This window comes from Geobacillus sp. CX412, assembly GCF_027942335.1.
GTDB lineage: Bacteria > Bacillota > Bacilli > Bacillales > Anoxybacillaceae > Parageobacillus_B > Parageobacillus_B toebii.
In genome coordinates this window covers 2,017,755-2,248,440 of record NZ_CP103461.1, presented here as the reverse complement: position 1 = coordinate 2,248,440, position 230,686 = coordinate 2,017,755, and the positions used below count along the sequence as shown (strand labels likewise).

Below are 230,686 nucleotides of genomic sequence, written 5' to 3'. Positions count from 1 at the left end.
CTCAGGCCAGGTGATGAGCTGCTTTATATTACCGGAAACCCATATGATACGTTAGAAGAAATTGTTGGCATTCGCGGCCGTGGTGTCGGCTCATTAAAGGAATTTCATATTCATTATCAAAGCGTGCCGCTGACAACAGAAGGCCGCGTTGACTTTGATGCCGTCAAAAACGCGATTAATGAGCGGACAAAAATGATCGGCATTCAGCGTTCGAGAGGATATGCTACGCGGCCATCATTTACGATTGAAGAAATAAGCGAAATGATCTCGTTTGTAAAAGCGATCAAGCCGGATGTCGTTGTCTTCGTCGACAATTGTTATGGCGAATTTGTCGAAGAAAAAGAACCATGCCACGTCGGTGCAGACTTAATGGCGGGATCGCTGATTAAAAATCCCGGCGGAGGAATTGCGAAAACGGGAGGCTATATCGTTGGAAAAAAAGAATATGTGCAGGCATGCTCGTATCGCATGACCTCTCCGGGCATCGGCGCCGAAGCAGGTCCGACTTTATATAGCTTACATGAAATGTATCAAGGGTTTTTCTTAGCTCCTCATATCGTTGGCCAAGCGTTAAAAGGAGCGGTTTTTACAGCGGCGATGCTTGAGCGAATTGGTTTAAACACGCAGCCGTCTTGGGATGCGAAGCGGACGGATTTAGTTCAGTCAGTACAATTTGAGGATCCGGAACAAATGATCGCGTTTTGCCAAGCGATACAATTTTCCTCTCCGGTAAACGCACATTTTACTCCGTACCCAAGCTATATGCCCGGCTATGAAGACGACGTCATTATGGCGGCAGGAACGTTTATTCAAGGAGCGAGCATTGAATTAACTGCGGACGGTCCGATTCGGCCTCCATATGTTGCTTATGTACAAGGAGGATTAACGTACTCTCATGTGAAAATCGCTATTTGTACGGCGATTGATCAGTTAATGGAAAAACAATTACTTTCTTTGTAAGGAAATCTAACATTTCATTGACATGTATTCTAACGTGATGTAAAATAAATTATCATAAGCGAGGAGGAATTGGCATGAATAGCAACATTCGTCGTTCCATGCCATTGTTTCCGATTGGGATAGTGATGCAATTAACAGAATTGTCTGCTCGTCAAATCCGTTATTACGAGGAGCATGGCCTTGTTTCTCCAGCGCGTACAGAAGGGAATCGCCGTTTATTTTCACTAAACGATATCGATCGCCTTCTTGAAATTAAAGACCTGATTGATCAAGGAGTAAACTTGGCTGGCATCAAGCAAATTTTTGCAGCGCGACAATCGGATAAGAATAAAGAACAAACAGAAAAAGTGGAAAAAATGGAAAAAATGGTGAACCAAAGATTATCCGATGAGGAATTGCGTGAAATTTTGCGAACGGAACTCATGCAAGCAGGCCGATTTCATCGTGCATCACTACGCCAAGGAGATCTCGCTCGCTTCTTTCATTAATAATCGTTCTTCATAAAATTGGGAGCCGGGGAGGAGTTTAGAAATGGCAAAGTACACAAGAGAAGATATTATGCGCATCGTCAAAGAAGAAAACGTCAAGTATATCCGTCTGCAATTTACCGATATTCTTGGCACCGTCAAAAACGTAGAAATTCCAATCAGCCAGCTAGAAAAAGCACTAGACAACAAAATGATGTTCGACGGTTCATCGATCGAAGGATTTGTCCGTATCGAAGAATCGGATATGTACTTATATCCTGATTTAGATACGTTCGTTATTTTCCCGTGGACGGCGGGAAAAGGAAAAGTAGCCCGCTTTATTTGTGACATCTATAAGGCAGATGGTACTCCGTTTGAAGGGTGTCCACGCTATAACTTAAAGCGGATGTTAAAAGAGATGGAAGCGCTCGGATTTACCGCTTTCAATCTAGGTGCAGAGCCAGAATTCTTCCTGTTTAAACTCGATGAAAATGGGCGTCCCACCCTTGAATTGAACGACCAAGGCGGTTATTTTGACTTGGCGCCAACCGATTTAGGAGAAAACTGTCGTCGTGATATCGTTCTTGAATTAGAAGAAATGGGATTTGAAATTGAAGCTTCGCACCATGAAGTGGCGCCTGGCCAGCACGAAATTGACTTTAAATACGCCGATGCGGTAAAAGCGTGCGACGACATTCAAACATTTAAGCTTGTTGTCAAAACCATTGCACGCAAACACGGTCTTCATGCAACATTTATGCCGAAACCGATCTTCGGCATTAACGGTTCTGGAATGCACTGCAATTTATCTTTATTTAGAAATAATGAAAACGCGTTTTTCGATCCAAATGGCGACTTGCAATTAAGCGATACGGCGCGTCAATTTATTGCTGGTGTGCTGAAACATGCGCCAAACTTTACGGCGGTGACAAACCCAACGGTGAACTCATACAAACGTCTTGTTCCTGGATATGAAGCGCCATGTTATGTTGCATGGTCCGCTCGCAACCGCAGCCCGCTGATCCGTATTCCATCTTCACGTGGAATGAGCACGCGCATTGAGGTGCGCAACGTGGATCCATCGGCCAACCCTTATTTAGCAATGGCAGTATTGTTAGCAGCTGGACTAGACGGAATTAAAAACAAATTAACTCCTCCGGCTCCAGTGGACCGCAACATTTACGTGATGACAAAAGAAGAACGCCTAGAAGAAGGAATTGTTGACTTGCCAGCGACATTGGCGGAAGCGCTCGAAAACTTAAAATCGGACGAAGTAATCGTTCAAGCGCTCGGAAAACATTTATTCGAACATTTCGTCGAAGCGAAAGAAATCGAATGGGATATGTTCCGAACTGCTGTTCATCAATGGGAACGCGATCAATATATGGAACTCTATTAAAAGGCAAAAGGCTATCTCGCTTCATGATGCGAGATAGCCTTTGTTTGTATAAATGCTTAGTGAATGACGCGATAGACGCCGATTACTTTGCCGAGAATCGTACAATCGCGGACGATAATTGGTTCTAAATTAGAGTTTTCCGGCTGCAGGCGAATATGATCTTTCTCTTTAAAAAACCGCTTTACCGTCGCCTCATTGTCTTCTGTCATTGCCACAACGATATCTCCGTTATCCGCGGATTGCTGTTGGCGCACAATCACATAATCTCCATCTAAAATACCTGCTTCAATCATGCTGTCTCCCATCACTTCAAGCATAAAAACGTGATCTTCCGATGAAACGAGCCGTTTTGGCAGCGGAAAATAATCTTCAATGTTTTCAATGGCTGTAATCGGCTGACCGGCCGTCACTTTGCCAATGATCGGCACGGAGATGACATCGTCTGTTTGATTGGAAGCAGAAAAATCTGCATCCAAAATTTCAATGGCTCGCGGCTTTGTTGGATCGCGGCGAATATATCCTTTGCTTTCGAGACGTGCTAAATGCCCGTGTACGGTGGAGCTGGAAGCAAGTCCGACTGCTTCGCCGATTTCGCGGACAGAAGGAGGGTAGCCCTTTGTTTTTACTTCTTTTTTAATAAAATCCAAAATTTGCTGTTGCCGCTTTGATAGTTTCGTCATCCTACACACCTCTTACCACATCATTTGTTTACATTATAGCATGCAGGCATTAAAAAAACAAACATAAGTTCGAAATTTATATTGACACAAACAAATGTTCTTCATTATAATGAGGATAAAACCGAACAAATATTCTTAAGGGGTGGGATAACATGAAACGCATGTTTGTGCATTATATTATTTTTTCGGCGCTCTTATTGATGGTAATTGGGGGATTTTTATATGCGAACAAACCGCTCGAAAAAGACAAATATATGGAAATTACGGTCGCATCGGGAGACACGCTATGGAAGCTGGCAAAGGAATATGAAGAACAACATCAACTTTCGACAACGGAATTTATTAACTGGGTGATCGATGTCAATCATTTGTCAAGCCAGCGAATTGTTGCCGGTGAAAAAATCGTTATTCCTGTGTTAAAATCAAAAGAAAACAAATCGTTAGTCGTCAGCAAATAAAATCATGGAGTGGTTAAAGTGAAAGCGGTTATTTACTGTCGTGTCAGCACAGATAAAGGAGAGCAGGAGACATCGCTGGAACGCCAAAGAGAAGAACTGGAGCTTCTTGCAGAAAAGCACGGCTTTGAAGTAGTGAAAGTCATTATGGAACAAGCAAGCGGCTATGAAGTAGACAGAGACGGTGTGTTTGACTTGCTTTCCACATTGAAAGAGCAGCGGATTGATGCGCTTCTTATTCAAGATGAAACAAGATTGGGACGCGGCCATGCAAGAATCGCACTTCTCCACTGCATTCAAAAAGAGGGAGTAAAAATATATACGATCACCCATAACGGTGAAATGCAGCTATCAGAGGCGGATTCGATGGTATTAAACATTCTTAGCATTGTCGAAGAGTATCAGCGGAAAATACATAATTTAAAAATTAAGCGCGGAATGAGGCGGGCGATTGAGCAGGGGTACCGGCCTGAGCAAAATTTAAAGCACATTGGCGAAAATGCTGGGAGGGAGCGAATCGATCTCCCTGTTGAAGAAATCGTCCGCCTGCGCCATAACGGTTTGACGTTTGCGGAAATTGCTGCGACATTGCGCGGGTTTGGTTACGATGTTTCGAAAGCGACCGTTCACCGCCGCTATCGAGAATATGTGGACTCTCATTCATCGTCCATGTGAAAGCATCGTTAATAAACAATCTTTTTCGTTGCTTTTTTATATAAAGATGCATCTGTTCTTCGTTTGCGGCGGATCTTTTTGCATTCATGGATTTTAAACGTCTTATCAAAATATGCCCAAGCGTGCGATGAAGCAAGATAGTTGCGATTTCTATTTATGTCCTATAAGATGAGAGCGTAACAATACAATAATAGGTGGAGGCAAACATGTTATCAAAGCAAAAAATGGCACGAATTAACGAGTTGGCCAAAAAGGCGAAATCATCTGGTTTAACAAAGGAAGAAGCGCTTGAACAGCAGCAGCTTCGCCGCGAATACATCCAAGTGTTTCGCAAAGCGATGGAGGATATGTTGCATTCCGTAACGGTTATCGATCCCAATGGCAATGATGTGACACCAAAAAAATTAAAAGAAAGTCAAAAAAGCCGGTTGCATTAAAAGGCAAAAGAAAGCATCCTAAACATAAAGATGCTTTCTTTTATAAACTAAAGAAATAAGTTGTACATTTCCTTTCATTTTCTATATGATAGAATTGACACTACGTTGATGAAAGGATGAAAAACATGACGCACACAATCGAAGAATTAGCGATTACGACGATTCGAACATTGTCGATTGATGCCATCGAGAAAGCGAAATCGGGTCATCCAGGAATGCCGATGGGAGCGGCACCGATGGCATATACACTTTGGACGAAATTTATGAATCACAATCCAAGCAATCCGAAATGGTTTAACCGCGACAGATTCGTGTTATCCGCAGGGCATGGATCGATGCTGTTATACAGCCTGCTTCATTTAAGCGGTTACGATGTTTCCATGGAAGATATTAAACAATTCCGTCAATGGGGCAGCAAAACGCCAGGACATCCAGAATATGGTCATACACCAGGGGTAGAAGCAACGACTGGTCCGCTCGGCCAGGGGATTGCGATGGCCGTTGGTATGGCAATGGCAGAGCGCCATTTAGCAGCTACATATAACCGGGAAAATTTTGAAATTATAAACCACTATACGTATGCGATTTGCGGCGATGGCGACTTAATGGAAGGGGTTGCCTCTGAAGCAGCGTCATTAGCTGGACATTTAAAACTCGGCCGCCTTATCGTTCTTTATGACTCGAACGATATTTCGCTTGACGGAGAATTAAACCTTTCCTTTTCTGAAAATGTAGAACAGCGCTTTAAAGCGTACGGCTGGCAATATTTGCGCGTAGAAGATGGAAATAATATTGAGGAAATCGCTAAAGCCATTGAAGAAGCGAAAGCGGACACGACTCGTCCGACATTGATTGAAGTGAAAACGACCATTGGCTACGGTTCGCCAAATAAAGCTGGAACATCTAACGTACACGGCGCTCCGCTTGGGGCGGAAGAGTTAAAACTTACGAAAGAAGCGTATAAATGGACATTTGAAGAAGATTTTTACGTTCCGCAAGAAGTATATGATCACTTCCGTCAAGTAGTAAAAGAAGCGGGAGAGAAAAAAGAAGCGGAATGGAATGAACTATTTGCCCAATACGAAAAAGCGTATCCGGATTTGGCGAAACAATTGAAATTAGCGATGAACGGAGAACTTCCAGAAGGATGGGAAAAAGCTCTTCCGGTATATGAAGAAGGAAAAAGCCTGGCAACGCGCGCATCTTCTGGAGAAGTGCTAAACGCAATTGCTAAAGCGGTTCCGCAATTGATCGGCGGTTCAGCTGACCTTGCAAGTTCCAATAAAACATTAATTAAAGGCGCCGGAAACTTTACGCCAGAAAGCTATGAAGGGCGAAACATTTGGTTTGGCGTGCGTGAATTTGCGATGGGCGCAGCAATGAACGGAATGGCATTACATGGCGGTTTAAAAGTATTCGGCGGTACGTTCTTTGTTTTCTCTGATTATTTGCGTCCTGCCATCCGCCTCGCTGCATTAATGGGCTTGCCAGTGACGTACGTTCTTACGCATGACAGCATCGCTGTTGGCGAAGACGGGCCGACGCATGAGCCGATCGAGCATTTGCCATCGCTGCGCGCGATGCCGAATTTATCAGTCATTCGCCCGGCTGATGCGAATGAAACGGCGGCTGCATGGCGTTTAGCCGTAGAGTCAACCGATCAACCGACCGCATTAGTGTTAACGCGGCAAAATGTCCCAACATTGCCGAATACGGCAGAACGGGCATACGAAGGCGTGAAAAAAGGTGCTTATGTCCTATCTGAGGCGAAAAACGGCAATCCAGAAGCATTATTGCTTGCGTCTGGATCTGAGGTAAGCCTTGCGGTGAAAGCACAACAAGCATTAGCGGAAGAAGGCATTCACGTTTCTGTCATCAGCATGCCATCATGGGATCGTTTTGAAAAACAACCAGATGAGTATAAACAACAAGTGCTTCCACGTACAGTGAAAAAACGTTTAGCGATTGAAATGGCAGCTTCGCTCGGCTGGGAGCGTTATGTCGGTGATGAAGGCGATATTTTAGCGATCGACCGCTTCGGAGCTTCCGCACCAGGAGAAAAAATCATGGAAGAGTACGGATTTACAGTAGAAAATGTGGTCAAACGAGTAAAAGCATTGCTTGACAAATAACAAGAAAAAGCTGTCTTCGCCTTTTTTGGTGAAGACAGCTTTTGTTATGTGAAAAATCGACAATGTTAGCAAAAAAATTTTCCGTTAATAGACATATTTTTCCCTTTTGTTTTCTTATAATAGAAATAAACGAATAGAAGGAACGGGGGATGGGAAATGGTACGCTATTGGATTTATTTGCTAAATGAAGAAGTGGCAAGCTATTATCGCGATCGTACGGAAAAGATTGTCGGGCTATTGCGTGAGCATCAATGCGCAAAAGCGCCGTTGAAAAGCATTTGCCGAAAACAAGTCGAATTTATTACCGAACGGTTATCGTTTTCCCGATTGGAATTAGGATTGAAACAATATTTTGCCGGCAGCGTCGGCAAAAATTTAGAGCGAAATATGTTTATATTGAAAAATGAAATCGGGGATGAAGCGTTGCTTATCGTGCAAAAGCGCCGCCTGCTTCTCGTCACCGACAGTTCATCGATCGCTGACGACATTTGCCGCGCGCTTGCGCAAATTTCCCCTTCTTTTTTAGCGGTCGGCGCCGATTTTGACGACTATGGTTGGCTGACTCCGTTGATGGACGGAAGAAAATTTGCGTAAATAAAAGATTTTTGTAAGGAAATATTGTATAATACCACATGGTTTAGTACACTGTTAGATAGACAACATGAAGGAGGAAGTAATAGTATGTGGACAACGATTCTCGTTGGTGTTCTAGCGCTTATTGCAGGAACAGCGCTAGGATTTTTCATTGCCCGTAAAACGATGATGAACTATTTAAAGAAAAACCCGCCAATTAATGAACAAATGATTCGGATGATGATGATGCAAATGGGGATGACACCATCCCAGAAAAAAATTAATCAAATGATGAAAATGATGAACAATCAGCTAAAATAAACACGGACAGGCACTCGGAACGGAGTGTCTTTTTATTTTAAATAAACTTCCAAAATTTTTTTATTTTTGCTACAATAATATAGCGCATTTTACGTGACGATGGGAGAGGTTCGATGACGGTATTTCGTGATTTATTTTGGTTTTTTCGTCAGGAGAAAAAAGCATATATAACAGGAATTATTGTACTTTTGATCGTTGCTTTTTTCGAAACGATTCCGCCGAGAGTCATCGGAATTATGATTGATCATATAAAAGAAGGAACGATTACAAAAGCAATTCTCATTCGCTGGATGGTTACTTTGCTTGTTGTTGCCATCGTCCTATATGTATTGCGTTATTGGTGGCGCATTTTAATTTTTGGTTCGGCTGTGAAGTTATCGCGGCAGCTTCGCAATGAGCTGTATGCCCATTTTACGAAAATGTCGCCGTCTTTTTACCAACGGAAACGTATCGGTGATTTAATGGCACATGCGACAAACGATTTACAAGCAATTCAACAAACAGCTGGAATCGGGATATTGACGCTTGTCGATTCATTGGCGTTAGGCAGTTTCGTGCTGGCGACGATGGCATTTACGATAAGTTGGAAATTAACGATCATTAGCTTATTGCCGATGCCGATTATGGCGATTGCGACAAGCCGCTATGGCACGCTTCTGCATCAGCGGTTTTTAAAGGCGCAGGAAGCATTTTCTTCCTTAAACGATAAAGTACAAGAAAGCATAAGTGGAATTCGTGTAATCAAAGCGTTTGGCTATGAGCAAGACGACATTGAATCATTTCGCAAGCAGTCGGAAGATGTCGTTTCGAAAAACATGGCGGTTGCGAGAATCGATGCTCTATTTGACCCGACAATTTCATTGATCGTTGGCATTTCGTTTTTCTTAGCCGTTACGTTCGGCGCAAAAATGGTCCTTGCCGGTGAATTAACCATCGGCAAACTCGTATCGTTTACGACGTATCTCGGTTTGTTAATTTGGCCGATGTTGGCGTTTGGTTGGCTGTTTAACATTGTCGAGCGCGGGCGGGCATCGTATGACCGTGTCCGTGCGCTGCTTGACGAGAAAGAGGAAATTCAAGAGGCGGAAAATGCGATTGCTACCCCTCCAACAGGGGATATTGTTTACGATATTCAACAATTTACGTATCCGAATGAAGAAAAACCTGTTTTACGGAATATTCGCTTTCACTTACGGCGTGGTCAGACGCTTGGCATCGTCGGAAAGACAGGAGCGGGAAAGACGACGCTGCTTAAGCTATTGATTCGCGAGTTTGATCAATACGATGGGGAAATTCGTTTCGGAGATCACGAAATTAGCGAATATACGTTACATGCGCTTCGTTCGTCGATTGGCTATGTACCGCAAGACCATTTTTTGTTTTCTGCTACGGTGCGGGAAAATATTGCGTTTGCCTGCCCGGAAGCGAGTGAAGAAGATGTGATAAAAGCGGCAAAATTAGCGAATATTCACGAGGATATCGAACAGTTTGCCGACGGCTATGAAACGATTGTTGGGGAAAGAGGAGTTTCGCTTTCCGGCGGACAAAAGCAGCGCATTTCGATCGCTCGTGCTTTACTTTTAAATCCGGAAGTGCTTATTTTAGATGATTCGTTATCAGCGGTGGATGCTAAAACGGAAGAGCGGATTTTGACAGCTTTAAAAGAAAATCGCGGTGGAAAAACGACGATTATTACCGCACATCGGCTTAGCGCGATTCAGCACGCTGATTTAATTCTTGTGTTAGAAGAAGGGTGCATCGCGCAAATGGGAACACACGAAGAACTAATGAGAGAAGGCGGCTGGTACCGCAATATGTATGAACGGCAGCAGCTTGAGTCATTAGTGGAACAGGGAGGGCAAGTATGGAAAATAAATCGTTAACACCAAAAGAACAACGGCAAGTTTTATGGAGATTGTTATCGTACATGAAATTATACAAACAAGATACCATGCTTGCCTTTATATTGCTTGTGCTGGCAACGGCCGGAGAACTCATCGGACCGTATTTAGTGAAAATATTTATCGACGATTATTTAACACCGCAGCGCCTTGATTTTGAGCCACTATTTTGGCTTTCGGCAGCATATATCGGTGTTTTGCTCCTTAAAACGATCATTTCCTACTTTCAACTCGTTAAATTTCAAGAACTGGCGTTAAAGGTTATCCAGGCGCTAAGGATGGACGTGTTTACGAAAGTGCACGAGCTTGGGATGCGCTATTTTGATCAGACGCCAGGCGGAAGCATTGTGTCACGCGTGACGAACGATACGGAAGCGATCAAAGACATGTTTGTTAGTGTACTTGCCGCTTTTATTCAAAATGGCGTATTTGTGATTGGCGTATTTATTGCGATGTTTGCGTTAAACGTACAACTAGCCGTATATTGTTTATTTATCTTGCCGGTTATTATTTGGATTATGAAATTGTATCGTCATTACAGCTCGATTTTTTATAAAGACATGCGTGAACGTCTCAGCGAATTAAATGCGAAACTAAACGAATCGTTGCAAGGGATGGCAGTTATTCAAGTGTTTCGCCAGCAAAAACGGCTTCGCGAAGAATTCTCGCAAATTAACGACAAACATTACGCCGCAGGCATGAAAAATATTAAAATCGACGGTTTGTTATTGCGTCCTGCGATCGATTTCGTTTACATCGTATCGATTATGGTTGTTCTTAGCTTTTTTGGAATTTCCGCGATGGAAAGCCCGGTGGAGATCGGGGTGTTGTATGCGTTTGTCAACTATTTGGAGCGTTTTTTTGAACCAGTGACGCAAATGATGATGCGTTTTCCCTATATCAGCAGGCAATCGTTTCCGCTTCACGCGTATTTGCACTTCTTGATCATGAAGAGTTGGCGCCGAAGAACGCGGAAAAATCGAAAGCATCGATTACAGAAGGTAAGATTGAGTTTCGCGATGTTAGTTTTTCGTATGACGGAAAACGGGATGTGCTCAAGCATATTTCGTTTGCCGCCAAACCAGGTGAGACCGTTGCGCTTGTTGGCCATACCGGCAGCGGAAAAAGCTCGATTATTAATTTGTTAATGGGGTTTTACGAATTTGACCGCGGTGATATTCTCATTGACGGTGTATCGATTCGCGATTACACGAAGGAAGAGCTCCGTAAAAATATCGGCCTCGTTTTACAAGATCCATTTTTGTTTTATGGAACCATTAAAGACAACATTCGCATGTACAACCAATCTTTAACGGATGAACAGGTGAAAAGCGCTGCTCGTTTCGTGCAGGCGGACTCATTTATTGAAAAACTTCCGGACAAATACGATCACCAAGTAGTAGAAAGAGGATCTACTTTTTCTAGTGGGCAGCGGCAGTTAATTTCGTTTGCCCGAACCATTGCGGCAAATCCAAAAATACTCGTATTGGATGAAGCGACTGCCAATATCGATACAGAAACAGAAGAAGCGATCCAAGAAGCGCTCGCAAAAATGCGGAAAGGTCGAACGACGATTGCGATTGCCCACCGTCTTTCCACGATTCAAGATGCTGACCAAATTCTCGTCCTTCATCGCGGGGAAATTGTGGAGAGGGGAACACATCAAGAGTTGCTAGCACAAAAAGGGTTATATTATAAAATGTATTTATTGCAAAACGGACTAATAGATGTCGAAGAATATGCGTAAAAAAGCGCTTCTCACGCTATGGACGAGGAGCGCTTTTTTGCTTATAGTTTTGTTTGTTATACGTGTTTAAAAGTGAATCAAGCTCCCGGCTCACTTGAATCGTCACGGTTGAGTTCAATCCATTTTTTGCGACTGCTTCAATCAATTCCATCCGCTTTTTTTCAATTAAAATTAAAATGTCTTTGTTCGGCACAGAGGAACAAGTCCTTTCTTTTAAAATTTTTACAGGTGTATTGTATACTATTTTACCAATAAATTCAAAAGAGCAAAATTGAAAAAGAAAAAAGCATGGTTGTTCATAGGTTACTAATAATGATATTTTTGCTACAATAAAAATAAAAAATCAAGTAGGAGTTGAAAAAAATGGCCGATGTCAATCTATTTTTAGCATTTGGTGCCGGCTTTTTATCGTTTATTTCTCCGTGTTGTCTGCCTTTATACCCGGCGTTTTTATCGTATATCACCGGCATATCGGTGAGTGAGCTGAAGACGGAGAACGCGTTGATGCAGCGGCGAAGTTTATTGCATACATTATTTTTCTTGCTCGGTTTTTCTCTTATATTCATTTCGATTGGATTCGGAACGTCGCTTATTGGGAAATGGTTTAGTGAATACCAAGATTTTATACGGCAAATCGGTGCGCTTCTCATTATTATTTTTGGCCTTGTGATTGTCGGAATATGGAACCCGGCTTTTTTAATGAAAGATCGTCGTTTTTCGTTTCAAGAGCGGCCTTCTGGCTACATCGGCTCGATCATCATTGGCATGGCTTTTGCGGCTGGTTGGACTCCGTGCACTGGCCCGATTTTGGTGTCGGTCATTGCACTGGCGGCGACAAACCCAAGTTCTGGAATGCTATATATGCTTGCTTATTCGTTGGGGTTTGCCGTTCCGTTTTTTATTCTTTCGTTTTTTATCGGAAAGCTGCAATGGATCCGTCGCCACAGTGAAAAAATGATGAAAATCGGCGGTTATGTGATGATTGCAATGGGTGTTGTTCTCTTTTTTGACTGGATGACAAAAATTATTACGTATACGACAAGTATTTTTGGAGGATTCACCGGCTTTTAAATTAGTTTGTTATTAAGGGGAGTAAAGGAGTCATGGCAAAAATTCTCATTGTTGATGATGCAAAATTTATGAGAATGACGTTATCCACCATTTTGAAAAAAGCGAACCATGAAATTATTGGAGAAGCGGAAAACGGGAAAGAGGCAGTGGAACTGTATCAGAGATTAAAACCGGATATCGTCATGATGGATATTACGATGCCTGTGATGAATGGGATCGAAGCTGTGCGTGCGATCAAACAAGAAGATGCAAATGCGAAAATTATTATGTGTTCAGCAATGGGGCAGCGGCGCATGGTTGTAGAGGCGATCGAAGCAGGAGCGGCTGATTTTATTGTGAAGCCGTTTGAAGAAAGCCGCGTGATCGAAGCGGTGGAGCGTTTATTATAAGCAATATGCATATGCAAGATTTGTTGCTTTTTGTTATAATATATTATCATACACTTGAATGAAGAGGATGATGTGTTTGGCTATCGTAAGTTCGATCGTTGCAGTATTCATGGCATTGCTCGTTTTGTTTGTGAGGATGAAAGCATCGAATAAACCGACAAACGCCAAAAAAATTATTTTACCTCCAATATTTATGAGCACAGGGGCTTTGATGTTTATCGACCCAGTATTTCGCGTAACGAAAGGAGAACTGATTGAGGCGGTTGTTTTAGGAGCATTTTTTTCCATCTTCTTAATTAAAACGTCGAAATTTGAAATCATAAATGGAAAAATTTACTTAAAGCGTTCGAAAGCGTTTATCTTCATTTTAGTCGGTTTGATTGTCATTCGTCTTGGCTTAAAAACATACTTAGGAAGAACCATTGACTATCGCCAATTAAGCGGGATGTTTTATTTGCTTGCTTTTTCAATGATTGTGCCGTGGCGTGTTGCAATGTATATTACGTATAAAAAATTAGAGCGGCGTTTAAAACACCAACCGCCCATTTTAATAACATAAAATAAGAGAAAAAAGCGGGAGATGCGTCCCGCTTTTTTCTTGCAATCAGCTTATTTGCTTTGCAGCAAATGTTCATAAGGAGCGATATTAATTTGTTTTTCTTTTAATGTTTTTATTAAAAATTTATGGTCGCGTTTTGGGGTTGCTATAATGTAACCGCGAATAATTAAATCTTTTGTAATTCGAGAAGCGTTTTCTTGAAGCGCGAGTTCCCCGATTTTTCCAGCAATTTTTTGCCGAGCGACATCGCGAAACAATTCAGGAACCGGTTTTACTAATTCCTCTAAAAGCGCCTTTTCTTCTTCTCCCCATAAATGCCGTGTCTGCTCAATATAATATTCCTGCCAATCTAGTTCCGATTTCCCATCTTCTTTTGGCAGCCGTTTTAAAAATTTGCGAAACATAAAAAAACCACCGATCGACATGGTGACAAGCAAAAAAACGCTCCAAAACAATATAAACCAAAGAAACCAACCTTTTAGCATCATTCCCACCTCAACGAATTCCAATCTATCAACCATTATTGCGAAAAAAGCGGTTTTTGGCAAGATAAGCATGTTTTTATCACATTGTTACGGAAATGTAATGCAAATGTAAAGAAATGCCGCAATCCTTTATGTGTCAATAGCTGGACTATTGTTATAGCAGTCAAATGGAAATAGAAACCAGTGATATGTATCTATAAACATGCTAATCTATTACAAGCAGACGACAAACCAAAAGGCAACTATGAGGAGGATAGAATAATGATGAAAAAAACTCTTGCAACACTCGCGGTAGTTTGCTGTATGGTCGTCGGCTTTACCTCTTATTCAACAGATGCGGCAACAACTTATACATACTATAAGGTGAAGAAAGGCGACTCGCTTTACAAGATTGCGAAAACATATAAAACAACCACTTCTGCATTAAAATCATTAAATCATCGAAAAAGCGATGTTCTTATTGTCGGCGAAACAATCAAAGTGCCGCAGCTTGTAAAAACTCAAGCGGCGAAGCAAGCAGAGAAACCTGCTTCCCAAAAGCCGAAATTTTCTATTTGTGCAAAAGAACGAAAACTAATGGCACAGCTTGTCCATGCGGAAACCGGTTTTAGCGAGCCATTTGCCGGGAAAGTGGAAGTTGCGCTCGTTATTTTAAATCGCGTGAAACATCCTGCTTTTCCAAAGAGCATTAAAGGTGTCATTTACCAAAAAACAAAATCGGGTTATGCGTTTGTTCCTGTAAAAACAGGAAAACTAACGCGCATTCAGCCGACGAAACAAGATTATGCTGCGGTCGATCAAGCACTATCGCTATTCCCGAACGACCGCCGCGGTTCGCTGTACTTCTATAACCCTAAAATTACGAAAGATAAATGGATGTTATCAAGACCGGTAACGATTCGTATCGGAAATCATGTATTTGCAAAATAAATGAGGATATTCCCTAGATTGGGAATATCCTCATTTTTTTGTAACAACGAGCTTATCTCTTTCATAGAGGAGAGTGTGGAACGGAACGGCTCGATTTTATCTATGAAAATTAAAAGAATGGACAATTCAATAAAAATATTATGTAAACAAAAAAAGCCCTTCTTATAAGAGCCTACTCATTTATATCTATTACTGTGATATGATTTTGAGGTGAGTGATTTTGTAGAGCAACTTTACTAATCCGAACTTCTAAAATTGGCGGTGAAAAATGGGCGGAAATATTTTTGTCCAGAAGCGAGAATGGCAGTAAAATATTCCGCTGTTTTTCCGTTACCCCATTTTTCTGTATTTGAATCGTCAGCGAATGGTCTTCGCATAGTATGACAATGTTTTCTTTTTGGCAATGCGAAAGCTCGGCCTCGATAATATAGTCTTCTGCCGTCTCCAACACATCGACGTGAAAAATTGTTTCATCTAATATGGATGCATAAGGGTCGTTGCATAACAATTCCAGCCATTGCCGCAGTTCGCTTTGCTCTTCCTTTTGATTTTTGTGCACTTGGATAGCTCCCCCGCATTCGTAGTATCACTGTTGTTTATCGTATGCATGATCGCGGGAAATGTTCGCGGTGGGAGCGGAAAATAGTTAATTACATATCATGGCTGGAATTATGTTTTTGCCGCGTATGGTTGCGGTTTTTAACCTTTTTGGATCCGCTTAGCGGCTCTGGCTGCCCCGGATTGTCTCCTTTTGGAGCGTTTTTTCGCATATCTGTGCTTGTATTTTTATTTGTCATGTTTGGTTATCCTCCTTTTGTTCATTAGCATGCATCATTGTCTATCATTTATTCGCGGTATAATTTATGGCATGTTTGAAAAGATAATAAATGCATGGCGGTATTTATAAAAGGAGGAAGTAACGATGGCTTATCATAAAAATAAGCAGGAAGCATTTCAAGCGGCACAAAAAGGAACGATGGAAGCGAAGGAATGGTATGATCATTTAGTGCGCGACCAAGCCGATTATGGCCATCAATTAAGTCATTTAAAGAAAGAAGTAAACGAAGCGTTTGAACAAATTAATAATGCGATGGAAGTGGCTTCAGAAAAACAGCGCGTTCAATTGGAAAAGTTTCGCAACGATTTGCAAGCGATTGTCGATGAAGTGAATGAAATTCAATAAAGGGAATGTCGCGACAGGACATTCCCATTTTATTTTTACGAACGTTTACGGTAGTCCGGGATGCCGAAACGGACGAACCGTTGTTATTGATTCTTTTTTCGTTTTTTATTGTTTTGCCGCTGTGCTTCTGTTAGCGGTTCATTCGAAAATTCTTCGTTGTAGCCGGCGCCTTTTCCTTGAGCGCTTGCCGCGTTCATTCCAGGGATAACATGGTTCGCTTTCCGCTTTGCCATTTTATTCACGAGAACATCCGCCGGAAGCCCACTGCTTTAGCTGTGGAGGAAGGCGGGGTTTATATTTTCAGTATATATTGAATTTTTCGTTCAATATAAGTATACTGGATTTAGAAAGGTAGGTGAATCAAGAATGCTCTGCACTCTCAAGATTAAATTAGTGCCAACTCTTGAACAGTTTCATGCGCTGCTGGAAACAATGAAACGGTTTAACCAAGCATGCAACTATATTAGCGAGATTGCTTTTCGCTCCAGAACCTTTTCCAAAACGAAAATCCAGCGGCTTTGCTACTATGACGTCAGGGAAAAATTTGGCCTCTCTGCCCAAATGACCGTTCGTGCCATCGGCAAAGTGTCGGAAAGCTATCGTTTGGATAAAAAAACCTTGCATAACTTTAAAGAAACCGGTGCCATCGTGTATGATGAAAGAATCCTGTCCTTTAAAGGGTTGGAGTATGCTTCCATCCTTACCTTGCAAGGAAGAATGGAAATCCCTATGGTCATTAGCCGCTACCATCAAGGTTTGCTGTGCGGCAACCGTGTTCGGGGTCAAGCCGATTTAGTCCTTCAAAACGGTATTTTTTATTTACTGCTCGTGGTGGACGTTCCCGAAGGCCAGCCCAATTCCGAAAACGGATTTATCGGTGTGGACCTTGGCATCATTAATATCGCCGTCGATAGCACCGGTGAGGTATTTTCCGGCTCGAAGGTCAACGGGCTGCGCCGCCGCCATGCGAAACTTCGCGCCAAACTCCAAAAGAAAGGCACCAAGTCAGCGAAACGCCTGCTTAAGAAGCGTTCCAAGAAGGAAAAACTATTTGCCCGTGATGTGAACCACTGCATTAGCAAGAAGATTGTTGAAAAGGCAAAGGCACTCGGATGCGGCATTGCCCTTGAAGATTTAAAGGGCATCCGCCAACGCACCGAGAAAACGGTTAAAAAGCAACAGCGTCGTCAACACTCTTCTTGGTCTTTTTATCAGTTGAGAAAGTTTATTGAGTATAAAGCGGCGATCGCTGGCGTGCCGGTGGTATTGGTTCATCCAAAAAATACTTCCCGCACCTGTCCGGTTTGCGGACATGTGGCCAAAGAAAACAGACCGTCAAGGGATCAGTTTTGTTGTCGAGCTTGTGGGTACGCTGCCCCTGCCGACAACGTGGCTGCGGAAAACATCCGCAGGGCTGCTGTCAACCAGCCGAACGCGGCAGCCAATTAGGCTAGCTGCAAGCCCACGGCTTTAGCTGTTGGGTAGTTGACCTCCGCTACTAGTTTGTAACGGATCAACAAGTTTATTCTTGTTTTTAAGAAGAGGCATCATAAAACAGCCATAAATTACGAAACCTTCGAAATTCTATTTACAACTTACCTTTCTTTATAATAAGATAAAAGCGTACCAATTTTACGGGAGTTGGGAGAATTCGTGCTATTTTTTCGACTTTGCTTCGAAAAAATAGTATAGTATTGAATTGAGGGGGTAATACATATGGCAAAACAAGACGTTTTCAACGCACGTTCTTCATTTGAAGTGAACGGTAAAAAATATAATTATTACCGTTTACAAGCACTTGAAGAAGCTGGGATCGGTAACATCTCCCGTTTACCGTATTCAATTAAAGTATTGCTAGAATCGGTACTTCGACAAGTAGACGGACGTGTGATCACAAAAGAGCACGTCGAAAACCTTGCAAAATGGGGAACACCGGAGATGAAAGACATCGATGTCCCATTTAAGCCGTCGCGCGTCATTTTGCAAGACTTTACGGGTGTACCAGCAGTTGTTGACTTAGCATCGATGCGTAAAGCGATGGCGGATATGGGCGGAGACCCATATGAAATCAATCCGGAAATTCCGGTTGATCTCGTTATCGACCACTCTGTGCAAGTGGATAAAGCTGGAACGGACGATGCGCTTGAATACAACATGAACTTAGAGTTCCAACGCAACGCAGAGCGTTATAAATTTTTAAAATGGGCGCAGAAAGCATTTAACAATTATCGGGCTGTTCCGCCAGCAACCGGAATTGTCCATCAAGTAAACTTAGAATACTTAGCTAATGTCGTTCATACTGTGGAAGAGGAAAATGGAGAATACGTAGCGTTTCCAGACACTCTAGTCGGTACGGACTCCCATACAACGATGATTAACGGTCTTGGTGTTCTCGGTTGGGGTGTCGGCGGAATTGAAGCAGAAGCTGGCATGCTTGGACAACCTTCTTACTTCCCGGTGCCGGAAGTGGTTGGCGTTCGTTTAACCGGAAAGTTGCCAAATGGCACAACAGCGACGGACCTCGCTTTAAAAGTAACGCAAGTGCTTCGTAAAAAAGGCGTTGTCGGCAAATTCGTTGAATTCTTTGGGCCAGGTGTGGCAACATTGCCGCTTGCAGATCGTGCGACCATTGCGAACATGGCGCCAGAATACGGTGCAACATGCGGCTTCTTCCCAGTCGATGCGGAAGCGCTTGACTATTTGCGCTTAACTGGCCGTGATGAGCACCATGTCCAAGTCGTTGAAGCATACTGCAAAGCGAACGGTTTATTCTACACACCGGATGCTCCAGAGCCAATATTTACGGATGTTGTAGAAATTAACCTATCCGAAATCGAAGCAAATCTTTCTGGACCGAAACGTCCGCAAGACTTGATTCCGCTTTCGAAAATGAAAGAAGCGTTCCGTGAAGCGGTAAAAGCTCCGCAAGGAAACCAAGGCTTCGGTTTAACAGAAGCGGATCTCAATAAAGAAATTACGGTAACGTTAAACGGCGAAGAAGTAAAAATGAAAACAGGCGCCGTTGTGATTGCAGCGATTACAAGCTGTACGAATACGTCGAACCCGTACGTATTAATCGCTGCTGGTTTAGTAGCGAAAAAAGCGGTGGAAAAAGGATTGCAAGTTCCGAAATATGTGAAAACATCGCTTGCGCCAGGTTCGAAAGTCGTAACTGGTTACTTGCGGGATTCCGGATTGCTTCCATACCTTGAAAAAATCGGCTTTAATATCGTCGGTTACGGATGCACGACATGTATTGGCAACTCCGGACCGCTTGCGCCAGAGCTTGAAAAAGCGATTGCGGAAAACGACTTGCTTGTGACAAGCGTACTTTCCGGTAACCGTAACTTTGAAGGCCGCATTCATCCGCTAGTCAAAGGCAACTACTTGGCATCGCCGCCGCTTGTTGTCGCATATGCGCTAGCAGGTACGGTAGACATTGACTTGTTAAAAGATCCTATCGGCAAAGATAAAGACGGCAATGACGTTTACTTTAACGACATTTGGCCTTCGACGGAAGAAGTTAAAGAAATCGTTAAGCAAACGGTCGTACCGGAATTGTTCCGCAAAGAATATGAGCGCGTGTTCGATGGAAATCCGCGTTGGAATGAAATCGAAACGACAGACGAACCGCTTTATCAATGGGATGAAAACTCGACTTACATTCAAAATCCGCCGTTCTTTGAAGGATTATCTCCGGATGTTCGCAAAGTCGAACCGCTTAAAGGCTTGCGCGTCATCGGAAAATTCGGCGATTCTGTCACAACCGACCATATTTCGCCGGCCGGAGCGATCGGTAAAAACACGCCAGCTGGCCAATATCTCATCTCTAAAGGTGTCGAACCAAAAGATTTCAACTCTTACGGATCTCGCCGTGGCAACCATGAAGTCATGATGCGCGGTACGTTTGCGAACATTCGCATTCGCAACCAAATTGCTCCTGGCACAGAAGGCGGTTATACGACTTACTGGCCGACAGGCGAAGTCATGACGATTTATGATGCTTGCATGAAATACAAACAAGACGGCACAGGGCTTGTCGTTATTGCCGGCAAAGATTACGGAATGGGAAGCTCCCGTGACTGGGCAGCAAAAGGAACATTCTTGCTTGGCATTAAGACAGTCATCGCGGAAAGCTTCGAGCGCATTCACCGTTCGAACCTTGTATTGATGGGCGTATTGCCGCTTCAATTCAAAGAAGGGGAAAACGCAGAAACGCTAGGTTTAACGGGCAAAGAAGTGTTCGAAGTGCATATTGACGAAAACGTCAAACCGCGTGATTTGATCAAAGTAACGGCAACAAATCCAGATACAGGAGAAACAAAAGAATTCGAAGTAATCGTTCGCTTTGATAGTGAAGTCGAAATCGACTACTATCGCCATGGCGGAATTTTACCGATGGTGTTGCGTGAAAAACTCGCAAAAACAAAAAAAGTAAAATAAAATAACGAAGCAGGCTCTTACTTGCCAAGAGCCTGCTTTTTTTATTTTGTATTCGATTTTTTTGCTGCATTTTCTAGTTGGCTTTTTGGATCCGGAGTAAATGCCGCATCTTGACCGAACCCTTGTGGATTCACGCCAGGAGCTTTTGTCCCGCGGTTTTTGCCGCCATTCTTTGTCATCGCGCTCACCTCCGTGGCATAGTATCACCTTTATTGCACAAAAATATGAAACAAAAAAAGAAAATCACTTCGTTTGTCTTAGTGAGTTAGCCTCCGTTTTGCACGCCGCCATTTTTCGAGCAGTAATGGGAAGCTCCGCGAAAATCATTCCGCACAAAATGCCGATGCAGCCGATGATTGCGGAAGCCGTTAGCTGTTCTTTCGCCCATATGTATGCGGTCAGCGCGGCAAATACAGGCTCCATCGCAAAAATAAGAGCGACGCGGGTAGCTGTCGTATATTTTTGAAAGTTGGTTTGAATTAAAAACGCTGCCGTTGTCGCAAGCAATGACGTAATGAGAAGGGCTGTCCATACTTCACGTTTTTGTAAAATCGCCACATTCCACATTTGCGTTTCGTCTTCAAAAAGAAAGGCAAAAATCGTACACATCACCGCAACGGTGAAAATTTGCGTCATTGTTAATAACATGGTGGAATAACGCGCCGAATATTTTCCTGTAGTAATGATGTGCATCGCAAACGAAATCGCGCAAAAAAAGACAAATACGTCTCCGCGGTTTAACATCCATTTGCCATCGCCGATGGTTAAAAAATAAAGGCCGACTGCCGCCAACACCGCACCAATGGACGCATTGACGGATGGTTTTTGTTTTAGAAAGAGAAAAGAAAATAACGGCACGAGTACGACGCTAAGTCCGGTAATAAATCCCGCTTTTGACGAGGTTGTGTATAGTAAGCCGACCGTTTGAAATGCATAGCCGCTAAACAGCCAAAACCCCATCCATATACCGGCGCGGGCAAGCGGCAAGGTATAATGACGAAAAAGCGAACGATGAAAAATGATGAGCCATAAAAATAAAAATAATCCCGCCAAAATAAAGCGAATCGCGTTAAAAGAAAGAGGCTCAAGAAAAGAAATCGCGTTTTGCACGATGACAAATGTTGCCCCCCAGACGAACGTGACGGCAAGAAGGCTAAAATCCGCTATCCACTGTTTTTTCAATCCAATCCCCCCGTTTTGTTCATTTTGTTGCATCATTTCCGCTTCACTTTTAATAAATTATAGTCGAACGGTAGTGTATCATAAATCAATGAAAAAATATACAACAGCATAAAAATAATGAAACATGTACAGAAAACGTTGATGTGATAACAAAAGCTGCATAATAATAGGTAATAAGAAAAGTTATCGCTTCACATGTTTTTTTCGCTATATTGTATAATAAAAATATGGACTGTACACGGAATCGATTACGGAAGGGTGACGAGGGCTTGGACGTTATGATCCAATGGACATATATTACGCCGAAAAAACAAGAATTGGTGCTTACTTCTGATTTTTTGCCTGCTGCGGAAGCACTTCGATTAGCCGAGGATTTTGAAAAAACAGGTCGTGTAAAGGAATTATGCTTTATTGACCAAAATCATGTTACATGGTCGAAAAAAGAACTGAACAAGCTATTAAAAGAAGTAGAAACGGAACCGCATGATGTCATCGCTTACTTTGACGGCGGCTTTGATAACGAAACATTGCAGGGCGGAGCCGGAGCGGTGATTTATTATAAGCAAAACAATGAACAATATCGTCTTCGTGCCAACCGCCAGCTTGATGAACTGAAGTCGAATAACGAAGCGGAATACGCCGCGTTTTGGTTTTTAATGCAAATGCTCGAGGAGCTCGGTGTTCATCATTTGCCGGTTATTTTCCGAGGCGATTCACACGTCGTCTTGAAGCAATTGTCCGGCGATTGGCCGTGTTTTGAAGATGACCATAACGCATGGCTGGACCGTATTGAAGAAAAGATCAACGAATTAGGAATTCAGCCAATTTACGAGCCGATTTCACGCAAGCAAAATAAAGAGGCCGACCAGCTTGCCCGTCAAGCGATGGAAGGCCAAATGATTACTAGCATGATGGAACTTACAGAGAAAGGGTAGGCAATGAAATGAGGGAGAAAAAAGTGAACAAACGAAAGGAAATATTAGATAAACTAAATGAATTACAGCAAATGTATTGTGACGGCTGTTTTTTAAAAAGCACATTTCGAAAAGAATACGGCAAAACATATGCACAATCATTTTGCATTAACCAATGCACGGTCGGCGAAAAAATGCGGCAGTACGGCGCCATGTTGATGGCAACTTCTCCTCGTTCATCAAAATAACAAAGGGCTTCACACAGCAGGAAGCCCTTTTTTCGCCTTATCGTAATGCCTCATTTAATTGATGTTCCGCCTTAGCAAGTTTTTGTTCATAATGTGATAAAAATTCTTCATCAACGCCAGTTGCTTGCCGGCGTGCGCGCGAAAGCTGATCGTGGGCGTTGGCAATCGCTTGTTTGGCGCCTTCGAGCATGTCTCTATCCAAGCTCATCGTTGCTTGACCTACCATTTTTTCCGCTGTTTCCACAAACATTTCTACTTTTTTTAAATCGTTATAGCCAGAATGAATGTCACGTTCCATTTGCAAACACCTCCTAGCGGATAGTGTTTGTCAAATAGGAAGGAATATGCGCATAAAAAACAAAAAAGACCAGCGTGTTGCCGGCCTTTTTTGTTTCACTTACGTTCTTTCGTTTATGTCAACGAACGCCTTATAATTTCACAACGTTAGCAGCTTGAGGTCCACGGTTTCCTTGAACGATTTCGAAAGAAACTTCTTGACCTTCTTCCAAAGTTTTGAACCCTTCACCTTGGATCGCTGTGAAGTGAACGAATACGTCAGAACCGCCTTCTACTTCGATAAAACCGTAACCTTTCTCATTGTTAAACCATTTAACTTTACCGCGTTGCATAATACTGAATTCCTCCTAATACCTTTAGCCCTCAGGCTAACTTAAAGATTTTTTATCAAATAACGGAATATACTTCACAGCAATCTAAGGTGAGCAAACATGATGAATGCTTGAAATATATTCTGTTATATGATGACTCTACTATACACTAATGTAAGGGCATCGTCAAGAAAAAGAAGGCGAAATTCAGAAAAAAATTATAAAATGTTAAAAAAACAGGGATTTTCCGTTCGCGTCTCGAAATAGTTTGGTTAGAAAGCAAAAAAGTAAGAATGAATGGAAGAAATATACCATACATTGGAATAGTAGGAGCGTAAAGGGGGATGAATGGGATGTACCGCGGAAAAATCGCTGGTAAAGAAGTGATCGTTCGTTTAGGAAATCGGGTCAGTCGGCGTTATTTTTCCGATAACAAAATTTACAACATGGTTCTTTCTTATGGTGAAACGGCGTTTAAAAAAGGGCAAGAAACGTTTTGCATTTATAATGACCGCATTGGCTTAATTGTCGCAGAAGTGGAAAGAAACGATATTCCAGTCATTCGTATCGACTATATCATTGAAAACGAAAATGTATATGAATAATAGTTGACAAACAGGACACGATGCTATAACTTAATTGTAAGCGGTATCAAAATAGGGTTTCTCTGCAAAAGCATATAGTCATGAAAGTCCAGATATGGTGTTGAACCGAGCCGACAGGGCGCATAACCCTAGTAAGGTGTTTGCCCAGGATGCTTATCGGACTGCACGCAGGTGTTGAAAAAACTCTTTAGTACGTCAGAATCTGCCGACTTTAGTCGCGCAGAGGTTCAGGGATAGACGTAACAGACCTTTGCTTCCATAAGGCATAGGTCTGTTTATCTTTATAATAGGCAAATGATGAAACAACATTCAAATCTGCATCGTACTATAGGATGAACAACAAGAACAAGAGATAAGAGGTGTAGCATATGTTATTGCGTAAAATGATGTCAAGAATCGGAGTCGGATCGGCGTATGTCGATTTGATTTTAAATAAAACCACATTTCAGCCAGGAGAGTGCATTGAGGGAATTCTTCATATTCTCGGCGGCACGGTGGAACAAAAAATTGAAAAACTGGATGTAGAATTTATCCAAAAAACGCTGCGCGATGGGAAAGAAATCGATAATGTCATCGCAACAATTCCGGTTGCAGGAGCGTTTCAGATCGAGGCAGGACAAAGGAAGCAGATACCGTTTACGTACCAGATACCAGATTCGCTTCCTCCTTCACAGCCTGGAATTTCGTATCGGTTTATCACCCGCTTGGATATTGAGGATGGAGTGGATACGCTAGATTTTGACTATATTCAAATTTTGCCGAGATAAATAAAAGTTGTAAAAAATCTATTGACAACGCTTACATTTTCTATTAACTTTATAAGTAAGTTAATAATGGTGGCGGAGATGTTGGAGACCCACACATATTCCCTTTTTTCAGAGGGAAAATGTGTGGGTTTTTGTGTTTTCCGCTGGAAAATGTAACTGCTTTCAAAAAAGATGGTGTTTTGCCTCCGGAGGGATAAAGCAGGGAAGCAGTTACAAAAGTTATGTGACAAGGGGGAAGAAGAATGACCGCGTTTGTTGCAGAACTTGTTGGAACTGCCTTACTTATTATTTTTGGCGGCGGGGTCTGCGCAGGAGTAAACTTAAAAAAATCATTTGCGCAAAATTCCGGATGGATCGTTATTACAATGGGATGGGGGCTGGCTGTAGCGGTAGCGGCATATGCGGTTGGACAATTTAGCGGCGCTCATTTAAATCCAGCGCTAACGCTTGCATTAGCGTTTAACGGGGATTTTCCATGGGCAGATGTGCCAAAATACATTGCCGCACAAATGCTTGGTGCAATGATTGGCGCTGTCATTGTATATCTTCATTATTTGCCTCATTGGAAAGAAACGGACGACCCTGGCGCAAAACTTGGCGTATTTGCAACAAGTCCTGCTGTTCCAAACTATTTCGCAAACTTAATCAGCGAAATAATTGGCACGTTTGTATTAGTGCTTGGCATTTTAGCCATTGGCGCCAATAAATTTGCCGATGGGCTAAATCCATTTATCGTCGGGTTTCTTATTGTCGCCATTGGTCTTTCCCTTGGCGGAACGACAGGATATGCCATTAACCCGGCGCGGGATTTGGGGCCGCGTATCGTTCACTTTTTGCTTCCGATACCAAAAAAAGGATCATCCAATTGGCCTTACGCATGGGTTCCGGTTGTCGGACCGATTCTTGGCGGTTCGTTTGGCGGTTTATTTTACAAAGCTGTCTTTCTAGGAAAAATGACAGCGGCATTTTGGTATGTGCTTATTGCTATAATAGTAGTACTCGCACTGACATTCATCAGCCAAGGAAAAACATCGAATAGCTATAATAAAGCAAAAAATGCATTCATGTAATTAGGGGAGGAATTGGTGATGGAACGATACATTTTGTCACTGGATCAAGGAACAACAAGCTCACGGGCGATTTTGTTTAACAAAAATGGCGAAATTGTTCATATCGCGCAACGGGAATTTAAACAATATTTTCCAAAGCCAGGATGGGTCGAACATAACGCTAATGAGATTTGGGGCTCGATTTTGGCGGTAATTGCTACCGTCTTGTCAGAAGCATCGGTGCAGCCGGAGCAAGTAGCAGCCATCGGCATTACGAACCAGCGGGAAACGACAGTCGTATGGGATAAACATACGGGGCTGCCAATTTATAATGCCATTGTTTGGCAATCTCGACAAACGGCCGATATTTGCGAACAACTCAAACAACAAGGATATGATGACTTATTCCGCAAGAAAACAGGGTTATTAATTGACCCTTATTTTTCCGGAACAAAAGTAAAATGGATTTTAGACAACGTCGATGGAGCGAGAGAGAAAGCGGAAAAAGGAGATTTATTGTTCGGTACGATCGACACATGGCTCATTTGGAAACTTTCCGGCGGACGCGCACATGTGACGGATTATTCAAACGCTTCACGGACGCTTTTATTTAATATTCATACATTACAATGGGATGATGAGATTCTAAATATTTTAGGCATTCCAAAATCAATGCTTCCAAAAGTGCGCCCATCCTCGGAAGTGTACGCTAAAACGATACCACATCATTTCTTTGGTGTCGAAGTGCCAATCGCTGGAGCGGCCGGCGACCAGCAAGCAGCGTTGTTTGGCCAAGCGTGCTTTGAGGAAGGAATGGCGAAAAACACATATGGCACTGGCTGCTTTATGTTGATGAATACAGGGGAAAAAGCAGTACAATCGAAACATGGTTTGTTAACAACGATCGCATGGGGAATCGACGGAAAAGTCGAATATGCGTTGGAAGGAAGCATTTTCGTTGCTGGCTCAGCGATTCAGTGGCTTCGTGATGGGCTTCGAATGATCAAGCAGGCGTCAGACAGTGAAGCATATGCGGAAAAAGTCGATTCAACGGATGGCGTTTATGTTGTACCGGCATTTGTCGGTCTCGGAACACCGTATTGGGATAGCGATGTACGCGGTGCGGTATTTGGTTTGACGCGCGGTACGACAAAAGAACATTTCATTCGCGCAACACTAGAGTCGCTTGCATATCAAACAAAAGATGTATTAACAGCAATGGAAGCGGATTCAGGCATTGGCTTGAAAACGCTGCGCGTCGACGGCGGAGCGGTGAAAAACAACTTTTTAATGCAGTTCCAAAGCGATATGCTCGGCGTGCCAGTAGAGCGTCCAGTCATCAATGAAACAACAGCCCTAGGCGCGGCATACTTAGCTGGGCTTGCCGTCGGCTATTGGAAAGACCGGAAAGAAATCGCCTCACAATGGCAATTAGAACGCCAATTCGAACCGCAAATGGCAAAAGAGAAACAAGAAGCGCTTTATGCAGGATGGAAAAAAGCAGTGAAAGCCGCGATGGCGTTTAAGTAAACAGAAGGGGCTCTCCGATGAAAAAGAGCCCCCTTTTTCTTTGTTTTTCTGCATGCAAAAGCAACTCCAATCTTAAGAAATAGTACCCTCTACTTATACGGATATACGCAAGGGAAGATGTTTTCGCTTCTTCTGACATTTGCGGAAGTGGAAGAATGGAAAGCTGCTGGCCCTTATGCGCTTGACCGCTGCATTTTCTGTGAATTAGAGGAAAAAGGAATTTCGATCGTACATATGACTCCATATTTGCGGTCGGTATTTTCACAATCTTGAAAATAATGAAAAAAGGGGAGAAACATAATGGCAGTAAAAAAATTTGAACACGTCGGCATTCAAGTAAAAGACATCGAAACATCGAAAAAGTTTTATCAAGAGGTAGTCGGATTGGAACTACTTAGCGAGATGACGCATACGAACGGTACAATGAAATTGGCGTTTTTAGGATTGGATGGCTCAGTCATTGTCGAATTGATCGAAGGGTATAATCCGAATTTGCCGACGGAAGGAAAAGTGCATCACGTCGCCTTTACCGTTGAAGGAATTGAACAAGAAAAAGAACGGATTCAATCGCTCGGCGTTCCGCTTGTATGGGAAGAGATTACGACGCTGCCAAACGGGGCGAAATATTTATTCTTCCTTGGACCGGATGGTGAATGGATCGAATTTTATGAACCGGCTAAGTAAAACGAAACCGCTCTGTTTTAGTTTCGAACAGAGCGGTTTTTCCATGGCGTTTCGGTGATATATGGAAATTTTCGAAACACCCATTTCAACACGTTCGGCACGACGATAATGACAAGAAGAAGACGTACAAATTGCAAGGAGCTGACAATCGCTGGATCTCCTCCGACCGTTTGCGCCGTTAATACCATTTCCACAAGTCCTCCTGGCGCAAGACTCAACAGCGCGGTCGACAGCGGAAGATCGGTTAATTCCGCAAATACGTAGCCGAATCCGAACGATAGAGCAATTAATACTAACGCAAGCAAGAAATATACCCAGCTAAATTTTCCGCCAAGCTTAATATCTTCTAAGGTAATGCGTTCTCCCATGTTTATTCCGACACTAATTTGCGCCAAAATAATCAACCATACAGGCAGTAACGGCAGGTTCACACCAGCCGCATGCATAACTGCCGTTACGGCAAGCGGCCCGACGACGTATGCTGCCGGAATGATGTTTCGTAAAAGAAGCGCACCGAAAATACTTAACAAAAACCAAGTGTAATGACCATCGGAAGAGACAGCTGCCGCCTGAGCGGTTGCGTTTCCTGGCGACGCGTGTCCGTTCAACCAATGGACAACGACTGTTGGCACAAGAAAAACGACCGTTAATAAACGAATCGTTTGGAAAATGGTTACTAAAGCAGTATTCGCGTTCAACGACTCACTTGCGGCAACCATTTCCGACAGCCCGCCAGGAACAGATGCAAACACACTTGTCACTTTATCAATATGTGTCCATTTCGTCACCATGATGCTGTTTATAATGTTAATAGCAATTAGCAATACGGTGGCAACGAGAAACGGAACAATATATGGCGCAATCGTTAATAGCGTTTCTTTTGTAAACGACAGTCCAAAATAAGTGCCTAACACAATCAATCCACTATTCGACAACGCTTTCGGCGCCGCTACTGGGCGCTTGATGACCGTTTTCCAAACAAGCATTCCAGTAATGGCTCCGAGCATCCATGGAATTGGGGAATGGAGATGATAAAACAGCAAACCGGTCAGTCCTGCGACGATATATGTTTCTAACACTTTCATTGCTGTAGTCCTTTCCATTCTCTGTAAACCTATCACTATTGTAAAGAAAAATAAAAGAAAAAGGAAGTAATGTGCTCATTGTGATATACTGAAAAGGAAAGGGGAGGGAGAAATGATGGAAGAACAAGTAAAACATGCCATTCAAGACGAATATCCAGAGGAATTTGCCTGGTGCTACGGATGCGGGCGGCTGAATGAGCACGGCCACCATTTCCGCACCGGATGGCAAGGGGAGAAAACGGTCACGATTTATACGCCACGTCCCGAGCATATCGCTATTCCTGGTTTTGTTTACGGCGGATTGATTGCGTCATTAATCGACTGCCACGGAACTGGTTCCGCCGCGCTGGCGCTGCATCGCAAAAACGGACACGAACCAGGAGATGGAGAAGTGCCACCGCGGTTTGTAACTGCTTCTTTGAACGTAGAGTTCTTGAAACCGACGCCGCATGGAGTTCCGTTAAAGGCAATCGGTACGGTCGAAGAAATTCATCCGAAAAAGTGGAAAGTAAAGACGGAAGTATTCGCCGATGGAGAACTTTGCGCGCGCGGAGAAGTCGTGGCCGTTGTGATGCCGAAGACGTTTGGGCAAAAATAGCGCGCCCATTGACAAACAAAAAGCAGGAGGCCATCCTGCTTTTTTATCGTTTTGGCATGATCATGACCGAAGAAACGGCGCTTGCCGCTTCTTTGCCGTTTTGCGTTAAGACAGCGGTCAGATAGGCAACAGTGCGCCTGAATTTTTCCACCTTTGCTTCGACTTCCACTTCTCCGGCAACGGTCGGGGCGGTGGAATGTTGTATGCAGATTGATCGAGACAAATGTTTGGTCTTTATGAAGCAACGTCGTAATCGCATACGCCATCATAATATAGGCCGCCGCACTGACAAATCCCCCATGATGCCGCCGTTTCCGTTTAGCCAATGTCACCCGATCGCCCATTTTCCTTTCGCATATCTTTTGCCTGTTTCCACTAATTGAACGCCAAGCGACGTATCACAGGCTGGCGGTGCGCTTTTACAGCTATGGCTCCATGCAAGTTGACGTTTTTTGCCATAGCTACAACCCTTTTTTTGAAAATGATAAGATTCTATATTACCCTATTCGCGAATGAAAAGATTTCTTTTTTTATCGTTAAGGGGCTGCGCAATATTCATGAATAAAAAATTATGCGTTTTGATCCCATTTTCGTTGACCCGACACAGTGAAGCTCGTGGATTGCTTTGTATTTGTGATGGGAAAAAGAATGGCGCGGTTTGATTTCGGCAATGGCAAAACGAATGGTAATAATGATAAGTTCACTAGTTATTAGAAACAATCCTATTATTTTCGTATAAAGAACACTAAAAATAGGCGGCAAAACAAGAAGGAAATAAGGGAAGTGGGAGAGAAAGAGGAAGAAGGGACATCATTTACGAGACGGGGATAAGGATCAGATCCCGATATAGATGAATCAACGCGATGACTAATTCAGGACGTTGGTGTCGTGCAAAAGCATAAAGAAAGTAGGGAGGTTCTCGTTTTATGTACAAACAGCCGGACAAGGAGAAATGGACGGGACGGATCGACAGCGAAAGCGATGAGAAAAGTTTTCGCGTCCATCAAAAAATTCGTCTGCTTGATATAGGACAAATACAGACGCAGGCAGAAAATGCATTTGCTTTATTAGGCTTTCAATGTGATGAAGGAGTCCGCCGCAATCAAGGACGGCAAGGAGCGTATCACGCGCCGGTGGAAGTGAAAAAAGCGCTGGCGAACCTGCCATGGCACCTGCCGTCTCACACAATACTTTACGATGTGGGCGAAATTACTTGTGAAGGGGGAGAGTTAGAAAACAGCCAGAAACATTTGGGCCAGGCGGTAGAGCGCCTTATCTGCCATAACATCACGCCGGTTGTCATCGGCGGCGGACATGAAACCGCGTACGGGCATTATCTCGGTGTTCGTCAGGCGGTCGGTTCGGAAACGAAGCTTGGCATTATCAATATTGACGCTCATTTTGACATGCGCCCATATGAACAAGGGCCATCGTCGGGGACAATGTTTCGGCAAATATTAGATGAAGATGGAAACGTGGGATACTGCTGCCTCGGCATTCAACCGCTAGGCAACACGGCGGCGTTATTTGAAACCGCTAATCGATATGGATGCACGTACGCGCTTGAGGAAGAATTGACGTTGGCAACGCTAGAGCGCGCGTATGAGATCATTGACGATTTTATCAAAAACTATGATGTACTGATGCTGACGCTTTGCATGGATGTGTTGAGTGCAAGCGCGGCACCGGGAGTGAGCGCGCCTTCGCCGTTCGGGCTTGATCCGAAAATCGTCCGCGCCCTGCTTCGTTATATTATTTCCAAGCCACAAACGATCAGTTTCGATATTTGTGAAGTGAATCCGCTTGTCGATGAAAATCGAAAAACGATTGCGTTAGCGGCCGCCTTCTGCATGGAAGCGCTCGTTCATTTCCACCGCCGCCAGCGAGCGGCGACAGGTCGGTGAAGCCGATGAAACTATTGATTGCGGAGCGGGATGAAAATGAGAGCGCGGCGATCCGCTGGCTTGTTTCCGCCTATTCGCTGCCCATTCATCACGTCTATACCGCCAATACCGTCGAGCGGACAATGAGAATATTAGAAAAGGAAACACCGGAGCTGCTATATATCGAATTGGACATGGTTTCCCATGACGATTGGAAGGAAATGACGAAATACGTGCGGCTGTTTTGCCAAAAAGTGATTGCCGTTACGGCCGAGGCAACGTTTGCCCGAGCGAAACAGGCGATTGAATGGCAGTGTGTCGATTTGCTCGTCAAACCGTTCGAGCCAGCCAAGCTGAAGCAGTGCCTTCAAAAAGCAGTGTCTTCCTTCGTCCGTCAAGAACGCCTTCATCCGCTCCATTCCAACGATGCGGAACGCTATTCGTACCGTTCGCTCTTTTCCGAAGAGGTAGAAGCGGCAGATGTGGCGCTATTGCTCCTGCAAACAGAAAATCCAAATAAATGGCGGGACATTGTTTCCTTTTTAACGCAATATCCGTTTCGTTATCCGACTCGCGTGCTGCCGCTGTCGAATATGGTCGTCTGTTTGCTTTCCGGTGTATCGGGCGATATGAAAGAAGAGGCATGGAAGCTGCTGCGCGACTGGGAGGCGGAGTGCACGGAGCCTTTGGCGGTCGTTGCGCTGCCGCCTGATGGCGGTCAAACGGTGCGTGCGCAATATCAAACGGCGCGCCGCTTATTGGAAACGACATTTTTTATCGGGTACCGCCAGGTGATTGCCCCCGCTCCTGAATATGAACGCTGGAAGGAACTCGACCCGTTTCTAACGCCGGAAGAGCAGCGGAAATGGATTGACATGCTGCATCGGTTTGACAAGCAGGCCATCAAAACGTGGATGCAGCGTGAATTTTTGCATATGCCGACGCCGTTTCCCAACCCGGAAATGGTGCGGACAAGGCTGACGAGCATATTGGCGCAAATCCGCCGCTTTATGAAAACGTATCACCTTGATCGTGGCGAGACGGAACGCGACTATATGCGCATTTTTCATGAGATTTTATACAATCGCGTCTTATACCGCATTGTGCAGGAAATGCTTCTTTTCCTCTATGGGCTTCTCGATCGCGCGAAAGAGGCGGAAGAGCAGGCGCGCGCCGATGTGATTGAAAAAGGGATTCGCTATATTGAAGAATATTTTCGCAATCCCGATTTAACGCTTGAAAAAGTGGCTGCGGCTGTCGGCAGAAGTCCAGCGTATTACAGCCATTTGTTAATGAAAAAATACGGTATCTCATTTCGTAAGCTGCTGACGCAAACGAGAATAAAGGAAGCAAAGCGCCTGCTTGCCCAAACGGAGCTGTCCATTAAAGAAATTGCCTATCAAACCGGCTTTCGCACCTCGCACTATTTTACACGCGTGTTTAAAGAAGAAACAAAGAGGACGCCAACCGAATACCGCGATGAACAGCGCAAAGAACCGCAATGATCGAGCGGTTCTTTTTTATAAATCTAAAAAAATAAAAAAAATCTAAAGAAAATGATGCAAGATGGCCATTTCATTTCACCATTGGGGAAGAAATTCAAAAGTTTGTATACGATTTCAAAAATGGGGTGCATATATCAGAAACCGCTTTCATTTTATAATTCTTGATAAATAAAAAGAATAATGATTAAGTCGGACCATCGAGACGGCGAAAAACGTCTCTTATTCGACATTCATTCATCCTAACGGCAAGCTGACAAGTTTTATTGGTTAAAAACAAAGGAAAATGGAGGGGATCACGATGGTAACGAAACACCGGCCAGTGCAAGCATACACCGGTTCTACTTTGCATGCGAAAGGCTGGATTCAAGAGGCCGCGTTACGAATGCTGAACAACAACTTACATCCAGAGGTGGCGGAGCGCCCGGAAGATTTGGTTGTCTACGGCGGCATCGGCAAAGCGGCGCGCAATTGGGAGTGCTACGGGGCGATTGTCGAAACGCTATTAAACTTAGAAAACGATGAAACGCTGCTCATTCAGTCAGGAAAGCCAGTCGCGGTATTTAAAACGCACACGGATGCGCCAAGGGTGTTAATCGCCAACTCGAATCTTGTGCCTGCTTGGGCGACGTGGGATCATTTCCACGAACTTGATAAAAAAGGATTAATCATGTATGGCCAAATGACGGCAGGAAGCTGGATTTACATTGGCAGCCAAGGCATCGTGCAAGGCACGTACGAAACGTTTGCCGAGGTGGCGCGTCAGCACTATGGCGGCACGCTAAAAGGAACAATTACGGTGACGGCAGGTCTTGGCGGCATGGGGGGAGCACAGCCGCTCGCCGTCACGTTAAACGGCGGTGTCTGCATTGCCGTCGAAGTGGACCCAGCCCGCATCCAGCGCCGCATTGACACGAAATATTTAGACACGATGACCGATCGTCTCGATGTGGCGATCCAGATGGCGAAAAGGGCGAAGGAAGAAGGAAAAGCGCTATCGATCGGCCTGCTTGGCAACGCGGCAGAAGTGCTGCCGAAAATGATCGAAATCGGCTTTATTCCGGACGTGTTGACAGACCAGACGTCCGCCCACGATCCGCTTAACGGCTACATTCCGGCGGGCATGACGCTCGAGGAAGCGGCTGAGCTGCGCCAGCGCGATCCGAAGCAGTATATCCGCCGCGCCAAACAATCGATCGCCGAACATGTCAAAGCGATGCTCGCCATGCAGAAACAAGGCTCAGTGACATTCGATTACGGCAACAATATCCGCCAAGTCGCGAAAGATGAAGGAGTGGAAGAGGCGTTTAATTTTCCAGGTTTTGTTCCCGCCTACATCCGTCCGCTCTTTTGCGAAGGGAAAGGGCCGTTCCGCTGGGTGGCCCTGTCAGGGGATCCGGAAGACATCTACAAAACCGATGAAGTCATTTTGCGCGAATTCAGCGACAACCAGCATTTGTGCAACTGGATCCGCATGGCGCGGGAAAAAATCCAGTTTCAAGGGCTGCCGGCGCGCATCTGCTGGCTCGGCTACGGCGAACGGGCGAAATTTGGCAAAATCATTAACGACATGGTGGCGAAAGGCGAGCTGAAAGCGCCGATCGTCATCGGCCGCGATCATTTGGATTCCGGTTCTGTCGCCTCGCCAAACCGCGAAACGGAAGGAATGAAAGACGGCAGTGACGCGATCGCCGACTGGCCGATTTTAAACGCGCTTCTTAACGCGGTTGGCGGTGCAAGCTGGGTATCGGTGCACCATGGCGGCGGCGTCGGCATGGGCTATTCGATTCATGCGGGAATGGTCATTGTCGCCGATGGCACGAAAGAAGCGGAAAAACGGCTCGAGCGCGTCTTGACGACCGACCCGGGCCTTGGCGTTGTCCGCCACGCTGATGCTGGCTATGAACTCGCTATCAAAACGGCGAAAGAAAAAGGCATCCATATGCCGATGCTGAAATAAACGAAAGGAGGAAGGCGCATGCGCCCACTGTTTATCCGCAACGCCAGCCAGCTCGTGACACTGGCCGGCAGCTCCACGGCCCCGCTTGTGAAGGAGAAAATGAACGAACTTCATATCATTGAAAATGGCAGCGTCTGGGTAGAAGATGGAAAAATTGCCGCTGTTGGAACGGACGAGGAGCTTTCGCAGCAATTTCAAGAGCGAATCGCGGAAGCGGAGATCGTCGATGCGACAGGGAAAACGGTGACACCGGGGCTTGTCGATCCGCACACGCATTTCGTATATGCGGGAAGCCGCGAAAGCGAATTCGCGATGCGTCTTAGCGGGGCGACGTACATGGAAATAATGAACGCCGGCGGCGGTATTCACGCGACGACAAAAGCAACTCGGGAAGCATCGAAAGAAACATTGTATGAAGAAAGCAAGCGGCGGCTCGATCAGTTTTTGCTTCACGGCGTCACGACCGTGGAGGCGAAAAGCGGCTATGGCTTGAGTATTGAGCACGAAGTCAAACAGCTGACGGTGGCGAAACAGCTCGATGAAACCCATCCCGTCGATGTCGTGTCCACGTTTATGGGAGCGCATGCCGTACCCGCCGAGTGGAAAGACAATCCTGACGGCTTTGTCCGCGTCATCGTTGAAGAGATGATTCCGAAAGTAAGCGAGCTCGGGCTTGCCGAATTCAATGATGTCTTTTGCGAACGCGGCGTGTTCACTCCAGAACAGGCAAGAATCATTTTAGAGGCAGGAAAAGCGTACGGGCTGATGCCGAAAATTCATGCCGATGAAATCGAGCCATACGGCGGCGCGGAGCTGGCCGCGGAAGTCGGGGCGGTTTCCGCCGACCATCTCCTACGCGCTTCGGACGAAGGCATTCGCCGCATGGCGGAAAAAGGAGTGATTGCGGTGCTGCTGCCGGGCACGGCGTTTTTCCTGATGACCAAGGCCGCCAATGCCCGCAAGATCATCGACGCCGGCGCAGCGGTCGCGCTTTCCACCGACTGCAATCCCGGCTCCTCGCCAACCGTATCGCTCCCGCTGATCATGAACCTCGGCTGCCTGCAGATGGGCATGACCCCTGCCGAAGCGCTGGCGGCCGTCACGATCAACGCCGCGCACGCGATCAACCGCGGCCACGAAATCGGAAGCATTGAAGTCGGGAAAAAAGCCGATTTGGTCCTTTTCGATGTCCCGAATTATATGCAGCTCATCTACCATTACGGCATGAACCATACCGATACGGTCGTGAAAAACGGCCGGGTGGTGGTGAAAAGCGGGAGGCTTTGCTACTAGGCGTTGGCAACCAAAAGCACGCGCTTCTAGCGCGTGCTTTTTAACCATAAAAGACTGAATTTTTAAACAAATGAAAACAAGGTGGTGGGGAAAATGAAAGTAAATACAAGCAAACAGCCTTCGCTGCCGGTACAAACTTCCACTGGTCAGGCTTGGAAGTTTTTCATTTACAGCGCGATTGGCATTTTCATGTTTTTCGTTCCCGTCCAAATTGGGGAGACGTCCTCGATTATGCTTGACCATATCGTCTCATGGATACGTATGCAGTTTCCGGCGCTTGTACCGTATTACGCGCTCATCGTGATTGCTTTAGGCGCTGTATATCCGTTTTACACTAAAACGTGGAACAAAGATGTGGTTGCGATCGTTTTTTCCTTGTTAAAAGTATTAGGACTGATGGTAGCGATAATGTTAATGTTTAAAATCGGTCCATCTTGGCTGTTCAAACCGGACATGGGACCGTTTTTGTACGATAAACTCGTCATCTCCGTTGGTCTGTTAGTGCCGATCGGTTCCATTTTCCTCGCCCTTTTAGTCGGATACGGGCTTTTGGAATTTGTCGGAGTTTTGATGCAACCAGTGATGCGGCCGATTTGGAAAACGCCAGGACGCTCGGCGATTGATGCCGTTGCGTCGTTTGTCGGAAGTTACTCACTTGGCCTGCTCATTACGAACAAAGTATTTAAAGAAGGAAAATACACGATTAAAGAAGCGGCCATAATTGCCACCGGCTTTTCGACCGTATCGGTGACGTTCATGGTCGTTGTGGCGAAAACGCTGGGGTTGATGAACATATGGAATACGTATTTTTGGGTGACGTTTTTTGTAACTTTTGTGGTTACGGCTATTACCGTCCGGTTATGGCCGCTAAGCAAAATGAGCGATGACTATTATGATGGCAAAGGTGACCCTGAGGAAAAAGTTACGGGAAATTACTTGAAAGAAGCATGGTCAGAAGCGATGAAAGCGGTGCAGCATTCGAAAGGGCTTTGGACGAATGTGTGGGAAAACTTCAGAGATGGTTTTATCATGACGATGAGCATTTTGCCGTCGATCATGTCGGTCGGACTGATTGGGCTGCTGCTTGCTGAATATACGCCTCTGTTTGATTGGCTCGGCTATCTTTTCTATCCATTTACCCTTCTATTGCAAATTCCGGAGCCATTGCTTGCTGCCAAAGCATCAGCGATCGAGATTGCGGAAATGTTTTTGCCAGCCTTGCTTGTAACGGAAGCACCTCTCGTCACTAAATTCATCATCGCGGTCGTTTCGATTTCCGCCATTTTGTTCTTTTCCGCTGTTATTCCTTGTATTTTGGCAACGGAAATCCCGATCAGTATTCCAAAGCTATTAGTCATTTGGGCCGAGCGGACGATTTTGACGCTTATAATCGCTACGCCGATCGCGTATTTGCTGCTGTGAAGATAAAAAAGAGCCTGTCCATTCATCTCGGGCAGGCTCTTTCCATTTTATTCCCTTATCGCGTTTCCCGCTGCTGTTTCAACAAATCGCGGATTTCCATCAACAGTTCCTCTTCCTTCGTTAAAGTCGGCGCCGTATCTTTGATTTCTTCTTCCTTTTTATTGTGCCAGTACAGCTTATTCAACACTTTGACAAAAACGAAAATCGAAAAGGAGATAATGAAAAAATCAACGACGGTTTGGATAAACATGCCATATTTCACCACGGCCTTGCCAAATTTCCACTACAGTCCGCTAAAATCAACACCGCCCAGCAACAAGCCAACAAGCGGCATCAGGATGTCATTGACAAGGGAGGAAACGATTTTGCCAAACGCGCCGCCGATAATGACCCCGACGGCTAAGTCCACGACATTTCCTCGCATGGCAAATTCTTTAAATTCTTTCCACATAAAATCACCCTGTATTTGAATTTCACGTACAAAGAAATATAACATATCAGTTTGATCAGATTCTAGTCATTTTGATTTATTGGAATAAAATAACAAATTAATTTGTATAGCATTATTGACCGTTGAAACTTACAAACAAAAGCCCTAGAAAATCCATCAAATTTATTGTATTATTAATTTATCAAAGTAAAGGGGGAAGATAAGTTGGATATTGTTGTGAAAAAACAAACGAATATACAAGTAAAACAAGAAACGAACGCCCCGAAAAATCCGACTTCGTTTATTATCGCCGTAGCGTTAGTCGCATTAATCGGTGGTGCTTTGTTTTTATATAGTCGCGTTTCTTGGCAACAAGCGCTTTTATATGTGTTAGGAGCTTTTGGTGGTTTCGTGTTATATCAAGCTCGTTTTGGCTTTACGACCGCTTGGCGCAAATTCATTTTGTATCGTGAAGGTGAAGGCATTCGCGCACAAATGATTATGATGTTAGTAGCAAGCATTTTCTTCATGCCGCTATTGTTGAAAGGGTCGATATTTGGTCATCCGGTTGCGGGAAACGTTCATGATGTCGGCATTTCTGTCATTGTCGGCGCGTTTATTTTCGGAATCGGCATGCAGCTTGGCGACGGATGTGCTTCAGGGACGCTTTACCATATCGGCGGCGGAGATACGAACGGAATTGTGACACTAATCGGTTTTATCGCCGGTTCTGTTATTGCGACGACTCATTTTGATTTTTGGATGAATACACCGCATTTTGCGCCAATTTCACTCATTCATCAACTTGGCGCTGTCGGAGGCTTTCTCCTTCAACTTGTGCTATTGGCGTTCGTTTATTACGTCGTGACCGTTATCGAAAAACGCCGTCACGGAAAGCTGATTTCAGCGAAAACCGAAAACAAAAACGGCTGGAAAGCAATTTATAAAGGACCATGGTCGCTTCTTGTCGGCGCGCTTTTACTCGCCGTTATGAATGCTCTTGTATTAATGATCAACGGCAAACCGTGGGGCATTACCTCCGCGTTCGCTCTTTGGGGAGCGAAATTCGTGCAATTGTTTGGCGTCGATCCAACCGAGTGGGCATATTGGCAGGATCCAGCGAAATTAAAGGCGCTAAAAAGCCCGTTATATCAAGACACAACAACAGTAATGGATATTAGCTTGATGTTCGGCGCGCTATTAGCCGCGGCCTTTGCGGGACGATACGCAAAACCGATTCAATGGAAGCGCCCATCGCGCATGACGATCGGCGCACTTATCGGCGGATTGATGATGGGTTACGGCACTCGTCTTGCGTTCGGCTGCAACATCGGCGCTTACTTCAGCGGCATCGCTTCCTTCAGCGTCCACGGCTGGATCTGGTTCGTGTTTGCCTTTCTCGGCAGCATCATCGGCGTCAAACTGCGTCCATATTGTGCGTATAAAAACTGAAAAAGGACGGAAAAGAGAAAGCGCGAGGGCGCTTTCTCTTTTTTAAATCAGCTTTTGCGGTTTTCGATCTGTTTTCTAGATGAACGAAGAAAAATTACGTATCGCATGATTTGCAGTTAGAAAACGTATAGGGAGAGCATTGACGATCTTCTTGTGCTGTTTATTATCGAAAAAACTGGCTTCCTCCTCGGTAGTGTGCAAGGAGGAAGCCGGTTTCTTTTTGCCGATATCCCGTGGATGAGATTTTTTGCAGATTTTCTCTACTATGCATTAACTAGCGGTACTAATATTAACTCCATTATTCCTAGCGAGTCAACATTTTGTACAGCTTGCTGTTGTTTATGCAACGCATCGCACCTTGTTTAAATATATATAGGAAATAGGAAAGGAGCAGGAGACAACCTATCTCTTTTAATAATACTCGAAATATGGTATAATTTTCAATAAAACCTTTCTTGTAATTAGGTTGTAAGTATGGATCGTTCCTAATTATAAGTGTTTTTTATTAGACAATGATTTTTCTGGATTACCTACTTGATAAATGGAAGTTTGATTAGGAAGTGATCGAATGTTGAAAGAAGTTCATTACAAAAATTGGAAAAGTTTTTCTAATGCAACATTATACATTGATCCGTTAACAGTTTTGATTGGAACGAATGCAAGCGGAAAATCGAATGCGTTGGACGGTATCGCTTTTTTGAGCCGAGTGGTACAAGGAAAAGAGCTACAGACGATTTTATCGGGAGATTCTGCTCTTCTTTTAGAAGCGAATATTCAAGCGATACGCGGTGGTGTTGAATGGGCTGCTAAGCATCCACATTCTTCTTTTACATTAGAAGCGGTCATCGAAGGCGATGAAGAAACAGACTATCATTATAGCATTGAAGTGAGTACAAAATCCGATGTGGAGCTTGTTTCAGAGTCATTAGTGAAAATAGATAGAAAAATGAACAAACGGACAAAATTATTCACTGCTACAGCAGAGGAAGACAGCCCGACGGTTGCTGCTTCAGTTTATAATGGAAGACGCCCAAAAAAGAAACCGTTCAAACGTTCTGTATCGGTTATTAGCCAATTAAAAAACCAAGAAACACATCCTGAAGTGGATGAAGCTATACAACTTGTTGTGCATACATTGGAAAATGTTTTTATATTAGATCCCGCTCCTGCTTTGATGCGTGATTATAAACCGTTTTCCAACCGCCTTGCGAGCAATGCCTCTAATGTAGCAGGAGTGCTGGCGGCATTGCCGAAAGAAGAAAAGAAACAAATGGAAAAATTGCTTTCAAAATACGTCTCCCGCCTTCCGGAAGGAGATGTCCAGCGAGTTTGGGCGGAGCCGGTCGGCCGTTTTAAAACAGATGCGATGCTGTACTGTGAAGAGCAATGGCCGGGAAGCGACAAAAAGTTGATTGTCGATGCGCGCGGCATGTCGGATGGCACGCTACGTTTTATCGGAATTTTGACGGCATTATTGACCCGTCCGAAAGGAAGTCTTATTGTGATCGAAGAAATTGATAATGGCCTACACCCTTCCCGTGCGGGAATTTTAATTGATATGTTAAATGAAATTGGCACCGATCGACAAATTGATATTTTAATGACAACACACAATCCAGCGTTACTCGATGAGTTAGGGCCAGAAATGATCCCGTTTATTATTGTTGCACATCGTTCGATGGAGGACGGGGCAAGTGAATTGACACCATTAGAAGATATTCAATCGTTGCCGAAGCTTCTTGCAGGTGGATCGATTGGCAAGCTAGTAGCAGAAGGAGAAATCGAAGAAACGCTGTCGTGGCAAGGAAGTGAGGAGCGGTGAAGCGAAAAATCCTTGTCATTGATACGTCGATTTTATGCTGCTGGTTGCAAGTTCCCGGCAAAGAAACATGCGGCGCGCAAGGGAACATTTGGGACTACAGGCGTGTGAACGAGCTTTTGACGGAAGAAGAGAAACGTGGGGCACCGTTTGTCCTTCCGCTGGCAACGATCATTGAAACAGGCAACCATATTGCCCAAGCAGCAAAAGAACGATATGAATGCGCGAAAAAGCTTGTTCACATTATACAAAAGGCGTTAGACAAAGAGTCTCCTTGGGCGCAATTTTCCGAGCAAGCAGAGTTATGGACAGCTGATGAATTGCATAAACTCATTTCCGAATGGCCAAAGCAAGCGTCTGAGCGTTTATCGATTGGGGATGCAACGATTAAAACAGTGGCTGAATACTACGCAAGAGTGAATGGATGGGAAGTCGAAATTCTTACCGGCGACGAAGGGCTAAAAGCATATGAACCAGCAAAACCAACAAGAGTGCCAAGGAGACGAAGATCATAAAAAGAAAAATCCTGTTTTCCTCTATCGATTCCTTCCGTTGTCATTTCGCCTAAATAAAATATGAACATTTTCACAAATCACCCTCAGTGCAAGCCTGCGTTCACAAATAGACTTTATTATTAAGGCAGATACATATTGATGGACAACGAGGGAGGGAAAAGCAAATTTTTTTGTTATTCGATTATTAAACAGAAAAGGGAAGCGATTACGTCCACCATCCCATGCATGTTGTTGTGCTGCAGAGGTGGTGTTTTTTATGGATGTATCCAATAGGCTTTTTGCATCACTCTTTTTTAAGAATTATTAGACGTTTCGTCGTTATTTTTGTAAAATATAAGGTAAAAATTACTAGTTTATCATAATAGCAGAAACAGCTTTTAAAGGAGCATTCCAAATGGCGATGCGCGATCTTTATAGTTTCAGATTAATTTTCCGACATAATTACCTGTCCGATGCGTGGGAGCACTTTTTCTGGAAATTGAGCGAGATGCTCCAAGAACGAAACAATCGATTCCCGCAACTCTTTTCGATTGGCATGAAACCGATTGGCAATCACGCTCTCTTTCAGCCATCCCCAAATCCGTTCGACCAAATTTAAATTCGGTGATACGGCGGCAAGAACACAAGAGTTAACTGTTCTTCATTCTCACATAAAAAAGGCTGCAGAATGTTCGCATGATGAATTTTTGCGTTATCCAAGACCATCACGGCATGTTTATCCGGATACTGGCCCAAGGTGTATTGGAGAAATTGCAGAAAAGCCTGTGCATTGCATGGATTGGTTTCCATACAGTGAAATTCCCCCGTTTCGATAGTCACACCGCCTAATAAGCTGACTGTTGCGTGATGTCCATACGCAGGGATTTGTTTTTGGCGCCCTTTAACACTCCATGTGGCCCGTAGAGTTTGGTAATCCCGAATATGGCTTTCATCTTCATAGATGATGACCATGTTGTCGGACAAGTTTTTTTTATGAGTTCCATCTCCTGTTGAAACTCTTTTTGTTTTTGTGGATTGGCCCGTTTGAGGGTATACGCAGGGCGTGTATAGCGAAATTCCCATCGATGAAGCATATCACCAATACCGCCACGGGACATGGTGACAGAAAATTTCTCTTCTAACACCTGTTGAATAATCCGGGTATTCCAGCCCGTTTCAATGCCGTATCCTTCATCGGCAGGAGTGCTTTCTTCCAGCATCTTTCTTCATTCGCGTTCTTCGTCCGGAGACAGATACGGCTTTCTGCCCGGGGCGTATCGATGTTCTAATAACGCCTCCATCCCACCTTGATTAAACTTTTGCACGTAAATCGAAACGGTTTCGCGATGGAGGTTCAACAGCTCAGCGGCTTGGATTCCTAAGTAGCCTTGCATCATGAGACGAATCGCTGCAATTCGTTTCGCTATGTTGGCATTTTTCATTCTGCGTTCCTGTTCTTGAAGACGTTCGATCGTCCAACCGTGATCGTTCGTAATTTGTAATCCTTTTTTCTTCATTGATTAATCCGCTCCTTTTTTTACTCGTTTAGGAGCAGTATAGACAAGAATACAGGTTGATTAAACGTGTCGGAATTTCAAACCGAATTTATATAGTCTTACAAGGGACAAATAATACTCTATGACCAATGCAAGTCTCTCCATTGTCCATTACAAGCGTTTTGCCACTCATGGGTGAAACATGCAGTTAGTGGACAAATGATTTTGCAAAAAGTCTTTATTTCGCTTCTTCCGACAATATTTATCTGATACCTGTTGATCTCCATCCATCTTGCAGAGACTCCACTAATGCTGAGAAGACTTCTGGGTTTAACTTCTCCTTGCTAACGCAAGTTCCGTTGTTCCAATGGAATCTTTTTCTAGTAGTGTTTGCAGAACATTCCATAAGTTTTGGTTCATAATATCTACCTCCAACCAATATTTTTATCAAAATTTTACACTATATTACAATTTATGTCATTATTTTCTGAAAAAATAGGTATTTTCCGCAATCAAATTTGCGGTAAATACGGATGTTTTTTCTTGTTCATTTTGATACAGTAAGGGTGAGTCGACCGGCCGTTCACTTTTAAAGTTTAGGGGGGAGTGATGAAATTGAATAAAAATCTAAAAACAATTGCTATGTCTTTAGGAATAGGCCTAACTTTGTTGGCAGGGGCTAACGTGTATGCGGCAACCCAAACAGGTACTTTAACGTATAAAGACCTAGAGGCTCGTTATAAACTGGATGTCGATTGGAACTGGTTTGATAATGATAATGCAGTAGCTGAAACAAAATTTGTAAATCCTAAGAGTGGCTATAAAGTAGCTGTAAGATTAGAAATGTGGAAAAATGGTAAGATGCAAGGTTATAAATATCAGGAAGATAAAAAATGGGCACAGGTAACATATTCTTGGACAGGAGTTGATGTGTATCAAAGCAGACACTCTATTAATGATGTAAGCACAAACAAAGAGCTTGTTGTTCGTTCGTTGAGAGACGATTAATAGGAATTTTAGGCAAACATAAACGAGTATATTTACTCGTTTATGTTTGCTCGCTCTTTTTTTGAATGACTATTAGTGCCTTAGCTTCTATGAGAGAAGGTGTATCTGTGATTTTCTATTCTATCAAAAATCAATTAAAAGCACATCCCATTACCACTTTTTTTATTGTGTTAGGTTTGTCGTTGTCGGTGTTGATGATTTCAGTAGGAATTTCCAGTATTAACTATTCTCAGCTTCTTGAGCAAGAACAGGCGCATTACCAACCGCGGCATGCCGTAAGCGTAGACATTACCTTTGCCAAAGAACCAAATTGGCAGCACATCTTGGAACTATTTGAAAGTATCGATCCACAGACAGGGGTTATTTTGGAAGATGTGACATTGCCCCATCGTGATGCTATGATGGCGGTTACGCCGGAATATTGGACAAAAGAAGTGGTAGAACGTTTTCCTTTAACGCAAGGGCGGTATTTTACGATCAAAGAGATAAAAAGAGGAGAAAAAGTAGCGCTTGTTGGGAAAGAAAGAATGGAAGACGTTATTATCGAAGGTAGCGAGCAATATCTCATGGCAGGTCGTGACAAATACAAAGTAATTGGAATCATTGGTGTTAAAGGAAAAAAGACAAGGGCGATTGATTATCAAGTGGTTATTCCAATGACGTCTCTTCCTGCTGATACAATTAATAAATTAACAAGTACGAAACAGCTACATTTGACCATTCATAATCCGGTTAAGGATACGTATCCGGATGAAAAAATTATTCGAAACAATATGGAACAGTTGTTTCCTGACACACAAATGGACGTTTCGCCTTACATGAGTAAGACAATGTTCCATGTTGAGCTAAGTGAACGACTCTCGTTGATGGTAATGATTTATTTGTTAGCCATTGTGAATGCCATTAATCTTACTTCTTATTGGATTCAAGAAAGAACGTATGAAATTGGTATCAAAAAGGCGTTTGGTTATAGTAATTATGATATTGTTTCCATGCTTTTCTGGGAGATGTGTTTGATTTCCAGTACATCCGTTATTATTGGATATACGATACAGCTGGTATTCAACCGTGTTATTGAACAATGGATTGATTATCCTATCGATATTTCCATTACCCATCTATCTACAGCGGTTCTATTTGTTGTGCTTTCAGCCGTGCTAACTATTATTATTCCGGCGATAAAAGCGATTAAAATACAACCTGTTGATGTGATGAATAGAAGATAAAGGCGGTAGAACGATGAAATATACGAGGATTGCTTTTTCATCCATTGTAAAAAGAAAACTATCAATCTTGTTGATGGCACTCCAGCTTGTCGTCTCATTTTGGATGATTAACTATGCGCTAATTACCATAGATACGCTCAACTATCAAGAAAAACAGCTTTTTTCCATCTCTAAGATGGATGAGTATAAGACAGTGAAGTTGACGATGCCAGATGGGGATGATACTCAGTGGTTTGCGGAGCGGTTTCGGCAATTAGAAACATACATAAAAAGTTTACCAGAAATCCAAGGATACGGATCATTTAACACAACTAGCATCGTACCTCAAGATTTTCCCAAATGGCAAAAATATCAGCAGCGGAATAAGCAATTGTATGCGGGGACAAGAAGAGAAGATGATATTGAGAGTTCAGGCATTATTTATTTCGATTATGATATATATCGCCTGTTCACAAAGTTTGTCGTTATAAAGGGAAGAATGTTAGAAGAAGCAGATTTCCAAAAAGAAAACAACGATGTGATCCCTGTTTTAGTGGGATACGATTATCGTGATGTTTTTCGCATCGGGGACCGTTTTAAAGCTGAAGCCGGTGCAGGAGAAAAAACCATTAAAGTGACGTATGAAGTAGTCGGGATACTTGAAAAGGGAAGTAGATGGCTGTCAGGAAATGACTATTTTGTCAGTCCCGCTGACAACTTGGATCATTTTTTTGTCGCTCCTTTTTTTCCAGAGCAAAGAGAGGGCCGACCGATCAGTGTTGCCGTGCGATTACATAATACGTTCATCCAGCTTCATTCTGAAAAACAATTTAAGGACGTTAAAGAAGCCATTATGAAAAAAGGAAAAGAATTAGGGATTTCTCCTGTTTTGCAAACTGTTAGAAAAGATGTTGATGCCTATCAAGAGAATACCCGTAAAAGCAATCATTATGCTTTAGCTATCGGAACATTTTTTCTCATAGTGACCTTGATCGGTGTGATTTCTGTAACAAATTCATCGATTCGTGCACGAAAATATGAATTCGGTGTGATGATGGTGACAGGGGCGAGCAAACGAGATATTTCGTTCATGATGATCATGGAACTGTTTTTCCTTACAGGAATTTCCGCCGTCATCGGTGTAATCGTCAGCTATTTTACCGAAGTCAATAATGATTTTTTAGGCTATAACATCCGGTTAGAGGCCTTTACATGGTGGTTGTATGGGAAAGTAGCGATCATCGCTATATTCATTATACTATTTTCAGCGATTATTCCATTATGGAACATTAAAAAGCTGGAATTACGGGAGTTGGTGGAAGGGAGAGAGTAACGATGGCTCTCATTGAGTTGGAGAAGATTTCGAAAAAGTACGGGAAAGATGAGTACACAACCGTTGCGTTAAAAGGCATTGATTTAACGGTGCATAATGGTGAATTCGTTTCTATTATGGGTCCTTCCGGATCAGGAAAATCTACGTTGTTAAATATTATTGGCTGTATGGATGTGCCAACGGAAGGCATTTATCGTCTCGATGGAATTAATGTAACAACATTGCGTGATAAAGAACTCAGCCAAATTCGAAACAGAACGATCAGTTTTGTCTTTCAGCATTTTGCTCTCATGCATAACTTCACCGTTTTTGAGAATGTCGCTCTTCCGCTGTTTAAGCGGGATATAAGTAAAAAGGAGATAAAAGAAAAAGTGGATTATTATTTAGAGAAACTTGGTATTGCCGATTTAAGAAAAAAGAATGTCTCGAAGTTGTCAGGAGGGCAAAAACAGCGAGTGGCCATTGCACGCGCAATGGCGGCAGAAACCGATATCATACTCGCAGATGAACCAACAGGTGCATTGGATCAAGAAAACGGAGCAAGGCTGATGGAACTTCTTTGCCAAATGAACGAAGAAGGGAAATGCATTATTGTCATCACACATGATGAAAAAGTTGCTTCGTATACGAAACGAATCGTTCGAATTGTCGATGGACAAATCCAATCAGACACGAAAGGGGAAAGACAATGAGTAAAAGAGGAATTTGGCCTGTCATTGCGGTCATTATGACAGCGATTATACTTGGCGGATGGTATTATGCTTTTTTCTATAATAACTGTAGATGAGCAAATTCACTAACATAAATTTACATCCATACAAAAAAGGAGACATGAACCCGATTCCTTGATTAGAATAGATGTGTCACCAAACCATTCTCAAGGAGGTTCATGTCTCATGAATAGACTACCACATCACCAAGGAATCGACAAGTTTTTCGCAATGTTGGGGCTGGCCCTTTATTTCTCTAAGCCGGTCATGAAGCATCTCATTCATATTATCGATGCGCTGACAACGAAAGGATTTGCGGGAACCTTGACCGATCTGCATCACGAGAGCTTTCATCCCAACCATCGAACGACACTGAGCCATTTTTTCACGAAAAGCCCTTGGGATGAAGAAATCTTGCTTCGCAAACTCCAGCAGTGGATGCTTCGTCATGTGGAACGAACGGCCAAGCGAGAGAATCACCCCATTTTTGTTTCGATCGATGATACGATCTGCCGAAAAACGAAGCCTTCGTCACAGGCGAAACACGCTATTGAAGGGTGTAATTGGCATTATTCTCACGCGGACAAAAAGTCGATTTGGGGACACTCTCTCGTCTGGCTCATGGTTCATACGATGACGCAAGCCTTTCCCTTTGCGTTTCGCCTCTACGACAAGGCGGATGGGAAAAGCAAGGGTCAATGGGCCATCGAGATGCTTTCTTCTTTGGATGTGCACGGTTCTGTTTATGTGCTGATGGATTCTTGGTACCCATCGAAAACACTCGTGGAAGCCTGCCTGAAAAAAGGATTCCACGTCATTGCGATGCTCAAGACGAATCGGGTTCTCTATCCAAAAGGCATTGCGATCCAAGCCAAGCAGTTTGCACGCTACATCGAACCGGAAGACACCCATCTCGTCACGGTGGGAGAAGAGCGTTATCGCGTGTATCGCTACGAGGGAGCGCTGAAAGGTCTCGATGATGCCGTTGTGTTGTTGGCTTGGAAAGCCGATCAGCCGATGACACCTGAACATCTTCACTGCGTCTTGAGCACCGACCGGGAGCTAAGCGATGAAGAGATCTTGCGCTACTATGCCCAGCGTTGGTCGATCGAATGCTTTTTTCGACAAGCGAAAGACCAGCTGAAGCTCGATGGGTACCGCGTTCGTCAACGTCGGGCGGTGAAACGGTATTGGATCTTGGTGCAACTCGCTTATGTGTACAGTATGGTCGAATCCAACAGCGATTTCTCTACCGGGCTTGACTTCCTTCGAAAGAAGAAAGGACATAGCCTCGTGGAGTTTATTTACGATGCAGCGAAACAAGATATTCCCATTGATGTCGTTAAAAAACAGCTTCATGTGGCATAAGGGGTACTCCGTTTGTCTCTTTTTACATGGTAATTATTGTAATGAAAATTGCTCAACTACAGATACTAATATTTAAAAATAGCTTATCCCTTAACTCTTCTGATGTTAACCCGATCGGTGCATTTAGATCGTCCGTAGTCAAACGATAGACGGCAAGTGCGTCGATAATGCGCAACGCAGCTGGTTTATATGCAGGTCGTGTCAAGCCGCTTTGCACCTTATCTTTCAACGTCTGAACTTTGCCCATGACCTCTCTAACATTCGTATTGCTTCTTAACGACGAGTCTTCTTCAATATATTGCCAGTAGCTATCAAACGAAATGATCCCTGTTTCATTTTCCGGCACTTCTTTTGTCATCAGCTTGCGGATTTCTCTGCTAATCGTTTGCAATACAACACGTTTTTCAGCAATATTTACTTTTTCAAACGTTTCTAAGTATGCTGGATGAATTGGGAATAAATTGACGTACGTCTCCATGTTTTCACTAAGACCATGGTAAAGCGGCGTAAATTTGCTTAAGTGCTCACGAATTAACGCTTTTTGTTTTTCATCTTTTTTCAATAAACGCTCTGACACCACGTAAGCGATGTCTTCGCGGACAATACGCACTTCTTGGAAACGTTCTTTAACGCGACGTAAGGAATCAGCAACAAATTGGAATTTTGGATTATCAAACAACATTTCTTGAATGCCGGCAATAAAGCGAAGACGGGTTTTGCTGCAAACTTCTCCAAATTCGCGTAAAAAGCCTAAGTCTAAAGTAAGTTCTTGCTCTTTCCGCCCCCGCAAATAGTCTAACAGCTCGTCTACGACAAGCATCAGGCCGTGTTCAGGATATTGTTCATGGAATAATTCCATCATTTCGTAAAGCATATCTTTGTTATTTGTCACTTCGTTAGCTTTTGGAAATGTATAATCAATTCCTAAATTAGCCAGCCCTTGCTGCAATGCCTGGCAAATAATGTCGCGCAACGACATCGAGACAGCACCAATTTCTGTTCGGATGACTTTAAATTTCCCTTCAATTTCCTTTGCTTTCTTTGCCACCTGCTCGTTTTTAATATGTTCGCTTGCACCCGGCTGCTCGGCAATGGTAGAGATGACACTCATTAAGTGCGATTTCCCTGTACCGTAGTTTCCAACAATCAACAGCCCTTTGTTATCGACCATACGATCAAACTGAATGTGCTCAAGGATGATTTCGTCCAACTGTTCTGCCATACGGTCTGAAATAACGTATGTATCAAGCAAATGGAACGCGCGCTCTTTATCATCCGCATCACGCAGCTGTACAACAGATTCAATAGGTTCGAATTGGATTAAATCACTATATCTCAGCATATAGAATGTTCCCCCTTTTATACAGTGATGACGATCCCTTCAAAATCGCTACAGGTAAAATATTCTGGATGTGCAGGTATGGCGTATGTTAATGATTTTCCATCATATTGCCCAGGCCAGCATACGATTAGTTTGAAACGTTTGCTTAAATTCTCTAACAATCTTATCGGATGTTGTTGCAATTGTTTATCGAATAAAATTTCCATATCCCCGAGACAAAATGCGGTTTCTTCATATTCTTCCATCCACTTGTTTAATATTTCTCCGACTTGCAAAGGGTAGCTCGCCTTAGGAATGTTTTGCAGTTTTTCGCTTAAGTGACGGTTCAAGTTCAAATAAGGGATGTTGAGCGCTTTTGACAACGATTGGCCTTCCCCTTTTTGTAAACCGACAAGAAAAAGCAACTTATACCATCGGGATTCTAACGCTGCCCATTCTGCTTTAATTTTATGCATGTCCATAATGATTACCTCTTCACACATATTCCCTAAAATATTTTCGTAAAAAACAAAACATCCGTATTCTATCAAACTTTATTATACTTTACATTTTTATGCGATAACAGGGTGATTCTATTTTAATATAAAAAGAGTCATTAAACAGCCCGCAAAACTTCATTAGCACAGAAAAAAATCTCCCTTCTGCAACATAACAAAATGCGCGGGATGGTGTTATCCTTCATTTATTGCTTGATTAGAAAGGAGAAACCAACTCACCTTCTAATTTTCTTCTTTTCGTTTCCTACGCAATCCAAAGCAAAATGAGCAAGCCTAAAAAGCCAGCGGCCGCGAAAAACCATTTAAAAAGAAACTGGCTCCTTTCTCGCGTTTCAGCGATAGCAATAAGGAAGCCAGTTTTTCTTATGATAAGATAAACAGTATGAAACAAGCTAAAGCTAAATCGACGCCTCATTCCTTACTCCTCTTTTCCACTCATCCAAAAACGCGGGCAGCCGGCTTTGGTACGGAACGATGACGCGCTGGTAGTAGGTTTCCCATTCTTTTGGCTGCTTAAGAATATTTACTGTAGATGAGCAAATTCACTAACATAAATTTACATCCATACAAAAAAGGAGACATGAACCCGATTCCTTGATTAGAATAGATGTGTCACCAAACCATTCTCAAGGAGGTTCATGTCTCATGAATAGACTACCACATCACCAAGGAATCGACAAGTTTTTCGCAATGTTGGGGCTGGCCCTTTATTTCTCTAAGCCGGTCATGAAGCATCTCATTCATATTATCGATGCGCTGACAACGAAAGGATTTGCGGGAACCTTGACCGATCTGCATCACGAGAGCTTTCATCCCAACCATCGAACGACACTGAGCCATTTTTTCACGAAAAGCCCTTGGGATGAAGAAATCTTGCTTCGCAAACTCCAGCAGTGGATGCTTCGTCATGTGGAACGAACGGCCAAGCGAGAGAATCACCCCATTTTTGTTTCGATCGATGATACGATCTGCCGAAAAACGAAGCCTTCGTCACAGGCGAAACACGCTATTGAAGGGTGTAATTGGCATTATTCTCACGCGGACAAAAAGTCGATTTGGGGACACTCTCTCGTCTGGCTCATGGTTCATACGATGACGCAAGCCTTTCCCTTTGCGTTTCGCCTCTACGACAAGGCGGATGGGAAAAGCAAGGGTCAATGGGCCATCGAGATGCTTTCTTCTTTGGATGTGCACGGTTCTGTTTATGTGCTGATGGATTCTTGGTACCCATCGAAAACACTCGTGGAAGCCTGCCTGAAAAAAGGATTCCACGTCATTGCGATGCTCAAGACGAATCGGGTTCTCTATCCAAAAGGCATTGCGATCCAAGCCAAGCAGTTTGCACGCTACATCGAACCGGAAGACACCCATCTCGTCACGGTGGGAGAAGAGCGTTATCGCGTGTATCGCTACGAGGGAGCGCTGAAAGGTCTCGATGATGCCGTTGTGTTGTTGGCTTGGAAAGCCGATCAGCCGATGACACCTGAACATCTTCACTGCGTCTTGAGCACCGACCGGGAGCTAAGCGATGAAGAGATCTTGCGCTACTATGCCCAGCGTTGGTCGATCGAATGCTTTTTTCGACAAGCGAAAGACCAGCTGAAGCTCGATGGGTACCGCGTTCGTCAACGTCGGGCGGTGAAACGGTATTGGATCTTGGTGCAACTCGCTTATGTGTACAGTATGGTCGAATCCAACAGCGATTTCTCTACCGGGCTTGACTTCCTTCGAAAGAAGAAAGGACATAGCCTCGTGGAGTTTATTTACGATGCAGCGAAACAAGATATTCCCATTGATGTCGTTAAAAAACAGCTTCATGTGGCATAAGGGGTACTCCGTTTGTCTCTTTTTACATGGTAATTATTGTAATGAAAATTGCTCAACTACAGTTAGTATGCTATTAGATATGGATGAGGAAAATCCAGCTGACTTTTTGCGAACAACGATTGAGTCTGTTTTAAAACAAATTATGACAGCTGTCAGCTTCCAATATATTTCCGCCAACCAGGAAAACGGACAATATTATCTAGATATCAAAAAAGATATTGCTGTAGATGAACTGATCGAAAAACGCGGCGAAGAGTTAACCGACAATCAATTGGACAGCTACTATTTTGACGTACTGAAACAAGCAATGGAAGTGCTTGACCATCCATATGTGACAGGTTATAAAATTTGGCTGCATGAAATTCCGTGGGATGCTCGCCGTGTCAAACGACAAGGATATATCTTTTTCGGAGCGCCAAATGAACGTTCTACTGCCCAGCCGGAACGTGATTTCTACATTTATATGCTGCAGCCGTTTGAACCGCCGAAATTCCGCGATGAAGAAAAGCCGGATGAAGTATTTTTCCGGATGACGAAAAAAGATGACGAGTTCGTCCGTTTATTGCGGCTATACGGCGGTGCAAAAGAAATGAGCAATGATGCGTCAACGACAAAACAGCTATATTTAAACAAAGTCTCATATTATTTAAAACGCCTTACTACTTGGTTAAAAGACCATTTTGTCGATGCATTTGAAATTCAATACCGCGGCAAAAAAGGGTCTGTTTTTGAATTTGGGATGTTTCTTCCTGGCAACGCGACATTAATTGAATTGGTAGATACGGTGGCAGAAGGGCTGTTAAGCCAATGGTTTGAAGAAAAGTACAGCGATTATCCATCATTCCGAAAACTGGAAAGAACGTATTTAACGAAAGATAATCTAGCAACATATGTGAACGACGCGCTTTCCTATTTAAATGGAAGAAAAACAAACCAAGGGGAAGCCATTTTAAATGGATTAGTGCTATTGGACCAAAAAGGCGAAATTAACGTCCGCAACTCTGGCTACGCCCGCTGGGTGATAGAAAAACTTGAAGAAAAAGGAAACGGACAAGTAGTAAATCAAAATGAACTCATTGAAACAGTCTATACAGCGCAAGGCACGGAAGATATCCGGCTGACAAAAGAATTCCGTATGGAGCCGGAACTGCTCGTTGTCGTACTAGGTGCCCTTATCCAGCAGGGGGAAATCGTTGTAACGGTAGACAATAAAACATACGAAGCAATGAACTTTGCGGAATTTATTAAACTTCCTTTAAGCAAATTGACGAATTTTAGCCATATTAAAAAGCCAAGCGGTCTTCCGGTCGCGGCGATTCATGCATTAGTGGACATGTTTGACGTTCCAAAAGGAAATGTGACCGATCAAAATTGGCTTGATTTTGCCATTAGGCAAATAATTAGCGGCGCTAAACAAGCGTTGGACAAAACCGTAAGAATGATAAACGATGTACGCCATCAATTTCAAATTTGGGACGGTCCGTTATTTTCCAATGACGAGCGTGCACAATATATCGCGAAGCTAGAGAGTCTAAAATCATTTTTAGAAGGCCTTCAAGTATACAACACGCGGGCGAAGCTTACTAACTTAAAATATGGCGTTCTAGAAATCGAGCAGCAAAAAGAAAACTTAGCGGTCGTTGAACAACTAGAAAAACTGGAACAAAAAATCCATGAATGTACAAAAATAGTGAATTACTTATCAACCGCTCTCCACATAATGAAAACAAATAAAAATTGGGCTGAAAACGTCGATATCGCGCTAACCAATCTCGCGGGAGCGCTAAAAGAAAACGGTGATTGCATAGAAGAAATTCGTGAGTTAGAAAAATTGAAAGAAGAATATATCCAACAATATTTGCAACTGCATCACCAAGCGCGGCTAAACGCGACAGAGGAAAATAAGAAAAAAGCGCTGTTAAATGATAAACGTTATTTGGCATTAAAAGAGTTAGCGTCAAGAATCGACTTATTGCCGCGTCAGGCATTAGATGAGTGGGTAAAAAACATTCAAGCGCTGAAGGCTTGCTATCAGTTAACTCGCGAACAGCTAGAGCATCAGCAAATTTGCCCGCATTGCAAGTTCAATCCGAACGACGAATTGATGGTACAGCGATATTCATTAGAACAATTAGAGGAGCGGCTGGATGATTTGTTAAATACATGGACCGAGACGCTGTTAACAAACTTTAACGATTCGATGGTGCAGGAAGGAATTTCATTGTTAAGCGAAGAGCAACGACAACTCGTCCAAGAATTCATCAACAAAAAGCAATTTGATTTACCGATTAACATTGGCTTGTTGGAAATCATTAATGATTTGCTGAAAGGAATTCATAAAGAAGAAATTGATGTAGAACAGCTTATCAAAATGATGGGCGACGGCAATCCGTTAACGATCAGTGAAGCACGAAAAAACTTTGAAATGTTAATGAAAGCGATTGTCGGCAACAACCAGCCGGAGCGCGTACGCATTGTTGTGAAGAAATAGAAGGAGGAGACAGCATTGGACGAAAAACAACTATCGCTTCTTGATGATCATGAACAAGCAGACAACGGTCCCGTTGTCTGCTTAGGCATGACATTTAAAAATGATGAAGAACGGCGGGAATACTTTCGGAATGAACTGCGCAAAAAACTGCCGGAACTAAAAAAAATCGAAGGCTTCCCAATCGGGGATGATGAAGATATTATCGCCCTATCCGATCCGCCGTACTACACCGCATGCCCGAATCCGTGGATTAACGATTTTATTGAAGAATGGGAACGGGAAAAGAAAGAAAAGTATGGTAGAGATGAGAATAAGGAGTATCATCGGGAGCCATTTGCGGCAGATGTGAGTGAGGGGAAGAATGATTCTGTATACAACGCTCATAGCTATCATACGAAGGTACCCTATAAAGCGATTATGAGATATATTTTACATTATACAAAACCTGGAGATATAGTTCTTGATGGTTTTTCTGGAACAGGGATGACCGGTGTAGCAGCAAGAAGATGTGGAAATAAAAAATTCATTGAAGATTTAGGATTCTCTGTACAAGATGACAATGTAATTGATAAAGATGGAAACATAATATCAAAAATAGGGGAAAGGAAATCTATTTTAAACGATTTATCGCCAGCAGCTTCTTTAATAGCCTATAATTACAATTCTATCCCCAATGTAGATAGGTTTATTAAAGAAGCAGAAAAAATTTTACAAAAGGTTAAAGAAGAATGTTCTTGGATGTATCAAACTAATCATCAAGATTCAACATTTAAAGGAATAATCAATAATATTGTTTGGAGTGATGTTTTCATTTGTCCAAACTGCACTAATGAAATAATCTATTGGGATATAGCTGTAGATAAAGTAAATAAGAAAGTCCTAAGTAAATACAGTTGTAACCATTGTGGTATAAACTTAGAAAGAAGAAGTCTTGAAAGAGCCTATGAAACAAACTATGACCCTTTTATACAAAAAACAGTTTATCAAAAAAAAGAAGTACCAGTATTAATAACTTATACAACGAATAATGGCAATTATGAGAAAACTCCTTCAGAAGGAGATTACGAATTATTAAAACAGATAGAAAATATGGAAATACCATATTGGATTCCTACAAATTTATATATGAACAAGGGCGAAAAATGGGGAGATACTTGGCGTGCTGGTATTCATTTTGGGATAACTAATGTTCACCACTTTTTTACAAAGAGGAATTTAATAACATTGGCGACCTTTCTACATTACGCTAGGGAATCGAAATTTTTTAATCATCTAATTTTCTTTTTCCAAGCATCTATAACCAGAGCGACAAAAACTAATCGTTTTAGATTTGGTGGTACTGGTGGATTAAGTGGAACTCTTTATATCCCTTCTTTAGTTTTTGAACGAAATGTATTAGCTTTATTAGAAAAAAAACTGAGTGATTATAAAAAGGTATTAGAAGAAGAAAAAACGGATAACAAAATGTATTCGATTATTTCAAATCAGTCTACATCTTGTATATCTAACATTAAAGAAAATTCTATTGATTATATCTTTACTGATCCTCCATTTGGGAAAAACTTGATGTATTCAGAACTTAATTTTATATGGGAATCGTGGCTAAAAATCATTACAAATAATAATAAAGAGGCTATAATGAACGATTCCCAGATGAAGGGTCTTCCGGAATACCAAAAAATTATGGAACAAAGTTTTAGTGAATACTATAGAGTTTTAAAACCTGGTAGATGGATGACAGTTGAGTTCAGTAACTCACAAGCCTCTGTATGGAACGCTATCCAAGAAGCTATCCAAAAAGCTGGATTCGTGATTGCGAATGTTTCTGCTTTAGACAAAAAACAAGGCAGTTTCAAAGCGGTAACTACTACAACAGCTGTAAAACAAGACCTAGTCATTTCTGCCTATAAGCCTAAAACCGAACATATTGAAAAGATGCGTCGGGAGCAAAACACCGAAGAATCTGCTTGGACATTTGTTCGTCAACATTTAGAGCAATTGCCGGTATTTATTGGGCATAAAGGAGAAGCGCAAATTATCGCAGAACGAACACCGCGCATTTTATTCGACCGTATGGTGGCGTATCACGTGCAAAACGGTTTGCCTGTTCCGATTTCATCGGCAGAGTTCCAGGCAAAAGTGGCACAGTGGTTCCCAATGCGTGACGGGATGGTATTTTTAGAAAGCCAAGTCGCAGAATATGACAAGAAACGGACGTTAGTAAAAGAATTTGTGCAAATGAGCTTGTTTGTAACGGATGAAACGAGCGCGATCGAATGGCTGCGCCAGCAGTTATTAAAGAAACCGCAAACGCGCCAAGATTTGCATCCAAACTTTATGAAAGAAATCCAGCATATTGCCAAACATGAGAAACTGCCAGAACTTGACGATTTGCTCGAGCAAAACTTCCTAAAATACGAAGGCGACGGACCAGTGCCAGATCAAATTGCCAGCTATCTCCGTCGAAATTATAAAGATTTGCGCGGATTGGAAAACGATGATCCGCAGCTGAAAGAAAAAGCGATGAACCGATGGTATGTGCCGGATCCAAACAAACAAGCAGATTTAGAGAAACTGCGCGAAAAGCGTTATTGCGGGAGTTTGAAGGATATGTAGAAGAATTGAGCAAGAGCAAGAAAAAGCTGAAACAATTCCGTACGGAGGCGATTCGTGCCGGATTTAAGAAGGCATGGAGCGAAAAAGATTACGAAACGATCGTGAAAGTCGGTGAACGTCTTCCGGAAAACGTTATTCAAGAGGATGATAAACTGCTGATGTATTACGATAATGCGCAAATCCGTTTAGGAATGTAATAGGAGAAAAAGCCTGGTTTTTACGGAAAAATCAGGCTTTTTCCCATTTCTGCTGGTATAATGGATTCAAAGAAATTAGTAATTTTAGGTGATAACATGAAAACGTGGCGTGAGGAAGTACTGGAAAAATTTATTCATATCCCGTATTCGCTGCTGTTGATAAATGATCCAGATTTCTTATTGAATGACGAACAAATTCTTCAACAATTAAGAAGTACTGGATACGAAGTAGTGCACTTTCACGACAGCATTTTCACCCGCTACTTGTATGAAACCCAATTTCGTGAAAGAGTGGAACAAGACGAGTTAAGGCTGCTTATTTATAGCAATGAAACGGAGGAAACATGTTTTCCATACGACTTTTTACAACAAGGTTATCATATACGACTGCATATTCGTGACTTGTTTCCAAAATTTTCAGCAACCGTGGTCCGACAGTTAGATAAAGACGACTTTGATGGATTATATGCTGCTCATAAATCGTATCAAGGGTCTAACAGTGACAAGGAAACATTAGAGTATATCGTGAAACATGTTTATAAAATCCCTTACGAATTGATTGACAGTGAAGTGGAGCTATATAAAATGCTTCTTTCCATCCATTATGAGAAAAAACAATTGCCGCAAAAAGTGCAAGAGTTTTTAATCGAAAAGCTAGCGGAACGAAATGAATTAAAAGAGATGCCAGTGAAACGTTTGCTGATGTCATCTAGTTATTTTTTTCAGTATATTGAAAAACAATGGGTGGAATTTGTTCAGCAGTTGTCGGCGATAGAAAAGGACCTCATATTAGAAGAAAGTGCTTTTTATTTAGCCCATCCTTTTTCCAACCCAGATGTAAGAAGACTAATGAATGATTTGTTTACAGAAGGATATATACGAAAAGCAAAAATAGACGTAACCCGTTCTTTTCCGTCATGGATGAAATCTGGTATAGAAGAAATAGAGAAAGAGGATTCAATGGAGGAAAAACTTCGTCACCTTTATGATAAAATAGTTGAGCAAATTCCAGCGGCAAGCCGTTATAAAGATTGGCTACATATGATGGAATGGATGGCGGAATATAAATGTACCATTCTAGAAGCAAATAAACGGGAATATGAAGAAGAAGCGTATGCTCTTTTTCAGCAAGTAAACGGGGCGTTCGAGCAATGGATGATGACGAATTACCGCTCCTTAACAAGCCTGCCGCCCATCCCGAAGCCGAAAATGGTGCACCATATTGTGCAGTTTCTCGCTGCAAAACGTGCGCAAAACGAAAAAATTGCGTTGCTTGTGATGGACGGCATGAGCTATGTTCAATGGAAGAGAATAAAACATTATTTAGAAAATAAAGGTTTTACTTTTGAAGAAGATGGTGTATTTGCGTGGGTACCGACATTGACATCGGTTTCTCGTCAGGCTATCTTCTCTGGTCATTTTCCATCGGTATTTTCGCAGTCGATTCATACAACGGCTAAGGAAGAGAATTATTGGAAAACATTTTGGGAAAATAACGGGGTGCTGAAGCAATATGTTTCCTATCAAAAAGGATTAGGAAAAGATCGTTACAAAAAGGAAGAGATCGCAGCATTTCGGCGTCCGAGTATCAAAATATATGGCGCGGTGATTGACAGTATTGACCGATTCATTCATGGAGCTGTACAAGGGGAAAAAAGTTTAATGTCCGAATTGCAATTATGGCTGCATACGGACTACTTAGCGCAGTTATTAGCCGATTTGCATGATGCGAAATTTACGATTTATATCACTTCTGACCATGGAAATACGGAAAGTGTCGGAATCGGAAGGATCTCTGAAGGGGGATTAGCGGAACAAAAAGGAGAGCGTGTCCGCATTTACGACGATGTTGTTTTATGGCAAGATGCAGCGAAAAAAATCAACGGAATTCCTTGGCAAGGAGCAGGGCTTCCAAAAGATTATTACGCTTTATTAGCCCCATATGGACAAGCTTTCGTTCATAAAAATGAACGAATTGTCAGTCACGGTAGCATTAGCATCGAGGAAGTGATCGTTCCATTCATCAGAGTGATTGCGCATTAGGAGGATCATACATGGTAAAACCAGTAGGATTTGATCAAAAAATCATGTTGCATCATTTAGATTTTACAGCGAATGAAGCAAGAAAATTGTCAAGAAAAGAGATGTATGAAGCTTTAGATTACTTTTTGCGAAGCGATATTCAAGGGGCAAAATCTAGGAAAAATGCGATTACGATGTTAATGAAAATATGGTATTTAGTGGACGAGAATGTGATTCGATTACGTGACAGCGTGTTGGAATTATTTCCGCATTTGACGAAAGAAGAGAGGCTGCTTTTGCATTGGGGAATGACCATCCTTGCGTATCCGTTTTTTAAAGATGTTGTCTATGAAATGGGAAAGCTGTTTCGTTTGCAGGATGAAATACCAAGCGCTGTCATCGGAAGAAAGATGAAGGAGTTGTATGGAGACCGAAGACGTGTCGAAGTGGCAACGAGCGCGGTATTAACGAGCATAAAAACATGGGAAGCGGTTGGGTGGTTAAAAAGCCGGGCGTATACGCCGTTGCCGAAGGTCATCATTACCTCAAAGGAACTTCATCCATTTATTGCGGAAGTCATTTTGCGGGCAATGAATGTGACTGCGATACCTGTAGATTTTCTTTATCATCATCCTCTATTTTTTCCGTTTTCGTTTACGATCAGTACAGAGTCATTGCGGAATGCCCACCAATTTAGCGTGCACCGCCAAGGTATAGATCAATTGATTGTCGAATTATGCGAATCGTGATGGCATGGGGGTAATGAAGATGTTTCATGCTGGTGAGGTCGTTTATGGTCCGTATTTTCCTGAAAATGTCGAAGTAAAACGTTGCGAACTATTGGAGGATTTCTATATTATTGAAGCAATTGGGCGGGAAACGCATCAGTTTTATGAATTAATGCTGGAAAAGGAAAAAATAGCGGAGTTGAAAAGATTAAAGGAAGATGCAAGCCATCAACCTGTACAAGGCGAGGACATTCAGCGGTATTTACAATATTTGATGCTCCGTCATGAGATGATGTATTCTCGCACACGGGCATTAGGGAACAAGAAGCTTCTCCCATTGCCGCACCAAATTGAGGCGGTGTATGGAAGAATGCTTCAAGTTCCGCAAATCCGCTTTTTACTTGCGGACGATCCTGGCGCGGGGAAGACGATTATGGCAGGAATGCTGATCAAGGAATTAAAAGCAAGATATAGCATCGAGCGCATTCTTATTTTAACTCCCCCGTTAGTCGTCAAGCAGTGGCAAGAAGAAATGATGGAGAAGTTTCACGAACATTTCTCGATTATGAACCGCCATGTAGTCAAAGAGTACAGCGGGAAAAATCCGTTTGTCGATCACCGTCAATGTTTAGCATCGATGTATTGGGCGGCGCGGGAGGATGTGAAGCCGCTTATTCAAGAGGCCGATTTCGATTTAATTATCGTCGATGAAGCCCATAAAATGGCAGCGTATACCCAAGGAACAGTAAAAAAACGGATAACAAGAACGAAGCTGTATCAATTGGGCGAATCGATTTTACGGAAAGCGCCGCATTGTTTATTGCTTACTGCTACTCCGCATAAAGGCGATATGGAGAATTTTCGCCATTTAATGAGGTTAATTGATGAGGATGTTTTCGCAAACATAAAAGGAAATGAAAGCTTGCGTGAAAAAACCAACCCGTTTATGATTCGCCGTTTAAAAGAAAGCATGAAAAATTTTGATGGAACACCGCTGTTTCCGAAGCGGACGACAAAAACGATTCAATATACATTGACCGAAGAGGAACTAGCTTTATACAACGCAGTTACAGATTATGTAAGGGAACATTTTAACCGTGCGATTCGAAACGGAAGCCATAGCACGGCGTTTGCCATGATGCTGCTGCAACGCCGGTTAAGCTCTTCCCTAGAAGCCATTTTATTATCTTTAAAAAGAAGATATAAACGATTAGTTCATTTATACAAACAGACAGAGCAAGAAAGACGGAAGTATGTAAACAAAATAAATCAAATAGAGTGGGATAATTATTTAGAAGAAGACAGCGAACAGCAGGAGCAATTGGAAAAACAGATAGTGCAGGCAGTGGACTCGGTTGATCCAGTGGAATTAAAAAAAGAAATCATCGTATTAAAGAAATTAATCGAACAAGCGGAAAATTTGCGTCTGTATGCGGTGGAGAAAAAGTATCAAGAATTAGAAAAAACATTGTTTGGTACAAACGGCCTGCTTCAGCAAAACGAAAAAATTCTCATTTTTACGGAGTATGCGGATACATTGAATTATTTACTGTAGTTGAGCAATTTTCATTACAATAATTACCATGTAAAAAGAGACAAACGGAGTACCCCTTATGCCACATGAAGCTGTTTTTTAACGACATCAATGGGAATATCTTGTTTCGCTGCATCGTAAATAAACTCCACGAGGCTATGTCCTTTCTTCTTTCGAAGGAAGTCAAGCCCGGTAGAGAAATCGCTGTTGGATTCGACCATACTGTACACATAAGCGAGTTGCACCAAGATCCAATACCGTTTCACCGCCCGACGTTGACGAACGCGGTACCCATCGAGCTTCAGCTGGTCTTTCGCTTGTCGAAAAAAGCATTCGATCGACCAACGCTGGGCATAGTAGCGCAAGATCTCTTCATCGCTTAGCTCCCGGTCGGTGCTCAAGACGCAGTGAAGATGTTCAGGTGTCATCGGCTGATCGGCTTTCCAAGCCAACAACACAACGGCATCATCGAGACCTTTCAGCGCTCCCTCGTAGCGATACACGCGATAACGCTCTTCTCCCACCGTGACGAGATGGGTGTCTTCCGGTTCGATGTAGCGTGCAAACTGCTTGGCTTGGATCGCAATGCCTTTTGGATAGAGAACCCGATTCGTCTTGAGCATCGCAATGACGTGGAATCCTTTTTTCAGGCAGGCTTCCACGAGTGTTTTCGATGGGTACCAAGAATCCATCAGCACATAAACAGAACCGTGCACATCCAAAGAAGAAAGCATCTCGATGGCCCATTGACCCTTGCTTTTCCCATCCGCCTTGTCGTAGAGGCGAAACGCAAAGGGAAAGGCTTGCGTCATCGTATGAACCATGAGCCAGACGAGAGAGTGTCCCCAAATCGACTTTTTGTCCGCGTGAGAATAATGCCAATTACACCCTTCAATAGCGTGTTTCGCCTGTGACGAAGGCTTCGTTTTTCGGCAGATCGTATCATCGATCGAAACAAAAATGGGGTGATTCTCTCGCTTGGCCGTTCGTTCCACATGACGAAGCATCCACTGCTGGAGTTTGCGAAGCAAGATTTCTTCATCCCAAGGGCTTTTCGTGAAAAAATGGCTCAGTGTCGTTCGATGGTTGGGATGAAAGCTCTCGTGATGCAGATCGGTCAAGGTTCCCGCAAATCCTTTCGTTGTCAGCGCATCGATAATATGAATGAGATGCTTCATGACCGGCTTAGAGAAATAAAGGGCCAGCCCCAACATTGCGAAAAACTTGTCGATTCCTTGGTGATGTGGTAGTCTATTCATGAGACATGAACCTCCTTGAGAATGGTTTGGTGACACATCTATTCTAATCAAGGAATCGGGTTCATGTCTCCTTTTTTGTATGGATGTAAATTTATGTTAGTGAATTTGCTCATCTACAGTTATTTAGAGAAGAAACTGCTTGAACGTGTGCCGAAAGTAGCGAAAATAGTCGGAAGCTTTTCGATCGAAGAACGCCGAAGACAAGTAGAGCTGTTTCGAAATGAATGTTCGATTATGCTAGCAACAGATGCGGGCGGCGAATCGATTAATTTACAATTTTGCAATCAAATGATCAACTATGATATACCATGGAACCCAAATAAATTGGAACAGCGGATGGGGCGTATTCATCGGGTTGGGCAGAAAAACGAAGTATTTGTATTCAACCTAGTCGCCCAAAATACTCGTGAAGGCACTGTCATGACCCGCTTGTTGGAAAAAATGGAGCGGATGAAAGAAGACTTAGGAGCGGACTTAGTTTACAACTTTATCGGCGAAGTGATTGAAGAAAAATTTGAAAGCTTGGCTAATTTAATGCAGGAAGCGATTTTAAATCGCGAACGTTTAGATGAAGTGATTGCGAATATGGAGAAAGTATTGTCGGAAGAACATCGAAAATTGCTGCAATTGATGCAAGAAGAGCGATTGGCTGAGGATCCAATTAATTTATCCGTGTTAAAACGGGAACAAAATGATTTAATGGTAAAACGCGTGCCTGTACGTGCATATGCCGATTTGGCAACATACATTTTAAAAAAGAAAAAAGTACGTGTTTACGAATCAAATGATGGAAAAGTAAAACGAGTGGAGCGTTTGCCGAAATTTATTCGTGATCATCTTCCTGAATTGTCCCAGTATCAAGGAGAAAGTTTTCGTTTTACTGGGTTTCGTGAATATGAAACAGAGGAAGTGGCGCTGTTAACGGGTGACCATCCAATTTTTCGATTAAGCATGGATTTAATGAAAAAGGAAATAGAAAAACATGATTGGGAAAGATATTTAGTTACCTATGATGTCCCTGAATCGTTGATGGTAGAAGTATATCAGGTTCGCATTGTAGATGGAACTGGAAAAGAGTTAGAAAATCATTTTATCCATCTAGCAAAGCGGGAAAATGGCGAAATTGTGGTTCTACATCCGTATTGGCTATTTGCAGGCAATTTTTCTGATCAAGTTCTAGTATTAAATGATTATACATCCAATGATCATACCATCCATGTCATTAAGCATTCTTCCTTCATTCGCGATCAAATACAAGCGAAGCGCCAGAAACAGCTGGATAAAATACTGTCATTTTTGGAAAAATCATTCCATCAGCAATACCAAGATCTGTTGGAAAAAATAGATCAATATCAAAAGGAAAATATCGATAACCGCAATAGTGCTCTGATTAACCAAATGAATGCTCGCATTATTGACTTGGAGATGAAAAAGGAAGAGCGTTTAACCCTCATCCGGCGCCAAAAAAACATTAGTATGAAACCGCCGAAAAAAATGCTTTCCTTACAGCTTGTCCCATCGGGGCGCAGTACGAGAGTCATGGCGGTAGATTATAAAGAAATGGTAGAAACGTATGAAAAGGCAAATGGTAGAATGAACGTTAAAATGTTTGATTGCCTTGGATTGGTAGATTTTTATAGCGAACGGTTTAATGGAGAAGAACGCTATATTATTTTAACGAATGACCGTAACTATATGCCGTCTGAACAGCATCTTGAAGATTTATCCGACATTTTGTCCAACGTATACATTTATGTTGTCCAAGATGGTCAAATTGTTGAAGAAAGGTCAATGAAGAAGGAAATGCTTATTTTGTAATTAATTTGTTGAAGAAAACTCATTACATTATTCATATAAAATGTCATTAGCAACAGAGGTGGCAAGAATGAAGCATTTGCAGCAAAAAATTATTGAATTTCGCGATGCGCGCAATTGGAAACAGTTTCACACCCCAAAAGACTTAGCGATTTCATTATGCCTAGAAGCAGGAGAGCTGCTGGAAAATTTTCAATGGAAAAGCAGTGAAGAGGCCGTGCAAACAAACTTGGAAAATATAAAAGACGAAATTGCCGATGTAGTCATTTATGCGCTCCTGCTATCGCATGAATTAGGGATTGACATGGAAAAAGCTGTTATGGATAAAATAAAGAAAAATGAGCAGAAGTATCCAGTTGAGAAGTCCTTTGGGTCAAAAAAGAAATATACTGAACTGTAAGGGTAGAGAGGGAGAAAAATGCGGTTATATTCTGGAACTTCAGAGCAATTTGTACAAGATACAATACAGAATCAAATTGCTGAAAAATTGCGTCAAAGTTTTTTTCACCATTTTCATTATTATCCTTCTCCATCGGAAATTAATTCTTGGAAAAATTCTTTACGTGCATTGTCGCTTGTCTTTATGAATGCTGGATTAAAAGACCACGGGGTTTTGTTAGAGTATCAACTGCCTTCTACTTCCAAACGGTTAGATTGTATGGTAACAGGAAGGGATGAGCGTGGAGAAGAACAGGCTGTGATTATCGAATTAAAGCAATGGGATCGTTGCGAGGAATCCAATGGCGAAAATGAGGTTGTAACATGGGTTGGAGGCACCAAGCGGGATGTGCTTCATCCATCGGCGCAAGTTGGTTTTTATCAGATGTATTTGCAAGATACCCATACAGCATTTTATGAAGATGATTGCGTCCACTTATCGTCATGCGCATATTTACATAACTATCATTACGATGAAAATGACGTGATTTTTGCACCGAAGTTTCAGCAATTATTAAGAGATTTTCCCATCTTTACAGCAGACGATGTAGATAAGCTAACTCATTTTTTAAAATCAAAATTATCCAAGGGAAATGGCATCGATATTTTAAGAAAAATAGAAAATAGCAAATATCGTCCAAGCAAAAAACTCATGGAACACGTCGGGAACACGATTAAAGGTAAGAAAGAATATGTGCTGCTCGACAATCAACGAGTTGTTTATGATAAAGTGTTTGCATTTGCGAGGGAAGGCTTCCACGATAAACGGAAGCATGTGGTCATTGTCAAAGGAGGCCCGGGCACAGGCAAATCCGTTATCGCATTGAATTTGCTTGCGGATTTATCCTTAGCTGGTTACAACACGCATTATGCAACTGGGTCGAGGGCGTTTACGGAAACGTTAAGGACCATTATTGGAAGACGAGGGTCCGTGCAATTTAAATATTTTAATAGTTATACAAAAGCACAGTACAATGAAGTAGATGTGCTTATTTGCGATGAAGCGCACCGCATTCGCAAGACGAGCAACAGCCGATTTACGAAAAAAGAAAATCGTTCAAATATCCCGCAAATCGCCGAGATTATTAATGCGGCTAAAGTATCTGTATTTTTCATTGATGACAACCAAGTGGTCCGCCCTGATGAAATTGGTTCGACCGCTTATATTGCCAAGTATGCACTAGATAATGGATGTCAAGTGTATATTGAAGAGCTAGATGCGCAATTCCGGTGTAACGGTTCAGAGGGGTTTATCAATTGGATCAATAATACACTAGGCATTCGTCAAACTGCGAATGTTCTATGGGATATAAATGATCCATTTGAATTTAAAATTTTTGATTCACCATTTGAATTAGAGAGAGCTATTCGTGAAAAGGCTAAGCAAGGATATTCCGCGCGCCTAACCGCAGGATTTTGTTGGCCGTGGTCTGATCCGAAGGCAGACGGAACCTTGCACAATGATGTAGTCATTGGAGAGTTTCGACGTCCATGGAATGCTAAGCCCGATGCAACACGGCTTGCGCCAGGTATACCAAAAGCGACGCTATGGGCGCATGATCCTAACGGGATGAATCAAATTGGATGTGTTTATACGGCGCAAGGATTTGAATTTGATTATGTCGGTGTGATTTTTGGAAAAGATTTAACCTATAACCTAGATGAGCAACGCTGGGAAGCGCATAAAGAACATTCCTATGACACTGTTGTTAAAAGATCAAAGGACAAGTTTATTGATTTAGTAAAAAATACGTATCGTGTTCTTCTAACACGAGGAATGAAAGGATGCTACGTGTATTTTATGGATAAAGACACGGAGAGGTTTTTCAAAAGCAGAATTCAGTATCAATCTACAATGGATGCAGACCGAGTGGCGGAAGAAAGAATGGAATATTGAGATTTTCCTAGCGCTCACTGGAAAAAAAGCAAAACCCTTATACTGCATAGACTTAACTTCCGATCTTTTCATTAATATAGAAGCCGCATTGGCTTCTTTTTTACTGCATTTTACAATATTTGATAACATGTTTTTACAAAAGTTGATAAAATCAGATTAACTAAGTCTTTCTATCTATGACAAAGGAAGGGGGAATGCTATGACAACGATTTGCAAAGCTGACTACTATTACGGAGCGTTGCTTTCCGCGCTGGTTAATGGAGGGCTAGCGCCTGCACTGTTTGAAAAAGAAAACGACAATCGGCAAATATACGAAGTCACGACGAATAAAGCGAGTTATATCATTTATACGAAGTACAATACCACTCCATCAGGCTCCAAAGATTTTACCTGGTCTTTTTCGTTTAGCGACAATGAGATCGAAGAAATTACTAAGATTCATCAGGAAAACAACAAAGAAAAAGAATTTATCTTTGCCTTCATTTGCGGGCAAAAGCAATTAAGCGACTACAACCAAGTCATTGCCATCGTCTACTGGACGAATTTCTCGAGTGCGTGGATATCGAAAAAGAACAGATTCGTGGAACGGCACGGCTGTCCGTGAAAGCGGTCAAAGGTTCCCCGTGGCTTCGCATTTACGGCAGCAAACGTGCCGATATGTTGGATGGGAAAGATAACACGATTAAGATTGAAATAAATCGGTTAGTGAATTTGTAACAGAATATGATGTGGGGGAAAGTTACGTGGGAGTAAAAATAAATATACCCGTCCAATCGTAACGTTTTGCCCCGAGGAATTAGATAAGTGGAGAAGCGGAGAAAGGGCAGATTGCCAGGACTCGTATTGCAGAAAACTGCCTGGTACGAAAGGATTTAGCGAGTTTGTAGTGGGGCGTTATTTCGAGTCATTGGGATATCGATGGATTCATCATGATTACAATTTATTTGGCGTCAATCGGCTCGGTAAATACCCTGCCGCTGAAGAAGTGTTGCGGAAGTATTTTGGAGATGAACGATATGAACAGGGGAGGCAGTTTTATCGTATTTTGTCGCCTTACATCCACGTTCAGGAACCCGATTTGTTAATTTATCGCCCCAATTTTTCCGAAGTGCGGTTTGCGGAAGTGAAGCGGATGGATACGAATGATCGTTTAAACGAAGCGCAAATAAGAGGATTGGCGTTGCTGAAATTACTATACGGTTGTGAGGTAGAAGTTTTTTACGTCGTTGAAGAAGGAAAGGATATACCAGAACGTTTGTTTGTATTGAGGGTTAAAAAAATCTCCTGTATACAACATGATACATTGCAACAATGATAGTGCGTTAGCAATATTTCCAATGGCTTTAACACCAGATGAACATCCTGTCTGTCACTAATCTGATAGTTAATAATCTCATTATTGTATAAATCAATAATTGCAGAAGTTGTTTTTATTTCATTATTCGACAGGATTTTTGGTATAATAAATTATGTCAAAATATAAAGATTTTTCTAAATATGCGATTAATGTATGAAGGGAGAGAAACTTAATTGCAAGAAGCTTTATACGAGGGAAAACTTTTCTATCTAAAAGCTTATCTTGATACAGTGGAGGATATAAAAGCCGAGTTAGAAAAACTAAAAAAGAGAGCCGATAAAGGCGCATTTCGTTGCCCTTATTGCAATGACACATTGATTTTGAAAGCTGGTGATATTCGAGAAGAGCATTTTTCACATCGCTATTCTCGATCTTGCGAAATTGCAGAGGCGAGTGAAACATATCATCAGCAAATCAAACGAGAGTCTAAAACACATTCTGTTATGAAGGAAATTATATACAATGAACTAAAAGGTCAAGAGAAAATCAATGAAAATATGCAAGTAGACTATGGATATATTGCTAAAGGAAAAGAAAAATGGCGTTATTACCCAGATATTATTGTAAAAAACGCAGATGAGGAAATAGCTATTACCATTTTAACGAATGTAACAGCTAATAAAGATGAGAAACTCGTTAGACAAATACGAAATCGTAATCGTTATTATCAAAATAAAGGGATGCAGACGATATGGTTTGTTGAAGATGCCGAAATGTCTGTAGATATGAATCATCACGTCATTCATTTATGGGAAGCGGAGTTGGATATTGCCATAAAAACTGAAGAGGATTTGAAATGGGAGAATATATTAAACCAATTGCCAATTGATGAACCGTTGTTTAAGTTGTTTGATTATCACCATCGTAAGGCCCCGCAATCATTTGATGTTCGCAGTTTATATTATGTACATTCAACAGAAACAGAAATCGTTTTTACCGTTCACCGTTTTATTGTCGATGAGATAGAATATCCGTTTCGAGCTTTTGCGCTAAATGAAGGTTATCGCATCAGCTTGTCAAAAGCACTTCTCACAAAACAAACGATTCAATTAAGTGATCCGGAGGTGGAAGAAAAAATCGGGAGCTTTTTAAAGAAGTCGTCAAACAAAAAGTATTGGAAAAGAAAGAACAGACTGGAAAAGAAAGTATAAATCGTGAACAGCAACACGTGGTTACATCCTCATACACTCCTATACAGAAATCAAGAAACTCCTCTTTTCAAAAATTAAACAACAGCGAACATATAATGTTTCCGTTACTTGATGAATCTTTACAAAATGCTATCTATGATTATGTCCAGTCGGTCTCTATTATCTCGGCTAGTAAACTTACTAGATACCTAGTAAATGAATGTGGTGCTCCTAGTGAAACTTTTTCAACAGGCAGATTTAAAATATACCCTCATGTTTGTAACTTTCTTGACTATTTAGCTGAGCAAGGGATTATACAGCTGTTACGAAAAGATGGGGTCAATGATCGGGTTTATGGTAGTTGTTGAAAAATCGATAGGTCTCATCTCCCATTCCTCAGGGTAGGTGAGTTCGCTTTTTGAAAAGGACATATTAATCATTTTGTGGCTTAGAAAATTATCATTTTGTTGCCCCTTTTTTCTAATTTGCTGTCATAGACACTCACCGAATGGCAGAAACCGAGGATAGATTTGTGGAATTCAGTCAAGGAGTTGCTAATGCCAGCATTTCCATCTTTCATGCGAACGATCTATGACATTTTATAGGGAATGTGAAAAAGAGAATAGGTTTCTTTTTTTATCTCTTGTTCTCTCTGTGATGATATGGTGAAACCAAACACATTGATTCTTATGTTTTTTTGGTTATAGCTCAAAAACATACGTAATAGAGTAAATAACTGATGACGTCTTCGATGATTCAGTTTTGGATAAAAATTAAGAGACAAACAATAGCTAAATAGCTTTTAACTGTAATTCGATGTTTCATCAAATATGCGTATAAGAGCCACTTTAGTTTAGCAGTTACAACTTGTAAATTTTAGTCATCTAACGTTTAGCGAGAATAGTGCTAATTATGAAAATAAAAGGTGAAAAGGAAAAATTTCAAATTTACCTTAGTGAAATTCCATTAAGTTATTTTTATTTTGGATATAAAAAAGCAAAACATTATGTATTAAAAGAAACTAGTTTTTGTGATTATTTAGATTTAGAAAATTTTGAGCGTGACCTTGATCAAAACATTAAATCTATACAGGAAGATTTTAAAAAATATAATGAGGAAGATTCAATAAATAAATTGGATCGTTATAAATTACAACCAGCCATTCTTTATTGGTATCCAAAATCATGGGATGAGGATCGAAATCCACGACTACGTCCAAAAGCTTTGTTTAAGTTTCGCGATCAAGTAGCATGGGCTACAGTTGTTTTAGCATTATCGGAGTGGTTTGACACTAATCCTTCCATGAAGGATATTATCTCTTTAGAAGATAAAGGAAAAAGACGATCATTAGAATGGATGGTACCATGGAGTTTTAATAATCGCTTGAAGAGAATCCATCAATATGATTATGAAAAAAAGGAATTTCAGCGGGGATATATTCATTATAATGGGTCCAGCCTGTATGAAAGTTATCAATGGGGGCTTAGACAATTAAACAGTCAAATGAAACAAGCTTTTTTAAGAATTATTGAAAAACATGGGACAGCGTATCAGGGAAAAGCCGATATTCAAGAATTCTATCCTACGTTAAATAAAGAGCATATAATAGAAATGTTTAAAAAAAGATTGACCACTCTTGTGGAAAATGGGGTTTTAAAAAGCAAGGAAGGTTGGATACAACTATTATCGGATTTATTAAACTATAAATTTGAATGTCCAGATATTGAAATATTAAAAGGATATAAGCAAGCAGAAAAATCCTATTTCCTGCAATATGCCGAAAAAATAATGAAAAACAAAAAAAGCGACTTGAATGAAGAAAATGCTCTTGAAAAATTAACAGAGTATTTAAATAATACTCTCCCTTTAGATTTAATTTCATCAGGATTTTTATCAAATTGTGTATTAACTGAATATTTGGATAAACCTATCAAAGAGTTTATCGAAACAGAACAAAAAATGAAAAAATAGAAACTTATATTTTTCGTTATACAGACGATATTTCGATAATTTCTTCATCTAAAGAGTTTATTCCAAAAGTCATTCAAAAAATAAGAAAATGCCTTAAAGATATTGGTTTAAATCTTTCTGAAGAAAAAACGATACCTGCTAATGAAGAAGAAATTCTAAAAATGATAAGAGAGAAAATACAAAAGAACTTATCCTCACAACAGCAAATAGACATTGAAAAAGATATATTAAATGCAATAAAAAATGGATATGAGAAATCCAAGCTGGAACCTATTGAAATTACAAAAAATCATACTATCCCTGGCTCAACAGTAATGATAGAAAAATTATCTCAAGTATCAGAAATGCAGCTGCAGTCTATGGACAATGAAGAGTTAGAAGAATTTATTTATGAAATGTTACACTTGTTGGATGTACAGTTTGATTCAAATGAGATAAAAGATGAAACAAAAGTTACTTTTGCATCTTGGCGAATAAAAAGTGGGATAAAAGAAGCGCTAAATAGGGCTTTGAACATTGAAAAATATTCAGCAAGTACTTCTCTTCAAAAAGCTTTTAAGAGGTATCCCTATAAGTTGTCCCTTTACGAAATTTATACCCTTTATTTAATTGATTGTATAATAATGAGAGATAACAGTGAGTCTTACTTCATTGCTTTAGAAGAGTTTTTGCAGTCTCTCAGCTTTAATATTCAAGAAAGTTGGGGCAAATTTTACGGTCCTTTCATAAGAACGAGAGTACTTCTTGCATTTTCAAATGAGTGGAGACGCATACCTATTTCTTATAGAGGAAGATTACGAAATATTATAAGCGATGCGGTTCAAATGTGGTATGATTCACACGAAATCTTTTGGTTTGAAAAGTATGCCATTTATTGGTGCTTTAGTATATGCCAAATCAGAACCAATCCTAAGTTAAATATCGATTGTTATAAAGTATTCAGTGCAATTTATTCATCATTAGAATATTTGCAAAAGATTTATTTATTAAGTAACGATTTTTACTATCATTTGATCGAGAAAGAAAAAGAAAACAGCTCAACTTATCAAATAGCCAATATATCGGACGACGTCCTTTATTATTTAAGCAAATTATTTTATAAAGGACTTTATTACAATCACAAAAAGCATAAATTGGAATTTTCTGTATTTGAAGAAATGTGGTATCAGTCAATTTGGGATTTAATCAGTGATATTAAGAAAGAACAAGACAGCGCTTTGCAGTTTGATAAATTAATTAATAAATATCAATTATGGATCAGTTGGGCAAAGATTGATTTGGCTAAAATACCTGAAAAAGGCCTCGATTTTATTGCGGAATATCCGATTGAACTAAATGGCTTATCCAAAAAAGTTATAATCGATGTTTTATCCATACTCAATAAATTAATTAAACTCTATTTCCAGAAACCAAAAGACGCAGCTGTTTTCTTTATTTGGATTAACAAAAGTTTAGAAAATAATTCTACATCTGATAACTTATTTTTACATTATTTACTAGATCGTTTTCGCAGTTTCAGCTTGATCCAAGCAAATATGGCTATCGATGGTTCATTAGCCATTAAAATGCCGGATTTTGTATCTGATTTCAATGATAAAGAGAAAAATTCCGAAGCTTTAATTCCATTGCATGACTGGATATTTTATATTAATAATACAAACTATAATGACTCTGCAAATTATTTGCGTTCATTATCTGAGTATGAAATTGTAACGATATTAAAAAACTTATTTTTTGAGAAGAAAACAGAAGAAGAGAAAAAAGAAGAGGAGAAAACAGCAAAAGGGAAAACAGAAAAAATAGAAAATTGTATTTATCTTTTAGCACAAGGGATTACAATTGAAAACTGGAAAAAGTTCAGACAATGGGAACGCTGTAGCCATAGTAAGAAGATTATAATTTCAGACGTAAACTTAAACGAAAAATTTAAAAATTTATATCAATATCCTGCTTACGAAATTATTACCAACGATTATTCAAAAGAAGAAACAAAAAATCAAGGGGAAAATTACATAATTTCTATGACGCTATTTTCAATGTTAAAAGGTAACGCAATTGATTCAAGTTATTTAAAGCCATTTTATATTTACAGTTGGAAAGATTTACAGACGTATTTTAACCAAGCAAATTTCCCTTCGACAATTATAGCATCTTTGCTGGTCAATACGCTTAATTATCATAGAAAATTTTATGAAAGTTACTATGATGTATACGATCAATCCAGTCTGCCTTATAGAAAATTAGGGGATAAACCGATTGATGGCCGCAAATCTTATCAGCGGATAATTGAAACTTACTTAAAGGAATCAGAAAAAAATTTATTATATTGGAAAAATGGGCTTATTGAAGTAATTGAAATCGATGTTGATGTAATCACGAGAGATGGTGAAGGAGTTTGAAAGATACAATTAAAGTTACGGTTGCTCAATACACAGATGGAAGTAAAACAAAAGAAGAGTTTTCAAAACTATTTGATCATGAGAATGGTATGAAATATTTGAGGCCAGAAAAACAACTAGATAAATTTTATAAGGGAGTCCGTATTGCAAAACAAGATGGGGCTGACTTCCTTGTGTTTCCCGAATTATTTATTCCAAATGAATATGTTTATAAACATATAATGAACGAATGTGAAAATTCTAAAATTGTTATCATTGGAGGTCTTGAATGGGTATATAAAGGCTCTATAAATGGAAAAAAAATGATTGAAAATCAGGCTTTTGTGGCAATTCCGAGTACACTTAATAAAAATGGCCAGACTCTCAATGAAAGAGCAACTATTATAAAAATGCCCAAACTTTTTCCAGCCCCTGCTGAAAAAGATTTTTTAAATAAATCGGGCTATAAGTTTGTACATGGTAATCGAATATATCTTTTTAAAAGTAAAAAGTTGGGGAATTGGGCGGTTTTAATTTGCGTAGATTACTTAAACTTACCTGTTCAAAGGCTGCTTCAAACAAAGATACAGACTTTATTTATTGTTGCCTATAATAAAGATATTGATTATTTTCATTCACTATCGGATTCATTGCACCGAATTTTGTACTGTAATGTAATTGTTTGCAATATGGGAAACTACGGAGGATCTCATGTTTTTGTGCCATACCGTGATCGGCATAAAAGAAATGTTTATAAGAATATAGGTAATCATGTAAATGCTGCAGTTACTATTGAGTTACCATTAAAACTGATAGCAGATGCTCAAAAGGCTCCATCTGATCAAGTTAGTAAAGAATTGGTTTCCCGACCGCCTGATTATGGTCTAGCTTACGAGTGGGGAAAGTAAGAATAATTCTATACTAAATATGTTTTGTGATACAAGGTGAAAAGGTATGTCGCCTCAAAAGGCTAAAGAGAAGTGGAAGAACTTTTTAAATCCAGCTATTTTAAAACCAAGTTTAATTATTTATTCTATTTTTATTACTGTGTTTGAAATATTGAAGCAACAGGTAGTTGAGAGAATTAAGTATTTTTATGTAGATGGTTTTATTGGAGATAAGCTGATAATTAACGAGAATTACAATAAGGAAGTTTTAAGTAGACATAAAAAAACTTTATACGCTTCATTAGACTGGCATTTAGAAAAGGGGATTATTAGTAAAGAAGATATAGAATTATTTCATGAGCTTAGGAAGCAACGAAACAAATTGGCACACGAAATGACAACGGTTATTTTTGAAGGAAATAATGATTCGATAATAGTAAATTTAGAAAGGATGATTAATCTTCTTAAAAAGATAGAGTTATGGTGGATTGTGAATGTAGAAATACCAACAGACCCAAATATCAATACCGATATTGATGACATGGATATTGAGCATATTATACCCGGTAGTATCATGATAATACAATTATTATTAGAAATTGCATTAAACGAAGGAGAAGAAGCAAAAAAGTATTATGATATTTATCAATTACTCACGGAAGAGGAAAGTTAGTTTAAGTGTGCTGTCACACACTGAAGTATGTCAAGAATTATTAAATCAAATGATCCGTAATGATTTGAATGGAAATTCCATCCAAATCGACGGTTCCGATTATCGAAAGACATTTTCCGTTCGTTTTTGTTTTTTCAATCACCACCATTGAATCGGATACAATCGAAGAATTTTATGCAAAATATTACACCAAGTGTTGATGGCACCCGGATTTATGATTTATTTTATTACTTTTGGTATCGCCAATTGATTTTATCGCCATAAAATCGATATCGATGCGTTTATGCTACGGGCCATCAGCCGTTAATATTTTAGGCGGAAGCCATAAAAGGCTTCTGCTTTTTTATGTGTTTGACAATATTCGACACCATATTTTTACAAAAGTTGATAAAATCAGATTAACTAAGTCTTTCTATCTATGACAAAGGAAGGGGGAATGCTATGACAACGATTTGCAAAGCGGATTACTATTACGGGGCGTTGCTTTCTGCGTTGGTCAACGGGGGACTTGCACCGGCTTTGTTTGAAAAAGAAAACGACAACCGGCAAATATACGAAGTCTCGATGAATAAAGCGAGTTATATCATTTATACGAAGTACCATACCACTCCATCAGGTTCCAAGGATTTTACTTGGTCTTTTTCGTTTAGCGACAATGAGATCGAGGAAATTGCCAAGATTCATCAAGGAAATAAAGAAAAAACATTAATCTTTGCCTTTATTTGCGGCCAGAAGCAATTAAGCGACTACAACCAAGTCATTGCCATCGTCTACTGGGACGAATTTCTCGAGTGCGTGGATATCGAAAAAGAACAGATTCGTGGAACGGCACGGCTGTCCTTGAAAGCGGTCAAAAGTTCCCCGTGGCTTCGCATTTACGGCAGCAAGCGTGCCGATATGCTAGACGGAAAAGACAATACGATAAGAATTGAAAGAAGTCGATTGAGCAGTTTGTAACAATAACATTTGGGGGCGGGGAGGGGAATTGTGAATATGGGGCTTTTCTATACATTGCTTCTTTTGGTCTTGCTTGTTTTGCTGGCAAGATGGATCAAGTCGAAAGAAGCAGAATGGATTGGATCGTATGGAGAATATAAAGTCCGTAAAGCAATTAAAAAGATAGAAGCAACATCATCCGGAAAATACAAAGCTTTTCATAACCTGTATATTCCAAAACAAGACGGTTCAACTTCGCAAATTGATCATATTATCCTTTCCGATCAAGGACTGTTTGTCATCGAAACGAAAAATTACAGCGGCTGGATTTTCGGAGATGAAACGTCAAAATATTGGACGCAAGTCATTTATAAACGAAAAGAAAAATTTCTTAATCCTATTTTGCAGAACAAAGGGCATATCAAGGCGTTAAGAGACTGGCTTGGGGAGGAGTTTGCGCATATTCCGATGCACTCGGTTGTCGTGTTTTTGCCGCGGGCAAAGTTTAAATCAAATGCTCATTTTGCCCATGCTTATGTGGTTTATCCGAAACAATTGAAACAAGTGCTCGAGCAACACCAAACAAAAGTGATCGATAGGGAAACAAAGCAACGTTTAGCTCAAAAATTAGAAACAGTGCTTGCCAAAGATAAGACACAAGAAAAAGAAATGAAAAAGTGGCACATGCAAGCGATTCGAACGAAGCAAAAGCAGACGGAACAACATATACAGCAAAACCGTTGTCCAAAATGTGGCGGTGTTCTAATCGTTCGGAAAGGGAAATACGGAACATTTAAAGGTTGCAATAATTATCCGAAATGCAAGTTTACGCAGTCGATTGGCTGAACTTGCAACATGGCGATCGGGTAGCAACTATAGATAAGGGAAGGAGGAAAATGATGTTTTCTATTCACGAGGAATTGGAACGCCTATCGCAAAAGTATCGATTTTTTGCTTCAAAAGAAGCGTTTAAACAGTCATTAAAATTTCAGCTTCAAGAAAAATTCCGCGTCGAGGAGAACAAACGCTTTCATGATTATCTGATCGATTTGTGGGTGGAAGAACCGGAAAGTGGGCGCCAATACGCGATTTGTTTAATGAACAAGCTCGCTCGGGTCACGATAAAGCAAAACGGGCAAACGATTGAATTGAAGCACCACGGTGCTCAGGATCAGGGTCGTTATGATTTTTTGGCGCAAGTGGAAAAGTTAGAACGAATAACAATGGGGAGAAGGAATGTATACGGGATCGTTGTGCTGCTAACGAATGACCATTTGTATTGGACCGAGCCGATGCGACCAAATACGGTGGACTGCGAGTTTCGCATTCATGAAAACCGGATCATCACCGGGGAGTTAAAATGGCAGGAACGTGCATCAGCAGGGACGAAAGAAAACCGTGATGCGCCGATCTTTATTAAAGGGAGATATCAATTGAAATGGCATCATTATTCTATCATCAACCAAGACAAACATGGCGAGTTCCGATATGTAGCTGTTCATGTTGGGGACGTATATAGTTGAGAGAAATAGTTTTAGTGTCTGTTGTCACCTATCGAAGAAAAGCTGTGTCAGGAACGAAAACGTCTCGGGCAAGACTTGATTAACCCGGATTTATCTGTTGTGATGAAGAAGTGTTATGAGAAGCAATTAAAAAATTAGAGTGCGACAGGAGAAGCTTCGTTGCACGCGGATCCTGTCACTTGTCGAATGTATGGGCACAGACAGGGGGGGAGAAAGTTTGTTAGCTGAAATACATGGAAAAATATCATCGGAAGGTTCGAATTTAAGCGAGCGGCTTGAAGATCAGCTGACAGCGAACGTATTTGGTACGTCGCGTTATCTCCCTTTTCACAAAGGGATTAAGCCGATTTTAAGCAAGGCTGTATTTTTTTCTCAAACCGCTCAAACGGTGTTCATAAATGGTTTGGAGATGCAAAAAGACGAGTTTATAGGGGATAAGGTTAAGTTTTGGGTCAAGGGAGAAAGAAGTGAAATCGATGTTTTACTTGAATTTGATCATTTGATCATAGGAATCGAAGTGAAATACCATAGTCCTTTATCATCAGACGATCAATTGGAGCGAGAAGCGAGTGATTTACTAAAGGGTAAAGGACAGACGCCAAAGTTTTTGCTCTTATTAGGAACGGAACCAGAAGTGAATATGATTGCTAAAAAGGTGATGGAAGACAGAAAACTGCCAAGCGGTGTTCATTTCGGATATTTATCGTGGCAAGAAGTGTTCCATCAATTGGTGTACGTGCAAAAAAATGAAACATTCAATGAGTTTCAAAGGTTAATATTGGAGGATTTGGTTGCTTTATTGAGAAAAAAGGGATTTGATCGCTTTCAAAACTTTCAAAGCCTTGCTTGTCCTTTAGTTGACCACTGCTCCTACTTTCATTTTTATACAGATGAACAGTTTTTTCATTTAAGTGCCAACCGTATTGAAAAGGAGGGGTATTATGAATTCTGTTAGCGTACAGGAAAACATAAAAAACGCTTTCGAGGTTGTGCGAAAAACGTACGAGAGTGTCGATAAACTGTTGGCGGAAATGGACCGTCAATCGGTCGAATGTGGATTTGTTCCGGTGATCCCGCAATTTTTGCGTTGGAAATCTGACCGAGAGTATCAAGGCTGGTTCATTCAATCTTTTATCAAGCTATATCAGAGAGATTTTGCCACTCCTTGCCGGTCAGGGAATGGGTTGAAAAATGACCCAATATATGCGGTTGAAATTTCATTTGAAGAAGAACCAAGGATGACGTTGTGTAAATACGTGTATTCAACCCTTGAACATTGGGATAAACCACCGAGCGTTTCTGAGCATTGGTTTTTCTACTGGCCTTTATATGATGGCGATAATTTTACTGACCATGAACTTGAAAATGGAGTGTTTAGAACCGTTCCGAATGACGAAAAAACTTCGGAAAAATTCGGTAAAATTCAAGAGGTTATTTGGAAGGAAATTGACTTATTATCCATTACATCAACGAACATTAGGGATATGGTATTTCGTGAGTTGAAGTGTTTGTGACGGATAAACTCGAATTGGGGAAACAAAAGCAATTTATGGACTCAGGGAGAGGCTGTGCATGGGGATCAAAATAGAAAAATTCCTGTTCGGGTGGCAAGATTCCAAGCGCAGGAGCTAGAGAAATGGAGAAACGGGGAAAGAGAAAACGGTAAAGATTTTTATTGCAGAAAACTGCCTGGTACGAAAGGATTTGGTTATTTGGGAGTTTTAAAACAAGCCGGTAGAGCATCATTACCATTTCACATTGCTTTCGGCGAAGATGTGGCAAGCCCTGTTTTTTACCGTGAATCGCAAAGAGCATCGTATTAAAGATATAGGGGGAGAGGAATGAACATGCTGAGCTTTGAGCATAAGAAAGCGATTTTTCGGTCATATAAGCAGCTACAAGAAAAGCCTATAAGTTATGATCGAGTAAATTATGTTTATCCAGAAAGCCGGCAAAGAGGGAAAGTATTAGCTAGGGAGTTATCTCTAGTGGAAATGGATATGTAAATGGCAAGTATATGGATAGTGAAATCATAAAGAAAAAAGGATATAACGTTGATCCACGAGGATGGATAAGAATTGCCCATTTCTCTGAAGAACAGTTAAGGGAAGTTATTGAGATTGCCATGATGTCTATGTCAGGGAAAAGTGCTGAAATGATACAAACTGGCGCAAATTTGAACCATGATAGTAACAAAATGAAGTAGCAAGAAATAGGGCTGGAAACTTCGACTTCTTTTGAAAGACTGGTTCGTTCATGTTTGTATAATTGGATTGGCTATGGAAATGTCAATGCCCCGATTTGGTTTCTTGGAGTTGAAGAAGGTGGGGCAGAAATATGGAGACACCGTACGAAAACGCTTGAACAAAGTTTAGAGATTCGTTCAAAGTTCCATCTTCAAATGGATTTTCAGCATGTTTGGGAAGATTTGTACAATATATCGTTATCATCATGGACAGGCCCTAATGTTTGGCGCTATATAGCGGCTTTTATTCTGGAATTCGAAGGAAGGGATGCAACGGTTGAAAATATTAACGATTATTTGGACATGATCAAGGAGTTTAGAGATGCAGAACCGAAAAATTTGGTTGGTGCATTAAGATGGTAATCAATTGCAGGGAGTGGATAAGCGTGAAATTTGATCCCAATCAGCATCTTCATTTAGGATATTATGAGAACAATGTTGACTTAGAAGCAGTCGCATATAAAATTCAGAATGAAAATAAGTGGGTGGTTTTTTTAGATAATGAACAAGATACTACATTAGTTCAAAAAATATTAGATCAATATGATTACCATGAAAAATATGGTTACAAGATTTTTACTATTGATGCAGATGATTTATCTTATGAAGTCGGAAGCAAGCTATTTGAAGAGTGGTTAAAAACAAATAACATAATATGAAGAAATAAGGAAATTCGCTAATGCAGCTGATATTTGGTGCCATGATATTGATGGCATAACAGAGTAAACAAGATGTGTTAGTTTCTTTTCTGCATCTAGATTTAAAGGTTTTTCAAAAGAAATGTTTCAACGGTTATAATAAACGCGTATATGCGCACATGTTTAGAACAGTTGTGAAAACAAACGCCCTCATCTGTTTGGCGATGGGGGCAAGTTTATCGTCGAGAGAATAAGGAAGTGTGCACTTGACAACATTCGACACCATGTTTTTACAAAAATTGATGGAATCAGATTAACTAAGTCTTTCTACCTATGACAAAGGGCGGATCGGATGAACGCGAATCTTTTTTATACACTGCTTCCTTTATGTTTGTTTGCCTTATTGGCAAGATGGATCAAGTCAAAAGAAGCGGAATGGATCGGATCGTATGGAGAATATAAAGTCCGTAAAGCAATTAAAAAGATAGAAGCAACATCATCCGGAAAATACAAAGCTTTTCATAACCTGTATATTCCTAAACAGGATGGCTCCATTTGGCCAATGGATCATATTATCCTTTCCGATCAAGGCCTGTTTGTCATTGAAACGAAAAATTACAGCGGTTGGATTTTTGGAGATGAAACGTCAAAATATTGGATGCAAGTGATTTATAAACGAAAAGAAAAATTTCTTAATCCTATTTTGCAGAACAAAGGGCATATCAAGGCGTTAAGAGACTGGCTTGGGGAAGCGCTCTCGCATATTCCGATTCACTCGGTTGTCGTGTTTCTGCCGCGAGCAAAGTTTAAATCAAATGCTCATTTTTCCCATGCATATGTGGTTTATCCGAAACAATTGAAACAGGTGCTCGAGCAGCACGGAACAAGCGTGATCGATAGAGAAACAAAACAACTGTTGATTCAAAAATTAGAAACTGCGCTTGTCAAAGACAAACAGCAAGAAAAAGAAATGAAAAAGCGGCACGTGCAAACGATTCGAACGAAGCAAAAACAGACGGAACAACATATCCAGCAAAACCGTTGCCCGAAATGCGGCGGCGCTCTTGTAGTCAAAAGAGGGAAATATGAGAAATTCAAAAGCTGCAGCAACTATCCGAAATGTAAATTTACGCAAGCGATTCGCTAATTTCCCTCTGTTATCGCAAAACGTCTGGAAGGCAGTCTATTTGCTCTGAGATTTAGAAAATGTGTAGGGAGAGGAATAACCATGTTTTCTATTCATGAGGAAATGAAAACGTTGTCACAAAAACATCCATTCTTTTCTTCAAAGGAAGCATTTAAAGATGCATTAAAATTTCAGCTTCAAGAAAAGTTTCGTGTGATGAATAATAAGCATTTTCATGGATATGTAGTCGACCTTTGGGGAGAAGATCCGAATGGTGAGCAACAATACGCGATATATTTAATGAATAAGCTCGCCAGACTGGCCATTAAGCAAAACAATCAATCTATAGAATTAAAACATCACGGTGCTCAAGATATTGGCCGTTATGATTTTCTTAAACAAGTCGAGAAACTTGAAAAGCTTTCCACAGGGAGAGAAAATGTCCAAAGAATCGCGATTCTATTAACCAATGACCATTTGTATTGGAGCAGACCAACCAGATCCAATACGGTGGACAGCTATTTTCGAATCTATGAAAACAGCATTTTAACGGGAGAGATGAAGTGGCTGGAACATGCGTCAGCGGGAACGACCAAAAACCGTGAAGAACCGATTGTCCTCAAAGGAATGTATAAAATGCAATGGCACCATTATTCCACCGTTTGCAACGATAAGCATGGAGAGTTTCGGTACTTAGCCGCTCACATAGGAGTTGATTAACAAGGGAAAAGATGTATGTGTAGCGGATAGTGTCACACCATCATCCCAGTAGGCGGGCAAGTCTTTCGTTTTATTTCTGCGCGGTCCAAAAACGGCCAAAAAAGAGCATAGGTGTGCAGCGCGATTTTGCTTTCACGAGCTAAAGTGCGATGTTGATATATCAAGGGTTTGAACATTTGACGTTTTTGTTCAAACTGTCTAGTTTACATAACAACAATTTATTTTTTGCGGGGGTGTGCAAAAACGCCCCTTGCCGCCCTAGAGAATCAATGGTAAAATTGAGGTGCTCTTTTTGAAAGAAGGCCTCGTTGAGAGGATTGAAACAGGTTTGGTGGATACAGGTTTTGCAGAACCTGTTTTCACCTTTTAAAAGACTGACCTCGTTTAGAGGATTAAAATCTGGCTTTTGGACCATCATGGAAATAAACGACAATGTAGCTTGAAAAACTTTGTACTCATGTTGGAGAAAAACAAGAGCTTATGAAGATGTGTCCTTGCCCTGTTTCCAGTGCGGGAACGATGGGGGAATAAAGAGGTTTGAAAAAAGAGAGCCATCCATGCGGGTTTGCAGAGTAGACGTATATGAAGCCGCGGCCTTTTCTCGATATTCAACCGGGAAAAGGCCGTTCCGTTTTTCTTGGAAACGGCTGCGATTGTAAAAAATATACTCTTCCATCGCCCGGTAAGCCTGTTTGATCGTTTTTGGGAGCACTAGTTTATCCTTTCTTCGCCATAAAAAATCCCCTTTCAAGTAGACTGTTGAGAATATCATATCAATGTCCTCTTTTTTCGCTGTCTACTTGCAGGGGATAATACCACCTTGGGAAAATGGCGAACAGGTGATTTTTTAAGGAAATAAACAGTCCTAGTCAATATAGATTGCGGACTCTTTTGGATATTACTATGCTCTTCCCATCCGGTGAATGGCTTGGTCAGCGCTATTTTAGTCTTTCGCTAGTGGTGATGCTTGTTGGTTATAGCCGATTTGTAAGCGCTTTTTGGCAAATGCGAAATAAGAAATCATCACTACGGCCGTGATTAAGAGCGTCAAAAGTAATTGGGAAACCATGGATTTGATAAATAACATGGAGATAAGTATTACTAATAAAACCAAGATAGTCAAATAGGTTAGATACGGGAATAACCACATTTTTATCTTTAATGCTTCAGGGTTGTTCTGTTCAAGTTTTTTCCGCATACGCAATTGTGAAACCGCAATAACTAAATATACAAGCAGGGCAATAGCTCCCGAGGAGTTAACGAGAAATAGAAACACTTTATCTGGGGAAATGTAATTCATGATCACTGCGATGTACCCAAAGAATGTGCTGGCAATAACAGCTTGAGCTGGCACACCGTTTTTGTTTAGCTTGAGGAATCGTTTTGGCGCTTCTCCTTTTTCCGCTAAGGAATAAAGCATTCTTGAAGTAGTATATAGCCCTGAATTTAGACAAGATAATACGGCTGTTAATACGATAAAATTCATGATTTGTGCGGCGGCTGGGATGCCAATGTGCTCTAACACCGCAACAAAGGGGCTTTTTAAAACGTTTGCCGAGTTCCAAGGCAACAAAGTGACTACTACAGCGATCGATCCAATATAAAAAACTAGGATTCTCCACAGGACAGACTTAATCGCTCTAGATACTGCTTTCTGCGGTTCAGCGGATTCTCCGGCGGCAATCGTAACGATTTCTGTTCCAACAAAGGAAAAAATAACAACGACAATTCCTAAAAGGATGGAACTGATGCCATTCGGCATAAATCCACCATTTCCAATTAGATTTTTCAACCCAATTGGGCTGCTGTTTGGATAAAGTCCAAATATGAAAGCGCCCCCGATCATTAAAAACAAAATGATGCTCGCTACTTTAATTAACGCAAACCAATATTCAAATTCCCCATATGATTTAACCGACCAAATATTTGTAAGCGTTAACAATATGGTAAGAATTAAACTTAACAGCCATATTGGAATACTATTAAACCAATATTGAATGATAGCAGCACCGGCATTTGCTTCGATAGCAATAACGATTACCCAGAAGAACCAATATAACCATCCGATGGTAAATCCGGCCCAAGGTCCAATGGCATCGTGTGCATATGCCGAAAAAGAGCCGCTAGTAGGATTAGCTGCAGCCATTTCTCCTAACATTCTCATCACAAGAACTACTAAGCATCCGGCTAATGCATAGGAAACAATGGCCCCAGGGCCTGTAGAATGGATGACGGCTCCGCTTCCCACAAAAAGACCTGCACCGATGACCCCAGCTATTGCGATCATTGTCATGTGGCGTTCCTTTAATCCCTTTTGTAGACCCGTGTTCTGTCTTGCCAAAAAAATCCCCTCCTTGTAAATAGTTTGTTACAAAATTATCTGAATAATTAGATAAATACTATTATACCTTAGTTTATTTAGAAAGCGGTTACATATCACTACACAAAATGTAAACAAAAATAGGCTATCTATTTGACGATTTGTAAAATACTAAATGATATTGGTTTGAGGATGTTAGAAAAATGGGGATATGCAAGTTAAATAACAAGTAGTAAATCATGGGTTTGGAAAAATTTCTCCAAGCCTATTTTTGATGTGAATGGTTAGTTTGTTCATTGTGAATATCTTGCGATTTAGTGTGTGTTTTTACCGTTTTTCACCTTATACGTGAACCTGTTCATGATGAACAACTCGTTTATTCGTTATATGAAGGGAAAAACAAGAATATATTGAATATTATCATTATATTTAAATTTTTTGTTGCACAAAGGAGTGATAGAAGAGTGTATGAAAACTCCTAAATTAACGGTTTCCGATATCTTGAAAAGGAAGCATTTTGAACATATCCAAATTGCAGCTGGGCATCAAGGTTTGAATCGCACGGTAAAATGGGTCATGTTTGGAAGTGACAAAAATTAATAAGCTATTGAGGGGAAAAGAACTGATCTTATCCACTGGAGTAGGATGGAGAGAAAATAAATCATTGTTTATATCTTTTGTGCAACAGCTAATTGAATGTGATGCATCCGGATTATGCATTGAAATGGGAACTTATGCTTCTTCCATTCCACAAGAGATTATTGATTTAGCCAACGAACACCGTTTTCCCATCATTCTCTTTCTTAAAGAAGTCCCATTCGTCGAAATCACCCAGGATATTCACACCTATTTAATTAACCAGCATTATCAAATCATCTCCAACCTAGAGTCCTATTCACAAGAATTGAACAAGAAATTGTTATCGATTGATCATTATGATGAGATTTTAAAATTTCTACATCATTATTTAGGTCATCAAGTCATTTTTAAGATAAATGGGAAAGAGGTAGAGTTAGTACCGAAATATGTGAAACCATCTAAAGAAGAACAGCAATTGTTTGATTCTGTGCTTCATCCACAGCAAAAGAAAGCCACTCAATCCATCCGAATCTTTGGTAATGAGTATGCGGAATTATCCATTGTTTCCATCGATAAAGAAATTAGTGAATTTGACCTTCTCATTTTAGATCGAACGGCTACTGCTCTTGCCCAGCATTTATTGCGGGATTTATATGTGGAGGAAAAAAAGCGGGCGCAAGAAAATGAATGGTTAAAGAGTTGGTTAGAAGGAGAGCATACGAGTGAAGCTATTTTTGACTATTTAACAGACCACGAAACAGAATTAAAACCAAAAGGTGGATTTGTAAGTATTTGTAGATTCAAATCATCCAAACAGTACTCAAACTTAGACATTACTTATTTCAAATTATTGTTTCGAACTATTTTTGAACAACAGGGATTCTCCACATTTCCTGTTGATTTTCGTAATAGCGTTGTGTTTATTATGGTGAATAAGCGTGACATAAAAACATGGAAAAATCGCATGAAGATAGGAATTAAATATTTGATGGAATCTGATTTTGCGAATAAGAAAAGAATACCGAACTTCCTTATAGGAGTTGGGAAGTTTGTGGAAAACATCTCTCAGATGGACAAAAGCTATCAAACTGCTTTAGAAACCATTAAAATTCAAAATCAACTGGGAGAAAAAGCAAATAGCTATTTTTACGAGGACTTACATATATATCGTATTATTTCGCTTATTCATAAATATAGCGACTTGCATGAGGTGGTAATGGAATATTTGGAACCTGTTATTCAATATGACAAAAAGTATAATGGAAAGTTGATGGAAACATTAAAGGTTTATTTGGCATGCAACGGCTCGAAAAAAGAAACGGCCAAAAGATTGTTTGTGGTTAGACAAACACTTTATCATCGCATCCAAAAATTGAAAAAATTATTGGGCGACGATTTTATGAATCCGGAAAAACGGTTAGCTATTGAATTTATGATCAAAGCATACGAGTATTTAATGTCAAATGACGAGTCCCAATATGTACAAAATCATAAGTAAAACTCTTCTACAAAGTAGAGGAGTTTTATTTTTTATGTATATAACATGGTTATCGTTTGGCAAAGGCACTCTGGTCATATTGTGGAATGAACATAGTTATAATTTTTACGTTTTGTCTAATGAAGGATATGAAAAATTAAGAGATAATTTTGTTAAAGTTAAATAATTTAAAATAGTCTAACAAAGAAAGGGGGCTTTATGATGGCGGTGACAAAGAAGGAAACAACTATTTTGAAAAACTTTATTAATGGACAGTGGGTGGAATCAAGCGGGACAGAGACGTTGGAAGTGCCAAATCCGGCGACAGGGGAAGTATTGGCGCGGGTTCCGATTTCGACGAAGGAAGATGTAGACAGAGCTGTCCAAGCGGCCAAAAAAGCATTTGAAACATGGAAAAATACGCCGGTGCCTAAGCGGGCGCGGATTATGTTTACCTTCCATCATTTATTGAATGAGCATCACGAAGAATTAGCAAAACTCGTCGTTCAAGAGAACGGAAAAGCCTATAAAGAAGCGTATGGTGAGATTCAAAGGGGAATTGAGTGCGTGGAATTTGCCGCGGGCGCTCCAACATTATTGATGGGGGAGTCGCTATCGGGAATTGCCGAAGGTATTGATTCGGAAATGTTCCGTTATCCTTTAGGAGTAGTCGCAGGAATTACGCCATTTAATTTTCCGATGATGGTTCCTCTCTGGATGTTTCCGTTGGCGATTGTTTGCGGGAATACGTTTGTATTAAAGCCATCTGAAAGAACACCAATTTTAGCCAATAAACTGGCTGAGTTGTTTACAAAAGCTGGGGCGCCAGAAGGAGTGCTCAATATCGTTCATGGGGCGCATGATGTCGTTAATGCCCTCATCGATCATGAGGATATTAAAGCAATTTCCTTTGTTGGTTCCCAGCCTGTCGCCAAGTATGTATATGAACGTGCAGCCGCACAAGGCAAACGCGTACAAGCGCTTTCCGGGGCGAAAAACCATCATATCGTTATGCCTGATGCGGATATAGAGACAGCGGTGCAGCACGTGATTAGTTCCGCTTTCGGAAGTGCGGGGCAGCGTTGCATGGCGTGCAGCGCGGTGGTTATTGTCGGCGACAATGAGCAGTTTGTAAAACTATTAAAGCAAAAGGCAGATGAGCTCGTTATTGGAAATGGCATGGATCCGGAAGTACTTTTAACCCCAGTTATTCGTCAATCCCATCGTGAAAAAGTATTAGGCTACATTCAAAAGGGCATTGAAGAAGGGGCAGTGCTCCTTCGGGACGGGCGCAAAGAAATGAATGAAATACCAGAAGGGAACTTCCTTGGTCCAACGATTTTTGATCACGTCACCCCAGATATGACGATTGCTAAAGAAGAGATCTTTGGTCCTGTTCTTAGCTTGCTGCGTGCCAAAGACTTGGACGAAGCGCTTGAATATATTCGTAAATCTCGATACGGAAATGGTGCGACCATTTATACGAAAGATGCGAAAGCTGTACGCAAATTCCGTGAAGAAGCGGATGCGGGAATGTTAGGAATCAATGTAGGTGTACCGGCAACGATGGCGTTCTTCCCGTTCTCCGGATGGAAAGATTCGTTTTATGGCGACCTCCATGTAAATGGAAAAGATGGCGTAAACTTCTATACACGCAAAAAAATGATTACTTCTCGATTCGATTTTTAACAATCTTCATTAAGCTGGGCAAAAAGAGATTTGCTCGTTCGGCAAGAATATGGCTCAATAATCCCTCCGCTTTTGAAACAAAGCCAAGCGGAAGGGAGTTCACTTTACAATAGAAAGAAGGGAAGAGAAATGGTTCAGGTTCATCAAAGCCAGCAATGGCTTGCGAAAGATAGTCAATATATATGGCATTCGATGAAGCCGTATAATCCTGATGCGACGCTAGTGGTGACAGAAGCGAAAGGTTGTTGGGTTACCGACCATACAGGAAAAAAATATTTGGATGCGATGGCAGGATTATGGTGCGTGAATGTGGGATATGGGCGTGAGGAATTAGCGAAAGCAGCTTACGAACAGCTAAAAAAGCTTGGGTATTTTCCGCTTACCCAAAGCCATGTACCGGCTATTCAGCTTGGGGAGAAATTAAATGAGCTGTTAGGAGACGAATATGTCATTTTCTTTTCCAACAGCGGCTCCGAAGCTAATGAGACTGCATTTAAAATCGCGAGGCAATATCATCAGCAAAGAGGAGAGTATAACCGATATAAAATTATTTCCCGGTATCGAGCGTACCATGGAAATTCGATGGGAGCTCTTGCCGCAACGGGTCAGGCACAGCGGAAATATAAATATGAACCGCTTGCGCCTGGGTTTATTCATGTTCCGCCTCCAGACAGCTATCGTGACAATGATCAAGCGGAAAATCCGCGAGATTTACGGTCCGTCAAAGTAATTGACGATGTGATGACATGGGAGTTGAGCGAAACGATTGCGGCGGTAATCATGGAACCGATTATCACTGGAGGAGGAGTACTAATACCGCCGGAAGGATATATGAAAGCCGTAAAAGAAGTGTGCGAAAAACACGGCGCCTTGTTGATTGTAGATGAAGTGATTTGTGGATTTGGACGTACAGGCAAACCGTTTGGATTCATGAACTATGGGGTAAAGCCAGATATTATTACGATGGCAAAAGGAATTACAAGCGCGTACTTGCCATTATCGGCGACCGCTGTGAGAAAAGAGATTTATGAGGCGTTTAAAGGAACAGAAGAATATGACTATTTCCGTCATGTCAACACGTTTGGCGGCCATCCTGCCGCATGCGCTTTAGCATTGAAAAATATTGAAATTATGGAAAGAGAAAATTTATTTGAGCGTTCGAAGGAAGTAGGCGACCGGCTGCTAAATGAATTAAAAAATAAACTGCAAGACCACCCTTACGTTGGCGATGTGCGCGGGAAAGGTTTGCTAATTGGAATTGAACTAGTAGCCGACAAAAACACGAAAGAGCCTCTTGATGTTTCGCTTGTTAATAAAGTGGTTGGTATTTGTAAAGAAAACGGTCTTATTATTGGCAAAAACGGTGCGACAGTTGCTGGATACAACAACGTGCTAACATTATCTCCACCGCTGAATATTGAGGACAAAGATCTCCTATTCTTAATAAATACGTTAACAGATGCATTATGGGAAATTAAATAAGGGGTCTTTATCATTTTCTGTGATTTCTACATGTACTTGGCATATTATTCACCAATAAACTTGTCTGTAGCGGTTAAGACGTCGACAGTGATGTGAAGTTGTTTCTGTTTCGGTTTTTTCAATTATCGTATGCTATAACCGTATGATGATGCGCATAATGTTTAGGCTGATTGTGGAATAACGAACGCCCCCATCTGTCGGTGATGGGGGCAATTTTATTGTGGAGAGAACATGAAAGCTGCGTTACAGCTGGGGAGGTTACTGTTGCTGGGAGAGCTTGCGGATTTTTCGGTCATGTTGGGCGATTTTGGCTGAGTAGAAATCGACGGTTTCTTGTGTTTCGATAAGTTCAATACGCAAGTTGTCGATTTTTGTTTCTAAGCGGTTAAATCGTTCGTTCATTTCATTTTCTAGCTTTTCGATTCTGCTTTCCAACCAGTCGTTCATCTCTTGTATCCGCTCGTCCATTTCCGCACACTTTTTTTAAATTCACCATTCATCACTTCGACTTTTTTGTCTATTGTTTCGATTTTTTCGTTTAATGCAGTGATTTGCGAGCAAAAGTCAGAAGCATGTAGATCGAGCGCCTTTAAAATTTCTTTTAACATCGTTTGTTGTTCCATCTCTTTCACCTCTTCCCTAAACAGTATAACCGGATCATATAAACAAGAAAAGACAAACGGAGAGAAAAAGTGTAGGGCAGAATCCTAAATGCTTCTGCCTTGTATTCATTTGACGACATTCGATACCATGTTTTTACAAAAATTGATAGAATCAGATTAACTAAGTCTTTCTACCTATGACAAAGGGCGGATCGGATGAGGGCGAATCTTTTTTATACACTGCTTCTTTTATGTTTGTTTGCCTTATTGGCAAGATGGATCAAGGAAAAAGAAGCGGAATGGATTGGATCGCATGGAGAATATATTCAGGGAGATTCAATGAGAAAGCAGGTGATTTTTTGCATGCGGAAGAAATAAAATTGCTTATTTCTAACATGTTGATCGAAGTGATCGAAACATACATTCCTCATAAATGGGTGGATACTGTTGAGCCATTCATGAATCGATATAATGGCAGAATCAGTTATGATTATTCTGGGGAAGTAAAAGAAATGACACAAGAGGAGTTTAAGGAAATACTTTTGACATTAGGGAAAAGTGAGATGCCACTTTTTTATTTACCTCTCCTCGATGAGTTGTTGAGCAACATTTATATTGATCAATGGGTTCCAACATATGTATCAAACTACGGGAAGCATTGGGTAAGCTATAAAGATTTGCTAGAAGAAAAGTTTAGAGAATAGAAACATGCGAATTTTGAATTGTATGATGAAGATGGGAACGAGTTGAATGAAGAGTTGGAAGAAAAACTGGACGAAATATTTTATGAGTTTTTAGAAAATACTTCGCATGAAATTTATGCACAAAAAATATTAAAATCGATTCGCTAAATGCTTGTCCTGTCACGCTTTGAAGAAAGAGGAAAGGGAAAAGAAACAGCGGGCAGGATGTAAAGGTATTACCTCCTACAAGTAGACGGTCAAAAAGACATTGTGATGTTTTTGAGCGTCTGCTTGGGAGGCGATTTTTTTCGATTGTCATCATATATGCACGCACCGATTGTAACGAAAAAAGAATAATATTTGGCACCATGATATAATGGAAACAAAAAGCAAATGGAGTGAAGGCGCGGTGAAAACTCCAGAGTTTCCAAATCACAACTACACGTATGAAGATTATCTGAAATGGGACGGACAATGGGAATTGATTGACGGTGTGCCATATAGTATGGCTCCTTCTCCTTCGTTTACCCATCAATATATCATCGGTGAGCTTTATGCGGCGTTGCGGGATTATTTTCAACAACAAGGATGCATAGTGGTCATGGCACCGTTTGATGTCATATTCGCTTCAAATCTTGATGACAAATCTGTGAAAAATGTGGTGCAGCCCGATATTTCCGTTATTTGTGATCGAGAGAAAATCACAGAAAAGGGATGCGTAGGCGCACCTGACTTAATCGTAGAGGTGTTGTCTCCGAGTACGGCGTTAAAAGACCGAAATGAAAAATACAAATTATATCAACGGTTTGAAGTAAAAGAATACTGGATGGTTGACCCGCTGCATCGAACTATCGAGGTGTACGGATGGCATAACGGAGTATATGAAAAAAGGGAAGTATTTGGAGAACAAGATGTGCTAGTTTCTTTTCTGCATCCAGACTTAAGGATTTGCCTAAAAGATGTGTTTCAACGGTTATAATAAACACATATATGCGCACATGTTTAGAACGGCTGTGAAAACAAACACCCCCATCTGTTTGGCGATGGGGGCAATTTCATCGTGGAGAGAACGTTACGGATGGAGAGGTTATTGTTGCTGGGAGAGCTTGCGGATTTTTCGGTCATGTTGGGCGATTTTGGCTGAGTGGAAATCGACGGTTTCTTGTGTTTCGATAAGTTCAATGCGCAAGTTGTCGATTTTTGTTTCTAATCGATTAAATCGTTCGTTCATTTCCGCAAACTTGCTTTTAAATTCATCATTCATTGCTTCGACTTTTTTATCTATTGCTTCGATTTTTTTGTCTAATGCAGCGATTTGTGAGCGAAAGTCAGATGCATACAGATCGAGTGCTTTTAAAATTTCTTTTAACATCGTTTGTTGTTCCACGTCATTCACCTCCTCACTAAACAGTATAACCCGATCATATAGACAAGAAAAGACAAAAAGGTGTAGGCAGAAGCCTAATGCATCTGTCTTTTTGTTACTATCCCCTATAAGTAGACAGCAAAAAAGACATTGGATATGATGTTCTTGAGCGTCTGCTTTTATGGAGAAGAAAAGATCAAATTTTTTTATTTGTCTAAAAGACACGTCTCAACAGTTATAATATGATTGTTGCGTATTTAATGGATGCTTCTTATTTTTTAAAAATGATGATAAGGAGAAAAGAAATGAAAGTTGGAAGAAACGATCCTTGCCCTTGTGGAAGCGGGAAAAAGTATAAAAAGTGTTGTATGAAAAAGGATGCTGTTGTAGAAATCCGAAAAGTGAGGGAGGAGCGCTTTTTTCAATTAAAAAATGAGTTATCGGAAGAAATTTACCAATTTTTAGAGCGGTCGTTGCCTTTTTCGGAAAAACTGCGCGCGGAAACAGTGTTCGATCAAAAAATAAACTCAACACAAAATGGTGATATGTTTGGACCTTTGTTTCGTCTTTGGTATTTATTTTTCCATCGATTTGACAACGGATTGCGCGGAGTCGAATGGTTTTATCAAGAGAAAAAAACTGGTTTAAAGGCGGAGAAAGCGCGATTGCTTGAAACATGGGTATCACTTGTCCCACGCCTTATTCAAATTGTAGATATGGATGACAATGGAATAACGGTGGAAGATGCGTTTACGCACGAACGATTTCATATGCCGTTTTGTGAAACGATGAGTAAGCCTATTCCGTGGGGAGGAACGTTTTGTCTGCTTGAGCCATTCGGCGAAGGTTATTATGTTCATGGTGTGGCAATTATTGAAGGACCACGTGGAGTCAAGCGCGCATATGCAAAGATCAACGAATTGATGTCAGAAACGAGACAATCATATGAACAAATCGCGATGACCTGCTTTTTAGAAATTGTGAATGAATTAATGGATCCGTATGATTTTCGGCATCGCGAAATGACAAAAATTGATGAAGTGACATTGCATTATGAAGTGGATGATGGAAAAAAGCTGGTTCATTCTTTAGAAAAACAAGACGTCGTTATCGTGGATGAACAGAAAGGAAAAATAACAAAGTTAAGTTTTGCCGGCAAACAGTATATATATGAGGACAATCTAGCTTCAAGTCCGGTGTATATGCGCGAAGTGTTAGGATTTATAGAAATCAATAAACACCACCTAAAGTTTGTGACTTTTTTGCCAGATGCGGTGGAATCATTTATAAAAGTGATGGAGAAAGCGGGATCTGTTGCCCGTTTTATCAAAAAAACGGTACGCAAATTGGACGCGCCGAAAAACGTCGAATTTCGCTCTTATGCGATGCAGTTAGGAGAAAATGTACCGCTTTATTTTGGCGCACTGGCGAATCAGACGCTAGATATTTATCAGTCATTGCACACTCCGCAAGAGGAATGGGACGGGAAAACCGTGATGCAAATGGTGGAACAAGGGAAAAAAGAAGAAGTCGAGCGATGGCTGCAAGAACGCGAGTATATTAGTTTTATGAACGCCGAGCGTCTAGAATGTCCGGTTACGGTTGATTTTAATACGATTCGCCGGAAGTTTGGTCTTCCTTTATCTCCATTTGTCACGTTAGGGGAAAAACGACAAACGCGATTGCTGGAGAAGCAGCGAACAGACGAAATGGAACAATACGAGCAATATGACATGCCGCTTGAATGGATGGATTCTTTCTTTGGTAAAGATATAGCGGAGTTTTTTATCGAAAAAACGAGAGGAAAATCAGAAGCGACGGTATCGAAATATCGGACAGGGCTATCCATTATCGCCCAATATTTGTTACAGTCTCGTCTTTCGTCATGGACAAGCATCACAAAAGACCATTGGCAGCAATGCATCGTTTATCATTATTTAGAAATGAACGGTGATGCGAGCATCAATCAAGCGAAGTCGTTTTTCAGCACGGTAAAAGCGTTGGCAAAGTGGATTGACGCGCGATATGGAACGAATCATGATAAAACGGTTCGATCCATCATCCAGACGGTGGAAGAAGAGATATATGACGCGATTCGTTTGCTTGATTTATACGTTCCGTATACAACGAGAAAATACCATTATTGGTTACAGAAAATAGAAAGAGATGTAGTTGAAAACACACTAGCGAACTATCAAGTAAGCGGCCTGTTTCAAATCATCGATATTTCCGCTGCGACGATGAAATGTAAACATACAGAAAGCGGAAAGCAATATACGATATCCGTCACTTCATTTGTTCGTTCTTATGCGAAAATAGGGATGATCATTCGCGGAAACATTGTCAAAACGGCAAACTCTGGCCGTTGGAAATTCATCTATGTGTCACGGGTGTTCCCAAAAGAGGCGGGGCAGTATTTGAGTTGAAAATGGAGTTTGCTTCAAGAATAGAAAAGATTGCTTAGTTGGTTGACGGACAGTGATAGGCACTGTCCGTCTTTTTCCAATCAATAGAGAGCCGTCGATGCAATTGGAATGGAGCGGCTCTCTTTTCATGTGAGATTGATAGGGGGTGCGTGTTTTAAATTGTTATTCCAAACTATCGCGATATTGATCTCGGATTAATGTCGTAAGGCCAATATTGTCTAAATAACGGACAGGACATAGGAATGTGACAGTGACGACTCCTGGGTGTCTGCCGATTTCGATCGCGCCGGTGATCGTTGCGCGGTTCATCACTTCAGGGACGGAAATGCCTAACACATTCGCCGCTCTTTGTAATCCGTTTTCCGTCGCTTCATTCAAGTTTGCGCCTGTTCCGATAAAGGAAATCGGAAGGGATTCTTCTAGCTTTTTCACGCCCCATGTTTGTGCGAGGTCAAGCGCAATTTCTTTTTCTTTTTTCGTTATTGGCTTTGCTAGATATGGAAGGTCTTCTTCGACAGGGAGAAGGATCGGACCTTCAATCGTTAAACCTTTAATCACTTTTACTTGAAGCGTGACGATACCAGCTACATCTGTTGTATGTCCCGCGATTTCCCCATCTCCTTGCATGGCGTGCATATCCCCGAGATAAACGCCGCCGCCCGGCACTTTCACAGGGCAGATTAAGACGGCACCTTCCCGCACGCGATTAATATCCATATGTCCGTCTGTGCGGTCTTCGAGCTGCTCTTTTGTGATCCCGTATTCATGCGGGGCATCAACGAGAAACTGCCCGAAGTCCCCCGCGTTGTGCGAGTCTGGAAATGGGCGTGCCGGCGTTGTGCCAAGTTGTCCAAGGAAAGGTCGAAGTCTAGCGACAGTTCCGACTAAATCGTGAGGTGCAAAAGTGACGATCGGGTTTTGCACCGAGTTGTCAGGGGTCGCCATGTAATAGCGCCCTTGTTGGGCGATATGTTCTGCCGCTTCTTTATGCAGTGTGATGCCGACTTTTTTATTGGAATCAAATGCCATCGTATAACCGTTTGTAAACACAAAAGGAGTGACGTCCGCGCCGCAATTGGCGCAACGAATTGCTTCTTGGCCTATTCCTTCTATTTTTGTCTCTGGATACATCGTTCCGCATTTAGGACATTTCACGGCGACAAATGGGTCTCCTACAAATCTTCCTTCCATCGGCTTATCATTTCCGGAGGACGTAGCAATGGAAGTGACGCGGATCGATTTAATTTTGATCGCGATCGCGTCTCCCACTTCTGCGCCTTCTACGAAAACAGGTTTCGTGACTTCGTGGCCGCCGCGAATACAAGGGGTGATCATCGGTCCCCAGCAGCCAGGGGCCGTATTAGCCACAATATATCCGCCATCTTGCACAGGACCTAGCATTTCACCGTTAGGATCTAAAATTCCGTTCGTGAACTCGTTGACAAATACGGTTTGTTTTGCTTCCATCGCTTTCCTTTCCTTTCATGATAAAATATTTTCTATGCAAATTATAAGAGATGATAGAAAACGGTTTCAAACAAACAGCTTGATAATTCTAACTTAATAGATTGTCTAATTGGAAATTATCAAAAAATATAATATTATGAATATTGTTAATTTTATGTATAATATTGTATAATTCAATTTTAGAAGGGAGGAAATGGAAAAGAAGTGAATTTTCTTGACCATATTATTCGTTTTACTGGTCCGTTCAATTTGACGGGCTTGCCAGCTGTAACGGTACCGTGCGGTTTTGCGCAAGGTCTTCCTATAGGCATGCAAATAGTCGGTCCGGCCTTCCAAGAAGGAAAAATATTAAACATTGCCGACGTGTTTGAAAAGTTGCATCCAGAGTTAAAACAAAACCCGATTGTTCTTAAACAGTAAGAAAACGGCCTTCCCTTTCCGATGGGAGAGGGGAGGTTTTTATGTATGGATGGATATCCCCGAATAACGTGAAGTAGGGGTAATGCAACACGACTTGGACAACAAAAATATTTTGACCAGCAGGAATAATTTTGTTATCGTTAAGACAAGAATATGGAAAAATTTTGAGGGGGATGTCTTGTGAGCGAATTCAAAGCGTTAGTAGTAAATAAAACCGAAACAGATTTTACCGTCAATGTACAAACTGTTTCCATGGATGACCTTCCAGAAGGGGATGTCTTGATCAAGGTCCAATATTCCAGCGTCAATTATAAAGACGGATTGGCGTCCATTCCTGATGGAAAAATTGTAAAAACATATCCGTTTATCCCGGGGATTGATTTAGCTGGTATTGTTGTTTCTTCGGATGATCCGCGTTTTAAAGAAGGAGACGAAGTCATCGCAACTGGCTATGAAATTGGTGTGACGCATTACGGAGGGTACAGTGAATACGCCCGTATTCCTGGAGATTGGATTGTTCCGCTTCCAAAAGGATTGACATTAAAAGAGGCAATGGCTTTAGGAACAGCTGGCTTTACGGCGGCACTATCGATTCACCGCTTGGAGGAAAACGGCCTGTCCCCGGAAAAAGGGAAAGTGCTTGTCACTGGGGCAACCGGCGGTGTCGGTAGTTTGGCGGTTTCGATGCTGGCAAAACGGGGCTATGAAGTGGTCGCAAGCACTGGCAAAGAAACAGAGCATGAATATTTGCGCGAGCTTGGCGCGAAAGAAATTCTTTCCCGAGAAGATGTATGTGCCGAGAAGATCCGCCCGTTAGATAAACAACAATGGGCAGCGGCGGTGGACCCTGTCGGCGGGAGAACACTTGCGACTGTTTTAAGCCGCATCCAATATAATGGCGCCGTGGCAGTCAGCGGGCTGACAGGCGGCACGGACGTTCCAACAACCGTTTTCCCATTTATTCTTCGCGGTGTAAGTTTATTAGGCATTGATTCGGTCTATTGCCCAATGGAGTTAAGAAAACAAATTTGGGAACGAATGGCCAGCGATTTAAAACCGGATAAACTATTAGAATCGATTGCGCAGGAAGTTACTCTCGAACAGCTTCCTGAGGCGTTATCGAATATTTTAAAAGGCAAACTACGCGGAAGAACGGTGGTAAAGCTTTCATAATACATCGGCATCAATCAGGAGGAGAATATGTTTCTGTTATCCCCATCCCGAGAATTCGGGTATGGGGTTTTTATTTTGGGTGAATGAATAAGTCAAACTACTAGAAAAAGTGATAGATGGCTTACCTAGAATTGCTGACGAAGAATATGATCCGTTCAGACCGCTTGACCTAACATAAGGGTTTAGTCTGATGTATCTTATTTTTCAATTCCTTTTATAATCTTACATTCTCGTTTTGCTTTTATGTATTCTTATTAAACTATGTAGTAAATACTTCGTTTTCTAAAAAAACACTATTAAAAATAAGCATTTTCATAACTCCTTTGTTCGCTGAGTTTTATGAACGTTCCAAACAGGATAAAACATCGATTTCATTGTGCGATTTTGACATACAAAATTTAGAAATAATAGTCAGTATTTATGGTAGAATGTAAGAAGATAGAAATGATCCAATCATACAACAGGGGGAGAGAATGATGAAAAAACTAATTAACGACCCAAATCAGGTTGTCAATGATATGTTGGAAGGAATGGTTGCCGCTTATCGTGATCGGTTGAGAAGGCTGCCGGGTACGAATGTGATTGTGAGAAACGATGCCCCAGTAAAAGGAAAGGTCGGAATCGTGAGCGGCGGCGGCAGCGGACATGAGCCGGCGCATGCCGGCTATGTCGGCAAAGGAATGTTAGATGCGGCGGTATGCGGGGAAGTGTTTACTTCTCCGACGCCTGACCAGGTGCTTGAGGCGATCAAAGCGGTCGATAGCGGAAAAGGCGTATTGCTTATTATCAAAAATTATACGGGAGACGTCATGAATTTTGAAATGGCCGCAGAGTTGGCGGAAGCAGAAGGAATTCGTGTCGCGAAAGTCATTGTAAATGACGACGTAGCGGTGGAAGATAGCACGTTTACAACAGGACGGCGCGGCATTGCGGGAACGGTGTTTGTTCATAAAATCGCAGGGGCGCTGGCGGAGCGCGGCGCATCGCTTGAAGAAGTCGAGGCGGCGGCGAAAAAGGTGGTGCAAAATGTTCGCTCCATGGGGATGGCACTTACTCCGTGCACCGTGCCGGCAGCGGGAAAACCTGGCTTTGAACTTGGCGAAAATGAAATCGAAGTCGGCATCGGCATTCACGGCGAACCGGGAATTGAAAAAACAACGATCAAAACAGCGGACGAAATTGCGGAAACGCTGCTAGACAAAATTTTCGATGACATGAAACTAGAAAAAGGCGATCGCGTCGCAGTGATGATTAACGGGCTTGGTGCGACACCGTTAATGGAGCTATATATTGTGAATAAAAAAGTATCAGAAATGTTGAAGGAAAAACAAATTCACGTCCATGAAACATTTGTCGGAGAATATATGACCTCGCTGGAAATGGCCGGCTGTTCCATATCGCTGTTAAAATTGGATGATTCCTTGATCGAATTGCTAGATGCGCCTGCGGATACGATTGCGTTGAAAAAATAAAAGGGAGAGGAGAAATCATTATGGCGTTTGATATGGAACAGGCAAAACGATGGATTAGCATCGCAAACGATAAAATTCAGCAACAAAAACAATATTTAACGGAGCTCGATCAAGCAATCGGCGATGGCGACCATGGGCTAAATATGGCGCGGGGATTTCAAGAAGTAGTTGAAAAAATCAGTTCTGCCAATTACGAAGATCTCGGTTCGCTTTTCAAAGATGTAAGCATGACGTTAATCGCGAAAGTAGGCGGAGCGTCGGGACCGTTATACGGCACTGCATTTTTGAAAATGTCATTGGCGCTAAACGGGAAAAAGGAAGCGGATGATAAAGAGCTGATCGCAGCGTTAGAGGCGGCGCTGGGCGGAATTAAAGCACGAGGAAAAGCTAGTGTTGGAGAGAAGACAATGATCGATGTGTGGGAGCCGGTCATAGAGTTGTTGCGGGAGAAAGGAAGCATGCGAGCGAAAGAAGCAGCACTGCTTGCGAAAGAAAAAATGGAACATACAAAAGAACTCGAGGCGAAAAAAGGTCGAGCCGCTTATTTAGGAAAGCGGTCGGTTGGCCACATCGATCCAGGTTCCGCTTCTTCGTATTTATTGTTTGCCGCTTTAGCGGAAGTGCTCGAGGGATAAAGGAGAGATCATTCATGAAGTATGTCAGCCTTGTATTAATTTCGCACAGCGAGGAAATTGTAAGCGGTTTAAAGAAATTATTAAATCAAGTCCAACCCGATGTCAACATCGCAGTTGCCGGTGGAAACGATGGGGAGATCGGGACGAACGCTTTCCGCATCAAAGAAGCGATTGAATCCGTCTATTCGGAAAAAGGGGTTGTCATTCTGTTTGACCTTGGCAGCGCTTTGATGAACGCGGAATTGGCGATCGAGATGCTCGAGAAAACAGATCATATCGCCATTGCCGATGCTCCGTTGGTGGAAGGAGCGTATATCGCCGCGGTGGAAGCGGGATTGGGAAAATCGCTCGATGAAATCGTCCGGGTGTGCGAACAGGCGAAACAGATGGTGAAAGTGGCGCGTTCATAGGCTGAATGAGCAAACTATGGCAATAATGGAAAGCAGAAACATGAAGAAATATTGATAGAAAATCCCCGGAATCACAATGATTTCCGGGGATTTTATTTGCTTGACCGCGAAAAAATTTTGCTGCTGCCGATGTTGGTACATTTTCTTTTTCAGATGGTTCTGTTAAATGTTAATGTTGATAAATTGGATAAAATTAAGGGAAACCCAATCTAGAAGGGTTTTCTCTCTCTTATTAAACTTGCCCACTTGTTACTCAAATAAGTTAATGTGTATTAAAATATCTATTCTTTAACTACTACTTTGTAATTTTGAAGTTGTTTTGCAATATTTACTATCGAGCCATATTCCTCTAATCTTCCTTACTATAATTATCTGGGTAAAAGTAAACATTCGTCATCAAGTTCACCTTCTTTTATTATAAAAAAGCTGGACAATGTTTTTTATTGATACCGCTCCAACTGGGCGAAAAAGTCTTTCACAAACCGATAAAACACTTTGACCGACGGCGCCAGTTCGTGATGGTCAGAGATGATAATGCCAACGTTTCGTTTGACTTGCGGCATTTCGATTGACACTTTTACCGCGAAGCGGGGCACCGTTTCATAAAAGGCGCTTTCCGGAAGAAGAGTGACGCCAATCCCCGCGGAGACGAGACCTTTAATTGCGTCTAAATCTTCGCCTTCCGATGAGATGATCGGGGAAAATCCTGCTTGCTGGCAGGCATCGAGAACAATTTGATGCAAAATGTACCCTTCAGGAAATGTCACAAACGGTTCGTTGCGCAGTTCATTTAGTACTAAGCTGTCTCGTTTGGCAAGCGGATGATTGCTTGGAAGAAGGGCGGCAAACATTTCCGAAAACAAAATCTCCCCTTTAATGCCTGGCTCACCAGTTGGAACAGGTCCGAGAAACGCCAAATCGATTTCTCTTTTTTTCACCGCTTCGATTAAATATTTGTAAGCTCCTTGCCGCAAATGAAACGACACATTTGGATGCTCTTCTTTAAAAGCGGAGATGACCATCGGCATCGTATGGCTTGCTAGACTCGTTGGGAAGCCGATTCTGATCGTTCCACGCTCCGGGTCTAAATATTCTTCGATTTGCTGCTTGGCGTATTCAATTGCTTTCAACGCTGTCTCCACATGAGGTAAAAAGTGGCGGCCGACTGGGGTGAGTTTCACGTTTCGTCCTTCCCGTTCAAATAACTGTACGCCAAGTTCGGCCTCTAAATTAGCAATTTGCCGGCTGATGGCGGATTGTGCGACATGAAGAGCTTCCGCCGCTTCGGAAACGTGCTCCCGTTTGGCCACTTCTAAAAAATATTGAAGTTGTCTTAGCTCCATTTTCCTCACCTCCCTTCTATTAATCTCAAAATGTGATTGATTTAATCTAAATTATATATTGTTTATATTATTTTTGAAAACTACAATTATATACACAGAGCAAATGGAACGGGAGGGAAGCAAGATGAAACATTACGGGCTACCGAAAGCGCAAGGGCTTTATCATCCTGAATTTGAGCATGATGCGTGCGGTATCGGCTTTTACGCCCATTTAAAAGGAAAGCCGTCCCACGATATTATAAAAAAAGGTCTTCATATGCTTCGTCAGCTTGAACATCGCGGCGGGCAAGGAAGCGATCCAGAAACAGGCGATGGCGCGGGTATTATGGTACAAATTCCGCACGAATATTTCCAAGTGGCGTGCGGAAAAATGAAGCTTCCGCCAAAAGGGCGTTATGGCGTCGGCATGGTCTTTTTGCCGGAAGATGAGGAAAAACGATTGTATTATGAAAGAGAAATCAATAAAATCATCAAAAAAGAAGGACAGACGCTGTTAGGCTGGCGCACTGTGCCTGTAAATATCGAAAAACTCGGAAAACTCGCAAAACAAAGCAAGCCGTTTATCCGCCAAGTGTTTATCGCAGCAAGCGATGATATTCAAGACGAGCTTGCATTTGAACGAAAATTGTATGTCATTCGCAAACAGGCGGAAAAGCTTGTTCAAAATAATGAATGTTATTTCGCCAGCCTCTCAAGCCGGACGATTGTATATAAAGGATTGCTTACACCGGAACAATTGGATGAATTTTACGTCGATTTGCAGGACGAACGGTTTCAATCGGCGTTTGCCCTCGTTCACTCCCGCTTTAGTACAAACACATTCCCTAGCTGGGAAAGAGCGCATCCAAACCGCTATTTAATTCATAACGGCGAAATCAATACGCTAAGAGGAAACGTCAATTGGATGATGGCGCGGGAAAAGCAATTTGTATCTGAACTTTTCGGTGAGGATTTGCAAAAAATTACGCCGATTTTAGATATGAACGGCAGTGACTCATCCATTTTAGATAATGCGTTTGAATTTTTCGTCTTAGCCGGGAAAAAATTGGCTCATGCGGCGATGATGCTCATTCCGGAACCATGGTTCTGGGACGGCGAAATGGATGATGACAAAAAGGCGTTTTACGAATACCATAGCTGCTTAATGGAACCGTGGGACGGCCCAACGGCGATTTCGTTTACGGACGGCAGACAAATCGGCGCGATTTTAGACCGTAACGGTTTAAGGCCAGCGCGTTATTATGTGACAAAAGATGACTATATTATTTTCTCATCGGAAGTCGGTGTCATTGATGTAGATCCAAATAACGTGCTATATAAAGATCGCTTAAGCCCAGGGAAAATGCTTTTAGTCGATTTAGAGCAAGGCCGGATTATTTCTGATGAGGAAATTAAAGAAGAAATCGCTAAAGAAAAGCCGTACCGCAAATGGTTGAACGAAAAAATGATGACGTTAAACGATCTCGATATTCCAGAATATACGGAGCCGGTCAAAAATCTTGTCACATTGCAAAAAGCGTTCGGCTATACGTATGAAGATGTAGAAAAAACGATCATCGCGATGGTGAAAGAAGGAAAAGACCCGACAGGCGCGATGGGAATGGATGCGCCGCTTGCGGTGTTGTCAGACCGTCCGCAAAGCTTGTTTAACTATTTTAAACAGCTGTTTGCGCAAGTCACCAACCCGCCGATTGATGCGATTCGCGAATATATTGTGACATCGACGATGACGCTTCTTGGAAAAGAAGGAAATATTCTTCATCCGGATGCATCGGCCGCCCGCCGTATTCGCTTGGATACACCGATTCTTTCGAACGAAGAACTTGCTGCGTTAAAGTCGAACCCGTATCCTGAGTTTAAATGTGTGACGATTCCGACATTATTTACCGACGACTTGCAAAAAGCGCTTGATGAAATGTTTGAAAAAGCGGAAAAGGCGATGGAAAACGGCGCGGTGCTTCTTGTATTGTCTGACCGAGGCGTTGACGAACGTCATGTCGCCATTCCGACGCTTCTTGCCGCAAGTGCGCTTCATCAATATCTTGTACGAAAAGGAACGCGCACGAATGTAAGCATTATTGTCGAATGCGGCGAAGCGCGGGAAGTGCATCATTTTGCCGCTTTAATCGGATACGGCGCGGATGCGGTAAATCCGTATTTGGCGCTGGAGACGATTCGCAGCGCTGTGGAAAACGGAGTCATTTCGCTTTCCTATCATGAAGCGGTGAACAAATATAAAAAGGCGGTTACCGATGGCGTTGTCAAAGTCATGTCGAAAATGGGAATTTCGACGGTACAAAGCTACCGCGGTGCGCAAATTTTTGAAGCGGTCGGCATCGGTGAAGAAGTGATCGAACAATATTTCACAGGCATGGCATCCCAAATCGGCGGCATCGGTTTAGCGGAAATTGCTAAAGAAGCGAAAATGCGCCATGAAGCCGCATTCCAAACGACATACAAAGACGATACATTAGACCCAGGCAGCGAGCTGCAATGGAGACGAAACGGAGAACATCACGCATTCAATCCAAAGACGATTCATCTGCTTCAATGGGCGTGCCGGAAAAACGATTATGAGCTGTACAAACAATATTCGAAATTGGCGAATGAAGAGCGCATGACCTTTTTGCGAAATTTGTTTGAATTTGATGAAACGAGAACGCCGGTTCCGATTGAGGAAGTCGAGCCGGTTGAATCGATCGTGCGCCGCTTTAAAACAGGTGCGATGTCTTATGGTTCATTAAGCAAAGAAGCGCATGAAGCGCTCGCTATCGCAATGAACCGCATCGGAGGAAAAAGCAATAGCGGCGAGGGTGGAGAAGATCCGAGCCGTTATGTGCCAGATGAAAATGGGGATTTGCGCAGAAGCGCGATTAAGCAAATCGCTTCCGGCCGCTTTGGCGTCAAAAGCCATTATTTAGTCAACGCCGATGAATTGCAAATCAAAATGGCGCAAGGGGCAAAACCTGGCGAAGGCGGACAGCTGCCTGCCAATAAAGTGTATCCGTGGATCGGAAAAGTGCGCGGCTCTACGCCTGGAGTAGAATTGATTTCTCCTCCTCCGCATCATGATATTTATTCGATTGAAGATTTGGCGCAGCTTATTTACGATTTGAAAAATGCCAATAGAGATGCACGGATCAGCGTGAAACTTGTTTCCAAAGCAGGTGTCGGAACGATTGCGGCCGGCGTTGCGAAAGGAAATGCGGATGTTATTGTCATCAGCGGTTACGACGGCGGTACAGGAGCGTCGCCAAAAACGAGCATTAAGCATGCTGGGCTTCCGTGGGAGCTCGGTCTTGCGGAAACGCACCAAACGTTAATGTTAAATGGCTTGCGTGACCGTGTTGTGCTTGAAACAGACGGAAAATTAATGACTGGACGCGATGTTGTGATGGCCGCATTGTTCGGCGCTGAAGAATTTGGTTTTGCGACAGCCCCGCTTGTTGTTTTAGGCTGTGTGATGATGCGGGCATGCCATCTTGATACATGTCCGGTTGGCGTGGCAACGCAAAATCCAGAGCTTCGCAAAAAGTTTATGGGAAAACCAGAACACGTGATCAACTTCATGTATTTCGTTGCCCAAGAAGTGCGTGAAATAATGGCACAGCTCGGTTTCCGCACCATCGATGAAATGGTCGGAAGAGTCGATGTCTTAAAAGTGAGCGAGCGTGCGAAAAAACATTGGAAAGCGAAGCATTTGGATTTGTCGCGCCTACTTTACCAAGTAGACGGTCCACGGACATTTGCTCGTCCGCAACAGCATAAAATCGAACAAACGATGGATTATAACGAAATTTTGCCGGCGGCAGTATCTGCGTTAGAGAAAAAAGAACAAGTCGAGCTTCATCTTCCTATTCGAAATGTTCATCGCACCGTCGGAGCGATTACGGGAAGCGAAATATCGAAACGATATGGAGAAGAAGGGCTTCCGGAAGATACGATTCGACTGCATTTCACAGGTTCTGCCGGACAAAGCTTTGCCGCTTTCGTTCCAAAAGGAATGACGATGACGCTTGTTGGCGATGCGAACGACTATGTCGGAAAAGGCCTTTCCGGCGGAAAAGTGATCGTCCGTCCGCCAGAAGAAGCGGAGTTTGCTTCTGCGGATAACGTCATTATCGGCAACGTCGCTTTCTATGGGGCGACGAGCGGAGAAGCATATATTCGCGGACGCGCCGGCGAACGGTTCTGCGTGCGGAACAGCGGCGTGAACGCTGTCGTTGAAGGCGTCGGCGATCACGGCTGTGAGTATATGACAGGAGGACGTGTCGTGATCCTTGGTTCCGTCGGGAAAAACTTTGCCGCAGGAATGTCCGGGGGAATCGCTTATGTGCTAACCGATGATGAAAACGAATGGCAAAGAACCGCGAATAAAGAATTAGTGTTGTTCGAACGTCTCGAAGAGGAAGAAGAGATCAATGAAGTGCGTCAAATGATTGAAAAACATTACCAATATACCGGAAGCATAAAAGCTTCTCACATTTTGGCGCATTGGGATGAATATGTCGGAAAGTTTGTGAAAGTCATTCCGAGAAACTACAAATTGATGATCGAAACAATTAAAGCGATGGAACAATCCGGGCTTTCTCAAGATGAGGCGATGATGGCTGCTTTTGAAGCGGTGGCCAAACAAAAAAAAGTTGCGGTAAACGAACCACTCGCATTACAAGCGGTCGCTAAATAAGCGATCGCTTCGCCATCGTTACTGATCACAACAGCATGTGATTTCAATTACGGGGAGAACCAATCCGACACGATGTGAAAACGTCCAGGAAGTCGAGCAGAACAAGCGTTGCGAAGGTGTAGAAAAAACTTTTTTAGAATCTGCCGATTTCTATCGTATAGAGGTTCAATGGAATGGTACGGAAATGGAGGGGAAAACGATCATGGGAAAAGCAACCGGCTTTATGGAATATGCACGCGAGGAAGAAACAAAACGTGACCCGCTTTCCCGTCTCGACGATTGGAAAGAATATGCGTTTCCGTTTTCCGATGAAACGCTCGCAAGACAAGGCGCCCGCTGTATGGATTGCGGGACTCCGTTTTGTCATATGGGACTGGAATTGAACGGGTTGACATCGGGCTGCCCGATTCATAATTTGATCCCGGAGTGGAACGATTTAGTCTACCGAGGCAGATGGAAAGAGGCGCTCGAGCGGTTGCTGAAAACGAACAACTTCCCAGAATTTACCGGAAGGGTTTGTCCGGCGCCTTGTGAAGGTTCCTGTACGGTAGCGATTTCCGACCCGGCTGTCGCCATCAAAGGAATCGAGAGGGCGATTATTGATAAAGGGTTTGCCGAAGGATGGATTCAGCCACGGATTCCGCAAAAACGAACAGGAAAAAAAGTGGCGATTGTCGGTTCTGGGCCTGCCGGTCTTGCTTGCGCCGACCAACTCAATCAAGCGGGCCATTCGGTAACGGTGTACGAGCGGGCTGACCGAGTCGGCGGGTTATTAATGTATGGCATTCCAAATATGAAACTAGAAAAAGAAATTGTCGAGCGGAGAGTTCGGCTTTTAGAACAAGAAGGGATTACGTTCATAACCAATACGGAAGTTGGAAAAGACATCACCGCCGAAGAGCTGCGTTCTCAATATGACGCCGTCGTATTATGCATCGGCGCGCAAAAACATCGTGACCTTGCGATTGAAGGAAGAGAGCTTGAGGGTGTTCATTTTGCCATGGATTATTTAACAGGTGTGACCAAAAGCTTGCTTGATTCCGATTTTGCCAACGGAAACTTTATCGACGCCAAAGACAAGCGCGTCATTGTCATCGGCGGAGGCGATACGGGCGCGGACTGTGTTGCCACTGCATTAAGGCAAGGGTGCAAAAGCGTTGTGCAGTTTGGGAAGCACCCGGCATTGCCGGAACAACGATCGGAAAATAATCCATGGCCGCAATATCCGCTTGTATTTACACTGGATTACGCCTATGAAGAAGCGAAAGCGAAATTCGGTGCTGACCCGCGGCAATATTGCATTCAGACGAAAAAAATTGTTGGCGATGAGCACGGGCGAGTCAAAGAGCTTCATACGATTCAAATGGAAAAAATCATCGATGAAAACGGCAAAGCGATATTTAAAGAGATTCCGGGCACCGAACAAGTTTGGCCATGTGATTTAGTATTTATCGCCATCGGCTTTGAAGGTCCGGAGCAGCCGATTTTGCAGCAATTCGGCGTCGAGACCATCAACAATAAAGTTAAAGCGCCGTACGGTAAATACACAACCAATGTCGAAGGAGTATTTGCGGCCGGAGACGCCCGTAGAGGCCAAAGCTTAATCGTTTGGGCGATTCACGAAGGCCGGGAAGCAGCAAGAGAAGTCGATCGTTTCTTAATGGGAACAACGAATTTGCCGTGATGTGGAAAATCCTCTTGAAAACAACTGGTTTTCGAGAGGATTTTTTCATGTAAAAAACGAATGTAAACATTATCTGATATTCAGAGTGTTGGAGGGGATGGATATGAATATCATAGATCCATCTAGACGCGAAATTTGGCAGCGCTTTGTTCGTGAAGGAATTTTGGACCATGCAAGGATGAATAAAAGAATTGCGGAATCATGGCATCTCTGCCGCCAGAAAAATGTGAACCCTTATGACGGAAAAGGAAAGATGATTTTAGAGCCGCATGTGCTGGCAGAAAGAAAAAAGAGGAATCAACGATTGCTTCATATTGCCGTACCTATTTTAGAAAAGCTGCAAAAATATTTTCAAGAAACCAAGTCTATTTTTCTTCTTGTCGATCGAGAAGGATATGTTTTATATGCAAAGGGACATAAACAAACAATGAAAATGGCTGAAGGAATAAAATTTGTGGAAGGTGTAAAGTGGACAGAAGATGAAGTCGGGACAAATGCCATTGGCACATCTTTGCGAATCCATGAGCCTATTGCGATTGTTGGCTTAGAACATTATTCCGTTGCTTCCCATCAATGGGTTTGTTCCGCAACACCTATTTATAACGAAAAGAGAGAACTTGTCGGAATTATCGATGTTTCTTACCCCATCAATCATTATCCGTTTCACGACCATGTTTTAGCCACTGTGGTTGCCGCGGCATATACCATCGAGCAACGATTCCACATTCAAGCAAAAGAAGATGAATTGGAGTTGTTTAAGTATAGTCGTAATATGGAAAATACAAATTCCCCTGTAGTGATATGCAATCATAAAGGGCGTATTGTCTGGGTGAATCATTGTTTGCGCTCTTCCTTTTCAAACATGCTTGATCGATCGCTGGAAGATGTTTGTGGCGATCATTGGATTATCAAATCCCAAACTCCCATTTATTCTTCTATTCATCATGATATTATTGGTTATCAAGTTACGCTTCAAAAGGCAAAAAATAATGATTTTAAATTTGTTTCTACGACATTTCATTTTGAAGGAGTAACCGGTAGGAGTAAATCATTTGCAAATGTAATAAAAAGTTGTGAAAAGGTAGCAAAAACAGATGCCACTGTTTATATCACCGGAGAAACGGGAACAGGGAAAGAATTGATTGCTCGCGCTATTCACCAAAACAGTGCCAGAAAAAACGGCCCGTTTGTTGCGATTAATTGCGGTGCGATACCAAAGGAACTAATTGGCAGTGAATTGTTTGGTTATGTAGAGGGGGCATTTACGGGAGCGAAACGTACGGGACATAAAGGAAAATTTGTCCAAGCAAACGGTGGAACCATTTTTCTCGATGAAATTGGCGAAATACCTTTGGAAATGCAAATTGCGCTTTTAAGGGTTTTGCAGGAAAGGGAAGTCATTCCTATTGGCGGAACGAAACCAATTCCTATTGACGTGAGAGTAATAACAGCGACACATTGCGATTTATATCAATTAGTAAGAGAAGGAAAGTTAAGGGAAGATTTATTTTATCGCATTTATGTATATCCGATTAAAGTTCCGGCGTTAAGAGAACGAAAAGAGGATATACCGTTTTTGATTCAGTACTATTGCCAAAAAAACAATTGGTCTGTTTCCTTTCCTGATGAAGTGATGCAACTATTTATGACCTATCATTGGCCAGGAAATATTCGAGAATTATTTAACGTGTTAGAGCGAGTTCGAATTGAATATGGAGATCATATTCCTTCTATTCCAGAATTCAAATCGATGTTCATTGGATGGGAAAGTCAGGGAGAAAATATGAAGTCAGATCAAGAAACTTTGTCCTATCGGGAACAGATTGAAAAAAATCATATTATGGATATGCTGCAGAAAACAAAAGGCGATATTGCTAGAGCGGCAGCTGAGTTGAATATTCCTCGCAGTACATTTTACCGAAAATTAAAGAAGTATCATTTGATATGAGACAAAATGAGAAAGAATGAGAAAAAATGAGATTAGTTAAAATTTAATTTTTTAAAAACGCTTACAACAATATTGTTGTAAGCGTTTTTTTTGTTGGCACATTACTTGCATGGTTAGAAAATGAGAAGAATTCACTTTAATTAAGGAGGATGGAAGCATGACAGTGACAAAGCCAGAATCCAAGAGTATTACGAAAGAAAGAGCAAAGTGGATGTATCAGAAAATGTGTGAAATTCGTCAGTTTGAGGACAAAGTTCACGAAATCTTCAGCAAAGGTATTTTGCCAGGATTTGTTCATTTATATGCCGGCGAGGAAGCAGTAGCTGTAGGAGTTTGTGCTCATTTGAATGAAAAAGACTATATTACGAGTACACACCGCGGGCACGGCCACTGTATTGCAAAAGGTTGCGACTTGAATGGAATGATGGCGGAGATTTACGGAAAAGCAACAGGATTATGCAAAGGAAAAGGGGGATCCATGCATATTGCCGATGTGGAAAAAGGAATGCTTGGTGCTAACGGAATAGTCGGTGGCGGGTTTCCTCTGGCGGTCGGAGCTGGTTTGACGGCGAAATTGAAGAAAACAGGTGCTGTGACCATTTGTTTCTTTGGCGATGGAGCGAATAACCATGGCACATTTCATGAAGGAATCAATCTTGCGGCTATTTGGAAACTGCCGGTTGTTTTTGTCGCGGAAAACAATGGTTATGCTGAAGCAACTCCTTTTGAATACGCATCGAGCTGCAAAAACATTGCAGACCGGGCGGCCGCTTATAACATTCCGGGAGAGATTGTTGACGGCAAAGATGTCATTGCCGTATATGAAGCGGCAGAAAGAGCAATAACACGAGCTCGCAATGGGGAAGGACCAACTTTAATTGAATGTAAAACATATCGAAATTATGGCCATTTTGAAGGGGATGCACAAACGTATAAACCATCGGAAGAAAAAGAAAAACATTTAAAAGAGTTAGATGCCATCGTAAGATTTCGCAACTATATTCTTTCCAATCAGCTGTTATCAGAACAAGAACTATTGGAAATAGAACAGAATGTAGCAGAAGCGATTGAGAGAGCGGTAGATTTTGCGGAAAAAAGCCCATTCCCATCGGAAGAAGATCTTTTAAAAGATGTCTATGTATCCTATTAATCATAAAAGTTAGGAGGTAAAAACCATTATGACAAGAACAATTTCTTTCTCACAAGCAATTAATGAAGCGATGAAGCTTGCGATGCGCAAAGATGAAAATGTTATTTTGATGGGAGAAGATGTTGCTGGCGGTGCGGCTGTAGATCACTTGCAAGATGATGAAGCTTGGGGAGGAGTAATGGGTGTAACAAAAGGTCTCGTTCAAGAGTTTGGAAGAGAAAGAGTATTAGATACGCCGATTGCGGAAGCTGGGTATATTGGTGCAGCTGTTACAGCGGCGGCAACGGGGTTAAGACCGATTGCAGAATTGATGTTTAATGATTTTATCGGAAGTTGTTTAGATGAAGTAATGAACCAAGCAGCGAAACTTCGTTATATGTTTGGCGGAAAAGCGAAAGTGCCTTTAACCATACGAACGATGCACGGTGCTGGATTTCGCGCGGCCGCACAACATTCACAAAGCTTATATGCGCTTTTTACCCATATACCAGGGTTAAAAGTCGTTGTTCCTTCTACCCCGTCTGATGCAAAAGGTCTTTTACTTGCCTCTATTTTTGATGATGATCCGGTCATCTTTTTTGAAGATAAAACACTTTATAACATGAAAGGAGAAGTGGAAGAAGGATTTTATACCATTCCTCTTGGAAAAGCAGATATTAAAAGAGAAGGCAGTGATTTGACCATTGTGGCGATCGGAAAACAAGTGCATACGGCCTTAAAGGCAGCGGATATGTTGAAAACAAGAGGACTGGAAACAGAAGTCATTGATCCAAGAACGTTGTCCCCGCTGGATGAGGAAACAATTTTATCTTCTGTAGCTAAGACAGGACGATTGATTATCATTGATGAAGCAAATCCGAGATGCAGTGCAGCGACAGATATTTCTGCTCTTGTAGCAGATAAAGGGTTTGATTATTTAGATGCTCCGATTAAGATGATTACTGCTCCGCATTGTCCTGTTCCGTTTTCACCAACATTAGAAGATCTTTACTTGCCAACTCCAGAAAAAGTGCTTCAGGCAGTAGCTGAAATGATAGGAGATGAAACGATTGTAGCAGTTTAATAAATTCAAGCGTGTTGCTAAAAGCAATTTTGAGCAACACGCATTCCTTGTATCAATCGAAAAAGGGGAGAGATAGGAATGGCGGTTGAAATCTTCATGCCAAAGCTAGGAATGAGCATGAAAGAAGGCACGGTGGTAGAGTGGTTAAAGAAAAAAGGAGATAAGGTGAAAAAAGGGGAATCGGTCGTTGTTATTAGCTCTGATAAGATTGAGACAGATATTGAAGCACCGCAAGATGGGGTGTTATTAGAGATCCTTGTCGAACAAGATGAAACGGTGGAAGTAGGGAAAGTAATTGGCTACATTGGCCAGGAAGGAGAAGAAGCGGGTGATCAGTCCAATGAAGCACCGCAAGAAACACCACAACAAGCAATGCAAGAAGTAGCCGTGTCTGTTGGAACCATCGAACCAAAAGCAATATTAAGACAAACATCTAGACATATGTTGCGCGTTTCTCCTGCCGCTAGAAAATTAGCTCGCGAAGCGGGAATCGATTTAAGCAATATTAAAGGTTCGGGTCCAAAGGGACGAATAACAAAAGCAGATGTAGAAAAAGCCATTCAACTAAAACAAGCATCCTTACAGCCAGTGAGCGAGAAGCAAATGATCGAAGAAACAGGCCAGATAACGATCGCAGAAACAAGCCAGATCACAACGGAACAAAAAGGCGTCACCGTAAAACCGGTAACCGGCATGCGAAAAGTAATTGCCACAAGAATGTTTGCAAGCCTGCAGCAAACGGCTCAGCTAACGATTCATATGAAAGTAGATGTGACAGAATTGCTTGAATTACAGAAAAAACTAAGGGAAGAGCTGCAAGACGAACCGGATATAAAACTTACAATCACCGATTTTATCGCACGGGCAACAGTTTTAGCATTATGTGCCCATAAACAAATGAACAGTCTTTATCAAAATGGGAATATTCATACGTATGATTCCGTGCATTTAGGAATTGCAGTCGCATTGGAGAACGGTCTAGTCGTTCCGGTCATCCCTTATGCAGAGAAACTTTCTTTAAAAGAAATTTCGAAAAAAATTAAGGAATTGAGCGTACGGGCAAGGGAAGGAAAATTAAGCAGTGAGGAAATGAAAGGTTCTACTTTTACGATTACAAGTCTCGGTGCATATGGTGTTGAATTTTTTACACCAGTATTAAATCCGCCGGAGGTAGGAATTCTTGGGGTAGGAACAGTCACAGATACTCCGGTTTTTGTAGGAGATGCTATTCAGAAGAGAAAGATTTTACCATTGAGTTTAACGTTTGATCATCAAGTGATAGACGGTGCACCGGCTAGTCAATTTCTTACTACCATTAAAAATTATCTGGAAAAGCCATATAAAATGTTATTATAGTATGTATTATTTAGAGGAAAATGTTTTTATCACGGCCGTTTGGGAAAGAAAGCAGCCTAATTTTGGGTTGCTTTCTTTTTGATAAAATATGTCTTCTTACTTTTTCCATCGTTCCGAAAGAAGGCGCGCTGGTGAGAGTCGAAGCTTCGATCTCGATCCGAACTATCGCTTGCTTAATAATTCCATACTGCTTCAAATTTAGAGCATAAATCCGATGAGGGAGTTTGTATCATTTTCACCTTCAAAAACGTGCTGAATGCGTCACCATTTACGATTTCATGATTCATTCTTTCCGTTTCATTGTGAATGCTGTCAAAACTTTATGGAGAAATTGTGAAATGGTGAACAAACTCGTTTTAATGTCTGTAGAAAAATAGTATGATTAAAGTGTAAGGAACATATAAAAATTGAGCGGGAGGAGAAAACATGGCACAAGCTTCTACATTAGTTAAAGTAGCCGCTAAAGGAAAGTGGGAATTGGTGTCAAAACGAATGTTTCTATACGAAACTTTCCTGCTTTTTCTATGGATGAACCAGCGGAATTAGGGGGAACAGATACAGCTCCAAATCCGATGGAATATGTGGTTGCGGCTCTGTGCGGCTGCAATGGAGTGATGATTCCATTAGTTGCCAAAGAATTAGACTTTGCTTTCTCGGGAATTGATTTTGAAGCGACAGGCATCATTGATATTCGGGGACTAATGGGGAAGAAGGCGTTCGTCCGCATTTCCAAAAAGTACGTTTCAACGTGAATATACAAACCGAAGAAAGCGAAGAGAGAATTGAGCAGCTGAAAAATGAAGTGGAGAGAAGATGTCCTGTATTCAGTCTTTTGCATGATGCCGGAGTTAAAGTGGATACAAAATGGAGCAAGAAATAAGAGTATTGAAGCAAATTAAATGAATAGAGTGGGAAAAAGAATGGGTGCATGCCATTCTTTTTTTTCGTGCGCCAGATTAAGGATGATAGTTTGTGTTTTTCTTCGTCTTGGATCGCATCTCCTTCATCCATGCGCCGCGGTCTTTTCCTGTTGTAACATTTTCGATCTTCGGTATGCGTGCCTCTATCTGCTTCTTCACCTACACTTGCAGGATTTGATGTGGGACCTATTCTAGAAGTTTTACCAATCATTCATCTCTTATTAATCTTAATCATCTGAGAAAAAGTTTGCTATTTAAGGAAATATGTATTGTGCCATGATGGCATTCCTCCTTATATTTGGCGTTTTTTGCGCACTATATTAAAGAGAGAGCAGCATGGCTCATTTTCTGTTTTTCATATATAGGCTTAACTGATTCATAAAACAAGGCAAAATATGACTTTGAAATTTTTCTTTACACCCGAACATTAATTTTTTATAATTTAATTAATTCCGATAAATTTACTTAACTAAAGGAGGAGAGGGCATGGCTAAAGCTTCTACATTGTTTAAAGTGTCCGCTAAAGGTAAATGGGAATCAGGCGTCAAAACCAATATTTCTATACGAAATTTTCCTACTTTTTCTATGGATGAACCAGCGGAATTAGGAGGAGTGGATGCAGCGCCAACTCCACTGGAATATGTAGTTGCAGCTTTGAACGGTTGTAATGGAGTGATGATTCCATTAGTTGCGAAAGAATTAGGATTTACTTTCTCGGGAATTGATTTTGAAGCGACAGGCATCATCGATACCCGGGGACTAATGGGGGAAGAAGGCGTTCGCACGCATTTCCAAAAAGTTCGTTTCCAAGTGAATATACAAACCGAAGAAAGTGAAGAAAGAATTGAGCAGCTGAAAAATGAAGTGGAGAGAAGATGTCCTGTATTGAATCTTTTGCTGGATGCCGGGATTCAAGTGGATACAAAATGGAGCAAGAAATAATAAGATCTAAAAAAGGGGTGGATGTGTGCCATCCCTTTATTTTTTCGTGCGCTCAGCTAAGGTAGGGGATTGATGTTAGTCGAGATATAGGCACAACGAATAGGGATGTAAATTATTTTCAAAATTTCGGCCACAGGGCAAAGAAAACGGAGCTCTTTGGGAAAAGAGCCCCGATTCATTGCCTTTCTTAAGTAGTTTTAACTTCATTTAAATAGCGCCGCTCGTTACAACAAATATCGGGCATCCAATGGCAACGAGCGCGATCATTATTATTCCATGATAACCGCTTATCCATTGTTTTTACATAAAAAGTGCTTCCAAGGATTTTGGAACAATCTCTCACCCTCCGCTTACCGGTGGGATAAAGGCAACGATATCGCCAGGCTGAAGTGTTTGATCATCGCGGGCATATTCCTCATTCACCGCGACCATCACTTGTTTCAGATCAATGTGATAACGCTTTTCTACTTCCTGCTTTAATGCATTTACCGTTTGAGGAACGTTAGGCAGCACAACGCGCTCCTCTCCAATTGCTTCCTGTAAATGCGCAAAAAAGAGCAGTGTGATCATTGTAAATCCTCTCCTTCCGGCTTTCCTGTTGGATACGCTTTCGTCCCTAATTGATTGCCAACCCATTCCGTTCCATCTTCCCAATGTTCTTTTTTCCAAATCGGAACGATTTGTTTAATGCGCTCAATCGCGTATCGGTTTGCCTCATACGCGTCGTTGCGATGCGGCGACGAAACGGCGATGGCGACAGCGATATCGCCGATATCCAGCCTGCCGATTCGGTGCGTAATCGCCACTTTCGTTTCCGGCCATTTTTCGCGAATTTCTGCCCCAATTTGCTCTAGCATTTTTTCCGCCATCGATACGTACGCTTCGTATTGTAAAAATAAGGTCCGCTTTCCGTTTGTCCATTCGCGCACCGTTCCCATGAACGTTGTCACCGCTCCGGCTTCGGGACGCATCACTTTTTTTACCACATTCTCAATGGAAATCGGCTTGTCCGTAATCATAAAAAGACGTTCATTCATTGTTTTTCTCACCTCATTAACCAATGTAAGTCATTTTCTTCATCATTAATGAAAATAAAAGGATATGGAATAAAAGATAGCTACGAAGAAGATTCCTACGTAATAATATTAGATAACTGTGCCAGCGAACCCCAATCTGTCTTAGTTTCGCAGCATGATTCATGTTTGCAGCCCTCGACAAACACGAAATCAAGCGGCAAAAGTTCATATTAATATTGGCTGCTGTTTTTTTGTTTATTGCATGCTTGTTCCAACTATATGATATTATCAAATTTTTCTGTCAATTTTTCAACTAATTCTCCTAATATATTTTATTTCGCGTGTTCTTTATGAAACAGAAGCATCCCAATAAACAACAACCGGACTGCTCCACTAACGAGAAAGTCTAGTTTGTTTATCCGCCAATATAAGACATTTCAATTTTTTTCCGCGTTTTTGCTGTTTGCTCCGTCCGTTCATCCGAGTAGCGGTCTGTCCGCATGTTCCATGTCGATGCAATCATTTTCTTTATTTCTTCTTTATCGGCCCCGGAACGCAGTTTTTCTTTTAACGAAACACCGCTTGCAGCAAACAAGCACGTATATAGCGTGCCATCGGCGGAAATGCGCGCCCGGGTGCAGCTTTGGCAAAACGATTCGGTCACCGAAGTGATAAAGCCGACTTCCACGTTCGTGCCAACATAGCGGTAGCGGCTTGCCACCTCGCCGAAGTAGGCTTTTTCCACCGGCTCAAGCGGATGCATTTGTTGCAGGCGTTCATACATTTCTTTTTTCGTTACCACATGGGAAAAATCCCAGCCGTTTGTCGTGCCGACGTCCATATATTCAATAAAGCGGAGGGTAATGCCTCGTTCTTTAAAATAGTTCGCCATCGGAATGATTTGCGAGTCGTTCATTCCCTTTTTGACGACCATGTTCACTTTGACGCCAAGCCCTGCTTCCCGCGCTGCTTCAATCCCTTTTAACACCGGCTTAACCCCGACGCCAACCCCGTTCATCTTTTTAAATACTTCGTCATCTAACGCGTCCAGGCTGACATTGACGCGCTTGAGCCCCGCTTCTTTCAAACGTTTTGCCCATTTCACTAAATGAATCCCATTCGTAGTAAGAGCGATATCGCGAATGCCGGAAATGTGCGCCAGCCGTTCTACTAATAAGTCTAAGTCGCGTCTTAACAGCGGTTCTCCCCCGGTGATGCGAATTTTTTCCACCCCAAGTTCCGCAAAACTTTCCGCAAGCAGCCCCATTTCCTCGATCGTTAATAATTCGTCTTCACGCAAAAAACGGAAATTCGGTCCGAATATTTCTGCCGGCATGCAATATACGCATCGGAAATTGCACTGGTCTATTACTGAAATGCGCAAATCGCGAAGCGGACGGTTCCACTGGTCGGCAATCACCGATTGACCTTTTCCCATACCGCCTCCTCCTTTCATTCAATTGGACTTAAAGATTCTCGCACATATAAGAAAAACAACGACATCATCATCATGGCCACCCATGCCCACACTAAATTCATTTCTCCCGTTTCATTGACACATAATGGCCGTCGGAATCGTTTGTGTCTTTCCTGGAATATTTCCCGCAAACATCAATGTAGCGCCGAATTCGCCAAGCTGAGGGAAAATGCAATATGATCAACGCATGAAACATCGATAACCAAAATTCAATCGGTTAAAAATCTCTTTCAACAAAACTATGACATTTTCCTGTTTGCTATAGAAAATAAGAGATAATGTTACGACGTTACTCACATTGTAACCCATGATGATGTTGCAAAACTAGTGTAAAAAATCGAAGTTATTTATATGGATGCAACATTATCACTGAAATCCGCACCATCTTGGCTGTTTCAGTTCGTCATTCTTTAATGACCCTGTTAAAAATAAATGTTGATTTTCGCGCCGTTCAGTTCCTTAAGGAGAAAAAGAAGTGAAACTGAGAAGAAGATCTTCGTATCATTGATCGCCAATTCGCAAAAGGGAAGGTGAGTCATGCGGTTTTTATAACCTTATAACAGCTGATGCAAGTAAGATGAAAGTGATGAAAACAACTTCTTTCATTTTATTAAAACTTATTAAAACTCCTTCCTTTGTTTGAAAAGGAAGGAATTTTTGTGCAAAGACGTGTAGAAGGGCGCGGCATGAAGTGGAGCATACGAAGTATCAAGTGATTCGCTGACAGATTATGGAATACTGATGACTTATAACTTTTCATATGTTCCTGTTTATTTTACTGGTATCCAGATTTCAGAATAAAAATCAGGGCTCAAGGGATTTTCGTCTGTATATACTTCTAATGCTGGTGTGCCTGCATGCTCATAACTACTGGATGGAAGCCATTCTGAAAAAATTTGGTTCCATGCCTTCTGCATAGCATCTGGCATTGGCCCATGAACTTCAAATACAACCCATTTAGATGCGGGCACTTCAAATTTCAATAATCCGTCGGGGGTGTCACCATCATATTCTGTGGCTACCCAATAATCCATTACTTGCTTCGACTGTGTACCGCTATTAGTGACACATACCCCCAGCACACCTTTAATTTGACCATTGTTCAACTTCAATAATAAATCGACTGTTCCATCCTCATTAACTTCATCCCACAGTTTTGGAATATCTACAAGATTCTCCCCATTAACTAATGAAAATTCTCGCTTGATTCCTACTACTTGAAAACTATCTCTTTCAATAACTTTGTATTTCATTGGTTCTGCTCCTTTAAAGATGTTTTTTTCATCAGGCTCTTTTTTCCTTTAAAAGTAAGTGGAAAAATCTTACCACGCTCCGAATTATCTTCTGTTTTTTTATGAAATTCCATAAAAAACAAAAGATAATTCTTATTATGTTGCATTCGTCTACGTTTAGCCAATTCTCCAGCAAGTAAGTTTTCTGATCCTCTGCCATCCCAATTCCTAAACATAACAAATCATTTATAGTCATTAGTCTCTACTATACATTTATCTATAGTCATTAATCTCTACCGTACATTTTTACTAGAGAGACAAGAGTACATATTAGCGAAATTAGGTCTATTATCCAAGCCCTTTCTGATAGGGATGAATATAAATGTGGTAAATCCGATTGATAGGGTTAAATGGCTCAGACCCTTAAAAAACAGGGAGGAAGAATTATGAGTTTTGAAATTAAAATGACAATTTTCGTGTTCATCATGACGATGCTCGTCATCTTTTGGAGGCCAAGAGGCTTAAACGAAGCATGGCCGGCGTCGATTGGCGCGGGGATTATTCTACTAACAGGCATTGTATCCCGCAGTGATATTTTGGATATTATCCATAAAATCGCCGGCGCCTCGATTACCATTATCGCAACGATTGTCATGGCCGTCATATTAGAAAGTTTCGGTTTTTTCCACTGGGCAGCCGCACGGCTTGCCAGTTTGGCCAAGGGTTCGGGCTATCGTCTATATTGGTACATTCAGCTGTTATGTTTTTTGATGACCCTTTTATTCAATAACGATGGCAGCATCCTGATTACGACCCCGATTTTAATTTTACTCCTAAAAAACCTCCGGCTAAAACCGCGTGAGCAGATCCCGTATCTCTTAAGCGGAGCGCTGATCGCAACAGCTTCCAGCGCGCCGATTGGAGTAAGCAATATCGTTAATCTAATCGCATTGAAAATTGTGGATATGACGCTTTATATGCACACGGCCATGATGTTTGTGCCGGCAACGTTAGGGTTGTTGTTTATGTCTTGTCTGATGTACGTAGTAGTAAAGAATAAATTGCCAAAAACATTGCCAAATTTCTCCGATGATATAGAGGGAATCTTTTTTACTAAACATTTTCATCCATTGAAGAACACCATTTCCGTGGAAACGAAACGCAAACGCACCCAATTTATGTTGAAGGTCTTGCTGTTTGTCTTTGTGGTTCGCTGCCTGCTCTTTGTCGCTTCTTATTTCTCTATTCCCATTGAAATCGTTGCGGTGCTTGGATCATTCATCCTGCTGGTGTGGAGATGGTATCATTTGCGCACCAATTCCGTTGACATCTTGAAAAAGACTCCTTGGCACATTCTTATTTTTGCCTTCTCTATGTATGTCATTATTTACGGGCTCCATAACGCGGGGCTGACAGCGATGCTGGTGAAAATATGTGAACCGATTGTAAACCAGGGATTGTTCTACGCGAGCTTTATCATGGGGGGATTAGTGTCCGTTCTATCCAACTTCTTTAATAATCACCCCGCTTTAATGATCGGAACCATCACCTTGACGGAAATGGGATTGGATCCTATTACATTAAAGACGATCTATCTCGCCAACATTATTGGCAGTGACATGGGATCGTTGTTATTGCCGATTGGAACGCTTGCCTCCCTGATTTGGATGCACATCCTAAAACAAAATAAGATAAAAGTAACATGGAAAGATTATTTAAGCGTCTCGTTGATTGTCATACCATTCACAACCGTTGTCACATTGTTTTTATTATTCTATTGGGTGCAAATGGTTTTCGCCTAATGAAAACTAAATACCATATTCACGTTTACTTAAAGAAACTTACCACAACAAAACCCCTTGATATATAAGGGGTTTTTCTCGTTTTGCAGAGTGTTAGTGAATGCAAAACACCTTTAATTAGGAAAAAACTGTATTGTTGGAGTATTTGCTGCCGTAAAAATGAAATATCATAAGGTTTACATTTAGATTAATCTGTAAAAAATGTTAAAGAAGATAATCACCTTTAAATACGAAAGCTCGGAGGGATTTTGTTGATTGAAAATTTAAAGGAGATTCTAGAAATTTACTTCGATCAAAGGATGCGCTCATTAAGTTTAAGAACATTTTAGAACCTACTATTGAACAAGCAAAAGATGCCCATGAACGTCTTTATTGGCACCATATTTACGAAGAGGAAGAGCATCGTTTGGACCGTTTGAAGGCGCTATTGCCGAAACTGCAAGCGCAAGTTCAAAACAAGTCTTCTCTTTATTTTGCACTGTTCGGAAAAGGGACAGGCTGGCTGTATTTCATGCAGGCGGTCATGCTCGGAATCATCTGGGCGGCTGTTTTTTCCACACAAGGGACATTATTCTCTGAGCTGTTTCCAACCAAAGTCCGTTATACTGGGTTATCGGTTGGTTATCAGTTTGCCGCGGCCATTGTTGGTTTTGGACCTACGATTTGGACTTCAATGGCGAAAAAATTCGGTCCATCGCCGTGGATATTTGGCGGGTTCATGATGGCGAGGCTTGCTCTCTCTTTGGTACTAAGCGTGTTTGTGCCTGATACAACAAAAACGGCTGCCTCGCACTACGATGAAAGTGTGAATATTGTTAAAAGCTGACGAGCCGGCTAGATCGAAAATCGAACGAATCACTTTGATCGTTATTCTGGCAATAAAATTAATGGCTTGGGAGATTACTCCCTTCACCAAAAACGCCGTGATCCCTTTTGTAACAAGGGAAGCGGCGTTTTTGCTTTTTTACATTGTGGATTCGGATGGACATTTGGTATGGATGCCTAAACCTAGACTGAAGGCACGTTATTACAAAGGTGGAGAAAAACAAGGCAGAAGTATTTTCTTTTCTACTGTTTTTCATACGCTATTTGGTAGTATTTTCTTTCAAAATTAGCTAAAATAATTATATAAATATTAAAAAAATAAAAATTATTTTTGTCAAAGCATAAATATGAATTGGCTAGTGTTCAGAAAAAAGTACGAGGAAGGAGTCCGGTTTCTATTTCTATTTGATATAGTTGGAAGCATAGCGCTTGCAAGCGCTTTGACCCATACATAAGTCAATAGTTAACAAGAAAATTTTATAATTAAAAACTAGGAAATAAAGGGGAGTTTCAAATGACCAACCAATCATCTAACGTGCGTGTAGCTGTTGTGCAAGCCGCTTCCGTGATTATGGATCGAGAAGCAAGTACAGAAAAAGCGATTTCGCTAACGCAACAAGCTGCAGAAAAAGGCGCAAATATCATCGTATTTCCGGAAGCTTTCATTCCAGCTTATCCAAGAGGGCTTACTTTTGGAACGACGGTCGGAAGCCGTTCACCAGAAGGACGAAAAGACTGGCTTCGTTACTGGGAAAACTCGGTAGCCGTACCAAGTGAAACAACAGAACTATTAGGAGAAGCAGCCCGTAAGGCGGGAGCCTATCTCGTTATCGGTGTAGTGGAAAGAGACAATGAGTTTAGTAGAGGCACTCTTTACTGCAGTGTTTTATTTTTTGGACCAGACGGCACTTTGCTTGGAAAACATCGAAAGCTAAAACCAACAGCCTCTGAACGAATCATTTGGGGAGAGGGGGATGGAAGCACGTTGCCTGTTTTCGATACCCCATACGGAAGGATAGGGGCGTTGATTTGTTGGGAGAACTATATGCCATTAGCGAGAGTAGCGATGTATGCCAAAGGGGTTCAAATTTATATTGCTCCAACGGCAGATGCTAGAGAGCTCTGGCAGTCTACGATTCGTCATATTGCAGCGGAAGGAAGATGTTTTGTACTGTCCTGCAATCAGTATGTCACGAAGGATATGTACCCGACTGATTTAGCCTGCTATGAAGAATTGGCCTCATCTCCTCACGAGATGTGCGTTGGAGGAAGCGCCATTGTAGGTCCATTAGGAAACTATATTAAGGAGCCTGTCTATGGCAAAGAAGACATTCTTATAGCCGATTTGGATTTGCGTGACATCGCCTATAGTCAATTTGATTTTGATGTAGTAGGGCATTACTCCAGGCCAGATGTATTTCAGCTTTTAGTGAATGAAGAGAAGAAAGATAGTGTAAAATGGGTATAATCTTACATTTCGCAACTGTAATTTTTGGTGAAGTGGTAGTCTATTCGTGAGGCATGAACCTCCTTGTGGAATGGTATGGTGACACATCTATTCTAACCAAGGAATTAGGTTCGTGTCTCTTTTTTATTTGTCTGTAGAGAATATGCTTTAGTACAGTTTCTTATTAATTGCTGGTTCTACTCACGCGCGTTCTTTAGCGTGGATTCAATGAAGCAATTAACAGTTCGGAAGAAATCTAAATATGGAATTTTTCATCTTTGTGACATGATTCGACAATATTTAAATAACCCGTGGTGCTAGTTGAGCGCTAAAGCTCAACTAGCACCACGGGTATCATTATATAATTGGTGAATGATGTATTCTTTCTCCGTCATATTCATCTTCCTTCAAAATAAATACTGTTTATAGAAAATATGGAATCCCATTATATATTTTACACAGCGTTTGTTTTCCAAGAAATAGAAACAGGAAATTAAGGATTTGGAATCATTTTCTTCATAAAAATATGATAAAAAATACCCATTTGATTTTTGAAAAAGTTATTCAATCATCCTGTGTTTGAAAAAGAAACGCTTCTAAATGAGTTCGTGTGCCCGGTATAAGTGCAGTCTGTAGGAGGATGGTCCTGAGTTGTAAAGGAGGAAGCAGCTGTTAATATGGTGCAAGAGTGTCCGTGGCAACGCGGAATCGGGAGGAAGCGGGCGCAAACTTCCGGTTTGAGAGACACCATAGAACGGTACGTACGGTGGTGTGAGACGGCCAGGAGCATCCTAAGGACAATTGCTAATGTTGTATCATAAAAGGTTTTTAAGCTGTCTTATATGATTACAAGATTTTATCTAACAAATGACTAAAGTTGGGTTATAATTTAGATAAAAAATAAAAGCAAGGAGCACGAATATGAACAAATGTCTTCTATCTGTATCTGCACTTAGTTTTCTTCTGTTTCTTGCCATATGGGCCGCGGTGGAATCGGGAGCAACCAATGCGATGGATGAGCGGCTGCTGCAAATGTTTGATTCATGGGACTGGTTGGATGGCTTTACGATATTAGGCTATGGCTATTTCATTGGCATTGCGAGCATCCTGCTAGTGTTGTTTTTATGGCTTCGCAAGCGCGATTATTACGGCATGGTGCTTGTGTTGGTCGCTGTCGGCGGCGGTTACGGGCTGAACACGTTCATTAAGGAACTTGTCGGGCGGGAGCGGCCGCCGTTTGCGCAAGGGGTGCACGGATTTAGCTTTCCGAGCGGCCACGCGATGGTCGGCAGCATTTATTTGTTGTTAATCGCGTATTTTCTAAGCAAAGAAGTAAAGAAAGCATCACAACGGTGGGCAATTTTTTTCATTTTCGGCCTTCTTGCGCTATTGACAGGGCTTAGCCGCTTAAGCCTTCAAGTTCACTACCCGTCTGACGTTTTGGCAGGGCTTTTGTTAGGGATTGCTTATCTCTTCGCTTGCATTTCCGCTTACCAATTTTTTGTAGTGGAATGGATCCGTGCGAAGCAAAGGGAGCATTCAAAGGATGGGCAACATTGATTCGACCACGAAAGCCATGGATTTCCGTTGTTCACGTTTGTGAATGGAAGGTTAATCAAGAAGCCCCCATCTCGAAGCCGAGGGCAGATGGAGGAGGAAAGCGATCAAGCCTCGTTTCGTCGGCATGAGTAGGCAAGCAGGGGGGCGTAGTGTTGTGAGAAACGTATATTTTTGTTTAGGAAGCTTGGTTTCTGTATGGTAAAATGGAAAGCAAAGAGTACTACATCAGAAACCATCTTTCACTATAAAATTTCCTTATGCTGTTTTTTCTTCGCGAAAGAATTTCCCCGATTGGTATGGAGGATAAAAAGTCTAATCGTTTTCCGTCTAGACTTTTTTCTCCCGCATAAAATGTGGTGAAAATGGAGGTATATGATTCGTCTTTTAAGGGGATGAAAGGATGGCAATACGTTTAGTAAGAACAGGCTATTTATTAGGTATAGCGTTGATATTGACTGGCGTTATTTATTTTTTTGCGTCTAATTGGCAAGGTATGGATCGTTTAGCAAAGGCAGTATTAAGCATCGGCTTAATGGGATTATTTTACGGGTCGAGCGCTGTTTTTGCTTATGTCATGAAACGTCATGATTTTTTAGGCAGATGGCTGTTCGTCTGCGGGACGTTGGCGTTTGGCATTACACTCGCCTTGATCGGGCAGATTTATAACTCCCATGCCGACAGCTATTGGCTGTTTATCATTTGGCTCGTTCCAACGGTTGTGTTTGCATGGATCACGAAGTATGAAGCATTTTCGGTCATCAGTGTCGTGCTGCTGGAGCTGGCATGTTGGTTTTATTATTTTCCGTCTTCATACAGGATTGAGTGGAGCGAATGGCAGTCGTTTTTTCTGCTTGTGATGTTTGCTGTCATCAATGGCATTGTATGGATTTTTAGCCGCTCTTCCATTGTTGCTTATCTTGCGTATGCGGCGATGCACGGCTGGCTGTTTGTGACGGATGTGACGGGATTTTTATATGGCCGTGACGCTTGGTGGCCGTATGTGTATGCTCTGTTGTTTATAGGGTTCTTTTATTACTTTTTCGCCGTGGCGAAAAGACGGTCGTATGTGTTGCTAACGAGTTTATTTGCGGGGGCGTTTCTGATTGCGCAATATTTCCGCGTGATTGGCGAGCATTTTGAAGAGGGGTTTTTGCTTGGCGGGCTTGTGCTTGCGGCAGTCATTGTATATGGAAGTGTGTTTTTATTAAAACGGGTAAAGCATATTTCGAGCGAGAGCACAAAAGGAAGGATTTTTCTTATCATTTTCCAGTCTATTGTCACGTTTGTCGCTTCGCTGATTGCGGCTGCGAGCGTCATGGGGCTGTTGATGATATGGATGGAGTCGCTTTCGATGTATGTATTGTTTGCAATATCGGTCATGGGATTTGTCGCACCCGCGTTTTTGGGGAGGCGCTGGAATCCGACTGTGCGCTATACATTGCTTGCCGTCGGATATGGTCTTGGTTTGATGACAACGTGGAAAATCTCGCTTGTGCTGCTTACAGTTTATACGGCTACACTTCTTATTTGCTATGTGCAGTCGGCTGATGGTGGCATCCGCGCATTGACAAACATGGCCGTGTCGCTATATTCGGCCGTGATTCTCGATCAAGTAACGAATGAGGAGCGTCTTGTGTTGCTTGGTGTTGCCGCATTGAACGGGTGTCTATATTGGCTGGGCAGGCGCAGGAAAGAACCCCTTTTCTTGCCGCTCGTTTTAGGAATGGGCGCACTTCTCCTCTTAACAAGCATGGATGTCTTCGCAGCGGGTGCTTGGTATGTGGCTGCCAACATTTTGTTTATCGCTGTCATTTTCACTTTTCTTTTTGCGCCGCTTTTCCAAAACGAACGATATGAGCAGCTTGTTGCCTGGGCATATTTTTGGCTGTATCTCGTGCTCAAGTATTATGAATTTGCCTGGAACTTGCTTGACAAGTCGATTAGTTTGATTATTGCAGGGCTTTTGTTTTTCATTGGAACCGCGGTATTGGAAAAACGAAAAGGGCTGCTGCCTGTTAGTCCTGCACAAGGACTGTATCGGAAATGGGCGCCGTTATTAGCGATTATGGTAGCGCAGGCCGTGTTTGCCGGGTACATGGTTTGGGATAAGGAGCAGCATTTGCGAAATGGAGAAGTAGTGAAGCTGGAATTGCAGCCGGTTGATCCCCGTTCGTTTTTACAGGGAGATTATATACGGTTATTTTATGATATTTCGACGATTCGGTCTTTAGACGGGAGCGGCAAAGTACAAGTAGTGCTGCGAAAGGATCAAGACGGCGTGCATCGCTTTGCGGATATTTATGCGATAAACGGGCAGCAACAAGAGGAGTATGTTCCGCAAGATGGCGATGTAATCCTCAATGGAACGTTTTACGGCAATACGGTCGTGTATGGAATTGAATCGTATTTTGTTCCGGAAGGAAAAGGGACAAAATGGCAGGAGAAGGCCCGCTTTGCCTATGTGCGCGTTAGTGAGGACGGAGATGCGCTGCTCGAAAAGATCAGCAGTGAATGAGGGAACCATTTCCTCATGAAAGGGAATATGTTTGGTAAAGCTAATTCGAAAAAGAAACTGTTCTTCGAATTAGCTTTTTCTTTTTCATAGAAAGGAAAACTTAGGGAAAATGTCCTAATCAAATCAGGAGTAAAGTGGTATATACAACTATACCATAAATTGCTATTCTATAAAAAATGAAAACACTTCCAATATCTCTGCTTCAACATTTTTTGCCCCAAGAAAATGCACCAGGAAAAATACGTTTTTTCTATTATTTTGATGAAAAGGAGGCTGCTGATGAGCAATCGGTCGATTTCCATCGTTTTGTCATCTGTAATGTTAGGATCAGTCATCATTTCTTCACCCCCACCTGTTTTCGCAATATCCCATGAACATCCATCTCCCACGATGGAGCAAACTGAAAAGAAAGTATACAAAACTCTTTTGGCGAATGATCCTCATTTATCGCTAAGCACCCCGTCCATTTGGTATCAAATGCATTTGCAGGCCCCCACCTTGAATGTCAGTGGAGTGATTTTCTCAGGAATCCCAGGCATCATTTTAGGACATAACGAGCATGTAGCGTGGGGCGTGACAAACACCGGACCGGATGTGCAAGATTTATATATCGAAAAAAGAAATCCAGCAAACAAGCGGCAATTTTTGTACAACGGAAAGTGGGAAGACGCGAGGGTCGTGAAAGAGCCGATCAAAGTCAAAGGCGGCAAAACGATTCCATATAAGGTGACGATTACAAGGCACGGTCCTGTCATTTCCGATTTTGCATATAAAGATGACAATATGGCGTTCTCACTATGCTGGACGGCGCTGGATCCATCTACAGAGCTGCAGGCCATCTTGGAAATGAATAAAGCAACGAACTGGCAGCAGTTTGAAAAAGCGCTCGAGCATTTCCATGTTCCTACGCAAAACTTTGTTTTTGCGGCAAAAGACGGAACGATCGCGTATAAAGCAAACGGGAAGATTCCGGTTCGCAAAAAAGGAGACGGTCTGCTTCCGGTCCCAGGCTGGACGGACGAATACGAATGGATTGGATTTATTCCGTTTGACAGGCTCCCGCGCGTGGTAAATCCAAAAGAAGGATTTATCGCCACGGCGAACAACAAGGTGATAGGAAATCACTATCCATACCATATCAGCCACCACTGGGCGCAGCCATACCGTTATATGCGGATTGCGCAAGTGCTTGAAAGCAAAAATAATCTCACGATCGAAGACATGAAAAAGCTGCAAATGGATCAAACCAACTTATGGGCGAAAGAATTTGTGCCGGTATTGGTGCAAGCGGTGGCTGGCAAACCGCTTTCCAAAATTGAGCGAAAGGCGCTTGATGAGCTGCGAAATTGGGATTATGTCGATCGCAAAGACGATGCCGCCCCACTGATTTTCCATCTGTGGATGAAAGAAATTCCGAAAGTTTTGTTCCGTAAAGATATTCCGCCGCAAGTGGATAAGCTGTTTGAAGAAAAACAGATCGTGGTTGACGAATTGTTGCGGCGGGCGGCGAAAGGAGATGTCTCGCCATGGTTTGCGGAAAACGGCGGATTTGCCCGTGTGCTTGCGACAGCGCTGCATCATGTCACCGACCAGTTGACGGAAAAATACGGGGCTGACCCGTCGAAGTGGAAGTGGGGAGACTATCATCAACTTTACTTTGCCCATCCGATGTCAAGTTCCTCCTCGTTGCTGCAATTTTTCTTCAATCGGGAAAAGGCGGTTTCTGTCGGCGGCAGCCAAGCAACGGTGCAGGCAGCGAGCTTCACGGACAAAGGCATTGTCAACCATGGCGCTTCCTGGCGGTTTGTCATCGATATAAACGATATCAAGCATGGCTACCATATCGTCGGGCCTGGTCAGGCGGGGCATTTCAGCAGCCGCTGGTATCATGATCAAATCGATGACCATCGAATATAATGCTTGGCGAACGAGGAAAATGGGCGTTGCTTGTCTACATTGGGGATACGTTTTGGGATTATGTGGTGGTGGAAGTGAAATAACAGATTGGAGATAAACACCCTTTCCCTTCTCCTTAAAAGCAGGGGAAGGGTGTTTATATTTTCTATTATTCTCCGACATACCCTCGCAGCACACGATCGACCGCACTCCCGTATGTTTCCCCGAATAAGTTCAAATGCACAAGCAAATAGAAAAGCTGATATAATTGTTTTCGTTCGTGATAATCGGAAGAAAGCGGCATGAGTTCGTTATATGCCTCATAAAAGCGGCTAGGGAATCCGCCGAATAGTTCGGTAAAGGCGATTTCAAATTCATAGTGTCCGTAAAATACAGCGGGATCAATCAAATACGGAACGCCGTTTGCGCCAACGATCCAGTTTCCGCCCCAAAGATCGCCGTGCAGTAAAGATGGGGAGCACGTTTCAGGAAGCCATCGTTCAAGAGAAGCAAGGAGCTTCTCCAGCTTGTTTCTTCTGCGCGCTGGCATTCGCCCCTTTTGTTCGGCAAGTTCGATTTGCGGAAGCAGGCGGCATTCCCGGTAATAGTCGACCCAGTTTTCATACCATCCGTTTTTTTGGGGCAATAGCCCAATATAGTTGTCTTCCACAAACCCAAACGAAGGACCGTAACATTGATGAAGACGTGCGACGGCATAGCCGAGTTGTTCCGCGGTCTTGCTTGTTTCTTCTCCTTCAACCCATTCAAGAATAAGAAAGCCATAGTCATTTGTTTCTTTGACGCCATAAACAGAAGGAACGTTGATGGCATTCGCCTTGCGAAGCGTCTCAAGCCCCGTCGCTTCGCATTGGAAAAAGCGAGGCGGAAGGGAATGGCGGATTTTCACAAAGTACGGCTGCCGCTCGCTTTGGACGAAAAACGCCTCGTTAATATCGCCGCCGTATACCCGTTTGTATTGCAAGATGGCCGATGAATCGCCGATGTGTTGAAGCGCTTCTGCGATGATCGTTTCCGTTTTCATGAATCATTCCCCACTTTCCACTCACGCTCAATGTCGCGAAGGACGTCGCCGATTTTCCGCTCATGAATGACGATATCCGCAATATCATCGAATTCCGTCGGCTCCCAGTTTACAATAACGACTTTCGCACCGTTTCGTTTGGCAACAAGCGGCAGCTGATTAGCGGGCGATACTTGAAGCGAAGAACCGAGGACGATCAATAAATCGGCTTTTTGCGCTGCCTGCCATGCTTGTTCAATGGCGTCTTCTGGAAGCATTTCTCCAAATAGGACAACAGAAGGACGCAAAAAACCGCCGCAGTCGCACTCGAATTGGTTATGCAAATATACTTCGCTGTCTAATGTGTTTCCACATCGCTGACAGTGGACCGTCCGAAGCGAGCCGTGCAGTTCAATGACGCGCTGGCTTCCTGCTTGCTGGTGAAAGCCATCTACATTTTGCGTAATGATTTGTTTAATCAGCCCACTCCGTTCCCAGTCGGCTAAAATGGCGTGCCCTTCGTGCGGTTTACACGATCGGAGGGTGCGGATGCGGTATTGGTAAAATTCGATAAATGCTTCGCGATGATGTTCAAGAGCGTAGGTGCTTGCTAATTGTTGCGGATTAAAGCGATTCCATAAACCCGTCTTAGCCGAACGGAAGTCAGGGAGTCCGCTTTCCGTAGACATGCCCGCTCCTGTCAAGACTACGGCGTAACGGGATGACGATAACCATGAAGCAATCATGTTATTCCTCTCCTTTGCAGAAAACTCGTTATTTCTATTTTACATGATGAGTCCGATTTTCCCTATTATCCTATTTGACAAGCATTTTTCTTTTAATTTTTTCCATCTTTCGGTATGATAAAAGTGTAAGTAAAAATAGATAAGGAGGCATGATCATGAGCAAAAAAGTATTGATTGTAACCGGAGATGCGGTAGAAGCGCTAGAAGTATATTACCCATATTATCGTTTACTAGAAGAAGGATATGATGTAACGATTGCCGCGCCGAAGAAAAAGAAATTACAGACGGTTGTGCATGACTTTACTGGCTGGGATACATATGAAGAAAAACAAGCATATCTTATTGAGGCGCACGCGGCATTTGCCGATATCGACCCAACGCAATATGACGGAATCGTTATTCCAGGTGGACGCGCGCCAGAATATATTCGTCTTGACGCCGATCTTCAACGCATTGTTAGACATTTCTTTGAAGCGAATAAACCGATCGCTGCGATTTGCCATGCGTCCCTTATTTTCGAAACGATGCCAGATTTGTTGAAAGGACGCAGCTTAACTGCATACATCGCTTGCAAACCAGGTGTGGAAGCACTTGGGGCAACGTATGTATCTGACAGCACAACACATGTCGACCAAAACCTCGTTTCTGCTCATGCTTGGCCGGACTTGCCTGTCTTCATGCGCGAATTTATTCGTTTGCTTCAAAAATAATGATCAAATCCCCTCAAGGCAGCTTGAGGGGATTAATGTTTATATGGCCGCGTCTTTCGCCTGGGCTGCTTCTGCTTTTCGGGCGTTTGTTGCCAAGTATACCCCAATCAACACAAATGCACCGCCAATCAGTTGTGACGCGGAAATTTTTCCCCCTAATAAAAATGTGAACAACGCTGTAAATACGGCGATTAAGTTCAAATAAATGCCTGCGTAGCTCGGTCCAACCTTTTTGACAGCCATGTTCCAAAATAAGAACGAAAAAACGGATGGAAACAAACAAATATAGCTGATGCCAATCCATCCTTTCCCGCTTAACTCGGCAAGCGGAATCGGCTGAAAGAAAAGAAACGGAAACAACAAAATAATGCTGAAAAATACGGAACAAGTAGTCGCAGTAATCGGGGGAACGGCTAATTTTTTTCCGATAATCGAATAAAGCGCCCACACTACACCAGCGATGAGCATCATCAAATCGCCTCGGTTATAGCTCGTTTGGAAAATCCACTGCAGATGTCCGTTTGTTAAAATAAACAATACGCCGACTAGCGAAATGACAAAACCGATCACATTGATAAATGTCATCCGTTCTTTTAAAAGAAAATATGACATAATCACGATAATCGCTGGGTTCAATGCGTTGACAATCGCCGCATTCATCGGTGAGGTATATTCCAATGCTCCGTAAAGAAGCAGGTTATAGCCAATAATGCCAAGAATACCGGCGATGCTTAATGGCAGCCAAAATTGCTTCATGATTTCTCCATAGCGCGGTCGTTCCAAAAAATAGGAGATGGGAAGAAGAAATAAAAACGCAACGCTCCAGCGGATGAATGTAAGCCATAGAGGGCTAATTTCTGCGATGACATATTTTCCAAATAGATAATTACCTGCCCAAAATAAGTTGGCTAACACTAAAAAGATTTTCTCTCTCATTCATTTCTCTCCTGTCTCGTCTTTTGATATTCCTTATTTTACTACATTTACTTCATGACATGTTTGATATCCTTCTTTTTTGAAGAAGAGGGTTTGGCTAACGTTGTTTCTTCTGCACGTACATCTAGTGAAATGAGAATTTTTTTGATTGTTAGATGGTGTTGCAAAACTAGAGTAAAAACTCGAAGTTATGCATAAGGATACAGCAGAACACATGTAGTACATATCGATGAAATCCATACCATCGCGGCTGTTCCACCCCATCACTTTTTAACTCATTAAATACCTGTTCAATCCCGCGGCGAAGCCCAAACAGCCATTGGCCAAACCTCGTTTTCAAAACGATTTTTTTTGACACTGTCGGCATTCCTGTCACATACGGTGTTTCTGGTAATGACAGAGAGTCAATATATCGAAATAAGGATGCTAAAAGTGGATCGATTTCATAAGACCATGCATGTTCGCTGTTCCAATTAGAAATCATGATCATATCCACCCCTTGGAGAGTTGTTTTTGGTCGCTGTATATAATTTCCAAGGTGGTGGATTTTTTATGTGCATTTATGCATTCGTTATGCGTTTGGCAACATGTTCCTACAAAGAAAAAGAGGGTGTCCCAAAAGTGTTCGCATAGCGTTCGTTTTTGGGACACTTTTTTGGATAAAAAAGAAGAAAACCGTTCCTCTTTTGGTATCATAGAGTCACCACAACCCTACCAAGAAAGGACGGTTTTCTTATGTATATTTATTATAACCAAGATCAACTCATTTTGCCAATGGATCTTGAAATTCTTATTCCCAAACATCATCTTTGCTGGGTCGTGGATCTAGCCGTGGAAAAAATGGATCCGGCTCTGTTCGTTTCCCTCTATCCTGGCGGAGGCCGCCCAGCCTATCATCCGAAAATGATGTGGAAAGCCATCCTGTATGCCTACGCCAATCGGATCTACTCCTCTCGCCAAATCGCCAAGCAGTTGAAAGAAAACATTTACTTTATGTGGCTATCCGGCCATCAAACACCGGATTTCCGCACAATCAACCGGATTTCGGTCGGAACGGATGAAGGACGACCATATGAAAAACGGCCAGCTCAAACCGGGGTACAATGTGTAGATTGGGACAGAGAACCAATTCATCACTGGATTTAGCGTGCATCAACGGACAGGGGATGCCGGATGTTTCATTCCGCATTTGGAGCAATTGGCCGCCTATGGACGTCCAATACCCAAACGAGCCATTGCGGATTCTGCCTATGGGAGTGAGGAGAACTACACGTACTGTGAGAAAAAGGAGATAGTCGCCCTGATCAAGTACAACACGTTGGATCGAGAACAAACGAAAGCGTGGGCGAAAGAGATCGGCCGAATCGAGAACATGACGTATGAGGAGGAGCTGGATGAGTGGATTTGCGCCAAAGGAGAACGGTTGGTGTTTGTGTATGAACGGAAGGAAACGACCGACAACGGATACGTTACCGTCAAACGGACGTATCGTTGTACGGCATGTGCCGGATGCCCGTTTCAGACGGCATGCGCCAAAGGCAAAGACACGAAAACCATCCGCGTTTCCTTGAAAAATCAACAACAACGGCAAGAGATCCGGGAACGGCTGTCCAAGGAAGAAGGGGCGGCGACGTACCGAAAACGACAAATCGAAAACGAGCCGGTGTTTGGGCAAATCAAGCACAACCAGCAATTTCAGCGCTTTTTGTTGAGAGGGCTCCCAAAAATTACCTTGGAATGGGGGCTTATTTGTGCTGCTCACAATTTGAAAAAGTGGGCGGCCACCATCGATCCAATGAAAAGAAAAAGGGAGAAACATACGGGGATGAGAAGAAGCAAATTCTTTGAGAGAGCAAAAAATATCCAAAATATCTGTTATATTGCATTCCAAACTTCTCAGTGAAACAGCCCCCTTCATGTAATATATTTAAAATCTGTTCCCCTGAAAAAGAAATCCCATAAACTCAATACCAATTAGATATCCAATAATAATAACAACAATTAGTGCAACATTTTTCAATTTTTACAAAAATATAAAGAAATTTATAAAAACATAAATAAATTTACAAAAATTATAAAAATGTACACAAACACATTAGAAAAATATTAGAATTTCTATCTACGTTAAGTATCGAAAAGAAGTTTTTAAGTTTTGACATTAACTGCTTGGTGAGAAAGGATTGAATAGTTTGATGATTTCGATTTGGACATTGTTGTCAAAAAACAAGACAACGTCGTACAACCGAATGTTACAAGTAAATCTCTTTGTACTCCGAGTTGTATCACAGGTGTGTTAATGTGCTTAACGCAAAATTCTTGTGTATCTTGCAACTCTTGCATTCGATGCTAATGGTTCTGATTCATCAACATCCATTCAACCATGTTAGCGTTAAACGACTTTAAGAAAATCGGTCACAAGCCAACTTTCGACAGAAAATTGAGGGAATTTGGCACTTAAATTCAACCTTGATCAACGCTCGTCAAGGGAGAGAAAGAAGTCAGTGAGGGCAAGAGCAGAAAGAGTATAAGAAGCCCTTGTCCATTCTTGATTTTTCCGTTGATGGGGTTGGAATGGTCAAGGATTCTCTCGGTTGGAGCAGACACGATAAGACAACACGATTTTCTTGATGGCATCCAACATAAAAGAACAAGTAATGCCAACCCTTTGACGCAAATTACGTCTCGTCCCCCGCAGAACGAACCAGACAGCTTGTAGGAGTATTTTATAGACTGTTGGCAGGGTGATAAAAGGAATCTTAGTGATACCGCTTGCTACAGTAGTTGGCCAATGATATAGTGTAATTTTACAATGATGAATTTCCTTTTGGTTTTAAAAATATTGAGGGAAGCGAAGAGAACAGGGAATATTATGATTATGTCGGATTAATAGACGGAACGGCGGGAATTTTATTGACGCTATTAGCTATACAAAACTCTAAAAAAACGCCTTGGGACTGTGCATTTTTATTGTCTGAAGTTTAAAATTATTATTGGTCAGACTAAGAAAAAGGCAGGGTATTCTCTTATGATGTTAAGAGGGTACCCTATCTGCATAGATACGGAATATGTTAAAATGGTGTTTAAATTCCATTAACTGTAAGGTGGGATATGGAAAAATGAATAAAAAGAAAATTTTAGTAGTTGATGATAATGAAGATATTTGTCTTACGATCAAACAATATTTGGAGCTTTATAATTATATGGTTGAAATTGCACACAACGGTACCGAGGTGTTGAAAATTATCAACAATGATTTTGATTTGATTATATTGGATATTATGATGGAAGGCATTGACGGAATGGAATTGTGTGGTATTATCCGTGATAGAGTGGATTGTCCGATTGTATTTGTTAGTGCTAAAACGCTGGAGGAAGATAAGGTTCAAGCTCTTTCCATCGGTGGAGATGACTACATAACCAAACCCTTCAGTTTAAAGGAGTTAAAGGCGAGAATCGATTCCCATTTAAGACGGGAAGAGCGGATCCGTTCGAATGACAGGTATCTTTTGAGTTCTAAAAATATTACAATTGATCTTTTGGCCAACGAGGTCTTTTGTAAAGGGATTAAATTGCATTTAACAAAAAAAGAATATGAGATTATTAAATTGTTAATGTTGAATAAAAATGTGGTTTTTTCCAAAGAAAGAATTTTTGAACGCGTATGGGGATTGGATTCAGAAAGTCAGTTAGAAACGGTAACAGAGAGCATTAAAAATATCAGGAAGAAAATAAGAGCTTTAGATAAAGAAACTTCCTATATTAAAACATTATATGGATTAGGTTATAAATGGGATGTTACATATGAAAAAAGATAAAACAATAAAAAGAGATTTTTATTTATTGGTTGTTAAGATCTTCTTGTCAACCATTGTATCCTCACTTATTACTTATTTATGTTTATTATTATTCATATTTATGTTTACAAATAATAATACTATCAAACCGACGAATTATTTTGTTAAATATCTCGATTTAATTGAAGAAAAGATTGAAGAAAACTCAGCATCAATTTTAATGGGGCGATTAATTGATACAAAGTCCTATAGCGAAAAGATTCAGGGGGAAGTTTTGGACATCAACGGTAATCATATGTATGGTGATAAGGGAGTTGCTGGGGCCAAAATAGATGTTGGTGAAGTTATAAATCATGAGATTGTAAAAGGAAGTTATGTTTACAGATTTATACCTATTAAACATGATAACTCTATTCAAGCGGTGTATGTGCTGAAAGCCCCTTTCGGATTCATCATTAATAATAATGATCGCCTCGGAATAGTGTTTATTTATGTTGTATTGTTGATTTCTCCGTTGATATTTTTTATTATATATTTAATTTTATTTACATCCAGGCTGTATAAATCATTGTTTAATAATATTAAAGTGTTGCTTCAGGCTGCCGATAAAATTTCGAACGGCGATTTTGATTTTAAGGTCTCGGGGCTGAAAAGAAAAGAGTTTATAAGGATACAGGATTCGTTTAATACAATGATCAGCGCCCTTAAAGAGATGATTGAAAGTTTATCAAAGATCGATGATGAACGGAAAATCATGGTGTCATCGATTGCCCACGATATAAGAACTCCATTAACCGTAATCCGAGGACAAATCGATTTAATTAATGATTTAAAGAGCCTAGATCATTTTGATATTACTCCCCATTTGGATATTATCCGCAAGAATTGCAGCAAAATGAGCATGCTTACAGACAATTTGTCGTTGCTATATAAAGTGGAAAAAGCACACTTCTTATTGAATATTAAAAGAATTGATTTAAACAAAATGCTTAATGAGAAAAAGCAAGAAATATCAACAATGGTCTATAATAAAAAATCCGTAAACATTTATTTTGATGTGAATTTAAGGAAACAATTTTATTTTCTTGATGAAACCATGTTAATGAGGGTTTTGGATAATATTTTATATAACAGCCTGAGATTTACAACGAGCGGGGAAATTAAACTTGAAGTACATGATGAAGTCGACGGACACGACAGCAAAATCTATTTTAAATGTTCGGACACAGGGACAGGGTTCAAGGAAAAAGATACGTCTCTGTTGTTCAAGGCTTTTTATCAGAATGAACAATATAAAAACCATTTTGGTTTAGGTCTTTATATTGCGAAAAAAATTGTAAACAATTATGATGGAGAGATTTGGGCTTACAACAATGAAAACGGCGGAGCAACCGTTGAGTTTTATATAAAGGAGATCTCAAATTATTCTCACATTTCGCACTCTCCCGACTAAAATCGGGAGTATTTTTTCATGGCCATACCGAACCAATCCCTTGAAATATCAACCCGAGTTCGACAGTGACTAGGCAAACAAATCGCCTCTCAGCCCTTGATATTGCTGGCTTTCTAGCTTTTCGATCACACCCGCAGAGGCTCCATGTCAAGTTGAGTTTGATTGCCGAGATCGACCAGCGCATCGACCACCTGCTTGAACCGTATCAACAGGAAGTGGAACTATTCATGACGATGCCGGGAGTGAAAAAAGAAACCGCCGCCGTGGTGATCGCCAAAATCGGAACGGATATGAGCACTCGCTTCATGGGCGGGATTGGCAAAGGCAATCCCCATCTCCAATCGGCGTTATGCGAGACGGCATGGGCGTTATCCCGATGCAGGAATCAACCATTGGCGTCGAAATTTTGGTCTCTGGCGGCTCGGCGGGGAAAGAAGAAAGCACTCATCGAGACTGCGCGACGGATGCTTTCGATCATGTTTTACATGATCACCCGAAAGGAACCGTTCCGCGAACCACAAATGAACTAGTATAGCCAAAAGGCGTACGGAATATACGAGGTGCCGAAACGAAAAAAATCAGGCACCTCTGCTTTCCTATTGCCTTCTTTAGCCATTTGCCAGTATACCCGGCCAGATCGGGGCGTATACAGGGATGGCTGGGGGTTATGGGTTTTCACAAAAAAGTACTTTTTTGCAAATATCCATTGCTATTTCTGCTTCAATCAAGATATGAACCTTATGATTATTTTATTTTTGCAAGATGAAATTTATTGTTAATAACTACCGCAACTTCTTCGTCCGGGCTTACACCTTTTATGCTGTATACCCAACCAAAGTTTAAATGAGTTCTTTTTTCGTCTTTTTTATTTGGAACAACTTCAATTTTTCTGAGCTCTTTTTTGCTTAATATCTCATTATTTTCATTAATCGTAATATTTTCCGAGACTTTCCCAATAGGTTCATCCAAATTGTCACGATCTACTTCTGATTCTTGAATAATATATGTTTTGCCCTCATAGCTTATTTCTTTAAAGTTTTCTTTGTTCAATTCATATTTCGGTAATTTTTTATCAATAGCCATATTTTCTGATGCGGTTTTTTTTAAGTCACTTAAAAGCGAACAGCCCCCCAGGAGAATTGCCCCAATCAGTATAAGAAATAAGATGGAATTCTTCATTTCTGCTCTATTCTCCTCCTTCCCCTGCTTTTTCCATTATTCTGTGAAAATCTTCAGTCCATGAGTGATGATTTTATACCTGGGTGGAGAGCGAAATTCACTCATGGACGTTTTATTCATATGACTTATTCCCTTCCCAATGATTAAACCAGATTAAACCGATTATAGTTACGAGTATAAAACATATAATCGCAGGCACAATCCCTTTCAACAACTCTTGAAAATAGAGATTTGACAACTGCATTCCAAAGGCATGTTTTACCTCGGGCATCAATAACATGGGAACTTGCGAAAGGCGAACGGCCCAAGTCCATGGAATATAATTCCATATATTATCTCCCAAGACAGTTGCCCCGATGATAGCCGAAATAAGGAATCCTCCGCCTCCGATCGCTATAGATGCACCCATCCCGAATGCAAAGCTGATAAGCATATGCATGGAAAAAAGAATTAGTGAGCCAACAACAGACAACATCGCTCCCTGCAAAAACAAATCATAATGAACATTGTCTACGTTCAATATATACCTCATCCCTAACAACATAAGGAAAGTTGACAAGAATATGTCCGCAATTGCTGCAGAAATCAGCAGAAAAAGTTTGCCGAAGTAAAATTTCGCTCTTGAAACAGGACCGGTCAACAAGTTCATAAAACTTCCCGATTTTTCTTCCTGGTATGAGATCAAACCGGTAAGCAGCGAGATAATAATAGGTAAAGAGACAGTCAATACCTCAAAAAAGCCTCCGTATATTTTAACTTGCCAAGAAGAAGGATCATTGTATCTGGAAAAATACCATAACATAAAGATTGGATAAATGACCGGTGTTACAAACACGATCAGTCTGATTGTTGTACGCCTTGTCTTTAACCATTCGGAAGACAGAACCTGCAGAAAAGACATTTCAGTTCACCTCTTTTCTCGAAAACCAAAATGCTGTAACAAAAGATAATAAAACAAAAATGACAATGGAGGCAGCAATTCCTATTGGAATAACGGAAGGATCCAATAAAGGACTTCCTTTCTCCAAAGGGACTCCGTTCGGATGAACACCCACAATCGGGGACATCAGTCTCATTCCCCAGCTCCACGGAATATACATCCAGTACGATTCTGGAGCCATTACTACTCCTAACACAATCCCTATCACACTGACAATAACGGAAATCACCGTTCCGAATCGTTCTGCAAAAAACAACCCTATAGGGATGTATGCTAAAGATGTGATCCAAATGGTAAGGCTGGCCAATATGACGACAGTTGCTGATGAAATGCTGTTGGGCAAAAATAATTTTAATATGATTAGCAATAGAATGAGTTCAATTGTTGAGAGCAATGTATAATAGGCAATTACAATGATTTTGCTGAACCACATACGTATAATGCTGATATCATGACAACGTAAGGCTCTATAGTTCCCTGACTTTTTTTCTCTCATTGCCGAAAGCGATGCGATCAATGACGTCCCTAACGGAGCAAATATTAACGGCCACCAATTAAATACGGTGTATTCGAAATAATTATATTCTGAATTAATCGTAGGCATGGTAATAATGGCGTACAGTACAAAGAAAAAAGGAGCAATATATACGAGTTTTTTGGCAAAAGTCCGCTTATATTTTAAACGTTCAGACTGTATCATATTCAGCATTATTCACATCCTCCTTCATAATCCGTTGACTACATCTATAAAGAGTTTTTCTAGATCTTGGTCTTCATCTATTTCGCCTTGATATTTGAGTTTCCCATTTTGAATAATGCCGATATAATCCGCCAATTGTTTTACTTCCGTCAAAATATGGCTTGATAAGATGACAGTTATTCCTTGTTCTGGGAAAGATCTGATAAGTTTCCGCAATTCTTGTATACCCAGCGGATCAAGTCCGTTTGTCGGTTCGTCGAGAATAAGAAGTTTGGGGTGATTTAAAAGTGCTTTGGCAATACCCAATCTCTGCTTCATACCAAAGGAAAACTGAGACACTTTCTTTTTTTCTGTATTTTCCAAACCAACAATTTTCAGCACTTCTTTTATTCTTGAGTCAGGCAAATTTAGTAATTTTGCATGAACAAGTAAATTCTCATAGGCCGTTAAATTGCCGTAAAGAGCCGGTGATTCGATAAGCGCACCGATATCTTTAAGGTCTTTTCTGCTCCATGGATGACCGTTAATGATAATTTCGCCGTTTGTAGGACGCAAAAGCCCTGTTAACATTTTCAAGATTGTTGATTTTCCGGCTCCATTCGGTCCAAGCAATCCATAAATAGTATTTTCCTTGACTCTTATAGATACATTGTCAACCGCAAGTTGTTTGCCGAAAGCTTTGCTTAAATGATTGGTTTCCAAAAAATACTCTTCCATTTTTATTCTCCTTTCAAAGTTAAAAAACTTTAAAGTTTTTATATACCATGTTCTGGGTATTGTATTGGATGGTGTTGCAAAACTAGAGTAAAAACTCGAAAATTATGCATAAAGATGCAACATAACACATGGAGTAAATACCGATGGAATCCGTACCATCTCGGTTGCTCCAACCTGTTCTTGTTTTCAAAAAGACGGGAAGAACTCGGCTATAAGCATCCTTCCGCATCTCGCTATTGTGGCCGTTGATGGAAGAAATGAATAGGGATCTAGGCTACTCAGCGGTTTGTCGAACCTTTTCGCTGTCATATGCGGCATCACCTAAGGCAAATTCGATTTCTTATTGTTTGAGAGAAGTAAGCAATTCCGGCGCTACGGTTGCATCATTCCGATTCACTGTAGTGAATACATGGGACAAAATCATTCCCTTGGAAGTAATCAAATCCATTAGAGAAATGAATGCATTTTTGAATCATCATTCACCTGCAATTTCACACTAACTTTTCAATATAAAGTTTTTATAATAATTCCGGTTTTTGATTAAATGAAATATATCCTATTTATACCATATTGTTCTTTATTATTTTCCTCTTGTTTGAGAACCCACTGTAATTAACTAGGTATTTTTATAAAATGAACGTGTTGCAAAACGCATAACGAATGCATAAATGCACATAAAAAATCCACCACCTTGGAAATCATATATAGTGATCAAAAAAACAACTCTCCAAGGGGTGGACACTATTATGATTTCCAATTGGAACAGCGAACATGCATGGACTTATGAAATTGACCCAATTTTAGAAGCATTATTTCGGTATATCGACTCGCTATCATTGCCGGAAACACCGTATGTGACAGGAAGACCGCCGGTGTCGAAAAAATCGTTGTTGAAATGTTTCTTTTTGAAAACCTATTTTTCCATTGATTCCTTGCGAAAATTAGTGCGCATCCTGCAGCGTTTTCGCTGTTTTCAACGGGCCTGTGGGCTTGGTGAAGTCCCTCACCTTTCTACGTTTTCCCGTGCGGCGAAGTGGTTCCGGGAACAAGGATTTCCTGTTTTTCATGCACAGCTGCTCAAAGATCTAGAAGTACGTTATCCGCAAATCGTGCTGATCGACAGCACGGCCCTTCGAAGCAGTCTTTACGATTCACAGGCGAAGTGGGGAGTGTCCACCCGATATCACTGGTTTAAAGGATATAAACTCCATCTCTGCACCACCGCCGAGGGAATCATTTTATCTCATGTGTTGACCACAGCGAATCGAAATGATGCGGCAGTAGCACCAGAATTGCTTGTTTCTTTAAAGCAGTGGGATATCGAATTGGTATTGGGCGATGCCGCGTATGACAGTGAAAAGGTTCGTCAAACAGCAGAGCAGTCAGGAATCCTATTCATTTCCCCTATCAACCGCCGCAATAGCAAGGAACGAAAAGATGCCTATGGCCGGGTTCTTCCTGTCTTTTTGAAAACGAGATTTGGCCAATGGCTGTTTGGACTTCGTCGTGAGATTGAACGAGTATTTAATGAGTTAAAGAGTGACGGGTTGGAACAGCCAAGATGGTATGGATTTCATCGATATGTACTGCATGTGTTATGTTGCATCCTTATGCATAACTTCGAGTTTTTACTCTAGTTTTGCAACACCATCAAAATAAAAATATATACGCTCTCTCACTTGTACTTATAACTTGTCATATAATATACATTATATGACTAACAATCTATTCTTTTTTATGATATACTCGTCATATAATGTTATTTTTTTGACCGATTTTTTGCTCTTCGAACCTTTTTAAACTCGTCGTATAAGTGAAAGGGTGGAAAAGATGTTAAATGAGTATGTTATCTACCTTCAGGAAAAAGGTGCTTCCCCAAACACGATCATCTCCTACACGAATGACTTAAATATCTTTTTCCAAGATTTACATATAGGTCCGGGTGATTACGTCACGCCGGCCGACATTCGCAAATGGATCCATCAAATGTTAAATCCGGCGGAAGGGAAACCGTCGGCCATCTCCACCATCAATCGCCGGCTTAATTCGCTGCGGAGCTTTTATGCGTGGGCGGTCGAACATTACAAGCTCGAACAGAACCCAATGAAAGATATCCAGGATTTAAAATCGGCCGATGAAGATAACGAAAAAATTATGTGGCTAAGGAAGAAGAATTCGAGGACTTGTTGCAACGGATGCGGAAAAAGCCGGTACAAAGCCGAGGAGTCGATCCCGAGGAGAAATATCGCCGGGACCGTGCGGTGGTGTATTTGCTTACCTATGCGGGATTGCGAGTGGAAGAGTTATCCAATTTAAAATTAACGGACTTAGATTTAGAGATGAAACGAATTCGGATCGTGGGAAAAGGGATGAAGGTAAGAACGGTGCCGATCTCGAATATCTTGCTGGCAGAACTCGAGGATTGGCTTAAGTTTCGCGCGGAAATGGCGAAAAAGAAACCGCATGTGGCCGAATCGCCATACGTCTTTTACAGCCAGCGTTCTCCGAAGTTTTCGGTAAGGGGCATCCAGCGAATGATCGAAAGCTACAGCCTGCCAAATAAAAAACTGACGCCCCATATGTTCCGGCATACGTTTTGTAAGTGGATGTTAAAGGCGACGAACAACGATATCGAGAAAGTACGGAGGCTTGCTGGTCACAGTAATATTGCCACGACATCCCGATACTTAAAAGACAGCTACAGCGATCTGGCGGATGCGGTAGAGACATTGCCGAAGTTTTAATCCAGATAAATTCATTCCATGAGAGAGGAAATCGATGATGGATCAATTACAGCTCATTGACGGATATTTTGGTGACAATGCGTTTTACATGCGCAGCATAGCTGGATTTTAATAGACTGCCACACCAACAAGGAATCAGCAAGGACCTTTGGATTCGATCAGCTGCATACTTTCTGTATGCTTAGATTCGGACCTAAAGGTTTTTTTTTGCGCTTTTTTAGAGAGGATTTATGGAAGGATACCTTAAATATCTAAGGACGGCACCACATTCCGTATCGAACCCTTTCAAAATAGTATATGAAAAGTAAAATAATCAAATGTTAGCATACATTTGCAAAAATACAAATACATATGCAAAAAAAGATACTTAAATGAGAACTTGCACGATGGGATTGGTTTTTTCCTTGATATGATTCTTTGGTCTACATAAATAAGGGGGGGATATTATTTGTGTTGTAACCGTTTACAAAAAGGATCACCAGGTAATTAAGTCTACAAGTTGGTTAGTAATGAAATACACTAAATTACCAAATGAAATGATGTAAGTTTATCGGATTAATAGGATATTATTTTTCTGAATATTAATTATATTTTTTAAATTCATTGGTTGTTGGAGTTGTTTTAATGAATTGCATTAATAAATTTAAGAATGGAGTGATCATATGCCACTTATTATATTGGCACTAGGGATAGTGTTATTATTTCTACTAATCATAGTTTTTCAGCTTAACGCTTTTCTATCTCTGATTTTATCGGCCATATTCGTTTGGGTTTTCCAAGGGATGGAACCATTAACTATTGTCAAATCAATTGAATCTGGCCTTGGAGGTACCCTAGGACATTTAGCCATCATTATTGGCTTGGGTGCTATTTTTGGGAAAATCATATCTGAAGGCGGTGGAGCCCACAGAATTGCAAGATCTCTAATTAATAATTTTGGTGAAAAAAGAGTGGGTTGGGCAGTTTGCCTGGCATCTTTTATATTGGGGATAATATTATTCTTCGAAGTCACTTTCATTTTGTTGATTCCAATAGTTTACACTGTTGCAGTTGAAGCAAGAGTGAAGTTGCTAAAAGTGGGTATACCGTTTTTAGCAGCAATATCAATAACACACTGTTTTTTACCTCCACATCCAGGACCAACTGCTATTTCGTCTGTTTTAGGAGCCAATTTAGGAGTTGTTCTGGCCTATGGGTTGATTCTAGCAATTCCAGCTTCAGTTATTTTCGGTCCTTTATTTTCCATATTATATAAAAATTGGGACGTAGAAGTTCCAGATCATTTAGTAACAAAGACAGAATTCAACATGGATGAAGTCCCATCATTTGCAACTTGCGTCTTAACGACTTTGTCGCCGGTTATTCTCATTTTGATCGGAGTAATTGCAGAATATACACTTCCTAAAACCTCTACAATCTACAAAATTTTAACCTTTATCGGTAATGCTGATGTATCTTTGCTTATATCGCTCTTCATCGCAGTATATGTATTTGGTTTGCGTAAAAAAAGAAGGACGATTACTCAACTAATGAAAATCGCAGAAGAAGCACTGATTTCTATGGGCGGAATTATATTCATTCTTGGAGGCGGTGGTGCATTCAAACAAGTTATTATTGATAGTGGAATGGCCGATTACATTGCTCAATTCACAAGTGGATGGAATATCTCACCATTTATATTAGCATGGATTATTGCCTGTATAATACGGTTAGCCGTAGGGTCTGCCACGGTAACAGTTTTAACCACTTCAGCAATGATGTCGCCAGTTGTACAAAAAACAGGTGTTAGCCCTGAATTGATGGTATTAGCAATTGGAACCGCTTCTATAGCTTTTGCTCCACCAAGCGATGTATCTTTCTGGATGACAAAAGAATATTTTAACTTGACGATAGGACAGACAGTGAAAACAGTTTGTTTAATGTTTACTCTTATTGCTATTTATGGATTGCTTGGAGTATTAACGTTAAGCACGGTGATTGGCTAATATCCACGTTTCATCGATTAAGGAAATAAAAATAGCCCCTTCCTCACCTTGAAAGGGGCTTATTGCTTTTCATCCTCAACCAGTTCATTCATTAAATCAAATCCTCCATTTCTTTTCTCCGTTTATCAGTTTCTTCTTTGTCAACGCGAAAATGGCCATTTTCTAATATGACCACATCGCCGACCGCAGCGTTCTTAGGAAGCATGCTTTTTCCGATATCTATCATTTGCTTCAAAAGCATCCAAATCGCTTTCAAAACGATCGATAATATGTTTCATTCTTATGTTCGCATCCTCTTTATTTTATCTAGGAGTGAATGAAGTTTGTGTCTTATATGTTTTCCCTTTAGAAACCGCATGCGGCCTTCTCGCCATACGTCTTTTACAGCCAACGCTCGCCGAAGTTTTCGGTCCGGTGATATTTTCATATAATAATACGAAACAGATGTGATAATATAATAAATGCGACCGACACCATAAAGTATATTCCGATTATGTATGTCCATTCTGCTTTTTAGCGGAGAAACCATCGCAAGAAGCAGTTGCAGACCTTTTCCGATAGGATAAGGGTTGTCTTTTTTTCTTTAATGAGATAACATGTGAATCGTGGGAGTTTTTTATATGGATAAAAATGTAAAAGAAAGGTAGAGTGTAATGGCATTACCAAGTGGCGCAGCGATGAACATCACGATTCGTCTTCAATATGAAAAAGATCATGTCTCATTCAGCGATATCGCCGCTGCGATCGGAAAAGCAGGGGGAGATATCGTCGGGATTGATGTTATTTCATCTAGCAAAGTACATACCGTGCGTGATATCACCGTCAGTGCGTTAGATACAAAACAATGCGATTTAATTATTGCAGCGCTGAAAAAATTCAGGGCGTTAAAATTATTCACGTATCAGATCGTACGTTTTGGATGCATATCGGTGGAAAAATCGAAACGAACTCGAAATTTCCGATAAAGACGCGTGATGACTTATCACGGGTTTATACGCCAGGGGTAGCGCGAGTATGTAAAGCCATTGCGGAAGACCCAAAAAAAGCATATTCCTTAACGATTAAGCGCAATACGGTGGCGGTCATTTCCGATGGTACAGCGGTGCTTGGGCTTGGCAATATCGGACCTTACGCGGCGATGCCAGTGATGGAAGGAAAAGCGATGTTGTTTAAGCAATTTGCGGGCGTCGATGCCTTCCCAATCTGCTTAGATACAAAAGATACAGAAGAAATTATTCAAATTGTGAAAGCGATTGCGCCAGCGTTTGGCGGCATTAACTTGGAAGATATTTCGGCGCCGCATTGCTTTGAAATAGAAAGACGGTTAAAAGAAGAGCTGGACATCCCTGTATTTCATGATGACCAACACGGAACAGCAGTGGTGCTGCTTGCGGGGCTATTAAATGCATTAAAAATTGTCGGCAAAAAACTAGAGGACATTAAAGTTGTCGTAACGGGAATCGGCGCCGCTGGAATTGCTTGTACGAAAATTTTGCTGGCAGCCGGTGTGCGCAATATTATCGGTGTAGACCGTCATGGTGCCATTCATCGCGACGAGAAGTACGATAACCCGTATTGGCAAGAATATGCGCAAATCACCAATCCAGATAACGAAAAAGGCAGTTTATCCGAGGTTATCGCGGGTGCGGACGTATTTATCGGCGTTTCCGCTCCAGGCATTTTAAAAGTCGATGATGTGAAAAAAATGGCGAAAGATCCAATCGTCTTCGCGATGGCCAATCCAGTGCCGGAAATCGATCCAGAACTGGCGGAGCCATACGTTCGCGTGATGGCGACAGGCCGTTCCGATTATCCGAACCAAATTAACAACGTTCTTTGCTTCCCAGGCATTTTCCGCGGTGCGCTCGATTGCCGCGCAAAAGAAATTAACGAAGAAATGAAACTCGCCGCAGCGAAAGCGATCGCTTCCGTTGTAACTGACGACGAGTTAAGCGAAACATATATTATTCCGAGCGTGTTTAATAACAAAGTGGTAGAACGAGTGAGACAAGCCGTTATTGAAGCGGCATATCGCACTGGCGTGGCGCGGAAAGATAACATTCCTTTAGGGGGATATTCCGGAGAACAAAGATGAGGCTGTCGCTTAGACAAGACTGTTTGTTAAAGATGATGATGCCCTTCTCCTTATTTTTTACTTGATCCCTTCGAAAGGAAGTTGGAACATGGGGATTCGTTATGAAGTGATTTCCGAAGACGAGATTATTTGTATTAAAGATTTATGCAATGAATTAATGGCCTATCAAAAATCTAAAGCAACGATCCATCCCGAGTGGTTTGACGGGATGTGTTTTGAAACGAGAATGATTCCATCGATCGAAAAGGCGAAAGTGAACTACATCATCGTAGCGAAAGATGACGATGAAATTGTTGGGTATGCATATAGCAATATTTCTCCAAAAACAATCTATTCCAATAATTTCGCGACTTTGCCGTGTGACGCATTTTTTGATTTTGATTCTGTTCCAACCGATGATGTTGGCTGCCTTTCGCAGTTTTATATAAAAGAAAAATATCGCAACCGTGGAATTGGCAGCGTTTTATTCGAAAAATCGATGGAATGGTTAAGTTCATTTCAATCAATCAAGGACATATTTATTTTTGTATCAAACGGAAATGATGATGCGTTAAAATTTTATCTCCGAAAAGGGTTTAAAATCAGTCATCAAATACTGGATGGGTTTATTACGGTATTAAGGAATACGCACTAAACATGCTTTCTTTTTCAAGATGTTCGTAGAGAGGGGGAATTTTCCCTCTCTACTATAACAGACATTCGTCTGAAACCCATTTTTTTCTATCAATCCAGTGTATTTTGAAATTTGAAATAAGACAAACGTACGCTCCCTTTCATCATTTATTGATCGAACATGGAGCTAGGATTGAAGGTGAGGAAACCGCATTATCTCTTGCAATCAAGCGTGGCAACAATAAGGCTTCGGAATTTCTTCGTCTTCAAAATGGAGCGCTTTTGTAAGAAAAGAACACTAAAAGCACACTATAAGTACGCCTAGTTCTTGAATTTGATATTATTCCCCCTTGCAGTAGACAGTACTGTCTACTGCAAGGGGGTTTTTATAGATTGTTGCTTTCTTGACTACATTAATAGTTGATATATGCGTTTTAGGAGGCGTTCAAGTATGTAGAAAGATGTGTATAAAGAAAAGTCATCTTTATTTTTTCCTACTTTTTTTGCCTAATAGGCCGTTGCGATTGCACTAAAGAAGCCACCCAAAGCTTCTATCATTTTAACAAACACCTCTTATCTTCTTGTAAGATATAAAACATCTATTATAAAAAATTATCATAAGTCAATTATTAAAAAAGAGCCTATGGAAAAAAGAGCTTTTACAAAAACATATCGTTACAGGTAAAGTCCCGTTGTGTAAACGGCTGTAATGGTTTGGGCAATGTCTTCTACGGATGCCTTATGTTCATTGCGGACAATTTCCCAAAGATACATTTCGTTGGTGAAAAACCAGCCGCGGGCAACAAGTTCGGGATTTAACTGCGTTTTGGCTAGTCCTTTTTTTTGTGAATAGGCGATATCTTGTGAAATTCGCTGGATGAATTTTTCCCTGATTTCTTTCCATTTAGCGGACACAACCGGTGAAACTCCGATAGCCTGTTCAAACACTTGCATCATGCTTCGCTCTGCTTCTGCCATCTTTAAAAATGAATATGCCTGTTTTTTGATGATTTGTTGGGCTTCTTCTTTTGACGTTGGAAAGAAGGGCATTTCTGCAATTTGATAAAATTGTTCCATCACATCTTCCATTAGCACAATCAAAATTTCGTCTTTTCCTCCAAAATGTACGTAGGCTGTACCGTATCCCACATTTGCCTTTTTGATAATTTGAGTAATCGTTGCTTTTTGAAACCCTTCCTCAATGAATACTTCTTTTGCCGCTTGCAATAGTTTTTGGCGTGTCATGATGGAACGCATATGACGTTTATCGGCCACTTTGCTACTATCCACGACATTCCCTCCATTCGTTTCCTTTTTAATAGCATAAATGGAATCTGATGAAAACAAAAGGATGATTTATGATAATTTTAATACTTAACTTAACATTTAGAAAATTTTTTATTTTTAATTGACATCATGTCAACTTCATTGATACAATTTTCCCAAAAAACAATGTGAAGGAGGAATAGGATAGGATGCTTTCTTATTCTTTTGAACCCACACTAGAATTTGCCAGGAAGCTCGATCGGGAAGATAAACTATGGCATTTCCGCCATGAGTTTTACTTAAAGCCTGGCTCTATTTATATGGACGGTAACTCATTAGGGCTTCTTTCTAAGAGAGCTGAAAAAACGCTATTAGAATCTTTGGATGATTGGAAAGAATTAGGGATTGACGGGTGGACGCAAGGGAGACATCCATGGTTTTACCTGTCTGAGAGGCTTGGGGAAATGATGGCGCCATTAGTGGGAGCTTCTCCTGAAGAAGTCATTGTAACTGGTTCCACGACAGTGAACTTGCATCAACTTGTTGCGACCTTTTACAAACCTGAGGGAACACGTACAAAAATCTTGGCTGATGAGTTGACATTCCCTTCTGATATTTACGCACTGCAAAGCCAGCTCCGTATCCGCGGCTATGATCCAGATACGCATCTTATCCGTGTAAAAAGCCGCGATGGCCGCTTTTTAGAAGAGGATGACATTATCGCTGCCATGGCCGACGATATTGCGTTAATTATTTTACCAACGGTTCTTTATCGAAGCGGTCAAATATTGGATATGAAGCGTTTAACAGAGGAAGCGCACGCTCGTGGCATTTTCATTGGATTTGATGCATGTCATTCTATCGGTGCCATCCCTCATTCGTTCAGTGAGTGGGAGGTTGATTTTGCGTTTTGGTGCAACTACAAGTATTTAAATGGGGGGCCTGGATGTGTCGCGGGACTATATGTGAATCGCAAACATTTCGGGAAGCTTCCTGGCCTGGCCGGATGGTTCGGTTCCAGAAAAGATAAACAGTTTGACATGGAGCATACATTCACACCGGCTGAAACGGCAGGGGCTTATCAAATCGGAACGCCTCACGTGTTGAGCCTTGCGCCTTTAATCGGATCCTTAGAAATTTTTGCCGAAGCCGGAATTGAAAACATTCGCCAAAAGTCGCTGCAAATCACTCAATATTTAATGTACTTAATTGAACATGAGCTGAAAGATTTTGGTTTTACCATTGGCAATCCTAGAGACGATGCATGCCGAGGGGGGCATGTAAGCCTCGAACATGATGAAGCTGCTCGGATTTGTAAATCATTGAAAGAAAACGGAGTGATCCCGGATTTTCGTGCACCCAACATCATTCGTTTAGCACCGATCGCATTGTACACTTCTTATGAAGAAGTGTGGAAAGTCGTCCAAATCCTGAAAAAAATTATGAAGGAAAAACAATATGAAAAGTTTACGAATGAGCGCGAGGTAGTGGCATAAAGATGTCGCGTTTTACGAGAAGAAAGGGGGAGGAAACAATGGAAAACCAAAATCATCATTTCCATGATCTTTATGAGCGGGAGAGAGGATTAAATCGCGATTTGAAAACCAATCAGCTTACCATGATTGCGATGGGGTGTGCCATCGGCACCGGATTGTTCCTTGGAAGCGGGCTTGCTGTTGGAACTGCCGGGCCAAGCGTGTTGATTAGTTATATGATAGGCGCATTGATCGTATTGCTTTTAATGGGATGTTTAGCGGAAATGACGGTTGCCCATCCTACTTCAGGGTCTTTTGGGACGATTGCGGAAAAATATATCCATCCTTATGCAGGTTTTATTGTTCGCTATTCGTACTGGATAGCGAATGTACTTGCTGTGGGAGTAGAAGTAAGTGCAATTGCTGTCTATATGAAATACTGGTTTCCAAACGTTCCGGGAATCGTATGGATCCTGTTGTTTGGCGGTGTGCTGATATATGTCAACGCTACGAGTGTCAATACGTTTGCTACTTTTGAGTATTGGTTCTCCATGATAAAGGTTAGTGCGATTGTGCTTTTCATTCTCCTTGGTGCATATGTTCTATTTGGAGCGTCTGATCAGCCGGGAATAGGAAGCGAAAATCTTGTAAACGATGGCGGTTTTCTGCCGTTTGGCTGGTGGGGAATGTGGGTAGCCATCTTTATCTCTCTATTCAGCTTTTTAGGGACAGAATTGATAGCGGTTACAGCAGGTGAAGCGAAAGATCCGGATGTAGCGGTACCGAAAGCATTAAAAGCAACCGTATTCCGTTTGTCGACTTTCTATGTTTTGACAATGGCCATCATGTTAATGATCGTTCCTTGGAAATCGGCTGGGGTCGATAAAAGTCCATTTGTCAAAGTAATGGAAATCTTGAATATCCCTGGTGCTTCGGGAATTGTAAACTTTATTGTCTTAACGGCTGCATTATCAGCTATGAATAGCCAGTTATATGCATCAACGCGGATGATATATTCATTATCACGAGGAAAATATGCGCCTGCTTTCTTTGGAAGGGTAAGTAAAAAAGGGGTTCCGACAAACGCTCTTACGGTTTCTACACTTGGGATTGTCGTCGCTGCCGTCGTTTCGGCGCTGGTTCCTGGGACATCTTATGCGGTCATGATGGGGATTTCCATGTTCGGTGCCATTTTCACATGGCTGATGGTTTTCGTTTCTCATTTATTTTTCCGCCGCAAGTGGAAGCAAATGGGGGGACGCAAATTACCAGTAAGAATGATCGGTTTTCCTTATTTGACGATTTTAGGGGGCGTTCTATTGCTCAGCTTGATGATTACGACATGGTTTACGCAATTTAAAATCATGCTTCAATTTGGAATTCCGTGGTTAATTTTTCTTTCGGCTGCTTATTTTATTTGGAAAAAAACAAATGCAATGCATCATGCAACAAACGACGCCCTCCAACTTTCTGGAAGTGACGTCAACCTAGATAAATAGCGTCATAGCAAATTTAATAGAAGGCAGCTATGGATGGGAATGAAAAAAGGGGGATGCCAGGTATGGTGAACATTAATAATAATGAAACAAATTCCAAGTATGGATTAGAGGAAGAGATTCATACAGATTTCCGAAAAGAAATGTCGTATGCAAGTTACCTTCAACTCGACAAAATTTTATCCAGCCAACAACGATTGTCCGATCATCATGATGAAATGCTGTTTATTATTATTCATCAGGCAAGCGAACTTTGGATGAAGCTCATTTTGCACGAAGTGAACGCAGCGATTCAATGTATTCTCCGCAACGATTTGGAACCGTCTTTTAAAATGCTTTCACGTGTATCCAGAATTCAGCAGCAATTGATCCAATCTTGGAGCGTCCTTTCCACATTGACTCCTGCTGAATACATGGAATTTCGGGATAAATTGGGTCATGCATCCGGATTTCAGTCCTACCAAAACCGTTTGATCGAATTTGCGTTTGGAAATAAAAATGCTCATACATTATTAGTCTTCCAACATGATCCTGAGATTTATGAAAAGCTGAAAAGAGCGCTTCATGAGCCAAGCATCTATGACGCGGCGATTAAAGCGCTCGCAGCCCGAGGATTGCCAATTGACCAAGAAGTTCTTGACAGAGACTGGTCCCAAACCTATCAGCCAAATGCCAGTGTAGAGGAAGCATGGCTGACTGTTTACCGGAACGTGGATCAATATTGGGATTTATATGAGCTGGCCGAGAAGTTGGTGGACATCGGCAGCCAGCAACAGTTATGGCGTTATAACCATATGAGTACGGTTGAACGAATTATTGGCCATAAAAAAGGAACAGGCGGTTCATCAGGCGTCACTTATTTAAAAAGAGCGCTTGATCAACATTTCTTCCCTGAATTATGGACTTTAAGAACGAAGCTTTAATATGTATGCATGGCAGGAGGCTGGGGAAAAGGCCTCCTTTCCTGTTGAGTAAATGAATAAGGGGGAAAAAATGATGAACGCGTGGATTGATATATCTCAACGGCTGGATGAAAAAGTTGCTGTATGGCCAGGGGATACTCCTTTTTCCTACCGTGTAAATTGGAGCAAAGAGGAAAGCGGGTCTGTCAATGTAGGCCAAATCACGATGAGCACCCACACAGGTACACACATTGATGCCCCGTTTCATTTTGATAATGAAGGAAAGCGGGTGCTTGATTTGGATTTGGATATATACATTGGCCCAGCCCGTGTCATCCATCTGCCAAACAAAACGAAGATTGGAGTAGACGAATTGCAAAGTGTAAATTTAGAAGGAGCAACACGCCTATTAATTTATACAGGCGCATGGAAAAACCGTACGGTCTTTCCAGAAGCCATTCCCCATATCGAACCTGAATTAGCGCCATATCTTTCCGAACGCGGCATTCGGCTCATTGGCGTGGATCTGCCGTCCGTCGATCCTTTAGATAGCAAAGAGTTACCTGCCCATCATGAATTGACTCGTTATGGCATCCATATTTTAGAAGGTATTGTCCTTGATCATGTGGCCCCAGGCGACTATGAACTGATAGCTTTTCCGCTTCCGCTTGCAGAAGCGGATGGAAGCCCGGTAAGAGCGGTATTAAAAAAGAGGGGGTAACATCAAATATTAATTAATAGCGAACAGTGCCAGGTACTGTTCGCTAATTATGGTACTATGAACACTGTTGTCTATAAAAAACAAGAACTTCAATGGTTCTGAAAGTTGGAATCATTGTTGTGTTTATCACTCTATCACAACCATTTTACGGTATGTCCAACATATGGAGCCGGATTTGATATAAATCTTTCGTTACATATTTATTGTAGCAAGAGATTTATAGATTTATTTTTTTGTTATTTAAAAAGAGAATAAAATGAACAATAAAAAATAAATACTCAAAAAATGTTTGACATTTTATGTATTTGTTAGTAAATTATAATTGAAGATGGAAAAATATAAAAAAGAGAACAAAATGAACAATAAAGGATGTGGTTGTATACATAAATTTATTTGTGAAAAAGATTTGCGAACCGAGCGTTTAGATCCGTATTTTTATCAAATTGAATTGGAGTTGAAAAAGAAATTAGAAAATAAACAGACTGTTCCTTTACGGATGTTATGTAAAGAAATTACAGATGGAACAAGAAACGCGACAGAGTTTGTTGGTTATAGAACGACTGTTCCTTATATTCGCTTATCAAATATTGTGGATAATAAGTTAGTGCAAAAGGGGATGAAATATTTATTTGATTTAGATGGAATTGAGGAGAAAGCGATTGTTAGGAAAGGGGATATTTTAATTTCGAAAATTGTCTCGCTTCCTAAAATTACTCTTGTTGATGAGGCATATGATGGAGCTGTTATTAGTCCTGATATTATAAAAATTCGCCCCGTGGATCAACAAGCTCAAGCAATATTAATGAAGTTTTTTGCTTCAAATATCGGAATGCTTTCATTAAAAAAAATGGCGGTTCCATCTGTATTGCCGAAAATTTCGCTTAAACAGTTAGAGGATTTAGCGATTGTAATAGATGTGGATTCTGAAGAAGAAGGTCATAACCAACAAGCTATTTTAAAACAACAACTGCATAACTTATATGGATTTGAGTTAAATGAACTAAACGCGTCGCTACCGACAGAGTTTTGGGTCCAAAAACAACTGTCAACAAAGCGGTTGGATGTCGATTATTATCGTTACCATACTTCAAAAACGTTCGAACAATTGAAAAATAAGATCAAAACCGAACGATGGGTGCAGTTAAAAGATGTTTGTGAAATCGTAAGACAAACAGTTAGCCCGGCGGATTTTAACAATAAAAAAATTCGTTACATTGGCTTTAAAAATATTGATACAAATTCGTATCGGATTATTTCGGCAGAGACCATATCATTCGAAAAAGTGAGAAGTCGTGCCCGATATGTATTGAAAGAAAACGACATTTTACTAGGAGTCGTCGGACCATATATTGGAGAAGAGAACCAACCGTTGGCTTTTGTAACTAGAGAATACGAAGGAGCTTTAGCATCTAGTGCGTTTGTGGTTCTACGTAATTGTAAGTATTCGTCTGCATATTTGTTATGGTGTTTGTCTCATCCTTTGGTACGATTCCAGTTAAGGGCTAAGCGAAGAGGACAATTGCAAATGATGATAAGTATAGATGATCTTGAAAGAATTTACCTCCCGGCTGAATCACCAGAAAAGATCAATTTGATTGAAAATATGGTGAAAAAATTAGTTAATTAATCGGAGGGATACAAGAATGAGGTTACCATCGTTATACGGATTTTATAAATACTATTTTAATTATCCTTTGAAAGGGAAAAGGAATTATGCACTTGCGATAAGAGAGGCGGAAAGGCAAATTTATAATGCTTTTGACCTAAGAGATGAATCATACATTACAGATTATGAACATCAATTATATCCTAGACAACTCACAATTTCTTTTTTGAAAAAACTGTATCAATTAATGAATGAACGTTACGATCAACCTATTTTTGACCTAGATTATCATAGAAATAGTATTCATATTCCAAAAGAGTTACTTACTGGGCGCATACGGCTAGATATTGATTTTGGGTACTTTTACGATCGTAATGCGAAACAAATTATTCTACTTGAGTATGGTAAATTAAATGATGTTTCTTATTGGATTCCAGTTTTTAAAACGTTGGTAACCTCATTTGAGTTAACTACTATGCTCCCAACAAATATTGAAACGATTGCATTTTGGGATTTATCGAAAGGACTCACTTATGAAGAAAGTTATCATAATGGAATTACCGCACCTGTCGAGCAGGTTCTAAAAATTGCTAGAAAAATAGTGAATGAAAGAAGGAGGGGTTAAATGATTTTATATGAATATTTAAAAACCCCAAAAACGATTGACCAGCTTGTAACGATTGCACATGAAAATGAGTTATATTGGAATCGGGAACAAATGGAGTTGTTTGTGTGCTTAGATCCAAGTATCATTCAAAATGCAGAAGGGCTTTGGACAGTGAAGCAAGATGAACGTCGGCAAATGATATTGGCAGCGATTGAGCGGGCGTTACAAGGTCGCCCGATGACAAAAATTGATCCAGATGTTTTCGCCCAGCTCCCTGCTGATGTCATTGTACCGCAAAGCGAAATTATTGATGTTGCCATTAGCAGCGGTAAATATGAATCACCGCGCGAAAATTTGCTTCGTGTAAAACGAAAATAGGAGGAAATAACGAATGGAAACGACAATTCAACAAGTACAAGAACAATTAAAAATGAAAGGATATGGTCAATTCTCTGAGCTTACTACAAATGAAGAAGATGGAACAATGATTTTCACAGCGACAGGAGATGACAAAGTCGTTTACGTGAAAATCTTTGAAAAAGACGCTGATTTATCATATGCGGTGCAACAATCTGCACTAATTGAAGCACAATATCATGAATCGGCTCCTGACTTTATTTGGGCCACGAATGGAGATGTAAACTATTACGCCGATTGTATTGAATCTGCGCCAATTGCAGAAATTCCATCTGTTGTGGATGTAACAAAAAAAGAAAAGAAAAAATTAACAAAACAAGAACTTTGGTCGCTTGATATTTATTCTAGTCTGCAAAAACGATTTGATGATTTACATGAGCGTCTTTACGGTCCCGCTGGTGCCGATAATATTAGTTCTACGAACGAGGCAATCGATGAACTGAGTAAATTACTGTTTATGGAAATTTTCCGCCTTTATCACCCTGATTATGTATTAAAAGAAGGAGAAAATGCTGGTTTAAAATTATATGACATTTTAAAGTATGAGTACATAAAGCAACATGGCAAAAAAGCGGTAAAACAAATCAAAGATGCATTTAAAGAAATAAAAAATCATGAAGATTATGTAGCGATCAACGACAAAGGTGAAAAGTGCTACATCTTTCACGAAGAAGAGTTTATTAAGTTAGAAAATCCGGCAAACTATGTTGCCGCATTTGAAGCTTTTCAAGAGCTCGGTGAGTTCGAAGATGATAATGGAGCAATTAAAAAGGCGACGTTAAAAGATGTAACCGCTGATATTTTAGGACGCCTATACGATGTGTTACTACGCGGAAAATATGACAGTAAAGTCGGTCAAGCAACGTATTTAACACCGCGTCAGGTAACCGAAGCAATGGTAGATATGGTAATGCATGATTTAACATCGAATCCAAAAGAAGCAGCCAAATTGCTAGAAACAGATGAAAATGGAAATCCAACCTTCCGTGTACTTGACCCAACTTGCGGATCTGGAGGATTTTTAATTAAAGCCTATGAAGCAATAAAAAGATACTTTACGAGAGAATTTGCTGGGATTCAAAAAGAAAAAATAACAGAGCATTTAGAAAAAATGAAAGAGCATAGCTTTGTTGGTGCCGATAAAACACGGAGCATGATTTTAAAAGCACGTTTGAATATGGCGATGCACGGATTGCCAAAAGCTCCGATTTTCTGGGTAAGCGACTCGTTAATGACCGATTCATTGCAACCTGAATCATTTGATGTGATTATCACAAACCCGCCGTTTGGCTCCGGTTCTGTATCCAATAAAACAGAAGAAGGCAGAGCCATTTTAGAACGTTATACATCCGGCATTGACGAAGACGGAAAACCGATGAAAAAAGGTTTATGTCTTGGAGCAAAGCCAAATAATAAAGGTGTTTGGAAACAAGTCAATTCGACAGACCAAGCGGTATTATTCATTGACCGAAATTTAGAGTTATTAAAACCAGGTGGTTATTTGATTATGGTCCTTCCAGATGGAATTTTAAGTAACTCAAGCTATAAACATGTACGTGAATATTTAATGGGTAAGAAAAACGAAGTAACAGGCGAATTTGAAGGTGGCCGCGCGATTGTGAAAGCGGTTGTTTCATTACCGACAGTTACATTCCAATTATCTGGTACAGGTGCGAAAACGTCATTCCTCTATATTAAAAAGAAAGAACACGAAAACGAAAAACAAGGACCAGTGTTTATGGCAGTTGCAGAGGAAATTGGGTTTGATGTTAAGAATAAAGTTGAGATTCAGTTAGGAAATGATAGAAACGATCTTTTGAAGATAGTTGATGCTTATAAAAAAGGTATGTAAATGAACCATAGGGTTTTTTTAAGAGTAAAATAGAGAAGGTGGAAAAAATGAATAGCTATACTGCAAAATCCGGATGGGTCCACCCTACTTTAATTTAGATAGAATTGATAGTAGTTTTTATAAAAAAGAGGATATAGAAAATTTACGAAGATTATTTAATTCCGAACTACCTCTTAAAACTTTATTGGATATCTCAAATAAAATTACTGATGGTCCTCATGATGGATATACTTTTGTAGATAATGGTGTCTTATTTTTAAGATCACAAAATATAAAAAATGCTGGTTTCGATTTGTCGGATAAAAAATTTATTGAACCCGAGTTTCATAACAAATATAGAAAAAGTTGGTTGGAGCAAGGCGATTTATTAATAACTAGAATTGGTCAATATTTTGGTAATGCTGCTGTAGTATCTAAGGATTATGTGGGGTGTAATATAAATCACGCAATTGCTAAAGTACAATTAAAAAAAGAAGTAGACCCATATTATGTGTGTGCATATATTAACAGTCCTACTGGAAATAAACTTTATAGGAGATTAGGAAAAAGTTTTACATCTCCTAGGGTTAATTTAGCTGATTTTAGTGAATTCCTGGTTCCGTTACCTGCACGGAAAATCCAAACATATATCGGTAATAAAATCCGAAAAGCGGAAGAGTTACGGGAAGAAGCAAAGCGGTTGAAGGAAGAGGCTGAAGAAATTCTATTTAATGAATTACGTATAAAAGAACTAGAACATCTTTTAATGGAGCAAAACAAAAAATATAACTGGGTAGAAGAAACAGCACTTACCGAAAGAATAGATGCTTATTATTATAAAGCTAAGTATACAATATTGGATAAATTTATTTCCCAATTTGAGTATGTAATAACCAAAAAAATAGCAGATGTTGAGTATGGATATATGCCTCAAGAAGATTATACAGAAGTTGATTCGGGAATTCCTATTATTCGAATAACAAATATGCCTGGAAATTTATTAATTGATTCAAGTGACATAAAGCATATTCCCGTAAATGAGAAAATTAAAGATAGGCATTTTGTTAGGGAAAATGATATTTTGATGGTTCAATTAGGGGACACAACTGGAAAAGTTGCTTATGTTTCAAAGGAATTTGATGGTTATTTTATTCCCGTCATTCTGCTTAAAAATTTCATTAAAAGATACAAATAAAGTTCTTCCTGGCTATTTAGCATTGTTATATGAGAGTAAAATTATGCAACTACAAATTGAACAAACAATTTCTTATGCTTCAGTAAGACCAAATACTACAAAACCAGCTATCGAAAGTTTAAAAATACCTATTATTGAGATGAGCAAGCAAAAAGAGATTGCTGATAGAATTTTAAATTATATTAAACATATTTACGAATCAAAACATCTTATCATCGAAGCCAAACAGGACGTCGAAGACCTGATCGAAGGCAAGTTCGATGAGTCGAAAATTTCCGAAGGAGTGTAAGGGCACTCCTTCTTTTCTAGGAGGTGAATGCGTTGGAGTTGAAAAGGTTACATAGTCATTTAGAGAAGCTGTATCACTACGGTGAAACGGCTTATGTCGCTGAGCTTGAGCCGTTTGTTAGAAAAGGTCTTTTATATGTGCATGAGAAAAAAGCAGTGATCACGAACAATTGGATTGCGTTTGTGAAGCGGTTTCCGAATCAAACTGATTTCCTTCATACATTGTTTTGCTTTGATGAGTTGTATCAACAATACTTGTTGAAAACATCCTTGTTAACGGTATTAAAAATGCGTGAGGCAGAAGATACTGACGGAATTGTTGATTTCGTTCATAAAATGCCAAAGTTTGCAGGGGAAATCGTAAAAATATTAGATGAATTGAAACATGGTGAGCGGTACGAAACGGAAGCTTTAGAACATCATGTAAAGGAAGTCGAGCCTCTTTTTCGTGAACGCAATCATTTTATTTTTAACGGAGCGCCGTATTATCAGCGCATTATTTATTATTTAGCCCATATTCAACAGTATCAACAAGAAGCGGTTGAACAAGATGAACCGCTCGGTAAAAAAATTGATGAACAATGGGCAAAAGGGAGAAAAATAGCTGCTAACTTGCAGTTATCGCCGTTAAAGGATCAGCCTCTTGCGGTATTAGCGCCGCATGAGCCAAATATTTCATTAAAGAATCCGTTATTCAAACATATTTTCGCACATCCTTGGAACCTATTTATTTTCCTTTGTTGCGTTGTCCGCGAACAGACGGAGGCGCAAGGGATGACAACCATTCGGTTTCATGCGGTGAACGACGAAGTTGACGTTATTTTAATGTCGTCAAAAAATCAAGAATATCGATACGGAACGATCAACGATTTCGTTTTGGAGTTTTGTAAAGTGAACAACTATCAACTATTTCCAAACGAGATCGCTCGTTTAGAAACGATATTCCACTATTTACATGATCGCGGTTTTTTAACGATTGTCGATGAAGAATATCGCATTCCGAGCCATATTGAAGATGAGTTATACAATACAAGTTTGTTTATTCCGCTGATGGCAGGCAGCAAACAGCTCCGCCAACGGATCGAACAGTGGATTGATGAATTGAGGGACAGAGGATGAAACAAATAAAACTATCGATTGAACGATTTTGGATTGAGCCAGGAAATTTTGAAAGATGGTGTGAGTTGTTATCGCGCATTCCGGAGAAAACCGAAGCGCGTTCAATCAAGGAAATCGCAAAATTATACTTAGGAAAAGATGTGGAAGAAAAAGATAAAAAACTAGACCGTTCCAAAGAATTATTTGGACTACATGGTTATGAGTACGTGAAAAATTCACGTAATTTTGAAATTAAAGGTGTCCATTTTCTAACACGAACAGATGATGGATATTTGATTCGTACAGAGGAAGCGAATGAACTCGTAGCTGCGTACGAACAACAACAAGGATGGGAATTGTTGCTTGCAAAACAACTATTACGATATTCGCCAAGAACAAGAGTCATCATGCATTTATTGTTGAATGATGGTTTTTTTGAAACAAACGGTCAATCGATCGAACAGCTAAGCAAGTGGACATTGCGATTTGCTGATGTTGCGTATCATCCGTTTTCAAGGAATCCAGAGCTTAATGATATGAATTTTCTTCTTCATGCTTTTAAAAATGAAGCGTTAGGGAACGATTGGCGTAATATTCTTGCTGAAGAAGAAATTAAATTGGATGAAGATTGGATGTTTGTTGGCTCAAGCGGCAAAGAGCCGGCAAAAACAAATATTTCTTCGTTTATGCGTGCGCCGATGCAATTATTTGCCTATTTAGACTGGTTTATTGAAGCAGATGTAGGAATCATCATTTTAAATAAAGAAAAGGTGTTGGAACATATCGGTTCACATTCTTTATTTTCATTGACGAACGTTCAGAGTATATCAGAAATCGAATGGTTAAAGAAAAAAGTGAACGAAGAGAAGGATGATCGCGGTTTTGTTGCAATTGAACCGTTGCTTCGTAAGCTGATGGAGCGTTTTTATCCAACGTGGGAACAAGGGCTTGCGCGCTTTGTCGATTATTATATGACAAAAGGTATTCGTGAAGGTTTGTTTTATATTGCTGATTATGAATCAGGCCAGCCAAGACATGGAAGAGGTTATTTAGGTAAACGAGAATACCAATTATTAAAACTTGAATTCCAGCGATAAAGGGGTTGAAAAGATGAGCAAATCTGTCTGGTTAAAAGATGGGGTTTCCACATTTCCGGTTCAGCAGCCAATGGTCGGTCAGTGTGAATTTTATGAGGCGTTTAAAGAGTATTTACAAGATTTAAAGTCAGCGCCAATGGCACGAGTTTTTACATTGATTGCCAAATGGGGGATTGGTAAATCGCGTATTGCTTATGAATTAGTGAGCGAAGCGCTTGGAATTGATAAAGGATGGACGATTCGTGACCAATCAGGTCAACTGCAAAAAGTCCGGTTATTAAAGCCAGATTTCGCTGACGGCATTTTACCTATTTATATTCGCTATGAACAAATGCATGAGGATCTTCTTTATGGGGAAAACTGGGTCGGTTATGGGGCGTATGTAGCGCTAGCAAAATTAGCGGAACAACAACCTGCCCGCACGATTCAAGGTTCGATTGTGAAACATATTCAAGATCATTTTCTCCCGCTTGGTTTTTCACCAGAGAAATTGGCTGAGGCGATTGAGTTAGGGCGGCATGAAACAAATGATTTACTACAACATATTGATCAGCTTGATCAACTTGTCCAAAACGGTTTAGCTTACTTAAAGCAGTTTGGCATTGAGCATTTAATGGTTATTGTCGATGAAGTAGAATCCGAGTACGAATTATTTATGGATGGGATTCAAGAGCAAAGCGAAGAGCGGAAAAAGAAATTAGACGGTGATGCGATTAAAGTGATCACATCAGCGATTAAACATGAAGATAGCCGCACTCGCCATCCAAATGTCTCTTTCTTGTTGCTTTGTTCACCGGCAATTGGCGATCAAATTAAAGCACTCGAGGCGTTGGCCCGTCGTTTAGATAAATTAGAAATCAATCAAAACTCCTATGCAGATATTAGCGATTATGTCGCATCGTTACAACAAAGTGGAAAATTACGTAAATATCCTGCAGGTCTTGTTGAAGCAGCTTACACGATTGCCGCCGGAAACTTCGGCTGGTTAAATGTGATTATGGCCCATTGTGATCAATATCTTGAGAAGCATCCAGATAAGGAAACTGGTGAGATTTTACAAGATTTGGCTTATTCAGTGCCGCGTTTTAAAGAAAGTTTAATCGATCATTCGCAACTAGATTACATTAATACAAAGCCAGCGCATATTCCGTTTGTAAAAAAAGCGTTATTACGGCAACTGCCGTATCCGAAAGATTATTATAGTGCGGAAGAACAACAAATTTTATTATCAGCGAAACATATTGAAGGCATACCATTATTTAAAGAGTTTGTCGCTTTGCCGCTTACGAAAAATGATTTAGGTTTTTATCTTGTGAAAAACAAATATAAAGCCGAATCAGATCATTTATTCGTAAATGAAACGACAGGTGAATCATTTAGTTTAGATGTACTGTTACGGAGTCTCGAAACATTCTCGATTAATGCTCCTAAAGGGACTTTTATTGTCGGAAAGGAACGGGAAACGTTTTTAGCGCAAGTACGCATGCTTTATCCGAAAGACGAAGTCGTTGAAGCAGCGGAGCTTTTATATACGTATCTCGAGCAACGAATGAAAACAGAACTACTCGAAACATATATTGGCCCAAACTTTGCGTTCCTTGAGCGGTTAAATCGTCGCTATGCTGTCAAAACAGGTATTGCGAACTATTTATTAAATGAAGAAAAAGATCAACAACTTCAACAACATTTAAATGAGTTGGCGAAACAATATGATAAAGACGGAGAAATTCAACGTCTTCTTCTTGGTTTTACAAGAGCGATTGAGCAAGACTATCCAGAAGTGCAAACGATTCAGATAAAAGGAAATAAATGCGGGCTCCGTATAAAGGTGACAAACCATTTATATTTAGGGGTTCATCCAAAAAAAATCGTCGACATTATTTGGGCTAGCAAACTAGCTTCCTTGCACGATCTTGTTGATAGCAAATTACTAGATAGCGGAAATCACCCGATTATCATTTTAGCACCGACCGCTGATGCGGAAACAGAAATCGATGATATAAAACGAAAGTATGAGCGTCTTGGCCGTTGCTTGCTCTTTTTCCAAGTGACGAATTCGCAGAAGAAAGTATTAGAAGCGTTATCGGTTGAACGTGAGATGATGGATATCCGCAAGTCAGCTCATCAATTAACGCAGCCATTCCGCGCAAAAATTCGTGCGATTACAGATGAAATTGCAAGGGTAGCACGAACCTGGTTTGAACAGGTCGATAAAGAAGGATATGTGTTACGCCCAATCGTTTTTACGAAATCAGAGGAAGACTCTATTCCATTATTAGCAGAAGGATATGCGAAAATGATTATTCACGATGCAACAATTGCTGAACTAGGGGCAAAACAAGACGTAAAATTTACAGACAGCGAAGATTTTACTCGCTTTCAACATGCTTTAAAAGCAACGAAAGTTCCGGCTAAATTAGATAAGGAAGGTTATCGCGATACAGGCTTGTTTATTCAAAATAACGAAAATGATCAATATGAAGTGCAAATTCCAGCTACATTTGCTTCTTTAATGTCGTTTATTGGAAATCGTCGTGTAACATATAAAGAGATTGAAGAAGCGTTTTTCTTTAGTTCTGTTGATGTGATTAAACCACCAAAAATCGTTGAACAATGGATGACATTCTTGCAAGCGCTAAAAATTGTACGGATCAATAACAATCACGTTGAAAATGTCACGTCCCATATGTTAGAAGCAAAACGAGATAAAATTAAACAATGGTATGAGAAAGAATATGATCAACTAGTGGACGAATTCAAAGAAACGTTTGATCAAGCTCGCATCGAACTATTGAAACGATACAAACGCCATGGAGACTTAGAGAAAATTGATGAAGCATTACGTAAGATCGACTTAAAACTATTGCATGTTCATACAAACAATCATCTCGCTATTTGGAAAGAGCAATTAAGTTATTTGCAACAATTTCATGACGAATGTAATTTCATCTTTGATGAGGAAAAATGGAATACGCTCCAACCAAACGAGCGTAACTTCGCGAATATCACATTTGACCGGAATGATATGCCAATTTGGCAAAAGCTTAAGCTTGTGCAACAGTTCCATGAGTATGTATCAACGATTCAAAAGGATATTCTCGCAAAAATTCACGAGAAAGTAGAGGAAATGAAAAACACAAACGAGTATAAAGGTTACTATATACCAATTTCACCGTTTACGTATGTGCTTGAATTATATAAAAACGAAATTGAAAATGCGATGAATCATGTCAAATCTTCACAATTGCGAACAATGGTATCCAATAAAGAAACACTTGCGCATCATTTATCGTTAGGGAATTATAAGGAAGCGATTGACCGTTTAAATATCATTATTTCTCAAATAGGCTTAAAGAAAGTCGATCAAACAAAGGTTGAGTGGAAAGAAAGAAGCGGTATCATTGGGCGTTATTACGATTTGAAAGATAAATTTGTACAAATGGTAGACCTTTTTGTAGAATCGAAGCCGAAAGTTGAGAAATGGATTGCTTATTATGAAAATAGTAATGCTGATGTGAAAAGTGAGGTAGGGATTGCTGAGCTTTCCACACTATTTGACAAGTTAACCGTATTTTTAGAATCTGGTTTCGAAGAAGCGGTTGATGATATTTGTATTGCAAAAAAAGGAAATCCAATGACACTGATAGATGAAACGGAAAAGCTGTTGAAAGAACACAAAAACGATATGACGGATTTAAGAGCTCAAATCACAAATGTTGATAATATAACTAGGAAAAAGCGGAATCAGCTCTATGATGACTTATTAATTGATGCTGTGAACCGTCTTTTCCGCCTGCAACATAAACCGCCATACCAACCGGACTTAAGTGCACCAATTCAAGAAGCAACATACGAAGAAACAATAGAAAAAGTAGAAGCGGAAATGAAAGAATTAGAAACATATGCACATCAATTTTTTGCTGATCATGCTCAATTTGTGCAATTTGAGTTTTATAAAGAAGTTGTTGCCCGCAAAGGAGAGTTAGACTGGGCCAATTATCAAAAAGAAAAGGAAGAGCTTGAGCAAATTGGGTTAATTCGGACAAAAGTGGAGGTTCTCTAATGTCGAGCCTACAGATTTTAAAACCATTCTCAAGACGGACAGAGTATAAAATGTTGCGCGAATGGTTTGATATCGAAGAGAAAGCTGTTGGAGAGTTACGGTCAGGGGTTTGCGTTATTCCCGCTATCATTCTTTTAAAAATGTCAGAAAGCGATCGTTTAAACCTAATTCAATGGGCAAAATTCTGGGGGAACCAGTTAATGGTTTTCCCCCCGTATTTTAATTTAGATATTTCTTCATTATTGCAGATGAATGACTCGATTTCCATTAAAGAAATGAATGAATGCACATATGAAGGAATTCCGGTGCGCGAAGAAATAGCGACTAATTTAACTCCCAAAATTCAATTACCGACTAAACAAACCGTTGCCGTTGACTTTTACTACGATACAAGTAGCGGATGCATTACTATCACAACATTGCCGCTTCTTGATTACCGGTTGCTTGAGCAACGCGAAATATGCCAACGTCTATTTCAATCGTTATTGCACAGTAATGAAAGAGATACAAAAAATGAAATTAGGGAAGAAAAACAAGTGATTTTTAAGCCCGTTCATCACTATTTACTTCTTCTCTCAGCAGCCGACGTTATAGAACAACAACAGCTCGTTCCGTTAATTCAAAAGTTTTTCTATTTGGAAGTACGTGAAAATGAGGTGAAAAGTGCTTTTGCTGAGCTCGCAAATTTACATTATATCCATTCAGACGGAACCATCACTGAGAAAGGGCAACAGTATATTAAGGAAAATGGTTATCGGGCATTTGTGAGAGAAATCATAAAGCGGAGGAACGATGATGGAGAATGGTAAAATGAAACAGGACACCGTGATTGCCAATAGTCTAGTAGCGAAAATCCAGTTAGGGTTACCAAGTACTGTTACGAAATTAAGCGCGAAAATGCGTTTTATTGATCACATTGCTCCGAAGCTTCGTAACAGCGGTGTCATTCGTCCCATTGAAAAAAAATCGCCACTGACGATTCGGGTATCGGGGATTGCAACAGCAAGCAAAACAATACCCGCATTTGGTGGTATTTTATATAGTGCTGGTGCCGTTCGTCAAGATTTATATATAGAGGAAGGCTCTGTGTACGAAACATTTCAAGACAGCCTCGTTGACATTGACGAAGCCGATGATATCGATGTTACTAAAAAACTAAAATTCATTCATATTACGCAAATGTATGATTTGTTAGAAGAAATGGTGCAAGAATCTATTCCGCCGCAAATGGTAATCGTTGATACACCATTATTGTTAGAACGTTCCGATGCACCGTTAGAATCACATGAACAGTTATTGAAAGATTATGAGCAATGTAAAGAACGAATAGAACGATTTTGGTCTATGTATCAAGATAAAATGTACCCGTTTAATCCTCATGGAATTCAATTAGTCTCTCTTAGTACGAAACGGTTTGGTTCCATCTTTTACGGGCTAACAGCTGTAGAACGAGAAAAATATATCATTGACACGATTCATTTTTCTAAATTACAAGATATTGAGGAGTCTTTTTATAAGATTAAAAAAGTAGGTGTAAAAAAATTACTCCACGGTATTTTAACGCGTCGAACGAGAACGGCAGCTTATCAATATGATATTTTAACTTCGGACAATCGGCTAGAGCCGGTAAAAGTAAGAGAGCTTGGACTAATCAACTTTCATTTACGAGCCGGGATGAGAACAATGCCTTTACTTGCAGAAATGATAGGGAGTAACAAAGATTGGGATTCAAAGGCCATTAATGAATTAGCATCCTATATTGTTTCCCTTTTTACAGTGGATCAGCCAAAAGCACTTCCACTGCCGCTTTGGTATGCCGAGTACGCTCTAAAACCAATTCGAAGTGGTGCCATTCTTCATTATTTTAAAACACAGGCACGCGAAATGATTAAAAAGGAAGAAGTAGAAAATGTTTGGACCGAAGAAGTAGACTTTTTCGGGGAGGATGAATGATGAGTCAAGAAAAATATATCGGTAAACTAATTGGGAATACCGGAAACCCGAATGATTTAAAAATGGTGCTTCAAGATAGCTTTTCCGCACGTCGTGGTGAATTTGTGAAAATTTTGCATCAAGAACGTCCAGATGAAGAACCGACATATGTTCTTGGGAGGATTACCTCTATTTCTCGCAGCAATATTTTATATAACAGCGATCTTGGAGAAGGATTGAATTCGATCGAATTATTACCCGGAACACAAATGACTGGGGAGACACTATTTGCTTCCATTGACCTTGTCGGTTACAAGGAACCAGCCACAGGACAAATTCGCATTCCACGTCGCCCGTTAGATCCGGGAAGTAAAGTATATGGTGTTGATTATGAATTTCTTTCTAAGTTTTATCAATTTGATGAAAATAAAAGCATTGCGATTGGCAACTTAATCGGCTATGAACGTGGAGAAAATATTGTTCCTGTTTACTTGGACGTCAATAAATTAGTGACAGAGCATTTAGCGGTTTTGGCGATGACGGGTTCAGGAAAGTCTTATACGGTCGGTCGTATCATCGAACGACTAGTGGCGCAAATGAATGGAACCGTTGTTGTGTTTGATACGCATGGTGAGTATGGAAAGGCATTTGAAAAAGGGGATATTCATTTCAATACCAACCTTGATCATATTGAAGATGAAAAAGAGCGGGAAAGCATTTTATTTATTCAAGAACGTTTCCGTGCTTTACAAGCGGCAGGAGGCGGCATTCATGTGTATACGCCACAAATGGAAGAGTTTGATTATAAATATGCTGGTAAGAATAAACATCTCGCGTTGCAATTTGACCGTTTTGAAATGGATGATTTTGAAGAAATCTTGCCTGGTTTAACAGAACCTCAACAACGAGTACTCGATGTAGCGATTCGTTATTGGAAATACAAATACCCACATCCGCCCCGTGATATTAAAGATTTGCGTGAGTTGCTTTCAGGCGATTTAGAAGAGTTACGGAATTGGGATGAAATAACGGAAGCAGAAGCAAGAGCTTTAAGCGGCAGAAGTGCAGCGGTGGCTTCGATGAAATTGAATCGCGTCATTAACGAAGCGCGAAGCTTTTATACGAAAGCGATCGGTGAGCCAACGGATATTTATAAATTAATTGGAGAAATGAACGAAAAATATGGACGATTAATCATTATTGATTTGCAAGGATTGTCAGACGATGCAAAGCAAATTGTCACGGCTCTTGTATCCAGTGAAATTATGCGTGCAGCGGCAGATAAACAACGCCCGATTCGTCCTTGTTTCCTTGTATATGAAGAAGGTCATAACTACGCTCCAGCAGGTACACCAACGATTTCGAAAAAAATTATTAAAAAAATTGCCGCAGAAGGCCGTAAATTCGGGGTAGGTTTTGCCATCGTTTCACAACGTCCTTCGAAATTGGATGCAGATGTCACATCGCAATGCAACACGATTATTACTATGCGTCTAAAAAATCCAGATGATCAACGTTTCATTACGAAAACGTCCGATATGTTAACGAAAGCCGATATTGATGAACTCCCGTCTTTATCTACAGGAGAAGCGTTAATTACGGGGCGTTCGATTCCAGCTCCACTATTAGTGAAAGTTGGAACAAAAGCGTTAGTTCATGGTGGTCAATCTCCGGAAGTTGTCAAAGAATGGGGCGTATTCGGTGGATAAAGAGCAATTAAAGGCAATAATTATTGAAGAATTTAAGACTGGAAAAATTCGTAATTCACTTTTTCCGATGCTTTCCGTTCATGGTATTCGAGATTATTCCGAAACTGTTCATTCTGCAGGACTGAATTATATTACGGAAATCGGCAGACATATTCAAGGAATAACAGCTTTATCTGAATGCCCTGTTTATCCAATTAACCAACAATATGGTCATAGCATTACTCGAGAAGTTCGGCCGGATTCTGTATGGTATCGTCAACAAGACGTAAAGCCCATTCTTGTTTCAGAGTTTGAACGATTTGAAAATTCAAAGGGCAAGCATGATAAACTAAGAGAGAAGATTGAAAATTTATTATTAGCATATCATCAACTTGGTGGCGATTTACCATTGATTCTTTTTGTCTACTGGTCTTACAGCGGGACTATTCCGAAAAATATCGATAAATACATTAGTATTTTTGATGAAGGGTTTACGTTACCTAACGGTCGCTTTATTCCAGGGATTAATTCGTTTGTTACCGATTATCTCGTTTTTCAAGCAGTAGCAAGCGGAACGAAGGAAAATCTCACCATAAATGAATGGATTCAAGTGAGGTAACAATTATGGTGCGTAAGCGTTATTCCATTCAACCAAAAAAGGATATGAATATCGGGGATAAATATATTTTGCAAGAAATGATAGGAGAAGGGTCATACGGATATGTATGGAAAGCCATTCGCTGTGAAGACGAAGAAATCGTCGCGTTAAAAATCCCAAAAAGTCAAGAACGTGGTGACGCAGCATTAGAGGAAGGAAAACGTTTTATTGGCGTTTTCCATGAAAATATTATCAATATTTATTGGATGGGAAGAGTAGACGGTTATTTTATCATTGAAATGGAACTGTTTGATGGGAAGCCCCTCTCACAAGAGTTAAGTGAAGAGGGAATCAGTCATCCACGGACATTTCAAAAAATGTTTGATATTTTTGATCAAGTACTAAATGGTGTTGAATTTATGCACTCCCTACGCATAGCGCATGGAGATATCAAACCTGACAATATTTTAATAAATGAAACTACTGTAAAATTAACGGACTTTGGAACGAGTCGATTGATTGAAGATGTTTTCGTAAAAACAATTGATGGTGCAGGAACATTTGCTTATATTGCTCCTGAAGTTCTCCATTCGCAAACGCGATATTTAAATTCTGACATTTATTCTTTAGGGGTTTTGCTATATCAATTGTTAACAGGAAGAACCCCACATGACACATATTTTAACGTGATTCATAACGTTCCTTTTCCAAAACCAAGAGAATTGAACGATAGTATTACACCTTCGATGGAAAAGGTAATCATGAAGGCGTTAGAGAGAAATCCGGAAATACGATATCAGTCGGTTACCGATTTCCGCGCCGAATTTAAAAAAGCGGTAGAGGAACATTTCAAACAGCAACAAGTTGAAAAGTTTATTCCTCGTGCAACATTAGCAAACAAACAAGATCCGTTAGAATTAGCAATGTTGAATTGTAAACTCAAAAAATTTACATTAGCGGAAAAAATTTTGACGACAGAAATTACAAATGGAAATACAATGCCAGAAATCTTATTGCAACTGGCATACGTATATTACAAAACAGACCGATTATTTGAGGCATTGCGGCAAATTGAAAATATTGAAGAAATTACAATTGAGGATATACGCAAAGCAAGTTTTGCTACAGCTGTAAAAAATCTAAAAGCAAGAATTTTCTTAGCAATGAAAAAGTACGAGGAAGCGCTACGCTTATATGAAGAATTGTATCAAAAAGAACCAGGAAATTTAGATTATCGTTATAAATTAGCACTATGTTATGGGGTGTGCGGACAGGAAGAAAAAAGTATTCAAATTCTAGAACAAATTAATCGAGAGACTCCAGGAATTTGGGCTGTTGTGAAAAAACTTGGTCAAGCGTACGACCAAAAAAAGGATTACGAACGGGCAAGAGCCTATTTCAAATATGCTTTAAAACTAAGGCCAGATGATGAGTACGTAAAGCAGAAGTTGGCTCTTTATGAGTATTATTTGTAATTCAATGATAATTAGAGAATAAAGTAAGCCAATTAATCCCGTAGCACTATAGTGTGATACGGGATAATTTTGTGGATTTTACTTAATTTTTATGATGTTGTTTGCGAACAGTACCTGTCACTGTTCGCAATACGAACCACATTTGGTGCCTACGTTTTATTTCCTTGGCAAGATGAAGACAGCTATCAAGAACACAAGTTTTATAAAAGTATCAATGAAGTTAATATCGATGGATTGCCGCTTTTACCCAATGCCAGAAGCTTAGTAGAACAATTGATCGAACGACTGATTGAAAAAATCCCGAAGAATTACAAAAAAGAAGGAATCCTACCAAGAGGAACTATGGAAGAGTGTCGATCTTCTCTTGAGGAAAAAGTTCTTGTCGGTATGGTCCCGAGAAAAGAAAACTATTGGCGCATCTTCAACATCGTTTTACTATAATCCCTGTAAAACGTCTTAACAAAGGTTGGCAAGAAGCAATATACATTGCCCTTTATCCGAAGAAAGGAGCTGTACCAACAAACAGCGTGACATGCTACGGAAAAATCACCGATATCAAATTTGTCAAAAGATATGAAATCACTGAATTACCAAAAAACAGCGCAGAAGAATATGTCAAATTTGAAGTAGAAAGCTGGAGGTTTTTAAAAGAAATTGTAAAATCCGTTGGCTATGGTATCTCCGTCTATACTATGACAACCTTAAACGCCTTAAAAGAAGCGAAAGATTGCCGGAACTATTTATGAAATCGAAAGAAGAAGTCACCTTGTGGAGAACGCTGCGAAGACTCTCTGATCGAATCCGTTTTGATTTAGGTGACAGATACTAGAACAAAGCATCGAAAATAAAAGCGTATCGAATCAAAGATATCTTCCTTCATCTTGACCATGATCAAAATATCTTGAATATTACGAAAGGTAATGTAAAGCAAAACTCTGAAACTTGAGGATCTACATAAACAGCTGTCGATGGTATTTAAGGAAAATTTGAAGATGTTGGAGGGGGCTAGGTTATTGGAAGAAACCTGGTCCTTTTTCATGGATCCTTTGCCGCATTTGAAAAAGCTACCTTTCTAAGAACTATTCTCTTTCATTACTTTTTCAAGTCCTATTTTTACTATTCTTGAATGCTATTTTCTTTCAACAGGGGGAACTTTTATAGGAATATGTATTAAACATTCGTTGCAATCTTCGTTTTCGTACGATGAAAAGTAAGACAAGATAAATGGTTAGAAATTTTGGCTAAACAAATATTTTCGACATAATTCGACTGAAAGAAATATAAATTTTGATATATTTATTGTCAGATATAACATTATTCTTCATTTTTAGCAGAATGAAATAGAAGGGGATTTGTATGCAGGAACAACACCTTTTTTATTTTTTAGAAAAGGATTTAAAAGTCTTAGCTGATTTAGGTGAAGAAATTGAACAAAGTCTTTTTGCTGATCCTCATTCTGTCTTAATAAAGGCACGTCTGTTTTGTGAACAAATTATAAAAGTAGTGTATCAAAATGAAAAATTAAACGAAGTGTATGAGTTAAAACATGTTGAGCGCTTGCATAAATTATTACGTGAAGGGATTATAACTGAGGAAATTCATGAGAAATTTGAATGGATCCGTAAAGAAGGGAATAAGGCAGCGCATGAACCTCAATATGGATCTGTAGAAGATTCATTAAGAGCACATAGGTATATATATGATATTGCTGTTTGGTATATGGAACTTTACGGTGATGTTACATTTACACCTCCATCATATCGAATTCCAAAATTAAAACAGTCACATTCTATTGACAAAACAGAATTGGGTAATTTGATTAATCAAACGATTCAAAAAACATTAGGATATACTTTTGAAGAGAAATTTAAATCACTTCAAGATGAATTGAAGCGTTTAAAGGAACAAGAAATAAATAAGATAGAATCAAATGATTCATTATACAAAAATGATAAGGCTAATCATTCTTCTTTCCGTCTGATTGAATACTTACGCAGCAAGGGATTAGAGGTAATTGATAAACGTGCTTCAGGTGGAACAATTTGGGTTGTTGGTGGTTGGGAATTAAATGAAGTTTTGTTTCCTTTAAAAGAACAAAAGATATATTTTCGCTTTACCCAAAATGGAAGCCGATCCACGAAAAGAAGACCAGCTTGGTATTTGTTGGGTAAATACGAAGGGGAGAGAGAGGATCTATCGAATGAGAAAAAAGATACGATTCCAAATGTCGAAAATGTAATTTCAAAAGAACAAGATAATACAGTAATAATCGATAATAAGGTGTTTCTTTCCATCACAAAAGAAAAGCCTGTTTATCATAAGGTAAATGAAAGTCAACTTTATATCCCAAACCATTTATTACATGTTGAATTGAACTTATATTCGAATACTCAACTTTCTCATTTTGCTGATGTATTTGGTATTAAATATTTTTGTGAAATAACGGATGATCATTTAAGACAGTATTATCAACAACATCAAGAAAATTTTTATAGGTTGTTAATTCAATTTTCATTTGTTGGAGTAAAATTTTCTGGTAATTTACAAAAATTAGCAAACATTGAGGTTAACGAAGATTTAGGGTTCGTTGAAGTAAAGGATTTAACCAATACAGTCGAATTAAAAGAAATTTTCCCGCCACACATCCGAAATATTCTTTATAGGTTCGGAATACAGAATGTTCAACAATTACATGGAGTACCTGTTTCTATGCTGAAATGGATATTTGACAATTTATTTGAGGAAGTATTGTCAATTTTAAAAAAATATGCTGAAAAAAAGTTAGAGAACAAACAAGTATCAACGGTAAGTTCTGTCAAAGGGACAATTGAACCAAAAAGGATTTCTCTTAAAAATGAATCTATTATTATTCCTATCGAACGATTAATGGATCCTATAAAACCGGGAGATTTTCCAGGTTGTAATACCCTTGTAAGAGGATTACTAAACAATAATGTCAAGCAATTGAAGGATTTACCAAATAGGCTGGATGAACTCCATCTAAATCTTAAACATGTTGGTCCAGGAGCTGTTAAGAAGTTTTGGAATCATTTAGTGAACCGTCTTAATATTAGCCCGATTGCTGTGACACAACGTGAACATGTCAAACAAGGTGAACAAATATTATTTGATGGGGAAATTTTGGATATTCCGGCTTTTGTTCGTTCAAAACCAATTGATAAAGATTGGTTTGTTTCCATTGATTCATTGTTAAATAGCTTGGAGGAACAGAAAATTCAAACGTATGAACAAATACCAGCACGATTAGAAGAATTACTGTCGATTCAAGGTGTCGGCCGTTCAAAAGTTGAAAAATTTTTTCACCAATTAAAATTATTATTTGACCATTTGATAGAGGAAGAAAAAAGGCAAAGTGTCATTCAAAAGATGACGAAAGAAGAACAAATTACTTATTTCTTTTCTGAGTTTCAAGGTCGTTTAGAGAAAGTTTTACAAAATCCAGAAATGAGAAAGGAATATAAACTAAATGAACGCGCAATTGAACTCTTCCAACTCAAACATCAAGAACTATTGAACGGTAAGTATTTAACTCTCGAAGAGTTGGGGAATCGATACGATGTGACGAGGGAACGAATTAGACAAATTCTTAAAACATTCCTCACTAGAATATTTCCAATAGGAAAGGAATGGATAGAGCTTTTAAATGAACTAGTAAAAGAGCATAAGGTCATCTACAATACGATTATCGATCAGCAACAATTTACGCACTTTTTAGCAGTAGAATTAGTTGAGCAATACGATATTAAACTTATCTATGAGGGTCGTATTTTTACAAACTTACAAAGACATGAAGTGGCAGAACTTGAGCAGCAAATAAAACAAGAGTTAGTAAAGAAATATAAAGGGAAATTAATAACGAAAGATGACTTAACAGAATTTATAACAAAACAGCAGATGCCTAAATTTTTTGTTGAGTTTGTCATTTTTGAAAACGTGATCGAAACACCTAACGGTCACTACATCTTAAACAGCTACACGAAGGCGGATATTGTGGAAATGGTTTTAAAACAGTATCCACTAGGAGTCGAAGTCTATAAAAACGCTGACGAACTTTGCAAACAAGGAAATGCTATAGTACCTGGAACTTTTGATAATGAACGAGAGTTTACTTCTGTCCTTGGAAGGGAAGAATTTACTGATATTGCTTACCTGTGGGGAAGAGGTGTGTATATTCACCACTCATTTGTTCAAGTAAATCAAGATTTATTAAATAAAATTGCTAAGCACATTACACAATTACTTGAAACACGTGATATAATTTCCATCGGAAAAATCTATCAGTCATTTGAGGAAGAATTAAAAGAAAACCATGTACCAAATGAGTATGCATTATACTTCTTGTTACGGAAATTCACAAAAGAATCGATCAGTTTTCCGAAATTCCCTCGTGTAACAAGAGAGGGAGAGGATTTTAAAAACAATTCGGATATGATTAAAGATTTCATCCGTAAAACGGGGCAAAAGGTATCTTTTGAGCAATTGAAGGAAGAATTTATCATCCAACGAGGATGGAAACGTTTTACATTAGAGTGGAATTTATCGAATGACCCCGAGATATTGAAAGCCGACTGGGGTGTATATACACTTTCAGAGTTTTATCAATCCCTTTCACACGAGGACTTACAGCCTATTATAGAAAAGGTAAAATCAAAGCTTAAACATTCTCCTTTTATTCAAGTTCATGGTGTGTTCCATGAATTAGAATCGTATTGTAAAGGGTTGGGAATTGATTCTTACAGGTTATTATATGATTTGTTGAGAGAACGATATAATGATTTATTCCGTTTCCCGCGTTTCCCACATATTCTAAGATTGGATGCGGAATTCGATTCGATTTCGATGGACTCCATTATAGAGGATTATATTCTCGAACAAGGTCGTGAAGTTTCTCGTGAGGAAGTTTTACAGTGGATAACGGAAGAGATTGGTGGACGAAGTAATATTCTAGATAACATCTTGTCTCATTCAGATAATATTTTTTACTATACACGAGGACAGTATGGAGAATATATTCACAAGAATGTTTTAGGCTGGAATGAAGAAAAACAAAAAGAGCTTCGTCATTTGGTCTTAAAGAAATTTGAAACTATTCAAGATCGACCATTTATGCTTGTGAAAGAGTGTTTTGACGAAAAATCATTACCGAAGTTAGAGATTGATTTGCCATGGACAATCGATTTATTGATCGACTGCTTGAAACGTGATCCAGAATTTCTTTTGCTAGGTTCGATGAATACAATTATTCTTCTTAGCTCAAATGCACAAGGTATTAGAACCAACACGGATTTTGTCGCATACGTAATAGCACAAAAATATGAAGGTGCTGTAAAACTAAATGAATTAAGAAAACGATTAAAAGAGTATCAGTATTCAAGTGATGGGGAATTATTATTTGAAACTCTTCAAGATATGGAAGAGGGCAAAGCACCTTTCGTACGTGTTGGAGATGAATTAATTTTAAAAGCAATACTTTCTGAAATAGGTGATCATGTTGAATAAAAATAATAACTATTTAGTAGAAAAGATAAAGGAATTTGTTCAGGATAAGGATGAGTTTACAAAATCACTAATTTTGAAGACATTTGAACTTGTTCAAGAACGTAATCTCTCCGTTGAAGCTCTTGCAAAAAAAGTAGATCGAGAGATTGATCGTATGCTTCGATCTAGTCAAAAAGGAGAAGATGAGCGTTGATTATCAATAGACTAATATTGCACAACTTTCGTCAATTTTATGGGACACAAATATTAGAATTTGGAAATCAATTGAATAATCAGCTTGTTACCATTATATTAGGAGAAAACGGAAGAGGGAAAACGGGCGTTTATAGAGCGATTTTATTCGCGCTGTATGGAGACTTACTATTAGAACAAGACTCAAGTGATTCAGAGGTCATATTAACAAATATAAAAGCGCTCCAAGAAGACTATAATAATGAACATAAAGGAGTTGTTTGTAAAGTCTCGCTAGATTTTCATCATGAACGTGAACATTTTTTAATTGAACGTTCTATTTATTCGATTATGGAAAATAACGGAAAAGTAATTGAACGCCTACAAGATGTAAAACTCTATCATTATGAACAAGAAAAAACGATTCATGATGAAGAACAAATTAACCAAATGATTAACAAAATGTTAGATGCTCGTGTGAAAAACTATTTTTTCTTTGATGGTGAAAGAATTGAGCGACTCACAAGAGCATCATTGCAACAGCGAAATGAGATAGCAACAGGTATTAAGAATTTGTTAAAAATCGATCATTTGCTAAAAACGAAAGATGTTTTGGTTCATGTTCAAAAACAAATAACGAAAGAGTTACAAAAGCATTCGACAGGAGAGTATCAAAAAAAGTTAAAAGAAAAATTGCGACTCGATGAGGAACTAGAAAAAAACCGTAAAGAAAAATCACAGCTGTTTCAGCAGCTCTCATCGGTGGAAGCGTCAATTTTAAACATTGACGAAAAGCTAAACATGTTTCAAGAAAAAATTGATGAAATTGGAAAAAGAAAAGAACTGGAAAATCGTTATGAAAAAGTTCAGCAAGAATATGGATATGCCTTTCAAAGATTGCAGGAATTTAACTCAACGCTGCAACTAATGCTGTCAAAAGATTCTCTGTATGCTGTAAAATCACAGATTGATATTTTATTAGGTGAAGAGTCAGAAAAATCTTTCGTAAGTCTCGAACTCATTGAACAAATTTTACGAGATTTTACTTGTATCTGTGGGACGACTTTTACAGAAGGATCTAAAGAATATGACGCATTAAAAGGATTACAGCGAGCGGTTGAGTATAAATTAGAGAAGGCTGATTACCTTGATCTCAAAGCAAATATTATGAAACTTATTGGTTTCTTAGAAGATAAAGATAAGCATCTCCAATATTTATTGGAAAGTGTTAACCAAAAAGAGCAGGAATTAGAAGAAATAAGAAGCCAAATTGAATATATCAATCAACGATTAAAAGATACGAAAATTGAAGATTTAGACCAAATCAATGCACAGCGTGAACAACTTGTTCAACAAAAAATAGAAATAGGTGTTCAAATCCGTCAGTTAGATGAAGACTATGAAACTCTTCAAGCGAAGCGAGAACAAAATAACCTTGCGCTTCGCGACTTGAAAGTAAAAAGCGGGGTTCACCAACAATTAATACGAAAACAGGAAGAAGTAACGAAAGCGATTGAAGCAATAGATGAATTAATCCAACAATTCGAAAAAGATGTCATTTCTGACCTTGAGATTGCATCAACACAAAATTTACATTATCTACTAGATGATAGCGGCCGAATGAATATTAAGCAAGTGAAAGTGTTACAAGATTATTCATTAGAGGTGGTCAATCATTTTGGTCAACCATTCTTAGCGAACATATCACAAGGACAACGTCAAGTACTTTCATTAAGTTTTATAACAGCGTTAGCACAAGTTGCAGGTGGAACAGAAACTTTAGAAATGCCTTTATTCATGGATACACCATTCGGACGATTATCCGGAAAACATCAAATGAATCTTTTAGACTTTATTCCAAAGGTTTGCTCTCAATGGATCTTATTAGTAACGGACAAAGAATTTGGTGAAAATGAAAAACGTTGTTTCCTAGAGCAAGGACAAGTTGGAAAGTTTTATATTTTAGAGAGTGTTGAACCAGGGGTTACTCAAATAGTTGAACGTTCTTTGGAATGATGAGTGTAACAGTGTAGGAGGAAAGAAGCATGAGTGGACAAATCTCTTCTTTACGTGTGAGGGTAAGAAAAGAGTACTTACCATTTTACAAAGATTTATTAAAACGAAAAATTTTTAAGGAACATAATGAATTTTTTACTTTTTGTTGCACAGTAGGGAGAGATTTGTTTGAAAAAGAAAACAAGCTATCTCTAGTAGAGCTGTGCCAAGCTTATACGTTTAGTGAATATCAAAAAACAGTATTAAAATGTTTAGCTTACGAAAAAACAAAACAAATTCTTGATGGAAAAGAGCTGTTCTTAAAGGCAGAACAATTGGCTGACCTCGGATTTACGTATTTAATTGAAAATGTGCTAAAAGACTTTGTACTAATTAACGAACAAGGAGAAGTCAGTTTAAATCCAGGAAAAGAGATGGATGTTCAACTCGCCTTATCAAGATTTGTAAGCCAAAAATTTGTGACAGTTCCATTTTAAAATGAAAGCTAGTATAGATTTGTTGGCCTTTCTATGTAGTTATATTTTAGAAAATAAGGGGGCTAAGTCAATTGATGCGGTACCGTCAAGAATTTTGTGTAATGTAAATGGGGTAGGGTTTCTCTGAAATGGATTTGAATTGATAGGGGACTGATTTTCTCCACACAGGAGACTGAATATTCAGTCTCTTGTGTGGAAAGGGAGAATCCCCTTATCGTATTGGTTTGATATTTACATTATTTGGTTAATTGTAACGTTCTTCAAATATTCGCTCGAGGGCTTCCTGTGCTTCGGCAAATCCTCTTAACTTTCGCCCTGCCCATTTCTCATTAAAATCTTGAATGGTCAAATACACGATTTTTTCAGCGGCTTCTAAACTATTCAAACTGTTCATCGGTTTTAGGCGTTTCCGAATCTCCTTGATCGTTCGTTCGATGGCATTCGTCGTGTAAATCACACTTCGAATACTGCTTGGATAATCCATAAATGTAAGGAGGACATCCAACTCATTGGCCCAAGATTGAACTTCTCTCGGATACTTGCTGGACCATTTCGACTCAAACTGTTGAAACATTTGTAACGCCATCTCCTTATTCGGCGCGCGATAAATCAGCTTGAGATCCTCGGCCACTTCGAATTGGTCTTTTTTCCGAACACGGCTGAGGGTGTTGCGGACTTTGTGAACGACACAGCGCTGCACATCGGCTTTCGGATACACCGCCTTAAAGGCTTCCTCCAGCCCCGGTAGTCCATCGAATACGCCCAGAAGCACTTCCTTGACGCCTCTTTTGTAGAGCTGTTGGAGAATCTCCCGCCATCCATAGGCGCTTTCTTGTCCTCCCACGAAGAAATCCAGAATTTCGCGATACCCTTCTTCATTCACTCCTAACACCACATAAATGACTTCTTTCTCTACCGTATCGCGGCGAAGTTTCACGTACAAGCCGTCCAAATATAAGACAGAATAACGTTTGGATAGTGGACGATGGTGCCATTTCTCGATGTCTTCTTTCACGACATCGGTAATCCGGCTGATCGTCGCTGGAGAATAAGCATTTCCTAGAATTCGTTCAATAAACTTGCCAATTTCCCGTGTACTCATGCCACTTTGATACATCCTAATGATGGCTTCCTCCAGCCAGCCGTGTGGCGTTGGTAAGGAGCGAACAATTGGGTTTGAAATTCTCCGTTTCGGTCTCTAGGGACCAAAAGACCTTCAATCCGGCCATATTGCGTATCTAGATTTCGTTGATAGTAGCCGTTTCTCCTATTTGATGTTCCGGCCTGTTCTATTTCGAGGAAATTCTTGATTTCTTCCCGCATGATCAGTTCTAATTTTTCCTTTACAAACTGACGAATGACATTTTCCAGTTGATTTGCCCAGTCGACATTCGGTATACTTCTTTTAGACATAGGTAGGGTACTCCTTTCTCTAAGATTTTTGGTCCAATCAGAGAATACCCTACCTTTTTTCTTTTGGTCTAGCAAAATGCTTTACACAAAATTTTATACATCATCATTGATGCCCCCTATAAATATTACGGATAAATTATGAATGCTTGATGATTAATAGTTCTTCCAAAGAAGTTCTTTTAATTTATTGAAAAATTCTTTAGCTAACGAAGTCTATTGAGCGAAAAGAGAATCTTGTTTTGTATGGAGGAATAAGTACGGGTAAGACGCATTAGTGACAGCAATTGGTGTAGATCCCTATAACCAAGGGAAAAGTGAAATTTTATCCGAAGCGATTGAAATCATCTCTATTTGGATTTGAATTCTGCAACCCAAGCGCCAATGAAATTAGTATATTACACCAAAGTGTTTCGAAGCACAACTATGGCAAGTGCTTTTATCAAACCGATGTTCTGCTGCTACTCTTTTTCCGCAAAACTGGCATTTTCGATATTGCCTTTTTCTTGAGTTTATGGTCTTCATCAGTAACTCAAATATTTTCTCTTTCATTTCTTCTTCCCCAAGACTTCTTAAACTATCGAGCGGAGTTGAGTATTTTGGATAAATAGAGGGATAAGGAGCGGGCATGTATCCATCCCATTGAGTCGCTTCAAACCCGAATTCCATTTCCTCTGTTGTTTTACGTACATAAACTTCAATTTCCGGGTCATATTCAGGATTGTCGAGTTTGAAATAAAGGGTTGTTTTATAAACTGGATCTGAGTCGTACTGGAAAAAGCTGAATTGTTCATTAATCCATTTCAAAACCTTATCTTTTGTGTTATGCTTCATGTTCCACTCCCCAAGTCAATTTATTTTTGTATATATAACTTTACTTAAGCAAATTCGTTAAAATTTACAAATAAACAAAAAACGAGTATTTATTCAGCAAATCAAGAATGTTATTATGTTCACGAAAGAAAAAGATACTCTGTCGAGAAACAAAGATAATTACTAATCGGAGTAGCATCTGAAGAAGCGTTACAATATGAAATTGAAAGCATTAGTAGCATCTATAGCTCATTATATGGTGGGTTTATTGATTTGGTCCAAAAATTTGAATTAGAAGCATTGGAGCAATTTTTTAAATCGAAAAGATGTAATCTTGTAATATGTTTTGAAGACTCTTGGAATTTTGTGTTTTTGTCAATAATAAATTGAGCCAGAGCGATCACTTCAAAAGTGAGCCACTTTTAGAATCAGAGTTTCCATAAATGGGAGGGGATGGGGGTTTGGATTACTTGCCCCTAGGGGCAAGTAATCCAAACACTTCGCGCGCGTCTGGCTACCACTCCCCATTTTCCCTCTGTTTCATACTTTGACGGAAACGATAAGATTCTCCGTTAAGCAGAAGAATGTGCGAACGGTGAGTGAGCCGATCAAGCAACGCTGCTGTCATCTTTTCATCCCCAAAAATGTTCGTCCATTCTACAGATTCAAGATTGGTTGTAATGATGACACTCGCACGTTCATAGCGATTGGAAAAGAACTGAAATAATAGTTCTGCTCCTGTTTTAGAAAAAGGGATATATCCTAGTTCGTCCACGATGATCACATCATATTTGAGCCACTTCTTCTCAAACGCGCCAAGTTTGTGCTCTTCTTTAGCGATTAGCAGCTCTTCCACTAGCCCGGAAGCCGTAATGAATTTGGTTTTGTAGCCATTTTGGATCATGTCGATTCCAAGCCCAATAGCTAAATGGGTTTTCCCTGTACCACTATCCCCTAGAAAAATAATATTCTCTTTTCTCTCTACAAACTCCCCTTTTGCGAGTGTGAGAAATCGGTTTCGATTTAAACTTGGCATGAAGGTAAAATCGTACGTGTCTAACGCTTTATGAACGGGAAAGGCTGCTTGTTTGAGCCTTCGTTGCCGTTGATTTTCCTCTCTTGCCTGGACTTCTGCTTCTAAGAGTGCCAATAAATATTCTTCGTACCGCAGATTTCTTTCCTCTGCCTCTCTTGCGAGAGAGCGATATTGTTTCGCAATCGCAGGCATTCTCAATTGCTTCGTGATATGGTCTAAAAGAATTTCTGTTGTCATTTCATCTGACCTCCCGCGTTAATTGTCCGTATTGAGCTACATTTGCCTTTTGAACTTTGTAATCCAGTAGGCTTACAGGCGTTTTCTCCTCGGATAGAGCTTGAACTTGCAAGCGGTTATTCGTCAGCTTTTGAATGATGTCATGGACGACTTCATACCGATAGACTTGCGTTTGTTCAGCTTCCCGTAATGCTTGTCTCAATGTTTCCATACCGATTTCCCGATGAAGAGGAGGAGTCGGATAAATTTACGGTCTCCCGCGGCTCCTTCCTGTTCCCTCATTTTTCGGTGAAAACGCCGAAACACATCCGGAATGTCAGATGATTGAAAGGCATGGGCATCCCGAATCGCTCGCGGTTTTTTTATGAATGCCTCCAGATAATGATCCAAATGGGTGATCATCTGGTTTCGTTCGTAAGAACGAGGATGTTCAGCGATCACTTGATTTTGAGCCACAACGATCACACGATCGACAAAAATTTTTGCCCATACCGCTTGGCCTACATAGCTGCAAGGGACAGAATACTGATTGGTCTCCACTGTAATTAAAGATGTCTTGTTCACCTGGCAAGAGACCAACCGGCAAGCTTCAAATTTCTTCTCAGGAAGTGGATGTAGATACTCCTTTTCTTTCGCCCACATTTGCGCAACCATCTTTTTGGTGTACGGAACGGTTTTTTCTTCCGCCTCTCGCAAACACCAGCCCAATAGATATAAGCATTTAATTCCTCCAGCGATTGTACGTCCGGAAGCGGAACAAGGGCGTTTCTTCTCACATATCCAACCGTCACTTCCACTCGTCCTTTTTCATTCCCGGAACGCACATTGCAAAACTCTGCTTTAAACAAATAGTGGGTTTGTAAAGCGAGAAACGCATCCTGTTCTAGCCGATCTCTCCCTTGGAGTATTTTTACGACAGCCGTTTTTAAGTTATCAAATCTCCCCTCTATCGGTACTCCTCCAAAGAATTCAAACGCATGGACAAAGCCATCTAGGAAAGCCACTTGTTTCTCGTGCAGGTAGGCTCGTACAAATCGCATCCGACTTGCCGAAAGTTGCATACAAAAGAGGTAAATCCGTTGTGTTCGCCCCTGTAGAATAATATCCGCCTCTCCCCAGTCGAATTGGAATTGGTGGCCGAGTTGAAAATCAAGGGGGATAAAGACTTCCTGCAGCTTTTTCTTGCGTTTGGCCACAACCTTACGGATGTTGGATTCAGATCCTTTGAAATCGTACTCATCGACCAATCTTCGATAAATCCTAGCAGCTGTATGACGTTGTTTGCCCCATCGTTTTAGATCGTCTTCGAGCCATTGATCAATAATGGGCAAGACTCGCTTTGTTTCATCGGAGTATTCCTTCCCACTATAGCTGTTCTGCCGACGAATGGTGGTCGGAGCCTCATTCTGTTTGAGATATTTGCTTACGGTATTTCTTGAAATCCCTAATTTTTGGGCAATTTGTCGTTGGGATAGCCCTTCTACCTCATGTAAGAATTTGATATAATGAAATTGAGCCATCTTGATCATCCTTTTTTCTCTCCCTCTGATGAAAAGTTTCGGCACTTTACCATCATAAGGGGAGATAATGAAAATTGGAAATCAGGTGGCTCATTTTTTATGTGATCGAACCCTTCAAAAGTGGCTCAATTTTAAATTATCAAATACAAATTGTATTTTTGGTCATTGTATATATGAAGTACAGTTTTTCAAAACGGCAAATCCCAAAAAGAGAGGAGAAAGGAAATGACTAACATTTTGTCACAGTTAGATTATTACATAGAAAGATACGAATCAGAAGTCAATGTTGATGAGCGAGTAAAGCGAGCGGATGAGCTTCTTGAGGAATTTCAACAAAAATATTCATTGGATCGGTTTAAGACGATGACGTTGAGCGAATATGCTCTTGGGAAAGGGGGAGAAACATATAGCTGGTGGATTGAATATTACTCAGATGCTTTAGGAAGTATTAAGGGTGGAAATGCGAAGAAACATATTATTTATTACAGTAAGGATAAAGAAGAATGGATTTTTCCAGATCAATTTACCAATGAATTGGAAGCATGGGAAAAACTTCGGAGTGATTTTATCCAATTAATCGAACAATTTGGCGAAGGAATTGATAGCAGCAATCTATTATATCGTTCTAACATGGTAAAAACAAAAACACTTTATCTATTTTATCCAGATAAACTATTACCAATTTATAGTATTCCGGATATTCAGTTATTTTTATCAGCATTAGGTGTTCCAAAAGAGCAATGGAAACCTTATAAAGATGATAGTGTGGCATTAAACCGATTATTAAAAGAAACGATTGAAAAGATTGATCCATTATCGATGTGGCATCCTGTGAAAGTGATGAACTTCCTTTATTATACGTTAAAGAAAGGGAAAACACGTTATGTAAAGGTTGCACCAGGAAGAAATGCGGAATTTTGGGGAGAATGCAAGGAAGGAAACTATATCTCCATTGGTTGGGATGAAGTTGGGGATTTATCAAAATACCCTGATTATCATGAATTTAAAGCCGCATTTCAAAAGTTGTATTATCGCGATAACGCAAAAAAAGCTACAGAAAAAGCAAATGAAGTGTGGTTATTTTACTCTTTAGAGCCGGGAGATCGTATCGTGGTTAACAAGGGAACATCGCAAATCATTGCGATAGGGACTGTCACAAACGAAGGTTATGAATTCCGTGAAGACCTTCCAAAACATAAACATACGGTTCATGTCAAATGGGATGAAAACTTTTCACCGGTAACAATTCCGGAACAAAAATATTGGGCATTTAAAACTGTGTATGAGCTGCAAGAAAAAGAGGTTGAAAAATGGCTTAAAGGAACTCATCAACCTCCTTCTGTTAAGAATGATGAAAATCCACCAAGCTTTACTGAAGCGGAGGAACTATTTTTTAAGCGGATGCAAAAAGTGTTAGAACGCAAGGGACAATGCATTCTTTACGGACCTCCGGGAACAGGTAAAACGTATTCTGCGCGGCGCTACGTTGAATGGAGTCTTTATCAGCTAGACATTAGACAAACGAAAGGCTACGCCGAAATTTGTACGTTCCATCCATCTTATACATATGAAGATTTTATAGAAGGATTTAAACCAATTTCAACGAAACATGGGCAAGTATCATTCCAATTGGAAGATGGCGTGTTTAAGCGTTTTTGTGAAAAAGCAAGACAAAATCCAGGGGTTCCCTTTTACTTTATTATTGATGAATTAAACCGTGGCAATATCCCAAAGATTTTTGGTGAACTCATTACGTTGCTCGAAAAAGACAAACGTAATGTAGAAATTGTTCTTCCCCAAAGCAAGGAATTGTTTTCTATACCAGAAAACGTGTATATTATTGCGACAATGAATACATCCGATCGTAGTATTAAAATGATGGATGCAGCGTTGAAAAGACGATTTGCGTTTATCGAGTGTTTGCCTAATTACGATGTCATTGATGGAGTCATTGATGAATTAACGTATAGTCCTGCTATGATTTTAAAAGCGATTAATCAAAAATTGATTGAAAAAGGCGGACGTGATAAGCAAATTGGTCACTCGTATTTCATGAAACATGGTGAGCAAATCACAACAATTGAAGAGTTAAAAGAGGTATTTGAGTTTGAAATTATTCCGTTATTGCAAGAATATTGCTTTGATAATTATGAAGAATTAGCTTACTTAATTGGAGAAGAATTTGTCAATGTGGAAGAAATGAGAATTAACACCGATTTGTTTACTGGACAAGATGATGTGTTTATTAATGCTATCAATAACATTGTAAAAGGGTAATGCTATGGAGACATATGTAGTGGCAGAATATGGTTCACTTAACATAAAGGATTATGTTTTAACAGAAAAAGAAAAAGAATATTTGAATAACATGATGAGGTTATCTGCTACTCCTCCATTCAAATGGTACGAAATGAAAAATGGACTTTATTTTGAGTTTTCAAGTTGGATAGGAGTTCTTGAGCTTGAAAGGGTGCGAATAGTTATTAAACCTAAATTTAATCGCGGATTTCATGATGTTGTCGATATGCTGTTGTTTTGTGAGGATTTGCCTCTATCTTATGAGCACGCAACGATGGCAGCGTATGACTCTCATTCACTTATGGAGATGATTGCACGGTTATTTGTAAAAGAAGTAGAAATGATTCTGAATAAAGGAATTGTGAAGGAATATATAGTCGAAGAAGACAATCTTACTTGCCTTCGTGGGCGGGTAGATATTCGGCAGCATTTAAGAACCAACTTTATGACACCAACCAAAGTATATTGCCGATATGATGAGCTGGATACGAATATATTAGAGAATCAAGTTATTCGAATGGCCCTTGAGGTTGTGAAACATTTTTCCTTAACAAAACAAACAATGAGGCAGATTAACCGTCTTGCCGATGAATTTATGATGATAGCCGATCCATATTTTAGTTATGAGTGGCCGAACTTCTCTTATCACCGATTAAATCAGCACTATGAAAAGGCTCATAAGTTAGCTTATTATATTTGGAAACAAATATACGTAAACCAACTTTATCAATTTCAATATCGAAGTCATTATTCTTATTTGATAGATATGAATGAGTTGTTTGAAAAATTTGTAGCTAAATTATTAAAAAAATATTTACCTGGCGCAGCAAAAGTACATGCGCAGCGGAGATTTAAGAAAGCCATTACGAAAAATGGAGATGGTTATCACGATATCATTCTTGATTTGTTAGTAGAGTTTCCTGACAAAGATCCTATTGTCCTTGATACAAAATACAAACAGTATAGCAAATATAAAGTGGAGAACGCAGATATTTATCAACTTGCCTTTTATGCACAGTTTGTCACAAAGTCAAGTAATCATTATAAGGCGATCATCGTTCATCCAGAATATGCTGGGGAAGACGCTTGCGAGGAAGTCATCGATCTATTGCCTGGAACCTTCCATCAAGGAAAATTATTTGTAAAACCTGTATCTATTGAAAAAGTGTTGGCTGCGGTTAAAAGAAAAGATATTGAGTTTTTACAAAAACAAGCTGAAAAGTTAATACTGTAAAAAATGAACGAGTTGTTTTTGGCACAAACCCCAGCGGCCTAAGCGGCTTCTGGGGTTGTTTTTCCAAAAATTAACTTTTATCTACACTGTTTAGAAGAAAATAGGGGAATATGAAATTAAGATGAAAATTGGATGATAAGAAAGCCGTAAACTTTTTTTGCATTTATATTATAACCCGTGGTGCTAGATAAAATCAGACAAGCATAAAAAATAGCCCTTGCATGAGGATCTCCTTAAAATGAAAGTGCGACCAAACATTTAAAAGGAGAATTCACATGCAAGAGCAAACAGATCGTGTCAAACTTCAAAAACAATATGCATCGATTTTGCTTTTTATATCGGCTCAACTATCGAGTATCCAGATTCCTCTTCAACGTCGAAATCGTCATTTGTTGAAACAGGAAGACGAAGTCATCATCACCGTCCATGTCCTTGGAAAGTTGTTGGGCTTCACTTCCGAACGGGCTTGGCACCAGTTTGTGATCGGGAATTTGTTTCCCAAGGTCTTGTTCCCTGAACGTTCTCGATACAACCGTCGCTGCCGGGCGCTTAGCTTTGCGATCAAGTGGATTCGGCACCAGCTGGCCAAGCGCGGGCAACACCATGCGTATGCGGTCGTGGACAGCTTGCCGATCGAGCTGTGTCATTCAGCTCGAATGCATCGCGTCAAACGGTTTCGTGGAATTGCCGATATTGGCTATTGTGCTTCCAAAAAGACCGCTTTCTATGGGTTGAAACTTCATCTGCAGGTCACCGACCAAGGGCTTCCGATGGGATATGTCGTCACCGAAGCGTCTTGTCACGACCGGGTGGCCGCTGAAACCGTCATGACGCAAATTCCACATCTGTATAACCTAGGTAACAAAGGGTATATCAGCCAAAAGCTGCAAAAGAAGCTGTACGAAGAGTACCGAGTCGCTTTTTGGACGCCCGTTCGAAAAAATCAGCGAATTCGCCAATCGGACGCATGGAAACAGTGGATGAAGCGAAAACGTAAAGTGGTGGAAACCGTGTTTTCGATTTTAGTCGATTCGTATCGGATCACCGAGATTCGAGCGAACTCGGTTTTTGGATTTGAAACGGCACTGGATGGTATTTTACTGGCTTACTCGCTTGTTGTTCTTGGGCTAGTTGAGCGTTAAGACTCAACTAGCACCACGGGTATATTATATTCTTATTGGGCCAAAAATCGTTAAAAAACCGGCCCATCTTTTTCATCCAGAGATGGCCATTAAATATTATTTTGTTGGGATCGTTAATCTTTGTCCGATATACAGATATACAAATGTTTGTTTTGATCTAATTTGTTTGCGTCAACAATCGCTTGAATGGTCGTTCCATATTTTTGCGCGATTTTCCATAACATATCTCCGGCCTGAACAGTATGAATGATCGTTTGACTTTCTGTTCCTGGATTAGGATTCGATCGAGTCGCAATGGCTGATTTTTTTGCATATCCATTGTATCCTCGATCATTCTGCCAGAAGTTTACCTGATACCATTGATCTGTTTCGTCAACGATGGTTACCTTGGTTCCTGATGGAATGATCGTCATTGTTTCATATTCATCGCCAGGTCCTTTTTTCACATTTGCCTCAGCAACCGTCGTTCCGAATATATCAGCCAAAGTGGAGCGTTTTGCTGGATCTTCCAACCACATTTCATTCCCCGCAAGATCTGTTAAATGAAAGACAAACGTGTAAGCCCCGTAAGGAGCAGCTGCCCCATTATTGTCCTTTCCATCCCAGCTTTTATGGTTCCAGTCCTTTTTTAAAAGACCAAAATCCAGTACACGCACGACTTTTCCGGATTCATGTTTAACGTACACTTGTACATAGGAATCTTCACTTAAGTTAAATGATAAAGTTGTAGATTGACTTCCTTCATATGGTGAAAAATGTTATGAAACTGGCTTATTACCGCTTAAAATATGGCCTACATTTGCAAAATGAATTAACCTAAATCTGTCAAAGCAAATTATCATGACATTTTTACTATAACGAAAAAAGTTGTTCATCATGTAGAGAACGTTGTTGACCTTATATTAAATTTTCTTAATATTATAAAAATATTGTTTAAATTTAAAAATATTGAATAGTAATTTCATAACAACATAATTTAATAATTTAAAAAAAAAAAACGTTTTATTTTGTTTTGGGGGATCTTTTGATGGAGCATAAACCAACAATAGAGGATGTCGCGAAACTAGCTAATGTATCAATCGCAACTGTTTCAAGAGTCATAAATAATCAAGGGGGTGTAAGAAAAGCAACAGAAGAAAGAATTCTGAAGGCTATTGAGGAGCTTGGTTATATCCGTAGCGCAGTGGCAAGAAGTATGAAAAGAAAAGAAACATATACAATTGGAGTTATTGTACCGGATATTAAAAACCCATTTTTTCCTTTAGTGATTTCTGGGATTGAGCAAAAAGCTAGAGAAAAAGGATATTACACCATCCTTAGTAGCACGAATGAATCTCCAATTGTAGAAGAAGAGATTGTAAAAATTTTTATTGAACGAGGGGTCGATGGGGTAATTATCACTACTGCTAATGAAGATGGAGACCATATTAAATTATTACAGGAACAAGGCATACCGGTTGTTGCTGTAGACAGAGCGATTAAACGCTTTGATGTGGATACAGTTCTTGTTGACAATGTGAACGGGGCATATCTTGCTGTCCGTCACTTAATTTTACAGGGACATAAAAAGATTGCTATTATTTGTGGACCACAGGAAACTACACCTGGTTATGAAAGATTTTTAGGTTATAAAAAAGCTTTAGAAGAATATAACATACCTTTAGATGAAAGCATGGTTAAACAAGGTGACTTTATGGAAGCAAGTGGATATAAAGCAACACAGGAACTATTCACTTTAAAAGAAAAGCCTACTGCCATTTTTTCTTCTAACAATTTAATGACAATTGGTTGTTTGAAAGCATTAATGGATTTAGATTGGAAATTAGGTGAAGAAGTTTCTTTTATTGGATTTGATGATGTGGATATCGCTACATTTATAAAACCTAAATTGTCAGTCGTGTCTAGACCAATGACGAATCTTGGTGAAATTGCATTTCAATTATTGTACGAACGAATACATTTTAAAGAAAATTTGCCAAAACGAAAATATTTATTATCCCCGGAGCTAAAAATTAGGGAATCTTGTCGTTTAGGTAATTTAATTTTTAAAGTTTACATTTCAATAAGGAGCATTCCTTAGAAGTTTTTTCGGGGACTTGAATAAAAAAAGCCCTCTTGGTATGATTCGGGGGTGTCAATCGCACGAATGCCCCCTAATTTGGATACCAAGGAGGACTATACATGAATTCTATCTCAAACAAGAAGATTAATCAAGTCACCGATCAAACGCTGGTTGTTGGGATGGATATTGCAAAGAAAAAACATTATGCCTGCTTTGTGGATGAGCGAGGGAGGGTGTTAAAAAAGCCGTTTCCCGTTCTGCAATCGAGAGAAGGATTGGAATGGTTGTACCAGTGCATCGTGGAAGCCATGAAGGAATTTGGAAAAACCGAGGTGATCGTTGGCATCGAGCCAACGGGACATTATTGGCTCAATCTCGCTTACTTTCTTGATGAGAAAGGCATCCCTCTCGTCATGACAAACCCGATGCACGTGAAGCGATCCAAAGAGCTGGACGATAACCTTCCAACCAAGCATGATGCGAAAGACGCGCTCGTCATTGCCCGGTTAGTGAAAGACGGCCGATTCAGCTATCCGCGTATTCTGAAAGGGATGGAGGCGGATCTGCGCGTGGGAGCGACATTTCGCTCCAAATTGGTGGAAGAACAGGGAGCGATTCGAAATCAAATGATTCGCTGGCTTGATCGATATTTTCCGGAGTTTTCCCAAGTCTTCCCGTCATTTGGGAAAATGGCGCTCGCGGTGCTGGAATATACGCCATTTCCGAGTGATCTGGCAGGAAAAGAACTAGAAGAGGTGCTGGCCCTTTACCGGCAAAGTGAGGGATTACAATCGCCACAAAAACCGAAAGCGAAGAAGTTGATGGAATTGGCCCAACACTCCATTGGCGTAACGGAAGGACAACAGATGGCCCGTATCGAAATCGCCACGCTTATCCGCCGGTACCGCCAACTGGAAGAAGAAATCGAGGCACTGACAGAGCAGCTGATCGAACTCGTACAGACATCGGTCGAGTACGAATGGTTGAAGACCGTTCCGGGCTTAGGCGATGCGACCATCGTGGAACTGTTATCAGAGATCGGGAGTTTCTCCCATTATCAGGATCCGCGGCAGCTTATCAAATTAGCGGGCCTGACGCTGCGGGAACATTCCTCCGGCCAACACAAAGGGCAAAAACGGATCTCGAAGCGTGGAAGAAGGCGGTTGCGCGCCCTTCTGTTCCGGGTGATGATGCCGATGATCCGTCACAACGAAGCGTTTCGGCAGCTGCACGACTATTATACGACACGTCCTGATAATCCGTTGCGGAAGAAGCAATCCATTGTAGTGTTATGCGGAAAATTACTGAAGGTACTGCATGCAGTGTGTACGAAACGACAGGCATTTGACGTGAAGCGAATGATGCAGGACATCTTTGGCCTCGAAACGGCTGCTTGATGCCTATAGTCTCGATTCTCTAGACAACAAGGATGACACGGAGAAGCTGGCGCGATATCATCCATTCGACCTTGAGTCCCTAAAGGAGCTTAGCCGGCCTCTGCCTGATGACTAGACCGAACGAAGGAATGTAGGCACAAGGATGCCGAGAGACATGGGAGGGTTCGTCATCATCAGCGATGCAGAGATCCACGGTGCATCCCATACGCTTCCCCTACTACAACCAAATTTAACCAGTAGTGGCCGCGAAGCGTACCCAGTCAATGTAAGATATACACATATTTAAGAAATAATGTTAGAAACTTTGTCGAAAAATATTTTTTTGACACCCCTGAGACGGCTACAACCGTTGATATATCAACATTTATAGAGGGAGGAAAATCAATTTATGAAAAAGGGTGGTATTTTAAATCCAAAAATTAACCAATTAATTTCTGAAACAGGTCACACAGATATGATTGTGATAACGGATGCTGGTTTGCCGATCCCCGAAAATGTAACACATCGCATTGATTTAGCTCTAAAGGAAGGAGTGCCAGGGTTTTTAGAAACACTTGATACGGTTCTAGCAGAATTACAAGTCGAGAAGGTGATTTTAGCTGAAGAGGTAAAAACCATTAGCCCAGAAATGAACGAAGAAATTTTAAAGAGATTTCCGAACATCCCTGTGGAATATGTACCGCATGTTGAATTTAAGCAAAAAACAAAGAGTGCAAGGGGCTGCATTCGAAGCGGTGAATTCACTCCTTATGCGAATGTCATTTTAGTGGCTGGGGTTGTTTATTGAATTTGACATCAGATTACTCAGAAAGAGGGGGAAACAGTGGGTAAAACTTTATTAGAAATGAAAGAGATTACAATGGAATTTCCAGGAGTGAAAGCTCTTGATAAAGTTTCTATTAAAGTACACGAATCTGAGATACTTGCTTTATTGGGGGAAAATGGGGCTGGAAAATCCACGTTGATGAAAGTATTGGCTGGAGTGTATCAACCAAGCAACGGACAAATTTTTATCAATGGCGTACCAGTGAAGATTGAAAGTCCTAAGCATTCGCAAAATTTGGGAATTAGTATTATCTATCAAGAATTCAACTTAATTCCATATATGAGTATTGCCGAGAATATATTTATAGGACGAGAGCCACGTAAAATAAAAGGAGTCTTAAATCGAAAAAAGATTAACGAAGAAACAAGGCGGTTGCTAGATAAAGTGGGACTAAAGCATTTGTCGCCGGATTCATTGATTTCTGAATTATCCGTAGCTGAACAACAACTAGTTGAAATTGCAAAAGCGCTTTCTTTCGACTCTAAAATTATCATTATGGATGAGCCCACAGCGGCCCTAAATGACGAAGATACTAATAAACTATTAAACATTATGAGAGACTTAAAGCAACAGGGAATGGGAATTATTTTTATTACACATCGATTAGAAGAAGTAGAAGCAGTAGCCGATCGTATCTCGGTTCTAAGAGATGGACAGTACATAGGAAGTGAACTAATAAAAAACGTGACTAGAGATGATATGATCAAAATGATGGTAGGGCGTGAGCTCACAGATTTATTTCCAGAAAAAGTGGATGCTACCGATGAAGTCGCACTTGAAGTAAAAAATTTAAATGTACCAAGGACTCTCTACGATATTAATTTTACTGTACATAAAGGTGAAATAGTAGGTATTGCAGGATTGATGGGATCCGGAAAAACAGAATTATCCAGAGCTTTATTTGGATTATACAAAAACATGAAAGGGACTGTAAAAGTTTATGAGAAAATAGTTAGAACTCCAAGGGAAGCCATTGACGCAGGAATAGCATTAGTGACAGATGATAGAAAACAAGAAGGTCTTGTTCTTGGATTATCTGTTTACGAAAACTTGCTTTTACCTGCTTATCGCAAAATATCCAAATTCGGCATTTTGCAAAAAAGAAAGAAGGACGAAATTGTGAATCGTTGGATTAAAGACTTAAAAATAAAAGTTCACGATCCGAAAGTTGAAGTGAAAACATTGAGTGGAGGAAATCAACAAAAAGTTGTATTAGGAAAGTGGCTTCAAATGAACCCGAAAGTGTTGATTCTGAATGAACCGACTAGGGGGATTGATGTTGGAGCCAAAGCTGAAATTTATCAAATAATGAAAAGGTTTACAGAGTATGGTATAGCGATTATTTTGATTTCTTCTGAAATGCCAGAGTTACTTGGCATGAGTCATCGGATTTTAGTAATGAATGAAGGTAGAATTACAGCAGAGCTAAAAGACGTAGAAGCTACTCAAGAAAAAATTTTTTATTATGCCTCTGGGGGTGGGGTGAATGTATAGTGTACCTACTGTAAAAAAAGAAGATAAAAAAATAAGTAGCAACTGGATGAACCTTATCGAAAAATATCGCGTTTTACTAATTTTTATCGTTTTATGTTTAATTGCGGGAACACTGTCTGATGTTTTTTTCACAATGAATAATGTTATGAACGTGTTAAGACAGGTTTCCATTGTTGCCATCATTGCAAGTGGTATGACCCTTGTCATTCTTATTGCGGGAATTGATTTGTCTGTTGGTGCAGTGATGGCTTTTTCGGGAGCTATTTTAGCCGGTATATTAACAGCTGGTTTACCACTTCCAGTTGCTGTATTAGCAGCTTTAGGAATTGGACTCCTATTTGGGGTTTTTAATGGATTCGTTGTTGCTAATTTTGGAGTACCGTCTTTTATCGCTACTCTTGCGACCATGGTTATTGCGCGTGGTATGACCCTTGTTTATACAAATGGCTATCCATTGGTTATTAGTCACGAAACATATCGCTTTATAGGAAATGGAAACTTTTTAGGAATTCCAATTCCTATCATTATCATGTTTTTTATATTCGGGTTTATGTATTGGATGCTTAAATGTACAAGTTTTGGTCGTTATATCTATGCGATCGGCGGTAATGAAGAAACTGCTATATTAGCAGGAATTAATGTTAAAAGAATTAAAATTGCTGTTTTTGGTATTGCTGGTTTATTATCGGCCTTATCTGCTATCATTTATACCTCAAGATTGATGTCTGCACAGCCAAATGCGGGAACTGGCATTGAGTTAGATGCTATAGCAGCTGTTATTATAGGGGGAACTAGTTTAGCAGGTGGAAGGGGAGGAGTGGCAGGGACGTTAATTGGAGCTCTTATTATGAGCGTATTAGATAACGTTTTAAATTTAATGAACGTGTCTCCTTTTTATCAAAGTATTGCTAAAGGTCTTGTTATTTTAATAGCTGTTTTGGTGGATAGTAAGTTTTCAAAAATAAAAAAATAAAGCTATGGGGGTAGAGGAGATGAAAAAAATCTTTTCAATGTTGACCATTCTTGTGGTTATTGTAGCTCTTGTTGGATGTAGTATGGATAAGGAAACTAGTAGCACAACCAATGCAAAAAAATCTTCTCATGACGGTTCTTTAAAAGTAGGTTTATCTATGAATACATTAAATAACCCTTTCTTCGTTGCTGTTAAAGAAGGCGCAGAAGCTCAAGCGAAAGAAAAAGGAGTAGAATTAGTTGTGACAGATGCACAAAACGACCCAGGTAAACAGTTAGCAGATGTAGAAAACCTTTTACAACAAAATATTGATATTTTAATTATTGACCCTGCAGATAGTGATGCGATTGCTGAAGCAGTTCGAAAAGCAAATGATGCAAAAATTCCCGTATTCACAATTGATCGCCAATCAAATGGAGGAAAAGTCGTTACTCATATCGGATTTGATGCGATTAAATCAGGAAAGATCGCAGGTAACTTTTTAAAAAAGGCTTTAAATGGAAAAGGAAAAATTGTTGAGATCCAAGGAATTCTAGGAACGAATGTAGCGCAATTAAGAAGTAAAGGATTTAATGAAATTATGGAGCAAACTCCTGGATTTGAGGTAGTAGCAAGACAATCAGCAAACTTCGATCGTGGTCAGGCGTTAAAAGTGATGGAGGACATTCTTCAAGCACATCCAGAAATTGATGGGGTTTATGCTGCAAATGATGAAATGGCACTAGGTGCTTTAGCCGCTATTGAGGCTGCAGGACGTCTTGACGAGATTGTAGTAATTGGTTGTGACGCTGTAGATCCTGCTTTAGAAGCAATTAGACAAGGAAAATTAGAAGCAACGATTGCAGAACCGCCTTTCTTCCTTGGTAAAGAAGCTATTAACACAGCATTAAAAATTTCGAAAGGTGAGAAAGTAGAAAAAGAAGTGATTTTAGAGTCCACTTTAGTGACTAGAGAAAATGTTGATCAAGTAAAGACTAAATAATTTTATCCAGGGGGATAATTATGACAAAGATCGTTGTAGTTGGAAGTTATGTAGTCGATTTAATGTGCAGAACACCACATTTTCCAAAACCAGGGGAAACGGTACTCGGTGGTCCATTTAAAATGGGTCCCGGTGGGAAAGGTGGGAACCAAGCAACGGCTGCAGCTCGTTGTGGGGCTCAGGTGACCTTTATTACAAAAGTAGGTCAAGATATATTTGGAAAGGAAGCGTTAGAACATTTTCAGAAAGAAGAGATGAATACAAAGTTTATTAAGGTGGATTCCGAAGAACCGACAGGTACGGCACTTATTACTGTTGATAAAAATGGTGAAAATAGCATAGTTGTTGCTTTAGGAGCATGTGGGAAAATTACTGAAGCAGATGTAATGGAAGCAGAAGAAGTCATAAAAGATGCAAATATTGTTTTACTGCAGTTAGAAACAAGTATTGAAGCTGTTGTGACATCCGTGAAGTTAGCACAGAAATACAATGTACCTGTCATTTTAAATCCTGCACCTTACCAGGAGTTCCCAAAAGAAATTCTTAAGTACATTAGCTATATCACTCCGAATGAGACGGAAGCTTTCGAGTTGAGTGGTATAGAAGTGAAAGATCCTCAGACAGCGTTAGAGGCGGCCAAAAAGATTTATCATATGGGAGTTCAATCTGTCATTATAACAATGGGGGGACAAGGAGCATTTCTCTATACTGGAGAGAAAGAAGGGAAATTTATTCCGAGTTATAAAGTGGAGGCAATTGATACGACGGGAGCTGGAGACGCCTTTAATGGTGGGTTAGCCTATGCATTAAGCAAAGGAAATTCAATTATAGAGGCTGTGCAGTTTGCTAATAGTGTAGCTGCTTTGTCTGTAACAAAAATTGGGACTGCGCCAGCTATGCCATATAAAGAAGATATTGAAAACTTTTTAAGAGGAAAAGGATTGTTGGTTCCATGACAGAAATAAATTGTATGATTGATCATGCATAGGGAGCTAGAAAAATTGTATTAAAAAACGGACATTGTATGTGTCCGTTTTTTTAATGTTATGTGTTGAGAAAATAACTTATAAGTGTAATCAACAGTGATAAAATGGCTCTTACATATATTTGGTGAATGGCTTCCTATCATCCTTATTGTACAGTATACTTATATGGAAATTATATGTACCCGTGGTGCTAGTTGAGTCTTAACGCTCAACTAGCCCAAGAACAACAAGCGAGTAAGCCAGTAAAATACCATCCAGTGCCGTTTCAAATCCAGAAACCGAGTTCGCTCGAATCTCGGTGATCCGATACGAATCGACTAAAATCGAAAACACGGTTTCCACCACTTTACGTTTTCGCTTCATCCACTGTTTCCATGCGTCCGATTGGCGAATTCGCTGATTTTTTCGAACGGGCGTCCAAAAAGCGACTCGGTGCTCTTCGTACAGCTTCTTTTGCAGCTTTTGGCTGATATACCCTTTGTCACCGAGGTTATACGGATGTGGAATTTGCGTCATGACGGTTTCAGCGGCCACCCGGTCGTGACAAGACGCTTCGGTGACGACATATCCCATCGGAAGCCCTTGGTCGGTGACCTGCAGGTGAAGTTTCCACCCATAGAAAGTGATCCTTTTGGAAGCACAATAGCCAATATCGGCAATTCCACGGAATCGTTTGACGCGATGCATTCGAGCTGAATGACACAGCTCGATCGGCAAGCTGTCCACGACCGCATACGCATGGTGTTGCCCACGCTTGGCTAGCTGGTGCCGAATCCACTTGATCGCAAAGCTAAGCGCTCGGCAGCGACGGTTGTACCGAGAACGCTCAGGGAACAAGTCCTTGGGAAACAAATTCCCAATCACAAACCGATGCCAAGCCCGTTCGGAAGTGAAGCCCAACAACTTTCCAAGGACATGGATGGTGATGATGACTTCGTCTTTCTGTTTCAACAAATGACGATTTCGACGTTGAAGAGGAATCTGGATACTCGATAGTTGAGCCGATACAAAAAGCAAAATCGATGCATATTGTTTTTGAAGTTTGACACGATCTGTAGTAAAATGAAAGTGCTCTTGCATGGGGATTCTCCTTTCGAATGGTAGGTCGCACTTTCATTCTACAGGAGATTCGCCAGGCAAGAGCTATTTTTTATGCTTGTTTGATTTTATCTAGCACCACGGGTTATATGTATTTTTTTACTTAAATAGCTAATAAAGTTGACCAGTTAAATTTTAATGAAAATGGTAAAAAATTCTCTGTTACCACTGTTGCGATGAACCGCATCAAAATAGTCACAAATCCGGTCACATATTTTAAAAATAATTTTCGATTACAGAAAGAGATAAACAAACCAAGAAAATGCTCACAACCCTTGTTATGAGTAGGAGTGCGGACATTTTAGGGAATTATGGGAAATTCCTAAACGAGTCTTGACAGGGTAGAGGCCGCTCACTTCAATCCCTCTCGCAATCATCACACAAAGCCCGGACTTGAAATAAAGAGTTCGGGCTTTATTTTTTGTACTTGTCTAGTTCATAAAAACTTGCACAAAAATTTGGCTCAGTTTATAAAAATATCCGAATTTTACAAAAAAATAACCCTCTTTTAACATGCCATTTATAAAAATGGCCTATGATGGAATTAAAAGTGAATGGGTAGGTGGAGAGAAGGAGAAACCGTGAATGCAAAAAGGGAGCAATCTTACTTGCTAAACGCTCCTATATGTTTTCATGGTTTCTTTTTCTTTTACTTTGTGAAAGGGGGATTGTTGTGAGCGAACGGTTGTTGGAGTGTATGCGAAGCGATCGGCTCATTGCCGCAATTAAAAGCCCAAAGCATCTGGAAATGTTCCTAAACACCGAATTGCAAGTCGCCTTTTTGCAAACGGGAAACATTAGCGTGATTAAACGATATGTCGATTTATTAAAAGAGCATCAACGATTTGTTTTTCTTCATGTCGAAAAGATTCCAGGAATTAGTTATGATCGGGAGGGGTTGCAGTTTTTGGCAAAATTTATAAGGCCGCATGGGATTGTAACGACAAAAAGCTCTCTCGTTCAATTAGCGAAAAAAGAAGGGTTGATGACCGTTCAGCGCTTGTTTTTAGTGGATACAGATGCGTTGGAAAATGGCATCAAAAGCATTCATGATGTTCAGCCGGATGCATTAGAGATTATGCCCGGGCTGATTCCGGAAATGATTGAAATGATCCGGAAACAGACGCACGTTCCTATTATTACAGGCGGATTGATTCAACATGAGAAACATATTGAAGCTGCGTTGCAAAGCGGGGCGGTTTCTGTTTCGACGAGCCGTCCATGGTTGTGGAGAAAATGGGAAAGTATAAACAGGGAAGAGGTGCATGCGCATGGCGCAAATTGAATTAGTTCATGTTTATAAGTCTTACAACGGAAAAGAGAATGTCATTCACGATTTAAGTGTTTCCATTAAACCGGGAGAGTTTTTCGTTCTTGTCGGTCCTTCTGGTTGTGGCAAAAGTACGATTTTACGGATGATTGCCGGGTTAGAAACGATTACATCTGGGAAGTTGCTCATCGGCGGGATAGAGGCCAATGATCTGCCGCCGAGCAAACGCAATTTATCGATGGTATTTCAAAACTATGCGCTGTACCCACATTTAACCGTCGAACAAAACATTACATTTGGCCTACATACAAAGAAGATTTCGAAACAAGAACAAAAGCAACGCTGTTTAGAAGCAGCAGAAATGCTTGATTTGACCGATTATCTTAAACATAAACCGCGCCAATTATCCGGTGGGCAGCGCCAGCGTGTAGCGCTGGCAAGAGCGATTGTCACTCATGCACCGATTTGCTTAATGGACGAGCCTTTATCGAATTTAGATGCAAAATTACGGGCGAAAATGCGTTCAGAAATTCGCCAGCTGCAAAGACGGCTAGGAATCACCATGGTTTATGTTACGCATGATCAAGTAGAAGCGATGACGATGGCGGATCGAATGATGATTTTACACGAAGGGCGGCCGCAGCAAATCGGGGCTCCGCTTGATATTTATAACCATCCTTCCAATACATTTGTTGCTTCTTTCATCGGCACGCCGCCAATGAATTTGGCGGAAGCAAAAGTGTTGGAAAGTTTGCTGCTTTTTGAAAGCGGACGGGCGATGCGTCTGCATCATCGCTTGCCTTCTTCCATACAACAAGTCATTGTTGGCGTTCGGCCGGAACATATCCGCCTTGCCCAGCCAGGCGATGACCATTTTGTGGCGAAAGTCGTCAATGTGGAAGTGTTAGGTACGGAAACGCTCGTCACATTTGAACTAACGAAAAGCGAGCATTGGATTGCACGATGGAATGGGCAATGGAACGTTCATATCGGTGAACGAGTGCCTTTAACTATTGATGAAACAGCTTTCCTTTTCTTTCATGAAAACGGCCAGCGGCTGAATTACTCGATACCTTCTTATGCGGCTGGCAAGGAGGAACACAAATGAATACATCGCTTTCCATGAAATCATCTTCATCGGTTCCTATTCGCCGCAAACGAGCTATATGGACAACGTTGGAAGGAATAGCGTACTTGCTTCCGTCTCTTATTTTGTTTTCTATTTTTCTTTTTTACCCGATGCTGCGAACCATGTATTTAAGTCTCTATGTAACAGATCATCAAGGAAATCCTGTTCAATTTGTCGGGATCGAGAATTTTGTGTATTTGTTAAAAGATGCAAGCTTTCTGCAAAGCGCAAAAGCGACATTGTTGTTCGTTTGCTACACCGTTCCGGCCAGTGTTTTTCTAGCGTTATGTTTAGCGCTCATGGCCAATGAAAAGTTGAAAGGAATCGGTTTGTTTCGCACGTTTTTTTCTTCAACGATGGGCATGAGTGTAGCGGCCTCTTCTGTGATTTGGATGTTTATGTACAACCCTTCGATCGGGGTTATCAATAAAGTGCTATCTTTATTTGGAATTTCAGACGTTCAGTGGCTGCTTGACCCCAAAATAGCGCTCATTTCTGTCGCCATCTCAACGATTTGGATGAATACAGGATTTACCTTTCTTATTTTGCTCGGAGGATTGCAAAATATCGACTCCTCTTTATACGAAAGTGCGCGCATTGCGGGGGTGAGCTACTGGTATCAGCTTCGCAAAGTGACATTGCCATTATTGTCGCCAACGCTCTTTTTTGTAACGACGGTTTCGCTCATTCATTCGTTCCAAACGTTTGGCCAAATCGATATTTTAACGAAGGGCGGGCCGATGGACGCAACGAATGTCATTGTTTACTCCATTTATAAAGATGCTTTCATTAATTACAACTTCGGTTCGGCTAGTGCCCAAGCGGTCATTCTCTTTTTCGCTGTTTTAGTGGTTACCTTTTTGCAATTTAAATTCGGAGAGAGGAAGGTTCACTATCAATGAACGTGTTACGAACGTTTCTGTTGTATGCCCTTCTCATCATTTGTTCTGTTGTGGTGCTGTTTCCGGTTGTTTACGCTTTTCTCATCAGTTTTATGGACGGAGCGGAGGTGCTTCAGGGACATATATGGCCGCAGAAGTTTACGATGGCTAACTATGCTGCCGCGTTTCAGAAAGTTCCGTTGCTAGAGTTTTTGTTAAACAGCTTTATTGTTTCGTTGATTGTCATGGCTGGACAGTTAATCGTTTCGAGCTTAGCGGCATTTGCTTTCGTGTTTCTAAACTTCAAAGGGAGAGATGTTCTCTTTTTTCTATGTATCGCAACGATGCTGATCCCTTGGGAGGCAGCGATGATTCCGAATTTTTTGACCGTTCAAAAACTTGGTTGGCTGAATAGCTATTTAGGATTGACGGTTCCATTTTTTGCTTTAGCTTTTGGCATATTTCTGTTGCGCCAGCACTTTAAGACGATTCCATTGGAATTATATGAGGCGGCGCAAGTATCAGGGGTTGGCCGCTTTCGCTTCTTTTGGAATATTGTTCTTCCGTTATCGAAAACGAGCTTAATTACATTAGGAGTTTACAGCTTTTTAACGACTTGGAATATGTATTTATGGCCTTTGCTCGTTACCAATAATGACCATGTTCGCACTGTCCAAATTGGATTAAAGCAAATGCAATCGCAAGAAATTTCGACAGAATGGGGGGTGGTGATGGCGGCAGTTATCGTGGTCATTTTACCAACATTATTGCTGTTGTTTGTCGGGCAAAAGCATCTTCAAAAAGGACTTATGCAGGGAGCGATTAAATAAGGGGGGAGAAAAATCATTATGAAAAAAAGCATTTTTATTTTGTTCACGTTCATTTTTATGATACTGGCTGCTTGTTCAAATCAAAGTGATGAAGCAACGGCCACTCCATCTGAAAACAAAGACGGGAAAACAGAGGTCATTTTTTGGCATGCGATGAGTGGCGATTTAGAAACAGTGTTAAAAGAGATTGTGGAGGAATTTAACCAGTCCCATCCTTCTATTGAGGTGAAGCCGATTTTTCAAGGTACATACGAAGAGGCGTTGACGAAATTTAATACGGTTGCTGGAACGAAAGACACGCCAACGATTATGCAAACATTTGAAGTTGGAACAAAGTATATGATTGATAGCGGCAAAATTCAACCTGTCCAAAAATTTATTGATGAAGAGAATTATGACATATCGCAATGGGAAAAAAATATCGTGAATTATTATACGGTGGATGGAAAAATCTACTCCATGCCGTTCAACTCCTCCACGCCTGTGTTGATTTACAACAAAGATGCGTTCAAAGAAGCAGGATTGGACCCTGAAAAGCCGCCGATGACGTATAGCGAGTTAAAAGAAGCGGCAAGAAAATTGACAAAAAAACAAGGGGGACAAACGACTCAATATGGCTTTTCCATTTTAAATTACGGCTGGTTTTTTGAAGAAATGCTCGCGGTGCAAGGCGGGCTGTACGTCAATAATGAAAATGGCCGCAAGGGAAACGCTACGAAAGCGATTTTTAATAGTGAAGAAGGATTGCGTGTATTCGATTTGATTCGTGACATGTATAAAGAAGGAACGTTCTACAACGTAGGACAAAACTGGGATGATATGCATGCGGCGTTTCAATCAAAGAAAGTCGCGATGTATTTAGACTCTTCTGCAGGAGTGAAAACGATTATCGACAATGCGCCGTTTGAGGTAGGAGTTTCTTACTTGCCAGTTCCAGACGGTGTCGAGCGTCAAGAGTGATCATTGGTGGAGCGTCGCTATGGATGGCCAAAAATATTAGTGAAAAGCAACAAAAAGCGGCATGGGAGTTCATGAAATATTTAGCAACACCTGAAGTTCAAGCGAAATGGCATGTGAAAACAGGATATTTTGCGATTAATCCAGCTGCTTATGACGAAGAGATCGTGAAAGCGGAGTGGGAAAAGTACCCTCAATTAAAAGTAACCGTCGATCAATTAAAACAAACAAAACCAATACCTGCGACACAAGGAGCGCTTATATCTGTTTTTCCGGAATCTCGTCAAAAAGTAGTGAAAGCAATGGAAAGCTTATACCAAGGTGTTGATCCGAAAGAAGCGTTGGATCGTGCAGCAGCGGAAACGAACCGAGCTCTTGAAGTAGCGAATAAAAAATAAGTTGGAAATCAACAGGGCTGACCTGAAGGCAAATCATCAGACCACACGACCATAATATATAGGACATGGTGGATTGTGCATGAGGTCAGACGCTCATCGGTCGGCTCCTTTGATTTACGTATTCCATGGAGGGGTGGAGAGGAATGGAAATTTATGCTCATCGAGGATTTAGCGGGAAATATCCAGAAAACACAATGCTGGCGTTTCAAAAAGCGTACGAAGTGGGTGCTGACGGGATTGAATTAGATGTGCAAATGACAAAAGATGGGGAAATTGTCGTCATTCATGATGAACGAGTCGACCGAACAACCAATGGGATTGGTTATGTAAAAGACTTTCTTTATAAACAACTTCGTTTGCTTGATGCAGGAAGCTGGTTTCATGACCGTTTTGCCCGTCAACGCATTCCCGCCTTGATGGAGGTGTTGGAGTGGGTTCAAGATTTAGATAAGGAAATAATGATTAATATTGAGCTGAAAAATAATGCCATTGATTATCCGCATTTAGAAGAAAAAGTGCTCAAAATGATTGGACAATTTCAGTTGGAAAAACAGGTGATATTATCTTCTTTCAACATATGTAGCATGCTAAAGGCACGGCGGCTTCATCCGGTGATTGAAATCGGCACATTGTTTGAAGGAGTTAATGAAAGCGCAGTTCCAAGTGCAAAGTTGGTGAATGCGCAAGCCATACATGGAGATTTGCCGTTTGTTTTATCTTCAGAAGGAAAAAAAGCGGCGGCCCAAGGGATGAAATTGCGCGTTTATACGGTGAATGATGCAAAGGTAGCATCGATGTTGCGGAATAAAGAAATTTCAGCGCTAATGACAGACTTTCCGAATGAATTTCTGGCGGAGAAGTGTGAGTCTTGAAAGGTGTGGGATGTTTTTTTTGCGCTGGCGATTTTGTTCGAAGCGGCAGGAGCGGCGATGGTGAAACGGTCAAATGGAGATGAACCAAGAAACCCCACTATACAATCGGACCAATGACAGAACCGAGCGATATCATCTGTTGAAATGTCTCTATGGCGAACAGTGCTAGGCACTGTTCGCCAAATGCATTTTTAGGGTGTGGGTGTTCGTTCAACCTGCTTTTTTCGCCATTTTATCTTTTTGTTTGGTTGTAAGATTCCAATAAATAGGAATTCCGGATAATGTGATTAACACAGAAAGAAAAGTATCGAGTGGCTGAGCGATGACGGTGCTTCCAATAATGTAAATCGCTCCTACAATCGCAACAATAGGCGTTACAGGATATAAAGGCACTTTATATAACGAATGATCGGACTTTTGATTTTTCCGCAACAAAAATACGGCGTAAAACGCTAAGCTGTAAAATGTGAAAACACTAAAAATGGCGATATCGGTCAAGCGATCAGGGCTGGTCATTAACATCATCGCCACAGCGATCGCTACTTGCAAAACGGTTGCTTGAACAGGAGTGTGAAACGTTGGGTGAACGCGTGATAAGAAACGAGCGCCAGGAAACAGTCCGTTTTCTGCCATCGCAAACGGCATGCGTGGGAATGTTAAAATTTTTCCATTTAAACAACCGAAAATGGAAATTAAAATGCCGATCGCAATTATTTTTCCGCCTACATCGCCAAATAGTAACGTTGCGGCTTCTTTTGCGGCGTTCGGGCCAAGCTCGACAATTTTACTAGCAGGAAGTACGTGAAGGATCGCGATATTAACGCCTAAGTAGCAGAGCATGACAATGACAATTCCAGTAATAATGGCTTTTGGCAATGTTTTCGCTGGATTTTTCATTTCGCCCGCCACAAATCCGACGTTCATCCAGCCGTCGTACGCCCAAAGCGTCGCTAACACGGCAGCGCCCATGCTGATTGCTTGGCTGCTTTCGCTTTCCATTCCGAACACAGGCACATCTCCTTGAACCATTCCAAACACGATAATAAGGAAGATCGGAAGCAGTTTTGCTAATGTTAACAAGCTTTGAACAGCTCCGCCATATTGTGTTCCTAGTATGTTAATAAGCGCAAGAAAAAGAACCGCTAAAATTCCGATCCATGTTTCCGTCTGTTTTGAAAAACCGAACACCCCTGCAAATAATGAACCGAAGTATAATCCGAGCGCTCCGATCACCGCTGGGCCATAGATGATCGTTTGCATCCATCCGCATAAAAAGCCCCAAAACTTTCCGTACACCTCTTCTACATAAGCATATAGCCCTCCGGTTTTCGGAATTTTTACGCTCACTTCTGCGATCGTTAACCCGCTCGCTAATGTAATGATGCCACCGATGACCCATGCCCATAGGGCCATTGTCGAATCACCAGCGGCGGCGATGACAACTCCTGGTTTCATGAAAATGCCGGAACCGATGACCGTGCCGATGACTAAAGATGTTGCAACGATAAAGCCAATGCTTTTTCTTAATTCAGCCTGCTCCATTTTGTTCACCTCAAAAAGACAAATGTTTTTTCTATGAGTACAGGAACATTATAGCATAAGAGTAAGTAAATTATTATTTTTTAAAAATTTAAATATTATAGAGAATTAATTTCATTTCTTGACATCTTGACATGAACGAGTTTTTTGTACACGATGAAACATGTCATAATTTTCATGGTATAAATGGTATAGGAAAAATCTACAACGAATGATGTAGGGAGTCGCAGGGAAATGAATTGGATACGGTCACGTATTTTTTGGAAAATTTATATCATTAATTTAGTCGTTATTTTTGCTTTGCTAGCTTTAATGTTTATGATTGCTCGGATGTCTTTGCCTCAAATCACAAAAGAGCAATATCGCTACATGACGGATAAAACCGTTTTGCGAATGAAAGAACAAATTGTTCAAATTGCTGAGGATTTAAATAAGTTTGAGCAATACGTGCAAGACGATCCGCATTTTCGGGTGAATGATGCCAAGCAATGGTCAAAAGGGCTTGAACATATTATTAAAATTTCTCCTTACATTGATAGTGCTACAATATTAGATTCGAACGGATATGTGAAAGGGTTTTATCCTAAGGACTTGAGGCATCTATTAAACTATAACTTAAGTAAGCGTGAATACTTCCAACAAGCGCTGCGAACGAAAAAAGCTTACTTCAGCGATGTCGTCTCCGCTGATACAGGACGTTATTTACTCGTCATTTCTGTTCCTGTTTTAAATGAACAGAATGAAGTGGAGAGAGTCGTCAACTTATCGATGCGAATTGAACAAAATAATCTATTTCGATCCATTGTTCGAAGTTTTCAAATTGGTGAACATGGCTATACGTTCATCGTCGATCGCAATGGGAACATTATTTCTCATCCATCGAAAAAGAGAATCGGCGATAATGTTGCTGAAAATGCCGTTGTACAAAAATTGCTTCGAGGACAATCAGGCTATGAAGAAGTCGTCAATACAGAGGGAGTGGCGATGCTTGCTTCCTATGCGTATATTCCGATTTTACAATGGGGTGTTGTTGCGCAAGTGCCTGTTTCGGAGATTTATAAACCTTATGTGTTGTTTGAAAAGGCACTTTGGTTTGCTTCTATTGCTGCATTTTTCATTTTATCGCTTTTAACAGCGCTCTATGCCCATCAAATTGTTCATCCGATTCGCCGGTTGTGCGATGTGGCAGAAGCGGTCGCAAAAGGAAAAAACATGTTCGCGCAGACGAAACTGATCGAACGGAAATTGGTATACTCGCAAAGCGCTTCAATTACATGATTGATTCTATTCAACAGTCGGAAGAACTGTTGCGAAAATCGGAAAAACTGGCGGTTGTCGGTGAATTGGCGGCGGGGGTTGCCCATGAAATCCGTAATCCATTAACATCACTGAAAGGGTTTATTCAGCTTTTAAAAGAGGGAGAACGCAATCAGACGTATTTCGATATAATTGAAGCGGAATTAGAGCGATTAAACGAAATTGTCGATGAGTTTTTATTGCTTGGCAAGCCGCATCCAACAAAAAAAGCATACAGCCGCGTATCGGAAATGTTACAACATGTGATGAAGCTTCTCGAAGGACAAGCGCTATTGCATCATGTGACGGTTCAATATTTCGTTGATGAACAACTTCCGCTGCTTTATTGTGACGAAAATCAATTGAAACAAGTGTTCATCAACATCATCAAAAACGCCATTGAAGCGATGCCAAATGGCGGAATATTACGGATCGAAGCGAAACAACGACTAGATTCGATTCTCATTTGCATCACAGACGAAGGCTGCGGCATACCGAAAGAGCGAATGGCCAAGCTTGGTGAACCGTTCTACAGTACCAAAGAAAAAGGGACAGGACTAGGGCTAATGGTGAGTTTTAAAATCGTGGAAGCGCATGGTGGCAAAATGAAGATCCATAGCGAAGAAGGAAAAGGAACGACCGTGTGTTTGATTTTTCCGATTTCCTCAAAGCAGGAGGACTGAGTGAAAGGATCAGTCCTTTTTCTCTTTTTAAATTATCATTTTAAATTATCATTCACGCAACAAAAATTTGATGTGGGCATAAGGCGAACAGTACCTGGCACGGTACCGTCAAGAATTTTGTGTAATGTAAATGGGGTAGGGTTTCTCTGAAATGGATTTGAATTGATAGGGGACTGATTTTCTCCACACAGGAGACTGAATATTCAGTCTCCTGTGTGGAAAGGGAGAATCCCCCTATTTTGTTTATTTACAACATTTGGTTAACAATAACGTTCCTCAAACATTCGCGCGAGGGCTTCATGCTATTCGGCAAATCCTCTTAACTTTCGCCCTGCCCATTTCTCATTAAAATCTTGAATGGTCAAATACACGACTTTTTCCGCAACTTCTAAACTGCTCAAACTGTTCATCGGCTTTAGACGTTTCCGAATCTCTTTGATCGTTCGTTCGATGGCATTCGTCGTGTAAATCACACTTCGAATACTGCTTGGATCATCCATAAATGTAAGGAGGACATCCAACTCATTGGCCCAAGATTGGACTTCCCTTGGGTACTTGTGAGACCATTTGGATTCAAACTGTTGAAACATCTCCAATGCGATTTCTTTATTCGGAGAACGATAAATGAGTTTCAGATCCTCCGCCATTTCGAATTGGTCTTTTTTCCGAACACGATTTAGGGTGCTGCGGACTTTGTGAACGACACAACGCTGCACATCCGCTTTCGGATAAACGGCCCGAAAAGCTTCCTCCAGCCCCGGAAGACCATCAAATACGCCCAGAAGCACTTCCTTGACGCCTCTTTGGTAGAGGTGTTGAAGAATTTCCTGCCATACATAGGCGCTTTCTTGTCCTCCCACAAAGAAATCAAGAATTTCGCGATATCCTTCTTCGTTCACCCCTAACACCACATAAATGACTTCTTTCTCCACGGTTTCGCGACGAAGTTTTACGTATAAACCATCCAAATATAAGACGGAATAACGCTTGTGCAGTGGACGAGTGTGCCATTTCTCGATGTCTTCCTTCACGACATCGGTAATACGGCTGATCGTTGCAGGAGAATAGGCATTGCCTAAAATTCGTTCAATAAACTTGCCAATTTCACGCGTACTCATGCCACTTTGATACATCCTAATGATGGCTTCCTCCAGCCAGCCGGTGTGGCGTTGGTAAGGAGCGAACAATTGGGTTTGAAATTCTCCGTTTCGGTCTCTAGGGACCAAAAGACCTTCCATCCGACCATATTGCGTATCTAGATTTCGTTGATAGTAGCCGTTTCTCATATTTGATGTTCCGGCTTGTTCTATTTCGAGGAAATTCTTGATTTCTTCCCGCATGATCAGTTCTAATTTTTCCTTTACAAACTGACGAATGACACTTTCCAGTTGATTTGCCCAGTCGACATTCGGTATACTTTTAGACATAGGTAGGGTTCTCCTTTCTCTGGAATGTTTGGGTTCAATCAGAGAATACCCTACCTTTTTTCTTTTGTTCTAGCAAAATGCTTTACACAAAATTTTATACATCATCGCTAGTGATGCATATTGAATCATAGGTACCTATTCTTTTTTCGGTTTTTTGGTAGTGATATAATCAAATTGAAAGAACAAGTTGAGGTGATGGAGATGGAATGGCAGGAAGTGCGTTCACTGTATCCGAACCAATTTGTGAAATTACAAGTATTGAAGTCTCGTTTACAGGGGGATCAGGAGATCATTGAAGAGGTGGCTGTCATTGGAACGGTTTCGGATGAGGACGCAACTCGTGAGTTACTGCAATCAAAAGGGGATCAGCTTGTTTATCACACTAGTCACAAGGAGATTGTCTTAAAAGTTCGTGGAACGATTGGCCTGAGAGGGAAATTTTGTTATGCAGATTGAATAGCGCGATGGGTTATTGTTTACAGAAGAGAAGGCGTGAAAGCCTACTTCTTTAGAGGTGGGATGAAACGCCTTTATTTTTTCAATCATTCATTTTTGTTGGATTTTGTTGGGGAAACTGATACAATCAACGTATGAAACAAGAATACCGACGTACAAAAACCACCGTTTCTCTCATCCACTACCACTTTGTTTTCTACCCGCGCTATCGATGAAAGATATGAACAGGTTCAGTGGAAATTCAGTTTAAAGAACTTGTTCAAGAGATTTGTTCCGAACATCATTGGAACATCCTTGCCATGGCAGTAATGCCAGACCATTGCCATTTGTTCTTAAACTGCCTTCCTACAGATTCTCCATCCGGCATCATGGCCAAAGTGAAGGCTTCTCGGATTTTAGGGCAAGAATTTCCCATCTTGCTCATTTGCCTAGTCTATGGACATGTTCCTTCTTTGTGAGCACCGCAGGAAATGTATCAAGTAAAACCATCCAACGATAGGTGGAAGAACAAAAAACAAGAGGGTGAAACGGTGCAAACATTGACGATTAAAATCCAATTCTTTCCAGATCACCCTGAACTGCTTCGTCAGTTGAGTAGAGAATATATCCATACCGTAAATGTTTTAACCGAACAAGCCGAGAAAGAAGGTTCTTTCCCGAAAGTAACGACAAAAGATGTGGACGCCCATCTTCCTTCGGCGGTTCTGAATCAAGCGATTCGTGATGCAAAAAGTGTATCAAAGAAGATGAAAAAAGAAGGGAAGCGCCCCATCCTCAAAAAACCTGTATATTTCGTCAATAATCAAAACTATACCATTGGCGAGCAAATGATCGCATTTCCGATTATGTTGGATGGAAAAACGAGAAAAACAAGATTTCGAGCGATGGTGACAGAGCGTGATAAAAACCTGATCCAACATGCTAAACTTGGACTGATGCGCATTGTGGAAAAGACAGGAAAGTGGTATGCACAAGTTTCGTTAAGCATCCCTGTGACCAAAAAGAAAAATGAAAAGGTCATGGGTGTTGATCTCGGACTAAAAGTTCCTGCAGTAGCTGTGACTTCGAATGGAAAAACTCGTTTCTTCGGAAATGGAAGGCAAAACAAATACATTCGCCGTAAATATCAACAAAGAAGGAGAAAGTTAGGGAAACTCAAGAAGTTGTCCGCTATTCGCAAAATGAACAATAAAGAGCAACGCATAATGAAAGACATCAACCACAAAATCAGCCGCCAGATTGTCAACATGGCCATCAAGGAAGATGTTTCCGTTATTAAACTTGAAAAGCTGACGAACATTCGTCAGACGGCAAGAACAAGCCGTAAAAACGAAAAGCACTTGCATACATGGAGTTTTTATCAGCTTTCCAAGTTTATTGAATACAAAGCTAAGTTAGCTGGAATTTCGGTTGTGTATGTGGACCCGAAATACACCTCTCAACATTGTCCGCAATGCGGAACAAAAAATAAAGCCAGAGACCGCAAGTATGTATGTAGGTGTGGGTACGTCGCGCATCGGGATCGAGTGGGTGCGTGGAATATAATGAAGGCACCTGTGGCAGATGGAGTAGCGTAAGCGAAAGTCTGCCAGCCTACGGAGCTATAGGCTCTGCCGTAGGACGGGGTGATGGCACACCCCTGAACTTGGGGGAACTACGGATACCAGAAATGGACTTCCGACTACCACCCAAGAATCCCACGACTTTAGTCGTGCGGAGTGTCAAGTCGATAGAAATTGTTTATCGAGGAAGGTCCAAGTTGATTGATAATATGGTCATTGATACTGGTGCTGCCAAAAATATAAAAACCCGTCCCTACATATAGGGACGGGTTTGTGCCCGCGCTACCACCCTTATTCCGCATATGTAAAAATCATGCGGCTCTCCATCACGTACAATCATACGCATTCCATTATAACGGTGGACAACCCGTCAAAGCTTACTATGTTTCAGCTTTGCATCTCAGAGATGATCTTCGGATAAGGCCTGAACATCGGCTTTCACCAAACGCCGACTCTCTGTAGAACAGGGATCCTATCTTACTCTTCTCGTCATTGATTTTTATTATTTGAAAATAATTTAGCAGAGTAAAACTGAAATGTCAATATTTTTAGAGTTTATGCTCTTTTTGCAAAAAAAGATCTCTGATCTTCGTGTGAGCACAGGAATATTCCTGCTTATTAACTATGATGAACGTGTTGCAAAACGCATAACGAATGCATAAATGCACATAAAAAATCCACCACCTTGGAAATCATATACAGTGACCAAAAAACAACTCTCCAAGGGGTGGACACTATCATGATTTCCAATTTGAACAGCAAACATGCATGGTCTTATGAAATCGATCCAATTTTAGAAGCATTATTTCGGTATATCGACTCGCTATCATTGCCGGAAACACCGTATGTGACAGGAAGACCGCCGGTGTCGAAAAAATCGTTGTTGAAATGTTTCTTTTTGAAAACCTATTTTTCCATTGATTCCTTGCGAAAATTAGTGCGCATCCTGCAGCGTTTTCGCTGTTTTCAACGGGCTTGTGGGCTTGGTGAAGTCCCTCACCTTTCTACGTTTTCCCGTGCGGCGAAGTGGTTCCGGGAACAAGGATTTCCTGTTTTTCATGCACAGCTGCTCAAAGATCTAGAAGTACGTTATCCGCAAATCGTGCTGATCGACAGCACGGCCCTTCGAAGCAGTCTTTACGATTCACAGGCGAAGTGGGGAGTGTCCACCCGATATCACTGGTTTAAAGGATATAAACTCCATCTCTGCACCACCGCCGAGGGAATCATTTTATCTCATGTGTTGACCACAGCGAATCGAAATGATGCGGCAGTAGCACCAGAATTGCTTGTTTCTTTAAAGCAGTGGGATATCGAATTGGTATTGGGCGATGCCGCGTATGACAGTGAAAAGGTTCGTCAAACAGCAGAGCAGTCAGGAATCCTATTCATTTCCCCTATCAACCGCCGCAATAGCGAGGAACGAAAAGATGCCTATGGCCGGGTTCTTCCTGTCTTTTTGAAAACGAGATTTGGCCAATGGCTGTTTGGACTTCGTCGTGAGATTGAACGAGTATTTAATGAGTTAAAGAGTGACGGGTTGGAACAGCCGCGATGGTATGGATTTCATCGATATGTACTGCATGTGTTATGTTGCATCCTTATGCATAACTTCGAGTTTTTACTCTAGTTTTGCAACACCATCTATGATGTGTCCGTGAAAAACTATATTAAAGCTCCAAGAGAATCAAGGAGATTTTCCAAGAGTGCTTGAAACGAGAATTCCTTTAGTTTCAAAAGCGGCGGATGTTACATATTTTGATGCGAACGTAGCCAACACGCTCGGGCAAAAATAGGGTTGGTTAGTCTCGAGTTTGCTTGAATCATTTAAGAATGTAACGGAGGAGTTTCTATCTGTCATCGCTTAACTTACGACAGAAGTGTTTGAGATTCTATTTTTTTGGTGTTTTTATGACATAATTCGACAGAATTTTTGGTACCGTCAAGAATTTTGTGTAATGTAATGGGGTAGGGTTTCTCTGAATTCAATTTTAGACATAGGTAGGGTTATTAAAAATCATTTCAATATCATAGATAAATCCAATTTATCTCTATTTGGATTTGAATTCTACAACCCAAGTGTCAAATGAAATTTAGTATACTATACCAAAGTGTTCCGAAGCACAACGATGACAAGTGCTTTTATCAAATCGATGTTCTGCTGCTACCCTTTTTCCGCAAAACTGGCATTTTCGATATTGCCTTTTTCTAGAGTTGATGGTCTTCATCAATAACTCAAGTATTTTCTCTTTCATTTCTTCTTCCTCAAGACTTCTTAAACTATCGAGCGGAGTGGAGTATTTTGGATAAATAGAAGGATAAGGAGCGGGCATGTACCCATCCCATTGAGTCGCTTCAAACCCGAATTCCATTTCCTCTGTTGTTTTACGCACATAAACTTCGATTTCTGGGTCATATTCAGGATTGTCGAGTTTGAAATAAAGGGTTGTCTTATAAACTGGATCTGAGTCAAACTGGAAAAAGCTGAATTGTTCATTAATCCATTTCAATACCTTATCTTTATCTTTTGTGTTATGTTTCATGTTTTACTCCCCTAGTCAATTTTCTATTGGATTTTATGCCTGAGTAGCCGTTCGGTCGCCCAAACAGAAAGCGAATTACGATGGTGTTCTTCTTATTGACTCCGGATGTTTTATTCTATTTTCTTAATGGCGCCAGCGACATCATAGTCCAAAGGGTCTAATTCTGTTGGTTTTCCGAGTACGAGCTTTGCCAGTTCAGAACCTAAGTAAGGACCAGCTGTCAGTCCGGATGCGCCTAATCCGTTGGCCACATAGATGCCTTCGAAACCTGGAAGCGCTCCAAAGACCGGAAGAAACCCAGGAGTGTATGGACGAAAACCAACTCTTGTTTCAAGATGAGTACAATTCGCCAGCCCTGGAGCTACGGTTAAAGCTTTGTCTAAAACTTCATGCAATCCACCAGCCGTTACTCTACAATCGAAGCCAACCTCATCTTCATGAGTGGCTCCGATGACAATACGGCCATCTTTAAAGGCAAGGAGATATTGATTATTTGGCGGCATGACAACGGGCCAATTGTCTGTATCCTGTTCTGGTCTTTCAAGGTGAACGATTTGCGCTTTTTGCGGCACCACTAAAAATTCAATGCCTAACGGTAGAAGCAGCTCTTTTGACCACGCACCAGACGTTGCGATGACGGCATCTCCTACATATTGTCTTCCTTCTACTTCGACACCGATTACTTGTGCACCTTTATGGATAAGTTTTGCGTTTCCTTTGATATAAGCAGCTCCAAGCTTTTGCGCTGCCCGAACTAAGGAGTTGCGAAGTGCTCTTCCATTGACGCGAGCGGCGCCACTGACATGAATGGAGCTATACTCCTCTGCCAATGGCGGAAATAGTGCTTTTGTTTCCTCGGGAGACAATCGCGTAATTTCGCCGATTTCTGGTGCGTCCTCACGACGTTGTAATACTCTTTCCTTGATCTTTTGAAGCTTCTCTTCATCTGTATGAAGACAGATTGCTCCTACACGCTCATATCCCGTTTCCGTTTCACCATAGAATTTCAGTTCTTCGATTAAAGCGGGATAAAATCTCGCTCCGCCTTTCGCTAAACGATACCAACGCTTATTTCGACGCTGGGAAACCCATGGACAAACAATTCCAGCCGCAGCATCTGTTGCTTGGCCTTTGTCACCTCTGTCTATTAGCGTTACAGCAGCTCCTTCTTTTGCCAAGTGATAAGCGGTAGACGCTCCTAAAATCCCGCCTCCAACGACGATGTATGATTTCATAAAAAACACCTTTTCTATTTTTTCTTTTCCATCATTAGAATAGCACATGATGAAGCGTTTGCGAAAAGAAGTAAGAGTTCATTTCTAAGGGGATCGTTCCCGGGTTAATTCTGCACTTTTTCACCGAAGCAGCAGGAGTATTCAGCAACGCCACAGGCGGCAGACGAGGCGCCCATTTTTTGGCATTTGCCAACGGAATTTTAATCTCTTTCTTACCAGCGATCTTGCTCCCAGTCCTTGGCTCGTTTGGGTTTGAAGGGACAACGTTCGGAGATTCGGATTTTGAGATTTTGTTGGGATATTTAATTAAACTATTTTTGTAAACAGCTTCGTGTGCTTGATGCAAGAAGCTGGTTTCATGAACGCTTTGCCCGCGAACGCATTCCCGCTTTGATGGAGGTATTGGAGTGGGTTCAAGATTTAGATAAAGAAATTATGGAAGAACAGTGTCTAGCACTGTTTGCAAGTAATTCATATGCTATAATACAAAGAAATACAAACGTGCCAAAAGGGTGGCGTTTCGATTTGTTAATAAATGGAAATCTTTTTTTTCACGTTCGAGGGAAGCATGTTTTATTTTATATAGAGGGACTCTTCTACAAGGGCCGAATAAATAAATAGGAGAGAAACATGAGTAGAAGTCGAGCCCTTTGATGATTTACCACTAAACGGTTATTCTCGGTTAACGAACATGAAAATAGTGATGAACAAAAGGAGAAAGGAGAATGAAAACATGGCATTTTTGCAAAAGATAGAACCGTATGTCGTCAGTGGCGATCCGATCGTTCAGCAATTCGTTTTGCAAGCGCTCGAGGAATATCCACACGTTCCGAACGAGTGGACGGAGCGGCTAATCGAAAAGGCGGTGCGTTCGCATGGGAAACATAGAGCAATATTATGGGATTTGCGGAATCATTCGTTAAGCGAAAGGGCTTTGCTGCTGCTGATCGAAGGATTGAAGAGGGAAAAGGCCGGAGAAGCCCGTCCGTATTTCAACTTGTTGGACAATGTCGAGCCCGCATTGGCCATCAAATATAAAGCAGAATTAAAGCCATATATTTCTAATGGGACATGGGAACTGTATGAGCTTCTGTTGCACGGAACAAAGGAAGAGGTATGGCGCGAATATGAGAGCATGCTGGCTTTGTTGGAGGAGAATGTTTCCTATAACGATTTGCAGTTTCGAAGAACGAAAAAAATTGCTGCCGCGCTTGTCCGGAATGGCTGGATGACCGAGGCGGAGATTGATGATATTTTGCAAGCAGAAAAAGAAGAATGGTTTTCGTTTGCTGGCGTTTTTGCCGTGTACGCCGCCGGACGATTGAAGCTAGAAAAGCATATTCCGCTGCTGGCTAGTTTGTTAGTCAAGGATGATGATATTCTTTTGGAAGAAGTTGTTTCGGCGTTACTTGGGTTTCAGTCGGATGCCGTTGTCAAGGCGGTTGCGCCGTATGTAGAGAAACAAGAATCCGTTATTTTTGCGATTTCTGTGCTTGCCAATACCAAATCCACGCTTGCCGTTGACGTGCTGAAAAACGCCTACAGACGGGAAATGGATGACGATATAAAGTCATTGCTGTTTGAAGCGCTTTGCCAACAGCTTTCCGAAGAAGCGCTGCCGGAAATTAACGAATATATGGAAAAAAGACGGAATGCTGCTATGATTGATACAGAGCTTATCGCATACGGTTTTTATCGGGTGATGGGGATCGAGCACCCGAATCTCGAGAAATGGGGACAAATAGCTCTCGAAAAAGAAAAGAGATATGAACAACTGCAACATCAACTCCCCCTGAAAGTCCCTTATCGCAACGTAAATAAAATCGGACGCAATGATCCGTGCCCGTGCGGGAGCGGGAAGAAATATAAGAAATGCTGCGGGGCATAGGGGAGAGAGGACGTTAACTTAAAAGGTTTGTTTTATCTCAAGTGGATCGCCCACAAATACGTTCAACCATCGAATTCATCGGAGAAGCATGTCAATGAATTTCGTGTGATACGAGACGCCAAACCGACGCTCGATTGTCCGGCTGTTATTTCCATACGCTCCGAACGTTGTCATCGTCGGCTTTTTATCGAGCTTTGCTGCGGGGATTATTTCGATGTTTATCTTGCCGCTCGTCGGCTTAAAAGAGATTGTTCCTAGGCTGATTCCGCACTTTTTCACGGGAGCCGCTGCCGGTGTATTCGGCAACGCTACAGGCGGCAGATGAGGCGCCATTTTCGGGGCATTTGCCAACGGAATTTTAATCTCTTTCTTACCGGCGCTCTTGCTCCCAGTCCTTGGCTCGCTCGGGTTTGAAGGGACAACGTTCGGAGATTCGGATTTTGGGATTGTTGGGATTTTGTTGGGGTATTTTTTCTTACACTCGAAAAGAACTGACTTCGACGTCGGATAGCGGTCTGAAGTCAGTTTCTTTTTGCGTTTTTTAAAATTAGAAAAAAAAAGAAATGCGACCTAAAATCAGATATTTTTTGTCATTCCATTTAAAATAAAACATAATACTTAATGTAACAATAAAAAAATCAAACCACCAACCCAAATCGTTTTTCTTTCCCCTACCCCGTTATTCTAGCAATAAATCCTCCTACTAAATATCCTGCTAATAAAATAATAAAAGATGCCCCTACATAAAATCCTATTCTAATAAATGTGTCCTGACGGTTAACAAAATCGATAATTAAATCCAATGCTTTCATATTGAATTCCTCCATAAATCTTTATTATTTATTAAATATTAACATAAGATATCGACATATTTAAATACATTATTGATTTTATTTTAAAAATATTTTACATTTTCACCAATTTTATGATATAATGATTCATCACCAAAAGATGTACTTGATTTTTACGTTAAAATGTGGTAAAGGTCTCTACCTTTTCGGAAAGCGAATTCATCCACACATACTACAGTAGGATTCGATGCTGGTAAAAGAGTCGGGGCATGTTGGTAAAACCAGCGTTCTACCGTTGTATTTCGTACCATTTAGAAGAGAAAGGTTGGGGGACAAGGTATCCTTTATTAATGAATGATTTTTACAATGATAATTAAAGTGGCATGATGTACCAAAGGCAAGGAATCAATTAAAAGAAATTGAAGAACAACTTTCAAAATATTCACCTGAACAAGTTATATGGGATATTAACGATTTATCAAAAGTTCCTCCATGGGGAGATAAGATAAGTTCAAAAGTAACTAATTTAGCAAATTATTTTGCAACTAGTGATGGGAAAACTTTTTTTGAAGTATTATATAATGCAATGGATGTAAATATAATGGAATCTAAATGAAAAAAATCAGTTTAGATTTTTAGGAACCGTACAATATAAGTAATTTATAAACACCTTGAATGAGTATGAGATACTCTTTCAAGGTTTCTTTTTTATTTTATGAGATGGGGAAGTGACGAATGATACAACCTGTCCTTCAGGAGGCGTACCACCAAGTCGTAAAGGCGCCGATTACTGAAACGATCTGTTCGATCAAGAAGCAATGGGACGACCTTCTTGACAGCGTTCCATTTGTCCAATGGCAGCCCGCCCTCGACGGAGTTGGAGCGGTGTCAAGTGGACAGATGATAGGAATCTCTGAAGAATCGACTATGTATAATTTCATAAAAAGCACCTTTTCTGTTTTTTTCTTTATCATTAGAATAGCACATGATGAAGCATTTGCGAAAAGAAACAAAAGGGGATCATCTTGGCGAACAGTGACAGAAACTGTTCGCCGAAGAACAGTTATACTTTGGGATTAGTGTGCTACTAACATTCTAAATTACTGTTTCCTGAATTTTCATGCTTTGAAAACACTTGAATCGTTAAATGCATAAATGTAAAACATTCGGCGAAATGAATTTTTATCTCTCCGCTAATGACGCATATTGAATCATAGGTATCTATTCTTTTTTCCTATTTCCCTTCGTTGGAAGGGATGACCCGAGAAGCCCCCACCGCTAAGCGTTAGCATAGGTGGTGGGAGCACGTCACCTTGTCAACAACTATAACCAATATTACGGGAAAATGATAAAAATATTGTTACTTATCAGAATATTTATAATTAATTTGATATTTCGTTTTTAGGAGGAATATAAATGTAACGTGGCCAATTAGTATGTTAGTTGTACAAAAAAAGTTGATTATAGTATATATAAATCTATAAATAATAATGATATACTATTAATTAAATAATGATATACTTATAATCAAATAGTGATATACTATAGATATGATTGTGCAGAAAAGGTGTGTGGCGAGGACCTGGATAGCTTTGACTTAAGCAGGTGCGCCTGCATCTTTTCTGCAAAATATTGGGGGTAAGGATGAGAAAAATGAGTAACAGACAAACTAGTACAGACGTTATCTTAATTGGTGCAGGAATCATGAGTGCGACTTTAGGGACATTGTTGAAAGAATTAGCACCGGAATGGGAAATTAAAGTGTTTGAAAAGCTCGACAAACCAGGAGAAGAAAGCTCTAATGAATGGAATAATGCGGGAACGGGGCATGCTGCACTATGCGAGCTTAACTACACACCTGAGAAACCGGATGGATCTATTGATATTAGCAAAGCTATAAGAATTAATGAACAGTTCCAAGTTTCCAAACAGTTTTGGGCTTACCTTGTAAAAAACAATCTGTTACAAAATCCGCAAGAGTTCATCAGACCGTTGCCCCACATAAGTTTAGTCCAAGGGGAAAATAATGTGAGATTTTTAAAGAAACGTTTTGAAGCGCTATCAAATAATCCATTATTCCAGGGAATGGAATTTTCTGATGATCCGGAAAAACTGAAAGAATGGATGCCGCTTATAATGGAAGGCCGTACATCGAATGAACCGATCGCGGCAACCAAAATCGACTCAGGTACGGATGTTAACTTTGGCGCTTTAACGCGCATGTTGTTTGACCACTTAAAGAGAAAAGGTGTCGAAATAAACTACAAGCATAGTGTTAAGGATATTAAACGTACCAGCGATGGCCTGTGGGAATTGGAAGTAAAGGATCTCAATAGCGGTTCTGTTGAAATCCATAAGGCTAAATTCGTATTTATTGGAGCCGGTGGGGGAAGTCTGCATTTGCTTCAAAAATCTGGTATTCCAGAAGGCAAACATATTGGTGGATTCCCTGTAAGCGGATTATTTATGGTATGTAATAATCCAAAAGTTGTGGAGAAACATCATGCAAAAGTTTACGGTAAAGCTAAAATCGGTGCTCCTCCAATGTCTGTTCCGCACCTTGATACACGGTATATCGACAACAAAAAAATGTTGCTCTTTGGACCGTTTGCAGGTTTCTCGCCTAAATTCTTAAAAAATGGTTCAAATATGGATTTGTTTGCTTCCGTAAAACTGCACAATCTCGGAACTTTGTTGGCGTCAGCTTTTAAAAACTTTTCTTTGGAAAAATACTTGATCCAGCAGCTTATGTTAACGAAAGAAAAGCGCATGGAAGAGTTGCGCGAGTTTGTCCCGACGGCTAAATCAGAGGATTGGGATATAGTCGTCGCGGGCCAACGTGTGCAAATTATCAAAGATACTGAAGCTGGCGGTAAAGGAACGATTCAATTTGGCACGGAAGTTGTTAGTGCCGCAGACGGCTCGATCGCTGCATTGCTCGGCGCTTCTCCTGGTGCTTCTACTGCCGTACACGTAATGCTTGAGGTGCTTAAAAAATGCTTCCCACAACATATGAAAGAGTGGGAACCGAAAATAAAAGAAATGATTCCTTCTTATGGCGTGTCACTAGCGAAAAACCCAGATCTTTTCCAAAAACTTCATGATTCAACAGCAGAGACGCTCGGTCTAAACGAAAAAGAACCGGTCTCTGGTGTAAGCGAAAAAGAACTGGTTTATAGTTAATTCTTTGGATGCAGAAACAAAGGTATTGAATGAAAAAGTTTAAGCAACACTTTTCATCAATGGACAATTATTTCTATGATAAAGAGATGGAAAAGTCAATGATTATAAAACAGAGGTAATATATAAAAAATACAGAATAATAGAATATGATTGAAAATAAAACATAGAACCTTTGATCCATCTTTGGATCAAAGGTTCTTTTTTTCGAATTCGCAGTTAGAGAAGCTGCGGTGAACCGTGTTACAAAAAATAGGAGCAAAAAATGCTTCATGTTCTACTCCCTAGGTCAATTTATGTACTTGATACAAATAAACAAAAAAGCGAGACATAAACCAGACACCTTGGCTGGATATTTGCCGCCAAACCATTCCCACAAGGAGGCCCATGCCTCATGAATAGGCTGCCACATGGGGACAACAATCGCTTGTGGATGATGAACAGTTGCTTTTTCGGCATTCCAATATGTGTTTCGGCGGTATCAGAAGTCGTCAGGTATCAGTAAAATTACGCTCGTCATCGAAATGATGCAAAGGTTCCTTTTCTTTTTTATGTTATAAGATGGCTCCTTGCGGAAATCAGGATAAGGAGCGCTTCAGAAGCGCCTCCTCGCATAAAGAAAGGATTTCCCTCAGAGTCCATCATATGTATGTTGGGGCAAACAAGGCGCTTAAGCTTTTCTTATAAACTACGAAACTTTTACATCAACCTGTTCTGGTGCCTCCTGTTTCTTGCTGAATTTGCTTAAAACGATTCCTAAACCTGTACCGACAAGTGGATCCATTCTAACCCAACGGATGAAAGAGGAAGAATATCTCTTATGGTTTGAAGTGGCCCCAAGTCCAAACCAAATGCGTTTAATCCGCCAATCACGGCAAATACGCCAGTAAATAACATGGCGCTTTTGTATACTTTTTTCGAACTCTTAAAGAAGCGGTTAAAGAAGGTAAGTGTGATTAATACAATGGTTAATGGATACGCCGTGACAAGGAACGGCACTGATACTTTAAGTATTTGGTTTAATCCTAAGTTGGAAAGAGTGAAGCCTACTAGAGTAACAGCGAATACTACTGATTTATAACTTGCTTTTGGAATGAGATTTGAAAAATATTGGCCGTAGGCTGCTGTTAATCCCACCACTGTTATGAAACAAGCTAACGTAAAAATGAACCCAAGCAAAGCTGTGCCGCTTTGTCCCAATAAAAGCGTTGAAGCAGAGGACAGGATATCCGCGCCGTTTTCAAACGGCCCGTTTGCAGCCATTTTTCCTCCAATCAATCCAAGACTGACGTATACTAGTGCAAGCAATACCCCTGCAATCATACCGGCTTTCAAAGTATATTCTGTTAATTTCTTACTGTCTTGCACTCCTCTTTGTGGAATGGAGGTGAGAATGACAATGCCAAAGGCCAATGTGGCCAAGGCATCCATTGTGTTATATCCTTCAATGAACCCTTTAAAAAATGCTCCGGTTTGATAGGCTTCTGATGGCGATTGAAGCGGTGCATCCAGCTTAACAAACCCAACTGCACACAAGATAACCATCGATAAAAGCAAGATCGGAGTGATCCAACGTCCCATGTATTTTTCCATTTTGGAAGGGTTTAAGCTTATCACATAGACAAGGGAAAAGAAAATAACCGTATATAAAAATAAGGACAAAGATGAGTTCTTCCACGATTCGCTAAGGAAAGGTGTAACGCTCATTTCATACGCAACAGTTGCATTTCTTGGAATGGCCAGAAATGGTCCGATACATAGATAAATAATAACCATAAAGGCTATGCTGAATACCGGATGAACACGATCCCCGATGGTTTGAACACCGCCCTTTACGAGAGAAACAGCAAACAGCACTATAAATGGCAAGCTAACGCCGGTAATAATAAATCCTGGCATGGCCAGCCAGTAGGAAGTACCGGATTCAGCACCTAAGAATGACGGGAAGATCAGGTTTCCTGCGCCGAAAAACATCGAAAACAACATCAATCCAATCGATAAGGTGTCTGATTTTTTCAAAGTAATCTCCTTTATTGTTTAGGAATATATAAAAACCCGTCCCTACATATAGGGACGGGTCAGCTTATCGACTTTGTCGACAAGCTGAAGGCTGTCCGGACAGCTTTATTTTTATGCCTCTTTTCTCCATTCTTCGTACGGCTCGTCCCAGCAATCCGTATTGTGAATTCCGATGTTACGAGCGTAAAAGACAGGGTTTTTCCCGCTCTTTCTTTGCTCCATGTAATCGGCTAATGCCGCAAATGCTACTTTTCCAAGCATGAAGATGGCGATTAAGTTGATGATGGCCATTAACGCCATGAATAAATCAGCCAAACTCCAAACGAGTTCAAGGCTGGCAAGCGATCCCCAGATAACCATGCCGACAACAGCGAGGCGATAAACGAATAGCGCCGTTTTGCTAGATTGAATAAACTCAATGTTTGTTTCGCCATAATAGTAGTTTCCAATAACGGAACTAAACGCGAATAAAAAGACACAGATAGCGACGAATTCTTCGGCCCAGCCGCCGATATGCGCGCTTAACGCCGCTTGCGTTAAGGCGATTCCATCAAGTCCTTCTTTCGTATACTCACCAGATAATAAAATCATAAATGCCGTCGCGCTGCAGACGAGCAATGTATCCGTAAACACACCTAACGTTTGAATGAGGCCTTGTTTGACGGGATGCGACACCTCAGCGGTTGCCGCCGCGTTCGGTGCACTACCCATACCTGCTTCATTGGAGAATAAACCGCGTTTAATTCCCATCATCACCGCTGCACCTAACGTGCCGCCGACAGCTGGTCCAATGCCAAACGCGTCTTTTATGATTAACGAAAACATGGATGGGACGTCTGTAATATTTGTAAGCAATACGTAAATCGCTACTAATAAATATAGTCCAGCCATCACAGGAACGATAATCGACGTAGCGACAGCGACCCGCTTCACTCCACCGAAAATAATGATTGCTGTTAATACTGTAATCATAATTCCAACAATAGTACGGTCTACATCGAATGCGTTTTCAAACGCAAACGTAATCGTATTTGCTTGAACGGAGTTAAAAACAAGACCAAAACTGAACGTAATGAGTACCGCAAAAATAATTCCCATCCAACGTTTGTTCAACCCTCGTTCCATGTAATATGCTGGGCCGCCGCGATAGTTGCTTCCGTCTTTTACTTTATAAATTTGCGCAAGCGTGCTTTCGACAAAACTGGATGCTCCGCCAATCAAAGCGATTAACCACATCCAAAAAACCGCGCCGGGACCACCGAGAGAAATAGCGAGAGCTACTCCTGCTAAGTTACCCGTTCCTACGCGTGAAGCTGTACTGATGAAAAACGCTTGTAAAGAGGAGATGCTTTCTTTTTGGTTAGGGGATTCCGCGATTACGCGAAACATTTCACGAAAATAGCGAAATTGGACAAATTTTGTGCGAAACGTAAAATAAAGACCCATGAAGATCAGTAATGCGATTAAGACGTAAGACCACAACCAGTCGTTCAGCAGTGAAATGATCTTCTGTAGTAGCTCCATTCTGTCACCTCACATGATAGTTTACTTTTACTTTAACATATTAACATAAATTTTAATATTTTGTATCATCAATGTTGCATAAACCAGCTTCCAAAAAGCCCCTTACCAACGCCACACCGGCTGGCTTGAGGAAGCCATCATCAGGATGTATCAAAGTGGCATGAGTACGCGTGAAATTGGCAAGTTTATCGAACGAATTTTAGGCAATGCCTATTCTCCTGCAACGATCAGCCGTATTACCGATGTAGTGAAGGAAGACATCGAGAAATGGCACACTCGTCCACTGCACAAGCGTTATTCTGTCTTATATTTGGATGGTTTATACGTAAAACTTCGTCGCGAAACCGTGGAGAAAGAAGTCATTTATGTGGTGTTAGGGGTGAATGAAGAGGGGTATCGCGAAATTCTTGAATTTTATGAAGCTCGATTCGCCTACCAGTGCGATTTTGTCGGCATTAATCTTTAATGTCATTATTATTCCTTTATTGATTCCTTTAGCGATGAAAGGAATTACGTATAAGCCGATGCCAGCTGTGAAGCTATTGCGCCGAAACTTATTGATATATGGTTTAGGCGGAGTGATCGCTCCATTTATCGGCATTAAGCTTATTGATCTTTTTACCGGGGTATTGTTTAAGAGGAGAGAAGGAAAGAGGTTATGAAATCCATTCGTTTAGCTATCGTCATGATCCTGTTATTCGGTTTAGGTTATCCTGCCTTGATGACCGGAATTGCACAAGCGCTCTTCCCTCATCAAGCGAATGGAAGCATTGTTTATAGCGATGAAAACAAAGCTGTAGGCTCGAAGTTAATCGGTCAATCATTTCAAAATCCAAGGTATTTTCATGGGCGCATCTCTTCCATTAATTATGATTCGGCTGCTTTAGGTTTACCTAACTATGCCCCTTCTAACGAAGAAATGATTCAGCGAACAGTGCAGGCAGCTGAAGAATGGTTAAAGAAAAATCCAGGAAAAACAAAGGAAGAGATTCCGTTAGATTTAATCACGAATTCCGGCTCAAGATTAGATCCTCATATCAGCCCGGATGCGGCCTTTTTTCAAGTTCCAGCTGTAGCGAAAGCAACCGGTTTATCTGAAGAACAACTAAAGAAACTAGTAAACAAGCATACCGAAGGAAGAATGCTCGGTATTTTTGGAGAGCTGCGGGTGAATGTATTGAAATTAAACATGGAACTGCAAAAGTTGATGGAATAAAAATCTTGATATATGCGCAAAGAAATGAGTCCAGAAGAAATTTTGAAGAAAAAGGCCGCCCCAAAATCTCTGATTGGGACGGCCTTTTTGGTTTTGGATAAAAATTCCATACATTATAGGACACACATGTCCTTAAAGCCTAGTTATTTAATAATTTCTCCAAATGTTTAATCGTAGGTGTTAAATTGGCAAGGAAGTAAGATTCTCTTAATCTGCGGGATGGGTCGCTTTGTTGCAAGTAGCCGGCTCCTCCATGATGTAACATTGAACCATGGACCGCTTTTAAAGTGAGATAAGTAACGTTTAAACGGATTCTTAATAAATCTTCGCAATGTTGCGTCAAATCAGAAGACTGAACAAGACGGTATATTTCTTCACGGATGGATGTTAGTTCACTTTCTAATTCCTCTGGTTGAATGCTTAAATATCGATTGCATCCGTTTTGTTTATTTTGTATTTTTTTCATCGACTGGATAGAAGCGTCTGTAACTCCCAATCCTAGCGGGATTTGATAAATAAGAAATGAAGGACGTATTTTTGGCACAAAGTCATCTGCTTGCTCAGAAATAATCCATTGATCCGGAATGAACACTTCATTGAATGTGCATGCATACGTTGCGCTTCCATTTAGTCCTAAATAGTCTAGCTTTTCCTTTAACACCAATCCTTGCACATGGCATGGGACAAACGCCATGATCCGCTGTTTTTCATTAACGGATGCGATAATACCAAACCAATGATTTTGCCCTAAGTTGGAGACAGACGGCAAATGGCCGTTAATGATATATCCTTTCGGAGTTCGTTCTGCTTTCAAATGGAGAGATTCAAGCCCATCGTAATATTTCATTGGATTAGACAGTCCGGTTCCCCCAAGCACCTTTCCGCTTTCAAGCAGCGGTAAAACTTCATTTTTGAGGTAAGAATTTTCACATGTTCGCAAGTATGTCAGCGCTGCTAAGTGGCACCAAAGGGTAAAAGCTGTTGTCATGCATATTTTTGCCGTTTCCTCGACTAATTGCATTTCACGGGAAAGAACCTCTTTTTTTGAAAGCCCCGCTGACAATAGGAAACCGTATTTCCCGATATTTTCTAAAAATTCACGGGGATAATAGGCTTTTGTATCAATTTTTCTTACTAAAGGCTTTAATT

196 protein-coding genes, 27 pseudogenes and 1 other annotated feature (2 of these 224 only partly in view) are annotated in these 230,686 nt (G+C 40.7%); of the genes and pseudogenes, 165 read left to right on the top strand and 58 right to left on the bottom strand.

All coding sequences use genetic code 11. From position 1 onward, the window contains the following. From NXM86_RS11715 to glnA, 3 genes are all read left to right on the top strand, one after another. Positions 1-960, top strand: partial view of a methionine gamma-lyase family protein gene (locus NXM86_RS11715; protein ID WP_498958069.1) — the 3' portion only. The gene continues 309 nt to the left of window position 1, outside the view; the window shows 960 of its 1,269 coding nt (coding positions 310-1,269); its start codon lies beyond the left edge, outside the window; the stop codon is at positions 958-960. A gap of 74 nt (positions 961-1,034) precedes the next feature. Continuing rightward, entirely contained in the window at positions 1,035-1,448 is a 414-nt protein-coding gene (locus tag NXM86_RS11710; protein ID WP_062753276.1) for a MerR family transcriptional regulator, read from the top strand. A gap of 43 nt (positions 1,449-1,491) precedes the next feature. Beyond that, complete coding sequence (glnA, locus tag NXM86_RS11705) at positions 1,492-2,826, top strand: type I glutamate--ammonia ligase (protein WP_498958068.1); 1,335 nt, start codon at positions 1,492-1,494, stop codon at positions 2,824-2,826. 56 nt (positions 2,827-2,882) lie between these two features. Here the strand turns inward: glnA and lexA are convergent, their stop codons facing one another. Continuing rightward, positions 2,883-3,506 carry a transcriptional repressor LexA gene (lexA, locus tag NXM86_RS11700; protein WP_015863561.1) on the bottom strand — a complete coding sequence of 208 codons (624 nt, stop codon included), beginning with the start codon at positions 3,504-3,506 and terminating at the stop codon, positions 2,883-2,885. Between the two features lie 152 nt (positions 3,507-3,658). On the opposite strand from lexA, the gene yneA reads away from it, so the two are divergent. From yneA to NXM86_RS11660, 8 genes and pseudogenes are all read left to right on the top strand, one after another. Continuing rightward, complete coding sequence (gene yneA / locus NXM86_RS11695) at positions 3,659-3,964, top strand: cell division suppressor protein YneA (protein ID WP_062677509.1); 306 nt, start codon at positions 3,659-3,661, stop codon at positions 3,962-3,964. 18 nt (positions 3,965-3,982) lie between these two features. Next, positions 3,983-4,636: a YneB family resolvase-like protein gene (locus NXM86_RS11690; RefSeq protein ID WP_062677510.1), complete on the top strand. Its 654-nt coding sequence runs from the start codon at positions 3,983-3,985 to the stop codon at positions 4,634-4,636. Between the two features lie 206 nt (positions 4,637-4,842). Continuing rightward, positions 4,843-5,073, top strand: coding sequence for a DUF896 domain-containing protein (locus NXM86_RS11685; protein ID WP_015863564.1), 231 nt, complete (start codon positions 4,843-4,845; stop codon positions 5,071-5,073). Between the two features lie 125 nt (positions 5,074-5,198). Beyond that, positions 5,199-7,205 (top strand): transketolase, encoded by a 2,007-nt coding sequence (tkt, locus tag NXM86_RS11680; RefSeq protein WP_328267060.1) that lies wholly within the window; start codon positions 5,199-5,201, stop codon positions 7,203-7,205. A gap of 156 nt (positions 7,206-7,361) precedes the next feature. After that, the gene (gene sirA, locus NXM86_RS11675) at positions 7,362-7,799 is read left to right on the top strand and encodes a sporulation inhibitor of replication protein SirA (RefSeq protein WP_015863567.1); all 438 of its coding nucleotides are present in this window, start codon (positions 7,362-7,364) and stop codon (positions 7,797-7,799) included. A gap of 87 nt (positions 7,800-7,886) precedes the next feature. Then, the gene (locus NXM86_RS11670) at positions 7,887-8,099 is read left to right on the top strand and encodes a YneF family protein (RefSeq protein WP_015863568.1); all 213 of its coding nucleotides are present in this window, start codon (positions 7,887-7,889) and stop codon (positions 8,097-8,099) included. A 113-nt stretch (positions 8,100-8,212) separates the two neighbouring features. Then, complete coding sequence (locus NXM86_RS11665) at positions 8,213-9,982, top strand: ABC transporter transmembrane domain-containing protein (protein WP_498958066.1); 1,770 nt, start codon at positions 8,213-8,215, stop codon at positions 9,980-9,982. Continuing rightward, positions 9,964-11,747: pseudogene (locus tag NXM86_RS11660) on the top strand (ABC transporter ATP-binding protein). The gene NXM86_RS11665 and the pseudogene NXM86_RS11660 overlap by 19 nt, the downstream one beginning before the upstream one ends. 16 nt (positions 11,748-11,763) lie before the next feature. Here the strand turns inward: NXM86_RS11660 and NXM86_RS11655 are convergent. Continuing rightward, positions 11,764-11,940, bottom strand: a complete 177-nt coding sequence (locus NXM86_RS11655) for an aspartyl-phosphate phosphatase Spo0E family protein (RefSeq protein WP_015863571.1) — start codon at positions 11,938-11,940, stop codon at positions 11,764-11,766. A 170-nt stretch (positions 11,941-12,110) separates the two neighbouring features. Between NXM86_RS11655 and NXM86_RS11650 the strand changes: the two genes are divergently transcribed. From NXM86_RS11650 to NXM86_RS11640, 3 genes are all read left to right on the top strand, one after another. Then, positions 12,111-12,818 (top strand): cytochrome c biogenesis CcdA family protein, encoded by a 708-nt coding sequence (locus NXM86_RS11650; protein ID WP_015863572.1) that lies wholly within the window; start codon positions 12,111-12,113, stop codon positions 12,816-12,818. 32 nt (positions 12,819-12,850) lie between these two features. Then, complete coding sequence (locus NXM86_RS11645; protein ID WP_015863573.1) at positions 12,851-13,207, top strand: response regulator; 357 nt, start codon at positions 12,851-12,853, stop codon at positions 13,205-13,207. A gap of 70 nt (positions 13,208-13,277) precedes the next feature. Then, positions 13,278-13,766, top strand: a complete 489-nt coding sequence (locus tag NXM86_RS11640) for a CcdC family protein (RefSeq protein WP_373467268.1) — start codon at positions 13,278-13,280, stop codon at positions 13,764-13,766. A 50-nt stretch (positions 13,767-13,816) separates the two neighbouring features. On the opposite strand, the gene NXM86_RS11635 is transcribed toward NXM86_RS11640, so the two are convergent. After that, positions 13,817-14,251: a DUF2621 domain-containing protein gene (locus NXM86_RS11635; RefSeq protein WP_015863575.1), complete on the bottom strand. Its 435-nt coding sequence runs from the start codon at positions 14,249-14,251 to the stop codon at positions 13,817-13,819. A gap of 261 nt (positions 14,252-14,512) precedes the next feature. Here NXM86_RS11635 and NXM86_RS11630 point away from each other — a divergent pair, with 261 nt between their 5' ends. Then, positions 14,513-15,181, top strand: a complete 669-nt coding sequence (locus tag NXM86_RS11630; protein ID WP_498958065.1) for a cell wall hydrolase — start codon at positions 14,513-14,515, stop codon at positions 15,179-15,181. A 172-nt stretch (positions 15,182-15,353) separates the two neighbouring features. On the opposite strand, the gene NXM86_RS11625 is transcribed toward NXM86_RS11630, so the two are convergent. Then, a complete protein-coding gene (locus NXM86_RS11625; RefSeq protein ID WP_498958063.1) occupies positions 15,354-15,740 on the bottom strand; it encodes an Hsp20/alpha crystallin family protein in 387 nt (128 codons plus the stop codon). Between the two features lie 91 nt (positions 15,741-15,831). After that, positions 15,832-15,978 carry a small acid-soluble spore protein P gene (locus NXM86_RS11620; protein ID WP_015863578.1) on the bottom strand — a complete coding sequence of 49 codons (147 nt, stop codon included), beginning with the start codon at positions 15,976-15,978 and terminating at the stop codon, positions 15,832-15,834. A gap of 125 nt (positions 15,979-16,103) precedes the next feature. Between NXM86_RS11620 and NXM86_RS11615 the strand changes: the two genes are divergently transcribed. Further along, positions 16,104-16,364: a hypothetical protein gene (locus NXM86_RS11615; RefSeq protein WP_015863579.1), complete on the top strand. Its 261-nt coding sequence runs from the start codon at positions 16,104-16,106 to the stop codon at positions 16,362-16,364. 83 nt (positions 16,365-16,447) lie between these two features. Here the strand turns inward: NXM86_RS11615 and sspO are convergent, their stop codons facing one another. Beyond that, positions 16,448-16,597: a small acid-soluble spore protein SspO gene (sspO, locus tag NXM86_RS11610; protein WP_062677517.1), complete on the bottom strand. Its 150-nt coding sequence runs from the start codon at positions 16,595-16,597 to the stop codon at positions 16,448-16,450. Between the two features lie 133 nt (positions 16,598-16,730). Between sspO and NXM86_RS11605 the strand changes: the two genes are divergently transcribed. Together NXM86_RS11605 and acnA are read left to right on the top strand one after the other, a co-directional pair. Beyond that, on the top strand, positions 16,731-17,813 hold the full coding sequence (locus tag NXM86_RS11605) for an RNA-guided endonuclease InsQ/TnpB family protein (protein WP_015863499.1): 1,083 nt from the start codon (positions 16,731-16,733) through the stop codon (positions 17,811-17,813). 267 nt (positions 17,814-18,080) lie between these two features. Beyond that, on the top strand, positions 18,081-20,807 hold the full coding sequence (acnA, locus tag NXM86_RS11600) for an aconitate hydratase AcnA (RefSeq protein ID WP_498958061.1): 2,727 nt from the start codon (positions 18,081-18,083) through the stop codon (positions 20,805-20,807). A gap of 41 nt (positions 20,808-20,848) precedes the next feature. On the opposite strand, the gene sspL is transcribed toward acnA, so the two are convergent. Together sspL and NXM86_RS11590 are read right to left on the bottom strand one after the other, a co-directional pair. Then, positions 20,849-20,986: a small, acid-soluble spore protein L gene (gene sspL, locus NXM86_RS11595; protein WP_015863582.1), complete on the bottom strand. Its 138-nt coding sequence runs from the start codon at positions 20,984-20,986 to the stop codon at positions 20,849-20,851. Positions 20,987-21,050: 64 nt separating this feature from the next. Beyond that, complete coding sequence (locus NXM86_RS11590; RefSeq protein WP_081189030.1) at positions 21,051-21,989, bottom strand: DMT family transporter; 939 nt, start codon at positions 21,987-21,989, stop codon at positions 21,051-21,053. Between the two features lie 269 nt (positions 21,990-22,258). On the opposite strand from NXM86_RS11590, the gene NXM86_RS11585 reads away from it, so the two are divergent. Together NXM86_RS11585 and NXM86_RS11580 are read left to right on the top strand one after the other, a co-directional pair. Further along, complete coding sequence (locus tag NXM86_RS11585) at positions 22,259-22,924, top strand: ribonuclease H family protein (RefSeq protein ID WP_328267057.1); 666 nt, start codon at positions 22,259-22,261, stop codon at positions 22,922-22,924. Between the two features lie 8 nt (positions 22,925-22,932). Next, entirely contained in the window at positions 22,933-23,151 is a 219-nt protein-coding gene (locus NXM86_RS11580) for a zinc-finger domain-containing protein (RefSeq protein ID WP_285754164.1), read from the top strand. Between the two features lie 37 nt (positions 23,152-23,188). On the opposite strand, the gene NXM86_RS11575 is transcribed toward NXM86_RS11580, so the two are convergent. Both NXM86_RS11575 and cspD read right to left on the bottom strand, forming a co-directional pair. Beyond that, positions 23,189-23,449 (bottom strand): DUF2564 family protein, encoded by a 261-nt coding sequence (locus NXM86_RS11575; RefSeq protein ID WP_498958060.1) that lies wholly within the window; start codon positions 23,447-23,449, stop codon positions 23,189-23,191. A 130-nt stretch (positions 23,450-23,579) separates the two neighbouring features. Continuing rightward, the gene (cspD, locus tag NXM86_RS11570; protein ID WP_003251474.1) at positions 23,580-23,780 is read right to left on the bottom strand and encodes a cold-shock protein CspD; all 201 of its coding nucleotides are present in this window, start codon (positions 23,778-23,780) and stop codon (positions 23,580-23,582) included. Positions 23,781-24,112: 332 nt separating this feature from the next. Here cspD and NXM86_RS11565 point away from each other — a divergent pair, with 332 nt between their 5' ends. The 6 genes from NXM86_RS11565 (at position 24,113) to NXM86_RS11540 (ending at position 28,394) form a co-directional block, all read left to right on the top strand. Further along, complete coding sequence (locus tag NXM86_RS11565) at positions 24,113-24,364, top strand: hypothetical protein (RefSeq protein ID WP_015863588.1); 252 nt, start codon at positions 24,113-24,115, stop codon at positions 24,362-24,364. A 368-nt stretch (positions 24,365-24,732) separates the two neighbouring features. After that, positions 24,733-25,131: a sporulation protein gene (locus NXM86_RS11560; protein WP_062753258.1), complete on the top strand. Its 399-nt coding sequence runs from the start codon at positions 24,733-24,735 to the stop codon at positions 25,129-25,131. A gap of 242 nt (positions 25,132-25,373) precedes the next feature. Further along, positions 25,374-26,201: an MIP/aquaporin family protein gene (locus NXM86_RS11555; protein ID WP_089097124.1), complete on the top strand. Its 828-nt coding sequence runs from the start codon at positions 25,374-25,376 to the stop codon at positions 26,199-26,201. Positions 26,202-26,219: 18 nt separating this feature from the next. Beyond that, complete coding sequence (glpK, locus tag NXM86_RS11550; RefSeq protein ID WP_081189014.1) at positions 26,220-27,710, top strand: glycerol kinase GlpK; 1,491 nt, start codon at positions 26,220-26,222, stop codon at positions 27,708-27,710. A gap of 117 nt (positions 27,711-27,827) precedes the next feature. Further along, a complete protein-coding gene (locus NXM86_RS11545; RefSeq protein ID WP_223812129.1) occupies positions 27,828-27,983 on the top strand; it encodes a hypothetical protein in 156 nt (51 codons plus the stop codon). Positions 27,984-28,010: 27 nt separating this feature from the next. Beyond that, positions 28,011-28,394, top strand: a complete 384-nt coding sequence (locus tag NXM86_RS11540; protein ID WP_015863598.1) for a VOC family protein — start codon at positions 28,011-28,013, stop codon at positions 28,392-28,394. A gap of 17 nt (positions 28,395-28,411) precedes the next feature. On the opposite strand, the gene NXM86_RS11535 is transcribed toward NXM86_RS11540, so the two are convergent. Further along, complete coding sequence (locus tag NXM86_RS11535; protein WP_245842303.1) at positions 28,412-29,497, bottom strand: AbrB family transcriptional regulator; 1,086 nt, start codon at positions 29,495-29,497, stop codon at positions 28,412-28,414. A 97-nt stretch (positions 29,498-29,594) separates the two neighbouring features. Between NXM86_RS11535 and NXM86_RS11530 the strand changes: the two genes are divergently transcribed. After that, a complete protein-coding gene (locus NXM86_RS11530) occupies positions 29,595-30,077 on the top strand; it encodes a PaaI family thioesterase (protein ID WP_041269624.1) in 483 nt (160 codons plus the stop codon). 43 nt (positions 30,078-30,120) lie between these two features. On the opposite strand, the pseudogene NXM86_RS11525 reads toward NXM86_RS11530, so the two are convergent. After that, positions 30,121-30,536, bottom strand: a pseudogene (locus NXM86_RS11525) (hotdog domain-containing protein). A 467-nt stretch (positions 30,537-31,003) separates the two neighbouring features. Between NXM86_RS11525 and hutG the strand changes: the two are divergent. The 5 genes from hutG (at position 31,004) to NXM86_RS11500 (ending at position 38,137) form a co-directional block, all read left to right on the top strand. Further along, positions 31,004-31,981, top strand: coding sequence for a formimidoylglutamase (gene hutG, locus NXM86_RS11520; protein ID WP_081189016.1), 978 nt, complete (start codon positions 31,004-31,006; stop codon positions 31,979-31,981). Positions 31,982-31,986: 5 nt separating this feature from the next. After that, positions 31,987-33,465 carry a helix-turn-helix domain-containing protein gene (locus NXM86_RS11515; protein WP_171699316.1) on the top strand — a complete coding sequence of 493 codons (1,479 nt, stop codon included), beginning with the start codon at positions 31,987-31,989 and terminating at the stop codon, positions 33,463-33,465. Between the two features lie 298 nt (positions 33,466-33,763). Further along, entirely contained in the window at positions 33,764-35,422 is a 1,659-nt protein-coding gene (gene hutU / locus NXM86_RS11510; protein ID WP_015863604.1) for a urocanate hydratase, read from the top strand. Between the two features lie 18 nt (positions 35,423-35,440). Next, positions 35,441-36,715, top strand: coding sequence for an imidazolonepropionase (gene hutI, locus NXM86_RS11505; RefSeq protein ID WP_015863605.1), 1,275 nt, complete (start codon positions 35,441-35,443; stop codon positions 36,713-36,715). A gap of 93 nt (positions 36,716-36,808) precedes the next feature. Then, positions 36,809-38,137: a YjiH family protein gene (locus tag NXM86_RS11500; RefSeq protein WP_089097366.1), complete on the top strand. Its 1,329-nt coding sequence runs from the start codon at positions 36,809-36,811 to the stop codon at positions 38,135-38,137. Between the two features lie 55 nt (positions 38,138-38,192). On the opposite strand, the pseudogene mscL reads toward NXM86_RS11500, so the two are convergent. Further along, positions 38,193-38,588: pseudogene (mscL, locus tag NXM86_RS11495) on the bottom strand (large conductance mechanosensitive channel protein MscL). A gap of 204 nt (positions 38,589-38,792) precedes the next feature. On the opposite strand from mscL, the gene NXM86_RS11490 reads away from it, so the two are divergent. The 3 genes from NXM86_RS11490 (at position 38,793) to NXM86_RS11480 (ending at position 42,353) form a co-directional block, all read left to right on the top strand. Then, entirely contained in the window at positions 38,793-40,019 is a 1,227-nt protein-coding gene (locus NXM86_RS11490) for a YeeE/YedE family protein (protein WP_089097368.1), read from the top strand. 568 nt (positions 40,020-40,587) lie between these two features. After that, a complete protein-coding gene (locus tag NXM86_RS11485; protein ID WP_015863610.1) occupies positions 40,588-41,841 on the top strand; it encodes an AAA family ATPase in 1,254 nt (417 codons plus the stop codon). Next, positions 41,838-42,353, top strand: a complete 516-nt coding sequence (locus tag NXM86_RS11480) for a hypothetical protein (RefSeq protein WP_089097369.1) — start codon at positions 41,838-41,840, stop codon at positions 42,351-42,353. The genes NXM86_RS11485 and NXM86_RS11480 overlap by 4 nt, the downstream gene beginning before the upstream one ends. 424 nt (positions 42,354-42,777) lie before the next feature. On the opposite strand, the gene NXM86_RS11475 is transcribed toward NXM86_RS11480, so the two are convergent. Genes NXM86_RS11475 through NXM86_RS11460 form a run of 4 tightly spaced genes read right to left on the bottom strand, consistent with a single transcriptional unit; the run spans position 42,778 to position 43,849 of the window. Further along, the gene (locus tag NXM86_RS11475; RefSeq protein ID WP_089097370.1) at positions 42,778-42,945 is read right to left on the bottom strand and encodes an integrase; all 168 of its coding nucleotides are present in this window, start codon (positions 42,943-42,945) and stop codon (positions 42,778-42,780) included. A gap of 2 nt (positions 42,946-42,947) precedes the next feature. Continuing rightward, positions 42,948-43,274 carry an IS630 family transposase gene (locus tag NXM86_RS11470; RefSeq protein ID WP_498959034.1) on the bottom strand — a complete coding sequence of 109 codons (327 nt, stop codon included), beginning with the start codon at positions 43,272-43,274 and terminating at the stop codon, positions 42,948-42,950. Then, the gene (locus tag NXM86_RS11465) at positions 43,178-43,552 is read right to left on the bottom strand and encodes a winged helix-turn-helix domain-containing protein (RefSeq protein WP_318281994.1); all 375 of its coding nucleotides are present in this window, start codon (positions 43,550-43,552) and stop codon (positions 43,178-43,180) included. The genes NXM86_RS11470 and NXM86_RS11465 overlap by 97 nt, the downstream gene beginning before the upstream one ends. Before the next feature lie 6 nt (positions 43,553-43,558). Further along, a complete protein-coding gene (locus NXM86_RS11460; RefSeq protein ID WP_235603737.1) occupies positions 43,559-43,849 on the bottom strand; it encodes a helix-turn-helix domain-containing protein in 291 nt (96 codons plus the stop codon). Between the two features lie 588 nt (positions 43,850-44,437). Between NXM86_RS11460 and NXM86_RS11455 the strand changes: the two genes are divergently transcribed. From NXM86_RS11455 to NXM86_RS11435, 5 genes are all read left to right on the top strand, one after another. Next, positions 44,438-44,836, top strand: a complete 399-nt coding sequence (locus NXM86_RS11455) for a hypothetical protein (RefSeq protein WP_041269417.1) — start codon at positions 44,438-44,440, stop codon at positions 44,834-44,836. 107 nt (positions 44,837-44,943) lie between these two features. Beyond that, complete coding sequence (locus tag NXM86_RS11450; RefSeq protein ID WP_171699321.1) at positions 44,944-46,062, top strand: ABC transporter permease; 1,119 nt, start codon at positions 44,944-44,946, stop codon at positions 46,060-46,062. Positions 46,063-46,075: 13 nt separating this feature from the next. Next, positions 46,076-47,374 carry an ABC transporter permease gene (locus NXM86_RS11445; RefSeq protein WP_171699322.1) on the top strand — a complete coding sequence of 433 codons (1,299 nt, stop codon included), beginning with the start codon at positions 46,076-46,078 and terminating at the stop codon, positions 47,372-47,374. A gap of 2 nt (positions 47,375-47,376) precedes the next feature. Next, positions 47,377-48,066, top strand: coding sequence for an ABC transporter ATP-binding protein (locus NXM86_RS11440; protein WP_171699323.1), 690 nt, complete (start codon positions 47,377-47,379; stop codon positions 48,064-48,066). Between the two features lie 204 nt (positions 48,067-48,270). Beyond that, positions 48,271-49,452 carry an IS701 family transposase gene (locus NXM86_RS11435; protein WP_081189990.1) on the top strand — a complete coding sequence of 394 codons (1,182 nt, stop codon included), beginning with the start codon at positions 48,271-48,273 and terminating at the stop codon, positions 49,450-49,452. Between the two features lie 52 nt (positions 49,453-49,504). Here the strand turns inward: NXM86_RS11435 and NXM86_RS11430 are convergent, their stop codons facing one another. Both NXM86_RS11430 and brxF read right to left on the bottom strand, forming a co-directional pair. After that, positions 49,505-50,794: a DUF6079 family protein gene (locus NXM86_RS11430; protein WP_498958057.1), complete on the bottom strand. Its 1,290-nt coding sequence runs from the start codon at positions 50,792-50,794 to the stop codon at positions 49,505-49,507. Between the two features lie 17 nt (positions 50,795-50,811). Then, positions 50,812-51,255, bottom strand: coding sequence for a BREX-3 system P-loop-containing protein BrxF (gene brxF / locus NXM86_RS11425; RefSeq protein WP_062679358.1), 444 nt, complete (start codon positions 51,253-51,255; stop codon positions 50,812-50,814). A gap of 681 nt (positions 51,256-51,936) precedes the next feature. Between brxF and NXM86_RS11420 the strand changes: the two genes are divergently transcribed. The 7 genes from NXM86_RS11420 (at position 51,937) to NXM86_RS11390 (ending at position 62,727) form a co-directional block, all read left to right on the top strand. Further along, complete coding sequence (locus NXM86_RS11420; protein WP_081189990.1) at positions 51,937-53,118, top strand: IS701 family transposase; 1,182 nt, start codon at positions 51,937-51,939, stop codon at positions 53,116-53,118. A 79-nt stretch (positions 53,119-53,197) separates the two neighbouring features. Beyond that, a complete protein-coding gene (locus NXM86_RS11415) occupies positions 53,198-55,609 on the top strand; it encodes a DUF6079 domain-containing protein (protein WP_498958055.1) in 2,412 nt (803 codons plus the stop codon). 15 nt (positions 55,610-55,624) lie between these two features. Beyond that, the gene (locus tag NXM86_RS11410; RefSeq protein ID WP_498958053.1) at positions 55,625-58,225 is read left to right on the top strand and encodes a DNA methyltransferase; all 2,601 of its coding nucleotides are present in this window, start codon (positions 55,625-55,627) and stop codon (positions 58,223-58,225) included. A gap of 5 nt (positions 58,226-58,230) precedes the next feature. Continuing rightward, positions 58,231-58,422 carry a hypothetical protein gene (locus NXM86_RS11405; RefSeq protein WP_498958052.1) on the top strand — a complete coding sequence of 64 codons (192 nt, stop codon included), beginning with the start codon at positions 58,231-58,233 and terminating at the stop codon, positions 58,420-58,422. Between the two features lie 96 nt (positions 58,423-58,518). Beyond that, complete coding sequence (gene pglZ / locus NXM86_RS11400; RefSeq protein ID WP_498958050.1) at positions 58,519-60,465, top strand: BREX-3 system phosphatase PglZ; 1,947 nt, start codon at positions 58,519-58,521, stop codon at positions 60,463-60,465. Positions 60,466-60,476: 11 nt separating this feature from the next. Beyond that, positions 60,477-61,193, top strand: a complete 717-nt coding sequence (locus NXM86_RS11395; protein ID WP_062679361.1) for a hypothetical protein — start codon at positions 60,477-60,479, stop codon at positions 61,191-61,193. A 19-nt stretch (positions 61,194-61,212) separates the two neighbouring features. Continuing rightward, positions 61,213-62,727, top strand: coding sequence for a DEAD/DEAH box helicase (locus NXM86_RS11390; protein WP_498958047.1), 1,515 nt, complete (start codon positions 61,213-61,215; stop codon positions 62,725-62,727). Between the two features lie 56 nt (positions 62,728-62,783). On the opposite strand, the gene NXM86_RS11385 is transcribed toward NXM86_RS11390, so the two are convergent. Further along, positions 62,784-63,965 carry an IS701 family transposase gene (locus NXM86_RS11385; RefSeq protein WP_081189990.1) on the bottom strand — a complete coding sequence of 394 codons (1,182 nt, stop codon included), beginning with the start codon at positions 63,963-63,965 and terminating at the stop codon, positions 62,784-62,786. Positions 63,966-64,058: 93 nt separating this feature from the next. Here NXM86_RS11385 and NXM86_RS11380 point away from each other — a divergent pair, with 93 nt between their 5' ends. The 22 genes and pseudogenes from NXM86_RS11380 (at position 64,059) to NXM86_RS11275 (ending at position 83,699) form a co-directional block, all read left to right on the top strand. Next, positions 64,059-65,783: a helicase-related protein gene (locus NXM86_RS11380; RefSeq protein ID WP_498958046.1), complete on the top strand. Its 1,725-nt coding sequence runs from the start codon at positions 64,059-64,061 to the stop codon at positions 65,781-65,783. Between the two features lie 67 nt (positions 65,784-65,850). Further along, positions 65,851-66,180 (top strand): nucleotide pyrophosphohydrolase, encoded by a 330-nt coding sequence (locus NXM86_RS11375; RefSeq protein WP_328267040.1) that lies wholly within the window; start codon positions 65,851-65,853, stop codon positions 66,178-66,180. A gap of 18 nt (positions 66,181-66,198) precedes the next feature. Next, positions 66,199-68,115 (top strand): DNA/RNA helicase domain-containing protein, encoded by a 1,917-nt coding sequence (locus NXM86_RS11370; protein ID WP_328267039.1) that lies wholly within the window; start codon positions 66,199-66,201, stop codon positions 68,113-68,115. 199 nt (positions 68,116-68,314) lie between these two features. Next, a pseudogene (locus tag NXM86_RS11365) lies at positions 68,315-68,832 on the top strand (hypothetical protein). Positions 68,833-69,001: 169 nt separating this feature from the next. Next, on the top strand, positions 69,002-69,430 hold the full coding sequence (locus NXM86_RS11360) for a hypothetical protein (protein WP_498958045.1): 429 nt from the start codon (positions 69,002-69,004) through the stop codon (positions 69,428-69,430). A gap of 215 nt (positions 69,431-69,645) precedes the next feature. Beyond that, entirely contained in the window at positions 69,646-70,623 is a 978-nt protein-coding gene (locus NXM86_RS11355; RefSeq protein WP_498958044.1) for a DUF6035 family protein, read from the top strand. Between the two features lie 891 nt (positions 70,624-71,514). Beyond that, entirely contained in the window at positions 71,515-72,573 is a 1,059-nt protein-coding gene (locus tag NXM86_RS11350) for a hypothetical protein (protein ID WP_498958043.1), read from the top strand. Between the two features lie 161 nt (positions 72,574-72,734). After that, positions 72,735-74,972, top strand: coding sequence for a hypothetical protein (locus NXM86_RS11345; protein ID WP_498958042.1), 2,238 nt, complete (start codon positions 72,735-72,737; stop codon positions 74,970-74,972). Then, positions 74,969-75,859, top strand: a complete 891-nt coding sequence (locus NXM86_RS11340) for a hypothetical protein (RefSeq protein ID WP_498958041.1) — start codon at positions 74,969-74,971, stop codon at positions 75,857-75,859. The genes NXM86_RS11345 and NXM86_RS11340 overlap by 4 nt, the downstream gene beginning before the upstream one ends. A 46-nt stretch (positions 75,860-75,905) precedes the next feature. Further along, positions 75,906-76,511, top strand: a complete 606-nt coding sequence (locus NXM86_RS11335; RefSeq protein ID WP_498958040.1) for a hypothetical protein — start codon at positions 75,906-75,908, stop codon at positions 76,509-76,511. Between the two features lie 441 nt (positions 76,512-76,952). After that, positions 76,953-77,468: a hypothetical protein gene (locus NXM86_RS11330; protein ID WP_498958039.1), complete on the top strand. Its 516-nt coding sequence runs from the start codon at positions 76,953-76,955 to the stop codon at positions 77,466-77,468. A 36-nt stretch (positions 77,469-77,504) separates the two neighbouring features. Then, on the top strand, positions 77,505-78,293 hold the full coding sequence (locus NXM86_RS11325; RefSeq protein ID WP_498959033.1) for an NERD domain-containing protein: 789 nt from the start codon (positions 77,505-77,507) through the stop codon (positions 78,291-78,293). A gap of 50 nt (positions 78,294-78,343) precedes the next feature. Next, positions 78,344-78,970 carry a hypothetical protein gene (locus NXM86_RS11320; protein ID WP_498958038.1) on the top strand — a complete coding sequence of 209 codons (627 nt, stop codon included), beginning with the start codon at positions 78,344-78,346 and terminating at the stop codon, positions 78,968-78,970. Between the two features lie 217 nt (positions 78,971-79,187). Beyond that, positions 79,188-79,925, top strand: a complete 738-nt coding sequence (locus tag NXM86_RS11315) for a hypothetical protein (protein WP_498958037.1) — start codon at positions 79,188-79,190, stop codon at positions 79,923-79,925. Further along, positions 79,912-80,484, top strand: a complete 573-nt coding sequence (locus NXM86_RS11310) for a hypothetical protein (protein ID WP_015863630.1) — start codon at positions 79,912-79,914, stop codon at positions 80,482-80,484. Before NXM86_RS11315 ends, NXM86_RS11310 begins: the two co-directional genes overlap by 14 nt. 54 nt (positions 80,485-80,538) lie before the next feature. Continuing rightward, positions 80,539-80,793, top strand: a complete 255-nt coding sequence (locus NXM86_RS11305) for a hypothetical protein (RefSeq protein WP_062755446.1) — start codon at positions 80,539-80,541, stop codon at positions 80,791-80,793. A gap of 18 nt (positions 80,794-80,811) precedes the next feature. After that, entirely contained in the window at positions 80,812-80,976 is a 165-nt protein-coding gene (locus NXM86_RS11300; RefSeq protein ID WP_498958036.1) for a hypothetical protein, read from the top strand. A gap of 11 nt (positions 80,977-80,987) precedes the next feature. Beyond that, positions 80,988-81,176: a hypothetical protein gene (locus tag NXM86_RS11295; protein WP_498958035.1), complete on the top strand. Its 189-nt coding sequence runs from the start codon at positions 80,988-80,990 to the stop codon at positions 81,174-81,176. 54 nt (positions 81,177-81,230) lie between these two features. Next, positions 81,231-81,578: a hypothetical protein gene (locus NXM86_RS11290; protein ID WP_174525703.1), complete on the top strand. Its 348-nt coding sequence runs from the start codon at positions 81,231-81,233 to the stop codon at positions 81,576-81,578. A gap of 23 nt (positions 81,579-81,601) precedes the next feature. Continuing rightward, positions 81,602-81,874, top strand: a complete 273-nt coding sequence (locus NXM86_RS11285) for a DUF3986 family protein (RefSeq protein ID WP_498958034.1) — start codon at positions 81,602-81,604, stop codon at positions 81,872-81,874. A 331-nt stretch (positions 81,875-82,205) separates the two neighbouring features. Next, entirely contained in the window at positions 82,206-83,000 is a 795-nt protein-coding gene (locus tag NXM86_RS11280) for an NERD domain-containing protein (protein WP_498958033.1), read from the top strand. An 81-nt stretch (positions 83,001-83,081) separates the two neighbouring features. Further along, the gene (locus NXM86_RS11275; protein WP_498958032.1) at positions 83,082-83,699 is read left to right on the top strand and encodes a hypothetical protein; all 618 of its coding nucleotides are present in this window, start codon (positions 83,082-83,084) and stop codon (positions 83,697-83,699) included. Positions 83,700-84,285: 586 nt separating this feature from the next. Here NXM86_RS11275 and NXM86_RS11270 read toward each other — a convergent pair. Together NXM86_RS11270 and gabP are read right to left on the bottom strand one after the other, a co-directional pair. Beyond that, positions 84,286-84,414: pseudogene (locus tag NXM86_RS11270) on the bottom strand (IS3 family transposase); the annotation flags it as partial. Positions 84,415-84,642: 228 nt separating this feature from the next. Further along, positions 84,643-85,992, bottom strand: coding sequence for a GABA permease (gene gabP, locus NXM86_RS11265; protein WP_373467270.1), 1,350 nt, complete (start codon positions 85,990-85,992; stop codon positions 84,643-84,645). A gap of 495 nt (positions 85,993-86,487) precedes the next feature. Here gabP and NXM86_RS11260 point away from each other — a divergent pair. The 3 genes and pseudogenes from NXM86_RS11260 (at position 86,488) to NXM86_RS11250 (ending at position 91,246) form a co-directional block, all read left to right on the top strand. After that, positions 86,488-88,096, top strand: a pseudogene (locus tag NXM86_RS11260) (PucR family transcriptional regulator). A gap of 201 nt (positions 88,097-88,297) precedes the next feature. Further along, a complete protein-coding gene (locus tag NXM86_RS11255; protein ID WP_498959032.1) occupies positions 88,298-89,764 on the top strand; it encodes a CoA-acylating methylmalonate-semialdehyde dehydrogenase in 1,467 nt (488 codons plus the stop codon). Between the two features lie 129 nt (positions 89,765-89,893). Beyond that, positions 89,894-91,246: an aspartate aminotransferase family protein gene (locus NXM86_RS11250; protein WP_015863637.1), complete on the top strand. Its 1,353-nt coding sequence runs from the start codon at positions 89,894-89,896 to the stop codon at positions 91,244-91,246. A gap of 258 nt (positions 91,247-91,504) precedes the next feature. Here the strand turns inward: NXM86_RS11250 and NXM86_RS11245 are convergent. Next, a pseudogene (locus NXM86_RS11245) lies at positions 91,505-91,869 on the bottom strand (hypothetical protein). A 278-nt stretch (positions 91,870-92,147) separates the two neighbouring features. On the opposite strand from NXM86_RS11245, the gene NXM86_RS11240 reads away from it, so the two are divergent. Both NXM86_RS11240 and NXM86_RS11235 read left to right on the top strand, forming a co-directional pair. Further along, complete coding sequence (locus tag NXM86_RS11240) at positions 92,148-92,552, top strand: hypothetical protein (RefSeq protein WP_498958030.1); 405 nt, start codon at positions 92,148-92,150, stop codon at positions 92,550-92,552. Between the two features lie 355 nt (positions 92,553-92,907). Further along, on the top strand, positions 92,908-93,510 hold the full coding sequence (locus NXM86_RS11235) for a Uma2 family endonuclease (RefSeq protein WP_375216576.1): 603 nt from the start codon (positions 92,908-92,910) through the stop codon (positions 93,508-93,510). Positions 93,511-93,618: 108 nt separating this feature from the next. Here NXM86_RS11235 and NXM86_RS11230 read toward each other — a convergent pair whose 3' ends face one another. After that, on the bottom strand, positions 93,619-93,918 hold the full coding sequence (locus NXM86_RS11230; protein WP_375216577.1) for a hypothetical protein: 300 nt from the start codon (positions 93,916-93,918) through the stop codon (positions 93,619-93,621). 284 nt (positions 93,919-94,202) lie between these two features. On the opposite strand from NXM86_RS11230, the gene NXM86_RS11225 reads away from it, so the two are divergent. Beyond that, positions 94,203-96,323 carry an SEC-C metal-binding domain-containing protein gene (locus NXM86_RS11225; protein ID WP_498958029.1) on the top strand — a complete coding sequence of 707 codons (2,121 nt, stop codon included), beginning with the start codon at positions 94,203-94,205 and terminating at the stop codon, positions 96,321-96,323. Positions 96,324-96,485: 162 nt separating this feature from the next. Here NXM86_RS11225 and NXM86_RS11220 read toward each other — a convergent pair whose 3' ends face one another. Continuing rightward, positions 96,486-97,790 (bottom strand): acetamidase/formamidase family protein, encoded by a 1,305-nt coding sequence (locus NXM86_RS11220; RefSeq protein ID WP_498958028.1) that lies wholly within the window; start codon positions 97,788-97,790, stop codon positions 96,486-96,488. A gap of 192 nt (positions 97,791-97,982) precedes the next feature. On the opposite strand from NXM86_RS11220, the pseudogene NXM86_RS11215 reads away from it, so the two are divergent. The 5 genes and pseudogenes from NXM86_RS11215 to dhaM form a co-directional block, all read left to right on the top strand. After that, positions 97,983-98,210, top strand: a pseudogene (locus NXM86_RS11215) (amidase family protein); the annotation flags it as partial. Positions 98,211-98,390: 180 nt separating this feature from the next. Further along, positions 98,391-99,383, top strand: coding sequence for an NADPH:quinone oxidoreductase family protein (locus tag NXM86_RS11210; protein ID WP_062679373.1), 993 nt, complete (start codon positions 98,391-98,393; stop codon positions 99,381-99,383). Between the two features lie 476 nt (positions 99,384-99,859). Continuing rightward, positions 99,860-100,855, top strand: coding sequence for a dihydroxyacetone kinase subunit DhaK (dhaK, locus tag NXM86_RS11205; RefSeq protein WP_498959030.1), 996 nt, complete (start codon positions 99,860-99,862; stop codon positions 100,853-100,855). 20 nt (positions 100,856-100,875) lie between these two features. Beyond that, positions 100,876-101,490, top strand: coding sequence for a dihydroxyacetone kinase subunit DhaL (dhaL, locus tag NXM86_RS11200; protein ID WP_498958027.1), 615 nt, complete (start codon positions 100,876-100,878; stop codon positions 101,488-101,490). A 14-nt stretch (positions 101,491-101,504) separates the two neighbouring features. Further along, positions 101,505-101,900, top strand: a complete 396-nt coding sequence (gene dhaM / locus NXM86_RS11195) for a dihydroxyacetone kinase phosphoryl donor subunit DhaM (protein ID WP_498958026.1) — start codon at positions 101,505-101,507, stop codon at positions 101,898-101,900. Positions 101,901-102,340: 440 nt separating this feature from the next. Here the strand turns inward: dhaM and gltC are convergent, their stop codons facing one another. Beyond that, a complete protein-coding gene (gene gltC / locus NXM86_RS11190) occupies positions 102,341-103,243 on the bottom strand; it encodes a glutamate biosynthesis transcriptional regulator GltC (protein ID WP_498958025.1) in 903 nt (300 codons plus the stop codon). A 124-nt stretch (positions 103,244-103,367) separates the two neighbouring features. Between gltC and gltB the strand changes: the two genes are divergently transcribed. The 8 genes and pseudogenes from gltB to NXM86_RS11150 all read left to right on the top strand — a co-directional run bounded on the left by gltB (position 103,368) and on the right by NXM86_RS11150 (position 116,993). Continuing rightward, on the top strand, positions 103,368-107,930 hold the full coding sequence (gltB, locus tag NXM86_RS11185; protein ID WP_498958024.1) for a glutamate synthase large subunit: 4,563 nt from the start codon (positions 103,368-103,370) through the stop codon (positions 107,928-107,930). A gap of 202 nt (positions 107,931-108,132) precedes the next feature. Next, positions 108,133-109,614, top strand: coding sequence for a glutamate synthase subunit beta (locus tag NXM86_RS11180; protein WP_498958023.1), 1,482 nt, complete (start codon positions 108,133-108,135; stop codon positions 109,612-109,614). A gap of 103 nt (positions 109,615-109,717) precedes the next feature. Next, positions 109,718-111,562, top strand: a complete 1,845-nt coding sequence (locus NXM86_RS11175; protein ID WP_081189544.1) for a sigma-54-dependent Fis family transcriptional regulator — start codon at positions 109,718-109,720, stop codon at positions 111,560-111,562. A gap of 157 nt (positions 111,563-111,719) precedes the next feature. Next, the gene (locus NXM86_RS11170) at positions 111,720-112,712 is read left to right on the top strand and encodes a thiamine pyrophosphate-dependent dehydrogenase E1 component subunit alpha (RefSeq protein WP_062679381.1); all 993 of its coding nucleotides are present in this window, start codon (positions 111,720-111,722) and stop codon (positions 112,710-112,712) included. Positions 112,713-112,740: 28 nt separating this feature from the next. Next, positions 112,741-113,775, top strand: a complete 1,035-nt coding sequence (locus tag NXM86_RS11165; RefSeq protein WP_062679382.1) for an alpha-ketoacid dehydrogenase subunit beta — start codon at positions 112,741-112,743, stop codon at positions 113,773-113,775. 78 nt (positions 113,776-113,853) lie between these two features. Further along, positions 113,854-115,131, top strand: coding sequence for a dihydrolipoamide acetyltransferase family protein (locus tag NXM86_RS11160; protein WP_062679383.1), 1,278 nt, complete (start codon positions 113,854-113,856; stop codon positions 115,129-115,131). A gap of 426 nt (positions 115,132-115,557) precedes the next feature. Beyond that, positions 115,558-116,011, top strand: a pseudogene (locus NXM86_RS11155) (OsmC family protein). Between the two features lie 526 nt (positions 116,012-116,537). Further along, positions 116,538-116,993, top strand: coding sequence for an OsmC family protein (locus tag NXM86_RS11150; RefSeq protein WP_015863660.1), 456 nt, complete (start codon positions 116,538-116,540; stop codon positions 116,991-116,993). Positions 116,994-117,332: 339 nt separating this feature from the next. Here NXM86_RS11150 and moaD read toward each other — a convergent pair whose 3' ends face one another. The 5 genes and pseudogenes from moaD to NXM86_RS11125 all read right to left on the bottom strand — a co-directional run bounded on the left by moaD (position 117,333) and on the right by NXM86_RS11125 (position 120,739). Next, positions 117,333-117,563: a molybdopterin converting factor subunit 1 gene (gene moaD / locus NXM86_RS11145; protein ID WP_015863661.1), complete on the bottom strand. Its 231-nt coding sequence runs from the start codon at positions 117,561-117,563 to the stop codon at positions 117,333-117,335. Continuing rightward, positions 117,560-118,030 carry a molybdenum cofactor biosynthesis protein MoaE gene (locus NXM86_RS11140; RefSeq protein ID WP_015863662.1) on the bottom strand — a complete coding sequence of 157 codons (471 nt, stop codon included), beginning with the start codon at positions 118,028-118,030 and terminating at the stop codon, positions 117,560-117,562. Before NXM86_RS11140 ends, moaD begins: the two co-directional genes overlap by 4 nt. A gap of 394 nt (positions 118,031-118,424) precedes the next feature. After that, complete coding sequence (gene moaA, locus NXM86_RS11135) at positions 118,425-119,447, bottom strand: GTP 3',8-cyclase MoaA (RefSeq protein ID WP_498958021.1); 1,023 nt, start codon at positions 119,445-119,447, stop codon at positions 118,425-118,427. A 119-nt stretch (positions 119,448-119,566) separates the two neighbouring features. Further along, positions 119,567-119,645: pseudogene (locus NXM86_RS11130) on the bottom strand (molybdate ABC transporter permease subunit); the annotation flags it as partial. A 611-nt stretch (positions 119,646-120,256) separates the two neighbouring features. Beyond that, a complete protein-coding gene (locus NXM86_RS11125) occupies positions 120,257-120,739 on the bottom strand; it encodes a GyrI-like domain-containing protein (protein WP_081189952.1) in 483 nt (160 codons plus the stop codon). Positions 120,740-121,164: 425 nt separating this feature from the next. On the opposite strand from NXM86_RS11125, the gene NXM86_RS11120 reads away from it, so the two are divergent. From NXM86_RS11120 to NXM86_RS11085, 8 genes and pseudogenes are all read left to right on the top strand, one after another. After that, entirely contained in the window at positions 121,165-122,520 is a 1,356-nt protein-coding gene (locus NXM86_RS11120) for an arsenic transporter (RefSeq protein WP_062755397.1), read from the top strand. Between the two features lie 307 nt (positions 122,521-122,827). Then, positions 122,828-122,926 (top strand): annotated as a pseudogene (locus NXM86_RS11115) (IMEF encapsulin system ferritin-like cargo protein); the annotation flags it as partial. Continuing rightward, positions 122,927-123,346 (top strand): hypothetical protein, encoded by a 420-nt coding sequence (locus NXM86_RS11110; RefSeq protein ID WP_498958020.1) that lies wholly within the window; start codon positions 122,927-122,929, stop codon positions 123,344-123,346. It begins immediately after the preceding pseudogene. Further along, on the top strand, positions 123,333-123,635 hold the full coding sequence (locus NXM86_RS11105) for a hypothetical protein (RefSeq protein ID WP_081189955.1): 303 nt from the start codon (positions 123,333-123,335) through the stop codon (positions 123,633-123,635). Before NXM86_RS11110 ends, NXM86_RS11105 begins: the two co-directional genes overlap by 14 nt. Positions 123,636-123,859: 224 nt before the next feature. Beyond that, entirely contained in the window at positions 123,860-124,813 is a 954-nt protein-coding gene (locus NXM86_RS11100; protein WP_062755393.1) for a carbon-nitrogen hydrolase family protein, read from the top strand. A gap of 900 nt (positions 124,814-125,713) precedes the next feature. After that, positions 125,714-126,352, top strand: a complete 639-nt coding sequence (locus NXM86_RS11095) for a phosphatase PAP2 family protein (protein WP_498958019.1) — start codon at positions 125,714-125,716, stop codon at positions 126,350-126,352. Positions 126,353-126,752: 400 nt separating this feature from the next. After that, the gene (locus NXM86_RS11090) at positions 126,753-128,867 is read left to right on the top strand and encodes a GDYXXLXY domain-containing protein (protein WP_498958018.1); all 2,115 of its coding nucleotides are present in this window, start codon (positions 126,753-126,755) and stop codon (positions 128,865-128,867) included. A gap of 417 nt (positions 128,868-129,284) precedes the next feature. Then, positions 129,285-130,772, top strand: a pseudogene (locus NXM86_RS11085) (penicillin acylase family protein); the annotation flags it as partial. 160 nt (positions 130,773-130,932) lie between these two features. Here the strand turns inward: NXM86_RS11085 and NXM86_RS11080 are convergent. After that, positions 130,933-131,805 (bottom strand): fructosamine kinase family protein, encoded by an 873-nt coding sequence (locus tag NXM86_RS11080; protein ID WP_498958017.1) that lies wholly within the window; start codon positions 131,803-131,805, stop codon positions 130,933-130,935. Beyond that, positions 131,802-132,530, bottom strand: a complete 729-nt coding sequence (locus tag NXM86_RS11075) for an NAD-dependent deacylase (protein ID WP_062677288.1) — start codon at positions 132,528-132,530, stop codon at positions 131,802-131,804. Before NXM86_RS11075 ends, NXM86_RS11080 begins: the two co-directional genes overlap by 4 nt. A gap of 155 nt (positions 132,531-132,685) precedes the next feature. Here NXM86_RS11075 and NXM86_RS11070 point away from each other — a divergent pair, with 155 nt between their 5' ends. Continuing rightward, positions 132,686-133,240, top strand: coding sequence for a DJ-1/PfpI family protein (locus NXM86_RS11070; RefSeq protein ID WP_015863676.1), 555 nt, complete (start codon positions 132,686-132,688; stop codon positions 133,238-133,240). A gap of 39 nt (positions 133,241-133,279) precedes the next feature. Here the strand turns inward: NXM86_RS11070 and NXM86_RS11065 are convergent, their stop codons facing one another. Continuing rightward, positions 133,280-134,176: a DMT family transporter gene (locus NXM86_RS11065; RefSeq protein WP_089097398.1), complete on the bottom strand. Its 897-nt coding sequence runs from the start codon at positions 134,174-134,176 to the stop codon at positions 133,280-133,282. A gap of 169 nt (positions 134,177-134,345) precedes the next feature. After that, positions 134,346-134,522 (bottom strand): annotated as a pseudogene (locus NXM86_RS11060) (ISNCY family transposase); the annotation flags it as partial. Positions 134,523-134,911: 389 nt separating this feature from the next. Here NXM86_RS11060 and NXM86_RS11055 point away from each other — a divergent pair. From NXM86_RS11055 to NXM86_RS11025, 7 genes and pseudogenes are all read left to right on the top strand, one after another. Next, a pseudogene (locus NXM86_RS11055) lies at positions 134,912-136,079 on the top strand (transposase). A gap of 300 nt (positions 136,080-136,379) precedes the next feature. Next, positions 136,380-136,526, top strand: coding sequence for a gallidermin/nisin family lantibiotic (locus tag NXM86_RS11050; RefSeq protein ID WP_081189986.1), 147 nt, complete (start codon positions 136,380-136,382; stop codon positions 136,524-136,526). A 488-nt stretch (positions 136,527-137,014) separates the two neighbouring features. Continuing rightward, on the top strand, positions 137,015-137,158 hold the full coding sequence (locus tag NXM86_RS11045) for a lanthionine synthetase LanC family protein (RefSeq protein WP_223812269.1): 144 nt from the start codon (positions 137,015-137,017) through the stop codon (positions 137,156-137,158). A 134-nt stretch (positions 137,159-137,292) separates the two neighbouring features. After that, the gene (locus tag NXM86_RS11040) at positions 137,293-137,991 is read left to right on the top strand and encodes a response regulator transcription factor (RefSeq protein WP_498958016.1); all 699 of its coding nucleotides are present in this window, start codon (positions 137,293-137,295) and stop codon (positions 137,989-137,991) included. Next, positions 137,978-139,423 carry a sensor histidine kinase gene (locus NXM86_RS11035; RefSeq protein WP_089097400.1) on the top strand — a complete coding sequence of 482 codons (1,446 nt, stop codon included), beginning with the start codon at positions 137,978-137,980 and terminating at the stop codon, positions 139,421-139,423. Before NXM86_RS11040 ends, NXM86_RS11035 begins: the two co-directional genes overlap by 14 nt. A gap of 158 nt (positions 139,424-139,581) precedes the next feature. Then, positions 139,582-139,716 (top strand): annotated as a pseudogene (locus NXM86_RS11030) (IS110 family transposase); the annotation flags it as partial. 24 nt (positions 139,717-139,740) lie between these two features. Continuing rightward, a pseudogene (locus NXM86_RS11025) lies at positions 139,741-139,953 on the top strand (IS110 family transposase); the annotation flags it as partial. 214 nt (positions 139,954-140,167) lie between these two features. Here NXM86_RS11025 and NXM86_RS11020 read toward each other — a convergent pair. The 5 genes and pseudogenes from NXM86_RS11020 to NXM86_RS11000 form a co-directional block, all read right to left on the bottom strand. Further along, complete coding sequence (locus NXM86_RS11020) at positions 140,168-140,602, bottom strand: NisI/SpaI family lantibiotic immunity lipoprotein (RefSeq protein WP_081189713.1); 435 nt, start codon at positions 140,600-140,602, stop codon at positions 140,168-140,170. A 112-nt stretch (positions 140,603-140,714) separates the two neighbouring features. Then, complete coding sequence (locus tag NXM86_RS11015; RefSeq protein ID WP_081189714.1) at positions 140,715-141,503, bottom strand: lantibiotic immunity ABC transporter MutG family permease subunit; 789 nt, start codon at positions 141,501-141,503, stop codon at positions 140,715-140,717. A gap of 1 nt (position 141,504) precedes the next feature. Beyond that, positions 141,505-142,251: a lantibiotic immunity ABC transporter MutE/EpiE family permease subunit gene (locus NXM86_RS11010; RefSeq protein ID WP_081189715.1), complete on the bottom strand. Its 747-nt coding sequence runs from the start codon at positions 142,249-142,251 to the stop codon at positions 141,505-141,507. 15 nt (positions 142,252-142,266) lie between these two features. Then, entirely contained in the window at positions 142,267-142,959 is a 693-nt protein-coding gene (locus NXM86_RS11005) for a lantibiotic protection ABC transporter ATP-binding protein (protein WP_081189716.1), read from the bottom strand. Between the two features lie 38 nt (positions 142,960-142,997). Beyond that, a pseudogene (locus tag NXM86_RS11000) lies at positions 142,998-143,395 on the bottom strand (transposase); the annotation flags it as partial. A 310-nt stretch (positions 143,396-143,705) separates the two neighbouring features. Here NXM86_RS11000 and NXM86_RS10995 point away from each other — a divergent pair. The 3 genes and pseudogenes from NXM86_RS10995 (at position 143,706) to NXM86_RS10985 (ending at position 147,688) form a co-directional block, all read left to right on the top strand. Further along, the gene (locus tag NXM86_RS10995; RefSeq protein WP_015863779.1) at positions 143,706-144,596 is read left to right on the top strand and encodes an ISNCY family transposase; all 891 of its coding nucleotides are present in this window, start codon (positions 143,706-143,708) and stop codon (positions 144,594-144,596) included. Between the two features lie 193 nt (positions 144,597-144,789). Further along, positions 144,790-145,703: pseudogene (locus NXM86_RS10990) on the top strand (tyrosine-type recombinase/integrase). A gap of 662 nt (positions 145,704-146,365) precedes the next feature. Continuing rightward, positions 146,366-147,688 carry a gluconate:H+ symporter gene (locus NXM86_RS10985; protein ID WP_081189718.1) on the top strand — a complete coding sequence of 441 codons (1,323 nt, stop codon included), beginning with the start codon at positions 146,366-146,368 and terminating at the stop codon, positions 147,686-147,688. A gap of 91 nt (positions 147,689-147,779) precedes the next feature. On the opposite strand, the gene NXM86_RS10980 is transcribed toward NXM86_RS10985, so the two are convergent. Next, entirely contained in the window at positions 147,780-147,929 is a 150-nt protein-coding gene (locus NXM86_RS10980) for a DUF3006 domain-containing protein (protein ID WP_223812141.1), read from the bottom strand. A gap of 412 nt (positions 147,930-148,341) precedes the next feature. On the opposite strand from NXM86_RS10980, the pseudogene NXM86_RS10975 reads away from it, so the two are divergent. Together NXM86_RS10975 and NXM86_RS10970 are read left to right on the top strand one after the other, a co-directional pair. Further along, positions 148,342-149,783: pseudogene (locus NXM86_RS10975) on the top strand (NAD-dependent malic enzyme). Between the two features lie 88 nt (positions 149,784-149,871). Then, positions 149,872-150,417, top strand: coding sequence for a GNAT family N-acetyltransferase (locus tag NXM86_RS10970; RefSeq protein ID WP_089097404.1), 546 nt, complete (start codon positions 149,872-149,874; stop codon positions 150,415-150,417). 653 nt (positions 150,418-151,070) lie between these two features. On the opposite strand, the gene NXM86_RS10965 is transcribed toward NXM86_RS10970, so the two are convergent. Beyond that, complete coding sequence (locus tag NXM86_RS10965; RefSeq protein WP_089097405.1) at positions 151,071-151,685, bottom strand: TetR/AcrR family transcriptional regulator; 615 nt, start codon at positions 151,683-151,685, stop codon at positions 151,071-151,073. Positions 151,686-151,870: 185 nt separating this feature from the next. Between NXM86_RS10965 and kynU the strand changes: the two genes are divergently transcribed. The 24 genes from kynU (at position 151,871) to NXM86_RS10845 (ending at position 182,333) form a co-directional block, all read left to right on the top strand. Further along, entirely contained in the window at positions 151,871-153,157 is a 1,287-nt protein-coding gene (kynU, locus tag NXM86_RS10960) for a kynureninase (RefSeq protein ID WP_089097406.1), read from the top strand. A 38-nt stretch (positions 153,158-153,195) separates the two neighbouring features. Continuing rightward, complete coding sequence (locus NXM86_RS10955; protein WP_089097407.1) at positions 153,196-154,635, top strand: amino acid permease; 1,440 nt, start codon at positions 153,196-153,198, stop codon at positions 154,633-154,635. Between the two features lie 62 nt (positions 154,636-154,697). Then, on the top strand, positions 154,698-155,555 hold the full coding sequence (gene kynA / locus NXM86_RS10950) for a tryptophan 2,3-dioxygenase (RefSeq protein ID WP_089097408.1): 858 nt from the start codon (positions 154,698-154,700) through the stop codon (positions 155,553-155,555). Positions 155,556-155,628: 73 nt separating this feature from the next. Next, positions 155,629-156,255: an arylformamidase gene (gene kynB / locus NXM86_RS10945; protein WP_089097409.1), complete on the top strand. Its 627-nt coding sequence runs from the start codon at positions 155,629-155,631 to the stop codon at positions 156,253-156,255. A gap of 355 nt (positions 156,256-156,610) precedes the next feature. After that, positions 156,611-157,882: a restriction endonuclease subunit S domain-containing protein gene (locus tag NXM86_RS10940; RefSeq protein ID WP_089097410.1), complete on the top strand. Its 1,272-nt coding sequence runs from the start codon at positions 156,611-156,613 to the stop codon at positions 157,880-157,882. 16 nt (positions 157,883-157,898) lie between these two features. Continuing rightward, the gene (locus NXM86_RS10935; protein WP_089097411.1) at positions 157,899-158,486 is read left to right on the top strand and encodes a hypothetical protein; all 588 of its coding nucleotides are present in this window, start codon (positions 157,899-157,901) and stop codon (positions 158,484-158,486) included. Beyond that, entirely contained in the window at positions 158,487-158,846 is a 360-nt protein-coding gene (locus tag NXM86_RS10930) for a hypothetical protein (RefSeq protein ID WP_089097412.1), read from the top strand. 13 nt (positions 158,847-158,859) lie between these two features. Beyond that, the gene (locus tag NXM86_RS10925) at positions 158,860-160,737 is read left to right on the top strand and encodes an HsdM family class I SAM-dependent methyltransferase (RefSeq protein WP_089097413.1); all 1,878 of its coding nucleotides are present in this window, start codon (positions 158,860-158,862) and stop codon (positions 160,735-160,737) included. Between the two features lie 73 nt (positions 160,738-160,810). Further along, on the top strand, positions 160,811-161,911 hold the full coding sequence (locus NXM86_RS10920; protein ID WP_498958015.1) for a restriction endonuclease subunit S: 1,101 nt from the start codon (positions 160,811-160,813) through the stop codon (positions 161,909-161,911). Then, positions 161,838-162,200, top strand: a complete 363-nt coding sequence (locus tag NXM86_RS10915; RefSeq protein ID WP_498958014.1) for a restriction endonuclease subunit S — start codon at positions 161,838-161,840, stop codon at positions 162,198-162,200. Before NXM86_RS10920 ends, NXM86_RS10915 begins: the two co-directional genes overlap by 74 nt. Before the next feature lie 32 nt (positions 162,201-162,232). After that, positions 162,233-163,318, top strand: coding sequence for a hypothetical protein (locus NXM86_RS10910; RefSeq protein ID WP_089097415.1), 1,086 nt, complete (start codon positions 162,233-162,235; stop codon positions 163,316-163,318). Further along, the gene (locus NXM86_RS10905) at positions 163,315-164,394 is read left to right on the top strand and encodes a hypothetical protein (RefSeq protein ID WP_089097416.1); all 1,080 of its coding nucleotides are present in this window, start codon (positions 163,315-163,317) and stop codon (positions 164,392-164,394) included. The genes NXM86_RS10910 and NXM86_RS10905 overlap by 4 nt, the downstream gene beginning before the upstream one ends. A 13-nt stretch (positions 164,395-164,407) precedes the next feature. Next, a complete protein-coding gene (locus tag NXM86_RS10900) occupies positions 164,408-168,457 on the top strand; it encodes a hypothetical protein (protein ID WP_089097417.1) in 4,050 nt (1,349 codons plus the stop codon). Further along, positions 168,457-169,266: a hypothetical protein gene (locus NXM86_RS10895; RefSeq protein ID WP_089097418.1), complete on the top strand. Its 810-nt coding sequence runs from the start codon at positions 168,457-168,459 to the stop codon at positions 169,264-169,266. Before NXM86_RS10900 ends, NXM86_RS10895 begins: the two co-directional genes overlap by 1 nt. A gap of 1 nt (position 169,267) precedes the next feature. Then, positions 169,268-170,410, top strand: a complete 1,143-nt coding sequence (locus NXM86_RS10890) for a hypothetical protein (protein WP_089097498.1) — start codon at positions 169,268-169,270, stop codon at positions 170,408-170,410. Further along, positions 170,407-172,098 carry an ATP-binding protein gene (locus NXM86_RS10885; protein WP_216368293.1) on the top strand — a complete coding sequence of 564 codons (1,692 nt, stop codon included), beginning with the start codon at positions 170,407-170,409 and terminating at the stop codon, positions 172,096-172,098. The genes NXM86_RS10890 and NXM86_RS10885 overlap by 4 nt, the downstream gene beginning before the upstream one ends. Next, complete coding sequence (locus NXM86_RS10880) at positions 172,091-172,696, top strand: hypothetical protein (RefSeq protein ID WP_089097419.1); 606 nt, start codon at positions 172,091-172,093, stop codon at positions 172,694-172,696. The genes NXM86_RS10885 and NXM86_RS10880 overlap by 8 nt, the downstream gene beginning before the upstream one ends. A gap of 5 nt (positions 172,697-172,701) precedes the next feature. Beyond that, complete coding sequence (locus NXM86_RS10875) at positions 172,702-174,150, top strand: protein kinase domain-containing protein (RefSeq protein ID WP_089097420.1); 1,449 nt, start codon at positions 172,702-172,704, stop codon at positions 174,148-174,150. A 69-nt stretch (positions 174,151-174,219) separates the two neighbouring features. Next, the gene (locus NXM86_RS10870) at positions 174,220-174,591 is read left to right on the top strand and encodes a hypothetical protein (protein WP_044746809.1); all 372 of its coding nucleotides are present in this window, start codon (positions 174,220-174,222) and stop codon (positions 174,589-174,591) included. Next, the gene (locus tag NXM86_RS10865) at positions 174,561-174,896 is read left to right on the top strand and encodes a DUF8743 domain-containing protein (protein WP_245842337.1); all 336 of its coding nucleotides are present in this window, start codon (positions 174,561-174,563) and stop codon (positions 174,894-174,896) included. The genes NXM86_RS10870 and NXM86_RS10865 overlap by 31 nt, the downstream gene beginning before the upstream one ends. Positions 174,897-175,506: 610 nt before the next feature. Then, on the top strand, positions 175,507-179,670 hold the full coding sequence (locus tag NXM86_RS10860) for a DUF4145 domain-containing protein (RefSeq protein WP_089097421.1): 4,164 nt from the start codon (positions 175,507-175,509) through the stop codon (positions 179,668-179,670). Continuing rightward, the gene (locus NXM86_RS10855) at positions 179,660-179,863 is read left to right on the top strand and encodes a hypothetical protein (protein ID WP_171698875.1); all 204 of its coding nucleotides are present in this window, start codon (positions 179,660-179,662) and stop codon (positions 179,861-179,863) included. The genes NXM86_RS10860 and NXM86_RS10855 overlap by 11 nt, the downstream gene beginning before the upstream one ends. Continuing rightward, positions 179,860-181,857, top strand: a complete 1,998-nt coding sequence (locus NXM86_RS10850; protein ID WP_089097423.1) for an AAA family ATPase — start codon at positions 179,860-179,862, stop codon at positions 181,855-181,857. Before NXM86_RS10855 ends, NXM86_RS10850 begins: the two co-directional genes overlap by 4 nt. A 29-nt stretch (positions 181,858-181,886) precedes the next feature. Beyond that, positions 181,887-182,333 (top strand): hypothetical protein, encoded by a 447-nt coding sequence (locus tag NXM86_RS10845; RefSeq protein WP_089097424.1) that lies wholly within the window; start codon positions 181,887-181,889, stop codon positions 182,331-182,333. Between the two features lie 244 nt (positions 182,334-182,577). Here the strand turns inward: NXM86_RS10845 and NXM86_RS10840 are convergent. The 6 genes and pseudogenes from NXM86_RS10840 to istA all read right to left on the bottom strand — a co-directional run bounded on the left by NXM86_RS10840 (position 182,578) and on the right by istA (position 187,358). Further along, positions 182,578-183,746 (bottom strand): annotated as a pseudogene (locus tag NXM86_RS10840) (IS256 family transposase). 387 nt (positions 183,747-184,133) lie between these two features. Then, complete coding sequence (locus tag NXM86_RS10835) at positions 184,134-184,577, bottom strand: hypothetical protein (protein ID WP_089097389.1); 444 nt, start codon at positions 184,575-184,577, stop codon at positions 184,134-184,136. Positions 184,578-185,070: 493 nt separating this feature from the next. Further along, positions 185,071-185,829, bottom strand: coding sequence for an IS21-like element helper ATPase IstB (gene istB / locus NXM86_RS10830; RefSeq protein ID WP_089097380.1), 759 nt, complete (start codon positions 185,827-185,829; stop codon positions 185,071-185,073). Between the two features lies 1 nt (position 185,830). After that, positions 185,831-186,040 carry a hypothetical protein gene (locus NXM86_RS10825; protein ID WP_245842332.1) on the bottom strand — a complete coding sequence of 70 codons (210 nt, stop codon included), beginning with the start codon at positions 186,038-186,040 and terminating at the stop codon, positions 185,831-185,833. Next, the gene (locus tag NXM86_RS10820) at positions 186,028-186,393 is read right to left on the bottom strand and encodes a Mu transposase domain-containing protein (RefSeq protein WP_245842334.1); all 366 of its coding nucleotides are present in this window, start codon (positions 186,391-186,393) and stop codon (positions 186,028-186,030) included. The genes NXM86_RS10825 and NXM86_RS10820 overlap by 13 nt, the downstream gene beginning before the upstream one ends. Next, positions 186,390-187,358 carry an IS21 family transposase gene (istA, locus tag NXM86_RS10815; protein ID WP_498958012.1) on the bottom strand — a complete coding sequence of 323 codons (969 nt, stop codon included), beginning with the start codon at positions 187,356-187,358 and terminating at the stop codon, positions 186,390-186,392. The genes NXM86_RS10820 and istA overlap by 4 nt, the downstream gene beginning before the upstream one ends. 216 nt (positions 187,359-187,574) lie before the next feature. Here istA and NXM86_RS10810 point away from each other — a divergent pair, with 216 nt between their 5' ends. The 3 genes from NXM86_RS10810 (at position 187,575) to NXM86_RS10800 (ending at position 192,023) form a co-directional block, all read left to right on the top strand. Beyond that, positions 187,575-189,626, top strand: a complete 2,052-nt coding sequence (locus NXM86_RS10810; RefSeq protein ID WP_015863682.1) for a DUF8426 domain-containing protein — start codon at positions 187,575-187,577, stop codon at positions 189,624-189,626. Positions 189,627-189,645: 19 nt separating this feature from the next. Then, positions 189,646-190,881 carry a 5-methylcytosine restriction system specificity protein McrC gene (locus NXM86_RS10805; protein WP_015863683.1) on the top strand — a complete coding sequence of 412 codons (1,236 nt, stop codon included), beginning with the start codon at positions 189,646-189,648 and terminating at the stop codon, positions 190,879-190,881. A 275-nt stretch (positions 190,882-191,156) separates the two neighbouring features. After that, the gene (locus NXM86_RS10800; RefSeq protein ID WP_498958011.1) at positions 191,157-192,023 is read left to right on the top strand and encodes an IS982 family transposase; all 867 of its coding nucleotides are present in this window, start codon (positions 191,157-191,159) and stop codon (positions 192,021-192,023) included. A 113-nt stretch (positions 192,024-192,136) separates the two neighbouring features. Here the strand turns inward: NXM86_RS10800 and NXM86_RS10795 are convergent, their stop codons facing one another. Then, positions 192,137-192,709 (bottom strand): LysM peptidoglycan-binding domain-containing protein, encoded by a 573-nt coding sequence (locus NXM86_RS10795; RefSeq protein ID WP_089097016.1) that lies wholly within the window; start codon positions 192,707-192,709, stop codon positions 192,137-192,139. Positions 192,710-193,050: 341 nt separating this feature from the next. Here NXM86_RS10795 and NXM86_RS10790 point away from each other — a divergent pair, with 341 nt between their 5' ends. The 7 genes from NXM86_RS10790 to rbsK all read left to right on the top strand — a co-directional run bounded on the left by NXM86_RS10790 (position 193,051) and on the right by rbsK (position 200,713). After that, positions 193,051-194,103 (top strand): LacI family DNA-binding transcriptional regulator, encoded by a 1,053-nt coding sequence (locus NXM86_RS10790; protein WP_498958010.1) that lies wholly within the window; start codon positions 193,051-193,053, stop codon positions 194,101-194,103. Positions 194,104-194,204: 101 nt separating this feature from the next. Further along, positions 194,205-195,482, top strand: a complete 1,278-nt coding sequence (locus tag NXM86_RS10785) for an IS110 family RNA-guided transposase (protein ID WP_498958009.1) — start codon at positions 194,205-194,207, stop codon at positions 195,480-195,482. 388 nt (positions 195,483-195,870) lie between these two features. Further along, positions 195,871-196,269 (top strand): D-ribose pyranase, encoded by a 399-nt coding sequence (rbsD, locus tag NXM86_RS10780; protein WP_089097382.1) that lies wholly within the window; start codon positions 195,871-195,873, stop codon positions 196,267-196,269. 36 nt (positions 196,270-196,305) lie between these two features. Beyond that, positions 196,306-197,802, top strand: a complete 1,497-nt coding sequence (locus NXM86_RS10775; RefSeq protein ID WP_089097383.1) for a sugar ABC transporter ATP-binding protein — start codon at positions 196,306-196,308, stop codon at positions 197,800-197,802. Then, on the top strand, positions 197,795-198,775 hold the full coding sequence (locus NXM86_RS10770; RefSeq protein WP_089097384.1) for an ABC transporter permease: 981 nt from the start codon (positions 197,795-197,797) through the stop codon (positions 198,773-198,775). The genes NXM86_RS10775 and NXM86_RS10770 overlap by 8 nt, the downstream gene beginning before the upstream one ends. Before the next feature lie 19 nt (positions 198,776-198,794). Continuing rightward, a complete protein-coding gene (locus NXM86_RS10765) occupies positions 198,795-199,757 on the top strand; it encodes a sugar ABC transporter substrate-binding protein (RefSeq protein ID WP_089097385.1) in 963 nt (320 codons plus the stop codon). A 20-nt stretch (positions 199,758-199,777) separates the two neighbouring features. Then, positions 199,778-200,713 (top strand): ribokinase, encoded by a 936-nt coding sequence (rbsK, locus tag NXM86_RS10760; RefSeq protein WP_089097386.1) that lies wholly within the window; start codon positions 199,778-199,780, stop codon positions 200,711-200,713. A gap of 231 nt (positions 200,714-200,944) precedes the next feature. Here rbsK and NXM86_RS10755 read toward each other — a convergent pair whose 3' ends face one another. Beyond that, positions 200,945-201,823, bottom strand: a complete 879-nt coding sequence (locus NXM86_RS10755) for an IS982 family transposase (protein ID WP_328269288.1) — start codon at positions 201,821-201,823, stop codon at positions 200,945-200,947. A gap of 715 nt (positions 201,824-202,538) precedes the next feature. Here NXM86_RS10755 and NXM86_RS10750 point away from each other — a divergent pair. The 6 genes and pseudogenes from NXM86_RS10750 to NXM86_RS10725 all read left to right on the top strand — a co-directional run bounded on the left by NXM86_RS10750 (position 202,539) and on the right by NXM86_RS10725 (position 208,178). Continuing rightward, the gene (locus tag NXM86_RS10750; protein ID WP_041269868.1) at positions 202,539-203,126 is read left to right on the top strand and encodes a glycerol-3-phosphate responsive antiterminator; all 588 of its coding nucleotides are present in this window, start codon (positions 202,539-202,541) and stop codon (positions 203,124-203,126) included. Next, positions 203,113-204,219, top strand: coding sequence for a sn-glycerol-3-phosphate ABC transporter ATP-binding protein UgpC (locus tag NXM86_RS10745; protein WP_171698870.1), 1,107 nt, complete (start codon positions 203,113-203,115; stop codon positions 204,217-204,219). The genes NXM86_RS10750 and NXM86_RS10745 overlap by 14 nt, the downstream gene beginning before the upstream one ends. Further along, entirely contained in the window at positions 204,216-205,142 is a 927-nt protein-coding gene (locus tag NXM86_RS10740; RefSeq protein ID WP_015863687.1) for an ABC transporter permease subunit, read from the top strand. Before NXM86_RS10745 ends, NXM86_RS10740 begins: the two co-directional genes overlap by 4 nt. Further along, positions 205,139-205,951, top strand: coding sequence for a carbohydrate ABC transporter permease (locus tag NXM86_RS10735; RefSeq protein ID WP_089097426.1), 813 nt, complete (start codon positions 205,139-205,141; stop codon positions 205,949-205,951). Before NXM86_RS10740 ends, NXM86_RS10735 begins: the two co-directional genes overlap by 4 nt. Positions 205,952-205,969: 18 nt before the next feature. After that, positions 205,970-207,306 (top strand): annotated as a pseudogene (locus NXM86_RS10730) (ABC transporter substrate-binding protein). A 143-nt stretch (positions 207,307-207,449) separates the two neighbouring features. After that, entirely contained in the window at positions 207,450-208,178 is a 729-nt protein-coding gene (locus NXM86_RS10725) for a glycerophosphodiester phosphodiesterase (RefSeq protein ID WP_015863690.1), read from the top strand. Between the two features lie 210 nt (positions 208,179-208,388). On the opposite strand, the gene NXM86_RS10720 is transcribed toward NXM86_RS10725, so the two are convergent. Continuing rightward, a complete protein-coding gene (locus NXM86_RS10720) occupies positions 208,389-209,720 on the bottom strand; it encodes an APC family permease (protein WP_062755372.1) in 1,332 nt (443 codons plus the stop codon). A gap of 231 nt (positions 209,721-209,951) precedes the next feature. Between NXM86_RS10720 and NXM86_RS10715 the strand changes: the two genes are divergently transcribed. After that, entirely contained in the window at positions 209,952-210,995 is a 1,044-nt protein-coding gene (locus NXM86_RS10715) for a cache domain-containing protein (protein WP_498958008.1), read from the top strand. Beyond that, on the top strand, positions 210,992-211,696 hold the full coding sequence (locus NXM86_RS10710; protein WP_498958006.1) for an ATP-binding protein: 705 nt from the start codon (positions 210,992-210,994) through the stop codon (positions 211,694-211,696). The genes NXM86_RS10715 and NXM86_RS10710 overlap by 4 nt, the downstream gene beginning before the upstream one ends. Positions 211,697-211,998: 302 nt before the next feature. Here the strand turns inward: NXM86_RS10710 and NXM86_RS10705 are convergent, their stop codons facing one another. Next, positions 211,999-213,123 (bottom strand): IS256 family transposase, encoded by a 1,125-nt coding sequence (locus NXM86_RS10705; RefSeq protein ID WP_089097430.1) that lies wholly within the window; start codon positions 213,121-213,123, stop codon positions 211,999-212,001. Positions 213,124-213,324: 201 nt separating this feature from the next. Here NXM86_RS10705 and NXM86_RS10700 point away from each other — a divergent pair, with 201 nt between their 5' ends. The 4 genes and pseudogenes from NXM86_RS10700 to NXM86_RS10685 all read left to right on the top strand — a co-directional run bounded on the left by NXM86_RS10700 (position 213,325) and on the right by NXM86_RS10685 (position 216,771). Continuing rightward, positions 213,325-213,579, top strand: coding sequence for a hypothetical protein (locus NXM86_RS10700; RefSeq protein ID WP_015863711.1), 255 nt, complete (start codon positions 213,325-213,327; stop codon positions 213,577-213,579). Positions 213,580-213,713: 134 nt separating this feature from the next. Further along, a pseudogene (gene tnpA, locus NXM86_RS10695) lies at positions 213,714-214,078 on the top strand (IS200/IS605 family transposase). A gap of 31 nt (positions 214,079-214,109) precedes the next feature. Further along, positions 214,110-215,156, top strand: a complete 1,047-nt coding sequence (locus NXM86_RS10690) for an RNA-guided endonuclease InsQ/TnpB family protein (protein ID WP_089097431.1) — start codon at positions 214,110-214,112, stop codon at positions 215,154-215,156. A 243-nt stretch (positions 215,157-215,399) separates the two neighbouring features. Further along, positions 215,400-215,643, bottom strand: a binding site (T-box leader). Positions 215,644-215,880: 237 nt separating this feature from the next. After that, a complete protein-coding gene (locus NXM86_RS10685; RefSeq protein WP_498958005.1) occupies positions 215,881-216,771 on the top strand; it encodes a transposase in 891 nt (296 codons plus the stop codon). Positions 216,772-217,234: 463 nt separating this feature from the next. Here the strand turns inward: NXM86_RS10685 and NXM86_RS10680 are convergent, their stop codons facing one another. Together NXM86_RS10680 and NXM86_RS10675 are read right to left on the bottom strand one after the other, a co-directional pair. Next, the gene (locus NXM86_RS10680) at positions 217,235-217,684 is read right to left on the bottom strand and encodes a hypothetical protein (protein WP_015863713.1); all 450 of its coding nucleotides are present in this window, start codon (positions 217,682-217,684) and stop codon (positions 217,235-217,237) included. 110 nt (positions 217,685-217,794) lie between these two features. Next, positions 217,795-218,919 carry an NAD(P)/FAD-dependent oxidoreductase gene (locus NXM86_RS10675; protein WP_015863714.1) on the bottom strand — a complete coding sequence of 375 codons (1,125 nt, stop codon included), beginning with the start codon at positions 218,917-218,919 and terminating at the stop codon, positions 217,795-217,797. Between the two features lie 86 nt (positions 218,920-219,005). Between NXM86_RS10675 and NXM86_RS10670 the strand changes: the two are divergent. The 3 genes and pseudogenes from NXM86_RS10670 to NXM86_RS10660 form a co-directional block, all read left to right on the top strand. Then, positions 219,006-219,242, top strand: a pseudogene (locus NXM86_RS10670) (PTS transporter subunit IIC); the annotation flags it as partial. 410 nt (positions 219,243-219,652) lie between these two features. After that, entirely contained in the window at positions 219,653-220,807 is a 1,155-nt protein-coding gene (locus NXM86_RS10665) for an SEC-C metal-binding domain-containing protein (RefSeq protein ID WP_498958004.1), read from the top strand. A 114-nt stretch (positions 220,808-220,921) separates the two neighbouring features. Continuing rightward, a pseudogene (locus NXM86_RS10660) lies at positions 220,922-221,318 on the top strand (PTS transporter subunit IIC); the annotation flags it as partial. Between the two features lie 160 nt (positions 221,319-221,478). Here NXM86_RS10660 and NXM86_RS10655 read toward each other — a convergent pair. Next, the gene (locus NXM86_RS10655) at positions 221,479-221,619 is read right to left on the bottom strand and encodes a hypothetical protein (protein ID WP_169712543.1); all 141 of its coding nucleotides are present in this window, start codon (positions 221,617-221,619) and stop codon (positions 221,479-221,481) included. 248 nt (positions 221,620-221,867) lie between these two features. Between NXM86_RS10655 and NXM86_RS10650 the strand changes: the two genes are divergently transcribed. From NXM86_RS10650 to NXM86_RS10635, 4 genes are all read left to right on the top strand, one after another. Next, positions 221,868-221,975, top strand: a complete 108-nt coding sequence (locus tag NXM86_RS10650) for an Imm70 family immunity protein (protein ID WP_281255480.1) — start codon at positions 221,868-221,870, stop codon at positions 221,973-221,975. Positions 221,976-222,016: 41 nt separating this feature from the next. After that, complete coding sequence (locus NXM86_RS10645; protein ID WP_281255484.1) at positions 222,017-222,214, top strand: Imm70 family immunity protein; 198 nt, start codon at positions 222,017-222,019, stop codon at positions 222,212-222,214. Positions 222,215-222,333: 119 nt separating this feature from the next. Then, positions 222,334-222,678 carry a hypothetical protein gene (locus tag NXM86_RS10640; protein WP_089097433.1) on the top strand — a complete coding sequence of 115 codons (345 nt, stop codon included), beginning with the start codon at positions 222,334-222,336 and terminating at the stop codon, positions 222,676-222,678. Positions 222,679-223,251: 573 nt separating this feature from the next. Next, positions 223,252-224,781, top strand: coding sequence for a malate:quinone oxidoreductase (locus tag NXM86_RS10635; RefSeq protein ID WP_240345891.1), 1,530 nt, complete (start codon positions 223,252-223,254; stop codon positions 224,779-224,781). 685 nt (positions 224,782-225,466) lie between these two features. Here the strand turns inward: NXM86_RS10635 and brnQ are convergent. Both brnQ and NXM86_RS10625 read right to left on the bottom strand, forming a co-directional pair. Further along, positions 225,467-226,797 (bottom strand): annotated as a pseudogene (gene brnQ / locus NXM86_RS10630) (branched-chain amino acid transport system II carrier protein). 111 nt (positions 226,798-226,908) lie between these two features. Next, entirely contained in the window at positions 226,909-228,321 is a 1,413-nt protein-coding gene (locus tag NXM86_RS10625; RefSeq protein WP_171699343.1) for an amino acid carrier protein, read from the bottom strand. A gap of 97 nt (positions 228,322-228,418) precedes the next feature. Here NXM86_RS10625 and NXM86_RS10620 point away from each other — a divergent pair. The 3 genes and pseudogenes from NXM86_RS10620 to kdpC all read left to right on the top strand — a co-directional run. Next, positions 228,419-228,739, top strand: a pseudogene (locus tag NXM86_RS10620) (transposase); the annotation flags it as partial. Then, positions 228,729-228,983 (top strand): annotated as a pseudogene (locus NXM86_RS10615) (potassium-transporting ATPase subunit B); the annotation flags it as partial. The pseudogenes NXM86_RS10620 and NXM86_RS10615, both read left to right, overlap by 11 nt. Beyond that, positions 228,980-229,537 carry a potassium-transporting ATPase subunit KdpC gene (gene kdpC / locus NXM86_RS10610; RefSeq protein ID WP_498958003.1) on the top strand — a complete coding sequence of 186 codons (558 nt, stop codon included), beginning with the start codon at positions 228,980-228,982 and terminating at the stop codon, positions 229,535-229,537. The pseudogene NXM86_RS10615 and the gene kdpC, both read left to right, overlap by 4 nt. A 139-nt stretch (positions 229,538-229,676) precedes the next feature. Here the strand turns inward: kdpC and NXM86_RS10605 are convergent, their stop codons facing one another. After that, positions 229,677-230,686 carry the 3' portion of an acyl-CoA dehydrogenase family protein gene (locus tag NXM86_RS10605; protein ID WP_498958002.1) on the bottom strand. 55 nt of this gene lie beyond the right edge of the window, so the window shows 1,010 of its 1,065 coding nt (coding positions 56-1,065); its start codon lies off the right edge, out of view; it ends in the stop codon at positions 229,677-229,679.

Bases quoted from the DNA above. Each gene is read 5' to 3' on its own strand.
- NXM86_RS10800 (WP_498958011.1), top strand. From the start codon at position 191,157: ATGCAAGAGCAAACAGATCGTGTCAAACTTCAAAAACAATATGCATCG.
- NXM86_RS11275 (WP_498958032.1), top strand. From the start codon at position 83,082: ATGTTTTCTATTCATGAGGAAATGAAAACGTTGTCACAAAAACATCCA.
- NXM86_RS11255 (WP_498959032.1), top strand. From the start codon at position 88,298: ATGGCGGTGACAAAGAAGGAAACAACTATTTTGAAAAACTTTATTAAT.
- NXM86_RS10685 (WP_498958005.1), top strand. From the start codon at position 215,881: ATGATTTCCAATTTGAACAGCAAACATGCATGGTCTTATGAAATCGAT.
- NXM86_RS11380 (WP_498958046.1), top strand. From the start codon at position 64,059: ATGTTAGTGAATTTGCTCATCTACAGTTATTTAGAGAAGAAACTGCTT.
- sspO (WP_062677517.1), bottom strand. From the start codon at position 16,597: ATGGCAAAGCGGAAAGCGAACCATGTTATCCCTGGAATGAACGCGGCA.
- gltB (WP_498958024.1), top strand. From the start codon at position 103,368: ATGAAACATTACGGGCTACCGAAAGCGCAAGGGCTTTATCATCCTGAA.
- NXM86_RS11015 (WP_081189714.1), bottom strand. From the start codon at position 141,503: ATGTCTTTTCTGCAGGTTCTGTCTTCCGAATGGTTAAAGACAAGGCGT.
- NXM86_RS11565 (WP_015863588.1), top strand. From the start codon at position 24,113: ATGTACCGCGGAAAAATCGCTGGTAAAGAAGTGATCGTTCGTTTAGGA.
- NXM86_RS10790 (WP_498958010.1), top strand. From the start codon at position 193,051: ATGGAGCATAAACCAACAATAGAGGATGTCGCGAAACTAGCTAATGTA.
- gltC (WP_498958025.1), bottom strand. From the start codon at position 103,243: ATGGAGCTAAGACAACTTCAATATTTTTTAGAAGTGGCCAAACGGGAG.
- NXM86_RS11420 (WP_081189990.1), top strand. From the start codon at position 51,937: ATGAATAGACTACCACATCACCAAGGAATCGACAAGTTTTTCGCAATG.
- NXM86_RS10930 (WP_089097412.1), top strand. From the start codon at position 158,487: ATGATTTTATATGAATATTTAAAAACCCCAAAAACGATTGACCAGCTT.
- sspL (WP_015863582.1), bottom strand. From the start codon at position 20,986: ATGACAAAGAATGGCGGCAAAAACCGCGGGACAAAAGCTCCTGGCGTG.
- NXM86_RS11370 (WP_328267039.1), top strand. From the start codon at position 66,199: ATGCGGTTATATTCTGGAACTTCAGAGCAATTTGTACAAGATACAATA.
- NXM86_RS11545 (WP_223812129.1), top strand. From the start codon at position 27,828: ATGTTTTCGCTTCTTCTGACATTTGCGGAAGTGGAAGAATGGAAAGCT.
- NXM86_RS11395 (WP_062679361.1), top strand. From the start codon at position 60,477: ATGGTAAAACCAGTAGGATTTGATCAAAAAATCATGTTGCATCATTTA.
- NXM86_RS11040 (WP_498958016.1), top strand. From the start codon at position 137,293: ATGAATAAAAAGAAAATTTTAGTAGTTGATGATAATGAAGATATTTGT.
- NXM86_RS11080 (WP_498958017.1), bottom strand. From the start codon at position 131,805: ATGAAAACGGAAACGATCATCGCAGAAGCGCTTCAACACATCGGCGAT.
- NXM86_RS11325 (WP_498959033.1), top strand. From the start codon at position 77,505: ATGGGGCTTTTCTATACATTGCTTCTTTTGGTCTTGCTTGTTTTGCTG.
- NXM86_RS10650 (WP_281255480.1), top strand. From the start codon at position 221,868: ATGTTGGTAAAACCAGCGTTCTACCGTTGTATTTCGTACCATTTAGAA.
- moaA (WP_498958021.1), bottom strand. From the start codon at position 119,447: ATGGGAAAAGGTCAATCGGTGATTGCCGACCAGTGGAACCGTCCGCTT.
- moaD (WP_015863661.1), bottom strand. From the start codon at position 117,563: ATGATCACACTGCTCTTTTTTGCGCATTTACAGGAAGCAATTGGAGAG.
- glnA (WP_498958068.1), top strand. From the start codon at position 1,492: ATGGCAAAGTACACAAGAGAAGATATTATGCGCATCGTCAAAGAAGAA.
- NXM86_RS11390 (WP_498958047.1), top strand. From the start codon at position 61,213: ATGTTTCATGCTGGTGAGGTCGTTTATGGTCCGTATTTTCCTGAAAAT.
- NXM86_RS10705 (WP_089097430.1), bottom strand. From the start codon at position 213,123: ATGTCTAAAAGTATACCGAATGTCGACTGGGCAAATCAACTGGAAAGT.
- NXM86_RS10680 (WP_015863713.1), bottom strand. From the start codon at position 217,684: ATGAAACATAACACAAAAGATAAAGATAAGGTATTGAAATGGATTAAT.
- NXM86_RS11220 (WP_498958028.1), bottom strand. From the start codon at position 97,790: ATGGAAGCAAAACAAACCGTATTTGTCAACGAGTTCACGAACGGAATT.
- NXM86_RS10735 (WP_089097426.1), top strand. From the start codon at position 205,139: ATGAACGTGTTACGAACGTTTCTGTTGTATGCCCTTCTCATCATTTGT.
- NXM86_RS11530 (WP_041269624.1), top strand. From the start codon at position 29,595: ATGGAAGAACAAGTAAAACATGCCATTCAAGACGAATATCCAGAGGAA.
- dhaL (WP_498958027.1), top strand. From the start codon at position 100,876: ATGGCGTTTGATATGGAACAGGCAAAACGATGGATTAGCATCGCAAAC.
- NXM86_RS11385 (WP_081189990.1), bottom strand. From the start codon at position 63,965: ATGAATAGACTACCACATCACCAAGGAATCGACAAGTTTTTCGCAATG.
- NXM86_RS11295 (WP_498958035.1), top strand. From the start codon at position 80,988: ATGGATAGTGAAATCATAAAGAAAAAAGGATATAACGTTGATCCACGA.
- kynA (WP_089097408.1), top strand. From the start codon at position 154,698: ATGGTGAACATTAATAATAATGAAACAAATTCCAAGTATGGATTAGAG.
- NXM86_RS11170 (WP_062679381.1), top strand. From the start codon at position 111,720: ATGACAGTGACAAAGCCAGAATCCAAGAGTATTACGAAAGAAAGAGCA.
- lexA (WP_015863561.1), bottom strand. From the start codon at position 3,506: ATGACGAAACTATCAAAGCGGCAACAGCAAATTTTGGATTTTATTAAA.
- NXM86_RS10625 (WP_171699343.1), bottom strand. From the start codon at position 228,321: ATGGAGCTACTACAGAAGATCATTTCACTGCTGAACGACTGGTTGTGG.
- NXM86_RS11160 (WP_062679383.1), top strand. From the start codon at position 113,854: ATGGCGGTTGAAATCTTCATGCCAAAGCTAGGAATGAGCATGAAAGAA.
- NXM86_RS11240 (WP_498958030.1), top strand. From the start codon at position 92,148: ATGGATTGGATCGCATGGAGAATATATTCAGGGAGATTCAATGAGAAA.
- NXM86_RS11465 (WP_318281994.1), bottom strand. From the start codon at position 43,552: ATGCTGGAAGAAAGCACTCCTGCCGATGAAGGATACGGCATTGAAACG.
- NXM86_RS11150 (WP_015863660.1), top strand. From the start codon at position 116,538: ATGGCTAAAGCTTCTACATTGTTTAAAGTGTCCGCTAAAGGTAAATGG.
- NXM86_RS11320 (WP_498958038.1), top strand. From the start codon at position 78,344: ATGATGTTTTCTATTCACGAGGAATTGGAACGCCTATCGCAAAAGTAT.
- sirA (WP_015863567.1), top strand. From the start codon at position 7,362: ATGGTACGCTATTGGATTTATTTGCTAAATGAAGAAGTGGCAAGCTAT.
- hutG (WP_081189016.1), top strand. From the start codon at position 31,004: ATGTACAAACAGCCGGACAAGGAGAAATGGACGGGACGGATCGACAGC.
- NXM86_RS11065 (WP_089097398.1), bottom strand. From the start codon at position 134,176: ATGAGAGAGAAAATCTTTTTAGTGTTAGCCAACTTATTTTGGGCAGGT.
- brxF (WP_062679358.1), bottom strand. From the start codon at position 51,255: ATGGACATGCATAAAATTAAAGCAGAATGGGCAGCGTTAGAATCCCGA.
- NXM86_RS11095 (WP_498958019.1), top strand. From the start codon at position 125,714: ATGAACAAATGTCTTCTATCTGTATCTGCACTTAGTTTTCTTCTGTTT.
- NXM86_RS10855 (WP_171698875.1), top strand. From the start codon at position 179,660: ATGTTGAATAAAAATAATAACTATTTAGTAGAAAAGATAAAGGAATTT.
- NXM86_RS11010 (WP_081189715.1), bottom strand. From the start codon at position 142,251: ATGCTGAATATGATACAGTCTGAACGTTTAAAATATAAGCGGACTTTT.
- NXM86_RS11685 (WP_015863564.1), top strand. From the start codon at position 4,843: ATGTTATCAAAGCAAAAAATGGCACGAATTAACGAGTTGGCCAAAAAG.
- NXM86_RS11300 (WP_498958036.1), top strand. From the start codon at position 80,812: ATGAACATGCTGAGCTTTGAGCATAAGAAAGCGATTTTTCGGTCATAT.
- NXM86_RS11235 (WP_375216576.1), top strand. From the start codon at position 92,908: ATGGAAACAAAAAGCAAATGGAGTGAAGGCGCGGTGAAAACTCCAGAG.
- NXM86_RS10720 (WP_062755372.1), bottom strand. From the start codon at position 209,720: ATGGAGCAGGCTGAATTAAGAAAAAGCATTGGCTTTATCGTTGCAACA.
- tkt (WP_328267060.1), top strand. From the start codon at position 5,199: ATGACGCACACAATCGAAGAATTAGCGATTACGACGATTCGAACATTG.
- NXM86_RS11350 (WP_498958043.1), top strand. From the start codon at position 71,515: ATGAAAATAAAAGGTGAAAAGGAAAAATTTCAAATTTACCTTAGTGAA.
- NXM86_RS11575 (WP_498958060.1), bottom strand. From the start codon at position 23,449: ATGGAACGTGACATTCATTCTGGCTATAACGATTTAAAAAAAGTAGAA.
- NXM86_RS10700 (WP_015863711.1), top strand. From the start codon at position 213,325: ATGGAATGGCAGGAAGTGCGTTCACTGTATCCGAACCAATTTGTGAAA.
- NXM86_RS11650 (WP_015863572.1), top strand. From the start codon at position 12,111: ATGGCCGATGTCAATCTATTTTTAGCATTTGGTGCCGGCTTTTTATCG.
- NXM86_RS11440 (WP_171699323.1), top strand. From the start codon at position 47,377: ATGGCTCTCATTGAGTTGGAGAAGATTTCGAAAAAGTACGGGAAAGAT.
- NXM86_RS11540 (WP_015863598.1), top strand. From the start codon at position 28,011: ATGGCAGTAAAAAAATTTGAACACGTCGGCATTCAAGTAAAAGACATC.
- NXM86_RS10845 (WP_089097424.1), top strand. From the start codon at position 181,887: ATGAGTGGACAAATCTCTTCTTTACGTGTGAGGGTAAGAAAAGAGTAC.
- pglZ (WP_498958050.1), top strand. From the start codon at position 58,519: ATGAAAACGTGGCGTGAGGAAGTACTGGAAAAATTTATTCATATCCCG.
- NXM86_RS11125 (WP_081189952.1), bottom strand. From the start codon at position 120,739: ATGAAATACAAAGTTATTGAAAGAGATAGTTTTCAAGTAGTAGGAATC.
- gabP (WP_373467270.1), bottom strand. From the start codon at position 85,992: ATGACAATGATCGCAATAGCTGGGGTCATCGGTGCAGGTCTTTTTGTG.
- acnA (WP_498958061.1), top strand. From the start codon at position 18,081: ATGGCAAAACAAGACGTTTTCAACGCACGTTCTTCATTTGAAGTGAAC.
- NXM86_RS10770 (WP_089097384.1), top strand. From the start codon at position 197,795: ATGTATAGTGTACCTACTGTAAAAAAAGAAGATAAAAAAATAAGTAGC.
- NXM86_RS10920 (WP_498958015.1), top strand. From the start codon at position 160,811: ATGGGTCCACCCTACTTTAATTTAGATAGAATTGATAGTAGTTTTTAT.
- NXM86_RS10640 (WP_089097433.1), top strand. From the start codon at position 222,334: ATGATACAACCTGTCCTTCAGGAGGCGTACCACCAAGTCGTAAAGGCG.
- NXM86_RS11670 (WP_015863568.1), top strand. From the start codon at position 7,887: ATGTGGACAACGATTCTCGTTGGTGTTCTAGCGCTTATTGCAGGAACA.
- istA (WP_498958012.1), bottom strand. From the start codon at position 187,358: ATGATCAAGATGGCTCAATTTCATTATATCAAATTCTTACATGAGGTA.
- NXM86_RS10860 (WP_089097421.1), top strand. From the start codon at position 175,507: ATGCAGGAACAACACCTTTTTTATTTTTTAGAAAAGGATTTAAAAGTC.
- kynU (WP_089097406.1), top strand. From the start codon at position 151,871: ATGCTTTCTTATTCTTTTGAACCCACACTAGAATTTGCCAGGAAGCTC.
- glpK (WP_081189014.1), top strand. From the start codon at position 26,220: ATGGAACGATACATTTTGTCACTGGATCAAGGAACAACAAGCTCACGG.
- NXM86_RS10925 (WP_089097413.1), top strand. From the start codon at position 158,860: ATGGAAACGACAATTCAACAAGTACAAGAACAATTAAAAATGAAAGGA.
- NXM86_RS11445 (WP_171699322.1), top strand. From the start codon at position 46,076: ATGAAATATACGAGGATTGCTTTTTCATCCATTGTAAAAAGAAAACTA.
- NXM86_RS10905 (WP_089097416.1), top strand. From the start codon at position 163,315: ATGAAACAAATAAAACTATCGATTGAACGATTTTGGATTGAGCCAGGA.
- NXM86_RS11005 (WP_081189716.1), bottom strand. From the start codon at position 142,959: ATGGAAGAGTATTTTTTGGAAACCAATCATTTAAGCAAAGCTTTCGGC.
- NXM86_RS10715 (WP_498958008.1), top strand. From the start codon at position 209,952: ATGAATTGGATACGGTCACGTATTTTTTGGAAAATTTATATCATTAAT.
- NXM86_RS11310 (WP_015863630.1), top strand. From the start codon at position 79,912: ATGAATTCTGTTAGCGTACAGGAAAACATAAAAAACGCTTTCGAGGTT.
- NXM86_RS11455 (WP_041269417.1), top strand. From the start codon at position 44,438: ATGAAATTGAATAAAAATCTAAAAACAATTGCTATGTCTTTAGGAATA.
- NXM86_RS11615 (WP_015863579.1), top strand. From the start codon at position 16,104: ATGGCTTATCATAAAAATAAGCAGGAAGCATTTCAAGCGGCACAAAAA.
- NXM86_RS11345 (WP_498958042.1), top strand. From the start codon at position 72,735: ATGATAAGAGAGAAAATACAAAAGAACTTATCCTCACAACAGCAAATA.
- NXM86_RS11515 (WP_171699316.1), top strand. From the start codon at position 31,987: ATGAAACTATTGATTGCGGAGCGGGATGAAAATGAGAGCGCGGCGATC.
- NXM86_RS10900 (WP_089097417.1), top strand. From the start codon at position 164,408: ATGAGCAAATCTGTCTGGTTAAAAGATGGGGTTTCCACATTTCCGGTT.
- kynB (WP_089097409.1), top strand. From the start codon at position 155,629: ATGAACGCGTGGATTGATATATCTCAACGGCTGGATGAAAAAGTTGCT.
- NXM86_RS10825 (WP_245842332.1), bottom strand. From the start codon at position 186,040: ATGGAAACATTGAGACAAGCATTACGGGAAGCTGAACAAACGCAAGTC.
- NXM86_RS11645 (WP_015863573.1), top strand. From the start codon at position 12,851: ATGGCAAAAATTCTCATTGTTGATGATGCAAAATTTATGAGAATGACG.
- NXM86_RS10655 (WP_169712543.1), bottom strand. From the start codon at position 221,619: ATGAAAGCATTGGATTTAATTATCGATTTTGTTAACCGTCAGGACACA.
- dhaK (WP_498959030.1), top strand. From the start codon at position 99,860: ATGAAAAAACTAATTAACGACCCAAATCAGGTTGTCAATGATATGTTG.
- NXM86_RS11415 (WP_498958055.1), top strand. From the start codon at position 53,198: ATGGATGAGGAAAATCCAGCTGACTTTTTGCGAACAACGATTGAGTCT.
- NXM86_RS11635 (WP_015863575.1), bottom strand. From the start codon at position 14,251: ATGCTAAAAGGTTGGTTTCTTTGGTTTATATTGTTTTGGAGCGTTTTT.
- NXM86_RS11605 (WP_015863499.1), top strand. From the start codon at position 16,731: ATGCTCTGCACTCTCAAGATTAAATTAGTGCCAACTCTTGAACAGTTT.
- NXM86_RS10765 (WP_089097385.1), top strand. From the start codon at position 198,795: ATGAAAAAAATCTTTTCAATGTTGACCATTCTTGTGGTTATTGTAGCT.
- NXM86_RS11075 (WP_062677288.1), bottom strand. From the start codon at position 132,530: ATGATTGCTTCATGGTTATCGTCATCCCGTTACGCCGTAGTCTTGACA.
- NXM86_RS11555 (WP_089097124.1), top strand. From the start codon at position 25,374: ATGACCGCGTTTGTTGCAGAACTTGTTGGAACTGCCTTACTTATTATT.
- NXM86_RS10875 (WP_089097420.1), top strand. From the start codon at position 172,702: ATGGTGCGTAAGCGTTATTCCATTCAACCAAAAAAGGATATGAATATC.
- NXM86_RS10885 (WP_216368293.1), top strand. From the start codon at position 170,407: ATGATGAGTCAAGAAAAATATATCGGTAAACTAATTGGGAATACCGGA.
- cspD (WP_003251474.1), bottom strand. From the start codon at position 23,780: ATGCAACGCGGTAAAGTTAAATGGTTTAACAATGAGAAAGGTTACGGT.
- NXM86_RS10955 (WP_089097407.1), top strand. From the start codon at position 153,196: ATGGAAAACCAAAATCATCATTTCCATGATCTTTATGAGCGGGAGAGA.
- hutI (WP_015863605.1), top strand. From the start codon at position 35,441: ATGCGCCCACTGTTTATCCGCAACGCCAGCCAGCTCGTGACACTGGCC.
- NXM86_RS11430 (WP_498958057.1), bottom strand. From the start codon at position 50,794: ATGCTGAGATATAGTGATTTAATCCAATTCGAACCTATTGAATCTGTT.
- NXM86_RS10755 (WP_328269288.1), bottom strand. From the start codon at position 201,823: ATGCAAGAGCACTTTCATTTTACTACAGATCGTGTCAAACTTCAAAAA.
- NXM86_RS11630 (WP_498958065.1), top strand. From the start codon at position 14,513: ATGATGAAAAAAACTCTTGCAACACTCGCGGTAGTTTGCTGTATGGTC.
- NXM86_RS10675 (WP_015863714.1), bottom strand. From the start codon at position 218,919: ATGAAATCATACATCGTCGTTGGAGGCGGGATTTTAGGAGCGTCTACC.
- NXM86_RS11250 (WP_015863637.1), top strand. From the start codon at position 89,894: ATGGTTCAGGTTCATCAAAGCCAGCAATGGCTTGCGAAAGATAGTCAA.
- NXM86_RS10635 (WP_240345891.1), top strand. From the start codon at position 223,252: ATGAGTAACAGACAAACTAGTACAGACGTTATCTTAATTGGTGCAGGA.
- NXM86_RS11460 (WP_235603737.1), bottom strand. From the start codon at position 43,849: ATGAAGAAAAAAGGATTACAAATTACGAACGATCACGGTTGGACGATC.
- NXM86_RS10710 (WP_498958006.1), top strand. From the start codon at position 210,992: ATGATTGATTCTATTCAACAGTCGGAAGAACTGTTGCGAAAATCGGAA.
- NXM86_RS11140 (WP_015863662.1), bottom strand. From the start codon at position 118,030: ATGAATGAACGTCTTTTTATGATTACGGACAAGCCGATTTCCATTGAG.
- NXM86_RS11620 (WP_015863578.1), bottom strand. From the start codon at position 15,978: ATGACAAATAAAAATACAAGCACAGATATGCGAAAAAACGCTCCAAAA.
- NXM86_RS11485 (WP_015863610.1), top strand. From the start codon at position 40,588: ATGTTGAAAGAAGTTCATTACAAAAATTGGAAAAGTTTTTCTAATGCA.
- NXM86_RS11435 (WP_081189990.1), top strand. From the start codon at position 48,271: ATGAATAGACTACCACATCACCAAGGAATCGACAAGTTTTTCGCAATG.
- NXM86_RS11335 (WP_498958040.1), top strand. From the start codon at position 75,906: ATGTCGCCTCAAAAGGCTAAAGAGAAGTGGAAGAACTTTTTAAATCCA.
- NXM86_RS10940 (WP_089097410.1), top strand. From the start codon at position 156,611: ATGAACAATAAAGGATGTGGTTGTATACATAAATTTATTTGTGAAAAA.
- NXM86_RS11165 (WP_062679382.1), top strand. From the start codon at position 112,741: ATGACAAGAACAATTTCTTTCTCACAAGCAATTAATGAAGCGATGAAG.
- NXM86_RS10745 (WP_171698870.1), top strand. From the start codon at position 203,113: ATGGCGCAAATTGAATTAGTTCATGTTTATAAGTCTTACAACGGAAAA.
- NXM86_RS10970 (WP_089097404.1), top strand. From the start codon at position 149,872: ATGGGGATTCGTTATGAAGTGATTTCCGAAGACGAGATTATTTGTATT.
- NXM86_RS11070 (WP_015863676.1), top strand. From the start codon at position 132,686: ATGAGCAAAAAAGTATTGATTGTAACCGGAGATGCGGTAGAAGCGCTA.
- NXM86_RS10995 (WP_015863779.1), top strand. From the start codon at position 143,706: ATGATTTCCAATTGGAACAGCGAACATGCATGGACTTATGAAATTGAC.
- rbsD (WP_089097382.1), top strand. From the start codon at position 195,871: ATGAAAAAGGGTGGTATTTTAAATCCAAAAATTAACCAATTAATTTCT.
- NXM86_RS11640 (WP_373467268.1), top strand. From the start codon at position 13,278: ATGTGTTTGGCTATCGTAAGTTCGATCGTTGCAGTATTCATGGCATTG.
- hutU (WP_015863604.1), top strand. From the start codon at position 33,764: ATGGTAACGAAACACCGGCCAGTGCAAGCATACACCGGTTCTACTTTG.
- NXM86_RS10785 (WP_498958009.1), top strand. From the start codon at position 194,205: ATGAATTCTATCTCAAACAAGAAGATTAATCAAGTCACCGATCAAACG.
- NXM86_RS10890 (WP_089097498.1), top strand. From the start codon at position 169,268: ATGAAACAGGACACCGTGATTGCCAATAGTCTAGTAGCGAAAATCCAG.
- NXM86_RS10895 (WP_089097418.1), top strand. From the start codon at position 168,457: ATGTCGAGCCTACAGATTTTAAAACCATTCTCAAGACGGACAGAGTAT.
- NXM86_RS11090 (WP_498958018.1), top strand. From the start codon at position 126,753: ATGGCAATACGTTTAGTAAGAACAGGCTATTTATTAGGTATAGCGTTG.
- NXM86_RS10835 (WP_089097389.1), bottom strand. From the start codon at position 184,577: ATGAAGCATAACACAAAAGATAAGGTTTTGAAATGGATTAATGAACAA.
- istB (WP_089097380.1), bottom strand. From the start codon at position 185,829: ATGACAACAGAAATTCTTTTAGACCATATCACGAAGCAATTGAGAATG.
- NXM86_RS10750 (WP_041269868.1), top strand. From the start codon at position 202,539: ATGCGAAGCGATCGGCTCATTGCCGCAATTAAAAGCCCAAAGCATCTG.
- NXM86_RS10810 (WP_015863682.1), top strand. From the start codon at position 187,575: ATGACTAACATTTTGTCACAGTTAGATTATTACATAGAAAGATACGAA.
- NXM86_RS10740 (WP_015863687.1), top strand. From the start codon at position 204,216: ATGAATACATCGCTTTCCATGAAATCATCTTCATCGGTTCCTATTCGC.
- NXM86_RS11710 (WP_062753276.1), top strand. From the start codon at position 1,035: ATGAATAGCAACATTCGTCGTTCCATGCCATTGTTTCCGATTGGGATA.
- kdpC (WP_498958003.1), top strand. From the start codon at position 228,980: ATGAAATCCATTCGTTTAGCTATCGTCATGATCCTGTTATTCGGTTTA.
- NXM86_RS11175 (WP_081189544.1), top strand. From the start codon at position 109,718: ATGAATATCATAGATCCATCTAGACGCGAAATTTGGCAGCGCTTTGTT.
- NXM86_RS10915 (WP_498958014.1), top strand. From the start codon at position 161,838: ATGTTTCAAAGGAATTTGATGGTTATTTTATTCCCGTCATTCTGCTTA.
- NXM86_RS11560 (WP_062753258.1), top strand. From the start codon at position 24,733: ATGTTATTGCGTAAAATGATGTCAAGAATCGGAGTCGGATCGGCGTAT.
- NXM86_RS11225 (WP_498958029.1), top strand. From the start codon at position 94,203: ATGAAAGTTGGAAGAAACGATCCTTGCCCTTGTGGAAGCGGGAAAAAG.
- rbsK (WP_089097386.1), top strand. From the start codon at position 199,778: ATGACAAAGATCGTTGTAGTTGGAAGTTATGTAGTCGATTTAATGTGC.
- NXM86_RS11665 (WP_498958066.1), top strand. From the start codon at position 8,213: ATGACGGTATTTCGTGATTTATTTTGGTTTTTTCGTCAGGAGAAAAAA.
- NXM86_RS11100 (WP_062755393.1), top strand. From the start codon at position 123,860: ATGACCAACCAATCATCTAACGTGCGTGTAGCTGTTGTGCAAGCCGCT.
- NXM86_RS10985 (WP_081189718.1), top strand. From the start codon at position 146,366: ATGCCACTTATTATATTGGCACTAGGGATAGTGTTATTATTTCTACTA.
- NXM86_RS11580 (WP_285754164.1), top strand. From the start codon at position 22,933: ATGAGGGAGAAAAAAGTGAACAAACGAAAGGAAATATTAGATAAACTA.
- NXM86_RS10725 (WP_015863690.1), top strand. From the start codon at position 207,450: ATGGAAATTTATGCTCATCGAGGATTTAGCGGGAAATATCCAGAAAAC.
- yneA (WP_062677509.1), top strand. From the start codon at position 3,659: ATGAAACGCATGTTTGTGCATTATATTATTTTTTCGGCGCTCTTATTG.
- dhaM (WP_498958026.1), top strand. From the start codon at position 101,505: ATGAAGTATGTCAGCCTTGTATTAATTTCGCACAGCGAGGAAATTGTA.
- NXM86_RS11280 (WP_498958033.1), top strand. From the start codon at position 82,206: ATGAACGCGAATCTTTTTTATACACTGCTTCCTTTATGTTTGTTTGCC.
- NXM86_RS11500 (WP_089097366.1), top strand. From the start codon at position 36,809: ATGAAAGTAAATACAAGCAAACAGCCTTCGCTGCCGGTACAAACTTCC.
- NXM86_RS11330 (WP_498958039.1), top strand. From the start codon at position 76,953: ATGACAACGATTTGCAAAGCGGATTACTATTACGGGGCGTTGCTTTCT.
- NXM86_RS11180 (WP_498958023.1), top strand. From the start codon at position 108,133: ATGGGAAAAGCAACCGGCTTTATGGAATATGCACGCGAGGAAGAAACA.
- NXM86_RS11375 (WP_328267040.1), top strand. From the start codon at position 65,851: ATGAAGCATTTGCAGCAAAAAATTATTGAATTTCGCGATGCGCGCAAT.
- NXM86_RS11020 (WP_081189713.1), bottom strand. From the start codon at position 140,602: ATGAAGAATTCCATCTTATTTCTTATACTGATTGGGGCAATTCTCCTG.
- NXM86_RS10980 (WP_223812141.1), bottom strand. From the start codon at position 147,929: ATGCTTTTGAAGCAAATGATAGATATCGGAAAAAGCATGCTTCCTAAG.
- NXM86_RS10665 (WP_498958004.1), top strand. From the start codon at position 219,653: ATGGCATTTTTGCAAAAGATAGAACCGTATGTCGTCAGTGGCGATCCG.
- NXM86_RS11535 (WP_245842303.1), bottom strand. From the start codon at position 29,497: ATGGAAAGGACTACAGCAATGAAAGTGTTAGAAACATATATCGTCGCA.
- NXM86_RS11035 (WP_089097400.1), top strand. From the start codon at position 137,978: ATGAAAAAAGATAAAACAATAAAAAGAGATTTTTATTTATTGGTTGTT.
- NXM86_RS11120 (WP_062755397.1), top strand. From the start codon at position 121,165: ATGAGTTTTGAAATTAAAATGACAATTTTCGTGTTCATCATGACGATG.
- NXM86_RS10935 (WP_089097411.1), top strand. From the start codon at position 157,899: ATGAGGTTACCATCGTTATACGGATTTTATAAATACTATTTTAATTAT.